Source organism: Sphingomonas sp. M1A8_2b, from assembly GCF_053345535.1.
Map to the genome: position 1 here is coordinate 115,343 of NZ_JBKFAH010000003.1, position 228,572 is coordinate 343,914.

The following is a 228,572-nucleotide window of genomic DNA, read 5'->3' on the forward strand; positions in this document are numbered from 1 at the left end:
AGCTGGTACGCCGAAGCTAGGGAGTCCGAGCCGAACGACCCCAACGCAGTCGCGCTCGCGACCGCCGACGCCGAGGGGCGGCCTTCGGTGCGCATGGTGTTGTTGAAGGGACACGGCCCCGATGGTTTCGTGATCTACACCAACCGAGAGAGCCGAAAGGCGGGCGAGCTGGCCGCCAATCCGCAGGGCGCGCTGCTGTTTCACTGGAAGTCGCTGCGCCGGCAGATCCGGATCGAGGGTCCGGTATCATGGGCGACGGACGAAGAGTCCGACGCTTATTTCGCCTCGCGCGGCCGTGATTCGCAGCTGGGCGCCTGGGCGTCGGAGCAGTCCCGGCCGCTTGACAGTCGCGACACCTTCGAGCAGCGCTTTGCCGAAATGACCGCGAAGTTCGAGTGCCAGGACGTGCCTCGGCCGCCGCATTGGGGTGGCTACCGCGTGACCCCGACGCGGATCGAATTCTGGCAGGACCGTGCGCATCGGTTGCACGAACGCCGGCTGTTTACGCGTCAGGACGGCGCCTGGAGCGAAGGATTGTTGTTCCCATGACCCAGGACGAACGGCGCCGGATCATACCCCTCGCAACCCGCGCGGCGCTCGCCAGCGTCGCGATGGCGTGTTTCCTGCTGTTGCTGAAGGGCTTTGCCGCCTGGTCGACGGGCTCGGTGGCGATGCTCGGTTCGCTCGCCGATACCGCGCTCGACCTGCTCGCGTCCCTGGTCACGCTGTACGGCGTGCGGCTCGCGGCGACTCCGGCGGATCACGACCACCGCTTCGGGCACGGCAAGGCGGAGGCACTCGCTGCCCTGTTCCAGGTCATGCTGATCACCGCGTCGGCGGTCGGCATCGCGTGGCGCGCGATCCTCGCGTTCGGCGATCCGCAGCCGACGACGGGCGCCGATTTCGGCATCGGCGTGTCGGTCATTGCGATCGTGGCCACGGTGTTCCTGCTATCCTATCAACGCCGGATCATCCGCCAGACCGGCTCGGTCGCGATCCTGGCGGACAACGTCCATTACCAGTCCGACGTGCTGCTCAACGGCTCGGTGATCGTCGCGCTCGTGCTCGATCAATATGTCGGGTGGAGCGGCGCGGATCCGATCTTCGGCATCGTCATCGCGCTGTGGCTCGCCTGGGGCGCGTTCCAGGCATCGTCGAACGCGATCGACCAGTTGATGGATAAGGAATGGCCCGAAGATCTGCGCACGCAGTTTCTCGACGTGGCGGCGCGGCAGCCCGGTATCCGCGGCATCCACGATTTCCGTACGCGTCGGTCCGGCAGCCACGATTTCGCGCAGTTCCACATGGAGGTCGCGCGCGATCTGACCGTGGAACACGCGCACGACATCGTCGAGGCGGTCGAGCGCAATTTGCGTACCGCGTTCCCCAAGGTCGAGGTGCTGATCCATCTCGATCCGGAGGGGCATGTCGACACCGACAATCCGCTGGTCGAGGCGGACGTGACGCCGCATTGGTTCGGCAAGCGCGTCTGACCTGTCCGGGTTCTGCACGCGCGTCTGAGGAGCTCCAAACATGAGAATACCGTTCGCGCAGATCGATGCGTTTTCCGACACGCCGTTCGGCGGCAACCAGGCGGCGGTGATGCCGCTGTCGGCGTGGCTCGACGACGCCGTGCTGCTGGACATCGCGCAGGAGAACAACCTGAGCGAGACGGCGTTCATCGTCGCGTCGGACGACGAGGGCGTTGATTTCGACCTGCGCTGGTTCACGCCGGGCGCGGAGGTTGCGCTGTGTGGCCACGCGACGCTGGCGAGCGGGCATTTCGTGCTGTCGTCGGATACCGCGCTCGACCGGGTGCGGTTCCGGACTCGGCAGGCGGGGATGCTTGAGGTCGCGCGCGCGGGCAGCGGGTACACGCTGGAACTCCCGGCTTGGGGACCGAGCCCGAAGGCGATCCCGGATATCGTCGCCGCGTTGAATGTCGCCGAGCCCGTCGAAACCCTCTGGCACGACAAGGGCTATGCGCTCGTGATCGTCGATGACGAGGCCGTCGTGCGCAATCTCAAGCCGGATTTCGCCGCGCTGTCGGCATTCCCGATCGTCGCGATCGTCGCCGCGCGGGGCGAGGCTGCCGACATCGTCAGTCGCGTCTTCACGCCCTATTACGCGATCAACGAGGATCCTGTGACGGGTGCGGCGCACGCGGTGATGGTGCCGTATTGGGCGCCCACTTTGGGGAATAGCTTCACCGCCTATCAGGCGAGCGCGCGTGGCGGGAAACTGACGTGCCGCCTCGACGGCGACCGGGTGGTGTTGGGCGGATCGTGCGTGACGACGATCGAAGGCACGTTCCTGCTGCCTTGAGCGTGGCGGCGTTCGCACGCGCAGCCAACACCGCCCGTCATCCTGGCGAAAGCCAGGATCCAGAGCCACGAACGTCGCCGGTTGTTACCCTGGATCCTGACTTTCGTCAGGATGACGTGGGCTGAGGAGACCCTAGCGTTTGCGCCCTTTGGTCATCGGATCGGGCTTCTTCGGTTTCACCCACCCGGGAGGCGGTGTCATCCGTTGCTGGCTCGTCCCAAGCCCCATCGCGCCGGGCTGTTGCCGCGTCAGGCCCGCGGTGTCCGCGATCTCGCCACCGCCGCGCAATACGCTGATCTGATCGCGCAGCCGGCCTGCGGTCTCGAAATCCATTGCCGCGGCGGCGGCTTCCATCTGGCGGCGTAGATCTTCGATATCCATCCGGCCTGAACGCGTCAGGCGGCTACGAGTGCCGCCTCGGTATCCGAGATCCAGCCGCCGCCAAGCACGCGCTCGCCTGCATACAACACAGCAGCCTGCCCCGGCGCGACGCCGTATTCCGGCGCATCGAACACCACCCGGTCGCCGACCAGACGGGCAGGGACGGGCTTGGCCATCGACCGGACCTTGGCCGTCACCGGCCCGGTGAAGTCGCCGCCGAGCCAGTTGATGTCGGTCATCCGCGCCGCCTCGACCGCGAGCGCACGCCGCGGACCGACCACGACCCGCTTCGTCTCCGGCTCGACCCGGACGACATAGAGCGGCTCGGGACTGCCGCCGATCTCCAACCCCCGCCGCTGCCCGACGGTGAAGTGGATCAGCCCGCGGTGCTCACCCAGCTTCGTGCCGCCGAGATCGACGATATCCCCCGCGGTCTCCGCCGCCTCGGGCCGTAGCTTCTTTACCAGCCCCGCATAATCGCCATCCGGCACGAAGCAGATGTCCTGGCTGTCCGGCTTGGCCGCGACGCCGAGCCCGAGTTCGGCTGCGATCTCTCGCACGCGCGCCTTGGGTAGCCCGCCCAAAGGAAAACGCAGATAGTCGAGCTGCGTCTGCGTGGTCGCGAACAGGAAATAGCTCTGGTCGCGCGCCGGATCGGCACCGCGGTGGAGTTCGGCGCCATGTACGCCCTCGACTCGCCGGACATAATGCCCGGTCGCCAGGCAATCCGCGCCGAGATCGCGGGCGAGCTTCAGCAGGTCGGTGAACTTCGGCCCCATGTTGCACTGGACGCACGGGATCGGCGTGCGGCCGGCGAGATATTCGTCGGCGAACTTGTCGACCACCTGCTCGCGAAAGCTCGTCTCGTGATCGAACACGTAATGCGCGATGCCGAGCCGGTCGCAGACCGCGCGCGCATCGCGGATATCGCGGCCGGCGCAGCACGCGCCGGCGCGGCCGATCGCCTCGCCGTGGTCGTACAGCTGCAGCGTCACGCCGATCGTCTCGGCGCCGGTGGCATACGCGAGCGCGGCGACGACCGAGCTGTCGACACCCCCCGACATCGCCACGACGATACGCTTTCCGGCCATTTCTGGCCCGAGCTGAAAATCGGTCTGATCCATCGTCTGCACATAGGCGCGACGGGGGAGGGTTGCAAAAAGATGCGGCGATTAACGGTCGACGGGACGGATCACGCGAAAAACGCGACCAGCGATTGGAAATAAGCGACAGGTTCACGAAGTCTTTCACGACGTTTTACGGTCCATTCACCCCCTTGCGCTACACCGGGCTTCCCAGACGTTGTCGTGAGTATCCCGTTGGACCTGAGTTTTCCCCGTTTCGATCGCGACGCCGAGCTTACCGTTCTTCCCGGTGATCTCGCTGTCCTGATCGTCGGCATCGCCGCCCGACAAGCGGCGAGTCCGACTGCGGCGGTGCAGGCGGGATTCGTCCGCACGACGGTGGATTCGACACTATTCGCGCCGCTCCACGGTGCCTTCAACGGTCCGATGGCAACGGCCTTAATCCGGTGGAAGGATGAATGAAGATGCCGTTTACCGTGGCGTTTCAGCCGATCTTCAAATCCTGCGGCTATCTGTCGTGCCTATCTATCGTGAAGGGGCCCCCCGCCCTGATCAGAGGTTTCAAATGATCGAGAACCAGAAAATCCGTCCCGGCAAGGTCATCGGTCCGCTCGGCGAGCAACTGACCCTGGATACGCTCCCGCCGCCCAGCACCACGCGGTGGGTGGTCCGTCGCAAGGCCGAGGTCGTCGCCGCGGTGAATGGCGGGCTGCTCAGCGTCGACGATGTCTGCGCGCGCTACAATCTGACCGTCGAGGAGTTCGCCAGCTGGCAGCGCGCGATCGACCGATCGGGCATGCCGGGCCTGCGCGTGACGCGTATCCAGCACTATAAATCGCTGTACGAGCGCCAGCAGAAGTATTGAGCGTCAAAACTCAAAACGCGGGCGGAACAAATATCCTCGTTCGCACGTCTTTCCGCCATCGCCCGGCAACGGGATAAACGGAGGGAAAATATCATGGGTCTCATTCTTTGGCTGATCATCGGCGGCGTCATCGGTTGGATCGCCAGCATGATCATGCGCACCGACGCACAGCAGGGCATCCTGTTGAACATCGTCGTCGGTATCGTAGGCGCGTTCATCGGCGGCCTGATCCTGTCGGGTGGTTCGATCAACAGCGCACCGCTGACGCTGACCTCGTTCCTCGTCTCGCTGGTGGGTGCGATCATCCTGCTCGCGATCGTGAACCTCGTGCGTCGCGGCAGCGTCCGCTAAGTTCGCTCTCGTCACGCGAAACGAAGGGCCGTCCGGGCAACCGGGCGGCCCTTTTTTCGTAAGTGGCCCTTTTTCGTCAGTTCAGCAGGAAGCGTACCGACAGCGTGACGGTGACGTCCTTTTCGCCCGGCGCGATCTGCGTGCTGTCCTTGGCCATCGACGCACGCATCATCATCATCGGTGGCGGCGAGCCACCGGTATCCTGCCCCGATTCCGCGATCGACACGATCCGCGATACGCGCAAGCCCGCCGCCCTCGCATAAATATCCGCGCGCCGCTTGGCCTGCGCGATCGCGTCGGTCCGCGCCTCGTCGAGCGCCGTATCGGGCTTGTCGATCGACAAATTGGGTCCGTCGATCTGGTTCGCGCCCTCGGCGACCAGCGCGTCGAGGATCGTTCCCGACTTGGCGACGTCGCGGAAGCGGATCGAAACGGTGTTGGTCGCCTGGTACCCCGTGATCACCGGCGGCTGATTGTCCGCGTAGCGATATTGCGGCGAAAGCTGCACCGACGAGGTGGCGATGTCACGCGGCGCCACGCCCGCCCGCTTCAACGCGGCGAGCACTTTGGCCATCCGCTGCGCATTGTCCGACAGCGCGGTGGCGGCTGTCGTCGACTGCGAGACGACGCCGGCCCTGATCGTCGCCAGATCGGGCACGCGAGTCGTCCGCCCCTCCGCGGTCACGTCCAGCACGGTACCGGCGGCGGGGACCATCGGCTCGACGGTTGTCGGCGCGGTCTGGGCAACGGCGGCGCCGGGCAGCGCGATGGCGGCGAGCGCCGTAAGAAACGATGCGGTCTTCATTGATATCTCTCCCGTGTAGCACTGTGTCCGCGTGTCGCCCGGATCAGGTCAACGCAAGCTGAACGTCATTGCGGATAGATCGGATTCGAAGCATGTCTTGGCTTCGTGCGCGTCGGGGGGCTTGAGCACGGTGACTTATTCAGATAACACAGCGTGCGAATGATAGTGCGGGTCGAGCAAGACCGGTCGAAATTGGGATTGTGACGCGCATGAATTACGAGACGAAGATGGCCGGTCACCTCGGCGCCAGTGAGAGCGAAGAGCCGCTGGCCCTGCCGGATTATACCGCGCCGTCACATCGCCGTCGTAACATCTTCATCGCGGTTATCCTGGTCTTGGCGATCGTCGCCGCCGTCGTCGTGTTCAAATCGGGCAAAAAAGATCCCGCCGCTGCGCCCGCAATCGAGCAGGTACCGACCGTCTCGGTCGTGGTGCCCGGGCGCAAGATCGTCGATCGCACGATCTCCGCCACGGGTACGATCGCCGCGCGTCGCGAGATGCCGGTCGGCGTCGCCGGCGAGGGTGGGATGATCACGCGCGTACTGGTCGAGCCGGGCCAGTGGGTCTCGGCGGGGCAGGTGCTCGCGACGGTTGATCGCTCGGTCCAGACCGAAACCGCGGCCTCGCTAGCGGCCTCGGTTAGCGTCGCGCGCTCCGACGAGACGATCGCGCAAGCCGAACTCGATCGCGCGCAGCAATTGGTCGATCGCGGGTTCATCTCGAAGGCGGATCTCCAGCGGAAGGCCGCGACCCGCGATGCCGCCGCCGCCCGCGTGAAAGTCGCGCAGGCGACGCTCGGCGAGGCCCGCGCGCGGAACGGCCGTCTCGATATTCGGGCGCCCGCCGCTGGGTTGGTCCTGACGCGAGGCGTTGAGTCGGGCCAGGTCGTCGGCGCAGGTACGGGCGTACTGTTCCGCATGGCCGCGAATGGTCAGATGGAGATGCGCGCGCAGTTGAGCGAATCCGATCTCGCTGGCCTTCGTCCGGGTGCGCGCGCGACGGTCGTCCCGGTCGGCACGACGCAGGGCTTCCCGGGCCAGGTTTGGCAGGTGTCGCCGGTGATCGACCCGCAGACCCGCCAAGGCATTGCGCGGATCGCGGTCAAGTACGACCCCGCCCTGCGGCCGGGTGGTTTTGCCGCGGCGACGATCGTCGGCGGTTCGACCCAGGCGCCGTTGCTTCCCGACTCGGCATTGCAGAGCGACGAGAAGGGCAGCTTCGTGTACATCATCGGGCCGGACGACAAGGCGGTGCGGCGCGCGGTAAAGATCGGTCAGGTCTACGACGAGGGCGTGACCATTCTCAGTGGGCTCGACGGCTCCGAACGTGTCGTGTTGTCCGCGGGCGGGTTCCTCGCCCCCGGACAAAAGGTGAAGCCGGTCACGAAGAAGGCGAGCTGAGCGCATGAACTTCCGCAACATCTCGGCCTGGGCGATCCGCAATCCGGTGCCGCCGATCGTGCTGTTCCTCGCGCTGACATTGGCGGGCGTGGTCAGCTTCATGCGGATGGACGTCAACAACGATCCAGACATCGACTTCCCGATCGCGATCGTCGTCATCAACCAGCCGGGTGCGGCACCCACCGAACTCGAAACCCAGGTCACGCAGCGCGTCGAGGCCGCGGTGCGATCGATCCAGGGGATCGACGAGATCACCTCGACCGTCACCGAAGGCCAGTCGCAGACCGTCGTCCAGCTCAGCATCGGCACGCCGATCGATCGCGCCGTCACCGACGTCCGTGATGCGATCGCGCAGATCCGCAGCGACCTGCCCGAGGGCATTCTCGAACCGCAGGTGTTCCGCGCGAACACCACCGACAACGATCTCGCGAGTTACTCGGTGATCGCCAAGGACATGACCGTCGAACAGCTCAGCTGGTACATCGACAATAATGTCGCCAAGGAATTGTTGTCGGTACCGGGCATGGCCGCGGTCAACCGCAACGGCGGCGTCAGCCGCGAAATCCGCGTCATCCTCGATCCGCTTAAACTGCAAAGTCAGGGCCTTACCGCGAGCCAGGTCAACGCGCAGCTCCGCCAGGTCAATCTGAACGCGGCGGGTGGCCGGGCCGAGATCGCCGGCTCCGAGCAATCGGTCCGCGTGCTTGGCAATGCCAAGGATGCGGTCGCGCTCGGCCAGACGCAGATCAACGTCGGCAACGGCCGCACCGTGCGGCTGGCCGATATCGCGCAGGTCCGCGATCTCTACGCCGAACAACGCAGCCGCGCGGCGATCGACGGTCGCCAGACGATCAGCTTCGATTTCCAGCGCTCCAAGGGCGCGTCCGACGTCACCGTCTTCAACGAGGCGGTGAAAAAGCTCGAGGCGATGGAGAAGCGCAATCCGAACGTCCATTTCGTGCTGCGTTCGAACAGCGTCAAATACACCGAAGAACAGTATGAGAGCGCGATCCACGCGATGATCGAGGGTGCGGTGCTCGCGGTGATCGTGGTGTTCCTGTTCCTGCGCGACTGGCGCGCGACGGTGATCTCGTCACTCGCGATCCCGCTGTCGGCGATCCCAGCCTTCTGGTTCATGGACCTGCTCGGCTTCAACCTGAACCAGATGACGTTGCTCGCGCTCAGCCTCGTCGCGGGCGTGCTGGTCGACGACGCGATCGTCGAGATCGAGAACATCGTCCGGCACATGCGGATGGGCAAGTCCGCCTATCAGGCGTCGATCGACGCCGCCGACGAGATCGGTCTCGCGGTGCTGGCGACGACGATGGCGATCGTCGCGGTGTTCCTGCCCGTCGGTCTGATGCCGGGCATCTCGGGGCAGTTCTTCAAGAATTTCGGCCTTACCGTCGTCGCGTCGGTACTGATGAGCCTTGCGGTCGCACGGCTCGTAACACCGATGCTCGCCGCCTATTTCCTGAAATCCGCCGGCCCCGCCACGCACGGCGAGGGCGTGCTGATGGACGGCTATATGGCGACGCTCAAATGGACGCTGGAGACGGGCAAGGCGAAAGCATCGGCCGCGCGTGGTGGTTTTCGCCGCATCACCAGTCGCTTTTTCGATCACCGTTTCTGGGTGCTCGGGCTCGGCGCGTTCGCGTTCCTGCTGACGATCGTCATGTTCGGGGTGCTGCCCATGACGTTCCAGCCGGCGCAGGACAGCGACACGTCGATGGCCGTGATCGACATGGTGCCGGGCACCACGCTTGCGCAGACCGAAGCCGTCGTCACGAAGGTCGCCGCGCTGATCGGATCGCAGCCCGACGTGCAGTCCGTCTATGCGCGCAGCGGCGCCAACGGGTCGGTCAATGCCGGCCGCGTCACTGCGACGCTGAAGGACGACCGGAAAATGAAGAGCACGGAGTTCGAGCGCAGCCTCGCTCCCCAGCTCGCGGCGATCCCCGATGCGCGCGTATCGTTCCGCTCGCAGAACGGCTGGGGCGGCAGCACGCGCGACATGAGCGTGACGCTCGGCGGCGACGATCCCAAGCTGCTCGATGAGACCGCACAGAAGATCGTGACGGAAATGTCGCGCCTCCCGACACTGGTCGCGCCGCGCGTGGCCGGTAATTTGCAGCGGCCGGAAATCGTCATCAAGCCGCGCTTCGATCTCGCGGCCAACCTAGGCGTGACCACCCAGGCGCTGTCGTCCGCAATCCGGATCGCGACCTTGGGCGACATCGACCAGAACTCGGCGCGATTCTCGCTGTCGGATCGCCAGATTCCGATCCGCGTCGCGCTCGATCAGGGCGCACGCAGCGAACTCTCGACGATCCAGAACCTGCCCGTGTCGACCGCATCGGGCGGTTCCGTGCCGCTCAATCTAGTGGCCGAGATCACGCTGGGCTCGGGTCCGACCAAGATCGACCGTGTCAATCAGCAGCGTCAGCTGACGATCGGCGCCGATCTCGCACCGGGCATCGTCTCCGGCGTCGCACAGAAGCAGATCGACGCGCTGCCGACGATGATGAACCTGCCGACCGGCGTGAACAGGCTCGTGCTCGGCCAGTCGAAGTTCCAGGCGGAGATGGTCAACAACTTCATTCTCGCGGTGATCGCGGGCACGTTCCTGGTCTTTGCGGTGCTCGTGCTGCTGTACCGTCGCGCGCTGCCGCCGTTCGTCAACATGGGCTCGCTGTTGCTGGCCCCGCTCGGTGGGTTGCTGGCGTTGTGGGCGACCGGCAACCCGGTCTCGATGCCGGTTTTCATCGGCATCCTCATGCTACTCGGTATTGTTGCGAAGAACTCGATCCTGCTGATCGATTTCGCGCTTGAAGAGATGAATAAGGGCGTCGACGTGTGGACCGCGGTGGTCGATGCCGGGCACAAGCGGGCCCAGCCGATCGTGATGACCACGGTCGCAATGGTCGCGGGCATGATCCCGACCGCTTTGTCGATCGGCGGCGACGGATCTTGGCGCGCGCCGATGGGCATCGTCGTGATCGGTGGACTCATCCTTTCCACGATCCTGACTCTGCTGATCGTCCCCGCGGCATTCAGCGTGGCGGTCGGTATCGAGCGGTATATCGGGCCGCGGCTCGGTCGAAGCCTCCTCACCTATCGTCCCGGTGACGACGGCAGCGACGTGATCGGACTGGCGGGCCCGCACCCATCGGGGCCGCCCTTGTCCGGACCGCATTCGCCGGGACCGCGTCTCGGGCCGGCGACACCCAAGCTCGGCGACGGCACGCAGCCGGCCGAGTGATGCGCGTTTCGCGTTCGTGGTGAGCGAGGTCGAGCCAGCCGGTTTCGGCGTGGCATTGAGACCTTGCCCAGCGCGAACGCGATTTGAACGGCTGGAAACGGGACGAACGGGCGGCATCGGAACAGGATTGGTGACGCCCGGCGTGAACTATCCCCGCGTTGGGGGATTGTTTCGGGTATGACGCTTTTCACCCGTACGCGCCCGATCGGCGAAGCCCCGCCGGCCGCTCTCGTCCGCATGCGGATCGTCGCCGGCGGCCTGCTGGTCCTGATGGCCGCGACGTTCTTCGTCAGCCGTGCACTGATCCCGGTGCACCCGGCGTTCGCGTTCGTCCGGGCGTTTGCCGAGGCGGCGATGGTCGGCGGCCTCGCCGACTGGTTCGCGGTCACTGCGCTGTTCCGCCATCCGCTCGGCCTGCCGATCCCGCATACCGCGATCGTCCCGCGCAACAAGGACCGGATCGGCGACACGCTCGCTCAGTTCCTCCGCGCGAACTTCCTGATCCCGGTCGTCATCGCGCGACGTACCCGCCGGCTCGATGTGGCCGGCGCGATCGCCCGTTGGCTGACCGATCCGCCCGAAGGGGCAGGCGGGCGGTTCCGGCAGGGCGCGTCGAAGCTGGTCGCGCAGGTGCTCGAGGGTCTCGATCCGGCGCGGCTCGGGGGGATGGTCAAGGCGGGCATCCGCGCGCGGCTTCGCGAGACCGAGGTGTCGCCGATCCTCGGTCAATTGCTCAAGGCCGCGATCGCCGAACGCCGCCACGCTCCGCTGCTCGAAAGCGCGATCCGCTGGGCCGCCAAGACGCTCGCGGCCAACGATCACCTCGTCCGCGCGATGGTTCACGACAAGGCCGGCTCGATCCTGCGCTGGACCGGACTCGACACGACCGTCGCGGACAAGCTGATCGGCGGCTTCGACAAGCTGCTCGCCGAGATGGCCGAGGACTCCGAACATCCGCTGCGGCTGAAGGCGGAGGAGGGGCTCGATCGACTCGCCTGGGATCTGCAATATGACCGCCGGATGCGCGAGCGGGTCGAGACGATGAAGAACGATCTGCTCGACAATCCGGCAATGCAACGCTGGCTCGACGGCCTTTGGGAGCAGGCGCGCGGTGCTTTGCTCGCCATAGCGCGCGATCCCGAGCGGGCGATGGCCGGCAAGCTCGGCGACGTCCTGCGCCAGCTCGGCGAGACGCTACAACACGACCCCCGCATGTCGCGGACGATCAACCGCTTCGTGAGACGTGCCGCCGTGGGCGCGGCAGCGGATTATGGCGACGGGATCGTCAAGCTGGTGTCGGAGACGGTGCGCAGCTGGGACTCAGATACAATCACGCGGCGGCTGGAGAACGCGGTCGGGCGGGATCTGCAGTATATCCGCGTCAACGGCACGATCGTTGGCGGACTGGTCGGTTTGGTGATCCACACGGTCGATGTGATGTTGTGAGGTGGGGCGGCTCTGAGTACCGGGCTTCGAACATACGCGTCCGCGACGCTTCTCCCCTGTGTGGAATGGAGGGGAAGATGCCGGCGGGCACCCTTGAGCATGGCGGTGGAGAGAGGATCCGTTTTGTCCTCCCGCGAAAGCGAGAGTCGAGGAGCCAGAAGCGGCAGCGTTTGTGATTCTGTTCTCACGCTTTCGCGGGAGAACAAGAGGTGAGGGGGGCGCCTGTTTTGCCTGTGCCGCGACATCCGAGGTGTAATTTTGGCCCGAACCCAGTGCCCATTTCCCAACCCGGCCTTCGTCAGAGTGGCAGTAAGGAAAGCGCTCTCCCCGACCTACCGCTCCCAGTCCGGCATCGGCCAGCCCTTCGCCTTCGCCAGCAACCGCAGCGGGCCATGTGCATTGACCGCGAAGGGTTCGTCCGCCCAGTCGAAGGTCGGTGCGTCGGACACGTGGTCCGAGTAGAACCGGACGTGAGCTTCATCACGCGCGATCCCCTCGCGCCCCATCCAGGCTTCGATCATCCGCAGCTTGGCCGGCCCGTAGCAATTCTCGCCGTCGATCCCCGCGAGCAGATTGCCGTTCGGATCGCGCAAGCTCTCCGTCCCGATAACGGCATCGAAGCCGAGCCGGTCGGCGATCGCCTCGACATAGAAGCGGTACGAGGCGGTCGCCATCACCAGCCGGTAGCCCGCCGCACGGTCTTCCTCGATCCGCGCGCGGGCGCTCGCGAACACACCGTCGCGCATAACTCGGTCGGCGAATGCCTCCGCGCTGCGCTGTTCCTCGGCGGGCGACATGCGTTTGCCGAGCATCATCCGCTGCATCAGATACTTCAGCCGCCCCCGGCTGATCAGCCGCCCGACATAACCGAGCGCCGCCACGCCGGCGAACGGTATGAGCGCCAGTCGCCACGGCGCGCCGCTTTTGCGCACGGTGTGGAGCAGGAACGGCGTCCAGGTCGGCAGGTGTGTGATCGTCTTGTCCATATCGTAAATGGCAAGTCGTGTGGCAGCTTGGGCGGGAAACGTTTCGGTCATCGTCGCGACTTACGCCGCATTCGCCTTGCCGATCCAGTCGGTTTGCCGCAAAGGTGCGGCCGATGAGCGCGATGGCCGATTTCCAACAGGACGGTGCCGATACCGGCACGCTTCGGTTTACCGGCGATCTTTCGCTGGCGAAGATTGGCGATCTGCCCGATCGGCTCGAAAAGGTCGACGCGTCGTCGGTCCGCCACGTCGATCTCAGTGGGGTCGACCGGATCGACACCATCGGCGCCTGGGTCGTCCATCGGTTCGCCGCGCGCAACGACGCGACGATCGATGGCCTCGACGACAATGACCAGAAGCTGTTCGACCAGGTCGTCGCCTCCGATCAGCCGCTTGCGGCCAAGCCCGTCAAGGTCAACGCGTTCAGCCGCGTGCTCGGCGAGATCGGCGATGCGGTCGTGCTGTCAGGCAAGACGATGCTCGGCCTGCTCGGGTTCCTCGGTGCCACGACGATCGCGTTCGCCAGCGTCATCCGCCATCCGAGCCGGTTCCGGTTCAACGCGGTGGTCCAGCGGTTCGAGGTCGTTGGCGTCGCCGCGCTCGGCATCGTCGGGCTGATGAGCTTCCTGATCGGCATGGTCATCGCGCAGCAGGGCGCGGTCCAGCTCCGCCAGTTCGGTGCCGAAGTATTCACGATTAACCTCGTCGGGCGCCTGACCATCCGCGAGCTCGGCTTGTTGATGACCGCGATCATGGTCGCCGGTCGCTCGGGGTCGGCGTTCGCGGCACAGCTCGGCACGATGAAGCTGACCGAAGAGATCGATGCGATGCGGACGATCGGCGTCTCGCCGATGGAGGCGCTCGTGCTGCCGCGCGTGCTCGCCGCGATCGTGATGATGCCGCTGCTCGGCTTCTACGCGTCGATCATCGCCATCATCGGCGGCGGCCTGCTGTGCTGGATCCAGCTCGGTATCCCGCCGGTAACCTTCATCGCGCGTATCCGCGAGGTCGTGCCCATCACCGATCTCTACATCTCGTTGATCAAGGCGCCGGTGTTCGGCGCGATTATCGCGATCGCCGGCTGTTTCCAGGGTATGCAGGTCGAATCGGATGCCGAGCAGGTCGGTCTGCGCACCACCTCCGCGGTCGTCCAGGGCATCTTTTTGGTGATCGTGCTCGACGCGTTCTTCGCGGTCTTCTTCACATGGCTCGGGTGGGACTGATGGCCCGCGACACGGACGATATCATCATCTCGGTAAAGGGCCTGAAGAACGCATTCGGCGATTCGGTGGTTCATGACGGGCTCGACCTCGACGTCCGTCGCGGCGAGATCCTCGGCGTGGTTGGCGGGTCGGGTACCGGCAAGTCGGTGCTGATGCGCTCGATCATCGGGCTCCAGGCGCCGGTCGCGGGTGAGGTCACCGTGTTCGGCGAGCCGAATATCGGCCGCGAGGAAACCGAGGCCACCGAGATCCGCAAACGTTGGGGCGTGCTGTTCCAGGGTGGCGCACTGTTCTCGACGCTGACCGTCGCGGAAAACGTCGAAGTGCCGTTGCGCGAATTCTACCCCGATTTGTCCCCGGCGCTGCTGGCCGAGATCGCCTCGTACAAGGTGGTGATGACGGGTCTGCCAGCGGACGCCGCCAACAAGTTTCCCGCCGAGCTGTCGGGCGGCATGAAGAAACGCGCCGGCCTCGCCCGCGCGCTCGCGCTCGATCCGGAACTGCTGTTTCTCGACGAGCCGACCGCGGGCCTCGATCCGATCGGTGCGGCGGCATTCGACGGCCTGATCCAGTCGTTGCAGAAGACGCTGGGTCTGACGGTGTTTTTGATCACGCACGATCTCGATACGCTGTACGCGATCTGCGACCGCGTCGCGGTACTCGCCGACAAGAAGGTCATCGCAGTCGGCACGATCGACGAGCTGATCGCGCTCGATCACCCGTGGATCGAGGAGTATTTCAAGGGGCCCCGCGGCCGTGCCGCGGTCGCGACGCAGGAGGCGCATGAGCGCGCCGACGAGCAAGCCGCCCAACACCCAACTGAAGTCCAGTCCAAGCAGTCCGCGCCGGACGACGCCGACGCGACATATGCCGAGAAAGAAGCAAGGACGCGCTGATGGAAACTCGTTCGAACCACGTCCTAGTCGGCGCCGTCGTGCTGATCCTACTGGCCCTGCTGGCTCTGTTCACCGTGTGGATCGCGCGGCTGGGCGGCAAGGAAGAGAAGGAATACGACATCTTCTTCCGCCAGTCGGTCGATGGGCTCGCGCGCGGCTCTGCGGTCACGTTCTCGGGCGTGCCGTCGGGCCAAGTGAAGGCTATCTCGCTGTGGAAGAACGATCCGCAGTTCGTCCGTGTCCGTATCAGCGTCGACGAGGCAACCCCGGTCCTGCAAGGCACGACCGCATCGATCTCGGGCGTCGGCTTCACCGGCGTCAGCCAGATTTCGCTCGATGGCGCGCGCAAGGGGGCAGCGGCGATCGGCTGCCCCGAGGTCAAGACGCCGACCGAATGTCCCTATGGCGTACCGGTGATCCCGACTAAGCTCGGCGGCCTGGGTGCGATCCTGAACTCCGCGCCGCAGCTGCTCGAGCGGCTCTCGACGCTGACCGAGCGGTTGACCGGTCTGCTCACCGACAAGAATCAGGCGTCGATCGCGGGCATCCTCGCGAACACCAATCGCCTGACCGATGCGCTGGCCGATCGCGGTCCGGAGATCGCGGCGACGTTGGCGCAGACCCGTATTGCGATCCAGCAGGCCGGCGATGCGGCGCAGCAGTTCGGCGTACTTGCCAAGACGACCAACGGCGTCCTGTCCGAGGACGTCAAGCCGGCGATGGCGAACCTGAACAAGGCGATCACCTCTGCGCAGCAGAGCGCGGAGACGCTCAACGCTGCGATCGGCGACGCACGACCGGGCTTGCAGGCATTCTCGAAGACGACGATCCCCGAGGCCAACCGTCTCGTTCACGATCTGCGGACCACCGCGGCGGCATTGTCGTCGGTCGCCGAAAAGGTCGATCAGCAGGGTGCGAGTTCGCTGATCGGTCAGCAGAAGCTCCCGGATTACAAGGGTAAGTGAGGCACGCCATGAAGACACCACTCATCCTGATCGCGATGCTGCCGCTCGCCGGGTGCATCAGCTTCGGCGCGAAACCGCCGCCCACGCTGCTGACGCTGACGAGCGCGTCGTCGGTGCCGGTCGGCCAGACGCAGAACTCGGCGACCGCGAATTCGATCACCATCCAGGTGCCGGTCGTGCCGCAGTCGCTTGCGACCGCGCGCGTACCGGTGCAGGCGACGCCGACGTCGATCGCGTACGTGACCGATGCGCAGTGGGCCGAGCCCCCGGCGCGGCTGTTCGCGCGACTGGTGTCGGACACGGTTGCGGCGCGGACCGGCTACGTTGTCTTGTCGACGGCGCAGTCGATCGGGGATCCGGGTGCGCAGCTCGGCGGAGAACTGCGCAACTTCGGGCTAAATGCGACGTCACGCGAAGCGGTCGTGACCTTCGATGCGTCGCTGACGCGAGTGGGTACGCAGACCGTCGAGAAGCACCGCTTCGAGGCACGCGTGCCGGTATCGACGATCGATGCGGCGTCGGCGGCGACGGGCATCAACCAGGCGGCGAACCAGGTCGCGACCGAAGTGGCGGACTGGATCGGCCGCTGAACGCTGCGTCGACCTGAGCGTTGAGGCTCTCTGACGAGGAGAGCGAAGATGCCACAGGGCGACAAGGACGCGTACACCGACAAGCAGAAGCGCAAGGCCGCGCACATCGCCGACGGCTATGAGGCAAAGGGTGTTCCCGAGCCTGAGGCCGAGGCGCGGGCCTGGGCTACGGTGAACAAGGATTCGGGCGGGGGCAATAAGTCCGGCTCGGGCCGGGGGAAGCCTGATACGCAGGCGTTTTCGCGGAGTGGCGGGAAGCAAACGGCGGGACGTAGCGATGCGGCGAAGTCTGCCGCGGCGAAGAAGGGTTGGGAGACCCGACGGAAGAAGGCAAACGGCTAACCAAGAGTTCGATCGTTCCCTGGTAGGGGAGGTGGCAGTCCGTAGGACTGACGGAGGGGTATCGCGCCGTCGACCTGGTTTCACCCCTCCGTCTGGCAAGCGCCAGCCACCTCCCCTTGCAGGGGAGGATCGAAGTCTGCCTCAATCCGCCAGCATCGCTTTCGCTTCGGCCAGATGCAGCCGCTCGACCATCTGGCCATCCAGCCGGATCGCGCCCTTGTGGGCATTCTCCGGTTCGGCAAACGCCGCCACAATCGCACGTGCCCACGCCAGTTCGTCCTCGTCAGGACCGAACCCCGCGTTCGCCGTGTCGATCTGCGACGGATGGATCAACGTCTTGCCGTCGAACCCCAGCATCGCGCCTTGCGCGCACTCGGCCGCAAAGCGCGGCGTGTCGTCGAGCGCGTTGCACACGCCGTCCAGCGCTACGATCCCGGCCGCTCGCGCGGCGATCACGATCGATGCAAGCGCCGGCATTAGCGGCTTGCGATCCGGCCCGAGACGGCACCGCATTTCCTTGACGAGATCGTTGGTGCCGGCGATCAGCGCGGTCAGCCGCGAACGCCAAGCCGCGTGCGACAGCGCCGGAAGCGACAGGATCGCGGCACAGGTCTCGATCATCGCCCAGATCGGCGGGCCCTCTTCGCCCAAAGATGTGCGGATTTCCTCTAGGTCGGACGGGTACGATACTTTGGGTACGAGGACGGCATCGACGCCTATGTGGCAAACGGCAGCGACGTCCTCCGCGTACCATGGCGTGCCGAGGCCGTTGATCCGCACCACGAGTTCGCGCCCGCCGAACCCGCCTTCGCGCACCGCCTCTACGATCCGATCGCGCGCTGCGGCTTTCTTGTCCGGCGCGACCGCATCCTCCAGGTCGAGGATGATGACGTCGCAATCGAGCGTTCGCGCCTTGGCGATGGCACGCGCGTTCGACGCGGGCATGTAGAGCGCGCTGCGACGACGGCGTGTCATGGGCGGTTCGCCATCAGCGCGCGCGTGACCCCGTTGGTCCAGCCGAAGCCGTCCTGGTTGGGATATTCGCCGCCGCCGCCCGGCTTGCGCTCGACCACGTCGTATTTCTCCAGCAGCTTGCCGCTCGCCTGATATTCGCGATCGACCGACGCGAGCCAAGCCGTGGTGATACGGTCGGCAAGCGCGGTTTCGCCGTAGCCGCGCAAGCCCTGGATCGCGATCCATTGCAGGGGCGCCCAACCGTTCGGGTCGTCCCATTGCTGGCCACTGCCGATCAGCGTCGTGCGCAAGCCGCCTTCGCCGACGAACGGGCGGAGTGCGGTGGCGGTCGCTTTCGCTTGATCGGGCGTGGCGATCTTGGCGAACAGCGGGAATGCCATCGCGGCGCTGGCGAAGTCGTTCGCGCGGTTGGTATCGAGGTCGTAGTCGGCGAAGAACCGGCCGTTCCACAAATGCTTGCGAATCGCGGTCGCGCGCGCCGTTGCCTGCGACGCGTAGGATGTGGCGCAGGCGGTATCACCTAATGTGCGACAGTTCGCGGCGATCGCCTGCTCCATGCCGACCATCAGGCTGTTGAGATCGACCGGTGCTAACCGCGTGGTGCGGATCGTCGCGAGCGTGCGGCCGTTGGCAAGCCAGCGCGACGAGAAGTCCCAGCCGCTTTCCGCCGCCGCCCTCAAGTCGCGGAAGAGTTCCCCGCGGTTGCGCGACGGCGTGCGGTCGGCGAGTTCCGCGTCCTCGGGATAGCTTTCGTCGCGGGGATCGGCGCGGTCATCCCAGTAGCGGTTGAGCAGTGCGCCGTCGGGCAGGCGGACGGCGCGGCGCGATTGCCGGCCGGGCCTGAGCGTCTTGGCGCCGGTCATCCAGAATGCGTGTTCGGCGCGAAGCTGGCGGGTGCGGGTGGCGAGCGTCTTCGGATCGCGTGACAGGCCGGCGATCAGGTAGAAGACCGGCGGTTGCGAGCGGCTGAGGTAGTATGTGCGCGTGCCGTTGGGGATGTGGCCGTAGCGGTCGATCAGGCTGCCGAAATCGACGATCATGTCCTCGACCAGATCCTGCCGGCCGGAGCGTTGGACGCCAAGCAGCGTGAAATAGCTGTCCCAGTAATACATCTCGCGAAAGCGACCGCCCGGGACGACATAACGCTTCGGCAGGGTCAGCGCGGACGAGCCGGCGGGGACACTGGTCTGCGTGCGCGTGAGTTGCGGCCAGAGTGCGTCGATGTGCGCCTTGAGCGACAGCCGTTCGGTGGAAGGTGACGCAGCGGGCGTAGGCGGGATCGTGAAGTTCTGATCGACGAATTTGCGTAGTGCCGGCTCCCCGTCGCAGCGGCATTTGGCGTAGTCGGCGATGATAGCCTTTGCCGGACGCTTCGGCGTCGCATCGGCGAAGGTCTTCGAGTCCGGGAACAGCCCGCGCATCTGGACGGCCTTGTAGAGCGGGCCGAATAACTGAGCCGGCGACTGCGGCACGGGCGACGCCGCGACCAGCAGGGTCGACAGCGCGAGCAAGCCGAGGCGGCGCATCAGGTGACGACGTCCGGCGCGGTGCGGCCGGTATGCTCGGCGATGCCGGCAATCGACTCTGCCGCAGCGACGATGCTGGCCAGCATTTCGCCGGTGTCGCAGTCGAGGTCGCCGCCGACGGGCTCGTAGCGTTCGAGGTACACGCGCAACGTCGCGCCGGTGGTGCCGGTGCCCGACAGGCGGAACACGACGCGGCTGCCGCCTTCGAACAGGATGCGGACGCCTTGGTTGCGGCTGATCGAGCCGTCGGTCGGGTCGGTGTAGGCGAACTCGTCCGCGGTCTCGATGGTGAGGTCGCCGAATTGCTGGCCGGGGAGGGTGGCGAGGCTCGCGCGCAACGCCGCCATCAACGCGTCGGCCCGTGGTGTCTCGACGCCTTCGTAATCGTGGCGCGCGTAATAGTTGCGGCCGAACTTCGCCCAGTGATCGCGGGCGATCGTGTCGACGCTGTCGCCGCGGACGGCGAGAATGTTGAGCCAGAGGAGGACCGCCCACAGGCCGTCCTTCTCGCGGACGTGATCGGAGCCGGTGCCCGCGCTTTCCTCGCCGCAGATCGTCGCCATGCCGGCGTCGAGCAGGTTGCCGAAGAATTTCCAGCCGGTCGGTGTCTCGTAGGCGGGGATGCCGAGCGCTTCGGCGACCCGATCGGCGGCGGCGCTGGTCGGCATCGAGCGGGCGATGCCCTTGAGCCCGCCGGCGTAACCGGGCGCGAGGTATGCATTGGCGGACAGCATGGCCAGGCTGTCCGACGGGGTGACGAAGCGGTGCTTGCCGATAATGAGGTTACGGTCGCCGTCGCCGTCCGACGCTGCGCCGAAATCTGGCGCGTCGGGGGCCATCATCGTCTCGTACAGCGCGTGCGCGTGGACGAGATTGGGGTCGGGGTGATGACCGCCGAAATCGGGGAGTGGCTCGCCGTTGCGGACGGTGCCGGGCGCGAAACCGAGGCGGCGTTCGAGGATTTCGGTAGCGTAGGGCCCGGTGACCGCGCTCATCGCGTCGAACGCCATCGTCAGCTTGGCGCTGCGGATCGCGTCGAAGTCGAACAGCGTCTCCATGAGCGCGGCGTAATCCTCGACCGGGTCGACGACCTCGACTGGCATATCGCCGATCGTGACTTCGCCGTCGGTGTCTAGGTCGATATCGTCGGCATCGACGGTCAGCCAGCGGTCGATATTGAGCGTCCGCGCGTTAATCGCGTCGGTCACCGACTCAGGGGCGGGGCCGCCGTTGGCGATGTTGTACTTGATCCCGAAATCCTCGTCGGGACCGCCGGGGTTGTGGCTTGCCGAGAGGACGAGGCCGCCAATCGCGCCACGCTTGCGGATCATGTGGCTGGCAGCCGGGGTCGAGAGGATGCCGCCGCGGCCGACGATCACACGACCAAAGCCGTTCGCCGCCGCCATGCGGATCGCGACCTGGATCACTTCGCGGTTGAGGAAGCGACCGTCGCCGCCGATGACCAGCGTCGCGCCGGCCTTGTCCGCGACGACGTCGAACACGCTCTGGACGAAATTCTCGGCGTAGTTGGGCTGCTGGAAGACCTTCACCTTCTTGCGCAGGCCCGACGTGCCGGGCTTCTGGTCGGTGTAGGGCGTAGTCGAAACGGTGCGGATCATGCGGGCTCCAGGAGCTTGGCGTAAAGGTCTGCGTAGCGGCGGCCGCTCTCGTCCCACGAGAAGTCCGCGCGCATTGCGTTGCGCTGCAACATGGCCCAGCGATCGGGGCGTGCATAGAGGGCCATCGTTCGGCGCAGCGCGTGGCTGAGCGCTTCCGGCGTGACGCCGTCGTGCTGGACGCCGGTGGCGACACCCGCGGCGATCGCGGCTTCGTTGGCGTCGATCACCGTGTCGGCGAGGCCACCGGTCCGCGCGACGACCGGGATGCAGCCGTAAGCGAGGCCGTAGAGTTGGGTCAGGCCGCAGGGTTCGAACCGCGACGGGATCAGGATCGCGTCGGCGCCGCCCTGAAGCAGGTGCGAGACGGGTTCGTCATAGCCAATGCGGACGCCGATCCGGCCGGGGTGGCGTTCGGCAGCGGCGAGGAACGCGCGCTCGAGGTAGGCGTCGCCAGAGCCCAGCAATGCGAGCCGGCCGCCGAGTGCGACGAGTTCGTCGAGCGCGCCGGCGAGGACGTCCATGCCCTTTTGCCCAGTAAGGCGGCTGACGACGGTGAAGAGCGGACCATCCTCGGGGGCGAGGCTGAACAGTGTCTCGATGTCGCGCTTGTTGGTGCGGCGGCGGGCGAGCGCGCGTGCGGTGTAGCGGGCGGGGAGCGACGCGTCGGTCTCAGGGTTCCAGACGGCCGGGTCTATGCCATTGACGATGCCCGTCACGCGGTTCGCGCGATCGTTGATCAGGCCTTCGAGGCCCATGCCGAATTCGGCGCGCCGGATTTCTGCGGCGTAGGTTGGGCTGACGGTGGTGATCGCATCGGCGGCTTCGAGACCGGCCTTGAGGTAACCGACGCCGCCATAATATTCGACGCCGTCGAGCGCGAAGGCGATGTCGGGTAGCGCGAGGTCGGCGAAGATGTCGTAGCCGTAGCGGCCTTGGAACGCGATATTGTGGATCGTGACGACGGTCCTGGCGGGCTTGGCCGGGCCGGGGGCGTAGCGGAGATAGGCGGGGGCCATCGCCGCCTGCCAGTCGTGCGCGTGGAGGATGTCGAACTCGTAGCCGGCGACGACTCCCGAAACGAGATCGGCTGCGGCGCGGCTGAACGCGGCGAACCGACGCCAGTTGTCGGGCCAGTCCGCGCCGGTCGCGTCGCCGTACGGGCCGCCGCCTCGGGCGAACAACGCGGGGGCATCGAGGACGAGGAGCGCGTGGTCACCGATCTTGCTTTTGAGGATGCGGGCTTCGGCGCCGAGCAGGTCAGTGTAGCGGTGGATGACTTTTGCGCGCTTGGTGACGGCGGCGAGCGCGGGGTAGCCGGGAAGGAAGGTGGTGAGCGCCACGCCGTGCGGCGCGAGTGCGGCCGGGAGTGCGCCGACCACGTCTGCGAGACCGCCGGTCTTTATGAGAGGATAGGCTTCGGAAGCGACGGAGAGGACGCGCATCAAATCCTCCCCGGCACGGGGAGGGGGACCGTTCGCCACTGGCGAATGGTGGAGGGGGCTCGCCGCCACCGTACCGCTTGTGGAAGCCCCCCTCCACCATGCGATGCATGGTCCCCCCCCCCGTGCCGGGGAGGATTTGCGTTCGTCATCACGCTGTCAGCCGGTCGATCATGGATTTGGTTACTAGCGTCACGCCGTTGTCTGTGCGGCGGAAGCGTTGGGCGTCGGACTCGGCGTCCTCGCCTACTACCAGGCCGTCGGGAATCTCCACGCCGCGGTCGACGACGACCTTCGACAGGCGCGCGCCGCGACCGATCACGCAGTGCGGAAGGATCACCGCCTGATCGAGCACCGAATAACTGCGCGCGCGCGCGCCTGTGAAGATCAGGCTGCGGTGGATCGACGAGCCCGAGATGATGCAATCGCCTGATACGAGGCTCGACACCGCCTCGCCGCGACGACCATCGTCCGCGTGGACGAACTTCGCTGGCGGCGTGACCTCGGAGTAGGTCCAGAGCGGCCAGCTGCGGTCGTAGAGGTCCAGCTTTGGCACCACGTCGGTGAGGTCGATGTTCGCCTCCCAATACGCGTCGACCGTACCGACGTCGCGCCAATAGGCCTCGACCTCGAGTCCCGACCGCACGCAGCTGTCTGAGAAGCGATGCGCGACCGCCTTGCCGTGCTTGACGAGGTACGGGATGATGTCCTTGCCGAAATCGCGCGCGGAACCGGGCGTTTCGGCGTCGCGGCGCAGTTCGTCGAACAGCAATTTGGTATGGAAGACGTAGATCCCCATCGATGCCAGCGCGATGTCCGGATTGCCGGGCACGGCGGGCGGATCGGCGGGTTTCTCGACGAAATCGGTGACGTTGTCATGCTCGTCGACCGCCATCACGCCGAACGCGACCGCCTCCATCCGCGGCACTTCGAGGCAGGCAATGGTGACGTCCGCGCCGGTCTCGCAATGCTGTTGCAGGATCAGCTCGTAATCCATCTTGTAGATGTGGTCGCCGGCCAGGATGACCATGTATTCGGGCGCGTGGCTCTCGATGATGTCGATGTTCTGGTACACGGCGTCGGCGGTGCCCTCGTACCATTGGAACTCGCTGATCCGCTGCGACGCGGGCAGGATGTCGAAGCTCTCGTTGCGTTCCGAGCGCAGGAAGTTCCAGCCGCTCTGCAGATGGCGGATCAGCGAATGCGCCTTGTACTGCGTCGCGACGCCGATCCGGCGGATGCCCGAGTTGATCGCGTTGGACAGCGCGAAATCGATGATGCGCGCCTTGCCGCCGAAATACACCGCGGGTTTCGCGCGCGTATCGGTCAGTTCCATCAAACGGCTACCACGGCCGCCTGCCAGCACGTACGCCATTGCGTCGCGCGCGAGAGGCTGTCCTCGCCGTTCTACCATGTCGTCTCTCCCGCCTTCGTTTTCAGTTCGTGCGTACAACGTCTCGTCACCCCGAACCGGTTCCGGTCTTCAGGGCGCGAGCTTACTCCTCGAACTCGAGCATGATCGTCGCGAGCGGCGGCAACGTCACCCAGGCCGCGCCGTCCTTCGCGACGACACCGCCGAGATTGCCGAGCCCGCTGCCCCAATATTCATGCGCGTCGCTGTTGATGATCTCACACCAGCGGCCGTCGTGCGGCAGCGGGATGCGGTAGGGCGCGCGGGCGATCGGCGTCATGTTGGCGACGATCGCGATCGGCTTCGCACCGGGGGCCTTGCGTAGCCAGGCGAACACCGAATTGGCGGCGTCGTCGGGGATCAGCCATTCGAACCCTTCCGCCTCGCAGTCGCGGGCGTGCAGCGCCGGCTTTTCGCGGTAGACGGTGTTGAGGTCGCGGACGAGGTTGCGGATGCCTTCGTGACTGCGCGCGTTGCGCAGGTCCCAGTCGAGCGCGCGGCCTTCCGACCATTCGCGGCGCTGTGCGAATTCCTGCCCCATGAAGAGCAGTTTCTTGCCCGGATAGCCCCACATGAACGCGTAATAGGCGCGCAGGTTGGCGAATTGCTGCCAGTCGTCGCCGGGCATCTTGGTCAGCAACGAACCCTTGCCGTGGACAACCTCGTCATGGCTGAGCGGTAGGACGAAATTCTCGCTGAACGCGTAGACGAGGCCGAAATTGATCTCGCCGTGGTGGTGCTTCCGGTGCAGCGGATCGCGCGCCATGTACTGGAGCGTGTCGTGCATGAAGCCCATGTTCCACTTGAACCCGAAGCCCAAGCCACCGCTCTTGCCGTCTTCGCTGACGGGTGCGGAGACGCCCGGCCAGGAAGTCGATTCCTCGGCGATCGTGAAGACGCCGGGATGCTGGCCGTAGATCTCGCGGTTCATGTCGCGGAGGAATGCGACGGCCTCCCAGTTCTCGCGGCCGCCGTCTGCGTTGGGGATCCATTCGCCGCTCTTGCGCGAGTAGTCGCGGTACAGCATCGACGCGACCGCATCCACGCGCAGGCCGTCGATATGATAGCGCTCGGCCCAGAACAATGCGTTGTTGACGAGGAACGACGTCACTTCGCGGCGCCCGAAATTGTAGATCGCGGTGTTCCAGTCGGGGTGGAAGCCGAGCCGCGGATCCTCGTGTTCGTACAGCGCGGTGCCGTCGAACTTCGCCAGCCCGAACGCGTCGGTCGGGAAATGCGCGGGGACCCAGTCGAGCAGCACGCCGATCCCGGCGAGATGCGCGCCATCGACGAATCGCGCAAAGCCGTCGACGTCGCCGAAGCGCGCGGACGGTGCGTAGAGGCCGGTGGTCTGGTAGCCCCAGCTCGGGTCGTACGGGTGTTCGCTGATCGGCAAGAATTCGATGTGCGTGAAGCCCATCTCGACCACGTACGGGATCAGCCGGTCGGCGAGCGCGTCCCAGGTCAGGAACCAGCCATCGGCGTCGCGGTCCCACGATCCGGCGTGCACCTCGTAGATGCTGATCGGCACGCGGCGCGGATCGACCGATGCCCAATGTTTGCGGTGATCGGTGTCGGCCCAGTCGTGCGCGAGTTTTCGCGTGATCGAGGCGTTGGCGGGGCGGAGTTCGGCAGCGAAGGCGAACGGGTCGGCCTTGAGCGGCTGCAACTGGCCGTCCGGGCCAACGATCTCGAACTTGTAGGCGCGGTATTCGGCGATGTCGGGGATGAAGATCTCCCACACGCCGACGTCGCCGCGCTTGCGCATCGCGTGGCGGCGACCGTCCCAGTCGTTGAAATCGCCGACTACCGACACGCGCTGCGCATTGGGGGCCCAGAGCGCGAAGTGGACGCCGTGCGCGCCCTCATGCTCGATCAGGTGCGCGCCCATCTTGTCGTGGAGACGGCGGTGCGTGCCCTCGGCCATGAGCAGGTCGTCGATCGGGCCGAGCACGGGGCCGAAGCTGTAGGGATCGGTGACCCACCACGACGTGTCGCCCGCCTCCGCATGGTATTTCACCGGTTGTTGCGTGCCGTCGATCGGACCCTCGAACAGGCCGCGATCGTCGATGCGGGGGAGGGTGCCGAGCGTGGTGCCGTCGAGCGCGTGCGCCTCCGCCTTGTCCGCGCCCGGCAACCAGACGCGCGCGAACACGCCGGTCGGGCCGCTGTGGACGCCGAGCAGCGAGAACGGATCGTCGTGACGCCCTTCCAGCAGGGCAACGATGGCGCCTTCGGGTGGCTTCACATCACCGTCCAGATTTCTCGCGCATATTCGCGGATCGTGCGGTCGGACGAGAACCAGCCGACGCGGGCGACGTTGCGGACGGTCGAGGCGACCCATGCGTCGCGGTCGTTCCAGCGTGTGTCGATCGCGCGCTGGGCAGTGGCGTAGCTGTCGAAATCGGCGGCGAGCATGAACCAGTCGCCCTCGTACAGCCCGCCCATCAGCCCGGCGTAGCGCGTCTTGTCGTCGGGTGAGAACACGCCGGACGCGATCGCGGATACCGCCTGGCGCAGTTCGTTCGAGCCGTCGATGACGCTGCGCGGATCATAGCCATTGGCGCGCTTCGCCTCGACCTCGTCCGCGGTCATGCCGAAGATGAAGATGTTGTCGTCGCCGACCCGGTCCTTGATCTCGATGTTCGCGCCGTCGAGCGTGCCGATCGTCAGCGCGCCGTTCATCGCGAACTTCATGTTGCCGGTGCCCGATGCCTCGAGGCCGGCGGTCGAGATCTGCTCGCTGAGGTCCGCGGCGGGGATGATCTTCTCCGCCAGCGACACGTTGTAGTTGGGCAGGAACGCGACCTTGAGCAGGCCACCGACCGAAGGGTCGGCGTTGATCCGGCGCGCGACGTCGTTCGCCAGTTTGATGACGAGTTTCGCGTTGTGATAGCTCGACGCCGCCTTGCCCGCGAACAGTTTTACGCGGGGCGTCCAGTCTCGTTCCGGGTGGCTGCGGATCTGGTCGTAGAGCGCGACCGTCTCGATGATGTTGAGCAGCTGGCGCTTATACTCGTGGATGCGCTTGATCTGGACGTCGAACATCGCGTCGGGATCGATGCGGAGCCCCATCGTCTCCTTGATGTGATTAGCCAGTGCCACCTTGTTCGAACGCTTCACGCTCGAAAAGCGCTCCCTGAAACCGGAATCGTCCGCGAAAACATCCAGATCGACCAGCTTTTCGGCATCGTCGAGGAAGCCGCCGCCGATCGCATCGCGGATCAGCGCGGTGAGGCCGGGGTTGCACTGCTGGAGCCAGCGGCGCGGCGTGATGCCATTCGTCTTGTTGTTGATCCGCGTCGGGTAGAGCTTGTGCAGATCGGCGAAGACCGTCTTCTTCATCAACTGCGTATGCAGCGCGGCGACTCCGTTGACGCTATGCGAGCCGGCAAAGGCGAGGTTCGCCATCCGCACGCGCCGCTCTCCGCCTTCGTCGATCAGGCTGATCGCGGCGACCGCGCGGTCGTCGATACCGTCAGTGCCGCGCGCTTCCCGCAGCAGCTTGGCGTTGATCGCGTAGACGATCTGCATGTGCCGAGGCAGCAGGCGTTCGAACAGCGGCAGCGGCCAGCTCTCCAGCGCCTCGGGCAGCAGCGTGTGGTTGGTGTAGCCGAAGGTGGCGCGCGTGATCTTCCACGCCTCGTCGAACGCGAATTCATGGTGGTCGATCAGCAGCCGCATGAGTTCGGCGACCGACACTGCGGGGTGCGTGTCGTTAAGCTGAATCGCGGCCTTGTCGGGCAGCGTGCGGATGTCGCCAAAATACTGGATATGGCGGCGGACGATGTCCTGGATCGACGCGGACGAGAAGAAATATTCCTGGCGCAGGCGGAGTTCCTGGCCGGCGGCGGTGGAGTCGTTGGGGTAGAGGACGCGCGTAAGTGTCTCGGCGCGCAACTGGTCGGCGAGCGCGCCGGTGAAATCGCCGGCGTTGAAGCGGTCGAGCTTGATCGGATCGAACGCGCGGGCGGTCCACAGGCGGAGCGTGTTGACGTGCTTGCCGCGCCAGCCGACGACGGGGGTATCGACGGCGGTGGCCTCGACTGCCTCGGACGGGCTCCAATGGACCTGGCCGTTGTCTGCGGCGGTCACTTCGCCGCCGAAGCCGACGAAATAGGCGCTCTCGCGGCGTTCGAACTCCCACGGATTGCCGTGCGCGAGCCAGTTCTCGGGCATCTCGACCTGCCAGCCATCGTCGATCCGCTGGCGGAACATGCCGTTTACATAGCGGATGCCGTAGCCGTAGGCGGGCAATGCGAGGCTCGCCATGCTTTCCATGAAGCAGGCGGCGAGGCGGCCGAGGCCGCCATTGCCGAGCGCCGCGTCGGGTTCGATGTCTTCGAGCTCGGCGAGGTCGACGCCGTGGAGCTTCAAAGCCTGCGTGACCTCGTCGTTGCGCTGGAGGTTGGTCACCGCGTCGCGCAGCAGCCGGCCGATCAGGAATTCGAGGCTGAGATAATAGACGCGCTTGGCACCCGCCGCGTGCGCCGCCTTGGTCGAGGCCATCCAGCGTTCGACGATGTCGTTGCGGACGGTCAGGATCGTCGCTGCCAGCCAGTCGTGGGGACGGGCGGCCTGCGCATCCTTGCCAATGCGGTGGACGAGCGTGTCGAGGATCGAGTCGGCGAGATCCTGGGCGGGCTGCTGTACGGCGGGGGCTGAGGTCACGCGGGTTCCGAAGTCGTTACGGTCACGGTGATCGTAGCTCGCTGCGCGGCGATGTCACGTGCGCTTCAGACCGCTCGAAAGATAATCGGTGTGGGGGAAAAGACGTCGACCGCGTGCAAGGCCGGTCGAGGAAGTCTGGGTAGGCACCGCCCGGGGGCGGTGGTGGACAGGGCTGGATTCGAACCAGCGTACGCTTGCACGGGCAGATTTACAGTCTGCTGCCTTTAACCACTCGGCCACCTGTCCACATGGGCCGCTTATCAAAGCGAGGCGGCTCAATGGCGAAGCGCGCCCGGTGTGTCAACGCGGCTTTTGCGAAGTTTCGTGCTTCGCTGTTGCCGATCGGCGCGAATGCCGACAAGGACGCGTGCATACACGACGATGACAGAGAGCAAGTAATGGCACGCAAGGGACACAGGCCGAGCAAGGCACCGGCAGGCCGCCCCCGCTTCTGGGGCAAGCATGCGGTAGGGGCGGCACTTGCCAATCCGGAGCGGACGGTGCGGAAAATCCTCGGCACGCGCGAGGCGCTGGCCGGGTTCGACCTGCCTGCCGACGTGCCGGTGACCTATGCCGAGGCGATGGATCTCGCGCGGCTGGTGCCGGGCGATGCGCCGCACCAGGGCGTGGTGATCGAGGTCGAGCCGCTTGAGGACATGTGGCTGGCGGATTTGCTGGAGCACGGCAAGGACGACAACCGCCCGCTGGTGATCCTCGACGGCGTGACCGATCCGCATAACGTCGGCGCGATTTTGCGCTCGGCGGCGGCGTTCGATGCGCTGGGGATCGTGACCCCGGATCGCAATGCGCCGCCGGAGTCGGGGACGATCGCACGGGCCGCGTCGGGGGCGCTCGAGTCTGTGCCTTGGATTCGAGTGGTGAACCTCGCCCGCGCTCTGGAAGAGATTGCGGCGGCTGGGTTCTGGCGGATCGGGCTGACCGGCCACGCGACGCAGACGCTGTCGGAAGCGATGGGCACGCAGCGGATCGCGATCGTGCTCGGCGCGGAAGGCGAGGGCATGCGCCAGAATACCGAGCAGCATTGCGACGAGCTGGCGAAACTGCCGATCTCGGAGAAGCTCGAGAGCCTCAACGTGTCGAACGCCGCAGCGATTGCGCTGTACGCGATCACGACGCGGTGACCTGAACTCCCTCGCCCCTACGGGGAGAGGGAAGGGGCCCGCCGCGCTTGCGGTGGAAGGGAGAGGGGAGTGAGGCTCGGGACGGTTCATCCCAACGCCCCTCTCCCTTCCGGCGCAAGCGCGCCTCCCTCCCTCTCCCCGAAGGGGCGAGGGATTAGTCCTCCGCAGCAATCTTTACCTTCAGGCCATCCAGTCCTTCGGTCAGCTCGATCTGGCAAGACAGGCGCGAAAACTCATCCCGATCACTCGTCGAATCGAGCAGATCATCCTCGTCCGGCCCCATCGGTTTGAGTTTGCCCGCAAAGTCCGGGTCGACATGGACATGGCACGTGGCGCACGAGCAGCACCCGCCGCATAGCGCCAGGATCTCGTCGATCCCGGCGTCGCGGATGACCTCCATCACCGAAAGGCCGGATTCGCCCATGATCTCGCGTTCTTCCCCTTCGCGCGTCACGACGATAAGCTTGGGCATGCTGTCCTCCGAAAAACTTTCGCCGATCCATGGCGTTACCGCCGCGCGCGATCAAGCGTCTTGGCGCCCGACATGGGGCTGAGCGCAGACCAACTCGAAACCGCGATGGCGGCGTTGTGCGCGATCGAGCCGGCGTTCGCGGTCGCGGTCGGCAATGCAGGCCACCCCGCGCCGCGGATCAGCGAGCGCGGCTTTGCAACGCTGCTACGAACGATCGTCGGGCAACAGGTGAGCGTCGCGTCGGCCGCGGCGGTCTGGAACAAGCTCGACGCAGTGGTCGGCGGCGCCGACGACCCTTTGAAGATCGCCGCCGCCAGCGACGAGACGCTCCGCAGCGCCGGCCTCTCGCGCCAGAAGCTCGGCTACGCCCGCAGCCTTGCCGACGAGGTGACGAGCGGCCGGCTCGATCTCGCCAACCTGCCTGATGACGACGAAGAGGCGATAGCGGCGCTGGTGCGTGTGAAGGGCATCGGTCGCTGGTCGGCGGAAATCTACCTGCTGTTCGCAGAAGGCCGCACCGACATCTGGCCGGCGGGCGACCTCGCGATCCAGATCGAGATCGGGCGTATTTTGGGCCACGAAACCCGCCCGAGCGAGAAACTGACCCGCGAACTGGCGGAGGCCTGGCGCCCGCACCGCGGCGCCGCGGCGATCTTCGCATGGCATCATTACCAGGCGGACATGAAGGTGATCTGAGGGAACGTCTTCATCCCACCCGTCATCCCAGCGAAAGCTGGGATCTCCCCGACCGGGTCGCGACGCCCGCCAACCGGGATACCCCAGCTTTCGCTGGGGTGACGGGGATGTGGCGCGGTGACGGAACACGAGAGGGCGGCTTGGCGGTTGGTAAGGACGCAAGCGCTTGTCCCCTCCCCCCCGTTCCGGCAAAGCAGCACCCGATGTCAGCCCCCAATCTTCCCGCATCCGACTTCGCCAACTCGCTCGCCGAGAGCCACCGCACCGTCGTCGTCCCTGAAGGCGCATCTTTCTGGCGGCGGCTGTTCGCCTTCGTCGGGCCGGGGTATCTTGTCGCGGTCGGCTATATGGACCCCGGCAACTGGGCGACCGACATCGCCGGCGGCTCCGCATTCGGCTACACGTTGCTGTCGGTCGTATTGCTGTCGAACCTGATGGCGATGGTGTTGCAAGCACTCTCCGCGCGCCTCGGCATCGTCGCCGGGCTCGACCTCGCCCAGGCCTGCCGCGCGCAGTATTCGAAGCCGGTCTCGCTCGTGCTCTGGTTCCTCTGCGAGATCGCGATCATCGCCTGCGACCTTGCCGAAGTGCTCGGCACCGCGATCGCGCTGAAGTTGCTGTTCGGGCTGCCACTGGTATACGGCGTCGTCCTCACCGCGCTCGACGTGTTCCTGATCCTCGCGCTGCAACGCTTCGGGTTCCGCAAGCTGGAGGCGTTCGTCGTCGCGCTGCTGGTGATCATCGCGGGGTGCTTCATCTTCGAACTGTTCCTCGCGCAGCCCGAATGGGCGGGCGTGCTCGGCGGGCTGGTGCCGACGACGCAGATCGTCACCAACCCGGCGATGCTCTACATCGCGATCGGCATCCTCGGCGCGACCGTGATGCCGCACAACCTCTACCTCCATTCGTCGATCGTCCAGACGCGCGCCTTCGCCAAGGACACTGCGGGCAAGCGCGACGCGATCACGATGGCTACGATCGACGGCACCGTGGCGCTGGGGCTCGCCTTCTTCATCAACGCGGCGATCCTGATCCTCGCGGCGGCGACCTTCCACGTCGCCGGCCGCACCGACGTCGCCGAGATCGACCAGGCGTATCAGTTGCTGGCACCGATGCTGGGAATGGGCGCGGCGAGCGTGCTGTTCGCGGTCGCGCTGCTCGCGTCGGGGCAGAATTCGACGGTGACCGGCACGCTCGCCGGCCAGATCGTCATGGAGGGTTTCCTCAACCTGCGCATGCCGGTGTGGGCGCGGCGGCTGGTGACGCGGTTGCTGGCGATCGTGCCGGCGGTGTTCGTTGTCGGTGCGGCGGGCGACGCGGGGGCCACCAAGCTGTTGGTACTGAGCCAGGTCGTGCTGAGCCTCCAACTCCCGTTCGCGGTAGTGCCGCTCGTCAAGTTCACCGGCGACCGCACGATCATGGGCGATCTGGTGAGCCCGGTCTGGCTGAAGACGCTCGCCTGGGTGATCGCCGCGGTGATCATCGGTCTTAACGGCACGCTGTTGTACGGGATGCTCTAGACGACTGGCGAGCCTGCGTTGGGCAGGGCGGCTTCGTCGGCCTTCGGCGTCTTGGCGAATAGGGCGCGGTCGGCGGAGCCGAACGCGTATCGCCACAGGATGTAGAGATAGGTCGCGGCGATCGCGGGTTCGCCGATCGCGAGTTCGACCCATTCGTAACGCTTGGGCAGCGCGGTGAAGGCGCCACCAACGACGATGGCGGCTCCTGCGGCCCAGACCAGCGGCCAACGCCACGGCGAGACCTTGGTACCGAGGAGGTGGCCTAGCAGCCTGGATTTGATGACCGAGGTCATCGCGACTGACAGCATCAATGCGATGGCCGGTCCTGCCGCCTGGTAATTGACCGGATAGCCGAGCGCGCGGATCGCGAAGATCAGCGCGAAGCTGAGCCCGATCTGGACGGCGAGCATCGCCGTCGAGATCATCAGATTGCGGTGGCGGGCGATGTAGACGAGCGCGGATTCGCTGACCGCGCCGGTCGAGGCGAGCACCTCGGCGGTCAGCAGGAACGCAAGCGCGGCGGTGCCGGCGACGAACTGCGGGCCGACCACGCCCATCACCGCTTCGCCGGGGATCGACCCCATCAATGCGAGGCCGCCTTGCGCGGCCATGATCCAGAACGCGACCTGCCGCACCTGGTTGGCGATCGCCGCGCGGTCGTTGATCGCGAGGCTGTGCGTGATGACGGGGCCGAGGATCGGGTCGAAGCTCGTCTTGAGCTTCTGCGGCAGGCTCGCGACCTGTTGCGCCATGTAATAGATTCCGACGACCTTGGGCTCGAACATCACGCCGAGGATGAAGCGGTCGACGTTGCGGCTGCCCCATTCGAGGATGTCGGCGCCGGCCAGCGGCACGTTGGCGCGGGCGAGCGCGTAGAGCGGGCGCAGGTGCGGCGACCAGCCGCGGGGGATGCCATAGCTGCGCAGGAACGGCACGAGGCTGGCGATCAGCGCCGCGGTCATCGACGCGACGTAGCTGAGCACGAGGCCGTCGCGGATCGTGAAATACGAGAATGCCCAGGCGGCGATCGAGATCGTCCATGGCTCGACCACCGCGCGGGCGGTGACGGCGGCCTTGACGTTGAGCCTGTACGCGAGCGCGGCGAGGCTGACGTCGGACCAGGCGATCGCGACGATGATCAGCGGCAGGAACCGGTCGAGCCCGGTGATCGCGCTGTTCGGATACATGATCTGCGGGAAGGTGCAGAGGACTGCGCTGGCGATGAGGGAGGCGACGAACGCCACGGCCATGGCGTCCCACACGACGTTGGCGTGGGGGCGATCGGCGCTGCTGAGCGCCTGAGCGAGACCGCGCTTGAGGCCGAGCGTAGCGAGAAGCGCGGCGAGTTCGACGACGACGACCGCGATCGCGAAGCGGCCGACGAGGTCGGGGCCGTAGATGCGGCCGGCGATGAACAGGAACGGGATGCGCGCGGCGAGGCGGAGGACAAAGCCGGCGATGTTGGTGCGACCACCCTTGGCGAGCGTGTCGATATCCTGCGTCGCTTCGGTCACCGCCAATAGCCTCCGTCACCCCGGGCTTGTTCCGGGGTCCACGGTCCCGAATGCTCACGGGCCGGCGAGTACGCGGAACGGTGGATGCCGGAACAAGCCCGGCATGACGGAGGGGACTGGATCAATGTGCCGCGCCCCAGCTCAGGCCGGTGCCAATTTCGATGCCGAGTGGGACGTCGAGCGTCACCGCGGGTTGCGCGGCGTTCGCCATGACCTGCTCGATCACGGGCTTGGCCGCGGCGACGTCACCTTCTGGCAATTCGAACACGAGCTCGTCGTGGACCTGAAGCAGCATGCGGACATTGGGCAGACCCGCTTCGAGCAGCGCCGGCCCCATGCGGACCATTGCGCGCTTGATGATGTCGGCGCTCGTGCCCTGGATCGGCGCGTTAATCGCGGCGCGTTCGGCGCCTTGGCGTTCGTGCTGGATCTTCGAGCGAATGCGCGGAAAGTGCGTTTTTCGGCCGAACAGGGTGGTGGTGTAGCCGGTTGCTCGGACGCTTTCCGTCGTTTCTACGATGTAGGTCGAGATGCCGGGGAAGCGATCGAAATAGCGGTCGATCATCGCCTGCGCTTCGTCGGCCGACACATCCAAACGCCCGGCGAGTCCCCAGCGCGAGATGCCGTAGAGGATCGCGAAGTTGATCGTCTTCGCGCGGCCGCGGGTGTCGCGGTTGACCTCGCCGAACAGTTCCTGTGCGGTGAGGCTGTGGATGTCGTCACCGTTGGCGAACGCCGCTTTCAGCGCGGGGACGTTGGCCATGTGCGCGGCCAGCCGTAGCTCGATCTGCGAGTAATCGGCGGCGAGGATGACATTGCCCGGTTCCGCCACGAACGCGTCGCGGATCTGGCGGCCGATCTCGGTGCGGATCGGGATGTTCTGAAGGTTCGGATCGGTCGACGACAGCCGGCCGGTCTGCGCGCCGGTCAGCGAGTAGGACGTGTGGACGCGGCCCGTCGCCGGGTTGATCTGCGCCTGCAACGCGTCGGTGTAGGTCGACTTCAGCTTCGACAGCTGGCGCCAGTCGAGCACCTTCCGCGCGATTACCGCGCCGGGCGAATCCTTGTCCGCCGCGATCCGTTCGAGTTCGGTGACGTCGGTCGAGTAGACGCCGGACTTGCCTTTGCGGCCGCCCTTGATGCCCATCTTCTCGAACAGCACGTCGCCCAGTTGCTTGGGACTGCCGATCGTGAACGGCGCGCCCGCGAGCGCGTGGATCTCGGTCTCCAGGCTTGCCATCTGGCCGGCGAACTCGGTCGACAGCTTCGACAGCTTCGCGGCATCGACCTTGATCCCGTGCATCTCCATCTGGGCGATGACGGGGACGAGTGGGCGGTCGACCATCTCGTAGACGCGCGTCGAGCCTTCCGCGGGCAGGCGACGCTTGAACCGGCGCCAGAGGCGGAGCGTCACGTCGGCGTCCTCGGCGGCGTAGCGCGTGGCGGCCTTGAGGTCGATTTCGTTGAAGGTGCGCTGCGTCTTGCCGGTGCCGACGACGTCCTTGAACGCGATGCAGCTGTGCGAGAGGTGCGTGGCGGCGAGTTCATCCATGCCGTGGCCGTGCAGCCCGGCGTCGAGATCGAAGCTCATCACGATCGTGTCGTCGAACGGCGCGATCTGCACGCCGCCGGTGGACGCATAGGCGCGATCGAGGACGATCATGTCGTATTTGAGGTTGTGGCCGATCTTCAGGACGCTCGGGTCCTCTAGCAGCGGCTTCAGTTTCGCGAGCACGAGCGCGCGATCGAGCTGGACCGGGTTTTCCGCAAGCAAATCGGTGCCGCCATGCGCGATAGGTACGTAGCAGGCGAGGTTCGGATGCAGCGCCATGCTCACCCCGACGAGGTCCGCGCGCGTCGCGTCGATGCCGGTGGTCTCGGTGTCGATCGCGATCCAGCCCTGGTGCTTCGCGACGGTGATCCAGCGATCGAGCGCGGCCTCGTCGACGACGGTTTCGTAGTCGTCGTGCTTACACGGCTCATCGTCGTCCATGTCCGCGACGACAGTCGATTCTTCGACCGGGGCCTCGGCGACCGCGGACAGCTTGGCGATCAGCGACTTGAAGCCGTGATGCTCCAGGAACGCACGCAGGGGCGCATCGGGGATGCCCTTGAGTTCGAGATCCTCGAGCGGCTCGGGCAGCGCGACATCGCATTTGAGCGTGACGAGCACCTTCGACAGCCGCGCCATCTCGGCATGCTCGATCAGGTTGTCGCGCAGCTTGCCCTTCTTCATGCCGTCGGCAGCGGCGAGCACGGCTTCGAGATCGCCGTGTTCGACGATCAGTTTCGCCGCGGTCTTGGGGCCAACGCCGGGGACGCCGGGGACGTTGTCGACGCTGTCGCCCATCAGCGCGAGCACGTCGCCGAGCTGCGCGGGGGTGACGCCGTGGAATTTCTCCGCGACGTGCTCCGCGCCGAGCCGGCGGTTGTTCATCGTGTCGTACATGTCGAGCCCGGGCTCGATCAACTGCATCAGGTCCTTGTCGGAACTGACGATCGTGACTTCCCAGCCCTGCGCGAGCGCGGCCTTCGAGTAGCAGGCGATGATGTCGTCGGCTTCGAGTCCCTCGGTCTCGATGCATGGCAGCGAGAAGGCACGCGTGGCGTCGCGGATCATCGGGAACTGGGGGACGAGATCCTCGGGCGGCGGTGGACGCTGCGCCTTGTACTTGTCGTAGAGGTCGTTGCGGAAGGTCTTCGACGACTTGTCGAGGATGACCGCCATGTGGGTCGGGCCGTCGGCGGCGTGGACCTCGTCGGCGAGCTTCCACAGCATCGTCGTATAGCCATAGACCGCGCCGACCGGCTCGCCGTGCTTGTTGGTGAGCGGCGGCAGCCGGTGATAGGCACGGAAGATATAGCCGGAGCCGTCGACGAGATAGAGATGGGGCATCGCGCGCGGTCTAGCGGATGCGGGGGCGCGCACCAATGGGCGAAGCGTGGTTGTTGGGTATCAGGTGGGAAGAAAAGCGGTGGGGGGGCGGGGGTTCAGCTGTTCCGACGGGAACACCACCCCGGCGAAGGCCGGGGCCCAATTGGAAAGGTGATCGTAACGGCGCGCTGCGCTTCGTTATAACCGTGCCCCAATTGGGCCCCGGCCTTCGCCGGGGTGGAAATGTGGTGGAAGATACTGACCGACCAAACTCCCCCTTGTTCTCCCGCGAAGGCGGGAGCCCAGACTGGATCCCCGCCTCCGGGGGGAAACATGCTGCCCCAGTTCGAGGGGGGGTATGACGTTGAAACCCTCCTACTTCTTGATCAGCCCGATCTCGACCAGTCGCTCGTACAAATAGTCATGCGCCGTAATCGCCGTCGGATAGCGGTTCGGGTTGTCCGGCGTGATCGTGCCCGGCAGCGTCTCGATCAGGAAGTCCGGCGCGGGGTGCAGGAAGAACGGCATCGAATAGCGCGAATGACCGCGGCGCTCGGGCGGCGGGTTGACGACGCGGTGCGTGGTCGAAGGCAGCACGTTGTTGGTCAGGCGCTGGAGCATGTCGCCGACGTTGACGACCATCGCGCCCTCGGGCGGCTTGATCGACAGCCAGCGGCCATTGGCGCGGTCGAGCAGTTCGAGCCCGGCTTCCTCGGCACCGAGCAGCAGCGTGATGAGGTTGATGTCCTCATGCGCGCCGGCGCGGACGCCCTCCGCATCGGCGAGGATCGGCGGGTAGTGGAGCAGGCGGAGGATACTGTTGCCGTCCTTCACCGCCGGGTCGAACCAGTCGGGCTTGAGCTTCAGGTGACGCGCGATCGCGGACAGGAGCTTGTCGCCGGCGCGGTCGAACGCGGCGAAGAGTTCGAGGAAGACCGGCTTGAAGCCCTCGGGCTGCGTCGGCCAGACGTTGGGCGCCATCGTGTCCGCATAGCGGTGACCCTCGGGCAGTTCGCGGCCGACGTGCCAGAATTCCTTGAGGTCGACGACCTTGGCGTCCTTGGCGATCTCGGTCTTGAATGGCGTGTAGCCGCGCGCGCCGCCGCCGCCGGGGATGTGATAGCCGCGCTTCTCGTCCTCGGGGAGGTCGAACAACAGCTTGGTCTCGGCCCAGGCGCGCTCGATCAGGTCGTCGGGGATGCCGTGGTCGGCGACGATCGCGAAGCCGAACCGCTCGAACGATTCGCCGAATGCGGCGGCGAAACCATCGGGGTCGCTGTCCTGCGTGGTGAGGCTGAGCGTCGGGACCTGGGCGGCGGGGGTATCGAGCATGGAGTTGGTGTCCGGATTGGGGTTATGCCCGATATAGGGGGTCGGGGAAGCGGTGCCAAATGCCTGGGTCAGGGTTGGTTAGATTTCGATCTTCCCCCGCGAGGGGGAGGTGGCGCGAAGCGACGGAGGGGGAGGTCACGTAACACCTGTTGCTCTTACCTCCCCCTCCGTCTGGCAAGCGCCAGCCACCTCCCCCTGGCGGGGGAGGATTCAAGGGCCCCCACTCCGTCACCCCGGACTTGTTCCGGGGTCCACGGTTCCGCGCCGTCACGTCTTTCGGATTTGCGGAGCAGTGGATGCCGGAACAAGCCCGGCATGACGGAGGGGGAGCGTCAGCCGCTGATGACGATCGTTCCAGTCGCCTTGTCCTTGCCGTCGGGCGCGAGTTCGAGGCGGAAGGGTTTGTTTTCGTCGGTCGTCCCGATCAGATTCGAGCCCTCGGGATGCACCTGGTAGCCGACCTTGCCGAGCCGCTGTGCGAACCAGTCGCGGACTATCTTCGGGGTGGCGGGGCTGGCGAAGGCCACGCGGAGCCCGCCGGTCTTGTCGTCGCCGACGATGTTCAGCGTCTTGATGGACGATCCCGGATATAGCCGCACGCCGTTGAGATCGAAATTGCCGGTATCGATCTTGATCTTCGGCAGCTTCACCGAGCCCTGAAATCCGGGGACGTCGATCTTCATCTCGCCGGTCTCGCCGTTGATCGCGCCGAGCACATTGCCCCCGTCGGCGTTGATCGAGACCGACGCACCTTCGTTAGAGCGGTCGCAGGCAGACAGTGCGAGCGCCCCGGCGAGACCGACGGTGGCGAGCAGGAGCGGGCGGATCATGGCTTTCTCCGGTGTGTGTTGTTTTAATAATACAGATAGGAGGCTTCGTCCTATCGCGCAATCATCTCGGGATTGCGCCGGTTAGCGGGTTTCGCAAGACCGGCTGAGCGGGTAAAGGCGCACGCATCATGCAGACCCAGGATCCCCAATCCGACGCGCCGGCGATGCGCGGCGCGCCGATCGGCTTCGTCGAGTTCGTCGCGCTCGTCGCCTCGCTGATGTCGCTGACCGCGCTCGGTATCGACTCGATGCTGCCCGCACTGCCGGCGATCGGCGACTCGCTCGGAGTCGCGACCGAGAACGGGCGGCAGTTCGTGGTCACCGCGTTCGTGATCGGCTTCGGTGTGGCACAGCTCGTCCACGGGCCGCTCGCGGATCGGTTCGGACGGCGGACAGTGCTGCTCTGGTCGCTCGTCCTGTATATCATCGCCAACGTCGCCTGCGCGACCGCTGGGAGTTTTACACTGTTGCTGGCCGCGCGCGCGTTCGGCGGCGCGGTGATTGCCGCCGCCCGTGTTGCGACGATCGCGCTGGTTCGCGACTGCTATCATGGGCGGGCGATGGCGCGGGTCATGTCGATTGCGTTCATGGTCTTCATGATCGTGCCGATCCTCGCGCCGACATTCGGCTGGACGGTGCTCCAGTTCGGCGACTGGCGCGCGATCTTCTGGACCGTGGCGGTGCTGACGCTCGGCGTGTTCGTGTGGTTCTACCTGCGGATGCCCGAGACGCTGGCGCCCGGGAACGTGCTGCCGATCACGCCGGGACGGATCCTGAGCGACTGGCGGCAGACGCTCGTCGACCGCAATTCGCTTGGCTACACGCTTGCGTCGACCGCGCTGATGGGGGCGCTGTACGGCTATCTCAATTCGATCCAGCAGATCATGGCGGACGTGTTCCACAAGCCGACGCTGCTCGCGCTGATCTTCGCGACGACGTCGGTGACGATGGCGGCGTGCAACCTGCTCAACTCGCGGATCGTGATGCGGCTGGGGACTCGGTTGATCAGCCACGGGGCTTTGTCGGTGCTGATCCTGGTGTCGCTGGTCCACCTGTTCGCGATCGAGATCGGCTTCGAGACGCTGGTCAGCTTCGCGGTCTTCCAGGCATTGACGCTCGGCTGTTTCGGGCTGGCGACGTCGAACTTCTCGGCGATGGCGATGGAGAATATGGGGCGGATCGCGGGCACCGCGTCGAGCGTGCAGGGGTTCCTGAGCGTTACCGTCGGTGCGGTATTCGGTGCGCTGATCGGGCAGGCCTTCAATGGTACCACCGTGCCGCTGGTTGGCGGATTCCTGCTGGCGGGTCTGGCGGCGCTCGTGGCGATCCTGGTCACCGAGCGGGGCCGCTTGTTCCGGCCTGCATCCACCGCCCCCGTCCGCGCTTGAAGGAACCACCGCGCACGTCCACCGTTCGCTTCCGGTAGGCCTGCATGATGCGGGCATCCTGGAACGAGGGAGTGTGACGATGGGCGGACATCAGGTGCCGAGTGCCGGTTCGGGCGACGACGGCTATGACGAAGAGGGCTATGACGAGAGCCAGCGCGCCGAGATCCTCGAAGCGACGCGGAGCGGCCCGACCGACGGCATCATCCTGACCGATCTCGATCCGGACCTGGGCGAGGACGACAGCGACGACGAGTCGATCGACGAGACCAAGATGGACTCCGAAGAGGTCGGCGAAACCGACTCGTCCGTCACGATGGACGAGGCCGACATGGCCGAGGACGATGTCCAGGACGAACTCGACGACGACAGCATCGACGACGACGAAGACCTGAAGGACGCCGACGACGTCGCGCTGAAGCCCTGAACCCCTGAACCCTGAAGCCTGTCGCGGGGTGACGGACCCGGGCCGTCCGAGACCGTCAGCCCGCGTGGCGAGAATTTGCAGATCGTGCATATTGAACGCCGAGCCGGCCGCATCGTGAGCGTCCGGCTTGGCCTTCCCTCCCTCTGCCGGGCTTGAATTCGGCGGCGTGTCGGCGACCGGGCGGGGCGCGGTATCGGCGACATCATACGCCGTCCACACGATCCCCGCGGACCAAAACAGTGCCGCCCACCGGCTGCGGAAAAGACGTGCGAAGCCCATGGCTTTGCCTAGTCTGGGCATAGTCTGGTGGGATTACGACCGCCTCGACAGACGTCGTTAACAGCCAGACCATAGGTCGCAGAGCTGCATTTCTGCCACTATTGCCTTGAGTTTGCCGCCATTTGTTCATCCGTGCGACAGGAAGCGTTGCTGCATTGCAACACCTTCGAAGGTTCCGCGCCCCGCATTCTTTTTCTTGCAACAAAGCGCACGCCTGCCGGTTTCCACTTGCCTGGACCAAGCCGTCGCACCGTGCGGCCGGGGGCCACGTAATCAACGATAGAAGGTCTATTTCTCCATGCGTAAGCTTTCCCTGGCCCTCGCCCTCGCGGCAACCGCACTCGCCGCTCCCGCTTTCGCGCAGGACATGTCGGCACCGGCGCCTGCCCCCGTCGACAACAGCGCAGCCCCCGGCGAAGCCGCCGCACCCGACGGTTCGAAGGCGTTCGGTATCGAGCCGTATTTCGGCGTCATGGGCGGCTGGGAACAGTTCGACAACCAGGGCAACCACGGCATTCCGCGCGCGCTCAACGCGAACGGTTCGGTCCGTAACAACTACCGCGCCGACGGCGCGCTGGTGCAGGGCGTCCTCGGCGTCAACGTGCCGCTCGGCCCGGTCTTCGTCGGCGTCGAAGGCAACGTCATCAAGGGTGTCGATGGCAACATCGATTGGGAATACGGCGCAGCAGGCCGCTTCGGCTTCCGCGCCGGCGACAGCGGCATCCTGTACGGCAAGGTCGGTTACCAGTGGGTGAACTTCGACCATTTCTCGCAGTTCGCGACCAATGGCGGCAACACCAACCGCGACTATAACGCGATCACCTACGGCATCGGCGCCGAAGTGGGTCCGCAGAGCATCGGCCTGAAGGGCCTCACCGGCAACGCCGGCTTCCGCATCCGTGCCGAGGTCAACACCTTCGGCGCAGCGCAGAGCTTCCGCCCGATGCTCGGCATCATCACGCACTTCTAAGCCTCTGCCTCGCAAGAGGTTCCAGCTTGACGCGTAACGGGGGCGGGGAGTGGCTAGGGTCACTTCCCGCCCTTCGTGCGTCTGCGGCCCTTCGCGCTGCTGGCGCGCGTTCGCGGCCTGGTTTCTCGGCGTTCGAAAACTGTACTCGTGAGTATCAAGTGCAGGAAGTGCAGACGCTGGCGCGGTGATGTGCACATCGCGGCGATCGCGCGGGGCGTCGATGCGCGCGGGCTCGATGGGCGATCGGGGGAGCGGTGCCATGGACCGATCTGGGCATGGTCCGGTGGTGTAGGACAGCGAAACCTCGCACACAGTCCGGATAGCCTCGCGATGAGATCGGGGGGTGCCTTGACCGCGGGGACGGGGGTCCTGATTTTATGCGAGTCAGAGGCCGCGATGGCGGTGGCCAATCGGAGCGGGCCTGGCCTGTCGTCTTCGCCTGACCGCCTGCGATGTTCACGATGCGTTCGCCTCGTTTCCGACTCCGCTCGGCGCAAGTCGGTCGGTCGGACAGGTGACATCCTCGCGCGCGTGCGTACGCGCGGGGGACGATGGAGTATGTGTTTGATTTCATGCGGTTGCTGAGTGGCGACCGTGCCGGTGCCACGCGTCGCGGCGGGTCGAGCCGTGGCGCTGCGCCGGGGGTCCTGCTGCAACTCCGCCTGGTGTTCTACGGCGTGCTGCTCGGGCTGATGATGCCGGTGATCCGCCAGATCGACTGGTCGGCGCTGGTGCCGCCCGGGTTGAAGATCGAATGGCCGACCGGGTTCGGCATCGCCTGGCCTGCCGGGCATCTGCGGGTGCCGGGTGGCTGGGGTTGGGGTGCGGACGCGGCCAAGGCGGAGGCGGTATCCCCTGCTGCTGCCGGAGCGGCGACCACAGCCGGTGCTGCCACCACTGCCACCGGCGCGCTGGCGACCGCGGCGGGTGTCGCCAGTGCGGCGACAACGGTTGCGGCGGCGGCGTCCGCGCTGTCGGGCGGAAAGGCGGTCTCCGCGCGCTTCACGATCTGCGGCCACGCCAAGCGGATCGACTGCATTGTCGACGGCGACACGTTCTGGATGGCGGGCACCAAGATCCGCATCGCCGACATCGATACGCCGGAGACCCACCCGCCGCGCTGCGCCCGCGAAGCGCGCCTGGGGCAGGCGGCGACGCTGAAGATACAGGCGCTGCTCAACGCCGGCCCCTTCACGCTGACCCCAATCAAGCGCGACGTCGACCGCTACGGGCGGAAGCTGCGTATCGTCGAGAGGGGCGGGGTGTCGCTAGGCGCCGTCCTGGTCCGCCACGGACTCGCGCGCCACTATGGTGGTGGCAAGCGTTCGCCTTGGTGCGGATGGGGCTAGGCTTACCAGACAGCCGATATTGCGCTATGATCGATCCATGGTCATGCACGTCGCTGAGTTCGAAAAGCTGGAAGCCGATCGCGGTACGGTCGACCATGGCTATGAAAGCTGGAAACGCGCGAAGGTCGAGCGTGGGTTGAGGCAGGCGCAGGATCGATCGTCGATGATCCCGGTCGAACAGGTGCTACGCGACCTGACGATTGACGGTTAACTTCACGCCGCAAGCGCGGGATGACCTTCGCGCTATTCGCGATTGGATCGCCGAAGATGACTCCAGAGCCGCGGAACGGGTAGTGGTCCGCATCGTCCAGACGGCGGTGATGTTCGGTCAATTCCCGCTTCTAGGTCGTACCGGACAGGTTGATGGTACGCGGGAGTTCTCGGTCGTCGGATTACCGTATCTGATCGTGTACGCGCTTGCCGCCAATAGCGACGTCGACGTGCTGACTGTGCTGCACACGCGCCGCCGGTATCCTGCCGATTGAAGGCCGGAGCATCGGACGGTCAGGCGGCTGATGGCGCTTGTTCGTCCGTCAGGCCCAGCCGGCGATGGAGACTGTCGGCTGACAATTCGAACCCGTTAGGCCACGCGAGGGCGCCGCTTTCGATGAAGGCGCGGGCGAAGTAGGCGGGGTCGGCGAGAGGACGCGTCATGACGGTGCCGCGTGCGATGAGATCGGCGGCTGACCAGAGCGCCGCAGCGCCATCCGAAAATACGAGCTGTAGGGCGTCGTCACCTTCTACGGTTACGCGGACGAGTTTAATCATCAAGGTCTGCACCGGCGATCATCTCCAGCGGCAACAGGTCTACGCCGCGCTGCCAGTTTGCCATGAGTTCGGGGGTGTGGGCGAGAGCTCATTGCGGCACGATCCGTTCTGCCTTGCGGAAGGCGGCGGCGAATAATCTGCCGTCCGTAATCTCTATGAACACCTGGAAGCCCTAGTTTGGCATGAAATGGAGATATGCAGTTTGCTCGAAATTGTGAGCATAAGGCACCTTAATTATAAAATGCGAATCAGTAGAGTCACTTAGCAAACTTGATTAAGTTACTGATTCTGTTATATTTTGCGGATGGACGCGACATATAATTTAAGCGGTGGCTTTAAACCTACAATGAAGCGGTTTGCCGATTTGGATGGGCCAGATTTTTTTCCCACGCCCGCATGGGCAACGCATGCTTTAATCGACAACGAGCAATTCTCGGGCGATATTTGGGAAAGCGCCTGCGGTAACGGCGCAATGTCTGAGGTTTTAAATCTGACCGGCGCGCCAGTATTAAGCTCCGATCTTCACGATCGAGGTTATGGCGAGCAAGATATCGATTTCCTGCGGGGTAGCCGGTGTGCTGACAATATCGTTACCAACCCGCCATATAATGCGGCCGAAGGTTTCGTCGAAGCAGGCTTACGAAAAGCAAATAAGAAGCTGGCATTGCTACTTAGGTTGGCGTTTCTTGAAGGCGCCAATCGTCAGCGAACAATCTTTACTCATGCCCCACCATCGCGAGTTTGGGTCTTCAGCGAGCGTATTACTTTTTATCCTGCGGGTGCAATTCCAAAAGGCAGTGGAACGACAGCCTATGCTTGGTTTGTCTGGGACAAAGACGCTAGTAGCGGTACAGACCTGCGGTGGTTCAAGCCCGGATACAAGGCGAAGTTCGGCTAATATCCGAGCTTGGTTAGGTAATTAATACCGGCATCTGTAACGCGAATGCCATCAACCGTGCGTTCGGCGTAGCCTTTAGCAAATATGCTTGTTGTCGTTGTTTTGTGAGAAACGACATTGCCTACAATCTGTTGCCATTTCTGCTCTTGCAGACGAGTCGACGACGGCTTTAGATCGATTGGCGTAAATGCCACGTAATTTGGCACCTCTGATTTTATGAGTGCGGTTGAAGCCACGCGATTTTTACAACCGCGCGCGATGCGGAGCGCTAGTATGCGTGCTTCAGGTTCACTGAGTCGAGTTTTTCCCATTCGCTGATGCTACTCGGGTTCTATGAAGAGTCGAGTCAGCATCAGCAAATGTAAGAGATTACTTATTCAGCCGCCACGCCATCCAACGAGAACATGTCCCGAACTTCACTCAGGTCCACATTCGCCGCAGGCCCCTTCTTCGCGGTCTGGCGCTTGTCGAACGAGTCCCAGACGTCGTTCCACTGGCCCTTGGTCGCGGCCTTCGAATACTCCGTCGCGCGCTGTTCGAAGAAGTTGGCGTGCTCGACGCCGTTGAGCATCGGGGCGAGCCAGGGGAGCGGGTGCTCGTCGATCATGTAGATCGGCTTGAGGCCGAGCTGGGTCATGCGCCAGTCGGCGATGAAGCGGATGTACTTCTTGATCTCCTTGGGGGTCATGCCGTTGACCGGGCCCATCTCGAAGGCGAGGTCGATGAAATTGTCCTCGAGGCGGATCGTCGTCTGGCAGACGTCGGCGATGTCGTCCTTGACCGCCTTGGTCAGGCACTGGCGCTCCTGACAGAAGGTGTGGAACATCTTGATGATGCCCTCGCAGTGGAGGCTCTCGTCGCGGATCGACCAGGTGACGATCTGGCCCATGCCCTTCATCTTGTTGAAGCGCGGGAAGTTCATCAGCATCGCGAACGATGCGAACAGCTGGACGCCCTCGGTGAAGCCGCCGAACATGGCCAGCGTGCGCGCAATATCCTCGTCGTTGTCGACGGTGAACTTCTGCATGTAATCATGCTTTTCCTTCATCTCGGCATATTCGAGGAAGGCGCCATATTCGCTCTCGGGCATGCCGATGGTGTCGAGCAGATGGCTGTAGGCGGCGATGTGGACCGTCTCCATGTTGCTGAACGAGGTCAGCATCATCTTGATCTCGGTCGGCTTGAACACGCGGCCGTACTTTTCGTGGTAGCAATCCTGCACCTCGACGTCGGCCTGCGTGAAGAAGCGGAAGATCTGCGTGAGCAGGTTGCGCTCGTGATCGCTGAGCTTCTGCGCCCAGTCGCGGCAATCCTCGCCCAGGGGCACTTCCTCGGGAAGCCAGTGGAGCTGCTGCTGGCGCTTCCAGAACTCGAACGCCCAGGGGTATTCGAACGGCTTGTACTGCTTGGAGGCGTGAAGGAGGGACATGGTAGGCCTTTCGGGAGATGGGTTTTATATCGGGAAACTGGTTGGATCAGGTCGCGCGTTTCATGTTTCCGTGCTCCATTGCCACATCGCGGCGGCGGACATTGCGAGGACGATCGCGCCCGAGGTGAGCATGATGCCGATCATGCGGAACGCGTAGGTCTGTTGCTCGGTGACGGTCGGGCTGCGCAGACGGAGCAGCATCGCGGTGCCGACGATTCCGAGCACGCCTGCGACCACGAACATGATAGCGCTGCCGTACGTCATGCGACCAACGCGTGCGACGTGCGTTCAGCACCCGAACCCCAAACAGGAGAACGACCATGGTCGATGCAACCCAGATCAAGGAACATGCCGAAGTCATCGGCGCGGACGGCGTCCATGTCGGCACCGTCGACAAGGTCGAAGGCAACCGCATCAAGCTGACCAAGAAGGACTCGGGTCCGCAGGTCGTCGAGGGCAAGGGCAGCCATGAAGGGCATCATCACTTCATCTCGCTCGGGCTGGTTGCGGATATTGAGGACGGCAAGGTCCGGCTTTCCGCCAACGCCGACGTGGCGGTGACGTTCGAAGAAGAGGCCTGACGCGAACGCGGTGCGTATCGAACGCACCGCATAGCCTGCCCGAACCCCGGTCCGCTTCGCGCGGGCCGGGGTTTTTTGCGTCAGGCGCTCCCCGGTCCGCGTGTCACGGGCCGGGGTCACGCTTGCACGCCGAGAGGCCTTACTGGCAGGCAAGGCACTCATCATAGTCCTTCGACTCGACGTCGATCTGGCGCAGGTCGATCGTGTTGTCCGCCTCGACACCGCCGGCGAAGCCCGCGCGCTGGACCGACTTCGAACGGAGGTAATAGAGCGACTTGATGCCGAGCTCCCACGCGCGGAAGTGGAGCATGAGCAGGTCCCATTTCTCGACATCCGCCGGGATGAACAGGTTCAGCGACTGCGCCTGGTCGATATAGGGCGTGCGATCGGCGGCGAGTTCGAGCAGCCAGCGCTGGTCGATCTCGAAGCTCGTCTTGTAGCAGTCCTTTTCCTCGACCGAGAGGAAGTCGAGATGCTGGACCGAGCCGCCCTGCTCGAGGATCGAGTTCCAGACCGCGTCGCTGTTCTTCGACTTCTCGCTCAGCATCTTCTCAAGATACGGGTTCTTGATTGAGAAGCTGCCCGACAGCGTCTTGTGCGTGTAGATGTTCGCCGGGATCGGCTCGATGCACGCCGACGTGCCGCCGCAGATGATCGAGATCGACGCGGTCGGGGCGATCGCCATCTTGCAGCTGAAACGCTCCATCGCACCGACATCGGCCGCATCGGGGCAGGGGCCGCGCTCGATTGCGAGCTGCATCGAGGCTTCGTTGGCTTGGCTGCTGATGTGCTTGAACATGCGCAGGTTCCACGACTTCGCCATCGCGCCCTCGAACGGGATGCCGCGCGCCTGGAGGAACGAGTGGAAGCCCATCACGCCGAGGCCGACCGAGCGCTCGCGGCCGGCTGAGTAGGCGGCGCGCTCCATGCCGGGTTCGTGGCGGTCGATGTAATCCTGCAGGACGTTGTCGAGGAAGCGCATGACGTCCTCGATCAGGCCCTTCTCGTCCTTCCACTGATCCCACGTCTCGAGGTTCAGCGACGACAGGCAGCAGACCGCGGTCCGCTCGTTGCCGAGGTGATCCTTGCCGGTCGGGAGCGTGATCTCCGAGCAGAGATTCGAGGTCGAGACCTTGAGGCCAAGCTCGCGGTGATGCTTCGGCATCGCCTTGTTCACGTGGTCGGCGAAGACGATGTACGGCTCGCCGGTCTGGAGACGGGTCTCGACGAGCTTCTGGAACAGCGAGCGCGCGTCGACGGTGGCGCGGATCGCCTGGTCCTTCGGCGAACGTAGGTGCCATTCCTCGCCGTTGCGGACCGCCTCCATGAAGGCGTCGGTGATCAGCACGCCGTGGTGGAGGTTGAGCGCCTTGCGGTTGAAATCGCCCGAGGGTTTGCGGATTTCGAGGAATTCCTCGATCTCGGGGTGCGAGACGTCGAGATACACGGCCGCCGAGCCGCGGCGCAGCGAACCCTGGCTGATCGCGAGCGTGAGCGAATCCATGACGCGGACGAACGGAATGATGCCGCTGGTCTTGCCGTTGAGGCCGACCGGCTCGCCGATGCCGCGGACGTTGCCCCAATAGGTGCCGATGCCGCCGCCGCGCGAGGCGAGCCAGACATTCTCGTTCCAGGTGTCGACGATGCCGCCGAGGCTGTCGGGGACCGAGTTGAGGTAGCACGAGATCGGCAGGCCGCGACCGGTGCCGCCGTTCGAGAGAACGGGGGTGGCGGGCATGAACCAGAGCTTCGAGATCGCGTCATACAGGCGCTGCGCGTGGCCGGCGTCGTCGGCATAGGCCGACGCGACGCGGACGAACAGGTCCTGGTAGCTTTCGCCCGGGAGCAGGTAGCGATCCTTGAGCGTGTCCTTGCCGAATTCGGTCAGGAGCGCGTCGCGGCTGTGATCGACCTCGACCGGGTAGATCTGCGCGCGCACGGAATGGCTGTCCTGCGCCTGGCGCGGCGCCTTGGGAGCCTCGGCCTCGGTGGTCGCAGTGGTCTGTTCGATCGTGTCTGTGGTCATGTCGCTATCCCGGCTGCTGTTTCTGAAATCCATCGAAACTGCTCCTAGTGTTCTGTATTCGTTCGAATCGGTAACCTGTCGCCATGCTACCATCGGGCGAGCGCAAACGGGAGAACAAAAAGTGACCATCGCGGCGGTGGAAGGCGCGCTTACGGTCATGTTGCATATGGTTATGCACGGCCTGTTCTACCAGCGATTGGGTTCGCCCCCGAACGCAACCCCAAGAGATTGTGCCAAAGCGCGAAGAGACGCAAGGGGGTGTGGAGCCCGTTCGGGACTCGGTTCGTCGCGTTCATGGTGGGGGTGGTCGAGGCACCTGCGCGCGACGCGTGGACTTCTGCGGGATACGCGATGTGCAAGGGAACGGGGCGGGAACGAAAAATTATTTAGGCCGCGAAAGACGCAAATGTTGCTTGCGGAATCCGAGCCGCGCGTTCGTGTCTTCAGGCAATGCCGAGGCGGTCGGCGAGCGCGGCAATGCTGGGGATGGCATGATCCCAGTCCTGCGCCTGATCCGCATCGGGGGCGCGGCAGCCGCCATATTCCATCGGCCGGTCGATATAGGCGGTCCGCAACCCGCAAGCGCGCGCCGCGGCGAGATCGCTGTGATGCGCGGCGACGAGGCAGAGTTCGGCGGGTTCGATGCCGAGCATGCGGGCGGTGGCGAGATAGGCTTCGGGTAGCGGCTTGTAGACGCGGCTGACCTCGGCGCCGAGGATCGCGTCCCACGGGAGCCGGGCGCGCCTCGCCATCTCCAGCATGAGCGCGATGTTGCCGTTGCTGAGCGTGACGATCGGGTAGCGGGTCTTCAGGCGGGTGAGGCCTTCGACGGAATCGGGCCATGGGTCGAGGCGATGCCAGGCGTGGGTGAGATCGGTGAGCGTGGCCTCGTCGAGCATGGCGGGATCGATGGCGTGGTGGCGGAGCAGGTCTTCGAGCGCCTCGCGGTGGAGCGTGTCGAGGATCACGAACGGGCGACGGCCGCTGCGGACCTCTTCGAGGGCCGGCTGATAGCGTGTGCGCCAGCCGTCGGCGAAGGCGTGGGGATCGATGTCGGGGCGGCCCAGCCGCGCGAGCACGGGGGCGGCGTCGCGGGCGATGCCCGAGCGCCAGTCGACGACGGTGCCGAAGACGTCGAAGGCGAGGGCTTTGATCGGCGGGCGGTGGGGCATGGGAGACAGACGGCAGGCGGGGGGTGTTGGTTCCGGTTGCGGCTCTCGTTCCGACGCCGGCGGATGGTTGAAGGGGGGTTAGGTAACGCCGCGCGGGGTGCGCCAACATGGCGGTTCCCAATTGGGCCCCGGCCTTCGCCGGGGTGGTTGGTGACCGTCGTAACCGTCGTAACCGTCGTAACCTTTCGCAGCCGGCGTGACCGGGAATGGCGTTCGTGATTGTTGCAATGGTCCAAGCTGGTGCGTCTCGCCTCTCGACGTCACCCCAGCGAAAGCTGGGGTCTTCTAGTTATCGCGCGCTTGCTGCGGGAGACCCCAGCTTTCGCTGGGGTGACGGGTTTGGGGTGACGGGTTTGGGGTGACGGGTCTGGGGTGACGGGTCTGGGGTGACGGGTGGGGCGAGGGACGGTTGGTCGCAGGCGGGGCGAGCGGTGATGATGCGCGCGAGCATCTTGACGACCGCGGCCTGCGCCGGACGGGGCGGGCAATTGCTTCCCCGTTCGCGGTTCAGCCGGTGCGGCGGGGGCGGGCGGCGTGGGTCTGGTTGAGGCGGTCCAGGTTGAACGCGTCGTGGAATTCGATTCCCGCCTTGCCGCCCCGCGCCCAGCGGATGCGCGCGGGGGTGAGATGGTCCTCGAGCAGTTCGATGTGCATTTCGATGCCGTCGGGATTGCCGGTGATCGTCAAGCCGTCGAGCATCGCGCCCGAGGTCGAGATGTCGCGGATCCGGACATCGCCGTGGATGCCGTCCATCACGATGCGCGCCGAGCGAAGCATCTTGTGGCGGCGCGCGCGGCTGACCTTGAAGCCGCTCGCGGTGGCGGCACCGTCCGCGACGCCCAACTGGCGCAACGCGTCCTCTGCGCTGACCGGGCGGCCATAGACATAGCCCTGGATATGACTGCAGCCGAGGTCGCGGATCAGGTCGATCTCGTCCTGGATCTCGACGCCTTCCGCGGTCGTCTCCATGCCGAGCGTGTCGGCGAGCGTGACGATCGCCTTGATGATCGCGGCGTTGCGGTTGCCGGGCTCGGCGGCGCCCTTCACGAACGACTGGTCGATCTTGATCTTGTCGAACGGCGCGTTGCGTAAGTAGCCGAGCGACGAGTAGCCGGTGCCGAAATCGTCGAGCGCGAGCCGGACGCCGACGCCTTTCAGCGCCTTGAACATCTGTTCGGACGAAGTGTTCTCGTCGAGGAACACGCCCTCGGTAATCTCGAGTTCGAGGCGGTTGGCGGATATCCCCGACTGGGCGAGCGCGCTGGTGACGAGCGCGGGCAGGACCGGGTTGGCGAACTGGATCGGTGACACGTTGACCGCGACGCGGATCGTGTCGGGCCAGCGCGCGGCTTCGATGCAGGCGGTCCGGAGCACCCATTCGCCGATCGCCTCGATCAATCCGCATTCCTCGGCGACCGGGATGAAGTCGGCGGGCGAGACGAGGCCGCGCGTGGGGTGGTTCCAGCGGATCAGCGCCTCGTAGCCGACCACCCGTGTCGTCCTGGTGCTGACGACCGGCTGGTAGCAGAGGTGGAAGGCCCCCGTCGCGACCGCGGTGCGCAGATCGTCTTCGAGAAGTTTGCGCGTCCTGGCGCCGACGAGCATGTCGTCCGAATAGAAGCGGTGGAGGCCGCGGCCATCGGCCTTGGCGGCGTACAGCGCGAGATCGGCGTTGCGGACGAGCGTTTCGGCATCGTCGCCGTCGCCCGGCGCGATCGCGATGCCGATCGAGCATCCGATCGTGACGGCGGTGCCGGCAACCGAATAGGGCTGCGACAGCGATGCGATCAGGTCGCGGGCGAGCGCCGCCAGGGTGTCGCGATTGTCCATGCTGGGCAGCACGACCTGGAACTCGTCGCCGCCGAGACGACCGACCAGACCGGCATCGCCGACCCCGCGCTCAAGGCGTTGGGCGACCAGTTTGAGCAACGCGTCGCCGGCCTGGTGACCGAGCGTATCGTTGACCGCCTTGAACCGATCGAGATCCATCAAAAACAACGACGTGGCGCGGTATGGCCCGGCCTGCTGCGCCAGCGTCTTGTCGAGCGACAGCCGCATCCGCTGGCGATTGGCGAGCCCGGTGAGGCCGTCGAACAGTGCCAGCCGGGTGATCTCGGCCTCGGACCTGCGCTTTTCGGTCAGGTCGCTGCCCGAGCCGATGAACCCCTGGAAGCGGCCGAGTTCGTCGACCACCGGGCGACCGGAGATCGACCACCATTGCTCGCCGTCCGAGGTCGCCGCGCAGACCGAATAGTCGGAGAACGAGGTCCGCGACGCGATATGGAAGGCGAGCGTGCGCTCGGTGCCGGGCGCATCGCTGTCCATCTTGAACAGGCCGGTGAGCGGCTGACCGATCGCGCCGTCGGCAAGCCCGAGATCATCGACCACCTTGGCGGACAGATAGGTAATCCTGCCCTGGCGATCGGCTTCCCAGAACCAGCCGGTCCCCTGGCCTTCGAACTCGGCGATCATCCGGACCGCGAGATTGCCTTCGCTCGCCAGTTCGGCACGGTCGAGTTCCAGATCGAGGTCGCCTTGCGCCAGTTGGCGGGTGACGGCGGCGAGGCTGACGAGGCCGAGCAGCGCCATGGCCAGCGCGAGGCCCGGCCCAGCCACCGCCGCCACCGCGAGGACGGCGCCTACCCCGAAGCCGAGGGTGGCGGCGCGGACCGCGTGGATGCTGACCGCGGTGACGACGATCGTGCCGGCGACCGCGGTAAAACACCCGAATTGCAGCGGCCCCGCCGGCATCCGGGCGACCGTCCAGAGCAGCGATACCAGGAGCGCCGCCGTCGCAGCGACGCCGAGCGTTATCATCCAGTTGCGTTGATAGGGGCGCCATCGACGCAGCGCCGGGACGCGCAGCACGCAGAACAGCGCCACCGACATCGTCGCGAGGATCACCGCGTGGATTTCGATCAGCAGGGCGGATGCGCCCAGCCCGGCGCTCGCCGGCGCGAAGGCGGCCATGACGATCAGGATCGCGCAGGCGATGACCTGCGTCGCCAGCGTGTACGGCCACACCGCCGCGATCTGACCGATCCGGCGATCCTGCAAGGCGGCGATCTGTTCCCGCGAATCCTCCGCGAGGCCGAACAAGGCGGTCGCGGGCGATCGATCGCGCGCGCGGCGATCGGCAACGGGAAGGGGGGCATACATAGCCCCGTTATGGGTCTGATACCTTGCCGAGATGGTCTGCGATCGCGGTTAACGACAGGTTATCGACGGCATTTCGCGACCGCGTTGCAGACCGTCGCGTGATCACCGGGGGATAGCTCCGGGGGATAACTATCGAGGCTGCCGCGTTGAGTGGAGGATTCCAGCACCGCGAGGCATTTCCATGAGCGCAGTTTCCACCATCACGTCGGCCCTCGGCCTCGGCAAAAAGAAGGTCCGCTATGCGATCGTCGGGCTCGGCGACATCTCGCAGGCGTCGATGATGCCGGGCGTCGCGCATACCGGCAATTCGGAGATCACCGCGCTGGTTACCGACGACGCCGAGAAGGCGCGCGAACTCGGCAAGATGTATGGTGTCGAGGCGACCTATCGCTACGACCAGTTCGACGAACTGCTCGGATCGGCGCTGATCGATGCGATCTATCTGGCGACGCCGAACTGGCGGCATGCCGAGTTCGCGATTCCGGCGCTGAAGGCGGGTATCCATGTGCTGTCGGAGAAGCCGCTGGAGATTTCGGTCGAGAAGGCCGAGGCGATCCGCGAGGCCGAGCGCGCGTCGTCCGCCAAGCTGATGACCGCGTACCGGCTGCACTTCGAGCCGTCGACGCTCGATGCGATCCGGCGGATTCGGAGCGGCGAGCTGGGTGAGCTGATCGCGTTCACGTCGTGCTTCACACAGAAGGTCGACCCCGCCAATCACCGCGTGAAGAACGGGGTCATCGCCGGGCCGCTGTTCGACATGGGGCCGTATCCGATCAACGCGACGCGGTATCTGTTCGGCGCGGAGCCGATCGAAGTCGTCTCGGCGGCGGCGGTGCGGCATCCCGAGCTGGGACTTGGCGATCTCGACGATACGTTTGCGGTGACGTTGCGTTTTCCCGGCGACCGGCTTGCGCAGTTCACGGTGTCCTATGCCGCGAACAACGTCGACAGCCTGACGATCTCGGGCACCGAGGGCAGCATCCATATGGACCCCGCGTACGGCTTCGGCGACGCGATGGAACAGCGTGTGACGATCGGCGACAAGAAGAGCCATGAGAGCTTCAAGCCGACCGACCAGTTCGGCGGCGAGATGCGCTATTTCTCCGACTGCATCCTGGAGGACCACGATCCCGAGCCCGATGTGGAGGAGGGGATCGCCGATCTGCGTGTGATCGAGGGCGTGCTGGAGGCGCTGAAGACCGGCCGGTCGGTGACGTTGCCGCCGTTCCAGCGCGCGCGACGGATCTCGGCGGACCAGGAGCAGACGCTTTCGCCGATCAAGGAGCCCACGCTCGTCAACGCTGCCAGCCCGACCGGCTGATCCGATATGCTTGCCTTCCTCGATTTCGAAGCGTCGTCGCTGGGGAAGGCGAGCTATCCGATCGAGGTGGCGTGGGTGTTCGAGGACGGCGCGTCGGAGAGCCATCTGATCCGGCCGGCGCCCGACTGGACCGACTGGGATCCGGCGGCGGAGGCGATCCACCGGATTCCGCGACCTGTGCTGGAGGCGGAGGGCGAGGATCACCGGGTGGTGGCGGCGCGGATGGTCGCGGTGCTGGCGGGGCATGACCTGCTGGCGAGTGCGCCGTCGTGGGACGGGAAATGGCTGAGTGCCCTGTTGCGGGCTGGCGGGCAGCCCAAGCGGGTGCTGCGGTTGCGGGATTCGGACGAGGCGCTGTTGGAGGCGGCTCGGGTTTGTCTCACCGGGGTTGAGCCGGGGGTGCGCGAGGCACTGGCGCGGGAGGTGGTCGGCACGGTGTCGCAGCGGCGGAACGGGCGGGTGCCGGATCACCGGGCGCTTGCCGACGCGGAGGCGGAGTTGGCGCAGTGGCGGGAGGTGAAGGCGGAGGCGCAGAGGCGGGTGAGGGGGTCTCGGGTGAAACCGTCTTAGGCATTACCCCGGCGGGGGCCGGGGCCGATTGGGAAAGGTTGGTAACTACGGGCAGCGCTTCGTCGCTGCGACCTTGCCGATTGGGCCCCGGCCTCCGCCGGGGTGGCTGCTTCTCAGGTGCGCCATCGTGAACCAATACTGTTTCCCGCGAAGGCGGGGACCCAGACTGGGCTCCCGCCTTCGCGGGAGAACAAGGGGGCGGTGGTAGTCTACGGAGGCGCATCGACTGTTGCCGAACTTGTGCTGGCGACGCCTGCGGGTCTGCCATCGTCATCCTTAGTTGGCCGTCCCGCACCCGCGTCACATACCACCGTCATCCTGACGAAAGTCAGGACCCAGGGTTACAAGCGTCCCATTAGTGGCTCTGGATCCTGACTTTCGTCAGGATGACGCGGGGGGAAAGGGCTAGGACTCGGGCTTAATTCAGCGGCCCCCCGCGCTTATACTTGCGTCAGTCCGTCTCCGCCCGCGGTGCGCCGCTCATCGTCACCGGTTGCGGGCCGTTGGCGGTGGCCTCCAGCGTCGAGTCGCCGCCCAGAACGCGGTACAGGGTCACGCGGTTGCTCGCGCCCACGAGTTGCGTTGCGACCAGGTTGCGTTGCGCGGTGTAGAGCGAGCGTTGCGCGTCGAGCGAGCTGAGGAACGTGTCGATGCCGCCGCGATAGCGCGCGTCGGTGAGGCGGTACGTGTCCTGTGCCGCGGCCGAGAAGTTTTCGTTCGCCTTGAGCTGGTCGGCGATCGTGCCCTGCCGTGCGAGCGCGTCGGCGGTTTCCTGGAACGCGGTCTGGATCGTCTTTTCGTAGGTGGCGAGCGCGGCGTCGCGCTGCGCCTTCGAATAGGCGACGCCGGCGATCCCTGCGCCGGCGCGGAAGATCGGGTAGCTGATCGAGGGCGCGACCGAATAGTTGAACGCGCCGCCGGTGAACAGCGACGACAGCGCGGTGCTGGCGAAGCCGAGCAGGCCGGTGAGCGAGATCTTCGGGAACAGTTCCGCGCGCGCCGCGCCGATCTCGGCGTTGTAGGCGCGCAAGGAGTATTCGGATTCGACCACGTCAGGACGGCGCAGGAGGATGCTGCTGTCGAGCCCGGCGGGGAGCGTCGCGACGGTCGGCAATGCCTGCTCGATCGACTCGGGCAACAGGCTGGCATCAACCGGCGCACCGACGAGCAGTTGCAGCGCGTTGACGTCCTGCGCGAGCGCGGTGCGTTGCTGCGCGAGGTCGGACTGCGCGGTGAACAGGATCTGTTGCGCCTGGCGGAGATCGGTGCGCGGGGCGACGCCGCCGCGCAGGCGCGCGTTGGTGAGCGTGACGCTGCGCTGCGAACTCGCCACGGTGTCCTGCGCGATCTTGAGCAGGCTCTGGTCCGACGCGTAGGTGAGCCATGCGTCGGCGATGTCGCCGACCAGCGTCAGGCGGGTGGCGCGGGCGGCGGCTTCGGTGGCGAAATAGCGATCGAGCGCGGCGCCGGTCAGCGAACGGATCCGGCCGAACAGGTCGAGTTCGAACGCGGTGGTGCCGAGATCGACCGAATAGGAGCTGTTAGAACTCGACGAGGTCACGACCGAGCCGGTGGTGCCGGTGCCCGTGCCCGTCCCGCCGGTCCCGGTGCCGCCAGTCCCGCCGGTGCCCGTACCGGTATTGGTGCCGGTACCGCTGGTGGCAGTGCTGCGCGTGCCGTTGCCGCCGCCCGAATAGGTGTAGCGGCCGCTGGCATCGACCTGCGGCAGGAGGTCGGCGCGCTGGATACGGTATTGCGCGCGGGCGGCGGCGATGTTGGCGGCGGCGACGCGGAGATCACGGTTGTTGGCGAGCGCCTTGACGATGATCTGCTGGAGGCGCGGATCCTTGAACACGTCGCGGTAGGTGAACGCGGGCAGCGCCGCCTCGGACTGGCGCAGATAGGAATCGCCGACCGGCAGCGACGGCGGCACCGGGAGTTCGGTGCGCGCGTATTTCGGCGTGAGCGAGCAGCCCGCGAGCGCGGTCGAGGCGGCGAGGATCAGGACTAGCGAACGCATCAGGCGGGCTCCGGCCGGTGAGGGCCTTGGGATTCGGGTGGGCCCTGGGGTTCGGGCGGACCCAGCGGCTGCTTGTGATCGCCGTCATCATCGCCGCCGTGGAAGCCGGTCGGCTTGCCGCGCAGCTTGGCGATACCGTCGCGCGCGCCGCGGCGGACCAGGACGAAGAACAGCGGGATGTAGAAAATGGCGAGGATGGTCGCGGTCAGCATGCCGCCGACCACCGCGGTGCCGATCGCGATGCGGCTGTTCGCACCCGCGCCGGTCGACAGCGCCAACGGCAACACGCCGAGGATGAACGCGAACGAGGTCATCAGGATCGGGCGCAACCGGATCTTCGCCGCGGACAAGGCCGCCTCGATGACACGCTTGCCCTTTTTCTCCTCCTGCTCGGCGAACTCGATCATCAGGATCGCGTTCTTCGCGGCCAGACCCATCGTCGTCAGCAGGCCGATCTGGAGATACACGTCGTTGATCAGCCCGCGCAGAGTCACCGCGAGGATCGCGCCGACCAGGCCGAGCGGGATCACCAGCAGCACCGCGATCGGGATCGTCCAGCTCTCGTACAGTGCGGCGAGGCACAAGAACACGACCAGCAGCGAGAGGGCGTAGAGGAACGGCGCCTGACCCGAGGACAGGCGTTCCTGATACGACAGGCCGGACCAGGCGATCGAGGTGCCGGGGATCTGGCCGGCGAGCTGCGCGATCGTCTCCATTGCGTCACCCGAGCTGACGCCGGGTGCGCCCGAGCCCTGGATCTCGTACGAGGCAATGCCGTTGAAGCGCGACATCGTCGTCGGTGCCTGACCCCAGCTGGTCGTCGCGAACGACGAGAACGGCGCCATCTGGCCATTCGAACCGCGCACGAACCACTGGCTCAGGTCGGACGGCTGCGCGCGGAACTGCGCGTCGCCCTGGACATAGACGCGCTTGACGCGCCCGCGATCGATGAAGTCGTTGACGTATTGGCCACCCCAGGCGGTCGACAGCGTCGAGTTCACGTTAGCCTGGGTCAGGCCGAGCGTCGACAGCTTCTGCTGGTTGGTATCGACGTGCAGCGTGGCGACGTCGGGCAGCTCGGTCAGGCGGATCGCGGTCAGCGACTTGTCGGCGCGGGCGAGCGCGAGCAGCTTGTCGCGCGCGGCGTTGAACTCGGCCTGGCTGAGGCTGCCGGTATTCTGCAGCTCCATCGTAAAGCCGTTCGACGAACCGAGACCGCGCACCGCCGGCGGCACCAGCGAATAGACCTGCGCATCGCGGAAGCCGGCGAACGCCTTCGAGGCGCGACCGGTGATCGCGTCGGCGGTGTTCTCCTTGCCCTTGCGGTCATCCCACGGCGCGAAGGCGATGAAGCCCTGGCCCGTGTTCTGGCCGCTCGCGCCGCCACCACCGCCACCGCTGACGGTGAACATCGTGCTGATGTTGGCCTTCTCGTTGGTGTAGTAATATTGCTCGATCTGCTTTTGCAGCGCGAAGGTGCGGCCTTGCGTGGCGCCCGCGGGCAGCTGGAACTGGACGATGCCCGAGCCCTGGTCCTCGGTCGGCAGGAAGCCGGTCGGGAGCCGCAGGAACAGCACCGCGAGCACCGCGACGATCACCGCGTAGATCAGCAGGAACAGCCATTTGCGGTCGACCACCGACTGCACCGCATTGGTGTATTTCTGCGTGCCCTTCTCGAACGTCTCGTTGAACTTGTCGCCGGCGCGCGTGAAGACATGCGCGACCTTGGGGAATTTTCGCTCGCCCCAGCTCTGTTCGACGTTGCCGTCGGCATCCTTCTTCTTCTGCTTCAGCAGCGTCGCGGTCAGCGCGGGGGAGAGGATCAGCGCGACCAGCACCGACAGGATCATCGCCGACACCATCGTCAGCGAGAACTGGCGGTAGATCACGCCGGTCGAGCCGCCGAAGAACGCCATCGGCAGGAACACCGCCGACAGCACGAGCGCGATCGCGACCAGCGCGACGGTGATCTCGTTCATCGACTCGATCGTCGCCTCCCGAGGCGTCATCTCGGGATTTTCCTCCATCAGGCGCTCGACGTTCTCGACCACGACGATCGCGTCGTCGACCAGCAGCCCGATCGCGAGCACGAGCCCGAACAGCGTCAACGTGTTGATCGAGAAGCCGGCGAGATAGAACACGCCGAACGTGCCGAGCAGCACGACCGGGACCGCGATCGTCGGGATCAGCGTCGCGCGCCAGCTTTGCAGGAACACGAACATCACGATCACGACGAGGATGATCGCCTCGATCAGCGTCTTGACGACCTCGTCGATCGACAGCTTGATGAAGTCGGTGGTGTCGTTGGCGTAGGCGAACTTCAGGCCGGGCGGGAAGCTTTTCGCCTGCTGCGACACGAACGCCTTGACCAGTTCGGCGGTCTTGAGCGCGTCGGCGCCGGGCGCGAGCAGCACGGCGATGCCGGCGCCGGGATGCGCGTTGACGCGGCTGCGCGCGTTGTAGTTCTCCGCGCCCAGCTCGATCCGGGCGACGTCGCGCAGCTTCACCACCGCGCCGTCGTTGGTGGTCTTCAGGATGATGTTGGCGAACTGCTCGGGCGTCTGGAGGCGCGACTGTGCGGTGACGGTCGCGTTGAGCATCTGCGTGTCGGGCTGTGGCTGGCCGCCGAGTTCGCCGGCGGCGACTTCGGTGTTCTGCGACTGGATCGCGGTCGTCACGTCGCTCGGGATCAGTTGGAAGCTGGCGAGCTTGTTCGGATCGAGCCAGATCCGCATCGCGTACTGCGCGCCGAACACGTTGCTGTCGCCGATCCCGGGAATACGACCGAGCGGGTCCTGCAGGTTCGAGACGAGATAGTCCGACACGTCCTGGTTGGTCATCTTGTCCGTCGCGTCATAGACGCCGACGATCAGGAGATTGTCCGGGTTCGATTTGCGGACGACGAGGCCCTGCTGCTGGACCTGCGTGGGGAGGCGGGACAGCGTCTGCTGGACCTGGTTCTGGACCTGGACCTGCGCGATGTCGGGATCGGTGCCCTTCTCGAACGTCACGGTGATCGTCACCGAGCCGCGCGACGACGAGGACGAACTGAAATAGATCAGGCCGTCGATGCCGGTCAGCGACTGCTCGACGACCTGCGTGACGCTGTTCTGGATGGTCTGCGCGTTGGCGCCCGGGAAGGTCGCGCGGATCGTCACCTGCGGCGGCGCGACGTCGGGGTATTGCGCGATCGGCAGGCCCATGATCGCGCCGATGCCGCCGAGCATCACGATGATCGCGAGCACCCAGGCGAAGATCGGGCGATCGATGAAGACACGAGACAACATAAGGGCTTAGCCGGCCTTTTTCTGGCTGGAATCGCCACCGGAGGACCCGCCCGAGCCATCGTCCTTGGGCGCTTCGATCTTTTGCGGGGCATTTTCGGGCACCGGCTTCACGCCCTGGTTCGGGGCGATCTTCGACAGCCCCTGCGTGATGATCCTGTCACCGGGGTTTAGCCCCTCGGTCACGACCCAGAACGCGCCCTGCGTACGGTCGGCCTTGACCTTCTTCTGGACCGCCTTGTTGTTGGCATCGACGACATAGACCGTCGCATTGCCCTTCGCGTCGCGCGACACGCCCGCCTGCGGCACGAGGAACGCGCGCTGGTTGATCGCCTGCGCGAACCTGGCCTGGACGAACATGCCGGGGAGCAGCAGCCCCTGCGGATTGGGGAAGCGCGCGCGCAGCGTCACGGTGCCGGTCTCGGTGTTGACCAGCGCTTCGGCGAACTCGACCGTGCCGGTGGCGCCGTATTCGCTGCCGTCCTCGAGCGTCAGGCGGACCTGGGCGCGGGTGGCGACGATGCCGTTCTGGCCGAGCGAGCGGCGCAGGGCGAGCAGGTCGCCGGACGATTGCTGGATGTCGACGAACATCGGATCGAGCCGCTGGATCTGCGCGAGCGGATCGGTCTGCGTTGCCGACACGAGCGCGCCGACGGTGAACAGCGAGCGGCCGATCCGCCCGGTGATCGGTGCGGGGACGGTCGTGAATTTGAGGTTGATCCGCGCGGTTTCCAGTGCGGCGCGGGTCTGTGCGACCGCGGCGGTGGCCTGACGCGAGGTGGCGACCGCGTTGGTGTAATCCTGCTTGCTGATCGCCTCCATCTCGGCGAGCGGCTTGTAGCGATCGGCGAGGATTTTCTGCGCCTGCTGGTTGGCCTGCGCGCTTTGCAGATTGGCCTGCGCCTCGTTGGCGGCGGCGCGGTAGAGGCGCTGGTCGATCTCGTAGAGCGGCTGGCCCTTCTTGACGAGCGTGCCCTCGGTGAAGAACCGCTGGCGGATGATCCCGGTGACCTGCGGGCGGACGTCCGAGCTTTCGAATGCGGTGGTGCGGCCGCTGAGCTGCGTGGTCATCGCGACGCTGGTCGGCTGGACGACGACATAGCCGACGGTCGGCGTGCCCTGTCCGGGTTGGCCGCCGCGACCGGCTTTGCCCTGGGCCTTATCGTCGCCGCCGGAACAGGCGGCGAGTGCCAGTGCGGGTACGAGCAGGAGGGCGCACTGCCGCGTGGAAAATCGTGTGGCTATCAAGTGTGGTATCCGCTCGCGATCGGTGTGGGCAGCTGTTGGTCGGGCTAAACCACGAGGATGTACCAGAAGTATGTCAGTTGAAAAGCGGGGGTGAGAAATAGGGTAGGAAGAGTAACGTGGTTTGTTTGTGTGAGGCTTGTATTGATTGGTTTAGCGCTCGCCTGCTCGCACAAGATTGTTTTCTCGCGAAGGCGGGGATCCAGACTGGGCTCCCGCCTTCGCGGGGGAACAAGGAGTGGGCGCTCCCGCACTCACACGCACCATGCAGCCACCGCCGTTTGAGAACCACCGCACCGCCCCTGGGCCACCGCACCACCCCGGCGGAGGCCGCGGCCCAATTGGAGAGGTCGTAGTAACGGGGGAGTGCGCTTCGTTAGCAACGTTCCCCAATTGGGCCCCGGCCTTCGCCGGGGTGGTGCTTGTTGTGCGAGTCCTCCAAACCAAAATCTCGCGGGTGCGTTGAGCGGTGGTTGCCGGAACGAGCCCGGCATGACGGATGGGGTGGGCTGATGGCTTCGATCGACGACGACAAGAAGGCTGCGGCGGTCGCTGCCGTGGCGGAAGTTCGGGACGGGATGCTGGTTGGACTTGGCACCGGCTCGACTGCGGCGTTCGCGATCCGGGCGCTTGGCGAGCGGGTCGCTCAAGGCCTGCAGATCCGCGCGGTCGTTACTTCCGACGCCTCCGGCAAACTCGCCGGCGAGCTCGGCATCGAGATCCTCGACTTCGCCGCCATCGCCCATGTCGACCTCACGATCGACGGCGCGGACGAGATCGACTCCCGCTGTTTCGCCATCAAGGGCGCCGGGGGCGCGATGCTGCGGGAGAAGATCGTCGCCGCAAGCTCGGCACGGATGGTCGTGATCGCGGATGGCTCCAAGCGCGTCGACCGGATCGGTGCGGCCAAGCTGCCGGTCGAAGTGCTGCCGTTCGCCATCGCCTATGTGATGCGTGTGCTGACCGACATGGGCGCCGCCCCGACGATCCGCGACAACTACCGGACGGACCAAGGCAATCTCGTCATCGACTGCCACTTCGCGACCCTCGAAGACCCCCGCGCAACCGCCGCCGCGCTCTCCGCGATCCCCGGCATTCTCGGTCACGGCCTGTTCCTCGACGAGGTCGATGCCGCGTATATTGCTACGAATGGCATCGTTACGCGACTGGAACGGATGGGTGCATCCGACTAAAGGCATCCTATGTTGGCAACCAGATCGGATGCGCGGCGTTCGGTCACCGTCTAGAGCGAGGCTTCTTCCATGACCGATACCGCAACCGCCCCCACCAAGGCGGACCCTATGCTGCACGAGGACGGCTCCCCCGAGCGTCTGGCGATCGATACCATCCGCACGCTGTCGATGGACGCGGTGCAGAAGGCCAATTCGGGCCATCCCGGCACGCCGATGGCGCTCGCGCCGGTCGGCTACACGCTCTGGTCGAAGTTCCTGCGCTATGATCCCAAGCACGCCGACTGGCCCAACCGCGACCGTTTCGTGCTGTCGGTCGGCCACGCGTCGATGCTGCTCTATTCGCTGATCCACCTCGCCAAGATCGAAGAGATCGACGCCGAGGGTAACAAGACCGGCAAGGAGGCGGTGAGCCTCGCCGACATCGAGCAGTTCCGCCAGTTGTCGTCGAAGACGCCGGGTCACCCCGAATACCGCCACACGACGGGCGTCGAGACCACGACGGGGCCGCTAGGTCAGGGTTGCGGCAATTCGGTCGGGATGGCGATCGCCGAGCGCTGGCTCGCGGCGCGCTACAACAAGGACGGCTTCACGCTGTTCGACCATGACGTCTACACGATCTGTGGCGATGGCGACATGATGGAGGGCGTCTCGGCCGAGGCTGCGAGCCTCGCCGGCCATCTCAAGCTCAGCAACCTGTGCTGGATCTACGACAGCAACCACATCTCGATCGAGGGCGCGACCGATCTCGCATTCGACGAGGATGTCGGCCTGCGCTTCGACGCGTATGGCTGGAACGTCATCCACATCGACGATGCGAACGACACCGCCGCGCTGAGCCGCGCGATCGAGACGTTCAAGGCGACCACCGACAAGCCGACCTTCATCGTCGTGCATTCGGTGATCGGTTACGGCAGCCCCAAGGCCGGCAGCGAGAAGGCACACGGCGAGCCGCTCGGCGAGGAGAATATCCGCCTCACCAAGCAGGCCTATGGCTGGCCGGAGGACAAGTCGTTCTACGTGCCCGACGGCGTGATCGAGCATTTCAACGGCGCGATCGCCGAGCGTGGCGCCAAGCTGCGCGACGAGTGGGTCGCGCTGACCGACAAGTATCGTGGCGCCTATCCCGAACTGTCCGCCGAACTCGAGCTGTTGCTCAAGGACGAGCTGCCCGAGGGCTGGGATGCCGACATTCCGACCTTCGAGGCGGATGCCAAGGGCGTTGCCAGCCGCGATTCGGGCGGCAAGGTGCTCAACGCGATCGCGGGGCGCGTGCCGTGGCTGATCGGTGGTTCGGCCGATCTCGCGCCGTCGACCAAGACCGACATCAAGGGGCAGCCCTCGTTCGAGGCGGAGAATTACGCCGGTCGGAACTTCCACTTCGGCATCCGCGAACACGGCATGGGCGCGATCGTCAACGGCATGGCGTTGTCGCATTTGCGTTCGTACGGCTCCACCTTCCTGGTGTTCGTCGATTACATGCGCGCGCCGGTGCGCCTGTCGGCGATCATGGAGGTTGGCACCGTCTGGGTGTTCACGCACGACTCGATCGGGGTCGGCGAGGATGGCCCGACGCACCAGCCGATCGAACATCTCGCCACGTTGCGCGCGATCCCCGGTCTCGACACGATCCGTCCGAGCGACGCGAACGAAGTCGTCGCGGCATGGAAGGCGGTCCTCAAGGACGCCAGCACGCCGGCCGCTCTCATCATGTCGCGCCAGGCGCTGCCGACGCTCGACCGGACCAAGTATGCGAGCGCCGATGGGCTCGAAAAGGGCGGCTATGTGCTGGCCGACAGTGACGGCACGCCCGACGTGATCCTGATCGCGACCGGCAGCGAAGTGTCGCTCGCGGTCGACGCGTACGAAAAGCTCAAGGCGGACGGCGTGAAGAGCCGGGTCGTGTCGATGCCGAGCTGGTATCGCTACGAACTGCAGGACGCCGCGTACAAGGAAAGCGTGCTGCCGCGCGAAGTGCGGGCGCGCGTTGCGGTCGAGATGGCCGGGTCGATCGGTTGGGACCGCTATGTCGGCCTCGACGGCGCGACCGTGACGATGTCGACCTTCGGGGCTTCGGCACCGCTCGCCAAGCTGCAGGACAAGTTCGGGTTCACCGTCGACAATGTCGTCAAGGTCGCCCGCCAAGTGATGGAGACCAAGTGATGGGTGCGCTCAACGATCTCGAAGGTTTCGGCCAAGCGGTATGGCTCGATTTCGTCGACCGGAAGTTCCTGGAGGCCGGTGGTCTCCAGAAGCTGGTCGATGAGGATGGCCTGACCGGCGTCACGTCGAACCCGTCGATCTTCGAAAAGGCGATGGGTCATGGCGACGCCTATGACTCGACGCTGGCCGAATACGACAAGCAGCATGCCGGCGCGGCGACGATCGACCGCTACGAGCATCTCGCGATCCAGGACATCAAGGCGGCGGCGGAGACGCTGAAGCCGGTCTATGACAAGCTCGACGCGAAGGACGGCTATGTCAGCCTTGAGGTGTCGCCGTACATTTCGGACGATACCGATGCGACGATCGCCGAGGCGAAGAAGCTGTGGGGGATGGTCGACCGGCCGAACCTGATGATCAAGATCCCGGGTACGCTTGCGGGTGCGCCGGCGATCTCGTCGACGATCGCGAGCGGCATCAACGTCAACGTCACGCTGCTGTTCGCGCTCGACGCCTATATTCGCGTTGCCGAGGCGTATGCGGCGGGTCTGGAAGAGCGCGTCAAGCAGGGGCAGCCGATCGACAAGATCGCCAGCGTCGCGAGCTTCTTCGTCAGCCGTATCGACTCGTCGATCGACAAGGAGATCGATGCGCGTCTTGAGAAGGGCGATGCCGAGGCCGAGGCGCTGAAGGCGGTCCGCGGCAAGGTCGCGATCGCCAACGCGAAGATGGCGTATCAATGGTATCTCGACTTCCTGAAGTCGGACCGCTGGCAGGCGCTCGCCGCCAAGGGTGCGCAGCCGCAGCGTCTGCTTTGGGCGTCGACCGGCGTGAAGGATCCGAGCTATCCCGACACGCTCTACATCGACACGCTGATCGGCAAGGACACGGTCAACACGATGCCGCCGAAGACGATGGACGCGTTCCGCGATCACGGCACCGCGGCGGAGACGATCACGCAGGACGTCGAGGGTGCTAAGCATGTGCTGGCGGAAGCCGAGCGGCTGGGCCTCGACCTGAACGGCGTGACCGGCAAGCTGGTCGAGGAGGGCGTCGCCTCGTTCGTGAAGGCGTTCGACGACCTGCTCGGCGCGATCGCCAAGAAGCAGCCGGCGACGGCGTAGGCCTCCTGCACCCTCTCCCCTGCGGGGAGAGGGCCGGGGTGAGGGGCGCCGCGAGCGCTGTCCTCCCCAACTACCCCTCACCCCAACCCTCTCCCCGGCGGGGAGAGGGGGTAAGCAAGGAATTCCCCATGAAGATCGGACTGATCGGCCTCGGCCGGATGGGCGGCAACATCGCGCGCCGGTTGATGAAGAACGGCCATGAAGTCGTGGCCTATGACCGCGACGCCGAGGCCGTGAAGAAGCTCGCCGCCGACGGCGCGATCGGCGCGGACTCGCTCGACGACATGCATGCGAAGCTCGACACGCCGGCGATCTGGTGGGTCATGGTCCCCGCAGGCGAGCCGACCGAGAGCACCGTCCAGGCGATCGCCGCGAAGTCGAATTCGGGCGACATCATCATCGATGGCGGCAACAGCTTCTACAAGGACGACGTCCGCCGCGCGAAGGAACTGGCCGAGAAGGGCATCCACTATGTCGACGTCGGCACGTCCGGCGGCGTGTGGGGTCTCGAGCGCGGCTATTGCATGATGATCGGCGGCGACAAGGAGACGGTCGACCTGCTCGATCCGATCTTCGAGACGCTGGCGCCGGGCATGGGAACGATCGTCCGCACGCCGGGCCGCGTCGAGGGGCAAGCCGATCCGCGCGCGGAAAAGGGCTATATCCATGCAGGCCCCTCGGGCGCGGGGCACTTCGTCAAGATGGTCCACAACGGCATCGAATACGGCCTGATGCAGGCCTATGCCGAGGGCTTCGACATCCTCAAGGGCAAGTCGGGCGAGCATGTCGTCGAGGAGGAGCGCTTCGACATCAACCTGACCGACGTCGCCGAGGTCTGGCGTCGCGGCAGCGTGATCTCGTCGTGGCTGCTCGACCTGTCGGCGATCGCGCTGGCGAAGGACGGCACGCTCGAAGGCTTCAGCGGCAGCGTCGCGGACTCGGGCGAGGGCCAGTGGACGATCGACGCGGCGATGGAGGAGAAGGTGCCCGCCAACGTGCTGAGCGCCGCGCTGTATGCGCGCTATCGCAGCCGCGTCGAGCATACGTTCGGCGACAAGCTGTTGTCGGCGATGCGCTATGGCTTTGGCGGTCATGTCGAGATGCCGCAGTGAGCGGTAGCATGAGCGATATCAAGCTGCTGGTCTCCGATGTCGACGGCACGCTCGTCGACAAGGAGAAGAAGGTCACGCCCGCGACCGTCGATGCGGTCGAGCGGTTGAAGGCGGCGGGCCTCGGCTTCACGATTATCAGCGCGCGCCCGCGGTCGGGAATGATGCCGATCGCCGAGTTGCTTGGTATCGACGAGCCGATGGGCGCGTTCAACGGCGGGATCGTGTTCAAGCGCGACGGCACCGTGATCGAACACCACATGATCGACGTCGACGTCGTCCGCGGCGCGATGGAGATCGTCGGTGATGCGCCGGTCGATACATGGTTCTTCGCGGACGACGTTTGGTATGCCAGCACGGATCAGGGCGGGCATGTCGGCAGCGAGCGCAAAGCGTCGGCACAGGATCCGGTGATCGTTTCCGACTTTTCCGCTCTGCTCGCCAAGGCGGACAAGGTGACGTTCGTCAGCGATGACGAGGAATTGTTGCGCGACCTGCATGCGAAGGTCGCCGCCAAGTTCGATACCAAGGCGACGATCGTCCAGTCGCAGACCTATTATCTCGACATCACGCCTGTCGCCGGCAACAAGGGTAGCGGGATCGAGGAACTGGCGGACGCGTTCGGCATCAGCTTGACGCAGACCGCGGCGATCGGCGATCAGGCCAACGACATCGCGATGCTCAAGCGCGCCAAGCTGGCGATCGCGATGGGCAACGCGCCGCAGACTGTCCGCGACGTTGCGCACGAGATTACCAGCGCGAACGATGCCGATGGTGTCGCGCACGCGATCGACAATTTTATCCTTACTGGAGTTTCCGCATGAAAGAGTTGGTTGCCTTCGACCTCGATGGAACGCTGGCCGAGAGCAAGCAGCCCTTGCAGGAGCCGATGGGCGAGGCACTGGCGAACCTGCTCGACGTCGCGCATGTCGCTGTGATCTCGGGCGGCGACTGGCCGCAGTTCGAGAAGCAGGTCGCGTCGCGCCTGCCCGAGCGGGCCGATCGCACCAAGTTGTGGCTGATGCCGACCACCGGGACCAAGCTGTACCGGTTCGATGGCGAGTGGCGCGCGGTGTATGCCGAGCTGTTCGAGGAGGACGAGAAGCAGAAGATCCTCAAGGCGTTCGACGAGTCGTTGGAAGCTACTGGCTTCGTGCCGGAGAAGACCTGGGGCGAGCGGATCGAGGATCGGGGCAGCCAGATCACGTTCTCCGCGCTCGGCCAGGAAGCACCGATCGATGCCAAGCACAGCTGGGATCCGGACTTCGCCAAGCGGAAGGTGATCCAGGCCGATCTGCGCAAGCGCCTGCCGGGGCTGTCGATCAACATGGGCGGCGCGACCTCGATCGACATCACGCGTGAGGGTGTCGACAAGGCGTATGGCCTGAAGAAGCTCAACGAGGCGAGCGGTATCGCGCTCGACAAGATGATGTTCATCGGCGACGCGATCTTTCCGGGTGGGAATGATTATCCGGCGGAGCAGCTTGGGCTGGACGTCGTGAAGGTGAAGAACGTCGACGGGACGCTGGCGGCGATCGCTGGAATCGTCGCGTGCCTGAAGTAAGCGCATGAGCGTCGCCTTCCGTCGCGAGAGTGACGAGGAACATCTCGAGCCGAAGTTCGAACAGCCGATCGCGCCGGGACCTAATCTGGTTACGGCGCGGGGGCTGCGGTTGCTTGGCGAGCGGGTGACCGAGATCGAGGCGGCTGTTGCGGCTGAGACGGACGAGGAGGCGCGCAAACTGCTGCTGCGCGACCTGCGGTATTGGCACACGCGCCAGACTACCGCCGAACTCGCGCCTTCGCCGGAAGAGGATGAAGTCGGGATCGGCTCTCGGGTGCGCGTGCGGATGAACGGGGCGGAGCGGACGATCGCGATCGTCGGTGGCGACGAGGCCGAACCCGGTGCGGATCGGCTGGCGTTTTCAGCACCCTTGGCGCGTGCGCTGATGGGGGCTGCCGTCGGCGAGAAGGTCGCGTTTGCGGACAAGGCGGATGCGATCGAGGTTCTGGCGATCGATCGGGAAGACGGCTGATGGCCGAGGCGAAATTCGAGCGGCATCGCCAGGCGTGGACTCAGGACGAGATCCAGAAGCTGCACACGCTGGCGAAGAAGGGCATGGCGCTGAAGGCGATCGCCAAGGCGCTGACCAGGAGCGAGGAGTCGGTGAAGGTGCGGGCGAAGGAAGATTCGCTGAATATCGCCAAGCTGCGGTGAGGTGAAAAAGAGCCCTCTCCCCTTCGGGGAGAGGGTTGGGTGAGGGGCTGTTCCAGGCGGTGCACTGCTTGGCTGCCCCTCACCCCGACCCTCTCCCCGGAGGGGAGAGGGAGCAGAAGGGGCGTTATCGTGCTCCTTCACGCCGTCGGAGGCTTCCGCGCCCCCGCGTGGCGCCACTTCGAACGGCACCACCGCGAGAGACGTTGCCGCGAGAGACACCACTCCCGCCCCAATGGCACCACCCCGGCGAAGGCCGGGGCCCAATTGGAAAGGTCGGGGTAACGGGGCGCAACTTGCATCATTACCGTCCCCCAATTGGGCCCCGGCCTTCGCCGGGGTGGTGTTGGTGTGCTGGCGTGGCTGACAGATATGCAGGCTAGCGCCTATGTGGCACACCCCGAACGCGCTACAGCGGCCACCCCTTCTTGTTCTCCCGCGAAGGCGGGAGTCCAGTCTGGGTCCCCGCCTTCGCGGGGAAACATTCTTGACTAGCGGCTCGCGCAACCAAGCCGCACGGAGCCACACTTGTCCGAATACGACGCGATCATTCTCGGCGCAGGCGCTGCCGGGCTCATGTGCGCCGCCGTCGCAGGCCAGCGCGGGCGGAAGATCCTGCTCGTCGATCATGCCGACCAAGCCGGCAAGAAGATCCTCATTTCCGGCGGCGGGCGGTGCAATTTCACCAACGTGAACACCGCCGCTGACCGCTACATCTCCGCCAACCCGCATTTCGCCAAGTCCGCGCTCGGCCGCTACACCGCGCAGGACTTCATCGCGCTCGTCGAATCCTACGGCATCGCCTGGCACGAGAAGACGCTCGGCCAACTCTTCTGCGACGGCTCGGCCCGACAGATCGTCGAGATGCTGCTCGACGAATGCGACAAGGGGCGGGTGGATCTGTCGCTCGGCCGCGCAGTCACGGGGGTCGACCATGCCGACGGCCGCTACCGCGTGTCGCTTGACGGCCACACCGTCACCGCGCCCGCGCTGGTCATAGCAACCGGCGGCCCGTCGATCCCCAAGATGGGCGCGACCGGGTTCGCCTATGACCTCGCGCGGCAGTTCGGGCTGAAGGTCGTCGAGCCACGCCCCGCACTCGTCCCGCTGACGCTGGGCGGCGACGAGACGCTGTTCCGCGAACTGTCCGGCGTCGCTGCCGAGGTCGTCGCCACCGCCGGCAAGACCGCGTTTCGCGAAGCCGCGCTGTTTACGCACCGCGGCCTGTCCGGCCCCGCGATCCTCCAAGTGTCGTCCTATTGGCGCAACGGCCAGCCCGTCGGCATTGATTTCCTCCCCGATCGCGAGTCCGGCTGGCTCCCCGCCGCCAAGCGTACCACGCCGCGCGCGACTCTCCGGAAACTGCTCGGCAGCACGCTGCCGGACCGACTCGCGGAGACTTTGAGCGAGCGCTTGGGGATGGGCGGCGAGATTTCCACGCTAACCGATCGCAAGCTCCAGGACGCTGAGCGAGCGCTAAGTCATTGGCAATTCACGCCAAATGGTTCGGAAGGCTATGCCAAGGCCGAGGTCACCGCTGGCGGAATCAGCACTGCGGACCTATCTTCGCAAACAATGCAAGCCAAACGCGTACCAATGTTGTATGCGGTCGGCGAAGCGGTCGATGTCACAGGGTGGCTCGGCGGCTACAATTTCCAATGGGCATGGGCGAGCGGGTGGGCCGCGGGCCAAGTCCTGTAGGGACCACCACGCCAGTGCTTTGCCGTAGCGTCAAGCCGGCCACCAATTAGGACGTACATGCCTTTTACAAATATTCCGTCGCTTCTTTCCGAGGCGCTCGAAGCGCGCGGCTATACCGCGCTCACCCCCGTCCAGGCTCATGTGATCGAGGACAATGCGATCGGTCGCGATCTCGTCGTGTCGGCGCAGACCGGCTCGGGCAAGACCGTCGCGTTCGGCCTGGCGATGGCCGGCGAACTGCTCGGTGAAGCCGGCGAGGACGGCGTCCAGCGCCTGCCCGCGCCGCACAAGCCGCTCGTGCTCTGCATCGCGCCGACTCGCGAGTTGGCACTCCAGGTCAGCCGCGAGCTGATGTGGCTCTATGCCAAGGCCGGTGCGCGCATTTCGACCTGCGTCGGCGGCATGGACGCCTCGAAGGAGCGTCGTTCGCTTGCACACGGCGCGCATATCGTCGTCGGCACGCCGGGCCGTCTGCGCGATCACCTCGAGCGTGGCGCGCTCGACTTGTCGGCCCTCAAGGTCGCGGTGCTCGACGAAGCCGACGAGATGCTCGACATGGGCTTCCGCGAAGACCTCGAGCAGATCCTCGACGCGTCGCCCGAAGCGCGCCGTACGCTGCTGTTCTCGGCGACGATGCCGCGGCCGATCGTCGCGCTCGCCAAGCGCTACCAGAAGGATGCGCTGCGCATCTCGACCGTCGGCGAGGATCGCGGTCATGGCGACATCTCGTACCAGGCTGTCACGGTCTCGCCGTCAGAGATCGAGCATGCGGTGATCAACCTGCTGCGCTTCCACGAGGCGGAGACGGCGATGCTGTTCTGCGCGACTCGCGATAACGTGCGTCATCTGCATGCGAGCCTGGTCGAGCGTGGCTTTGCCGCGGTCGCGCTGTCGGGCGAGCATTCGCAGAACGAGCGTAATGCGGCGCTTCAGGCTCTGCGCGATCGTCGTGCGCGTGTCTGCGTGGCGACCGACGTTGCGGCTCGCGGCATTGATCTGCCGACGTTGTCGCTGGTCGTGCACGTCGAACTGCCGCGCGATGCCGAGACGCTCCAGCATCGCTCGGGTCGTACCGGTCGTGCGGGCAAGAAGGGCACCGCCGTCCTGATCGTGCCGTTCCCGCGTCGCCGTCGCGTCGAGATGATGCTCCGTGGTGCGAAGATCAACGCGGAGTGGGTCAACGCCCCGACCGCGGAGGACATCCGCAAGAACGATCACGAGCGGCTGATCGGCATGCTGTTGCAGCCGGTCGAGGTCGAGGAGGAGGATCGCGCGCTCGCCGTCCGCCTGATGGCCGAGAAGACGCCGGAGGATATCGCCGCCGCGCTGGTGCACATGCACCGCGCGACGATGCCGCAGGCCGAGGACCTGATCGACCAGAGCAAGCAGCCGACTCAGGACGAGCGTTCGCAGGGGCCGCGCGCGGGCTTCGAGGACACCGTCTGGTTCCGCATGGATATCGGTCGTCGCCAGAACGCCGATCCGCGCTGGATCCTGCCGTTGATCTGCCGTCGCGGGCACATCACCAAGTCCGAGATCGGCGCGATCCGCATCGGTCCGAACGAGACGGCGTTCGAGATTCCCCGCGCGGTGGCGGCGCGGTTCTCGGCGGCGATTCAGCGGACGGCACAGTCTGGGGAAGAAGAGAGCGGCGTCGCGATCGAGGCGATGCAGGGTGCGCCCGAGAGCGGTGCGCGGCATGACGGCGGTGGCAGTGGTCGCAGCAATGCGAGCGGTCCGCGCTCGACGCTGCACCGTGCAGCACCGCGTGGTGGCCCGGCGCCGGCGCGCAAGCCCCCGTATCGCGGGAATCGCGAGCGGAGCTGAGCTAGCACGATCCTCCCCCGTCAGGGGGAGGTGTCGCCGAAGGTGACGGAGGGGGAGGATACGCGACAGATGTGGTGGATGCCTCCCCCTGGCGGGGGAGGATTGCGACCATCCGCATTGCTGATTGTGGACGGTGGACTGGCCCCCGTACCTCTCGTCATCCTGACGAAGTTGCCCGTCATTCTGACGAAGTTGGTGGAATCGAAAGATCGCTGATGACGAACGCACCTTCCGCACCCGACGCCATCCGTATCCTCGTCGATGCCGACGCGTGCCCGGTGAAGGACGAAATCTACAAGGTTGCGTGGCGCCACGAAGTGCCCGTGACGATCGTCGCCAACAGCCATTTTCGCATCCCGGTCCACCCGCTGATCTCGCGCGTCGTGGTCAGCGACGGGTTCGATGCCGCCGACGACTGGATCGCCGACCAGGCCGATGCGAAGTCGGTCGTCGTCACCGCCGACATCCTGCTCGCCGATCGCTGCGTGAAGGCCGGCGCCACGGTCCTTGCCAACACCGGCAAGCCGTTCACCACCAGCTCAATCGGCGGCGCGATCGCGACGCGCGCGATCATGGCGGACCTGCGTGCGGGCGGCGACGTGATCGGCGGGCCGGCGCCGTTCTCCAAGACCGACCGCTCGGCGTTCCTGTCCGCGCTCGATGCCGCGCTCGTCCGGTTGAAGCGCGGCTAGCGTACGCGCTTGTATCGCTCGACTTATCCGAGCGGGTTGGGCAGGTATCGACGATGCAATCGCACCTTCTCGATCGTGACCAATTGCTGGCGCGGCAGGCGTTTCAGTTGGCGTTGGTCGACCTGCTGCGCGGGCTCGACGGCCCCGACGCGATCATGGCTGCAGCGGCCGCGACTCTGGGATCGCATCTCGGTGTCGCGCGGTGCGGATACGGCGAAGTGGTGCCGGACGGCACGGCGATGCACATCGCAGGCGACTGGACGAGCGGCGCGCTGCGCAGCCTGGCGGGCGAGACGCGGCTGCTCGGCGCGTTCGGCAGCGGCCTGCTGGAGGATCTGCGCGACGGCAAGACGGTGGTCGTCGACGATTGCCACACCGATCCGCGATCGAGCGATCCCGATTACGGCGCGGCGTGGACGAGCATCGGCGCGTGCGCGCTGATCGTGTTTCCGCTGGTCCGTCACGGCGTGCTGACAGCGATCCTGTACGTCCATGAGCCGACCGCGCGGATCTGGACGCCTGCCGATATCGCACTGGTCGAGGACGTCGCGCTGCGCACCGCGGACGCGGTCGAGCGGACCCGTGCCGATGTCGCGCTCAAGGAAAGCGAGGAGCGCTTCCGGTCGTTGTTCAATTCGATCGACGCCGGCTTCTGCCTGATCGAGCTCGCGTTCGACGGCGATCGCGCGGTCGATTACCGGTTCATCGAGACCAATGCGGCGTTCGAGCGCGAAACCGGGCTGCGCGATGTCGTCGGCAAATGGATGCGCGCCCTCGTCCCCGACCTCGAAGAGCGCTGGTACGCGATCTATGCGCAGGTCGCGACGACCGGCGAACCGGTCCGCTTCGAGGATCAGGTCGGTGCGTTCGACGGGCGGTGGTACGATGTCCACGCCTACCGCGCGGATGCGCCGGGTACCAACCGGGTCGCGGTGCTGTTCAACGATATCAGCGAACGCCGCCGCAAGGATATCGCGCTCGCGGAGAGCCAGGGCGAGCTCGAGCTGGCGACGCGGGTCGCGCAGCTCGGGCGGTTCGACTATCGGCCGATCGCGAATACGCTGACCTGGGACGACCGGTGCCGCGCCTTGTTCGGGATCTCGCCGGGTAGGCCCGTCGACTATGCCTCGTCGTTTCTCGCCAACGTCCATCCGGACGATCGGGCCGCCGCCGATGCCGCGGTCGCGGCCTCGCTCGATCCGGATGGTACGCGCAAGTTCGACGCCGAATATCGCACGATCGGGCAGGAGGACGGGGTCGAGCGTCATGTCTCCGCGCACGGAGTCGCGTTCTTCGACGGAGAGACGCCGATCCGGCTGATCGGTACGGTGCAGGACGTCTCGCGCGATCGGCAGGCGCAGGCGGCGCTGCGCGAGACGAGCGAACGGCTGCGGCTCGCCGCGCGCGCGACCAACGATGCGATCTGGGACTGGGACCTGCGCCGCAATCACGTGCTGTGGAACGACGCGCTGACCGCCGCCTACGGGCATGACCTCGCGACGGTCGATCCGACCGGCGACTGGTGGATCGAACACATCCATCCCGAGGATCGGCCCCGGATCGATCGCAGCATCCATGTCGTGATCGACGGTGGATATACCGAGTGGAGCGACGAATATCGCTTCCTGTGCGCGGATGGCCGTTACGCCGATGTGCTCGACCGCGGCTACGTGATCCGCGACGATCAGGGCGTACCGGTGCGGATGATCGGCGCGATGCTCGACCAGTCCGCGCGGAAAGCGGTCGAGCGGCAATTGCGCGCGATCAACGAGGGATTGCAGCAGGCAGTCGTCGCCTCCACCGCGGATCGAGACAGGTTGTGGGATCTGTCGACCGACATCATGCTGCGCGCCGAATATGACGGCACCATCGTCGCGGTGAACCCGGCCTGGACCATCATGCTCGGCTGGCCGATCGAGGAGCTCCTCGGGCGGCCGTTGTTCGACCTGCTGCATCCCGACGATATCCGTCCGACCGGCCGGGCGGTGGCGGGCCTCGAGCGCGGCGAAGTCGTCACCCGGATCGACAACCGCTATCGCTGCAAGGACGGCAGCTATCGCTGGATCAGCTGGGCGGCCCAGCCGGGCGACGGGATGATCAATGCGGTCGGGCGCGACATCACCGGCGACAAGGACCGCGAGGCCAGACTGGCGCGCGCGGAAGATGCGCTGCGCCAGGCGCAGAAGATGGAGGCGGTCGGCCAGCTCACCGGCGGCATCGCGCACGACTTCAACAACATGCTCACGGGAATCATCGGCGGGCTCGACATGGTCCGTCGCAATCTTCCCGAGGTTCGGCATGAGCGCGTCGACCGGTATATCGAGGCAGCGACGGTGTCGGCAAACCGTGCCGCCGGCCTGACGCAGCGGCTGCTGGCGTTTTCGCGGCGCCAGTCGCTCGATGTGAAGGCGGTCGATGTCGGCGAACTGGTCGACGGGATGGAGGACCTGTTGCGGCGGACGCTCGGCGAGAATGCCGGACTGGAGGTGCGGCGTGCGCCGGGGGTCTGGCCGGCGCGTACCGACGCCAATCAGCTCGAAAGCGCGCTGCTCAACCTGGCGATCAACGCGCGCGATGCGATGCCCGAGGGTGGACTGCTGACGATCGAGACCGAGAACGCGCATCTCGACGCGCATTACACCGAGACGATCGAGGACCTGGAGCCGGGCGATTTCGTGGTGATCGGCGTGTCGGACACAGGCACCGGCATGAGCGCGAACGTGATCGCAAAGGCGTTCGATCCGTTCTTCACGACCAAGCCGATCGGGCAGGGCACCGGGCTCGGCCTGTCGATGATCTATGGGTTCGCGCGACAATCCGGCGGGCATGTGCGGATCTATTCGGAGGAGGGGCAGGGCACGACCGTCAAGCTGTACCTGCCGCGATTCAGGGGCGAGGTGGAGGCGGCGGCCGAGATCGCCGATGCCGACCTGCCCCGCGCCGACGGCGAGCGCGTGCTGGTGGTCGAGGACGACCCCGCGGTGCGGATGCTGATCGTCGATGTGCTGCAGGGACTTGGCTACGGCGTGCTGGAGGCGGCGGACGGCCGGGCGGCGGTGCCGTTCCTGGAGAGCGACCAGCGGATCGACCTGCTGGTCAGCGATGTCGGGCTGCCGGGGATCAACGGCCGTCAGGTCGCCGAGATCGCGCGTGACCATCGGCCGGGGCTGAAAGTGCTGTTCGTCACCGGCTATGCGGAAAAGGCGGCGGTACGCGGCGATTTTCTCGACGAGGGGATGGACATGATCACCAAGCCGTTCGCGCTGGACGTGCTGGCGAACCGGATCCGGGCGATGATCGGGGGGGAAAGGAAAGCGCTTCCATAGGGTTTACCTTCCCGGCGAAGGCCGGGGTCCAAGTGGGAGACGTTGCTGACGCAGTTCAGTGCATCGTTACTCCCACCTTTCCAATTGGGCCCCGGCCTTCGCCGGGGTGGTGCCTCGGAAAGGTAAGGCGGGGCGAAAACCGACTTTACCGGTTGCCATCCCGCACCCGGCATCGCCATAGGCGCGCGTTCACTGAGGGACGACGCGATGCAGATGGACGCTGGCGGCCCCGCGCTGGGGCTTGATTTCGGCACGACCAACAGCGTCGTGGCGCTGGGAACGGCCGGCGGGCTGCCCGAACTCGTCACGTTCGCCGCTCCCGCCGAGACGAGCCCGGTGTTCCGCTCGGCGTTGTGCTTCTGGCAGGACGACAGCGGCAAGGGGCTCGCGTCGGATGCGGGGCCGTGGGCGATCGCCGAATATATGGAATACCCGCTCGACAGCCGGTTCATCCAGTCGTTCAAGTCGGTCGCGGCGATGAAGACGTTCGAGCAGGCCTCGGTTTTCGACAAGCGCTATCGCTTCGAGGAGATGGGGCAGCTGTTCCTCGAGAAGCTGATTTCCCATGCGGGCGGCAAGCTCGACACGCGGCCGCAGCGGATCGTGGTGGGCCGGCCGGTCGAATATGCAGGCGCGCGGCCCGACGAAGCGCTCGCGCGGACGCGGTACGATGCGATGTTCAAGGGCTTCGGCGCGGAGATCCATTACGTCTATGAGCCGCTCGGTGCGGCGTACAGCTATGCGACGCGGTTGACCGAGCCGGCGACGATCCTCGTGGCGGATTTCGGCGGCGGGACGAGCGACTTTTCGGTGGTGCGCGTTGCCGAGCCGGGCGCGGCGCGGCGGTGTACGCCTTTGGGTCATGCGGGCGTGGGGATTGCGGGCGATCGGTTCGATTACCGGATCCTCGACCGGCTGGTGCTGCCGATGCTGGGCAAGGGCGGCGCGTACAAGTCGTTCGACAAGGAACTGGAGATTCCGCGCGCGTATTTCGCCGACTTCGCGGACTGGTCGCGGCTCGCGCTGATGCGCAACCGCAAGACGATGACCGAGTTGGAGCGGCTGCAGAAGACTGCGATCGACCCCGACGCGATCGGGCGGATGATCGCGGTGATCGAGAACGAGCTGGGGTATCCGCTGTACGACGCAGTCGGGACGCTCAAGCGCGCGCTGTCGAGCGGTGAGGACGCGCATTTTCACTTTGCGGGCGCGGGGCTGGAGATCGAGGCGGACGTGACGCGGGCGCAGTTCGAGGGCTGGATCGCCGACGATGTCGTGCGGATCGAGGCGGCGGTCGATCGTGCGTTGCAGGTCGCGAACGTCGGTGGGGGTGAGATCGATCGGGTGTTCCTGACCGGCGGATCGTCGCTGATCCCGCGCATCCGGCGGATTTTCGTCGAGCGGTTCGGCGAGGCGGCGATCATGAGCGGCGGCGAGCTGACCTCGATCGCGCATGGGCTCGCGTTAATCGGCGAGCAGGACGATATCGCGGCGTGGTCGGCATGATCCCTCGCGTGCTTCTCGGGACGGCGCTGGTGCCGGGTGGGGGTGAGCTTCGGTTGCTCCAGCGGGGCGCGGAGTTCTCGATCATGCTCGGCGCGAACGAGTTGATGAACAGCCGGCTGAGCGGTTCGGAAGAGGCGCTGGCGGAGCAGGCTTGCGATCGGATTGGTGGGCGTCCGGGCGTGCGGATGCTGATCGGCGGGCTCGGGATGGGGTTCACGCTTCGTGCGGCGCTGGCCCGGCTTGGTCCTGACGCGGAGGTGGCGGTTGCGGAGATCGTGCCGGCGGTGATCGAATGGGCGCGCGGGCCGATGGCGGCGCTGCACGGCGACAGCCTGACCGATCCGCGGACCCGGATTTTCGAGGGCGATGTCGCCGCGGCGATCGTGGAGGGTGATTGGGACGCGATCCTGCTCGATGTCGACAATGGGCCGGACGGGATCTCGCGGCCGGGTAACGATCGGCTTTACGGCGCGCGGGGGCTTTCCCAGGCGCGAGCGGCGTTGCGGGCGGGCGGGGTGTTGGCGGTGTGGTCGTCGGCGCCGAGCAAGCCGTTCGCTACCCGACTTTCCGAAGCGGGTTTCGCGGTCGACGAAGTGATCGCGCGGGCGACGCGGAAGGGCGGCGCGCGGCATACGATCTGGTTCGCCACCAAGACATGATCTGGCGGTGGGCCGTCTTGATCGCGCTGTCGGCGGTGATTGCGGGGCTGCTGGAATTGGTCGGGCTGCCCGCGGGGTTGCTGCTCGGGCCGATGGTTGCGGCGGTGATTCTTGCGGTGAGGGGGTGGTCGCTGACTGTTCCCACGTCTGCGTTTCGCGGCGCGCAGGCGGCGGTGGGCACGCTGATCGCGGGCTCGATTACGACCGGAATCGTCGCGACGGTGGCGGATCACTGGCCGGTGTTCCTGATGGTCAATTTCGTCACGCTCGCGGCCAGCAGCGTGCTCGGCTATCTACTCAGCCGGTGGCAGGTGTTGCCGGGGACGGTCGCGGTGTGGGGATCGACGCCTGGTGCTGCGAGCGCGATGGTGTTGATGGCGCAGGCGTACGGCGCGGACTCGCGGCTGGTCGCGGTGATGACGTACACGCGGGTCGTGAGCGTCGCGGTGGTCGCCTCGGTGCTGGCGGCGGTGATGGTCGGCGGCGGGAGCGGGCATCATGTGGCGGGGGCGTGGTTCGCGCATCTCGACCCGATTGCGGTGCTGCGGACGATCACAATTGCTGGCGTTGGGGCGGGTGTCGGTGTCGTGCTGAAGCTTCCCGCCGGCGCCTTGCTCGGGTCGCTGGTCGCGGGGGCGGCGCTCAATGTCACCGGCGTCGCGCAGCCTGTGTTGCCGCAGTGGTTGCTGGCGATAAGCTATGCGGTGGTGGGGTGGCGGATCGGGCTGTCGTTCACGCGCGATACCTTGCGGGTGGCGGGCAAGGCGATGCCGCGCATCCTGCTGTCGGTGGCGCTGCTGATCGCGTTCTGCGGCGGGATCGCGGCGGCGTTGACGCGCTGGGCGGGGATCGATCCGGTGACCGCGTATCTGGCGACGAGCCCCGGCGGGATGGATTCGGTGGCGATCATCGCTGCGTCCAGCCCGGTGGATGTGCCGTTCGTGATGGCGCTTCAGGTGCTGCGGTTCCTGGGGGTGTTGCTGATCGGGCCGCCGCTCGCGAAGTTCGTGGCCACGCGGCAGGGCGGCGTGCCGCCGCCGGTTATTCCGACTTAGAACTGCGCTTGCCGCCGTAGCGAACTCGTGATCCTTCCCCGCAAGGGGGAGGTGGCTGGCGCTTGCCAGACGGAGGGGGAGGTAAGGGTAACCGCTGTTCCGTGTCCTCCCCCTCCGTCACCTTCGGTGCCACCTCCCCCTGGCGGGGGAGGATTGAGCGTTAGCCCTTGGTCGGACGATAGGCTTCGACATCGATCTCGTGGCGCTTGAGCTTGTCGTAGAATGTCTTCCGCGGGATGCCGAGCGCGGCCAGCGCTGAGCGGACGTCGCCGCTGACCTGTTGGAGCACGGCGCGGATCGTCGCTTCCTCGAACTTGTCGACGCGGGCGGGGAGGGGGATGTCGCTGTCCTCGTCGACGGGGTCTTCGGCTTCGACGCGCAGCACCAGACGTTTCGCTAGGTTGTCGAGTTCGCGGACGTTGCCGGGCCAGTCGTGCTGGCCGAGATACGCTAGCGTCGCGGTGTCGATCGTGGGGACCTCGCGGCCGAACCGCTCTGCCGCCTGGTGGAGCAGGTGGCCGAACAGCAGTGGTATGTCGTCGCGGCGTTCTCTGAGCGGCGGGATGCGCAGGCGCACGGCGTCGAGCCGGAAGAGTAGGTCGGCGCGGAAGCGGCCTTCGCCGACCGCCTGTTCGAGACCGGGTTTGGCGGCGGCGATCACGCGCAGGTCGAGCGCGCGGGGGAGGTCGCCGCCGACCGGCATCACCTCGCGCTCTTCCAGTACCCGCAGCAGTTTCGCCTGGAATGCTGGCAGCGTACTCTCGATCTCGTCCAAGAACAGCGTGCCGCGGTTCGACGCCTCGATCCGGCCGGTGCGCGGCAGGCGAGAGTCGCCGTCATGGCCGAACAGCTCGATCTCGGCGACCGCCTCGGGCAGCGCGGCGCAGTTGACCGCGACGAACGGCCGCGAGCGGCGGTTGCTCCAGCGGTGGAGGAGGACCGCGACGAGTTCCTTGCCGGTGCCGGTCTCGCCCTCGACCAGCACGTCGATATCGGCCTGCGCGATCTGGCGCATCGTTTCGCGCAGTCGGATCATGACCGGGGTCTCGCCGATCAGCGGTTCGGCGCCGATCGTTTCCTCCGCCGCCGCGCGGAGCCGGCGGTTCTCGAGGACGAGGCGGCGCATTTCGAGCGCGCGGCGTGCGCCCGCGATCAAATGGTCCGTCGCGAAGGGTTTCGGGATGAAGTCGAACGCGCCGTTCTTGAGCGCGGCGACCGCCATCGCGACGTCGGCGTGCCCCGTCATCAGCAGCACCGGGATCTCGTGGTCGATCGCGGCGATCCGGCGGAAGAGTTCGAGGCCGTCCATCTTCGGCATGCGGATGTCGGACACCACCGCGCCGTCGAACCCGGCATGGACGCGCGCGAGCGCCGCGGTCGGGTCGCGCTCGGCGATCACCGCGATCCCGGCGAGTTCGAACGATTGTTCTAGCGCACCGCGGAGGACGTCGTCGTCGTCGACGAGCAAGACGGCTTGCTCGGTCATGCTTTCACCAGGATCATGCGGAAGATCGCGCCTTCGGGGGCTGGGACGAGGTCGAGCGTGCCGCCGAACTCGGTCATGATGTCGCGGGCGATGCCGAGGCCGAGCCCGAGGCCGTCTTTCTTGCTCGTCTCGAACGGCGTGAAGAGGTGGTCGGCCATATCGGCCGCGATGCCCGGGCCGTTGTCGGCGACGGTCAGCACGACGTCGCGGCCCTTGCGCCCGACCGTGACGCTGACGCGCGCATCGCGGCGATCGGCGACCGCGTCGAGCGCGTTCTGGAGGAGGTTGACGAGGACTTGCTCGAGCCGGACGCGGCCGGCGATGACCGTCAGCCGCGCCTCGGGACCGGTCGGCAGGTCGAGCGTGACTCCCTTGGCGCGGAAGCGGTCGCCGATCAGCAGGCGGACGCCGTCGATCGCCTCGTCGAGTGCCACGGGGCCGATCGAGCCTGCGCCGCGCCGGGCGTAGCGACGCAGGCCGGCGGTGATCGTGCCGATCCGGCTGGTGAGGTCGACGATCGCTTCGAGGTTGGCGGCGGCGCGGTCGGGCGCGCCGCGCGCGAGGAACGCGGCGGCGTTGTCGGCGAAGGTGCGGATCGCGGCGACCGGCTGGTTGATCTCGTGCGCGACGCTGGCGGTGATCGTGCCGATCGAGCCGACGCGGTTGGCGTGCGCCAGTTCCTCGCGCGCCTGGCGGAAACGCTGGTCGGACGCCTCGCGCTGCTCGACCTCGATCTGGAGGCGCTCGGCGGTTGCCCGAAGTTCGGCGGTACGGCGCGCGACTTCGGCTTCGAGTTCTGCCCGGGCGCCCGCATTGCGCTTGCGGCGTTCATACGCCCACCACGCCGCCAGCATCGCTGTGACCGTCACCAGCGCCGCGATCGCGGTAGCCCATCGGGTGCGCGCAGCAGCGGCGCGGAGCGCGGCGTCGAGCGGCTCCATATGCACCAGCCGCCAGCCGGCGATCGGCACCGGCAGCGCGATCGCCACGGCGGGCGTGCCGTCGACCAGCCGCGAGCGTCCGTCGTCGAGCCTGAGTGGTGCGGCGACGAGCGGAGAGCTGCCGAACTGGCGTGTGCGGATCAGCGCGTCGCGGCGTACCGAGGACAGCGGGTGCGTGGTGCGGAACTGGAGGCGCGGGTCGCTGGAGATCAGGATGATGCCATCGCGATCGGTGACGAACGTCGCCATGTGATCCTGGATCCACGCGCGGGCGATTTTACCGAACTCGACCTTCACCACGACCACGCCGAGCGGGCGGCCGCCTTGTTCGATCCGGCGCGAGAGATAGAGGCCGGGGCGTCCGCTGACGCTGCCGAGCGCGAAGAACTCGGTCGCGCCGGAGGCCATCGCGGCGGTGAAATAGTCGCGGTAGCGGTAGTTGTGGCCGAGAAAGCTGTCGGGGCGGCCGGCGTTCGAGGCGGCGATCGTCATCCCCTGCGTATCGAGCGCGTAGATCACCGGAGCGCCGGTTCGCCGGGCCAGCATCGCCAGCTTTTCGTTCAGCGCAGCATCCGCGCGACCCGAGACCAGCGCCGCGCGGACGTCAGGATATTCGCCGAGCATGACCGGGAGCAGGCGATAGGTCTGCAACTCGGCCTCGAGCAGGCGCAGGTTGCTGCGGGTCTGCTGGACCGCGCGCACCCGCACCGCCGCGGTCGCATCGGCATCGGCGCGCGGACCGTAGATCGACGCGACCCCGGCAACGATCACGCCCAGAGTCGCGAACGCGAGGAGGACGATCAGCGCGGTCGCGACCAGCGGGGATCGGAGTCGATTCATTTGTGCGGATTATCACACACATCGGCGGGACGCCACGCCTGAAAATCGGCATTATCCGCACATTCGAACACTCGGTATGTCAATAAACCACGCAAAAGCAGCAATTTATCAGGATGCCGTCGCACTCTTGTAGTCCCGGGTTCGGCCCGGCATTACCGTCGCACACAACGTCCCATGATAGGGGGCGAGGCTTCAGGAGACGATGTTGACCATTCCATCCCAGACATATGCGACGGCGGAAACGCCCGCGCGCAAGCGCTGGTCCGGCCAGTTGTATCTGCAAGTGCTGGTGGCGATCGCGCTTGGCGCGGCGCTCGGGCATTTCTATCCGGCCTATGGCGCGGCGCTGAAGCCGTTGGGCGATGCGTTCATCAAGCTGGTGAAGATGATCATCGCGCCGGTGATCTTCCTGACGCTCGTCACCGGCATCGCCGGCATGAAGGAATTGGGCTCGGTCGGCCGGGTCGCGGGCAAGGCGTTCGCGTACTTCCTGTTCTTCTCGACGCTGGCGCTGATCGTCGGCCTGATCGTCGCCAACGTGATCCAGCCGGGCGCGGGCATGAACGTCGATGTCGGATCGCTCGATGCCGCGTCGATCGCGGAATATTCGCACAAGGCGCACGAGACGACGATCACCGGGTTCCTGATGAGCATCATCCCGGACACGATGGTCAGCGCGTTCACCGATGGCAACATCCTCCAGATCCTGCTGATCGCGATCCTGTTCGGTATCTCGCTGAGCCTGGTCGGCGAGCCTGCCAAGCCGGTGCTGAACTTCCTCGAGCGCCTCAGCCTGATCGTCTTCAAGCTGGTCGGCATTCTCATGCGCGCAGCGCCGCTGGGTGCATTCGGCGCGATCGCCTTCACGATCGGCAAATACGGGATCGGCAGCCTCGCCAATCTCGGCGCGCTGGTCGCGACCTTCTATCTGACCGCGGCGCTGTTCGTGGTCGTCATCCTCGGCACGGTCGCGCGGCTGACCGGCTTCTCGATCTTCAAGCTGATCAAGTATCTGAAGGCCGAACTGCTGCTGGTCCTGGGCACCTCGTCGTCGGAAGCCGCGCTGCCGAACCTCATCCTGAAGATGGAGGCTGCGGGCTGCGAGAAGTCGGTGGTCGGGCTGGTCGTGCCGACCGGCTATTCGTTCAACCTCGACGGTACCAACATCTACATGACGCTGGCGGCGCTGTTCATCGCGCAGGCGACCAACACGCATCTGACGCTCGGTCAGGAATTGCTGTTGCTGGCGGTCGCGATGATCTCGTCGAAGGGTGCGGCGGGCGTTACCGGCGCGGGCTTCATAACCCTGGCCGCGACGCTGTCGATCGTGCCTACGGTGCCGATCGCGGGCATGGCGCTGATCCTCGGCGTCGATCGCTTCATGAGCGAGTGCCGCAGCCTGACCAATTTCATCGGCAACGCGGTCGCGACGATCGTCGTCGCGCGCTGGGAGAATGCGCTCGACCGCGAGAAGCTCGACGCGGCGCTGTCGGGCAAGCTGCCCGAACTGGTCCCGCCGACGATTCCTGCCGCGATCCCCGCCGACGTCGCGACTGCCCATTGATGCCGGTGGGGACGGCGTACCTGTCCCCACCCGCCAGTACCGGAATTCTGCCATGACCCCGACCACGATGCGCCGCTTGCGGTATGCGGCCGGCTTTGCCGCGTCCGCGCTCTCGACCCTAGCCTCGGCGCAGACCGCGCCGACCCCTGCCAGCCCGACCCCTGCCAGTGATGCGCCATCGACCCAGGCGAGAGTCGGCGCGAAGGAACTGTCCAGCACGGCGGAAGCGTCGCCGATCTCGGAGGCCTATCCCAATGCCGCGATCGGCGACGGGGTGACGTCGGGCGGGTACAACCAGTCGCGCTGGGCGGAGGACTGGTCGAAGTTGCGCGACTCGAAGAAGCGCAAGGACATCGTCGACCAGCTGAAGTTCATCCCGATCGCGGCGGACGGCGACGTCTATCTGACGCTGTCGGGCGAGGCGCGGTTGCGTGTCAACGAGACCACCAACCCCAACCTACGCGATGCGCAGGCGCAGCGGCAGGATATCCTGCGGCTGTTCGGCGGCGCCGACCTGCATCTCGGCGAGCATTTTCGGCTGTACGGCGAGCTTGCACACGGCACGCTCGAGGGTGAGAATCTGGGAACGGTGCTGCCGAACCTGCGCAACAAGCTGGCGGTGCAACAGGCGTTCGTCGACGTGACCGGGACGGTCGCCAATGTCGATCTGGGCGTGCGTTATGGCCGCCAGACCTTTGCCGACGGGCCTAATCTGCTGGTCGTGCCGCGTGACAACAACACGCTCTATTTCGGCTTCAACGGCTTCCGCGCGTGGGCGCGCACCGCCGGCGTCCGCGCCGATGTGTTCGATTTCAAGCCGACCGCTTACGGCACCGGCGGCACCAGTGACGACGATGCCGAGAGCGCGCGGCGGTTCTCGGGCATCTCGACCGGGATCGTCCTGCCGGAGTCGCTGTTCGGCGGGTCGAAGCTGTACGTGGATCCGTTTCTCTGGCGCCTGCGCAACCGGGCGGCGGTGTGGGGCACCGATACCGCGCGCGAGGTGCGCAAGTTCTACGGCCTCCACATCTGGGGCGATGCCGGGCCGGTCAATCTAGACTGGACGATCAACTATCAGGGCGGCGATTACGATGGCCGCGCGATCAAGGCGTGGCTGTTGCTGATGGCGCAGACCTATAGCCTCGGCGAGAGCAAAAGCGCGCCCCGCATCGGATTCCATGCAGATTATGCGAGCGGTGGTGGTGCGTACGGCAAGGGCACGCTGCGCACCTCGCTCGCGCCGTTCGGCAACAACATTTACTACAGCTATCAGCTGTTCGCGACGCCGACCAATTTCGTCGCTGTGGCGCCGAACTTCACCTTCAGCGCGTTCAAGAAGCTGCGCGTGACGGCGGAGTACCAGCTGTCGTGGCGCGATTCGACGAGCGATGCGGTGTACCGCGCCAACGGCACCGCGTTTGCCGGCACGCAGAATGTCGGCGGGCGCAAGATCGCCGATACCATCCGGTTCCAGGCGACCTATCCGATCACCACGCGGCTGTCGCTGCTCGGGCGCTACGAGCATCTGATCGCCGGGCCGGCGTTGACCAATGCGGGGTACAAGAACTCCGACTTCCTCGCGGGGTGGATCAGCTACCGGTTCTGATACCCTATTGATCCTCCCCCGCGAGGGGGAGGTGGCTGGCGCTTGCCAGACGGAGGGGGAGGCAAGCGAAACGCCTGCTGCGTATCCTCCCCCTCCGTCACCTTCGGTGCCACCTCCCCCTGGCGGGGGAGGATTGGGAACGCGCACGATACCGCGTGGATTAACCTGCGTCGCTCACTGCGGCATTTTCTCCGATTTCGGCCATACCGGTCCTTCAATTCTTCGATCGACTGTGGCACATGGGCTCCATCATCAGGAGCACATGGCCATGGATCTCAGCTTCACGCCCGAGGAAGAATCGTTCCGCGACGAAGTCCGCGCGTTCTTCCGCGACAAACTCCCCGCGCGTCTCTCGACGCTGGTCCGCGAAGGCAAGCGCCTGCGCAAATCGGACATGGAGGAATGGCACGCCATTCTCAACGAACGCGGCTGGCTGGCGAACCACTGGCCCGAGCAATGGGGCGGTCCGGGCTGGAGCGTGATCCAGCGCTTCATCTTCGACAATGAGTCCGCGCTCGCGCACGCCCCTCGCGTCGTGCCGTTCGGCGTCAACATGCTCGGGCCGGTGCTGATCAAATACGGCTCCGAGGAGCAGAAGAAGCAGTGGTTGCCGCGGATTCTCGATGGCTCCGACTGGTGGTGCCAGGGGTATTCCGAGCCGGGCGCGGGGTCCGATCTCGCGGGCCTCAAGACCACAGCCGTCCGTAAGGGCGACGTCTATGTCGTCAACGGCCAGAAGACGTGGACGACGCTCGGCCAGCATGCCGACATGATCTTCTGCCTCGTCCGCACCGACCCGGCGGCGAAGAAGCAGGAGGGTATCTCGTTCCTGCTGATCGACATGAAGTCGCCCGGCATCGAGATCCGGCCGATCACGTTGATCGACGGCGAGCAGGAGGTGAACGAAGTGTTCTTCACCGACGTCGAGGTGCCGGTCGCCAACCTCGTCGGGGAGGAGAACCAGGGCTGGACCTATGCCAAGTATCTGCTGACCTATGAGCGCACCAACATCGCCGGTGTCGGCTTCTCGATCGCGTCGTTCGAGCGGCTGAAGGAAGTCGCGCAGATGCAGAAGAAGGGTGGACGGGCCTTGGCGGACGATCCGCTGTTCGCGGCGCGGATGGCACGGGTCGAGATCGATCTGGCGAACATGCAGACGACCAATCTCCGCGTGCTCGCGGCGGTCGCGGGTGGTGGTGCGCCGGGCGCGGAAAGTTCGATGCTCAAGATCAAGGGCACCGAGATCCGCCAGGAGATCACCTCGCTGACCCGCCGTGCGTACGGCTCGTACGCGGCGCCGTACATACCCGAGGCTCTGGAGGCCGGATGGAACGGCGAGGATGTCGGGCCGGAGGACGCGGCGATGGCGGCGCCTAGCTATTTCAACAACCGCAAGCTGTCGATCTTCGGCGGGTCGAACGAGATCCAGAAGAACATCATCTCCAAAGCCATCCTGGGTCTCTGATCACATGAACTTCGAACACACCGACGACCGCCGCATGCTCGCCGACACGCTCGTCCGCGCGCTGCGCGACGGCTATCCGATCGATACGCGTAATGCAGGGGCGTATAGCGAGGCGGGGTACGACCCGGCGGTCTGGACGCAGTTGACCGAACTCGGCATCGTGTCGGCGTTGTTCGACGAGGCGGCGGGCGGGTTTGGCGGTAGCGGGTTCGACATCATGGTGGTGTTCGAGGCGCTCGGCCGCGAGCTGGTGGTCGAGCCGTTCCTGGGCGCGCTGATGGCGGGGCGTGCGCTGGCCAAGGCTGGCGGGCATGACGAAACGCTTGCCGGGATCGTGTCCGGCGAGACGATCGCCGCGTTCGCGCATGAAGATGGCGCGACGCCGGTGACCGCGACGAAGAGCGGCGACGGTTGGGCGCTTAGCGGGACGAAGGCAGTCGTTCCGCAGGCGGGCGCAGCGTCGGTGTTCGTCGTGACCGTCGAGCAGGACGGCGACCCGCTGGTGTTGCTCGTGCCGGCGGATACGGCTGGGGTGTCGGTGCGCAGCTTCAACGTCGTCGAGGGTGGTGCGGCCGGGGACGTGACGTTCGAGAACGCCACGCTGGGCGCGGATGCGCGCGTCGGCGGCGAAGGACAGGGGCAGGCGATCGTCGATGCGGCGGTTGGAGCCGGGTTGCTGGCGCTGTCGGCGGAGGCGGTCGGGGCGATGGATTTCGTCAAGGAGGCGACGCTCGGCTATCTCCGCGACCGGAAGCAGTTCGGCGTGCCGATCGGCAAGTTCCAGGCGCTCCAGCACCGCATGGCGACGGTGCTGCTCGAGATCGAGCAGGCACAGTCGGCGGTGATCAACGCAGCCTCGGCATTCGACGGCGACGACGCGAAGGCGCGCGCGCGGGCGCTGGCGGCGGCGAAATACACGATCGGGCGGACTGGGGCCTTGGTCGCAGAAGAGTCGATCCAGCTGCACGGCGGGATCGGCATGACCTGGGAATACGCGGTGTCGCACTATGCCAAGCGCTTGGTGATGATCGACCACCAGTTGGGCGACGAGGATTATCACCTGCAACGGTATATCGCGCTGGGGTGAATGCCCGTCATCTCCCCACCGTCATCCTGACGAAAGTCAGGACCCAGAGCGACAAGCGACGACGCCCGTAACCCTGGGCCCTGACTTTCGTCAGGGTGACGGGGCGCGTCAGCATGACGGTCGGGGGATGGCGCGCGTTATCGCCGGCGCTTCCCGATCATTGGCCGCAGCCGCACGCCGACACAGATCACCGTCGGCCACAGTAGCGTGTTGAGGATATCCAGCGAGGTGTCCTCCCATCGCCACGATCCGAACGTCATGCGGTCCATGATCTCGTTGAAGGCCTCGCCCGCGACGACCACCCACCACGGGATGAACGTGCCGAACGACCGCCGCGTGATCAGGCGCGCGATCATCAGCAACAGCATCCCGGCATGGATGTGGAGGATCGTGTCGGGCAGCCCGGTGCCATCGCCGATCCAGTCGATCATCTTGTGGTAGAGGGTCGGGGTCACGCTGTTGCTCCGGACGGACCGAATGCCGCCGCGGCGCGCTATACTTGGCTCACTCCGGCGCGGCAAACGACCGGAAGGTCTCGCCCAGCATCAGCGGTTTGAGCTCGCCGATCGTCGCGTCGAGCCAGGCGATGAACCGGTCGATCCGCGCGATCCGGCGGACGTCGCGGTGGACGACGAGCCAGAAAGACCGCGCGATGTCGATCGTGTCGGGCAGCACGCGCGCTAGCCCCGGCATCTGATCGCCGATGAAGCAGGGCAATATCCCGCACCCCGCCCCCGCGGCGATGAGTTCGGCCTGCGCGACGATGCTCGAACTGCGGATCGACGCATCGAGCCGCCCGTCGATCTCCGCCAGATAGCGGAGTTCGGGCGCGTAGATCATGTCCGGGACATAGCCGATCAGGCGATGCCGCATCAGGTCCGCGGTCGTCGCGATCGGTCCGGTCCGAGCGAGGTGGTCGGGATGCGCGTAGAGCCCGAGGTGATAGTCGGTGAGCTTGCGTGCGACCAGCGGCCCGCTTTTCGGCCGGGCGAGCATCACCGCGATGTCGGCCTCTCGCCGCGACGGGTTGAGGAAGCCGGTCGACGCGATCAGGTCGACGGCGATCCGCGGATGCTGATTGGTGAACGACGCCAGGCGCGGCGCGAGGATGCGACTGCCGAATCCTTCGGACACGCTCAGCCGGATCGGGCCGGCGAGCACGCCTGCATCATTACCGACGACTTCCTGTATGCCGAGCGCGGACGCCTCCATCGTCTCAGCGTGTTCCAACAGCGCCGCGCCGCGCTCGGTCAGCGCGTATCCCGCCACGGTCTGTTCGAACAACGTCGTCTGGAGTCGCCGCTCAAGCCGTTGCAGACGCCGCGAGACCGTCGTCGCGTCCTGCCCGAGTAGTTTTGCGGCGGGCCCGAGGCGGTGCGTACGCGCCAGAGCAAGGAAATACCGGACGTCGTCCCAATCCATGAACGCCTGACCTTATGCTGCATATTTGCAGAGCGAATCTGCAAACAGCCCCACTTGGCTGCGAAACGCTTATGGCCGACGATGCCGACAACTAGAAGAGGATGCCATGCGGACCATCGAGAATTTCGTGAGCGGTGCGGCCAGCACGGCCGAGCGCTTCGGCGACGTGTTCGACCCGAATTCGGGCGAGGTGCAGGCGCGGGTCCGGCTGTCGGGCGCGAAGGACCTGGATGTGGCGGTCGCTGCCGCGCAGAAGGCGCAGCCGGGCTGGGCGGCGACCAACCCGCAGCGCCGTGCCCGCGTCATGTTCGAGTTCAAGCGGCTCGTCGAAGCGAACATGGACGAGCTGGCGCGCCTGCTCTCGTCCGAGCACGGCAAGGTGATCGCGGATTCGAAGGGTGATATCCAGCGCGGGCTCGAGGTGATCGAGTTCTGTTGCGGTATCCCGCACATCCTCAAGGGGGAATATACGCAGGGCGCCGGGCCGGGGATCGATGTGTATTCGATGCGCCAGCCATTGGGCATCGGTGCGGGGATCACGCCGTTTAACTTCCCGGCGATGATCCCGCTGTGGATGTCGGGCGTCGCGATCGCCACGGGCAACGCGTTCATTCTCAAGCCCAGCGAGCGTGATCCGTCGGTGCCGGTGCGGCTCGGCGAGCTGTTCGTCGACGCGGGGCTGCCCGAGGGCATTTTCCAGGTCGTCCATGGCGACAAGGAAATGGTCGACGCGATCCTCGATCATCCGGCGATCGCGGCGGTGAGCTTCGTCGGATCGTCCGATATCGCGCATTACGTGTACCGCCGCGGCGTCGAGGCGGGCAAGCGCGTCCAGGCGATGGGCGGCGCGAAGAACCACGGCATCGTCATGCCCGACGCGGACCTCGACCAGGTCGTGGCAGACTTGTCAGGCGCGGCGTTCGGGAGCGCGGGCGAGCGCTGCATGGCGCTGCCGGTGGTGGTGCCGGTCGGCGAGAAGACCGCCATCGCGCTGCGCGAGAAGCTGATCCCGGCAATCGCGGCTTTGCGGGTCGGTGTGTCGACCGACAACGACGCGCATTACGGCCCGGTGGTGAATGCGGCGCATCGCACCCGGATCGAAAACTGGATCCAGACCGGCGTCGACGAGGGCGCGGAACTGGTCGTCGACGGGCGTGGGTTTGCGTTGCAGGGGCACGAAAAGGGCTTCTTCATCGGGCCGTCGCTGTTCGATCACGTCACCACCGAGATGTCGGCGTACAAGGAGGAGATCTTTGGTCCGGTGCTCCAGATCGTCCGCGCCGCCGATTTCGAGGAGGCGGTGCGTCTGCCGAGCGAGCATCAATACGGCAACGGCGTCGCGATCTTCACCCGCAACGGGCACGCGGCGCGCGAGTTCGCGGCGCGGGTGAACGTCGGGATGGTGGGGATCAACGTGCCGATCCCGGTGCCGGTCGCGTATCATACCTTCGGTGGGTGGAAGCGCTCGGCATTCGGGGACACGAACCAGCACGGGATGGAGGGCGTGAAGTTCTGGACCAAGGTCAAGACGATCACGCAGCGCTGGCCGGACGGGTCTGCGCTGCCTGCGATGGCGGAGGACGGTGGGCCGGCTCGCAACAACGACGCGTTCGTCATCCCGACGATGGGGTGAGCGGGGTGCTGTCCCATCTCGTCATCCTGGACTTGATCCAGGATCCAGAGTTACGAGGCGCTACGCCTGTGGCTCTGGATCCTGACTTTCGTCAGGATGACGGGCGGTGGTTGGGTAAGGGTTCGAAGCCCCAATCCTCTGCCAGGTCGCGCCACGTCGGGTTATCCGTTTCGATTAGTTCGATCTTCCACGAGCGCTTCCAGACCTTCAGCTGCTTCTCGCGGGTGATCGCCGCTTCCATCGTGTCGGCCATCGCGAACCACACCAGTTGGTTCACGCCGTATCGCTTTGTGAAGCCATCGAATGCGCTTTCGCGGTGCTGAACGATCCGCGCCATCAGGTCGGACGTTACGCCGATGTAGAGCGTTCCGTTGCGCCAGCTCGCCATGATATAGACCGCCGGTTGCCTAGCCATATCATTCCCCCAAGTCGTCATCCTGACGAAAGTCAGGATCCAGAGCCACCAGTTTCGGCGTTCCTGGCTCTGGATGCTGGGTCGAGCCCAGCATGACGGAAGAGAGACCTATGACCAACCAGTTCGACCTCACCGACGACCAGCGCGAGATCCAGGAGCTCGCGCGCCGGTTCACCGCCGACCGGATCACGCCGCATGCGGCCGAGTGGGACGAGAAGCACATCTTTCCGCGCGAGACGATCAAGGCGGCGGCCGAGCTCGGCTTCGCGGCGATCTATGTCAGCGAGGAGAGCGGCGGGATCGCGCTGGGTCGGCTGGAAGCGGCGCTGATCATGGAGGCGATGTCCTACGGGTGCCCATCGACGAGCGCGTTCATCAGCATTCATAACATGGCGGCGTGGATGATCGACCGGTTCGGGTCGGCGGCGGTGAAGGACAAGTACCTCCCCGATCTGGTGACGATGGACCGGCTGGCGAGCTATTGCCTGACCGAGCCGGGGTCGGGCTCCGACGCGGCGGCGCTCAAGACGCGGGCAGTGCGAGACGGCGACGACTGGATCGTGACGGGCTCGAAGCAGTTCATCTCGGGTGCGGGCGAGAACGAGGTGTACGTGACGATGGTCCGTACCGGGGAGGACGGGCCGAAGGGCATCTCGTGCCTGGTGATCGAGAAGGACATGCCGGGCGTGTCGTTCGGCGCGAACGAGAAGAAGCTCGGTTGGCACTCGCAGCCGACGCGACAGGTGATCTTCGACGGCGTCCGCGTGCCGGCGGCGAACATGGTGGGCGGCGAGGGCGAGGGGTTCCGGATCGCGATGATGGGGCTCGATGGCGGGCGGTTGAACATCGGCGCGTGTTCGCTCGGGGGGGCACAGCGGTGCCTCGACGAGGCGATCGCGTATACCAAGGATCGGAAGCAGTTCGGGAAGGTGATCGCGGATTTCCAGAACACGCAGTTCATGCTGGCGGACATGGCGACGGAATTGGAGGCGGCGCGGGCGTTGCTCTACATCGCGGCCGCCAAGGTGACGGCGAACGCGCCCGACAAGACCAAGTTCGCGGCGATGGCGAAGCGGCTGGCGACCGATACGGGGTCTTCGGTGGTGGATCGCGCGTTGCAGCTGCATGGCGGGTACGGGTATCTGCAGGACTATCCGATCGAACGCTTCTGGCGCGATCTGCGCGTGCATTCGATCCTCGAGGGGACGAACCAGGTGATGCGGATGATCGTCGGTCGCGAGCTGACGCGGCAGTGAGTCTGCGCAGCTACCAGTCTTTCTTCTGCTCCGCGCCTCTGCGCCTCTGCGCGAAAAAGAATATTGTTCGCGCAGAGGCGCAGAGGCGCGGAGATGGTGTTCGGGAGGTGAACGCGTGACCGATGATCTGATCGTCGAGAGTGAAGGGCCTGTCGGCCGGATTCGGCTGAACCGTCCGAAAGCCCTTCACGCGCTCAATCTTGGCATGTGCGAGGGCGTACTTGAAACGCTGGAGACTTGGCGGGGCGATGCGGCGGTCGAGGCGATCGTCGTCGATCATGCCGAGGGGCGTGGGTTCTGCGCTGGCGGGGATATCCGGATGCTTGCGGCCTCGGGGGACACAGATGGCGTCGAGGCTCGGGCGTTTTTTCATGCCGAGTACCGGATGAACCACCGGCTATTCACCTATGCCAAGCCGATCGTCGCGTTCATGGACGGGATCACGATGGGCGGCGGGGTTGGTCTCGCGCTGCCGTGCCGGTTTCGCGTCGCCACGGAGAATACGAAATTCGCCATGCCGGAGACTGGGATCGGGTTGTTCCCCGACGTTGGCGGCGGCTGGTATCTGTCGCGGCTGCCCGGGAGGATCGGGCAGTATCTGGCGCTGACCGGGCACCGGCTGGATGGCGCGGAGTGTCTCGCGCTGGGGCTGGCGACGCATTTCCTGACTAGCGATACGCTTGATACCGCCAAGGCGCGGATCGCCGCGACGCCGCGGGAGATCGCTGGCGTGCTGGACGCGTTGGCGACGGCGGCTCCCGAGGCGAAGATCCTCGCGCGCAAGGACGACATAGACCGGTTGTTCGCGTCGGACGTGCTGGAGGATATCTATGCTGCGCTCGACGCCGATGGTGGCGAGTGGGCGACCCAGACGCTCGCGACGCTGAAGACCAAGTCGCCGCAGACGATGAAGGTGTCGTTGCGGCTGCTCCACGAGGGCGCGGGGATGGCGAGTTTCGCGGACGAGATGCGCCAGGAATATGCGGTCGGCGCGCATGTCGTGCAGCGGCATGACTTCATCGAGGGCGTGCGCGCGGTGATCGTCGACAAGGACAATGCGCCGCGCTGGGATCCGGCGACGCCCGAGGCTGTGACCGATCACGTGATCGACCAGATCTTCGCGCCGCTGCCGGAGAGCGAGGCTTGGACGCCAGGCTGAATAACGGAAAGCACGTCACCCCAGCGAACGCTGGGGTCTCGCGGTAATGATGAGACCCCAACTTTCGCTGGGGTGACGAAATTGGAAGGGTTTGGAATGGCCGAATACGAAACGATCCTCGTCGAGCAGCGCGGTGGCGTCACGCTTGTCACGCTCAACCGGCCGCAGGCGCTGAACGCGCTCAATTCGCAGGTGCTGGCGGATCTGATCGGCGCGTTTGCCGCGTTCGATGCGGATGCGTCGCAGGGGTGCGCGGTGCTGACCGGTAGCGCCAAGGCTTTCGCGGCGGGGGCGGACATCAAGGAGATGCAGTCGCAAGGATTCGCGGATATGTACGCGAGCAACTTCTTCGCCGGGTGGGAGAATTTCACGCGGACGCGCAAACCCGTGATTGCCGCGGTGGCGGGCTTTGCGCTCGGCGGCGGGTGCGAGCTGGCGATGATGTGCGACTTCATCCTCGCCGCCGATACCGCGAAGTTCGGGCAGCCGGAGATCAAGCTCGCGGTGTCGCCTGGGATGGGCGGATCGCAGCGGCTCACGCGCGCGGTTGGCAAGGCGAAGGCGATGGAAATGTGCCTGACCGGGCGGATGATGGGCGCCGAGGAAGCCGAGCGTGCTGGACTCGTTTCGCGGATCGTGCCGGCCGATGACCTGATCGAGGAGGCGGTGAAGACCGCCGCGACGATCGCCGCAATGGCGCCGCTGGCGGTGCTGGCGAACAAGGAAATGGTTAACGCGGCGTTCGAGACGGGGCTGGCGATGGGCGTGCAGTTCGAGCGGCGGCTGTTCCACGGGCTGTTCGGGACCGCGGACCAGAGCGAGGGCATGGCAGCGTTCGTCGAGAAGCGCGCCGGGACCTGGACGGGGAAATGAACCGAATTCCCCTCCCGCTTGCGGGAGGGGCTAGGGGAGGGCGCGACGTACGTACCGGCGTCCGGTCTGTGAGGCACGCCCCTCCACCAACCCCTCCCGCAAGCGGGAGGGGAGCAAGATTAGGAGAGAGAACATGGCACGGATCGGATTCATCGGGCTCGGCAACATGGGCGGCGGGATGGCGGCGAATCTCGCCAAGAAGGGCCACGACGTCCGCGCATTCGATCTCAGCGCCGACGCTTTGGACAAGGCGGAAACCGCCGGGTGCCTCCCCGTCGCGTCCGCTGCCGAAGCCGCAGACGGCGCCGAGGCGATCGTGACGATGCTGCCTGCGGGCAAGCATGTCGCCGAGGTGTACGACACGCTGTTCGGCGTCGCATCGCCCTCCACGATCCTGATCGACTGTTCGACGATCGACGTCGCGACCGCCAAGCAGGTCGCCGAGGCCGCGCAGGCCAAGGGCCTCGTCGCGGTCGACGCGCCGGTATCGGGCGGGATCGGCGCGGCCAATGCGGGCACCCTGACCTTCATGGTCGGCGGCTCGGCCGAGGCGTTCGACCGGGCGCGAGCGATCCTCGCCGACATGGGCAAGGCGGTCATCCACGCCGGCGCGAACGGCGCGGGGCAGGCGGCGAAGATCTGCAACAACATGATTCTCGGCGCGACGATGATCGCGACCTGCGAGGCGTTCGTGCTGGCGGAGAAGCTCGGGCTCGACGCGCAGGCGTTCTACGATATCGCCAGCGTGTCTTCGGGGCAGAGCTGGTCGATGACGACGTACGCGCCGCTGCCGGGCATTGGTCCCGATACGCCCGCTGACCACGACTACCAGGGCGGGTTTGCGGCGGCGCTGATGCTGAAGGATTTGCGGCTCGCGGTGGCGGCCGCGAAGGACGTCGGCGCGGATACGCCGATGGGGGCGAAGGCCGCCGAGCGTTACGAGGCGTTCGCCGAGGCTGGGCAGGGTAGCCTCGACTTCTCGGCGATCATTCGCACGTTACGAGACTGAGCGTCAGAGGAACCGGATCAGCATCAGCAGCAGGCCTAGGATCGACGCCATCCAGCACAGGCTACGGACATATTTGATGCCGAACAGGTAGAGCGGGATGTAGGCGATCCGCGCGCTGAACCAGAGCCAGGCGCCGATCGCACCGAGCCCGCCGGTGCGATCGGTGACAGCCAACCCGAGCGCGAGTGCGATGAAGACCGGGTAGGTTTCCTGGAAATTCTTGAGCGCGCGTTCAGCGCGGCCCGCCATCTCGCCGAGCGGTTTCTGCTCGCCGTCACGCGGGCCAGCGTTCCAGTCGAGCCCACGGTCGCGCGTCGCGGTCTGGCCCTGGATCATGATGTAGGTGAACAGCAGGACCGTCGACCAGCCGAGCAGGATGAGTTCGGTGGGCAAGGCGGTCATGGGCGATCTCCGGGGTCAGCGGAACTCGAACGCCGCTACAGCCGTGATGGTGCGCCGTGGTTTGCGGAGATTGCAAGCAATTGCTTGGCGTCGTGCGCGCGCTGGAAGGCGCGGTCGGCGTCGTCGATCGCGCCGAGCAGCATGCCGAAGCACGGCGTCTCGTTGATCGCATAGACCCGGGACAGGTCATGGCCGAGCGCGAAGACGTCGCGCTGCGTCAGCAATCCGATCGCGACGATGCGGTCTGGGTCGGCCATGTTAGTCTCCGGTAGTATAATACAGGTTAACACACGGAAACGCGTAACGGGCGCAATACTTTATCCGAAATGGGTCGAGTCGAGCGTCAGCCGAGGCCCAGCCGCTCGCGGGCACGCCATCGGAGTATCATCAGCACCGCTACTACGGCCAATCCGGTCGCAAGTCCGGTCCAGATCCCGACGCCGCCCCAGCCGCGGGCGAACGCCAGCCATGCGCCGACGCCGATGCCGATCCCCCAATAGCCGACCGCCGCGAAGATCATTGGGACCTTGGTGTCGCCGAGCCCGCGTAACATGCCCGCGCCGATCACCTGTGCGCCATCGACCACCTGGAACACCGCCGCCACCGCAAGCAGCGAGATCGCCAGCGCGACGACCGGCGCATTGGCGGGCGCATCGACGTCGAGGATGATGCCGATCATGAGTTGCGGGGCGAGCACGAGCAATGCGGCGGTCAGCACCATGAAGCCCTCGCCGATCGCGAACGCCGTCCAGCCGGCGCGGCCGATCCCGGCACGGTCGCCGCGGCCTGAGGCGAGACCGACGCGGACGGTGGCGGCTTGCGCGATGCCGAGCGGGACCATGAAGGTGACGCTGGCGATCTGGATCGCGATCGCGTGCGCGGCGAGCGGGACGGTGCCGAGCAGCCCCATCAGGAACACCGCGGCGATGAACACGGTGGATTCGAACCCCAGCGTGATCGCGATCGGCAGGCCGAGTTTCCATACCCCCCGGTACCGCGGCCAGTCGCTCCGCCAGAACCGGCCGAGCAGACTATAGCGGCGGAACGGCGCGACGCGCATCACGACGATCGCCATCGCCGCGAAGCTCAGCGTGTTGGCGATGCTGCTCGCCATGCCCGAGCCTTGCAGGCCCAGCGCGGGCAGGCCGGCATGACCGAAGATCAGCAGCCAGTTGAGCGCGGCGTTGACCACCAGCAGCCCGGTCATCACCACCAGCGACCAGGCGGGTTTCTCCAGCGCGGCGACGAACGCGCGCAGCACGAGGAAGGCGAGGCTGGGGAACATCCCCCACATCACCGCGCGAACGAACCGCGCGGCCTCGTGCGCCAGTACCGGATCCTGATCGAGCAGGTGAACGAGGATCGGCTCGGCATTCCACAGCACGATCCAGGACGGAATGCACAGCGTGGCTGCGACCCAGATCGCCTGGCGCACGGTGCGGCGGATATCGCGCACCGCATGCGGCCGCGCGCCGCGTTCGCGCGCGATCATCGGCACGGCGGCGGTGGTCAGGCCCATGCCGAAGATCAGGAAGGCGAGATAGAGATTGAGTCCGAGAGTCGCGGCGGCCAGCGTATCGGACCCGAGCCGCCCGAGCATCGCGACGTCGGTGGTACCGACCAGCGCTTGTGCGAGGTTGGTCGCGACGAGTGGCCAGCCGAGCCGCAACGTGGCGGCGAATTCGGTGCGCCAGGGGCGGGGGGTGGACGTCATGTGCTGGCTTTAGCCGGGTTTCGGGCCAAGTCGATTACTCCCGTCTATCCTCCCCCCGGCAGGCGAGGATCGGTATGGAGCGAAGGCGCTGGGACGATCTTGCGATGCTTTCCAACCAACTCCGTCATCCTGACGAAAGTCAGGACCCAGGGTAACGACCGGTGTCCTGTTTGGCTCTGGGTCCTGACTTTCGTCAGGATGACGGGTGGGAGCTGGCGCACGCCAAACCGGGCCCATAGCCCATGCTTCTCCTAGCGCATCAACCCGGCAGCGCGGAGCGCGGTTTCGATGATGCTTTGTACGCTGGCCGGTGCGCTCGGCTTGGCCTTGGCGGCGGTGCGGACCGGGATGGCGATCTTGGCGGCGCGTTGCGGAGCTGGGTTGGCCTGTGTCCTGCGCGTCGCGATCAGGCCCCAGGATTGCGCGATCGTCGTCGTGCTCGACACGCCGGCGTCGAGCATGAACGGTCCCGCGACGCCGATCCGTTCGCCACCCGAGGGATCGATCGGCGTGCCGTGGCCCATCCCCGCGACGATCCACTCCTCGACCACGATGCGGCCGTCGGCGTTCGACCAACTGCGGTGCGTCGCCTTAGCGGTGCGCTCCTCGCGGACCGAGTCCGCCGAGACGCCGTGCAGTGCGCGCCACTGGCGGCCGATCGTGTCGGCGTTCGATACGCTGACGGTCGCATCCGCCGCGCCGTGCCAGATCGCCAAAGTCGGCCAGCGACCCTCGTGCCCGCGCGATCCGCTGTGCACCGCCTCGACCAGCGTGCGGTCGCTGCTATCGCCGTGGCCGCGCATCCGGTCGAGCGCCTGCGACACGCCGGTCGCGGTGCCGTAGGCGAGGCCGCCGATCACCGCGCCGCCCGCGAACAGGTCCGGGCGGGTCGCGAGCATGGCCACCGTCATCGCGCCGCCGGCCGACAGCCCGGTGACGTAGACGCGCTGCGGATCGAGCGCGTGGCGGGCGATCATCGTCTCGGTCATCTGCGCGATCGACGCGGCCTCGCCGCCGGCCCGCGCGGTATCCTCCGACGCGAACCAGTTGAAGCAGAGGTTGGGATTGTTCGCGCGCGTCTGCTCGGGGAACAGCAGCGCGAAGCCGGCGCGGTCGGCGAGCCGCGACCAGCCCGAGCCGTGATCATAGCCCGCCGCGGTCTGCGTGCAGCCGTGCAGGACGACCACCAGCGGCGCGCTTGCGGGAAGATCCTGCGGCACATACGCATGGCCGAGCAGCGCGCCGGGGTTGGTCCCGAACTCGGTCAGCGCGGTCAGGCGGCTGGGCCCGCGATGCCCGGCTGCGGGCGCTCCGGCGCGCGCCATGCGGGCGATGGTATCGGCGATGTTGCGCAAAGATCGGGTTCCTCATCACGCGCCACGTCACATGGTGCGGGTGCAGCGATCATATCTCAACGTCGTGCCTACATCATTTGTTGCTGCGGTGCAGCAAATAAGGTCAGGCTTGGTGTCCGAGCGCGTCGCAGGCTTCGCCGATCGCGGCGTAGATCCGGTCGAGATCGGCGTCGTCGATGCAGTAAGGCGGCATGACGTACACGGTGTTGCCGAGCGGGCGCAGCAGCAGGTCGCGGTCGCGGAAGAAGGCGAGCAGGCGCGGCCCGATCTGCGATAGATAGCCGTCCTCGCCCTCCAGTTCGACCGCGGTGATGGTCCCGAGCGCACGCGCGTTGGTGATGCGGGGATGGCTCGCGAGCGCATCCAGCCGCGTCCGCTGGCGGATCGCGAGGTCGGCGATCCGCTCGCGCACCGGCTCGTCGCGCCAGATGGCGAGGTTCGCGTTGGCGGCGGCGCAGGCGATCGGGTTGGCGGTATAGCTCGACGAGTGGAAGAACATGCGCGCGCGATCGGTGCCGTAATGCGCCTGGTAGATCGGCTCGGTCGCCATCGTCACCGCGAGCGGGATCGCGCCGCCGGTCAGGCCCTTTGACAGGCAGAGGATATCGGGCACGACGCCGGCCTGGTCGCAGGCGAGCAAACTGCCGGTGCGGCCCCAGCCGGTCATCACCTCGTCGGCGATGAACAGGACGTCGTGATGCGCGCAGATCAGTCGCATCTCGGCGAGGATGGGCGCGGGATAGATGTGCATCCCGCCCGCGCCGAGCAGCAATGGCTCGACGATGAACGCGGCCGGGTGCTGGGCACAGGCGCGTTCCAGCGCGTCGAGCGTCGCCTGTTCGCGCCCGGCGGCGGGGAAGGGGATCGTGTCGACGTCGAACAGCAGCGGGGCGTAGGCGCGGTTGAAGACGCCGCGCGCGCCGACCGACATCGCGCCGATCGTGTCGCCGTGATAGCTGTGTTCGAGCACGAGGATGCGGGTGCGGTCTTCGCCCCGGTCGAGCCAGTAGCCGAGCGCCATCTTCAGCGCGACCTCGACGCTGGTCGAGCCCGAATCCGAGAAAAACACGCGGGTCAGCGCTGGCGGCATGATCGCGGTCAGCCCGCGCGCGAGGTCTTCGGCGGGTTGATGCGTCCAGCCGGCGAAGATGATCTGGTCGAGCTTGCCCGCCTGTTCGGCGATCGCGGCCATGATCCTCGGGTTGGCGTGGCCGTGTGTGGTGACCCACCAGGACGAGATCGCATCGACGATCCGCCGACCGTCCGACGTGTAGAGTGCGGCGCCGTCGGCATGCGTGACGAGCGGGATCGGCTCGCCGAGGCCGTGCTGCGTGAACGGGTGCCAGACGGGATTCATCGAAACGCCGCCAGATCGAAGTTTGCGGCAAACGCTTGCGAGAGCGTGGTCGCGCCCAAGGGCTCGAGGCGGGGCAGGCGGCCGAGGCGGCGGACCTTGCCGAGCGTCGCGACGATCGCCTCGCTGTCCTCGACCGGGTCGCCGACGAAGGCGATGCCGAGGATCGGCACGCCGCGCGCGCGCAACGCCTCGATCGACAAGAGGCTGTGGTTGATCGTGCCGAGCCCGGTGCGCGCGACGAGCACGACCGGTTTGCCCCAGCGCGCGAACAGATCGGCGAACAGCAGCTCGCGGGTGACGGGGACCATCACGCCGCCGGCGCCCTCGACCACCAGCGGGCCGCCGATCTCGGGCAGCGCGAGCCGGTCGGGATCGATCGTGACGCCGTCGATCTCCGCGGCGAGATGCGGCGAGCAGGGTGTGGTGAGGCGGTATGCTTCGGGGAGGACTCGGTCTGCGGGCACGCCGAGCGACGCGACCGACGCCGCGTCGCTGCCGTCCGCGAGCCCGGCCTGCACCGGTTTCCAGTAGCGCGCGCCGAGTGCGGCGGTCAGCGCGGCGGCGAAGACCGTCTTGCCGATGTCGGTGTCGGTGCCGGTTACCACGATCGTCATTGCACCCGTCATTGCCCCCGTCATCGCAGCGTCTCTTCCATGATCTTGCCCAAAGCCTCGATATCGTCCGCCGTCACGTTGCGCGTCAGCGAAATCCGCAACCGCGAGCCGCCCTCGGGGACGGTCGGCGGGCGGATGCCGCGGACGTCGAACCCGGCGGCCTGGATCGCGCCGGCGATGCGCATCGTCCGCGCTGCATCGCCGAGCACCAGCGGCAGGATCTGCGACCCGGTCGCCATGACGTTATAAGGCGCGAGCACGCGCTCGGCGACCGCGATCAGCGCCCAGAGCTGGTCTCGCCGCGCCGGTTCGTCGACGATGATGCGCAGCGCTTCGCTCACGGCGAGCGCCATCAGCGGCGATGGCGCGGTCGAGAAGATGAAGCCGCGGCCGCGATTGACGATGAATTCGCGCATGACTGCGGGCCCGCACAACAGCGCGCCTTCGCAGCCGACCGCCTTGCCGCAGGTCCGCAAGGTGATGACGTTCTCGCGACCGTCGAGCGCGTGGGCGAGGCCGCGTCCGTCCGGGCCGAACACGCCGGTCGCATGCGCCTCGTCGATCAGCAGGATCGCGTCGTGGCGGTCGGCGATTTCGGCCAGCGCGACGAGCGGGGCCTGGTCGCCGTCCATGCTGTAGAGGCTCTCGACCGCGATCCACACGCGGCCGGTGCCGCCGGCCTTGCGCCAGCCGGCGATCGCGTCCTCGAACGCGTCGGCATCGTTATGCGCCGCGCCGACACAGGTCGCGCGAGTGAGGCGCATTCCCTCATGCGCGCTGGCGTGGATCAGTGCATCGTGGACGATCAGATCGCCGCGCTGGGGCAGGGTCGCGAACAGGATCGTATTGGCCGCGTACCCGCTCGCGAAGAACAACGCCGCCTCGGTCCGGAACAACCGCGCCGCCTGCGCTTCCAGCGCCTCGTGTTCCGGCGCATTGCCGCGCAGCAGCCGCGATCCGCCGGACCCGACCGCGACGCCGCGGCCCAAAGCGTCGATCATCGCGCCGCGCAACCGCTCCGACCCTGCCAGCCCGAGATAGTCGTTCGAGGCGAAATCGATGCCGCGGCGGGGGGAGAGCGCTCGACGGCGATCCGCTGCAGCGAGGTTTGCAAGGTCGTCGATCTGATCCGCGAACATCATCGCGTCGCCCTACCCGCTACGTTGGCCAAAGACGATCCCGCCCGTCCCCGGCCGCCGCAAATCCTGCTCGCACAATCGATCGCGGTGGTTTATCTTATAAATAAACCGGGAGAGATGTCTTGTCAGAATTAACCCGCCGTGCGGTGCTCGGCCAGAGCGCGCTCGCGCTGACCGTTGCCGCCACACCAGCCGCGGCCACCGCCTTGGCGGGCCCTGACGCCCAGGTTCCGGTGCCGCGCTCGCCGAGGTCTGTCGAGCGGCTGGACGTCTGGCGCTTCCACCTCGGCCATGCGGCGGATCTCGAGCGCGATTTCGGGTTCGGACGCAACCAGCGGACCTTCGCCAAGGCGGGCGCGGCGACCGCCGATGCGGCGCTGCCCGCATTCGATGACGGTGCGTGGCAACAGGTGCGCGTGCCGCACGACTGGGCGGTCGCGCTGCCGTTCGCGCCGCCCGCCACGCCGCCATCGAAAGAGACCGAGGATGCGGTCGCGGCGCACGGCTTCAAGGCGATCGGCCGCAATTTTCCCGCCAACAGCATCGGCTGGTACCGGTGCCCGATCGCGGTCACTGCGGCGGATCGCGGGCGCCGGCTATGGCTCGAATTCGACGGCGTGTTCCGCGATTGCCTGGTGTTCGTGAATGGCCACATCGTCGGGCGCAACGAGAGCGGTTATGCGCCGTTCCGCGTCGAGATCGACGATTTCCTCGATTACGAGGGCGGCAAGAATGTCGTGACCGTCCGCGTCGACGCGACGCTGGGCGAGGGCTGGTTCTACGAGGGCGCGGGGATTTACCGCCATGTCGAGCTGGTCCGCGCCGACCCCGTGCATGTGCCGCAATGGGGAACGGTGGTGCGCGCCGAGGTGCAGGCGGACGGCGCGCAGGTGTCGACCGCGACCGAGATCGTCAACAGCGGCGAGGCTGCGGTCGAGGGCGTGTTGCGCCAGCGCATCGTCGGTCCGAGCGGCCGTGCGGTCGCGCCATTGCCGGACGCGGCGTTCACCTTGCCCGCTGGAGAACGGCGGACGCTCGATCAGCAAGCGCGCGTCGCGACGCCCATGCTGTGGTCGGTCGAGACGCCCAAGCTCTACACGGTCCAGGCGGAGGTCGTGATCGGCGGGCGGGTCGTCGATCGCTACGAGACGCGCTTCGGCATCCGCACGATCCATTTCGACGGGCAGCGCGGCTTCCTGCTCAACGGCAAGCCGGTGAAATTGCTCGGCAGCTGCAATCATCAGGATCATGCGGGTGTCGGCACCGGCATTCCCGATGCGCTGCACGCGTGGCGGGTCGCGCAGTTGCAGGAGATGGGCTCGAACGCGTGGCGCAGCGCGCACAATCCGCCCGCCTCCGCGCTGCTCGACGTGTGCGACGCGACCGGCATGATGATGATCGTCGAGGCGCGGCTGAACAGCAGCGACGACGAGGCGATGGCGCAGCTCGACCGGATCGTCCGCCGCGACCGCAACCGCCCGAGCGTGATCGCGTGGTCGCTCGGCAACGAGGAGCCGCAACAGGGCTCGGCCAAGGGCGCGCGCATCACGGGCGAAATGCAGGCGGCGGTGCGCAAACTCGACCCTACCCGGCCGACGACGTTTGCGTTCGATAACAGTTGGGATGCCGGTGCGGCGAAGGTCGTCGACGTGATCGGCTTCAACTATCGCACCGACAAGATCGAGGCGTTCCACCAGCGTTTTCCCGACAAACCGACGATGGGGACGGAAACCGGCAGCACCGTGAGCACGCGGGGTGCGTATGGAAACGACGCGGCGGCGCACGTCGTCCGTGCGTACGACACCGAACATCCGTGGTGGGCGTCGACCGCGGAAGGCTGGTGGTCGGTTGCGGCGACGCGGCCGTATATCACCGGCGGGTTCATCTGGACCGGGTTCGACTATCGCGGCGAGCCGACGCCGTTCGCGCAGTTTCCGAGCATCTCGAGCTATTTCGGCGTGCTCGACACGTGCGGCTTCCCGAAGGACAATTTCTATTATTACCGCGCGTGGTGGCGGCCCGAGCTGCCGCAGGTCCATCTGTTGCCGCACTGGAATTGGCCCGAAAAAGTGGGGCTCGGCCGCGAGGGCCAGCCGATCGAGGTGTGGGTGCACGGCAATTGCGATACGGTCGAGCTGTTGCTGAACGGGCGGTCGCTCGGGCGGAAACCGATGCCGCGCAACGGGCATCTTGCGTGGATGGTGCCCTATGCGCCGGGCAGGATCGAGGCACGGGGCTTCAACGGCGGGCGGCGGGTCGCGACCGCGATCCGCGAGACGACGGGCGAGGCGGCAGCGGTGCGGCTGACCGCCGACCGGCGCGTGGCGAAGGCGGACGGCAACGACGTCGTCATGCTGCGTGCCGAAATCGTCGATGCGCGGGGCCGGGCGGTGCCCGATGCCGACACGCTGCTGCGGTTCGAAACCAGCGGCGGGGCGGCGGTGATCGGGGTCGGCAACGGCAATCCAACCAGCCTGGAGCCCGATGTCGCGACGCAGCGTCGCGCGTTTCACGGCCTCGCACAGGCGATCGTCCGCGTCGGCGATCGGCCGGGGCCGTTCGCGGTGTCGGTCTCGGGCGAGGGGCTGAAATCCGCGTCGCTGCGGATCATGGCGATGCCGCCGGTCTGACGCGACGCCTATCGCTGCGCGGCCGTGCCTGGGGAGAGTGCATGGCCGCCGTCTATCGCAGTGCGACCGTCTATCTCCCTATTGCGCAACAAGTCATATATATCTTATAAATGAGAGACGGCTCCGACGAGGGCCGATCCATGGGGGGACAAGATGCGTAACAGGTTCGTGTTGCTGACGGCGGTCAGCATGTGGTCGCTCGCCGGGGCGGCGATGGCGCAGACCAGCCAGGGTGGATCGACCAGCGCAGCGCCCGCGGCCGCGGCCACCACGCCTGCCGCGGAACCTGCTGCAGCCGATCCCGCGCAGGCTCCTGCGGTCGATCCCGCTGCGACCGGCGACGACATCGTCGTCACCGGGTATCGCCAGTCGCTGCGCTCGGCGATCGCGGGCAAGCGCAATGCCGACCGCGTCCAGGAAGTCCTGTCGGCGGAGGATATCGGCAAGCTGCCCGAGGCGAGCATCGCCGAATCGCTGGCACGCCTGCCCGGGCTGTCGACCAATCGCGATCGTGGCAACGGGACGCAGATATCGATCCGCGGGCTTGGGCCAAACCTCGTCAACACGTTGCTCAACGGCCGCGAGATCGTCTCGGCCGAGAGCAGCCGCAACGTCCGCTACGAGCAGTTCCCGGCCGAGCTGATCAACGGTGCCTCGGTGTTCAAGTCGCCGACCGCCGCGCAGGTCGAGGGCGCGATCGCCGGGCAGGTCGACCTGCGCACGATCCGTCCGCTCGACGTCAAGGGCACCAAGGTGGTGCTGAACGCGCGCGCGATCTACAGCGATCTCGCCGGCGACGTGCAGGATTCGAAGCCCTGGGGCTATATCGCCAGCGCCTCGTATATCGGGCAGTTCTTCGACAACACGCTGGGGCTTGCGGTCGGCTATTCGGGCCGTCGCCAGTCGGTCGCGACGGTGCGTACCAACGTCTTCCGCTACACCAACAGCTTTGCCGACCTGAACGGTGACGGCAAGACCAACGACCAGATTCCGTACGGCTTCGAGGCCCTGTCGCGCGGCGGCGACGACATCCGGCACGGCGCGCTGGCGGCGCTGCAATGGCGGCCGAGCAGCAGCTTCGAGGTGAATGGTGACTTTTTCTACAGCCGCGTGAAGTTCGACGAGACGCAGCGCGGCGTGCGCGCGGAGAACCTGCCGTTCGGCAATACGCTGACCGGCGCGACCGTCGAGAACGGCTATGTCACCGGCATCACCGCGACCAACGCGAACACCGATTTCGGTCAGGTGGTGCGCGGGGTGAACGAGCTGTTCTTCTTCAAGGACGATCTCTACGCGGGCGGGCTCAACGCCAAGTGGAGCCCGGAGGGGTGGGAGATCACCGGCGACGTCGGCTATTCGACCACGCATCGCGACCAGCAGTTCCTGACGCTGCGCACCGAGCCGTACGGCGTCAACGCGACGACCTCGTTCCTGACCAGCCCCGGCAAGGTGCCGACGATCGGCGTCAACGTCGACCTGACCGATCCGACGCTCAACCGGATCGCCGATTTCCAGATCCCGACCAACGGCGGCGGCGCGCCGCTGATCAACGACGAGCTGTGGAGCGGCAGCTTCGATGCGCGTCGCGAGATCGGGCAGGGGCCGCTTGCCGCGCTCCGGTTCGGCGGGCGCTATACCGACCGGTCGAAGGATTATACGCAGCGCACGCAGTTCGGCTTCATCGATCCGACCGCACGGACGCCCGTTCCCGCCAACCTGCTCAATGCGCCGTACAGCTTCTCGGGCGCGTATGCGGGCCTGCCGTCGGTGCAGTCGATCGACATTCTCGCGGCGGTCAACCAGCTGTTCGGCCCGATCAATCCGACCGAGTCCGAATTCGATCGCCAGGCCAGCTGGAAGGTCGGCGAGAAGACCTATGCGGGCTATGCGCAGGTCGATCTCGACGGCAACCTGTTCGGCCTGCCGTTTACCGGCAACCTCGGCCTGCGCGTGATCCGTACCGAGACGCTGTCGCGCAGCACGCAGGTGGATCAGGTCCAGCAGGCCGACGGGTCGGTCGTCACCACCGCCACGCCGCTGTCGGTGGCGAATGACTTCACCGATTGGCTGCCCAACCTCAACCTCACCTTCAAGGCGACCGACAAGCTCCAGTTCCGCTTGGGCGCGAGTCAGGCGGTGTCGCGGCCGCCGCTCGACGATCTGAGCGCGGGCGTCAGCATCTACACGTCGGGGCCACCGTCGGCGCAGGGCGGCAATCCGCTGCTCGAACCGTTCCGCGCGAAGCAGCTCGATGCGACGGTCGAATGGTATTTCGACCGCGACAGCGCGCTGACCGTGTCGGGGTTCTACAAGAAACTTGGCACCTATATCGTGCCGCAGCTGACGACGATCTTCGCGCCCAACCCCGCTGGCGGCCCCGATCTGGAGGGCACGTTCCGCCAGCCGGTCAATGGCCAGGGCGGCGAGATCAAGGGTGTCGAGGTGCTGTTCCAGAAGGCGTTCACCTTCCTGCCGGGCGCGCTCAGCGGGTTCGGCGTGTATCTCAACTACAGCTATACCGACAGCAACATCACCGTGAACGAGAACGACAATGCGATCGGCACGATCCAGTTGCCGGGGCTGTCGAAGCACGTCGGCAACGCGACGCTGTATTACAGCAAGTCGGGCTTCGAGGCGCGGATCGCCTATCGCTATCGCAGCAGCTACGCGACCGAGCTCGGCGATACCGACCGCATCCTCTACACCGCACCCGAGGGCGTGATGGATTTCCAGACGAGCTATGATTTCGGCAAGGGATCGAAGCTGGAGGGGCTCAAGCTGCTGTTCCAGGCGAACAACCTGACCGACGAGCCGTTCGAGACCTATTATGGCGATCGCGCGTTGCAGGGACGCTACGAGAAGTTCGGGCGACGCTTCCTGATCGGTGCGGGGTTCGAATTCTGATGCGCCGCGTTCTCCTGATGCTCGCGTTGCTTTCGTCTGCGGCCACTGCGCAGACTGCACCCACGCTCGTCGCGAAACCGGCGAGCGGGCTCTATCTCGGCGCCGACCTGTCCTACGTCAACGAGATGGAGGATTGCGGCGCGATCTTCCGCGCGGGCGGCAAGCCGGTCGATCCGTTCGCGCTGATGAAGGCGAAGGGCGGCAACATTGTCCGCGTCCGGATCTGGAACGACGCGAAGTGGACCAGGTACAGCGACCTCGCCGATGTGACGAAGACGATCCGACGCGCGAAGGCAGCGGGGATGCAGGTGCTGCTCGACTTCCATTATTCGGACGATTGGGCGGACGGCGAGAAGCAGATCGTTCCCGCGGCGTGGGCGAAGCTCGATACCCCGGCTCAGGCGAAGGCGCTCTATGCCTATACGCGCGACGTGCTGGGGAAGCTGAATGCGGCCGGGCTGATGCCGGAGGTGGTCCAGGTCGGCAACGAGACCAATCCCGAGGTGATGGGGCCGCTGCCGAAGGGCAATCTGAAGGACCACAAGATCGACTGGGCGCGCAACGCGACGTTGCTGAACGCGGGGATCAAGGCGGTGCGCGACGCGGGCAAGGTCGCGACGATCAATCCGCGCGTCATGCTGCACATCGCCCAGCCCGAACATATCGCGCAGTGGTTCGACGATGCGACGGCGGCGGGCGTGCGCGATTACGACGTGATCGGGATCAGCTATTACCGGAAATGGTCGACGCGGACGCCCGCCCAGCTCGGCGAGACGATCGCGGCGGCCAGGGCGCGCTACAAGGCGGACGTGATCGTGGTCGAGACGGCGTATCCGTTCAGCCCGGTCGGCGAGGATGCGTCACCCGATCTGCTGGGTGCGGATTCGCTGCTGCCGGGCTATCCGGCGACGCCGCAGGGGCAGCTGAAGTATCTTGTCGATTTGACCCAGACGGTGGTCGATGCGGGCGGGATCGGCGTGGTCTATTGGGAGCCGGCCTGGGTCTCGACCCGGTGCCGGACGCGCTGGGGGCAGGGCTCGAACTGGGAAAATGCGGCGTGGTTCGGGTTGAAGGAGCATGAGGCGCTGCCGGCGTTCGATTTTCTGGGCCGGCGCTATGGGAAGACGGCGAAGTAGGGGCGGGCTTTGGCTCCAGTCCCACAATGTATCGTCATCCCCGAGCAGGCGGGGATCGATATCCTCGAGGGGTCGCGATCCTGTCATGAGGCCAGCCAATATGGGTTCCCGCCTCCGCGGGAATGACGGGGGGATAACCCGCGCACCGTGTTCGATCGCAATTGGCGAAGTTTTCGATCCTCCCCCGCCAGGGGGAGGTGGCGCCAAAGGCGACGGAGGGGGAGGACACGGAACAGAGCGTGTCGCCGACCGCCCCCTCCGTCTGGCAAGAGCCAGCCACCTCCCCCTGGCGGGGGAGGATCGGTCATCATCGACGTCGATCAGCCTTCGCCCTTCAACGCCGCGATAAACCCGGCCGCGCGCGCGCCTACGTCCGCGGCGGTCATGCCAGGCGCATACAGGGCCGACCCGAGGCCGAACCCGGCCGCGCCGGCCTTGGTCCACGCCGCCATGCCCTCCGGCACGACCCCGCCGACCGGCAGCACGCGCGTCTCCTTCGGCAGCACCGCGCGCATCGCCTTCAATACCGTCGGGGTCGCCGCTTCGGCGGGGAACAGCTTCAGCGCCGCAGCACCCGCCTCCAGCGCGGCGAAGGCCTCGGTCGGGGTGGCGATACCGGGCAGCGCGACATAGCCGCGCTCGGCTGCCGCGGCGATCACGCGCAGGTTCGCGTTGGGGGCGATGATCAGCGTGCCGCCCGCCGCACCGACCGCCTCGACGTCCTCTACGCGCAGCACGGTGCCGGCACCGACCACCGCGCGGCCCTTCAGCGTGCGGGCGAGGCGCGCGATGCTATCGAGCGGATCGGGCGAATTCATCGGTACTTCGAGGATCGTGAACCCGGCCGCGACCAGCGCCTCGCCGATCGCCTCGACCTCGTCGGGTTTCACGCCGCGCAGGATCGCGATCAGCGGGCATTGCGCGAAGGCCGCGTCGAAGGCTTGGCGGTGGTCGGTCATGCGGCAAGGTCCTGGATACGAGTGATGCCGGCCACGAAGGCGGCTTGGCTGTCGATGATGTGCGCGGTGCCGCCGAGCGCGGTGATCGCCTCGGCGTAGAGCGCGCCGAGGACGGGGTCGGCGAGGATGTGGACGATCGCGCCCGGCTCGATCCGCGCGGCGGTGTCGGCGCCGATCAGCAGCCCGCTGGCGAACGAGGCGGCGTGTGCGTCGTCGGCGAGCCCGAGTACACCGCGCGCGCGGATCGCGAACAGGCTGGCGGCGAGATCGCGCTTGGCGCCTTCCGCGACGCCTTCGCGGAACGCGTCGCCGGGTTCGACCGCATGGCCGAGCTGGCGCGACAGGACGCCGTGCGCGCGGAGCAGCGCGAACAGCTCGCCGGTCATCGCGGTGGTGAACCGGACGATCGCGCCGCCCTCGACGGTCGCCCATTTGCAGTGCGTGCCGGGCTGGCAGAGCAGCGCGTCTGGCGGGACCAGGCCGGCGGCGACCGCGCCGAGCAACTGCACCTCCTCGCCGCGCATCACGTCGGCATGCAGCCCGTCGCGATACGACAGGCCGGGGACGATCGCGGTGCGCGCGTCGATGCGGTCGAGCGCGGCGGCGACCTGCTTAAGACCAGCGGGCGCGGCGACGTACGGCACGCTGCGCCAGCCGATGTTCGATCCGACCATCCCGGCGAGCAGCATCGGCAGGTCGCCGAGCCGGTCGCGAATGCCCGCGACCTCCGCCTCGTACGCGCCAGCCGCGACGCTGGCCGCGCCGCGGTCGTCGCGCTCGGTCGCGACGACGTGGCCGTCCTCGATCCGGAGCGCCCGCCGGTTGGTCGTGCCCCAGTCGACTGCGATAAAGGGATCCATGCTCACCATCTCGATTTCATCGGTTCGACCGCGCGATCACGCCGCATACCGCGCAAACCGGATCGTCGCGATGTCGTCCACCCACAGGTTGCGAGCCGCGACATGCGATATTTATACGATAATAGCATGAAGTCCAGTATGGTCCCTTGTACGCGTGACAGCACGGGAATGTTGCGTCAGAACGACAGGCAATGGCTACCGACATGACAGACAGCGAGACGATTCCGGCTGGTCCGGCCGGCGCCATCGCGGGGCGCAACCTTACCCACGGCATGCTCGACACATTGGGGCGGGCGATCGTCACCGGCCGCTACGAAACGCGCCCGTTCCCGACCGAGGCGGAGATCGCCAAGACCCACGGGGTCAGCCGCTCGGTGACGCGCGAGGCGGTCAAGATGCTGACCGCCAAGGGCCTGGTCAGCGCCCGCCCGCGTCAGGGAACGGTGGTGCAGCCGGCGAGCGCGTGGAACCTGTTCGACACCGATGTGCTGCGCTGGACGCTGGAACGCAAATTCTCGGTCGAGCTGTTGCGGCACTTCAACCAGTTGCGCGTCGCGATCGAGCCCGAGGCAGCGGCGCTGGCGGCGCGGTTCGGCGATGCGGCGGATCTCGCGGCGATCCGCGGCGGGCTGGAGCAGATGGAGGCGGGCGAGGCGGGGCTGACCGATCCGCTGGAGGCCGACATCGCGTTCCACGTCGCGATCCTGCGCGCGTCGAAGAACCCGTTCTATGCGCAGTTCCAGTCGGTGGTATCGACCGCGCTGCGCACGTCGATCCGCTTCACCAACCGGATCAAGGGGCGCTCGGCGAACATCGCAGACCACGCCGCGGTGGCGGACGCGATCATCGCGCGCGATCCGGCAGCGGCGCGCGTGGCGATGACGCGGATCATCGGCGACGTGCTGGAGCTGATCGGGGAGGACTAGGGCGGGGCTTTCCTCGGCGCGGCCCTCAGCGCGGCGGGGCGAAGGACGCGCGCGTTCGGTAGCCGTTGATAGGACGCGCCGCATTCCTTAGACGGAAAAGTAAGACAAATCTGAAGAGGATCTCCGAATGGCCGCCGACCCCTCCACCCAGCCGCCGATTCGCCTGGCCATCGTAGGGGTCGGCAAGATCGCGCGTGACCAGCATCTGCCGGCGATCGCGCAGGACCCGCGGTTCGAACTGGTCGCCGCGGTCAGCCGCAACGCGGTGGTCGACGGCGTCGCGAATTACCGCGACATCGCCGAGCTGCTGGCGGCGGACCACGAGATCGATGCGGTGTCGCTATGCACGCCGCCGGTCGGCCGCGCCGAGATCGCGATGGCGGCGATCGATGCCGGGCTCGACGTGATGATGGAAAAGCCGCCCGCCGCGACGCTGTCGGAGGTGGCCCGGATCGAGGCGCATGCCGCGGCTGCCGGCCGGACGCTGTTCGCGACCTGGCATTCGCGCGAGGCGGCGGGCGTTGCTCCGGCGCGAAAATGGCTCGAGGGGCGCCGGGTCGAGAAGGTGATGATCGACTGGCGCGAAGACATCCGCCGCTGGCATCCCGGCCAGGACTGGATCTTGGAGGCGGGCGGGTTCGGTGTGTTCGATCCCGGGATCAACGCGCTGTCGATCGCGACCGAGATCCTGCCCGGCGCGTGGACCGTCGATGCGGCCGAGATGCAGGTGCCCGCGGGCCGGATGTCGCCGCTTGCCGCCGAGCTGAGCCTATCGTGCGACGACGCCACGGGCGCGCGCGTGCCGGTGACCGCCGCGTTCGATTTCCTCCACGAAGGGCCGCAGCAATGGGACATCGTCGTCGATACCGACGGCGGCCGGCTGACATTGCGGATGGGCGGATCGGCGCTGGAGGTCGGTGGCAACGTGAGCGAAGAGCCCGACGCTGAATATGCGCGGCTGTACGCCAAGTTCGCGCGGCTCGTGGCGGCGCGGTCGAGCGAGGTCGACGTCACGCCGCTGCGTTTGGTCGCCGATGCCTTCCTGGTCGGGCGCCGTACGATCGTTCCCGCATTCGCCTGGTAATCCGCGTCCGCCGACCGAATACACGTGCCGAAGTAACGCAGGATACCGCGCGCGATGATGCAGGATATAAACCACCTGATCGATGATAAGCCGACAGGAACGCGCCGATAGGCACTCCGTTCATTCCTGAAGCGGGCCCGGCAAGGGCCGAGGATAGGGATGCGTATCGGTGCTTCAGGTCAGTCGGCAAATCGAGCAGGAACACGGCATTGTGGCGGCAGCGTCGGCGGTCGCGCCACTGGCGACCGCGATCGTCGAACGGCTGGAGCACGGCAACCTCGTCTACATCGCGTCCGACGATCAACGCGCGACCGACCTCGCCGCGATCGTCGCGGCGCTCTCCTCGAGCGCGCTGGTGGTGCACCTGCCGTCCAGCGACGCGCTGCCCGGGGACGATGCGCCCGCGTCCCCCGCCAATGTCGGTTTGCGCGTGGCGGCGCTGCGCCGGTTGCGCGCCGGTGTCGAACGCGGCCACGCACCGATCCTGCTGGTGACGACTGCCGAAGCCACCGCGGTCCGCTATCCGGTGCCGGCGATGTTCGATGCCGCCCCGCCGCGGCTTGCGCCGGGTGACCCGATCGATAGCGACGCGTTCGCCGCGACCGCGGCCGAGATCGGCTATCTGACCGACGACCGGGTCGACGAACCCGGCGAGATCGCGGTGCGCGGTGGCGTCGTCGACATATTCCCGGCGGATCGCGACCGGCCGGTGCGGGTCGAGTTCGCCGACGGCAAGATCACCGCGCTTCGCCTCTACGATCCCGTGTCGCAGTTGAGCCAATGCGATGTCGCCGTGATCGAGATCGGTCGCGCGACCGAGCCGGCGGTGCATCAGGGCAGCGACCAGGGCGTGGCGATCCTTGCGCATCTGCCGGGTGCAGCGATCGCGTTCGACCCCGATTCCGACCGCCGGCGCACCCGCTTTCTCGCGGTCGCCGCCGATGGGCTGCCCCGCCGCAAGGCCGCCGCCGATCTGGTTCTGGACAAGGCCTGGAATACGGCGATCGCGGCCTGCGAGACGGTCACGTTCACGATCGCGGAGGAGGCACCGCCGCGGTTCGTCGAGCGGCGCGATCCGACCCGCGCCTTTGCACGGTTCGCGCGGGATGTGCTGGCCGATGGACGGCTGCTGATCGTCGGATCGCCGCGCGACCTTCGGTTCCTTCGCCCCCGGCTGGAGCGCGCGGCGAAGACCGCGTTCGATCAGGTCGACGACTGGGCCGCTGTGTTGGCGGCGAAGCCGGGACGGGCGATGATGCTCGCTGCGCCGATCGATCGCGGTTTCGTGGCAGCGGGGATCACCGTCGTGGCGAGCGCGGATCTGCTGGGTGGTCGCGCGCGGGGCGACGAGATCGCCGATAGCCGCGCCGCGCAATCGGCCTTGTCGAGCGAACTGCGCTGCGGTGACGTCATCGTCCACGAGACGTTCGGGATCGGCATCGTCCGCGGGTTGCAGGTGCTTCCAGACAGCGACGGCGACGCGATCGTCCTCGAATATGCCAAGGGCGGGCGGCGGCTCGTGCCGGTCGCGGAGGCCGATCGGATTTGGCGCTATGGGGCCGACGAGGACGCGGTGACGCTCGATACGCTCGACGGCGCGTCGTGGCAGAAGCGCCGCGGCGCGATCGACGCGACGATCGCCGAGAGCGCGCGCGATCTGGCCAAGCTCGCCGCCGAACGCGACGCGCGGACGACCGATCCAATCGAGCCTGACCGCGCGGCCTACGAGCGGTTCGCCGCCGGGTTTGCCTTCACCGAGACGCCGGATCAGGCGCGCGCGATCGCGACGACGCTGTCCGACCTCGCGAGCGGGACGGTGATGGACCGGCTGGTGATCGGCGATGTCGGCTACGGCAAGACGGAGGTCGCGTTGCGCGCCGCCGCCGCCGTCGCGCTCGCCGGGCGGCAGGTCGCCGTGGCCGCGCCGACGACGGTGCTGGTCCGCCAGCATATCGAGACGTTCAGCAAGCGGTTCGAGGGGACCGGGATCGTCGTCGCGGGGCTGTCCCGCCTGTCGAGCAGCGCGGACAAGGCGCGCGTCCGTGCAGGCCTTGCCGATGGCTCGATCGGCGTCGTGATCGGGACCGGCGCGATCGCCGGCAAGGGCGTGGCCTACCGCGATCTCGCCTTGGTCGTGATCGACGAGGAACAGCGTTTCGGGACCGCCGACAAGGCCAAGCTTCACCACTTGGGCGCCGGGCATGTCCTGACGCTGAGCGCGACGCCGATCCCGCGCACGTTGCAATCGGCGATGGTCGGTCTGCAGGGCTTGTCGATCATCGCGACCCCGCCGGCACGCCGCCAGCCGATCCGCACCGCAGTCTCCAGCTTCGATGACAGCGTCGTCCGCGCGGCGTTGCGGCGCGAACGCGCGCGCGGCGGCCAGAGCTTCGTCGTCGTGCCACGGATCGAGGACATGGCGCCGCTTGCGGCCAGGCTCGCCAAGCTCGTCCCCGAACTCGGGCTGGTCCAGGCGCACGGCAAGATGCCCGCGGCGGAGATCGACGATGCGATGGTGGCGTTCGCTGCGGGCGACGGCGACGTGTTGCTTGCCACCAACATCATCGAGGCGGGGCTCGACGTACCGCGCGCGAACACGATGATCGTCCATCATGCCGACCGCTTCGGCCTGTCGCAGCTTCACCAGTTGCGTGGGCGGGTCGGCCGTAGCGGGCGGCGTGGTCAGGTGATGCTGCTGACCGACGGCGACGCGACGATCGCGCCGGCGACGTTGAAGCGGTTGAACACGTTGCAGGCGTTCGACCGGCTGGGCGCGGGATTTGCGATCAGCGCGCGCGATCTCGATCTGCGCGGTGCCGGCGATCTGATCGGCGAGGCGCAGGCCGGGCACATGAAGCTGATCGGCATCGACCTGTACCAGCATCTGTTCGCGCGGGCGCTGCGTCAGGCGCGGATCGATCACGAGGGCGGCGAGCGGATCGACGACTGGGTGCCCGAGCTGCACCTCGAACTCGGCGGCAGCCTGCCCGAGGCGTGGATTCCCGAGGAGGAGGTGCGGCTGACGCTGTACGGGCGGCTCGCGCGGATCGCCGACGTGGCGGCGCTCGATCGGTTCGAGGCGGAACTCGACGATCGCTTCGGGGCGATGCCCGATCCGGCGCAGCGCCTGTTGCAGGTCGCGCGGATCCGCATGCTCGCGCGGCAGGGCGGGGTCCAGCGGATCGATGCGGGACCTGCGGCGATCGCGTTGACGCCGCACGATCGTCGCGCCGCGAAACCGCTGGACGGACTGGTCGAGAAAAACGGGCGGTGGATCGCCCGCGAGACGATCGTCGATCCGGTCGAGCGGGCGGCGCGGATCGAGGATCTGCTCGCCGCGATGGCCGACTGAACCGCGCCTTATTCGGCTGCGGCGGCGAGCGGCGCCACGAGTGCTTCCTCCGCGAGCGCGTCGAGCATGACGCGGACGAGGTCGACGACTCGCGCGAACCCGGCACCCGGCGCGTGGTGCCTGCGATCGAGATACAGCGTGCGGTCGAGTTCGAGCTGGATCGCGTGGATGTTGTTGCCGGGGTCGGCATGCCGTTCGAGGATATGGCCGCCCGCATAGGGCACGTTGCGCGCGACCGAAAAGCCGTGCGCGACGCAGGCCGCCTCGACGACCTCGACGAACCGGCGGTCGGCGGCATGACCGAAGCGGTCGCCGATCACGATGCGCGTACCGTTCGGGCCAAGCGGCGGCATCGAATGCACGTCGAGCAGGACCGCGACGCCGAACCGGGCGCGGACCGCCTCCAGCGCCGCGCCGACCGCGTCGTGATACGGGCGATGATCCTCGACGATCCGCGTGGTGATCTCGGCATCGGTGAACCGCCGCGCCCAGAGGTCGCCCGCGGCCGAGGTCCGGCGTGGCACCAGCCCCAGGCCGCTGCGCAGCTTGGCGGATTGCTGCGCCAGCGGGACCGTCGCGGCCCCCTCGTCGATCGCCGGATCGCGTTCGTCCTCGCGCCGGTTGAGGTCGATCCATGCGCGCGCCCGCGTCTGGACGATCGCGGTCTGGTCGGTCCGCGCCGCCTTGGCGACCGCATCGACGAGCCGGTCTTCCAGCGGCAGCAGCCCGGCCGACGGCACGCGCAACGCGGTCTTCAGCGACAGCGGATAGTCGCGCCCCGCATGCGGCACGGAGATCACCACCGGACTGGTCGGGAACAGCGCGCCGAGGCGTTCGAACGGGAGGGATGGCATCGATCCACGCTAGGACGACCGAGCGGTGCGGGCAATCGATCTGGAAATCTTAACCGCTTTGCGGGTAGGGCAGGGGCTCCGGATGCTGTGCGAAAACGGGACTTTAGATCGATGTTGCGAATCCTGCTGGCCGAAGACGACCAGGTCATGCGCGAGTATCTGACGCGTGCGCTCGAACGATCGGGCTATGCCGTGACCGCAGTCGACCGCGGGACCGCGGCGATCCCGCTGCTCGAAACCCAGACGTTCGACCTGTTGCTGACCGATATCGTCATGCCCGAGATGGACGGCATCGAGCTTGCGCAGAAGGCCGGCGAGATGTGCGCCGACCTGCGCGTGATGTTCATCACCGGCTTTGCGGCGGTCACGCTGAAGGCCGGGCGGGCGATGCCGAACGCCCGCGTCCTGTCCAAGCCGTTCCATCTGCGCGACCTGGTCGCCGAGGTCGATCGGCTGTTCGAAATGGATAATGTGACGGGCATGCATTGAACGCTTGCACGCCGCGATAGTCGCGGCTAGTGGAGCCGTCCGGCGGGCGTGTAGCTCAGTGGTAGAGCACTGTGTTGACATCGCAGGGGTCGCAAGTTCAATCCTTGCCACGCCCACCATAGAAAGCCCCGCCATCTCAATGGGATGGCGGGGTTTTTTATTATATCCTCGGGCCGGGTCGCTGCGCGGCGGTTCCACCATGGGGTGCACAACAGCGACGCCATGGCGCACCCTCTGCTCGCGCCCGCAAATGGCAGGCCGGCGCCGACGAACCTGGGCAGGGCCGGCAATGCCGATGCCACGAAAATTTCCTGCAGGACCCCGACGACGATCTGCGGTCCTGTCGTGATCAGCACCTGGCGCATGATCCTGATCGACGCAGACCTCGCACGGGCGTGTGCGCAGGGGCAACGGAAGGCCGCTGTCTGACTTCGAAAGGTGCAGCCAGCGACCTGGCCGGGTTCAGCGAGCTTGGCCGGGTTCAGCGAGTAGATCGGCGCCGAAATGGTCCCGGCCCCGCTGAGATCCAGCGCGGGCGCGTGGGGCAACGATGACCCAGCCAGGCAGTCCCGTCAGCGCACACCGATCTCACCGACCCACCGTCACCCGCCAGCGCGGTCATCCCCGCGCGTGCGGCCGCGACGTGGACCCGCGCGGCGTCAGCAGGGCGGGGACCGTCACCGGGGTCGTCGTCTTCAATCGGGCGGAGAGGTCGGCGATGATCAGGTTGACCGCCTGCGCGGTGACTTCGGCGATCGGCTGGACGATGGCGGTCAGGGGCGGATGCGCCAGGCGGATGATCGGGGTGTCGTCGAAGCTGATCAGCGACAGGTCGCCCGGCACCGCGAGGCCGCGTTCGCGCGCCAGTTCGAGCGTCGCCAGCGTCATCTGATCGTTGCTCGCGATGATCGCGGTCGGCGGGTCCTGCAAGGCCAACAGATGCGCGGCGGCGGCGCGGCCCGAGGCGTGGCTGAAATCGCCGACCGCGAGCAGATCGTCCGCCGCCAGCCCCGCCGCGGCCATCGCCGCACGCCAGCCATCGACCCGCCACGCGCTCAGTTCATATTCGGCGGGGCCGGCGATGAAGCCGATCCGCGTGTGACCGAGCTCGACGAGATGCTCGGTGGCGATCGCCGCGGCCCGCGTGTCGTCCATGATCAGCCGGATGCCGGGCCCGTCGGTCAGCGAGCCGATCCGCGCGAAGCTGATTCCCTGCGCCTCGAGCAGGTTGATGATCAGCGGATTGCCCGAATGCGGCGGCGTCAGGATCACGCCGTCGGGTTGCAGTGCCGCGATCGCCGCCATCAGCTCGCGCTCGATATGGTCGCTGTGCGTGTCGACCAGCTCGACGATCAGCCGGTAGCCGTGCTCGGCGCAGGTCAGCATCCCGCCCAGCATCATCTGGTCGAACCAGTCGGTGCCCTGCCGCGCACGCCAGTCGGCGATGGTCCGCTCGCGGTCGTTGAGCGCGAGGATCAGGTAGGAGCGCGAGCCGCCCATGCGCTGCGCGGCGATCGACGGGACGTAGCCGAGCTTGTCGATCGACGCCTGGACGCGCCGCGCCATCTCGGGCCGGACGCCCGACTCCTTGTTCACCACGCGGCTGACGGTCTGGAGCGAAACGCCCGCATCCGCCGCGACATGCTTGATCGTTACCGCCTGACGCCGCCTTGCCATCCTCGTGGACTCAGGCCGCGGCGGAGTGGGGAGGAGCGGGACGGGCGGTGGCGCAATAGCGCGCGACATAGGCGGCGTGCTCGGGCAGCCCGGCGACGGTCGCGTTGGTGTTCTCGCGCAGGCCCCCGAGCAGCCGCGCCAGTTCCTCGTCGCGCAGCTTGGTCGCGATCGGGTGATAGCTTTGCGGCACGATCCCCTGGCCGAGCATCACCTGCACCCAGCTGTTTTCCGCGAACAGCTCCTCGTTCTTGCGGAATACGCGGCCGGTTTCGCGGAACAGCTCGATCTTCTGCTCCAGCGACTCCGGGATCGGCATTGCCGCACAGTGCCGCCAGAACGCGCTGTCGCGGCGCTCGGTCGCCTTGTAGTGCAGGATCAGGAAATCGCGGATCTGCAGCATGTCGGTATGCTGCTGGTCGTTGAACTCGGCGACGTCGCGCGGACTGACCGCGCCTGCCGGGAACAGCCGCAACAACCGGAGCACGGCGCGCTGGATCAGGTGGATGCTGGTCGATTCGAGCGGCTCCATGAACCCGCCCGACAGGCCGATCGCGATGCAGTTGCGATGCCATTGCTGGCGCCGCGCCCCGGTGACGAAGCGGATCATGTTCGGTTCGGTGAGCGTCTTGCCCTCGATGTTGCCGAGCAGCCGGTCGAGCGCGGCATCGCGGTCGAGATAGCGGCTGCAATAGACCAGGCCGTTGCCGGTGCGATGCTGGAGCGGAATGCGCCATTGCCAGCCCGCATCATGCGCCATCGCGCGGGTATAGGGGAGGGCAGGGCGGACGCTCTCGGTCTGGATCGCGATCGCGGAATCGCACGGCAGATAATGCGTCCAGTCGTCGAACCCGGCGTGCAGCGCGCCCTCGATCAGCAGCGCGCGAAAGCCGGTGCAGTCGAGGAACAGATCGCCCTCGATCCGCGCGCCGGATTCGAGCACCAGCGCGGCGATGTCGCCACTCTCGCCGTTCAGCTCGACCTGCGCGATCTTGCCCTCGAGGCGGCGCGTGCCGTCGGCTTCGGCCATCCCGCGCAAATATTTCGCATAGCGCGTCGAATCGAGCTGATACGCATAGTTCATCCGGTCGTCGGGCAGATGCGCGAACTTGCCCTGCAACGCCGCGCGCAACTCTAGGCAGTAATCGTCGTAAGGCTGGTCATGACCCTTGGTCAGGCCGTGCAGCCAGAAATGCTGGAAGCCCGCGGACCAGTGATCCTTGCCGGTGATGCCGAACGAGTGAAAATAGCTCTCGCCGCGGTCCTTCCAGTCATCGAACAGGATGCCGAGTTTGAACGTCGCCTGCGTCTCGCGCATGAACTCGGCTTCGTTGATTCCGAGCAGGCGGTTGAAGGTGATCATCGGCGGGATCGTCGATTCCCCGACGCCGACCGTGCCGATCGCGTCGGACTCGACCAGCGTCAGGTCGATCGTGCCGCCCATCGTGCGCGCGATCGCGGCGGCGGCCATCCAGCCGGCGGTGCCGCCGCCGGCGATCACGACGCGGCGCATTGGGTGTTCGGTCATCGGCTGAGCGCTCTCAGGAGGAAGGCGCGGAGGCGACCCGCGCTGTCGGGGGTCAGCGGCGCGAGCACGCCGCGTGCGGTTTCGGGGATGTGCTCGACGACCTCGGGGCCGTTGGCGAAAACGTAATGGTCGAACATATCGCGCCAATGCTGCTTCTCGTCGGCGGGCAGATCGCGGATCGCCAGCATCGCATGGTTCAGTGCATCCTGCGGCTGGCCGAGCCAGCGCGGGCTTTCGCGCCACCAGTAATTCACCAGCACGTTGAAGTCGGACAGCCCCTCGACATGATGCCACCACATCGCCGGGATATAGAGCGCGTCGCCCGCCTCCAGTTCCGCGACCTGCGCATGCTCAAGCGCCTCGCGAAACCGAGGGTGCGCGGCGTAATCGGGATCGTGGAAATCGACCATGCTGACCGCGCGGCCCGCCGGCGTATTGTCGACCGGGCCGAGGTAGAGATTGCGGAACTGGTCGCGCGGGAAAACCGTGAAGCGCCGCCGGCCGACCGCGACGCAGGCGAGATTGTCGGGCACGTCGTTATGCGCCGCGATCCGCGTGCGCGTGCCCATCCAGATGCTGGCGAGCGGCGTGCGGTCACCGAGATCGACATGGTTCGCCTCGTGCAATCCGGCGAAGAACTGGTGCAGGTCGATCGACGCGAGATAGATCGCGTGCGCGTCGGCGGCGCTTTCGTTGGCGTCGATCCGCGCGAAGATCTCGGGCAATTTCGCGCGGAGCATCTGGAAGTTCATCGCGTGCGCGGCGTCGTAGAACAGCCGGCCGCCGCTGTCGGGCGTGCCGACCGAGACCGCGAAGGGCAGGTCACGCGCGTGACGCTGGATATACTCGCGCGCCGTCCGTGACGATTGACGACCGGCCTGCACCATCGGCCAGTCGGCGATCAGCCCGCGCACGATGAACGGCGTCGTCGCCTCGCGCAGACGGACATCGAGGTCGGCGGGACCGTCGACCGTGATGTCGCGAACCTCTGCCATCTCGGCGAAGATGCCGGGCCTCGCCTCAGCCATGCCCGATCCGGCGGTTCTTGCGCGCGATCAGCGCGCCGATATTGCCCAGCGAGGCGAGCGCCATGAAGATCGGCATCAGATGGCCGCCGGCGTGCAGGTCCGCGACCGCGGCGTCGTCGAGCGCGACCAGTCGGTCCTCGTCGATGACATGGAACCCGACCAGCCGGTTCTTTGCGCCATCATCCAGCGTGACGTCGAGCGTCAGCGGTTCGAGCAGATCGTAGCGCTGCAACGCCGCGAAGAAGTCGGCCGAGGCGACATAGTCGGTGTCGAGCGCGCGGAGCTGGTCGGCGATCCGCTCGAGATACGGCGTCGGGCGGCCGGTATCGTCGAACACGCGCATGCCTTCGCCGCCGTCCGCAACGACCCGCGGGCTGGCCATGTCGATATGGACCTGGCGCACGTCCGAGCCATCGGCGCCGCGGCCGACGAGGAAGGGCTGGCTGTCGATCGCGAGCGGGCGATAGCGCGCATCCCATCTGCCATCGACGAGGAACAGGTTTTCGCCGTCCTCGAACCCGAACAGCGCGACGGCGGTGACATTGCCCTGTGCCTGATCGCGCTGGAACAGGATGGGATAGTCGGTCTGGACGCGGCGAAACTCGCTCGGGACGGTGAGGCACGCCATGATCGCGTCGCCGAGTTCGGGCGCGCGTTCGGTGCGGATCCGCAGGTCGCGGTGGTCGTCGGCGGTGAGGATGGCGTGGTCGGGCATCAGGAGATCGGTTCCATGGCGGGCAGGGACGCATGCCGCAGGGCGTCGAGATAGGCGCGATTGGTCGGCAGGCCAGCGGTCAGCATACGCCTGCGCTGATCGACCTGCCCCAGCAAGCTGTTCGTGCGCGATCGATCGGCCGTGGCGATCGGCCCGCGCGACGGGGCGGGGAAGCCCATCCCGTACAACACGTACTGATAGCTGGCGGCGGGGAAGATCTCGTCGATCATCGGGAAATCGGCGCGCGACGGCGGCTGGTGGCGCCAGAGCTGGAGCAGCTCGGCGAGCCGCGGCGGGATCGACGCCGGATCGCGGTGATCGCGCCAATAAGCTTCCTCGCGCGCGCTGAGCACGTAATGCAGCTTCAGGAACTCGACGATCCGGTCCCAGCGATAGCGGAACAGCGCGTTGAAGCGGTCGGCGTGGATAGCCATCGTGCCGCGCGTGACCGGGAAATTGTCGAGCAGCGCGTCGAGCGACAGTTCGATCAGCACGATCGCCGAGGCTTCGAGCGGTTCGAGAAATCCGGCAGACAGCCCGACCGCGAGGCAGTTGCGATGCCAGAAGCGCTCGCGGTGGCGCGATCGGAACCGGAGCTGGCGGAACGACGGCGTCGGCGCGTCGGGCGCGGTGGCGCGCAGATAGCGGGTCAGCGTGTCCGCCGCCGCATCGTCGCTCAGATGCGCGGACGAATAGACGCAACCGATACCGCGCCGGGTCGGCAGGCCGATGTCCCAGATCCAGCCCGCGGCGTGCGCGGTGGCGTTGGTCTGCGAGGCGATCGCGCTGTCGGGCGCGACCGGCAGCTGCACCGCAAGCGCGCGATCGTTGAACAGCTCGCCGCCGCGATCGACCGTCGCGACGCCGTAATGCCCCTCGATCAGCAGCGCGGCGTGACCGGTGCAGTCGAGGAACAGATCGCCGGCGATCGCGCCCGACGCGCGCGTCCGCACCGCGGCGATATCGCCGTCCTCGGTCGCATCGATCCCGACGACGTGATCGCGGACATGGCGGACGCCCAGCCGGTCGGTCGCATGGCGCATGAGCAGCGCGGCGAGTTTCCCCGCGTCGAGATGGTACGCGTAATTCTGCGTACCGGCATAATCGGGCATCACCCGTTGACGCGGTGCGAGGTTCCGGCGGCAGAGTTCGGCCTGCGCGCCGACGGCGTCGGCGAACCGGTAGCCGCGCTTTGCCCAGGCCGCGACGATATCGTGCGGATCGCCCTCGACCGGCGCGGTGAAGGGATGGAAATAGCTGTCGTCGGGTGCACCGGTCCGCCAGCCGTCGAACCGCGAGCCCTGCTTGAACGCGGCGTCGCAGGCCAGCAGGAAGTCGGTTTCGGTGATGCCGATGCGTTCGAGCGTCCGGCGGATCGTCGGCCAAGTGCCTTCGCCCACCCCGATTGTCGCGACGTCGGGGGATTCGACCAGCGTCACGCGGATCGGTCGGGCCGCGGCGGGATCGGCCCGCGCGGCGATCACGCAGGCGGCCAGCCAGCCGGCGGTACCGCCGCCGACGACCACGATGTTCGTGATCGGGTGATTTTCTCCGGCACCGTTCTCGTTGGCCATCGTCTGCTGCCTGTGTCCCTAACTGCGCGTGCTAGCTTGTCCCGTCGGCGGCGGGAACGCTATCCTTGACCACCATCCTGACGAAACTGAGGATCCAGGAAAACGCAAGACGGTCCTCATTGGCTCTGGGTCCTGACTTTCGTCAGGATGACGGAGCGGTTCGAGGCGGTCCATACCTCACGATCCTCCCCCGCCAGGGGGAGGTGGCGTCGTAGGCGACGGAGGGGGAGGTAAGCGACAACGCTCGCTCCGTGTCCTCCCCCTCCGTCTGGCAAGTGCCAGCCACCTCCCCCTTGCGAGGGAGGATTCCAAACACCCGCCTCAGAAGGTGAAGCGCATGCCGGCCGAGTATCGCGCGTAACCCGGCTGCGCGAAGGTGACGAAATTGTCCGACCGACGATGCCCGCGGCGACCCTGGCCGGTGAGGTTGATGACTTCGCCGAACACCGCCAGCCCCTTTTTCAGCTCGACGCTCGCGCTCGCGTCGATCTGGCCATACGCCTCGACATAGGTCGGATCGAACGCGCCGCCGTTGTAGAACTGCCCGCGCCAGTTGTACGCGACGCGCGCCTGGATGCCGTTCTTGTCGTAATAGCCGACCGCGTTGGCGCTGTCGCTGAGCCCGGTCAGCGCGAACTGGCCGATGTTGGGATCGATCGTGTTGTCGTATTTCGCGTCGCCGTTGACGATCGTGTAGTTCAGGATGACGCCGAAGCCGGTGTTCCACAGCTGGTGCTGGATCGCGAATTCCCAGCCGTTGATGTTGGCGGTCTGGTCGCTGTTGAACGGCTGGCTGAGCTGGAAGTTGAACAGATCGTCCTGCGGCAGGCCAAAGATGTTGCCGGTCAGCAGGCCGGCATCGCTCGTTCCCGTGACCTGCGACGAGGCCGGGAAGTTGCGCAGGATGTAATCGCGCACGCGCAGATTGTCCGTGGTTCCCAGCGCCGCGACCGCCTGACGGTAGCGCGGGCCCGAGGCCGGGTTGCGCAGGTCGAACGCGGGCGTGTTGACCTGCGTCGTGCCGATGAAGTTCTTCACGTCCTTGGTGAAATACCCGACCGAGATGTAGCTTTCGCGGCCGTAATACCATTCCGCGGACAGATCGATGTTCTTCGACTTGTAGGGCAGCAGGTTCGGATTGCCCTGGCTGCCGGTGCCGCCGCCGATGCGCGGGTTCGAGTCGATGTTCAGGCCGCCCTGCAGGCTGCCGTAATCGGCACGCGTGATGGTGTGGCTGTACGAGGCGCGCAGCTTGACGTTGCGGATCGGTTCGATGTCGAAATCGACCGCCGGCAGCCAGTTGTGATACCGGCCCTTCAGCGAAGTGAACGAGTTGCCGCCGTAGCTCAGCGCGAATTCGTTCGCGCCGGTCCAGCGCGTGCCTGTCGGGATCGGCACCAGTGCCGACGAGTTCACCTGCGTCTCGTCATAGCGGACGCCGCCGATGATGTGCGCGGGCATGTCGAACACCGAGAATTTGCCGTTGAACTGGATGTACGGCGAGATCGTCTGCTCGCGGATGCGGCGATCGTTGGTGTAGTTGGCGAGGCAGGTGCCCGGCGCCGCGGTACCCGTCTGTGGCGCGCTGCAGATCCCATATTGCGAGCGCAGCAATTCGGCCATCTGCTCGAACTTGAAGGTGTAGATCGACGGTGGCAGTGCAGGATCGTTCGAACCGGCTACGCCCTTGAACTTGTCCGGCAGGCTGGTGAGCGTGAAGAAGTCGTCGGGAACCGCCGCCGCACCGGCCGCCGCGCCGCGCGGATCGATGCCGCCCCAGGTCTCGTTCTGGATGAAGCCATAGGCCGACCGCACCTTGTTATCGACATACGAGAAGCCCCAGTCGATGCTGTCGAGGAAGTCGCCGTCGTGGTCGTAATGCCCCTTCAGCTGGAGCTGGTTGATCTCGTCCTTGAAATACGCGTTGCGGAAGGCGTTGCCGGTCGGCGTGATCAGCGATGCGTTCAGCGGGTCGATCCCCGGATACATCTGGTACGAGATGACCGGCAGGTCCTTCTCGAAATTGATCGTCTGCGACTGGACGCCGAAGATCGCGCCGCCGATCGACGTGCTGCTGCCGTAATCGTTGGTCGGCTTCGACACCGCGGTCGAGTGATGCGCGTCGAGCGACATCGTGACGTTGCCCGGTGCCTCCCACGTCAAATTGCCGCCGAGCGACTTGTTCTCGGATTTGTTCGCGGTTAGCGAGCTGCTGTACGACAGATCCTTGCCGGGGGCGAAATTCTCCGAATAGAAACGCGGGCCCGCCGAGGGGCCGTCGGTCCACGCGCTGCGCGTATCGCCGAAGTTGAACCAGATGCCGACGCTGCTGTCGCGCACCTCGACCTTGTTGCTCGAATAGGTGAAGTCGAGCGTCGCGGTCAGCGTGTCGGTCGGCTTGGCCTGCAGCACGAGCTGGCCGTTGATGCGCTCGCGGTCGATGTCGATGACGTCGTTGGCGGCGCTCTGCGGGATCTCGTAGACGTCGGTCGGACCGGGCCGGTTGGTGATGTTCGCGGCGCCCGGCGTCCCCGGCTGCGCGAGCGAGCCCCAGTTGTTCTCGGCCCCGAGGAACCCGTCGCGGAAGCCGACGCTGGCCGAGTTGTTGCTCGCCTTGCGGCGCTGGTATGCGCCGCTGAACAGGATGCCGATGCGGTCGTCGGCGAACGTCGTCGACAGGATGCCCGACACTTCGGGTGTGATCTGGTCCTTGCCGTTGCGCGAGCTGTCGAGCACGCCCTTGGCGGCGATGCTGCCGCGGGTGCCAGGCTTGTCGAGCGGGCGCGGGGTGCGGATGTTGATGCTCGAACCGATCCCGCCGGACGGGACGGCGGCACGGCCGGTCTTGTAGACCTCGACCGCGGCGACGCCTTCCGACGCGAGGTTCGCGAAGTCGAACGAGCGCGAGGCGGGGGCGCTGGCGCCGTCGCCGAGCGTCGAGGTCGGCATCTGGCGGCCGTTGAGCGTGACGAGGTTATATTCGGGGCCGAAGCCGCGGACGGTGACGGTCGAGCCCTCGCCGTTCGAGCGGTCGATCGACACGCCGGTTATACGCTGCAGCGACTCGGCGAGGTTGGTGTCGGGGAACTTGCCGATATCTTCGGACGAGATCGCGTCGACCACGCCCTGGCCGTTGCGCTTGATATCGATCGCCTCACGCAGCGATGCGCGGATCCCGGTCACGACGATGTCGTCGCCGGTCGCGTTCGGATCGGCGGGAGCAGCCTGCGGCGTGATGTCCGACGGGCCGGGATTGCCGACCGTGGCGGCGGCGTCCTGCGCCGAGGCGATGCCGGGCATGCCGACCAGAGCCAGCGCCGAAGTGCCGATGATGAGCCGCGAAAGCGAGCGAGCCGTGAAGCCACGCATGATAGTCCTCCCCTGTGACGGCGCTATCGATTGCGCCTTCCCGTGAACGTTCACTTCGCAGTTTGTCGCTTTGTGTCAAGCACGGTAGCGCTACAGTTGTGAACGTTCTCAAATTATGCTGTTAATAGTGGCAATGGCGCAACACGCCGTCACGGACTGTCGCCGCAGAGCGCTGCCGACCCTCGGGAGGACCTGGAAGATGACAAAGAGTTTTCGCACCGCGCTGATGAGCGCATCGCTGATGGCGATGGTGACGCCGGCAACGGCACGCGACGCTACTAGGTCGGGCACTGCTACCACCGATCCGCGCACCCGCGCCGCGGCGATCGTCGCGCGGATGACGATCGACGAGAAGATCGCGCTCGCGCACGGGCTGTTTCCGCCGATGGCGAAGGGCAAGACCGCGAACGCGTTGATCCCGTCGGCCGGGCACATCGACGGCATCGCGCGTCTCGGTGTGCCGCTGGTCCGCGAGAGCGATGCCTCGCTCGGCGTCGCCAACCAGGTCGAGCAACGCAAGGGCGACGTCGCCACCGCGCTGCCGTCGAGCCTGGCGACCGCGGCGAGTTTCGACGTGGCGATCGCGCGGGCGGGGGGCACGATGATCGGCGCGGAGGCGCGCGCCAAGCGCTTCAACGTGCTGCTGGCGGGCGGCGTGAATCTGACGCGCGACCCGTGGAACGGGCGCAACTTCGAATATCTCGGCGAGGACCCGCTGCTCGCGGGCGAGATGGCGGGCGCCCACATCGCCGGCGTGCAGTCGAACCACATCGTGTCGACCGTCAAGCATCTCGCGCTCAACGCGCAGGAAACCGGGCGGATGGTGGTCGACGCGCGGATCGACGAGGCGAGCCTGCGGATGAGCGACCTGCTCGCCTTCCAGATCGCGATCGAGACGGGACGGCCCGGCTCGGTGATGTGCGCCTACAACAAGGTAAATGGCGACTGGGCGTGCGAGAACAGGCATCTGCTGACCGACGTCCTCAAGCGCGACTGGGGCTATCGCGGCTGGGTGATGAGCGACTGGGGCGCGGTGCATTCGACCGTGAAGGCAGCCAATGCCGGGCTCGACCAGCAATCGGGGCAGGAACTCGACAAGGCGATGTATTTCGCCGGTCCGCTCAAGGCTGCGGTCGAGCAGGGCGCGGTGCCGATCGCGCGGCTTGACGACATGATCGTGCGCTATCTGACTGGACTGATCGAGACCGGCGCCTACGACACGCCGGTGCCGACGGTCGCGCAGACGCCGACGTACGCCGCGCATGCCGAGGTGGCGCAGCGCGCGGCGGAAGCCGGCATCGTGTTGCTCAAGAACGACGGCGACCTGTTGCCGATCGCCGCGACCGCCAGGCGGATCGTGGTGATCGGCGGCCGGGCCGATGTCGGCGTGCTGTCGGGTGGCGGATCGAGCCAGGTCCGCTCGGTCGGCGGCGCGCCGATCGAGATCCCGCTGACGTCGGGCGCGGCGATGTCGTTCGCGCGCTATACCTATCACGCATCGTCGCCGGTGAAGGCGCTGCAGGCCGCGTTGCTCGGCGCGCGCGTCACGTTCGTCGACGGCAAGGATGTCGCGGCCGCGGCGGCGGCGGCGCGGGCTGCGGATTTCGCGATCGTCTTCGCGACGCAGTGGACGACCGAGGCGCAGGACGTCCCCACCTTGGCGCTGCCCGACAATCAGGATGCGCTGATCGCCGCGGTCGCCAAGGCGCAGCCGAGGACGGTCGCGGTGCTCGAAACCGGCGGGCCGGTGCTGATGCCGTGGATCGGGTCGGTCCCGGCGGTGCTCCAGGCCTGGTATCCTGGCCAGCGCGGCGGCGCGGCGATCGCGAACATCCTGACGGGCAGGGTCACGCCCTCCGGACGCCTGCCGATCACCTTCCCGGCGGCCGCGTCGCAGGCGCCGCGCGCGGCGCCGGTCGGGCTGGACCGCCTGACGTCCGTGGAAGCACAGGCAGCGGCCAATCCGGCGAACGCGTCGGCCTTCCAGCTCGAGAGCTTTCCGGTCGAGTATGTCGAGGGCGCGAACGTCGGCTATCGCTGGTACGAAAAGCAGCGCCAGCGGCCGCTGTTCGCGTTCGGCCATGGTCTGAGCTACACCAGTTTCGCCTATCGCAACGCGGTCGTGACGGGCGGCCGGTCGCTCAGCGTGACGTTCGACATCGTCAACACCGGCAAGCGGGCAGGGGCGGACGTCCCGCAGATGTACGTCGCGCGGGACGGCGCGGGTATGCCGACGCGACTGGCGGGTTTCTCGCGGATCACGCTGATGCCCGGCGAAACGCGCCGCGTGACGCTGACCGCGGAGCCCCGGATCGTCGCCGACTATGATACGAGCCTGCCGGGCTGGCGGATCGCCGGCGGCGCGTACCGCGTGGCGCTGGCGCACGATGCCCAGGACCGGACTCTGGAGAAGACGGCGACACTCGAGGCGGCAACGATGAAGCCGTAGCGGCCAGCGCGGGCCCTCAGGCCTCTCTTCTTCCCCCCTCCCTTCCAGGGACGGGAGAAGACGTTACGGGGCCGCGTCGACGCGATTTGCCGCAAGTGCACGGAGAACAAGAAACGGTGGCGATGATCGCCGCCGCCGTATCCGGCGCGACATGCGGGAATGAGGGCGAGCGCGGTTGCCTCTCCCGGCGCGAGCAGCTTAGGAAGGCAGCGATGGCGCGCCTTATCGCTTCCCCCGACACCGCGCCGAACCCCGATCGTCGCTCGACCGGGTTCCTGCTGATCTTCGCGCTGGCCTATGTCGGCGGGGTCGTCGCCTATCTCCCGCTGCTGACGCTGCTGCTGCCGATCAAGGTCCAGGCGGTCGCGGGGTTGCGGCGGCTCGATGTCCTGACCGCGATCGCGATCGCCGGTGCGGTGGCGGCTAGCCTGTCCAATGTCCTGTTCGGCTATCTCAGCGACCGATCGCGCACGCGCGGCGGCGGGCGGCGTGGCTGGCTTGCCGGCGGGGTCGTCGGGACGGCGGTGGCGTATGGCGCGATCGCCATCGCCGCGACCCCCACCGCGCTGATCCTGTCGGTGATCGGCTTCCAGGTCGCGGTCAACGCGGTGCTCGCGCCGATGCTGGCGATGATGGCGGACGAGGTGCCCGACACGCAGAAGGGCGTCGCGGGGGGATTGCTGGCGATGGCGAACCCGGTCGCCTCGACGGTCGCGGCGATACTGGTCGGGGCGGCGTCGCTCGGCGATGCGTCGCGGCTGGCGATCGTGCAGGTGGTGGTGGCGGGTTGCACGCTCCCCCTGCTGCTGACGCGCGCGCGTGCGATCGGCGATCCGGACCAAAGATCGGAGCGCGGCGCGGTCTCGCGTCACGACCTGATGCTGGCCTGGGTGGCGCGGCTGTTCGTGCAGGTCGCAGGCAGCGCGCTGTTCGTCTATCTCCTTTATTATCTCGAGAGCGTCGCGCCCTCGATCCCGCCGGCGACGATCGCGGCGCGGATGGGGACGGTGATGATCGTCGCCTACACGCTGCCGCTGCCGATCGCGGTTCTTGTCGGCCGGCTCGCGGATCGATCCGGGCGCATCAAGCCGTTCCTGTTCGCGGCGGCGCTGGTCGCGGCGGCCGGGCTGGTCGGGATGGCGTTCGCGGACGACTTCACCAGCGGCGCGGCGGCGTTCTGCGTCTATGCCACCGGCGAATCGGTGTTCCTCGCGCTGCATGCCGGGTTCGCGATGCAGCTGCTGCCCGACCCCCGCCACCGCGGTCGCGATCTGGGGCTGCTCAACCTGACCAACACGCTGCCGGGGCTGCTCGGGCCGACGCTGACCTGGGCGCTCGCCACGCCGTCCGACTATGACGCCGTGATGCTGGTGCTCGCCGCGCTGACGCTGTGCGGCGGGCTCACCATCCTCGCGGCGCGTCGGCGGCGTTAGCGGGCCCGGTCAGCGGCGCCAGTAGCGGACGTAATCGACCGCCATGCGCTGCGGGAAGGCGGCATCGTCGATGCCCTTCTGCCCGCCCCAATCGCCACCGACCGCGAGATTGAGGATCAGCGCATAGGGGCGCGTAAACGGCCAGGCCGCCTTGCCGCCGGGCTGGTCGTTGGCGACGCGCATGATCGCGCGGCCATCGACGCCGATCGTGATCGCATCGGCGCGCCAGTCGAGCTGATAGCGGTGATACGCGGTGCAGGCGGTGGCGACCTTGGTCTGTGCGCCGCGCTGCGTCCCCTTGGTGTGGTTGAACGCTTCGGTGTGGAGCGTGGCGTGGACGATGTTCGGGTTCCAGCCGACCATCTCCATGATGTCGATCTCGCCCTCGTCTGGCCATTTTCCGCCGCTCGGCAACAACCAGATCGCCGGCCAGCTGCCGCGCCCGCACGGCAGTTTCGCGCGGACCTCGTAATAGCCGTACCCGCGTGGTTCGCGCGACACGAGCTTGGCCGACGTATACGCCTGGCCGCCCCAGTCGCCGAACCGCGACTTGTCGAGCGTCTCCCGGCGCGCCTCGATCACCAGCGATCCGTCTTCGATCCGCGCGTTCTCGGGCCGGTCCTTCGCGTAATATTGTCGTTCGTGGTTGGCCCACCCTTGCGCGTTGCGCGACACGTCGAAGCGCCATTTCGCGGTATCGATCGCCTTGCCGTCGAATTCGTCCGCGAAGCTCGGTCGGCCTTTGGGCGCGGGCATCGGCGCGTCGACGGCGTAATTGGTGGCGCCGAGCGTGGCGGCCTGTGCGGCGAGTATCAGCAGGATCATCAAGCGTCCCCTCCTGCGTCAGACGCTAGGCGATCCGCCGGACCCTCACAACGGGCTCATTCGATCGCGAGGAACGCGGTGACCGTCAGCCGCCCGGTCAACGGATCGGCCGAGAATACCGCGTCTGGCGAGATCGCTCCGCTGTGCAAGCAATAGCTCCGATACAGCAGCGCGCGATTATAGCTGGCATCGACCTTTGCGGTGCGTTCGAACAGAACGGTATCGTCGGCGATATAGCCGTTCGGTGCCGCCGCCTCGACCTGGCTGCCGAGCTGCGCGAAAAACGCGGCCGCGCGCGTGTCGTCGATCGTCTCGAACCCGGTCTCGCGATGCCGGAAGAACGCGGTACCGTCTCGGTTCGTCGGCGAGAGATAATGCACCAGCGCGATCCGGTCGCGCCCATAAGCGTCGACGTGCGGCAGGCGCTGTCGGATATCGAGCGTATCGGGGTGCGTGGTGACGATCGAGAATTGCGCGTCGATCACGCGGATGCGGCGGCACGGTCCGAAATCACGGCCCAACGCGCGGGCGATACGGGGCAGGTGATCGCGCAGATACGTATCCGGCAAGGGCGCCCGAACGCCGGGGTAATGCTCCCCAGCCGGTTCGAAGCGGGCCTGCGCCGCAGCCATCCGCAACGTCTCCGGGTTCGGCGCAAAGTCATCGATGACGACCAGCGGCTCCGCTTCGTTACCGATCTGCCGTCTGACGATATTCGGTGCTGTCATGAATGTTCGTCGCCTATCGATCACCGACGCCACCGCCCGAGGGCTAGCGCTGTTTCGCCATCGCCGCCGACTGATCGAGCGGCACGACCGGCAGCCATACCGCGCTCGCCGACGGTCCGCCGCGCAGGATCGTCACCGTCGCCGCCCGGTAATCCGCTTTCTTGGCGAGGAATATGTTGGGCACGAAGGTCTGCGGGTTGCGGTCGTAGAGCGGGAACAGGCTCGACTGGACCTGGATCATGATCTTGTGCCCCGGCTGGAACACGTGGTTCACGGTCGGCAGGCGGAACTTGTATTCCTGCACCTTGCCGGCAGGAATCGCGCTGGGCTTGGCGAAGCTCTGGCGGTAGCGGCCACGAAAGATGTCGAGGCTGATCGGCAGTTCGTAGCCGCCCATCTTCGGATCGGTCGCGTTCTCGGCCGGATATACGTCGATCACCTTGACCACGAAATCGCCATCGGTGCCGGTCGTCTTGGCGAAGATGTCGGCGATCGGCGCGCCCGACACGCGCACCGGCGCGGTCAGTGCCTCCGTGGTGTAGGTCATCACGTCCGGCCGCCCGTCGACGCCGCGCTGGTCGCTGACGAGCCAGTCGCCCCAGCGGCCGTCGCCGAAATTCACCGGGCGCGGCAGATGCGGCACTGGCTTGGCGGGATCCGAGACATAGCTGTCGCCGCCGGCGGCCGCCTTGCCGAAGCCGAGCGCGCCGCCCTCCTGCAGGTAGATCGGCTTCAGCGGGGAGGGGCACCCGGTCTCGCACGCCAGCGGCCAGGTCGCGAACGTGTCCCAGTGGTTTTCACCGGTGTTGTAGATCGCCGCGGCGGGCAGGGTGACGGCCGGGCCGTCCTTCAGATACTGATTGAAATAGGGCAGCAGCATGTTCTCGCGGAATTGCTGCGCGGTGTCGCCATTCCACTGGAACGGGCCGAGACTGCGGCCCTCGCGGTTGACCTGGCTATGCCGCCACGGGCCCATCACGAGGTGGTTGTTGCCGAGCTTGTCCCCCCTCTTTTCCTGGGCGGCCTTGAGCGCTTCCCACGCGGTGATCGCGCCGTACATGTCCTCCTGATCCCACAATCCCTGTTCCCACACCGTCGGCACGTTCGACGGATTGGCGGCGAGCAGCTTGTCGAGCGCCTGGCCCTGCCAGAAGCCGTCATAGGCCGGGTGCGACACCATCCGCTGCCAATAGGGCAGCTGGTCGTAGCCCGACTTCTTCGCCCACTCGCCGGCTGAGCCGACCTCGCGGAAATTCTCGTAATCGTCATAGCCGCCGGTCGGCGGGGCCTTGCCTTCGCCCTTGTAGCCGGTCTGGCTGCCGAGCCAGGCGATGTTGGCGAGGCGGAAGGCGCCGTAATGGAACCAGTCGTCGCCCATCCAGCCGTCGATCATCGGGCTCTCGGGCGCCGCGACCTTGAGCGCGGGATGCGGATTGAGCAGCGCCATGACCACGGTGAAGCCCTCGTACGACGAGCCGATCATGCCGACGCGACCGTTCGATTCGGGCAGGTTCGCCTTGTTCACCAGCCAGTCGATCGTGTCGTAGGCGTCGGTGACGTGATCGACCTTGGTCGGGTTGAGCGGGCCGATCACGGGCCGCGTGACGACGTACTCGCCCTCGGAGCCATATTTGCCGCGGATGTCCTGATAGACGCGAATATAGCCCGCCTTCACGAACATCTCGTCGGCAAGCGGCAGAGTCGCGAGGATGCTCGCACTGTCCGACCGGTTGGCGCGTGCCTTCGCGTTGTACGGCGTCCTGGTGAGGACGATCGGCGCGTTGGTCACGCCCTTCGGGTAGACGATGACGGTGTAGAGCTTGGTCCCGTCACGCATCGGGATCATCACCTCGCGCTTCACGTAATCGCGATTGGCGATCGGCGGGACGAAGCTTGCCGGGATGTCGCCGCCGACAGGGGCGGTCGTCTTGTCCTGCGCGACCGCCGCCGTGGCGAGTGCGATCGAGGCGAGAAGAGCGAGTTTCAAGGTCATGGCGAGGCTCCGAAGACGATGCGACCAAGCTAGGCGCAACCGGGGAGCGGGGGCAATCGCGATCGTCGAGAGGTCGGTGCAAGGTGACCGCGGTAGAATGTGGTCGGTGGGATCGCTGCCGCGTAGAATTGCGCGGTCCCGGCATTTGACGGCGCTCGGGTCGGGCACCTATCCCGTGGCCTGACCTTTGGGGAGCGTGCGCACGATGATCGTCGGGATCGATCTGGGGACGACCAACAGTGCGATCGCGATCTGGCGCGATGGCCAGGCCGAGCTCATTCCCAATGCGCTGGGCGACACGCTGACCCCGTCCGCGGTCAGCGTTGCCGAGGACGGATCGGTGATCGTCGGGATGGCGGCGCGCGATCGGCAGTCGACGCATCCTGCCGACACCGCCACCGCGTTCAAGCGGTACATGGGGACGCGGCAGACCGTGAAGCTGGGTGCGACGACGTTCACGGCGGAGGATCTGTCGGCGGTCGTCCTGTCGAGCCTCAAGGTCGACGCCGAGACGTTCCTGGGCGAGCCCGTGACCGGTGCCGTGATCACCGTTCCGGCCTATTTCAACGATCGCCAGCGCAAGGCGACGCGGCGCGCGGGCGAGCTTGCCGGGCTGAAGGTCGAGCGGCTGATCAACGAGCCGACCGCCGCCGCGCTCGCCTACGGAATCCAGACCCGCGAGGAGAAGGAGCCGTTCCTCGTCTTCGATCTGGGCGGCGGGACGTTCGACGTGTCGATCGTCGAGATGTTCGACGGGGTGATGGAGGTCCGCGCCTCCGCCGGCGACAACCGGCTGGGCGGCGAGGACTTTAACGAGACGGTGATCGATCTGGCGAAACCGCGGATCGACCCCAAGGATGCGCTGGCCGTGGTCGACCCGGTGTTGCTGCGCGAATTACTCCGCGCCGCCGCCGAACGGTGTCGCCGGGCGCTTACCGAATCGGAGGAGGCGCCGTTCACCGTCACCGCGCTGGGCCGGGATTTCTCGACGACGATCACCACCAGCGAATTCGAGACGCAGGCCGCGCCGTTGCTCGCCCGGCTGCGCGAGCCCGTGCTGCGATCGTTGCGCGACAGCGATATCCGCGTCGACTCTCTCAGCGAAGTGATCCTGGTCGGCGGGTCGACGCGGATGCCGGCGGTGCGGCGGACGATCACGCGGATGTTCGGGCGGTTCCCGAGTGCTGCGGTCCATCCCGATCATGCGGTCGCGCTCGGCGCGGCGGTGCAGGCCGGCCTCAAGGCGCGCGACGCCGCGCTCGACGAGATCCGCATGACCGACGTCTGCCCCTATACGCTCGGCATCAACCATAGCGTCGCGGACGGGCGCGGTGGCTTTCGCCACGGCATCTTCTCGCCGATCATCGAGCGCAACACGCCGATCCCGGCCAGCCGGGTCGGCGCGTATCAGACCATCGCCGACAACCAGCGCCATCTCGAGATCGAGATCTATCAGGGCGAGGCACGCGAGGTGCAGGGCAACGTCAAGCTCGGTACGGTGCGCATGCCGGTGCCCGCCGGGCGCGCCGGCGAGGTCGGGATCGAGGTGCGCTTCAGTTACGACACCAGCGGTCTGCTCGAGGTCGACGTGAGCGTGCCGAAAGCGGGTACGCAGCGCAATTTGGTGATCGTCGACGACGAGGACGCACCGGACAAGGCGGCGATCGCGGCGCGTCGCGAGGTCCTCGCCGCGCTGAAACGTCATCCCCGCGACGAGAGCCATAATCGGGCGGTGCTCGCCCGTGCGGCGCGCTGTTACGAGGGATTCATCGGCGACCGGCGCGACCTGATCGGCACATGGATCACGCAGTTCGAGGCGGCGTTGGCGACGCAGGACCCGCGCATCATCGACCCCGCCCGCGCGCAGTTCGAGGCCGCGCTGAACGACCTCGAAGGCGATCGCTACCTGTGAGCGATCTGCGGGGTATCTGGCGGACCCTGGATCTGGCGCCGACCGCAGACACCGCGGCGATCCGCAAGGCGTATGCCCGCAGGCTGAAGTCGTTCGACATCGACGACGAGCCCGACCGCTACATCGCGCTCCGCGACGCACGCGATGCCGCGATCGCGCGGGCGCGGAGCGGTGATGACGATGGCGATGGCGATGATCTGTGGGATGACGATGGCGATCCCGTAGGGTCGTTCGCGGTCGCGCCCGACTTGGAATTCGCGGACGGCTTCGACCGGTGGTCCGACGATGACGACGACGATGCCGAGAGCGCCTATGCGTGCTTCGAAACGCCGTCCCGGTCCGCCGCCGATCAGGACGATCATTCGGCGCGCGTCGCGGCCAATGCCCATGACGCAGCGGTGCAGGAGCATTACGCTGCGGTGGTCGCGATCCTGTTCCCCGGCGACGAATGGCGGGGGCAGGTTCTCGACCGCGAGACGGCCGCCGCCCTGACCGACCATGTCGGCGTTCTGCTCGCGGACGAGAGGCTGGAGGAACTCAAATTCTACACCGATGCGGAACGCTGGTTCGCCGAGGTGGTCGCGTCGTCTTCGCCACGGTCGGACCCGATCCTGACTGGGGTGATCGAGCATTTCGGCTGGTCGGCCGGCCGAGGACGGATCGATCAGTCTCCAGCCATCGCCGCGGTCGTCGAACGCCAGGATGCGCTTGCCTTCGCGAGCGAACTGCAGAGCCCGAAACACCCTCTGCACCGGGCGTGGCGCGAGCTGCGCCGGCCGGCCACTGAAACGAGCCGCAGGGGATGGAGTGTCCGCCGGTCGAAAATCACGCAATTGCTGGCCAAAATCCGCATGCACTATCCGACCCTGGAGCGGGAGCTGGACTGGTATCGCGTTGCGTTGTGGGACCGCGCGCCTCGTGTCGCGATCAACTGGCGCATGGTCTGGGCCGTTTTCGTCGTCGCGCTGATGATCCTGCGCGCAATCTACGCCACGGACAACACTCCCCGCCCCGCGACCCCGTCGACCGTGCGGGAGTCGGCCTATGTCAGCCCGGCCAAGACGCTCGACCCGATACTTGCCGCGCTCGGCGGCGCCGACCTGACCATGGCGAAGATTCATGACGCAAACGCCAAGCTTTACGATCAGTTGAAAAGCAAATGGACGCTCGCCCGCGAGAACGCCACCGAACCACGGATGTTCGCTAAGACCATGCTCAAGCTGTTGGCCGATCGCTATATTGCTGGTGCAAACCGAGCGCCGCATGCGCTTCTGGTCGATCTCGCGACCCTGCGTCTCGATAAGGCGCGAGCGATCGGTGCCCGCGACTGGAAAGCGTGCGACGACTTCTTCGAGCAAGGCACCGAGCCGCTGCGCTGGACGACCCCGGACATCGCCGCCCGCAGCAACGAGCTCGTCGCCCGTGTCCTGCTGGAAACTGACGGCGACCCTCCCGCCAAGCCACTGGGCAACACCTTCAAGGTCAGCCGCGCGGTGATTGACGCGGCGACCGAGCGCGCCGCGTTGTCGCGCGCGGAGTTCGTCAAGGCGGTCCGACAGGAAGGCAACGCAAAGGATCGCTGCAAGGCCATGATCGCGCTGGGCGAAACCGCCTTGTCCTTGTCTGCAACGGATGCAGACCCAATTCTGCGGCATTACTAGCGGACCGTGCATGTGACGATGCCGATCCAGCGGAACGGGCATCATCTCGATGATGACTCCGGCTGACCGTTCCGATGATCAGGACCACGTACCATCACGCCTGCGGGCATTAGTCCGGATGTCGTTAGTCCAGAAGTCGCCAGTCGTCATGCCAGTCTTCGACCGCTGATGGATGAACCGGCGCCGCTTCACGGGTGCCGAAGCAAGGGTGTCGCCGATCATCCTCCCGACAAAGGCGCTACGTCTTCGGTCGATGTCGAGGCGCAGCCGACATAATCGCGCGCCCGGACCCCAACTATACGCCAGCTATATGCGAAAGGGGGCAATCGCTCTCGAATTGCTACGCGTCCTGCGCCTAATCGCCAGGCTCAACGGCTTCCGCGCATCATTCGCGGGGCGTCTTCGGTTGGGGTGTAGTAATGAAGCGTTTATATTCGGCGGTCGCAGGAGTTTTGCTGGCGGTTCCGGCACTGGCGATCCCGGCGGCAGCGCAGGCACAGTCCGCGCCTGACGACACGACCCCGGCCGCCCCGGCTGCAGCCAACCCGGCCGCGCCGCCTTCGGCGATCGCCGTGAGCGGATCGGTCGCGATCGCGTCGGACTATCGGTTTCGCGGCGTGTCGCAATCCGACCGGCAGATGGCGGTGCAGGGCGGTCTGACGATCGCGCACGAGAGCGGCTTCTATGTCGGCACCTGGGCGTCGAACCTCGCCGGCTGGGGCACGTTCGGCGGCGCGAACATGGAGCTCGACCTGATCGGCGGCTACAAGACCAAGCTGGGCAATGGCGCGACGCTCGATACCGGGCTGACCTGGTACATGTATCCAGGCGGCGCCAACAAGACCGACTTCGCCGAACCCTATGTCAAGCTGAGCGGCACCACCGGTCCGGCGACGCTGACCGCGGCGGTCGCCTATGCGCCCAAGCAGCAGGCGATCGGCAAATGGTACGCGACCGGCGCCGATGCCGCCGCGGGTGTCTACACCCGGCCGGGCGCGAAGGACGACAACCTCTATCTGTCGGGCGACGGCGCGTTCGCGATCACCGGGACGCCGATCACCGCCAAGGCGCATATCGGACATAGCTGGGGGCAGGACGGACTTGGGCCGAACGCGACCGCAGTGACTCCGACGGGCAAGTATTGGGACTGGTCGCTGGGTGCCGATACGACATGGCGCAACCTGACGTTCAACGTGTCATACGTCGACACTGATATCTCGCGCCGCGACTCGGCCTATCTCCAGCCCAGCTTCAGCAAGGGGCAGGACGGTACCGGGTCAATCGCCGGCGGCACCGTCGTCGCCTCGCTCACCGCCGCTTTCTGACGCCGCTAGCTCGCCCAGTAATCTAACAAGGATCAACCGATGGAAGACCTGTTCTGGATCCTCGTGATGGTCGGGCTGGTGGCGGCGACGCTTGCTTATGCCCGCCTGTGCGACAACGCATGAGGGGGATGCGATGACTCTCGATCTCTGGCTCGCGGCACTGACTGCGCTTGGCCTGCTCATCTACCTGGTGGCGGTCCTGATCCGCCCCGAACGCTTCTGAAGGAGGCGGCATCATGACATTCCAGGGCTGGTTCCTGATCCTCGGCTTCGTCGCCATCCTGCTCGCGCTGACCAAACCGGTCGGCCTGTGGCTGTTCGCGCTGTACGAAGGCCGCCGCACCCCGCTCCACGTCGTCCTCGGACCCGTCGAGCGCGGATTCTACAAACTCGCCGGGGTCGATCCGCAGGCCGAGCAGGGCTGGCGGCGCTATGCGCTGCACATGCTCGTGTTCAACGTCGCGTTGATGGCGTTCACCTATGCGGTGCTGCGTCTGCAAGGCGTACTGCCGGGTAACCCGCAAGGGCTCGCCGGGCTGTCGCCGAACCTCGCGTTCAACACCGCGGTCAGCTTCACCACCAACACCAACTGGCAGAGCTATTCGGGTGAGTCGACGATGTCGAACCTCAGCCAGATGCTTGGCCTGACGATCCACAATTTCCTGAGCGCGGCGACCGGCATCGCGCTGGCGTTCGCGCTGTTCCGCGGGTTCGCGCGGCGTGAGTCGAAGGCGATCGGCAATTTCTGGGCCGATATGACGCGCATCACGCTGTATCTGCTGCTGCCGTTGTGCGTCGTCTATACGGTGTTCCTGATCGCCAGCGGCGTGCCGCAGACGCTGGCCGCGACGGTCAACGTGACCACGCTCGAAGGCGTCAAGCAGGTGCTCGCGATCGGGCCGGTCGCCAGCCAGGAAGCGATCAAGATGCTCGGTACCAATGGTGGCGGCTTCTTCAACGCGAACTCGGCGCATCCGTTCGAGAACCCTACCGCGCTGGTCAATTTGATCCAGATGCTGTCGATCTTCCTGATCGGGTTCGGCCTGACCTGGACGTTCGGCAAGGCGGTTGGCAACACCAAGCAGGGCTGGGCGATCCTGTCGGCGATGGTGATACTGTTCCTCGCCGGCGTCACCGTGACCTATTGGCAGGAAGCCGCCGGCAACCCCGTGCTGCACCATCTCGGCGTCGCGGGCGGCAACATGGAGGGCAAGGAGGTCCGCTTCGGGATCGCCGCGTCCGCGTTGTTCTCGGTCGTCACCACCGCGGCCTCGTGCGGCGCGGTCAATTCTATGCACGACAGCTTCACCGCGCTGGGCGGCATGATCCCGCTGTTCAACATCCAGCTGGGCGAGGTCGTGATCGGCGGCGTCGGCGCCGGCATCTACGGCTTCCTGCTGTTCGCGATCCTGGCGGTGTTCGTCGCCGGGCTGATGGTCGGTCGCACGCCCGAATATGTCGGCAAGAAGATCGAGAGTCGCGAAGTGAAGCTTGCGGTGCTGGCGATCGCGGTGCTGCCGTTGATGATCCTCGGGCTCACCGCGCTGTCGTCGGTGCTGGCGCAGGGGCTGGCGGGGCCGCTCAACAAGGGCCCGCACGGCTTCTCGGAAATCCTCTATGCCTTCACCAGCGCGGTCGGCAACAACGGTTCGGCGTTCGCCGGGCTGACGGCCAACACGCCCTATTACAACGGCCTGCTGGGCGTTGCGATGTGGGTTGGCCGCTTCTTCATCATTGTCCCGATGCTGGCGATCGCCGGCAGCCTGGCCGCGAAGAAATACACGCCGGAGAGCGCGGGCTCGTTCCCCACGACCGGTGGCCTGTGGGTCGGTCTCCTCGTCGGCATCGTGCTGATCCTGGGTGGTCTCACCTTCCTGCCGAGCCTCGCGCTCGGTCCCATCGCCGATCATCTCGCGATGATCCGCGGCACTTTGTCCTGACAGGGGCGCCATCATGACCCAGAATTCGCAAAGCCGCTCTCAGAGCAAGAGCCTGTTCACCGCCGACCTGGTGGTGCCGGCGATCAAGGCATCGTTCGTCAAACTCAACCCCAAGGAGCTGATCCGCAACCCGGTGATGTTCGTCACCGCGGTCGTCGCCGCGCTGATGACCGTGCTGCTGGTCGTCGGGCACGACAGTCTCAGCACCGGTTTCAAGCTGCAGCTCGTCATCTGGCTCTGGCTGACGGTGCTGTTCGGCACCTTCGCCGAAGCGCTCGCCGAAGGGCGCGGCAAGGCGCAAGCCGCCTCGCTGCGTGCCACCAAGGCCGACCTGGTCGCCAAGCGCCTGAAGGGCGACGGTCGCGAGCATGAGAGCGTGCCGGCCAGCGCGCTGAAGGTAGGTGACATCGTCCTGGTAGAGACCAACGACCTGATCCCGTCCGATGGCGAGGTCGTCTCGGGCGTCGCTTCGGTCAACGAAGCCGCGATCACCGGCGAAAGCGCGCCGGTGATCCGCGAGGCTGGCGGTGACCGCTCGGCGGTGACCGCGGGCACCCGCGTCATCTCCGACGAGATCCGCGTCAAGGTGACGGTCGAACCCGGCAAGGGCTTTCTCGACCGCATGATCGCGCTGGTCGAGGGCGCCGAGCGGCAGAAGACCCCGAACGAGATTGCGCTGACCCTGCTGCTCGTCGGGCTGACGATCATCTTCCTGATCGCGGTCGGCACCATCCCGGGGTTCGCCAGCTATGCGGGCGGCTCGATCCCGGTCGCGATGCTCGCGGCGTTGCTGATCACGCTGATCCCGACGACGATCGCGGCGCTGCTGTCGGCGATCGGCATCGCCGGCATGGACCGTCTGGTGCGGTTCAACGTGCTCGCCAAGTCCGGGCGTGCGGTCGAAGCGGCGGGCGACATCGACGTTCTGCTGCTCGACAAGACCGGCACGATCACGATCGGCGATCGTCAGGCCAGCGAGTTCCGCGCGGTCGGCGGCGCGAGCGATGCCGAGATGGCGGAAGCCGCGCTGATTGCCAGCCTTGCGGACGAGACGCCCGAGGGCCGCTCGATCGTCGTTCTGGCGCGCGATCGGTTCGGCGTGACGACGACCAAGTTGCCCGATGGCGCGGAAGTGATTCCGTTCACGGCACAGACGCGCATCTCGGGCGTGAAGACGGCGGACATGCTGGTCCAGAAGGGCGCGGTCGATTCGATCCTGAAAGCCAATCCGGGAGTCGGCCAGACCGCGGCGGCGACCGAATTGCGCCGTATCACCGACGAGATCGCGCGTGCCGGCGGCACACCGCTGGCGGTCGCCAAGAATGGCCGCCTGATCGGTGCGATCTTCCTCAAGGACGTCGTCAAGGCGGGCATCCGCGAACGCTTCGGCGAGCTGCGAACGATGGGCATCCGCACGGTGATGATCACCGGCGACAACCCGCTGACCGCGGCGGCGATCGCGGCCGAGGCGGGGGTCGACGACTTCCTCGCGCAGGCCTCGCCCGAGGACAAGCTGGCGCTAATCCGCCAGGAACAGCAGGGCGGCAAGCTCGTCGCGATGTGCGGCGACGGCACCAACGACGCGCCCGCGCTGGCGCAGGCCGATGTCGGCGTGGCGATGAACACCGGCACGCAGGCGGCGCGCGAAGCGGGCAACATGGTCGATCTCGACAGCGATCCGACCAAGCTGATCGAGGTCGTCGGCCTCGGCAAGCAGCTGCTGATGACGCGCGGCGCGCTGACGACCTTCTCGGTCGCCAACGACGTGGCGAAATACTTCGCGATCATCCCGGCGATGTTCGTCGTGCTGTATCCGGGGCTCGGCGTGCTCAACGTGATGCGGCTGGGATCGCCAGAGAGCGCGATCCTGTCGGCGATCATCTTCAACGCGGTGATCATCCCGTGCCTCGTGCCCCTCGCGCTGCGCGGCGTGAAGTACACGCCGATGGGGGCGGGCCCGCTGCTCGCGCGCAACCTCGCAATCTACGGACTGGGCGGGCTGATCGCGCCGTTCGTCGGCATCAAGATCATCGACCTTGTGGTCGGTGGCCTCGGCCTCGCATAAGGACAATAGCATGGGCAAGGATCTCACCTCCGCACTGCGACCCGCGATCGTCATGACGATCCTGTTCGCGGCACTTCTCGGGCTGGCGTACCCGCTGGCGATGACGGGGATCGGCCAGGCCGTGTTTCCGTCGCAGGCGAACGGCAGTCTGGTGACGCAGAACGGCCAGGTGGTCGGCTCGACGGTGGTCGGTCAGGCGTTCGTCGGGGACCAGTATTTCCAGACCCGTCCGTCCGCCGCGGGCAAGGGCTATGACGGGCTGGCGTCGTCGGGGTCCAATTTCGGCCCGGCCTCGCACGCGCTGGTCGACCGGGTGACGCCCGACATCGCCAAGCGCCGCGCCGAAGGGGTGACGGGCCCGCTGCCCGCCGACCTCGTCACCGCGAGCGGGTCGGGGCTCGATCCCGATCTGTCGCCCGCCGCTGCCGCCGTCCAGGCACCGCGTATCGCGCGGGTCCGCGGCATCACGGTCGACCGGGTGAGGACGATCGTTGCCACCGCGACCGAGACATCGATCCTGGGCGAACCGCACGTCAACGTGCTGGCGATGAACCGCGCGCTGGACGCCCTGCCTCGCTGATGCCGGTCAGCGATCCGGGCAACAGCGACAATCGTCCGGATCCGGATGCCCTCCTGCGTCAGGCCGAGCAGGAGGGGAGGGGGAAGCTCAAGATCTTCCTCGGCGCGGCACCGGGGGTCGGCAAGACCTTCGAGATGCTGTCCGAAGGCGCGGCGCGGCGGCGCGACGGTGTCGACGTCGTCATCGGCATCGTCGAGACACATGGCCGGGTCGAAACCGAACGGCTGACGCGCGGACAGGAAATCGTCCCGCGTCGCGACGTCGCCTATGAAGGGCGCGTCCTGGCGGAAATGGACATCGATGCGATCCTCGCCCGCGCGCCCCGGCTCGCGCTCGTCGACGAACTCGCGCATACCAATGCCCCCGGCAGCCGCCATCCCAAACGCTATCAGGATGTCGAGGAACTGCTCGCGGCGGGGATCGACGTCTATTCGACGATCAACATCCAGCACGTCGAGAGCCTCAACGACATCGTCGCCAGTTTCACGCGGGTCCGGGTGCGCGAGACCGTGCCCGATCGGATCCTGGAACTCGCCGAGATCGAGGTCGTCGATATCCCGCCCGACGAACTGATCGAGCGGCTCAAGGCGGGTAAGGTCTACCTACCGCACGAAGCGACTCGCGCGCTCAGCCATTTCTTCTCCAAATCCAACCTGTCGGCGCTGCGCGAACTCGCGTTGCGCCGTGCCGCGCAGGCGGTCGACGCGCAGATGCTCGATCATGTCCGCGCGATCGGCATCGGCGGGACATGGGCGGGCACCGACCGGATCGTCGTCGCGATCAACGAACTGCCCGGCGTCGACGGCCTGGTCCGCGCGGCCAAGCGAGTCGCCGACGGGTTGCACGGCCCGTGGACGGCGTTGTTCATCGAAACGCCGCGCACCGCGCAGTTCACCGATGCCCAGCATCAGCGCGTCGCCGCCGCGATGACGCTGGCGACGCAACTCGGGGCGGCGGTCGCGACGGTGCCGGCCGCGTCGGTGGTCGAGGGTATCCAGGGCTTCCTGATCCACGCGCGCGCGACGCAGCTCGTCGTCGGCAAGTCGCGCCGCTCGCGCGCGTTCGAATTCATCCACGGATCGATCGTCGATCGGCTGATCCGCGGCACGAGCGGAGTCACCGTCCACGTCCTGCCGATGGAAACCGAAATCAGGACGTCCGCGCTGGCATGGCGGCGGTCGAAGGCGGGCTGGGGCTCGCCGACCGGCTATGCCATCACGCTGGCGCTGGTCGCGGCGATCACGACGGTCGCCAGCGCGTTGTTCCATATCCTCGATCTGGGCAACGTCGCGCTGCTGTACCTGCTGCCGGTGATGGTGGCGGCCAGCCTGTTCGGATTGCGCACCGGGCTGTTCGCCGGAATCGCGTCCAGCCTCGCCTACAACTTCTTCTTCCTGCCGCCGGTCGGCACGCTGAGCATCAGCAATCCCGAGAACCTGATCTCGATCTTCGTCCTGCTCGGCGTCGCGATCGCGACCAGCCAGCTTACCTCGCGGGTGCGGGCGCAGGCCGACCTCGCGGCGGCAAGCGCGCAGACCAACGCGACGCTGGCGGGGTTCCTGCGGCAGTTGAGCGCGATCAACGATCCCGCGGTGGCGGCGCGGATGATCTGCGACGACGTCGCACAGGTGTTCGCCGTGCAGTCGGTCCTGCTCGCCCCGACGACCGGCGCCGGGCTGACCGTCCAGGCCGCGAGCACCGCGGACTACCGGCTCGACACGATGGATCTCGCCGCCGCGAACTGGGCATTCGATGCGGGCGCCGCGGCGGGCAAGGGATCGGCGACGCTGGCCGCGTCCGAGTGGCTGTTCCAGCCAGTCAAGGCGGGCGGGCGGACCCTCGCGGTGCTCGGCATCGCACGCGAGAACAGCGGCGATCCGGTTCGCGCCGATCAACTGCCGCTGCTCACCAGTCTGGTCGATCAGTCCGCGCTGGTGCTCGAACGGCTGCGGCTCGAGACCGAGATGCGCGATGTCGATGCGGTACGGACGCGCGATCGGCTGCGCGCGGCGCTGCTGTCGTCGGTCAGCCACGATCTGCGCACGCCGCTGACCGCGGTGATCGCCGCGGCGAACGAACTCGATCACGGTGCCACCCCCGATCTGATCGCGACGATCAAGACCGAGGCGGCGCGGCTCAACCGGTTCGTCGCCAACCTGCTCGACATGGCGCGGGTCGAGGCGGGGGCGCTCAAGCTCAACGTCGAGGCGACCGATCTCAGCGATGCGGTCGCCGGCGCCGCGCACGACGCGCGCCGGGCGCTGGAGGGGCATGCGGTCCGGCTCGACGTGCCGCCCGACCTGCCGCTGGTCCGGGTCGATCCGCAACTGCTGCATCACTGCCTGCTCAACCTGCTCGACAATGCCGGGCGCTACGGCGATCCCGGTACCGAGATCGTCGTCGAGGGGCGGCATCGCTACGGCGAGCTCAGGCTGGCGGTGCTCGACCATGGTGCGGGCCTGCCGCCGGGTCGCGAGGCCGAGGTGTTCGAGACGTTCCGGCGGCTCGAAGGATCGGACCGCGAGATCGTCGGGACCGGGTTGGGGCTTGCCATCGTCAAGGCCTTCGCCGAGGCGATGGGGATGATGGTCGAAGCCGGCAATCGCGTCGACGAACCCGGCGCCGCGTTCACGCTGGTGTTCCCGTCCCCTCTCATCGTGCGCAACGTCGCACCCGAAAGCGCGATCTGATGCCCGCGAAGATCCTGGTCGTCGACGACGAAATCTCGATCCGCCGCCTGCTCCGCAACACGCTGGAACGCGCGGGCTATGCGGTGGTCGAAGCGGTCGACGCACGCAGTGCGATCGCCTGCGCGGCGGCCGAGCACCCGAGCGCGATCCTGCTCGACCTCGGATTGCCCGACCGCGATGGCCTGAGCCTGATCCCGGTGTTGCGGCGCGATGGCGACGCGGTGATCCTGGTGGTGTCCGCGCGCGACGCGACCGACGAGAAGGTCGCTGCGCTCGATCTGGGTGCGGACGATTTCGTTACCAAGCCGTTCGACAGCGACGAACTGCTCGCGCGGTTGCGCGTCGCGCTGCGGCATCGGGCGACCGCCGACACCGCACCCAAGCTCGTGCGAAAGGGGGGCCTGACGATCGATCTCGATCGCCGCGTCGTGACGCGCGACGGCGAGGAACTGCATTTGACTCGCAAGGAGCACGAGGTGCTTGCGGTGCTGGCGCGGCACAGCGGGCGGGTCGTCACGCACGACAAGATCATCGCCGCGGCGTGGGGTGGCGACGAGGATCCGCGGATCGAATATCTCCGCATCGTGATCCGCAACCTGCGTCAGAAGCTCGAGGCGCCGGATCCGGTCGGCAGCGTGATCGCCAATGAACTGGGGGTTGGCTACCGTCTTCGCACCGACAGCTGAACGGCGATCGGGCCGATCTGCCCGCTTTCCAGAGATGGGGTAAAGCTGCCATGCGCCGGCGATGATTCGCCTCCCTATCTCTGCACTCGTTTGCGTCCTCCTGTGGTCCGGCGCTGCCATCGCGCAATCGACCCCCGAACCTGCACCCGATATCGTCGTCACCGGGCGCGGGCTGGCGCCGGCACCGGGCGACCGCGCCTACGACATCGTCACGATCGAGCGCGACCGGATCGACGCCAATGCCAGCAACCGGCTGGAGAGCGTGCTCGCCGATGTCGCCGGCTTGCAGCAGTTCCGCCGGTCGGATTCGCGCAGCGCCAACCCGACCAGCCAGGGGATTTCGTTGCGCGGGATCGGCGGCAATGCGTCGAGCCGTGCGCTGCTGATCCTCGACGGCGTGCCGCAAGCGGATCCGTTCGGCGGGTGGGTCGCGTTTCCCGCCTATGCGACCGGGCGGCTGGGCCGCATCCGCGTGACGCGGGGGGGCGGCAGTGGGTATCAGGGGCCGGGCGCGCTGGCCGGCACGGTCGAGCTTGAGAGCGCGACGCCTGGCGACCTGACGCCGTTCCAAGGCAGTGTCGCCTATGGCAGCCGGGACTCGGTCGATGCGCAGGGTTCGGCGGCGCTGGTCCACGAGGCCGGGTTCGCGACGCTGTCCGGCGCCTATGCGCGCGGCGACGGTTTCACGCCGACGGTGGCCGACAGTCGCGGGATCGTCGATCGGCCCGCGCCGTACGAGCAGGCATCGGGTGCTATCAGGACCGTCGTCGGGATCGGCGCGAAGACCGAGTTGCAGGTGAACGCTAGCGCCTTCTCCGACCGGCGTGAGCGTGGGTCCGACTTCACCGACAATACGACCGAGGGCGCCGATGCGAGCATCCGGCTGATCGGGCGCGGCGACTGGGGCTATTCGGCGCTCGCCTATCTGCAGACGCGCGCGTTTGCGAGCAGCTTCAACAGCATCAATGCCGCGCGCACGACCGCGATCCAGTCGCTGGACCAGTATAATACGCCCGCGACCGGGCTGGGCGGGCGGATCGAGATCCTGCCGCCGCTGGGCGAGAGCATCACGCTGCGGCTGGGCGCCGACCTGCGCGACGTCAGTGGCAAGACGCAGGAACTCTACACCTTCGTCGCGGCGGTACCGACACGGCGGCGCGAGGCGGGCGGGAGCACGACGACGACGGGCCTGTTCGCGGACGGCAGTCTGGTCGCGGGCGACTTCACCTTCAGCCTGGGCGGGCGCGTCGACTGGTGGTCGATCGACGGCGGCTATCTGTCCGAACGGCCGCTCGCCGTCGGACCTGCGCTGACCAACCAGCGCTATGCCGATCGCGACGGCAGCGAGACGACCGGCCGCGCCGGTATCGCCTACCAGCCCGCCGATGCGATCACGCTGCGCGCCGCGGGGTATCGTGGCTGGCGGTTGCCGACACTCAACGAGCTGTATCGCCCGTTCCGCGTCGGCAACGACGCCACCGCTGCGAATGCGCTGCTTTCGCCCGAGCGGCTGACCGGGGTCGAGGGCGGCGTCACGCTGACGCCCGCGCCGGGAATGAGCATCGCCGCGACCTATTTCTACAATCGGTTGAACAACGCGATTGCCAACGTCACGACCACCAGCCCGGCGCAGGTCCTGCCCGGCGTCACGACCTACCGCGTCCGCCAGAATCTCGATGCGATCCGCGCGCACGGGTTCGAACTGGATGCGTCGTATCGGCCAGGCCCGTTCGGCGTGCAGGCGTCGTGGTCGCATACCAATTCGACCGTCGAGGGATCGGGGATCACCGCGGCGCTCGACGGATTGCGGCCGGCGCAGACGCCGCGCGACGCAGTGTCGGGAACGGTCGATTGGCGCCGCGATGCCGCCGCGCTCTCGCTGACCGTGCGCCATATCGGCCGGCAGTATGACGACGACCAGAATACGCGGGTGCTCGCGCCCGCGACCACGCTAGACGGCTATGCGGCACTGCCGATCCTGCGGTCGCTGGTCGCCGAGTTGCGCGCCGAAAATCTGTTTGACGAGCGCGTCGAGGCGGGGATCAGCGGCGCCAACATCGTCGAGCGCGCGACGCCGAGGACGGTCTGGGTCGGGCTCCGGTACGGCGGGCGGTAATATCTGATCCTCCCCCGCAAGGGGGAGGTGGCTGGCACTTGCCAGACGGAGGGGGAGGAAAGGATCACCTCTGTTCCGCGTCCTCCCCCTCCGTCGCCTTCGGCACCACCTCCCCCTGGCGGGGGAGGATTCGGAGTCACCCTTGCGTTGACCCGTGTCTGGGCTGCGACTAATGGCGGGGCGTGAAGGGTTCCCGGCGACGGGATCAAAAGGGAAGTCGGTGCGCGGAAGGGTAGTCATGACCAGAGCCGCAAGACCGGCGCTGTACCCGCAACTGTGACCGGATAGCGGCCACCCCGAATAGGCCACTGGGTGATAGCCTGGGAAGGCGGGGTGGGCGCGAAGACCCGGAAGCCAGGAGACCTGCCTCTCACGGTCGATCCACTGCGCGGGCGGGTGTCCGGCGCGGACGAGAGGCCCCCATGGGGCATCCTCGAGCGAGCGACGTCTGGCCGCACTGCGAATGGTCGCAGGCGGTTCTGTTCAGGACGTGCCCGATGACGAAAACATTCCTACTTCTGAGCGCAGCGGCCATGATCGCGTCGCCCGCTTACGCACAATCCATTCCCAATGGCGACACGCCCGAACTGGTCGTCACCGCCGCCCGCGTCGCGCAGCCCGCGAGCGAAGTCGGCCAGGCGGTGACGGTGATCGACCGCGCCGAGATCGAGCGCCGCCAGACGACGGTGGTGTCCGACCTGCTCGCGACCACGCCGGGCGTCACCGTCACGCGCAACGGCTCGATCGGCGCGCTGACGAGCGTGCGGATCCGCGGCGCGGAGTCCGACCAGACCTTGGTCGTGATCGATGGCGTCCGCGTCAACGATCCGTCATCGACCGGCGGCGGCTTCAACTTCGCCAACCTGTTGTCGAGCTCAATCGAGCGAATCGAAGTGTTGCGCGGGCCGAACTCGGTGCCGTGGGGCAGCCAGGCGATCGGCGGTGTCGTCAACATCATCACCGCGACGCCCACCGAAGGCGTGCAGGCACGCGCCAACGCCGAATATGGCTATGCCGACAGCGTGTTCGCGAGCGCGGGCGTGTCGGGCGCGAAGGGGCCGGTATCAGGCTCGCTGACCGGCGGCTATCTGAGGACCGACGGCATTTCGTCGGCGGCCAGCGGCACCGAGCGCGACGGGTATCGCCAATATGGCGCGGCCGGGCGGCTGGGCGTCGAGTTCGCGCCGGGGATCGGCCTCGACCTGCGCGGCTACTATGCGGACAGCAAGGTCGATATCGACGGCTTTCCGGCACCCGATTTCGTCCTGGCGGACGACCCCGAATATTCGAAGACGCAGGAGATCTACGGCTATGCCGGGCTGCATGCGAACTTCGCCGATGGCCGGTTCAACAACCGCGTGGCGTTCACGATCGCCGACATCAACCGCGACAACTACGATCCGACCTTCGGCACGGATCCGAGCTTCATCGGGCGAGGCCGTAGCGAGCGCTACGAATATCAGGGCGACTTCCGCCCGCTCGACCAGGTCCGCGTCGTCGCGGGCGTCGAGCGCGAGAACAGCCGCTATAACGACGGTTTCAGCTATGCCGACACGGGCATCACCAGCGTCTATGGCCAGCTGATCGTCAAGCCGATCGATATCCTCACACTGACCGGCGGCGTCCGCAACGACGATCACGACGATTTCGGCAACCATACGACGTTTGGCGCCAATGCCGCATTGGCGTTGCGGACCGGCACCACCGTCCGCGCGAGCTATGGTGAAGGCTTCAAGGCGCCGACCTTGTACCAGCTGTTCTCCGACTACGGGAACCGCGGTCTCGATCCGGAGACCGCGCGGAACTTCGACGTCGGCGTCGAACAGGCGTTTCTCGGTAAGCGTGCGCGCGTCGGCGTTACCTATTTCAATCGCCGCACGCGCAACCAGATCGACTTCCGCGATTGCAGCCCTACCGAGCTGAAGACACCCGGCTCGATCTGCGCCAATCGTCCGTTCGGCGTGTACGACAACGTTGCGCGTGCCGAGGCCGACGGCGCGGAGTTCACGCTGGCGCTGCGCCCGGTCGATGCGCTGACGCTGACCGCGAACTACAGCTATATCCACACCGAAAACCGGTCGATCGGCGACGATTTCGGCAAGACCCTCGCGCGGCGACCGGAGCAGACCGCGAGCGTCAACGCGGATTACCGGTTCCCGTTCGGGCTGTCGATCGGCGGCACGGTGACGATGGTCGGCGACAGTTTCGACGACTCCGCCAATGCGGTGCGGCTCGACGGCTATGCGCTCGGCGGCGTCCGGGCGGAGTTTCCGATCGGCGAGCGGTTCGCGGTCTATGGCCGCGTCGATAACATCACCGACGCGTCGTACCAGACGATCGCCGGCTACGGCACCTATGGGCGGGCGGCCTATGGCGGCGTGCGGTTGCGCTTGAAGTGATCCGCAGGGCGATCCTCCTTACGCTGCTGGTCGCGTCGACGCTCGGGGGCTGCTCCGTGCCGCCGGGCGGAAGCGGCGGCGGGGGGATCGTCTCGACCAATCCGTGCGTCGATGCGGTGCTGGTGCGGATCGTGCCGGCATCGCGGATCGCGGCGATCAGCCATTATTCGCAGGATCCTGGCGGGACCTCGATCCCGCTGGAGGTCGCGCGGCGGTTTCGCGCGACCGCCGGCACCGCGGAGGAAGTGATCGCTCTGCGCCCCGATCTCGTCATCGCCAGTACCTACACGCCCGCCGCGACGCAGGCGGCGTATGCGCGGGCCGGGTTGAAGACGTTGCTGCTCGGCATTCCCGATTCGATTGCCGAGAGCCAGGCGCAGGTGAGGCAGATCGCCGATGCGGTCGACGCGCCGTCGGGTGGCGCACGGATCAATGCCGATATCGATCGCGCCGTGGCCAGGTGGACGCGGCGCAGCGCCAACCCGCCGAGCGCGCTACTCTATATCACCGGCGATCTGGCGACCGGCGACGGTACGTTGCTGACCGACATGATGACCCGCGTCGGGCTGCGCAACGCGGCGGTGCGCTACGGCCTGACGCATACCGGCACGCTGTCGGCGGAGACGATCGTCACGCAGCCGCCCGATGTCGTCATCGCCTCGGAGCGGATCGGGCGGGGGGCGGCACTGCGCCACCGGCTGTTGCCGACCACGCCGCAAGCGGTGTTTCCGCGTGTGCTGATCAACTGCGGCGGCCCGACGATTCCGCCGGCGCTCGAGCGGCTGGCTGCGATAAGGGCGGGGCTGTGATGCGCGCGGACCCGATCGAAACCCTTCCTCCCGGGCACCACCCCGGCGAAGGCCGGGGCCCAATTGGAAAGGCCAAAATGATTCAGTGCTGCGCATGGTCAAGACCGTCCCCCAATTGGGCCCCGGCCTTCGCCGGGGTGGTGGAATTGGGTACGAGCGGGGACGCGCGGCGATGACCCGCACGCTGAAACTGCTCGCGCTCGGGCTGCTCGTGATCGCGCTGTTTGGTCTTTCGCTCGGCTGCGGGAAAGTATCGGTGCCGCCGTCCGCGTGGTTCTCCGCCGATCCGCGCTGGTGGATCATCCTCGAACTGCGCTTGCCGCGCGCGGTGCTCGGGCTCGCCTTGGGGGCGACGCTCGGGCTGTCGGGCGCGGTACTGCAAGGCTATCTGCGCAATCCGCTGGCGGACCCGGCGGTGGTCGGCGTCTCGTCGGTCGCAGCGCTCGCTGCGGTCGCCGCCATCGTGTTCGGGGTCGGCACCGGACCCGGCATCTTCGTGGCGGCGATGCTCGGGGCAGGGGGCGCGGTCGCGCTGCTCGCCGCGCTGACTTGGCGATCGTCGAGCGCGATCAGCTTTATCCTCGCTGGCACCGTGCTGACCAGCCTTGCCGCCGCGCTCACCGCATTCCTCATCTCGATCGCGCCGAACCCCTATGCAGTGGCGGAGGTCATGGACTGGTTGATGGGCGCGCTGACCGATCGCGGCTGGACCGACGTACAGTCCGCGCTGCCGCCGATGCTGCTAGGCACTTTGTTGCTGCTGATGACCGGGCGATCGCTCGATTCGCTGTCGCTGGGCGAGGCGGCGGCGCGCTCGCTCGGGGTGCGGATGGGCCGTATGCGCGTCCTGGTGGTGCTGGGCACGGGGCTCGTCGTCGGCGCGGGCGTGGCCGTGACCGGCGTCATCGGCTTCGTCGGTCTGGTGGTGCCGCATCTGCTGAGACCGGTATTCGGGCATCGGCCGGGCGCGTTGCTGCTGCCCTCGGCACTCGGTGGAGCGGCGCTCGTCCTTGCCGCGGACAGCCTCGTGCGGCTTGCGCCCGGCGTTGGCGAGGTGCGGCTAGGTGTCGCTATGGCGATGATCGGCGCACCGTTTTTCCTCGGGCTGTTGTTCAGGGAGCGAGGGTGGGCATGGATCTGATCGTCGATCGTCTGAGCGTCAGGCTCGGCAAGCGCACCGTCCTGCACGAGGTCTCCGCGCATCTCAAACCGGGCCGCGTGACCGCGATTCTCGGGCCCAACGGCGCGGGCAAGAGCACGCTGGTCAAGGCGGCCGCCGCGCTGATCGGGTATGCTGCGGGGAGCGTCAGGCTCGACGCGCAGGATATCCCGGCAATGGAGCCGCGGGCACGGGCGCGCGCGATCGGCTATCTGCCGCAGGACGCGACGGTGCATTGGAACATCGTCGCGCGCGACGTCGTGGCGCTTGGCCGGTTGCCGCACCGGGGCGCGCATGCCGCGGCCTCGCCCGAGGATCATGCGGCGATCGCGCGCGCGTTGCACGACACCGAAACGACGCATCTGGCGGACCGCCCGATCGCCGAACTGTCCGGCGGCGAACGCGCGCGCGTGCTGCTCGCGCGCGTGTTGGCGGGGGCGCCGCGGTGGTTGCTCGCCGACGAACCGCTCGCCAGCCTCGATCCGTCGCACCAGATCGACCTGCTCGCCCGCCTGCGAACCTATGCGGCCGGCGGGGCGGGCGTCGTGATCGTCCTGCACGATCTCGTCCAGGCGCAGCGCGCTGCGGACGATGCATTGCTGATCGCGGACGGCCGCGTCGTGGCGTTCGGTCCGGTCGCGGACGTGCTCACGCCCGACACGCTCGCGCAGGTGTTCGGCGTGCGGGTCGTGCCGGTGGACGACGGCGGTCGGCGTCTGCTCGTGCCGGTCGGGCGCATCGAGCCCGCATAGACGGTCGACGCGCCGGGTCCGGGGCCCTATTCCGCGCCGGGTGATCGACATTCCCGCCCCGCTCCGCCTGCGCCTCGATGGCGACGCCCTCGTCCAGAACTGGCGCACGCTCGATCGAATGAGCGGCACTGCGGCGTGTGGCGCGGCGGTGAAGGCGAACGGCTACGGCCTCGGCGCGATCGAGGTTGCGCGCCGGCTGGCCGACGCGGGGTGCCGCGACTTCTTCGTCTCGAACTGGCAGGAAGCCGCCGAACTCGCGCCGCTCGGCCTGACGGTGTCGGTCCTCCACGGGGTTCGCGACGAGGACATGCCAGCCGCCGCAGCCGGTTTCGCCCGCCCGGTTCTCAGCACGCCGATCCAGGTCGCGCGCTGGAAGGCTGCGTGCGGCGGCGCGTGCGACGTCATGGTCGACACCGGCATGAACCGCCTCGGTGTGTCGGCGGAGGATATCGCCGCCGGCTTGATCGAGGGCATCCCCATCGAAACGCTGATGAGCCACCTCGCCTGCGCGGACGAGGATTCGCCGATGAACGCGGTACAGCGCGACCGGTTCGCGGCGCTGGCAGGTGCAACATCGGCGCGCCGCATGAGCCTCGCCAATTCGGCGGGGATCGCGTTGGGATCGCGCTACACCTTCGATCTCACCCGACCGGGGCTGGCGCTGTATGGCGGCGTCCCGCGGCGCGACCTGACGGCCTCCATTCGGCAAGTCGTCGTTCCCGAAGCCCAGATCCTGCAAAGGCGCCGGGTGCCCGCCGGCCAGAGCGTCGGGTATAATGCGATCTGGACGGCGGCCGTCGACACCGAGGTTGCGATCATCAATCTGGGGTATGCGGACGGATATTGGCGCGGCTTCTCGAATGTGGGCATGGCCAGGTCATCGGGCGTCGACTTGCCGATCATCGGGCGCGTTTCGATGGACCTGACAGCCATAAAAGTCGCCGATGCGGGTCGCTTGAAAGAGGGTGATTGGGTAGCGCTGGACTATGCGGTGGCCGAAGCCGCGGTCATTTCCGGTATGAGCCAGTACGAGTTGCTCACGGGACTGGGCGCGCGGTTTGCGAGAACGTGGATCTGACCCGTCAGACCGCGTTTTCCGGCCCAGACCATATGTCGAAAGGCCGCGCGCGTATCCACCGCGTTGCAAGCCATTTGACGCCGCTGATGACAGGGTCACCGGCGTGCTGCGTGATCGGATCGACGGAACCGTCGGCGCGGACATTGTCGAAGATGATCGCATCGCCGACACGTGGGGTGACCCTCAAGCCATTGTGCACGAACGAGGTAGCGCCGCCCGAAAAACCGTCGTTCAGGTACACGAGCACCGTTCGGATCCGCTGGTTGCGCGTTCCCGGTAACGCGTCGAGATGCGGGCGAAACTGTTGCCCGGGTTGATAGCGCAACACCGACAATGCCTCGCCCTGACGCCAGTCGGTCGCCGTCACGGAGGCCAGCCGACGGTTTAGGGCTTGGATCACGAGCGTTTCCCGGGTCGGGCCGATGACCGCGCCGTCGGACGTGCGGACGGGGTTGGCGATGCTCCGTCCCGTTCGCGGGTCGGCAACCATCGCCGGCTGGAGCATGTCGGCCGCGCCTTGCCCGACATGAAGGCATTCGGCCGGTGTGAACAAGTGGGGGACATGCCAGACCTGCGGGGAGTCCGCGATCTTGTTGGCGCGAGGAACGGGCAGGGGATTTCCATCGGCCGTGAGCGGCATCCGCTGAAGCAGGGTCAGATGGTCCTGGGCGACCGGGCTGCGGTTTGCGATGTCTTCGAGCAACCTGACCGCGCTGGCCCAATCGGCAGGCGCGCCGCTCCCATTGGCCGTAAGCGCAATCTCGACCAGCGCCGCGTCAAGGTTGTCGCGGATCGCAGCCTGGCGAAGCAGCGCACGCGCGCCAGGCAAATCGCGCGGTAGCGGCGCACCGGCGAGCTTCCAAACAGCATGACGGAAAAGCGCCGCCGGATTGCCCGATGCACCGGCCTTTTCGACCAGCGCCACCGCTTCGCGCATGCGGCCTTCGGCGATCAATTGATCGGCTTGCGCGACGGTATCATCGGTCATTGGTCACCCATCACATGAAAGTGTCTCAACTAGCAGGCAAAAAAAGGGGCCGGTGGAAACCACCGACCCCTGAATAGTCGAAGCGATCGGCGTTTAGAACCGCGCGCGAACACCGGCGTACATGTTGCGGCCGCGAATATCGTAGACCGCACTACCAGTGCCCGTTCCGGTGCTGCCAAGTGGCGGCTTCTTGTCCAGTACGTTGTCTACGCCGAAGTAGAATTGGAACTCACGACCAAGGCCGCCCATATCCGTCAAATTCCACGTGAAGCGCAGATCGTTGTAGAATACCTTCGGGTATTTGCGGATATCGGAATAATCCGAGTTGTTGGGTGGGCAGCCCGCTGCGGTGCAAGCCGATGGCAGTTCATAGAAATCTTCATAAGCATTGACGACGGTCGGCCCGATATACCGCAGACGATAGCCGAAGCTGAATGCTCCGACACTCAGATCGGTGTCGAGGCGAAACTCATCCTGCGCATCGCCGAGTTCGCCGAGCAGGCGGTTCTCGAAATCCGGAAGAGCTGGGTTCTCGTAGTTGCTCGACTTCAGGCCATGCGTGTAGATCAGGTTGGTGTTGAGCGCGACGGTACTGGTGATCTCCGTGCGATACGTCGCATTGACATCGATACCGCGACGTACGCGCTTGGCGAAGTTGACGCCTGCCGACACCAGTGAGTTGCCGAGGATCTGGCCCGGCTGTTCACCAAACGATCCCGTGCCGGGACCGCGGAAGCGGGTAAACAGCGAACAGAATACGTTGCTGGTAGTCGGCTGATCATAGCAGTTGTTGGCGATGGTCTGAGCCGTCAACGAGACGATGACGTTGTTCACCTTGATGTCGTAATAGTCGACGCTGAACGAAAGGCCGGGAACCATGCTCGGCGTCACGACCGCACCGAGCGTGAGAGACTTCGACGTTTCGGCATCCAGGTTCGGATTGCTGCCGCTGATGATGTTCAGAGAATAGGACACATTCGGCAAACCTGCGAGAAGCGTCGCCCCCAGGTCTGCCAGACAATTGCCGGCACGGTTCGGATTGTTGGCAATGTTGCCCGATGCGCAAGGGTCGAGAAACCCTGGGGCAAAGTTTGGAACCGCCGGGAAACCGGTTTCCGACACGTTCGGCGCGCGTACCGACTTGCCGTAGTTGCCACGGAAGCGGATGTCGCGGATCGGTGCCCACTCGCCGCCGAAGTTGTACGTGTAGACTGTACCGACCGCGCCCTTGTAGTCCGAAACGCGACCGGCGCCTGTGAAGGTCAACTCGTGAAAGAAAGGCATCTCTTTCAGAAGGGGGATACGGACTTCGCCGAACGCTTCCTTGACCTGGAACGCAGGCGGGTCGAACTCACCGATGATGACCGCGTTCGTTGCGCCACTCTCGACGAAGGGATCGTTCTGATACCGCGCTCGCTCCTTGCGGTATTCGCCGCCGATCGAGAACCCGATCGGACCGCCGGGCAGTTCGAACAACTGGCTCAGATCGCCCGCGACGAAGCCCTGAATGTCGAGCTGCGACAGGCTTGCCTTGTGCCGGGCGTTATAGCTGAAATAGTTCGCCGCCGCCGTGTTGTCCGCTCCACCGAACGGATTGTAGGGAACGCAGGCGGCGATGTCCGACGCGAGACGAGCGTTGCTGCCTGCGAACGGCGTGGCAGACGCTTGATCAAATTGAGCCCGGCACTGGATTTGGCCAGTGGTTGGATTACGCCCGGCATCGAGTGAAAGCAGAAAACGCTGGCGATCGAGATAGCCGAACGTCGTCGTGTCTTCCTTGAACTTGCCGTAGTTTCCGGAAAGTTCGTAGTTCCAGTCGTCGTTGAAGTTTCCGCGGACGCCCCCGACGATGCGGTAGGTATCGCGACGGAACTTTTCATCGCGGATACCTGAATCCGCCAAAACCCGGGAGTCCACGAAGCGGTAGGTTCCGGCTGCAATCGCCGCGCGGTCTGCAGCATTCAACGGACCACCGACGCCTTGTCCACCGAAGGTCGACCGCGTCGTGGTTGGAGAGCACGCGGCCGTCAGGCTGGTGTTGCAGCCTGATGCTAGGATCGCATTGGCGATCGTGGCGCGATCGGTAGGATTTAGGAAGGGATTGTCGAGACGGACACGCTCACGAAGATCAAGCTGTGAGAACGTCCCCTGGATGAATGACGGTCCTGCGTTGGAACCGAGCGTATCCACGCGGTTCCACTTGGCCTCGATGAACGGCACGAAGGCCTTGCTGACTTCGAAATGCCCGAGAAGGTTGAAGTTCAGTCGCTGCTGATAGGGGAGTACCGAAAGCAGTTGATCTTCGCGACCAGTCTGGCCGTTGCCGCCGGTTATACCACCGATGATTCCCTGACCGTAACGCGAGCCGGTTTGCGGCGTCAGGCGGCCAGCCTGAGTAAAGACATAGGTACAGTTATAGGCGGTGCCTCCCGTCGTGCCCGGCGCACCGTTGGTTGCGCCGATCCCCGTGCCGCAGCCCGGGTTGGTCGAGAGCTGCGTGATGGGTACCAGACCGTAGCGATTGATGCTCGCGCTGCGGATGTCGCGGATGAATACGCGGTCAGGGAACCCGTCGCTGCCGTTGGGAAGGCCGGCCGGATCGACGTCGACGATACCGAGGCCATCAACTCGACGAAACGACGGGATATCCGATCCGAACACCCGTTCCTGATGCGAGTATTCGCCGTGCAGCGTTAGGTTGCCGCGGCCTTCTGCAAAGTTCTTGCCGACCATTGCGGAGACATACTGGTTCCCGCCGAAGCCCTTGTCGGAAACACCAGCCTGACCGCGAATCTGTGCACCGTCGTAGCTGTCACGCAACACGAAATTGACTACGCCCGCGACCGCGTCCGACCCATAGACCGACGACTGTGCACCGGTGATGATGTCGACGCGCTCGATCAGGTCGTTCGGGATCGTGTTGACGTCGGGCGAGACCGCGTTGTTCAGGATGTCGGCAGCGACGTGGCGGCGGCCGTTGACCAAGACGAGCGTACGCGATGTGCCGAGGCCGCGAAGATCGAGCAAATTCAGACCCGCAATGCCGATACCCGAACCAGGGTTTTGCTGAGAGAACGTGCTGCGCAACTGCGGCAGGTCGTTGAGCGTATCGCCGACGTTCGTCGTGCCGCGCTGAAAGAATACATCGCCTGCAATCGAGGTGATCGGAACCGCCGAGTCGAGGTTCGGCCTGCGAATACGCGAGCCGGTAACCGTAATCTCGCCGCCCTCGGCACCTTGACCATCCGCGCTTTCGAGCGTCGCGTCATCCGGGCATGGCGTGGTCGCAGTCGGCGTACAGACCTGACCGTCCGGCGCAGCCGCGTCCGCCGAAGCGGTTTGCGCATAGGCCGTGGATGGCAATATTACAGCGCCTGCCGCCAATATGGTCGCGGATAAAAAATCGCGTGCTCTAGACACTCTAAGTCCCCCGTTTGCCGGCACTTTTGCCGTTCTGGGGACATACAGCCGCTAACGGCGACGACTGGCAAGCCTGTGTTCAGGTTCGAGCCGGATCGACGTGCGGTTTATTACCGATCGTGACAAAATCGTCACATTTAGGTCATGGTTTAAGTTCGCTCGACACAATGTTACGTTGTTTGGTGTCTTACCTTTCGACACACATCGCGATGCCCATGCCCCCCCCGATGCAGAGAGTTGCCAGGCCTTTCGACGCATCGCGCTTCTGCATCTCGTAGATCAGCGTGGTCAGGACGCGGGCGCCGCTGGCGCCGATCGGATGGCCGATCGCGATCGCGCCGCCGTTGACATTGACCTTCGATGCGTCCCAGCCGAGTTCCTTGCCGACCGACAGCGCCTGCGCGGCGAAGGCTTCGTTGGCTTCGATCAGGTCGAGGTCGGCGAGCGTCCAGCCGGCCTTTTCCAGCGCGCGCTTGGTGGCGGGGACGGGGCCGATCCCCATGATCGATGGGTCGACGCCGGCCGAGGCCCAGCTCCGGATCGTTGCGAGGATGGTCGAACCCCGGCGTTCGGCTTCGTCGCGGCGCATCATGACTAGGGCTGCGGCGCCGTCGTTTAGGCCGCTGGCGTTGGCTGCGGTGACCGTGCCGTCCTTCTTGAAGGCCGGTTTTACGCCCGAGACGCTTTCGATCGTCGCGCCGGCGCGTATGTATTCGTCGTCGGCGACCACGGTGTCGCCCTTGCGGCCCTTGATCGTGACCGGCGCGATCTCGTCCTTGAAGCGGCCCGAACCGCGTGCGGCCTCGGCCTTGTTCTGCGAGGCGACCGAGAAGGCGTCCTGCTCGCCGCGGGTGACCTGGTATTGCTCGGCGAGGTTCTCGGCGGTGATGCCCATGTGATAGCCGTTGAAGACGTCGGTCAGGCCGTCGCTGACCATCGTGTCGACGAGGCTGAGGTTGCCCATCTTCTGGCCGCCGCGGATCGATTGCGCGTGCGCGGAGAGCGACATCGATTCCTGGCCGCCCGCGACGACGATGGTCGCGTCGCCGGTCTGGATCGCCTGTGCCGCGAGTGCGACCGCGCGGAGGCCTGAACCGCAAACCTGGTTGACGCCCCAGGCGGGGATCTCCTTCGGCACGCCAGCCGCCATCGACGCCTGGCGCGCGGGGTTCTGGCCCTGTGCTGCGGTGAGGACCTGGCCGAGGATCACTTCGGAGACGTCCTCGCCCGCGACGCCGGCCTGGGCGAGCGCGGCTTCGATCGCGATGCGGCCCAGTTCATGCGCGGGCGTGGTGGCGAACGCGCCGAGGAAGCTGCCGACGGGCGTGCGCTTGGCGGCGGTGATGACGACGTCGTTCGGGTTGAGATCGGTCATGTCAGGGTCCTCTATGGTTGGACCCCATGTAGGTCAGCCGAGCGCGGCGATCCAGTTGGCGAGCGGTTCCCAGAGGCGCGGCCGCGCGCTGCGCCCGACGATCATGCCGACATGGCCTGCGCCGAGGTCGCGGCGGTCGGCGAGGCCGATCGCGGTGGCGGCGGGGACGATGCGATCGCTGAGCGAGACGAACTCGACGGTCGGGCAGGCGAGCGCGAGTGGATCGACCGGGGTGCCGGCGATGACCCAGCCGCCTTTGCCGGGAAGGTCGTTGGCGATGCAGTCTTCGAACAGCGAGGCGGCGGCGGCGTAGGGGAGAGGGGCGCCGGCATTCGCCCAATCCTCGAGTCGGACGAACGCGCGGGCCGCGTCGCTGTCGGGGGCGAGGTCGGCGAACGCTTCGTATTTGGCGATCGTCCGCGCAGGGTCGAGCTGCCAGAAGCCGGCTTGCAGGACTTCCATCGGCAGGACGCCGAGCAGCGCGGCGGCGGGCTGGACCGTGGTCCAGGTCGCGGCGAGCGCGGATCGGCCTTCGCCGTAGCCGGTGAAATGCCACGGGGCGGCGATCGTCGCGACACCGGCTGTGGGCGTGATAGCGGCGGCACCGAGCGCCAGCGTGCCACCGAGGCAATAGCCGACAAGCACCGGTGGCTCGTCCAATTTCTGCAGCAACGGCACGAGCAGATGCTCGACGTGGGCTGCCAGATCAAGGTCGCGGTCCTCGCTGCCGGGTGCTCCCCAATCGACCAGCCATGCGTGAAAACCCTGCGCCGCGATCCACCGCAGCAGCGAAGTGTCGGCAGAGTGATCGAGGATATCGGGCGGGTTGATCAGCGACGGGACGAACACGACGGGGCGCCCGGTGCCACCGTAATCGCGCAACGCGACTCGGCCCGCACAGTGGATCGCGGGCATCGGATCGGCACGCTGCTCTCGTGGTGCGGCCTGATAGGCGCGCAATCCGGCTAGCGCGCGGGCCATCCTCTCGGGCGATGTTGCGGTCTCGCTGCGCAGCACGTTGAGGAACAAGGGTAAGGGCCTCGGTCCTTGTTGCGGTGCGTCATCAAAGACTGTAGCCTCCGTTTCAAACATAAGACGGGGGATCCATGAAGAAGCAACCGGCGGCCGACGGAATCGTCATCATCAAGAAGTACGCCAACCGGCGGCTCTATAACACCGAGACCTCATCCTACATCACGCTCGATCATCTGGCGACGATGACCCGCGAGGGCCGCGACTTCAAGGTGGTCGACGCGAAGACCGACGAGGACATCACCCACAACGTCCTCACCCAGATCATCATGGAGGAGGAGAGTCGCGGCGAGACGATGATGCCGGTGAACTTCCTGCGCCAGCTGATCTCGATGTACGGCGACTCGATGCAGACGATGGTGCCGGGCTATCTCGAAGCATCGATGGACAGCTTCCGCCGCAACCACGACCAGTTCAAGTCGGCGGTCGAGGGCGCCTTCGCGAACTCGCCGTTCGCCGATATCGCCAAGCGTAATCTCGAGATGTTCGACGTCGCCGCACAGGCGCTGAAGCCGGTCGCGCCAGCGCCGGCCGCCAGCAAGGACGACGAGATCGCCGCGCTGCGGACCGAACTCGCCAAGCTGCAGGAAAAGGTCGAGAAGCTCGGCTGAGCGATGGCGGCGTTGTTGTGGAGTGCGAGCGGCGGGCTGGCTGCGCTTGCCGTTGTTGCCGGGTTCGGCGAACGTCGTCGGCGACGACGGCACGATCCGGACTCGGTCGGCTGGGTGGACTGGCCGACGGTGCAGATGCTGGCGCTGATCACGCTGGCGGTGACCATCGGGCTCGCGTTCAAGGCCTGAACGGCCGGTCGTTCCTGAGATAGACGATGGTGTGCCAAGCGTTGCGCCGCGTCGTGAACACCGGGCGATAGTCGCGGGCGAGGGCCGCCTTCACCGCGTGCAGGCTGCCGCGGTTCCAGATCGACAGCCGCCGGTCCGACGTGACGATGACCGGCGGACGAGTGGCGAGAATGCGGCGGACTTCGGTGGCCTCGTTGATCCCGGTGGCGCCCTGTTCGGTGTCGTAGGCGAGCAGATTAGGGAAGGCGTAGGCGGTCGGCAGGCAGGCGTGCGCGAGGTGATAGGTGATGGTGTCGCCGATGAAGACGTAGGGGCATTCGGTGCCGCTGTTCGCCGCGACGACATGGGCGACCCGGTAGGCGCCGGCGGCATCGCTCGGGTGAAGCACGCGTTTCGCGAGGAGGATCGCGATCGCCACCGCCAGCGTCAGGCCCAGCATGCGGATCGAGCGACCCAGCGTCGGGGCGGCGAGGATCGCGAGCGGGGCGATCAGCGGTAGCGAATAATGGTCGAAGAACGTGCCGATCGCGAAGAATCCGGCGAGCGCAAAGCCGAGCCATGCATAGCCCACGATGACGGTTTCACCCGCGACCCCGCCGCGTGGTCGGGCGCGCCAGCTCAACACCGCGCCGAGGACGAGCGGCGAGAGTTGCGCGATGATGCCGAGCAACCGCATCGCGAGATCGCTGGCGGAATAACCGCGGCGCAAAGCGATCGAGGTGAAATTGGCGAACCAGAACGCATCGAACGCCGCCTGACCCTGCGCGCGGTACCAGCCGATTGCGGCGAGCGTCGGCGCCAGCCCCATCAGCGCCCAAATCGCGGCCGCAAGCAGGACGTGTCGCCAGCGCGCGCCCGCACGCCGAAGAAACCAGACATGCGCGAGACCGAACACCGCGCCTTCGAACATCGGCGTGTATTTCAGCTGGATCGCGATCCCGCCGAACAGGCACGCGGCGAAACCGCTCCAGACGATCGCGCGGGTCCGACCGGCGGCGGCTTTGGCGGGGAGGTGCAGCGTCAACAGCGCGGCGACCGCCATCGGGAGATTGTAGAAGACCGGCGCCTGCCCGCCGCTGCCGCCGACCAGCGAGATGAACAGCAGGTAGGAGACGCCCGCCGCCAGCGCGCCGCGATCGTTCGCGCCGATCGTCCTGGCGGCGCGAACGACGACGATCGCGGTCGCCCAGGCGCACAGCGTCGCGGCGAGTTGGTAGGCGAGGATGCCGTTGCCGGGCAGCGTGCGAAGGCCGGCGAACAGCAGGAACAGTCCGATCGGCTTGCGATCCCAGATGTCGATATAGGGCACCGCGCCGTGCAGCAGGCGATCGCCGACGAGCAGGTAATATTGCTGGTCGGGCTCGATCACCGGATTGCCGAAATCCCACGCCCGGACCGCCAGCGCGACCAGCAGCAGGATCAGCGCCTGCACCCAACGATTGCGCGGCATCAGTAGAAAGTCCCGAGGGTCAGGTTGCGCGTGGTGCCGTCGCACAGCCCGAGCCTGACGATTCGGCCGGGCGTGCCGGCCGACCAGGCGGCGATCGGGTTGGTCGGATAATCGCGGGGTATCGCCGCGCCATCGATCGTGCAGATCGTTTCGCCGTCCTTCCAGCCGGCCGCCGCGGCCGGACCGTCGCGCATGACGTGCAGCACTTTAAGCCGGTCCGGTTCGACGCCGACGAGGAGCCCGCTGGTCGAGCGTAGCGGCGGTCGGTCGGCGGTCGGGCCGGGGCTCAGTACCATGCGGCGTGCGCCGGGATCGAGCAGGACGCGGTAGTGCTGGAGGAAGCCCGATCCGATCCGACCGGCGGTGCCGATCGCCTGCGAGAAGCCGCCCGCGGGTTCGATGCGGACTTCGGTGAAGCGCGAGACGCGGGCGCCGACGCGCAGATCGGTGACGATCGCGAGCCCGCTGATAACGGGGCCGCCGACCCCGAACGCGATCGCGGTGGTGGTCCGTACCCCCTTCAGATTTGCTGCCTGCCACCCGGCGGCGGTAACGGTCACCGCGGAGCCGTCGCCGGTGTCGACCACGACCGGCGCCAAGCGACGGCCACCGAGCGTGATCGCGCTTTCGTAGACGCTGCGCTCCGACGAGACGCGCAACGGGGCGGTTTCACCCTTGAACGGGAGGCGGCCAGAGCGAAGCAGGCGGAAGCGGTGCGCGGGATAGTCGATGTCGAGCGCATGGCCGGCGAGCATGTCGGCGCCGACGAGCAGGTCGACCGCGGCCGTGCTGCCGGTGGCGCCCGCGGGGAGGTCGGCGACCGTCACGCCGCCGCCAGTCCGTGCGAGCCCGCCGAGCGCGACCATGCGGGTCGGCATCCAGCCGAGCGCGACCGATCCGCCGATCGCGGTCGCGCTGCCGGCTGCGACGAGTTTGGTCTTGTCGACCGCGGGGGAGGCTTTGGCGAGCAATGTGTAGCTGACGCCGGTATCGAGGATCGCGGTGACGTCGCGGCCGTCGAGCTGCATCGTGAAGCGGATCTGGTTGCCGGGGGTGAGGTCGAACGGGATCCAGCGGGCTTCGGCATCGGCGGCGAGCGTGTAGATGCCGCGATCGCGTGCGGCGGGGGAGGTGTCGGCGGAGATGGCGGCGGCTGGCGCTGCCGGCTCGCGCGCCGAGACGATGAGGACCGCGAGTAGCGGAACGAGAGCGAAAAGGGCGCGGCGCATGTGGGGCGTCCCTAGCGGGTCGGCGGCGGCGTACAAGCGGGGCGTTGGCGCGCGCGTTCGACACCACGCTCGCCTCGTTTTCCCGGAGGCGGGAGCCAAGGATTACCGGCGGCGACGTTGGTGGTTCCTGGTCCCCGCCTTCGCGGGGGAACGGTAATTCGCAAGGGTAACACGGGAAGCTGTAGCACCACCCCGGCGAAGGCCGGGGCCCAAGTGGGACGTCCGCAGTGACCGAGCGCCGCCCGACGTTATCACCGTCCCCCAATTGGGCCCCGGCCTTCGCCGGGGTGGTGCCAGCGGCGGGAACTGAGCGTGCTCTCTCCGGTCCGTCATCCTGACGAAAGTCAGGATCCAGAGCCGCGAAGGGCACGGCATGTTACCCTGGATCCCGACTTTCGTCAGGATGACGGGACTACAGACACGCCTCAAGATACGCCTGATCGAACCCGAACTGCTTGGCCTTCTCCAGCGTATACGGCCTAAGCCCCATTGAGCGGTATTCGCCGAGGATCTTCCCGTCCGCGGACTCGTCCATATATTCGAACTTGAACAGCTCCTGCGTGACGATCACCGGGCCCTCCATGCCGATCACCTCGGTGATGTTGGTCACCCGGCGCGAGCCGTCGCGCAGACGCTTCACCTGGATGATCAGCTCGACCGAATCGGCGATCTGCCGCGAGATGGCTTCCTTCGGCACCTTGATGTCGGACATCATCACCATGTTCTCCATGCGGGCCAAGGCCTCGCGCGGGGAGTTGGCGTGGAGCGTGCACATCGAGCCGTCGTGACCGGTGTTCATGGCCGCGAGCATGTCGAAACACTCGGAGCCACGAATTTCGCCCAGGATGATCCGGTCCGGTCGCATACGCAGCGCGTTCTTGACGAGATCGCGGATCGAGATTTCGCCCTGGCCCTCGAGATTGGCGGGCCGCGTTTCGAGCGGGAGCCAGTGCGGCTGTTGCAGGCGAAGCTCGGCGGCATCCTCGATCGTCAGCACGCGCTCGCCGGGGTCGATCATCTTCGACAACGCGTTGAGCATCGTCGTCTTGCCCGAACCGGTACCGCCCGAGATGACCACGTTGAACCGCGACGCGCCCGCGATCTTCAGCGCGGTCGCCATCTTGGGCGACATGCTGCCGAACCCCGCCATCATGTCGAGCGTGATCGGTTTCGCCGAGAATTTACGGATCGAGATCGCCGTCCCGCGCAAGCTCAGTGGCGGGACGATCACGTTGACGCGCGAACCATCCTTCAGGCGCGCATCGGCGAGCGGCGAGGTCTGGTCGACACGACGGCCGACCGAGTTCACGATGCGTTGTGCGATCTGGAACAGATGCTCCTCGTCGCGGAACTGGATCGGCGCGAGTTCGAGCTTGCCCTTGCGCTCGACATAGGTCTGGTCGGGGCCGTTCACCATGATGTCGGTGATGTTCGGATCCGCCAGCAATTCTTCCAACGGCCCGAGCCCGAGCAGTTCGTCGACCAGCACCTTTTCCAGCGCGAACTGTTCGCGACGGTTGAGCGTCAACTTCAGTTCGGCGAGCACTTCGCCGATGATCGGGCGGAATTCCTCAGCGAGTTCGTCCTTGTTGAGCGTCGCCGCCGCCTCGGGATCGACGCGTTCGAGCAGGCGGGGGAGGACCTGTTCCTTGATCTTGTGGATCGACTGTTCGAAGCCTTCGGTCCGGCTGTTGCCGGCTTCCCCACTCGCATTCTGGCGATCGGACAGCCGCTGCATCGCGTCGAGGTGGCCGGCGGGCATCGTGCCGAGGCCGAAGCCCTCGGTCTCGCCGGGCATCGGCAGCGAATCGATCGGCGGAAACTGCGCGCCGCCCTCGGGTTCCGCGCGGGGCGCAGGCCCGCTGCCCTGCATGGGGCGGGCGACGCCGAATGCCGGACGCACCGCCTGCGCCCCGTTCTGCCCCCCGCTCATGCCACTACGACGCCCGAATGCGCTCATGCCCAAATCCCCGGATGATTGCCCATTGGGGTAGGCGCGAAGGCTTGATAATTCGCTAACCAAACCGGGTGCGATAGCGTCCCATAAGGACCGAGGGTTGATCGCCGCCGCGAACTCCCCGAAGGCTGGGGAATGATCCGCCTGCTGCTCCTTCTCGCGCTGACTTTCGGGTTGGCGAGCTCCGCGTCTGCCGACGACATCGCCGCCACCGGGCGCGGCGTCGTGCGCGTCGTGACGATCGCGGTGGTCGACGACCAGGTGGTCGGCTTCGGCCACGGCAGCGGCTTTGCGATCGCGCCCAACCGGATCGTCACCAACGCGCACGTCGTCGACCTCGCCGAGCGCTACCCCGACAACGTCGTCGTCGGGATCGTCCCGACCGAGGGCGACAAATCCTATCAGGGCAAGGTGATCGCGTATGATTCGCAGCGCGACCTGGCGCTGATCGAGTTCACCGGCGCGCGCCTGCCGCCGAGCGCGCTGTATACCGGGCCGATGACCGAGGGCGACGCGGTGGTGTCGCTCGGCTTCCCCGGCAACGTCGACCTGGCTACCGCGCGGTCGGCGGCGGATTATATCCGGCCGATGACGCCGGTGCGGTCGGAGGGCGTGCTCTCCGGGCGGCGCGTCCTGAGCAATGTCGAGGTATTGTTGCACACGGCCAGCATCGCGCGGGGCAATTCGGGTGGGCCTTTGCTTGATCGGTGCGGGCGGGTGATCGGGGTGAACTCGGCGATCACGCGGGGCGAGGAGGGCGATTCGACGTTCGGGTTCGCGATCGCGGATACCGAGCTGGCCGGCTTCCTCCACGATGCGAAACAGCCCTACGCGTCGATCGGGACGGGGTGCACGTCGATCGAGGATCGCTTGCGGCAGGATAGCGACGCGGACGCGCGCGCCACCGCCGATGCGGCGTCGGCCAAACGCGACGCGGCGACGCAGGATGCGATGGCACGCGAGGTTGCGCTGGAGAAGGCACGGACCGAGGCCGGGCGGGCGAGAGAGAACGTTATGGCGCTCGCCGGGCTGTTGCTGGTGGCGGGGGCGCTGGTGATCGGGAGCGCGGGACTGCTCGAGTCCCGTGGCCAGCGGCGCCAAGCGATCTGGGCGGTGTCGATCGGCGGGCTGAGCGTGCTGGTCGCGATCATTGTGTTCGTGCTGCGGCCTTCGGGGGAGGTCGACGTGCCGCTGTCCGCGCTGCCCAAGACACGGATCTCGACGCCGGATGCGGCGCTCGGCAAGCTGATGTGCACGCTGATCCCGGAGCGCAGCCGGATCACCATCTCTTCCAGCGACGACGTGCCGATCGACTGGGGCGCGAAGGGGTGTGTGAACGGCAAGACGCAATATGTCGAGGCGAACGGTCGATGGGATCGCGTGCTGGTGCCGGATGCCGAGCAGACCGTCTCCGTGCTGTCGTTCGATCCGGCGACGCGCGTCTATTCGAACACGCGCTATCTGCTGTCGGCGGCGGGGATGACCGCGGCGCGAACGGCTCGCGGTGTCGTGCCTAACGTCTGCAACATGGACGATGCGGCGCTTGGTCGACTCGCCGGTCAGCAGGCGGCGGTGCGTGCGGTATTGCCGCCGCTGCCGAACGAGAAGCTCGTCTATTCCTGCAAGTCGGCGCGCTGAGCCTCGGTCGCGAGTAGCGCCCGTTTACGGTCCAGCCCATAGGCATAGCCGCCAAGCGCGCCGCCGATCCGCTGCGCACGGTGGCAGGGGATGACGATCGACACCGGGTTCTGGCCGCAGGCGGTACCTGCGGCGCGGACCGCGGCGGGGCGGCCGGCTAGGGCTGCGAGTTCGCTGTACGTGCGGGTTTCGCCGATCGGGATGGTGCGCAAGGCTTGCCAGATCGCTTCCTGGAAAGCGGTGCCGCGGACGTCCAGCGGGAGATCCTGGTCGCGATCGGGGGATTCGACGGCGGCGACGACCTGCGCTGCTAGGGTGGCGAGCGCCGCGTCGCCCGGTTCGATCGTGGCGTTGGGGAAGCGGCGGCGGAGGTCTTCGGCGTCCTCGTCGAAGGATACGCGGCAGAGGCCCTTGTCGGTGGCGGCGACAAACAGCGCGCCGAGGCTTGTATCGGCGACCGTCCAGCGGATCGTGACGCCTTCGCCGCCGCGGGCCCAGGCGCTGGGGGCCATGCCGAGCCGTTTCGCATCCGCCTCGTAGAACCGGCTGGGGGCCGAATAGCCGGCGTCGTAGATCGCTTCGGTCACGGTCGAATCCTCCGATAAGGCGTTGGCCGCGCGGCCGGTGCGCAAGGCGCGCGCGTAGGCGGCGGGGGTGATGCCGGTGGCGCGCTTGAACAGGCGGTGGAAATGGTGCGGGGCGTAGCCGACTTTCGCGGCGACCTCGTCGAGCGAGAGGCGGTCTTCGGTGGCTTCGAGCAGCGCGATGGCGACGGCGACGGCGGTGCGGTCTCGGCCGACTTCATCGGGGGTGCAGCGCAGGCAGGCGCGGAAGCCGGCGGCGCGGGCGCTGGCCGGGTCGGGGTGGAAGGTGACGTTCTCGCGCTTGGGGTGGCGCGCGGGGCAGCTTGGCTTGCAGTAGATGCCGGTGGACTTCACGCCCACGACGAACCGGCCGTCCCACGCGCGGTCGCGGGCTGCGAACGCGGTCCAGGCGGTGTCGGTGTCGGGGGCGGTGCTCATTGGATCGGTATAGCCGGTCGCGGCGCACGTGCATCCCGTGGCTTGCGGTCAAAGCGGAGCCAATCGCCGGCCCGGCCGTTTCCTTGCGCATACCCCATAACGAAAGATGTCTCATGGCCTCCGACACGCCCGTCTGGTTCATTTCCGGCTGCTCGACCGGTTTCGGTCGCGAACTCGCCAAGCTCGTGCTCGCGCGCGGTTGGCGTGCGGTGGTTACCGCGCGGGATGCGGATCGCGTCGCCGATCTCGCGGAGGGTGCCGAGGATCGTGCACTCGCGCTATCGCTCGACGTGACGGAGCAGGCGCAGATCGACGATGCGGTCGCGCAGGCCAAGGCCCAGTTCGGGCGGATCGACGTGCTCGTGAACAATGCAGGATACGGCTATCAGGCGTCGGTCGAGGAAGGCGTCGAGTCCGAGATCCGCGCGCAGTTCGATGCGAACGTGTTCGGGTTGTTCGCGCTGACTCGCGCGGTGCTGCCGATCATGCGGGGGCAGAAGAGCGGGCATGTGATCAACATCACGTCGGTCGCCGGGTTGGTCGGATTTCCGGGCTCGGGCTATTATGCTGCGTCGAAGCATGCGGTGGAGGGGTGGTCGGACTCGCTGCTCGCGGAGGTGAAGCCGCTCGGGATCGACGTGACTTGCGTTGAGCCGGGGCCGTTCCGGACGGATTGGGCCGGGCGTTCGTTGAAGCAGACGCCGGTGAAGATTGCGGATTATGCTGCGACGGCGGGCAAGCGGCTCGACAGCACGCGCGAGGTTAGCGGGACGCAGGCGGGTGACCCGGTGCGCGCTGGCGAGGCGATGACCGCGCTGACCGAGGGGGCGAATCCGCCGCGGCATCTCGTGCTAGGGGCTTGGGGGTATGATGCGGTCACGAAGAAACTGGCGGAGCGGTTGAAGGAGATCGAGGCGCATAAGGTGGACAGCCTTGGGGCCGATTTCCCTGAGGAGTGATCTCGGGAGAGCGACAGAGAGTTGTTTCCCCGCGAAGGCGGGGACCCAGACTGGGCTCCCGCCTTCGCGGGAGAACAAGGCGGCGGGGGCTGGCTTCACGCTTTTAGCGCCAGCCTGCGCCTAGGTCTTTTACCACAGTCACCACCCCGGCGAAGGCCGGGGCCCAATTGGGGGACGTCGCTAACGGAGCGCATCCCTCAATTATTGCCACCTTTCCAATTGGGCCCCGGCCTTCGCCGGGGTGGTGCCAAAGGGAAGGCGGGTCAGCCCCCGTTCGCGCGGAACAGGTCCAGCGTGCGCGCCTTCGCCAAATCCGCACTCGGCTCGTGGTAATCCTTCCGCCGGTCCGAGTTGAACCCGTGGCCCGCTTCGTAGACATACACCGTCGCGTTCGGCCAGTCCTTGGCAATGACCCGCTCGACCCCCTCCATAGGGATGCCGTGGTCGTGGCGGCCGAAGTGGAGGATCACCGGCACCTTCGGTTCCTCGTCCGCCGCGGCGGGGATCATGCTGCCGTAATAGCCGCTCGCCGCCGCGACGCCGGTGAGCTTGGTCGAGGCGAACCACGCGACCGAACCGCCATAGCAATAGCCGACCACGAACACCGGCCCGGCGGGGGCGAGCGTGTCGATGCAGGTCTGGACGTCCTTCAGCGACAGCTCGAACGGGTGGAGTTGTCGCGCGAGTTCGACGCCGCGCGCGAGGCCTTCGCCCGAATAGTCCGCCTCGAAGCCGGGATGCTCGCGGTCGAAGAGGGCCGGGGCGAGGACCTCATACCCATCGGCGGCGTACTCGTCGCAGAGGTCGCGGATGTGGTCGGTTACGCCGAAGATCTCCTGCACCAGCACGAGGCCGCCGCGGCGCTCGCCGGTAGGCTGTGCGTGATAGACCGCGACGGTCGCGCCGTCGGACATCGTCATCGTTTCCATCGTGCCGGTCATTCTCTCGTCCTCGTCGTGTGATCCAATTCGTCACCATTATCGTCATTCCTGCGGAGGCGGGAACCCATAGTGGCAGGCCGTGCGGTGAAAGCGCCGGGTCCGGAGGATATGGATCCCCGCCTTCGCGGGGATGACGGGGCGGGGCGGAATCGGGGCCTTCCAACCCTCGATCAATGACAAAACAGTCACAAACTCGCCCCCCTGACCGCCCCGCCGGGTTGCCAATCCGGGAACCCGATGCTACCCGCGCCGCGTCCCATGAGAGGTGCTTTCGCGCCCTCTTCCCCCGTGGGACGGCACTATTTCGGTTTCAGGCGAGGATTGACAGGTCCGTGGAGACATCCGGCGGTATTCAGGCGAGCTTAGGCGGGCGTTATGCGCTGGCCCTGTTCGAACTCGCGCGTGACGCGAAGGCGATCGATGCGGTCGAGTCGAGCCTGGCGAACGTGCGCGACGCGCTCGCGCAGTCCGAGGACTTCCGCAACCTGACGGTCAGCCCGATGGTCTCGCGTGGCGCTGCCGTGAAGGCGGTCTCCGGGGTCGCCGACGAGCTCGGTGTCGATGCGACCACCAAGAGCTTCCTCGGCGTCCTCGCCGAGAACCACCGGCTGGGCGCGCTGCCGAAGATCATCAAGGCATTCCGCGCACTTGCCGCGCAGCATCGCGGCGAGATCGCCGCCGAGGTGACGTCTGCGCATCCGCTGACCGACGAGCAGGTGATCGAGCTGAAGCATCAGCTCCGCCAGCGGGTCGGCCGTGAAGTTTCCGTCGACCTCAGCGTCGACCCATCGTTGCTGGGTGGACTCGTCGTCCGCGTCGGCAGCCAGATGATCGATTCGTCGATCAAGACGCGTCTCAACACTCTCGCGCACGCGATGAAGGGCTAAGCTAATGGATATCCGCGCCGCAGAAATCTCGAAGATCATCAAGGATCAGATCGCCAATTTCGGCACCGAGGCTCAGGTCAGCGAGACCGGCCAGGTGCTGAGCGTCGGCGACGGCATCGCGCGCATCTTCGGCCTCGACAACGTCCAGGCCGGTGAGATGGTCGAATTCTCTAACGGCGTGCAGGGCATGGCGCTCAACCTCGAGGCCGATAACGTCGGCGTCGTGATCTTCGGGAGCGATTCCGAGATCAAGGAAGGCGACATCGTCAAGCGCACCGGCACGATCGTCGACGTGCCGATCGGCAAGGAGCTGCTCGGCCGCGTGGTCGATGGCCTCGGCAACCCGATCGACGGCAAGGGCCCGATCCACACCACCGAGCGCAGCCGCGTCGAAGTGAAGGCACCGGGCATCATCCCGCGCCAGTCGGTCAGCGAGCCGGTCCAGACCGGCCTCAAGGCGATCGACGCGCTCGTCCCCGTCGGCCGTGGCCAGCGCGAGTTGATCATCGGCGATCGCCAGACCGGCAAGTCCGCCGTCGCGATCGACGCGTTCATCAACCAGAAGATCGCCAACGCCGGCGACGACGAGTCGAAGAAGCTGTATTGCGTTTATGTCGCGATCGGCCAGAAGCGCTCGACCGTCGCACAGCTGGTCAAGACGCTCGAAGAGAATGGCGCGATGGAATACACCATCGTGATCGCCGCGACCGCGTCGGACCCCGCACCGCTCCAGTATCTCGCACCCTACACCGGTGTCGCGATGGGCGAGTATTTCCGCGATCGCGGCATGCACGCGTTGATCTGCTACGACGATCTGTCCAAGCAGGCAGTCGCGTACCGCCAGATGTCGCTGCTGCTGCGTCGTCCTCCCGGCCGTGAAGCATATCCGGGCGACGTGTTCTATCTCCACAGCCGCCTGCTCGAGCGTGCGGCGAAGATGTCGGACGCGAATGGCGGCGGCTCGCTGACCGCGCTACCGATCATCGAGACGCAGGCGGGCGACGTTTCGGCGTACATCCCGACCAACGTGATCTCGATCACCGACGGCCAGATCTTCCTCGAGACCGATCTGTTCTTCTCGGGCGTGCGCCCGGCGATCAACGTCGGTCTCTCGGTCAGCCGCGTCGGCTCGGCCGCACAGACCAAGGCGATGAAGAAGGTGTCGGGCTCGATCAAGCTCGAGCTCGCGCAGTATCGCGAAATGGCGGCGTTCGCGCAGTTCGGGTCGGATCTGGATGCGTCGACGCAGAAGCTGCTGAACCGCGGCGCGCGCCTGACCGAGTTGCTGAAGCAGGCACAGTTCTCGCCGTTGCCGTTCGAAGAGCAGACCGTGTCGATCTTCGCCGGCACCAGCGGCTATCTCGACAAGGTGCCGGTCGCCGACGTGACCCGCTACGAGCAGGCGCTGCTGGCCGACATGCGCGCGAACCATGCCGACGTGCTGAAGCTGATCCGCGATACCCGCGACCTGGGTAACGAGGCGAAGGACAAGCTGAAGGCAGCGCTCGAAGCTTTCGCGAAGACGTTTGCCTGATTAGCTCCCTCTCCCCTGCGGGGAGAGGGCTGGGGTGAGGGGTTGTACCGGGCGTTGCGCTTTGCAACTGCCCCTCACCCCGACCCTCTCCCCGACGGGGAGAGGGAGCAGGGCATGTAATCCGACCCTCCTCTGTGAGGAGCGAGGGAGCAGGAAGAGAAGATGGCATCACTTAAGGCCCTCAAGATCCGCATCGGCTCGGTGAAGTCGACGCAGAAGATCACCAAGGCGATGAAGATGGTCGCCGCCGCGAAACTGCGCCGTGCGCAGGACGCGGCGGTCGCCGGGCGTCCGTATGCCGAGCGTCTCGAAGCGGTGATGGCGAGCCTTGCGGGGCGCGTCGGCATCGCACCGGGTGCGTCGCCGCTGCTCGCGGGCACCGGCAAGGACCAGGTCCATCTGATCGTCATCGCGACGTCGGAGCGTGGCTTGGCGGGTGCTTTCAACACCAACATCGTCCGGGCGGCTCGTCGCAAGGCCGAGGAACTGATCGCAGCAGGCAAGACCGTGAAGTTCTACGTCGCCGGCAAGAAGGGGCGCGTCATCAAGCGCTTCTTCCCGAACGACATCCTCGCCGATCACGAGATGGGGCAGATCAAGCGGCTCGCGTTCAGCGATGCACAGGAGATTTCCGAGGACCTGATCGCGCGCTTCACGGCGGGTGAGTTCGACGTGGCGCATCTGTTCTACGCGAAGTTCGTGTCGGCGCTCGTGCAGCTGCCGACCGGTATCCAGATCATCCCGATCCCTTTGTCGACGATCCCGGGTGCCGAGGCTAAGCCAAACGCCCCCGCCGAGGCCGTGGTCGAGTACGAGCCCGATGAGGAAGCGATCCTCGCCGACCTCCTGCCACGCAACGTCGCGATCCAGATTTTCCGCGCGTTGCTCGAAAACGCGGCGTCGGAGCAGGGCTCGCGCATGAACGCGATGGACAACGCCACGCGCAATGCCGGCGACATGATCACGCGCCTCTCGATCCAGTATAACCGTACCCGCCAAGCCGCGATCACGACCGAGCTGGTCGAAATCATCTCGGGCGCCGAAGCGCTCAAGTAAGTCCAAGGAAGCAGACAATGGCAACCGCCCCAGAGACCCTCGGAACCACGCTCGCCCCCAAGGCCACCAACAACACCGGCCGCATCTCGCAGGTCATCGGTGCGGTCGTCGACGTGCATTTCCCCGACAATTTGCCCGCCATTCTGTCGGCGCTCGAAACCGACAATAACGGCAATCGCCTCGTCCTCGAAGTCGCGCAGCATCTCGGCGAGAACACCGTTCGCACGATCGCGATGGACGCCACCGAGGGTCTGACCCGCGGCCAGACCGTCACCGACACCGGCTCGCAGATCCGCGTGCCGGTCGGCCCGAAGACGCTCGGCCGCATCCTCAACGTCATCGGCGAGCCGATCGACGAGCGCGGCCCCGTCGGCGCAGAGACGACCGCCCCGATCCACGCTTCGGCACCTTTGTTCGTCGACCAGTCGACCGAGAGCGCGATCCTGGTCACCGGCATCAAGGTCATCGATCTGCTCGCACCCTATGCGAAGGGCGGCAAGATCGGCCTGTTCGGCGGCGCCGGCGTCGGCAAGACCGTGCTGATCCAGGAGCTGATCAACAACATCGCCAAGGGCCATGGCGGCACCTCGGTGTTCGCGGGCGTCGGCGAGCGTACCCGCGAGGGTAACGATCTGTACCACGAGTTCCTCGACGCGGGCGTCATCGCCAAGGATGCCGACGGCAATCCGCAGTCGGAGGGCTCGAAGGTCGCGCTGGTGTTCGGCCAGATGAACGAGCCGCCAGGCGCACGCGCGCGCGTCGCGCTGTCGGGCCTGACGATCGCCGAGTATTTCCGCGACGTCGAAGGCCAGGACGTGCTGTTCTTCGTCGACAACATCTTCCGCTTCACGCAGGCGGGCGCAGAGGTTTCGGCTCTGCTCGGCCGTATTCCTTCGGCAGTGGGCTATCAGCCGACGCTGTCGACCGACATGGGCGCGCTGCAGGAGCGCATCACCTCGACCAACAAGGGGTCGATCACCTCGGTGCAGGCCGTGTACGTTCCCGCAGACGATCTTACCGATCCGGCGCCTGCGACGTCGTTCGCGCATCTCGATGCGACGACCAACCTCAATCGCGCGATCTCGGAGCTGGGCATCTACCCGGCAGTCGATCCGCTCGATTCGACAAGCCGTCTGCTCGAGCCACGCGTCGTCGGTCAGGAGCATTACGACACCGCGCGTGCCGTTCAGTCGACGCTGCAGAAGTACAAGTCGCTGCAGGACATCATCGCGATTCTCGGCATGGACGAGCTGTCAGAAGAGGATAAGCTCACCGTCCAGCGTGCGCGGAAAATCCAGAAGTTCCTGAGCCAGCCGTTCCACGTCGCCGAGGTCTTCACCGGCATCAGCGGCAAGTTCGTCCAGCTCGAGGACACGGTCCGGTCGTTCAAGGCGGTGGTCGAAGGCGAGTATGATCACCTGCCAGAGGCCGCGTTCTACATGGTCGGCGGCATCGACGAAGCCGTCGCCAAGGCCGAGAAGATGGCTGCGGAAGCGTAACTTCTACTGCTCCCTCTCCCCTCCGGGGAGAGGGTTGGGGTGAGGGGCTGCCACGAGCGCCTTCGCCCGGTACTGCCCCTCACCCCGACCCTCTCCCCGAAGGGGAGAGGGAGAAGGTCCCAGACATGCTGCATTTCGAACTCGTCACGCCAGAAAAGCTCGTCCGCTCGGAGGAGGTCTACATGGTCGTCGTCCCCGGCACCGAAGGCGATTTCGGCGTGCTGGAAGGCCACGCGCCCTTCATGTCGACGGTCCGCGATGGCGGCGTGCAGGTATACCGCACGCAGAACGGCACCCCCGAGATCATCGCGATCAAAGGCGGCTTCGCCGAGGTCAACGCCAAGGGCCTGACCATCCTCGCCGAACACGCGGGCGAGTAAGCTCCCTAACTGAACTAAGGGTGTTTCCCCGCGAAGGCGGGGACCCAGACTGGGCACCCGCCTTCGCGGGTGAACAAGCTTACTGCCCGCTGCTCTGCTTCTACCACCCCGGCGAAGGCCGGGGCCCAAATGGGAAGGTCGAAGTAACGAGGCGCGGCGCGTATCACCGGCGTCCCCCAGTTGGGCCCCGGCCTTCGCCGGGGTGGTGGCGCTGTGCGGTGTCGGCGCCTCCCCGCCGCTACAAGAAGTTATACGGGTCGACGTCTACCGTCACTCGAACCTTCGATGGCCAGTCCAGCTTCCCCAACCATTCCCGGATGACATCCTGCACATCCAGCGCCCGCCGCGCATGGACCAGCAGCCGATACCGGTGCCGCCCCCGCAGCATCGCCAACGGCGCCGGCGCAGGTCCATACACGTGCATGCCCTCGACCTCGGGCGCACTGCGGCCCACCAGCTTGGCCGTATCGTGCGCGCAAGACTGGTCCTCCGACGACACCACGATCGCCGCATAGCGCCCGAACGGCGGCGCCCCCGCATCCTTCCGTGCGTCCGTTTCCGCCGCATAGAACGCTTCCGCATCTCCGGTGATCAGCGCCTGCATCACCTGCGCCCCCGGACTATGCGTCTGGATGAACACGTGGCCCGGTTTCTCGCCACGCCCGGCGCGGCCCGATACCTGCCGGATCTGCTGGAACGTCCGCTCCGCCGCGCGGAGGTCGCCGCCGTCGAGCCCGAGATCCGCATCGACCACGCCGACCAGAGTCAGGTTCGGGAAGTGATAGCCCTTCGTCACCAGCTGCGTGCCGACGACGATGTCGATGTCGCCCGCTTCCATCCGCCCGACGAACTCGGCCGCCTTGGCGGGCGACCAGATCGTGTCCGAGGTCACCACGGCCGTCTTTGCCTCCGGGAACAGCGCGGTCACCTCGTCGGCGATCCGCTCGACACCGGGTCCGCAGGCGACGAGCGTGTCCTCGCCCTTGCACTCCGGGCACACGCGCGGTGTCGGCTCGATGTGCCCGCAATGATGGCAGGCGAGCCGCCGGGTGAGGCGATGCTCGACCATCCACGCGGTGCAGTTCGGGCACTGGAACCGGTGACCGCACGTCCGGCACAGCGTCAGCGGCGCATACCCCCGCCGGTTGAGGAAGAGCAGCGACTGCTCGCGCCGTTCCAGCGTCTCCTGCATAGCCTTCACAAGCCGCGGCGCGAGCCAGCGGCCACGCTCGGGCGGTTCCTTGATCAGGTCGATCGGCTCGATCGTCGGCATCTCCGCCGCGCCGAACCGGCCGGGCAGCTTCAGTTCCGCATAGCGCCCGGTCACCACCTGTTGTCGCGTCTCGATCGCCGGCGTCGCGGAGGCGAGGATCACGGGGCACCCCTCGAACTTGCCGCGCATCACGGCGACGTCGCGCGCGTGATAATGCACGCCCTCTTCCTGCTTGAAGCTGGTCTCGTGCGCCTCGTCGACGACGATCAGCCCGAGGTCGCGGTACGGCAGGAACAGCGCCGAGCGCGCGCCCACCGTCACCAGTGCCTCACCGCTTGCGATCGCCCGCCAAGCCCGACGCCGCTGGGTCGAGCGCAAACCCGAATGCCACGCGATCGGCTCGCACCCGAACCGGTCGTGGAAGCGCTTGAGGAACGGTTCGGTCAGCGCGATCTCGGGCAGCAAAACCAAGGTCTGGCGCCCGTCGCGGATCGCCTGCGCCACCGCCTCGAAATATACCTCGGTCTTGCCCGACCCCGTCACGCCGTCGAGCAGCGTCGGGTGGAACGCATGCTCGGCAACGCCAGCGACCAGCGCATCGGCCGCCGCCCTCTGGTCCTCGGACAAGGTGGGCTCGTGATACGAGGGGTCGGGAACGAGGTAGGGGCTGTCCAGGCTCACCTCGACCGCCTCGATAGCACCGACCTTCACCAGCCCGCGGATCACCGCATCGCTGACGTCGGCCGTCATCGCCAACTCACGGATCAGGCCTTGTCGATCACCGATCCGCTCCAGCGCCTGCTCGCGCTGCGGCGTAAGGCGGGGTGGCACGACTCCGGTGGCTCGATATTCGACAGCGGTCCGCGCGCCTTCCAATGCCGAAGTGGACGCCAACGTCATCCGCAACACCGATGCGGCGGGCGCGAGGTAATAATCTGCGGTCCACTCGACCAGCCGCCGCAGCGGTGCCCCCAAGGGCGGTACGTCGGCGACGGCGAGCAGATTGCGCAACCGGTTGTCGCCGACCTCCGCATCGGATGGCATCCGCTCTGGCTCCCACACCACGCCGAGCAACTGCCTTGGCCCGAGTGGCGCGACGACGATCGAGCCCGGCTCAACGCGCATGCCGGCCGGCACGCGGTAGTCGAGCGGCCCGAGGGCGGCGTTGAGGATCAGGACACGGGCGCGGGACGACATCGTATCCGTATATGGGGACAGATCGAGTCTACGGGAACCGCCTAAGCGGGTGCCGGCCCGATGGCGTCAGGCGGCGGAGCGCCGGTCGGTCCGTCGTCGTTCGCCGACGCGCGCGCGCTTGGCTTGGTAGAGAATCGTATCGGCGCGGTGCATGAAGTCGCGAATCGAATGGCAATCCGCCTCCAGCGCGGTGATCCCGACCGTCCCGGCGCTTACCATCGCCAAGCCGTTGAGCGCGATCGGGAAGCGGAGCGACTCCTCCAGCCGCGCGGCGACAAGGCTCGGCGTCGCAGCCAGGCCGGGATGTTCGATCAGCAATCCGAATTCGTCGCCGCCGAGCCGAGCGGCAAAGCTCTGTTTCAGCCACGGGGCCTGCAGGATCCCGCCGACCGCGCGCAGCACGTCGTCGCCCGCGGTATGGCCGAGCGTATCGTTGATTGCCTTGAACCCGTCCAAATCCACGAGCGCGAGCAGAAGCGGGGTGCCGTTCGCATGCGAGCGGGTCATCGCCGCGTCGAGCATCCGGTCGAACGCCGCACGATTGGCGATGCCGGTAAGCGAATCGGTGTCGGCCGAACGACGCAGTGTCAGTTCTAGAGCATGGCGCTCGGTCACGTCCTGGAATACCCCAACCAGGGCGATCGGTCTGTCGCCGAGCATCTCGCGCTCGCCCAGCACGCGGACACGGCGCGGCTCGCCCAGCATCGTCTTGAAATCGACTTCGATATCGAACGGAACGCCGGTTTCGGTGGTCTGCGCCAACGCGGCGATCACGGTCTCGCGGGCATGCGCCGGATACAGTTCCATCGCGAACACCATGTCCGGCATCTCGCCGGGCGGCAGGCCGTAGATGTGATAGACGCCATCGGACCATTCGAGATGATCGTCGTCGAGCGACACGCGCCACGATCCGATCGCCGCCATCCGTTCCGCCTGCCGGAAGATGCGATCCTGGCGCGCCAGTTCGGCGGTCTGTCGATCGGCCATCGTCGCGATCGCGATCGCCGTACTGGCCGCGCGTCGCGCCGCGATCAGCGTCTCGGCCAGTGTCGCGAGACGCTCGAGCGCGCGTCGGCCCGCGTCGTTCAGCGTGCGCGGCGCGGTGTCGATCACGCACAACGATGCGACCGCCTGGCGATTGCCGGAGTCGTCGATCACGTAGACCGGTGTACCGGCATAGAAACGGGCGCCGACCGAGGACACCACCAGCGGGTTCTCGTCGAACCGGCGGTCGAGCGTCAGGTCGTCGATGACCAGCGGGTTGCCCTCGCGAATCGTGTAATTGCACATGCCGATCTCGCGACGGATCTCGCCACGGTCGCAACCGGCGGCGGCCTTGATCCACAGCCGATCGCTGTCGACGAACGTCAGCATCGCGATCCCGCAGCCGAGCATTTCCGCGGCCAACGCGACCAGTGCGTCGAATTCGCGCTCGGGTTCGGTGTCGAGCAACGCCAGCGCGTGCAGCGCCGCGACCCGCTGCGTCTCGTCCGCAAATATGTCTGTAACGGGCTGGACTGGCGACATTGCACTTCGATAGCGAGAGGATGTTAATTTTCTTTGCGCTGCGAACGCGTTACTGTCCATCAATGGGTGCGTCCGAAGATCTTCCGCCGTCGGTGCTGTGGGCGGACCATCTGACGCGCGATCGGCGGCGGTCGGTGCATACGGTGCGTGCGTACCAGGCCTCGGCGGAACGGCTGACCGCGTTCCTGATCGGGCATTGGGGCGAGCGGGTCGAGCGTACGACGTTGGCGCGCGTGACGGCTGCCGATCTGCGCGCGTACCTGGCGTATCGGCGCGATTCAGGACTCGGGAATGCCTCGGCGGCGCGTGAATTGTCGGCGGTGCGCGGGTTCCTGGCCTGGGCCAACGACGGAGCGGAGCAGCCGCGGGTCCGCGGGCCGCGCGTGAAGAAGGGCCTGCCGCGACCGATCTCGCCGGTCGAGGCCGTCGCCCTGGCCGAGGATGTCGCCGAGGATGCGGCCGAGCCCTGGATCGGCGCGCGGGATTGGGCGGTGCTCATGCTGTTATACGGTGCCGGGTTGCGGATTGGCGAAGCGCTGACCTTGCCGGGGGCGATCCTGCCGCTCGGTGAGACGCTCGTCGTCACCGGCAAGCGGGCCAAGACGCGGATGGTGCCGCTGCTGCCCAAGGTGCGCGCGGCGATCGAGGCATATGTCGCGCAGACGCCGTGGTCGATCGCGCCCGGCGAGCCGCTGTTTCGAGGGGCGAAGGGTGGCCCGCTGTCGCCGGTCATGATCCGCCGATCGGTGCAGGCGGCGCGGGCGCGGCTCGGGCTTGGCGAGCGGACGACGCCGCATGCGCTGCGGCACAGCTTCGCGACGCATCTGCTGGGGCGGGGGGCGGATCTGCGGGCGCTCCAGGAACTGCTCGGACATGCCAGCCTCAGCTCGACGCAGATATATACGCAGGTCGATGCCGCGCATCTGATGGACGTGTACCGCAACGCGCATCCCCACGGCTGAAGGGGGGGGGAGCGCCGTCAGCCCTTTGGTTTCCAGGTCAGCACACGCCAGCCATAGCCGACGATGATGACGACGAACGTCGCCACTGCGACCGGGCCGACATAGCGGTCGAGTTCGGCGAAATGCGAGCCGAGCAGGATGCCGGCATAGGTCAGCACGGTATTCCAGATCGCGCTGCCCGCCGCGGTCCAGATCACGAACTTCCAGATCGGCATGTAGGTCATGCCGGCGGGGAGCGAGATGATCGTGCGGAAGGTCGGCATGAAGCGGAACACGAACACCACCCAGCCGCCGCGCTTGACGAAGAACCGGTGGACTTTCTCAACGTCGGACCATTCCAGCGTCAGCCAGCGACCGTTACGTTCGACGAACGGACGCAAGCGCTGGTAGCCGATGTTGCGGCCGATGAAATACCAGAAATAGTTGCCGACTACCGAGCCCGCGGTGCCCCAGGCGATCAGCGGCACCACGCTCATGTCGCCGCGCGCCACCGCCATGCCGCCGAGCCCCATGATGACCTCGGACGGCACAGGCGGCACGATATTCTCGAGCGCCATCAGCAGGAAAATGCCGAAATAGCCGCCCCAGGCGATGAGATCGAGGATGAAGGCGGTCATGGGTATCAGATACTGCCGGGACGCCGGATGGGTTCCGCGAGGTACCGTTATGAGCGGGACAGCCCCGACCTAACGATGTCACCACCCCGGCGGAGGCCGGGGCCCAGCTGGGAAACGTCGATAACGAAGGGCAACGCTCCGTTACTGCAACCTTGCCAACTGGGCCCCGGCCTCCGCCGGGGTGGTGGTCTTCTGACGGTTGGCCGTATCAGCTGCAGTTCGCGCCGAAATTACCGCGCCGCTACCTTCGCCTCGATCGCGTCCCAGATCATGCCCGCGACATCGGTGCCGTCGAACTTCTCGATCGCGACGATGCCGGTCGGGGAGGTCACGTTGATCTCCGTCAGCCATTCGCCGCCGATCACGTCGATGCCGACGAACAACAGCCCGCGCTTCTTGAGTTCCGGCCCGAGCACCGCGCAGATCTCGCGTTCCTTGTCGGTCAGTTCGGTCTTCTCCGCCGAGCCGCCGACCGCGAGGTTCGAGCGGATCTCGCCTTCGCCGGGCAGCCGGTTGATCGCGCCGGCGACCTCGCCGTCGACCAGCACGATGCGCTTGTCACCCTTGGCCACGTCGGGGAGGAACGCCTGGACCATGTGCGGCTCGCGCCACGTCATGTTGAAGACCTCCATCAGCGCCGACAGATTGGCGCCGTCCGACTCGACCTTGAAGATCGCCTTGCCGCCATTGCCGTGGAGCGGCTTGATGACGATCGCGCCGTGCTCGGCGAGGAATTTCCGCGCCTCGTCGAGCGAGCGCGTGACGAGCGTCGGCGGCATGAACTGCGGGTAATCGAGCACGAACACCTTTTCGGGCGCATTCCGCACCTGCGCAGGATCGTTGACGACTAGCGTCTTGTCGGCGATCCGCTCGAGCAGATGCGTCGCGGTGATGTAGCCGAGATCGAACGGGGGATCCTGGCGCATGAGGACGACGTCGGCCTGCTCGCCGAGGTCGAGGCTTACCGGCTCGCCCGCCGCGTAATGGTCGCCGACGACCCACTGGACGGTGACCGGATACGCCTTCACCCAGACATGACCGTCGCGGTAGTTCAGGTCGTCTGCGGCGTACTGGTACAGCATGTGGCCCCGCGCCTGCGCCGAGAGCATCAGCGCGAACGTCGAATCGCCGCCGATGTTGATGCTGTCGAGCGGGTCCATCTGGACGGCGACGGTGAGGCTCATACGTCTTCCTTCTATGCGATCGAGCGCATGTAGGCGCGGGCCGGCGTGAAGTCACCGGGCGGCGTCGCTTCAATCAACTCCGTCATCCTGATGAAAGTCAGGACCCAGAGCCATGAAGGGGTGCCCCTAATTACCCTGGATCCTGACTTTCGTCAGGATGACGGAAAGTTGTAGGTCGCTACCCGACCCACGCATTTTCGATATGCCGAGGGCGGGTGCCGGGGGCGAGCAGGATGACGTCGACGCGGATGTCGTCGCCCGGCCCGGCGTATTTCGGCATGAGATATTCCGCGGCGGCAGCGACGCGGGCGAGGCGGCGCTCGTCGATCGCGAAGTCGAGTTCGGCAGCGGTGGCGCGCGATTTGACCTCGACGAACGCGACGAGATTGCCTTTGCGAGCGACGATATCGACCTCGCCGGCGGGGGTGCGGACGCGGCGGTCGAGGATGCTCCAGCCTTTCAGCCGCAGCCACCAGCCGGCGAGCCGCTCGCCGCGACGGCCGGCCGCCTCGGCGACCTGCCGATCGAGCGTGTTCCCCTTTCGCTTGCGGGAGGGGCTAGGGGAGGGGAGGCGCGACACGTTCGTGGCATGCCCTCCCCCGACCCCTCCCGCAAGCGGGAGGGGAGAACGAGCAGTGCGCCCTCCCGCAAGCCGGGGGGGGCTCAGCTCTTCGGCTTCAACTCCAGCGCCCGCGCGTAGAGCGTCTTGCGGTCGAGCCCGAGTTTCTTCGCCACCTCGCTTGCGGCCTGCCCGGTGGAAAGACGGGTGAGCGCTTCCGCCAGCGCTGCATCCCCATCCTCCGCACTCGCCGGCGCAGCCTCGCCCGGGGGCGCTACGACGATCACGATCTCCCCGCGCGGCGGCGCATCGGCGTAGCGTGCGGCGAGCGTCGAGAGCGTGCCCGTCACTGCCTCCTCGAACTTCTTGCTGATCTCGCGCGTCACCGCCGCCTCGCGGTCGCCTAGCCCCTCGCGCAGCGCGGCGAGACACGCGCCGAGCCGTGGCCCCGATTCGTACATCACCAGAGTCGCGCGGATCGTCGCGATCTCGGCGATCGCTTCGGCGCGTGCGTGCATCTTCGACGGCAGGAAGCCGACGAACAGGAACCGGTCGGTCGGCAACCCCGCCAGCGTCAGCGCGGCGACGGCGGCGCACGGGCCGGGGATCGTCACGACCAGATGCCCCGCCGCGCGGGCGTCGCGGACCAGCTTGAAGCCGGGGTCGGAGATCAATGGCGTGCCGGCGTCCGACACCAGCGCCACTGCCTGCGTCGCCATCCGCGCGATCAATGCCGGCCGGACGCCCTCCGCGCTGTGATCGTGATACGGCACCATCGGCGTCTTGGTGCCGATATGGCGGAGCAGCCCGGCCGTCACGCGGCTGTCCTCGACCGCGATCACGTCGGCGCGGGCGAGGATGTCGGCGGCGCGCGGCGAAAGATCGCCGAGATTGCCGATCGGGGTCGCGACGATGTAGAGGCCGGGATCGAGAATAGGGTTCATGGGGATGGTCATGGCAGACGCGGCGACGATATCGCAACCGATACGCAAATTTGGGCGATGGGCGACGCTTGCAATGGCGTGCCTACTCGGCGCGTGCCAGACGATCGTACCGCGCGGTCCGGTCGAGCCGTCGCAGCAGCGCCCGAGCTCGCGCCCGGCGGATCGCCCGGATATAGGCGTCGAGACCGGTATTCCGCGCGATGCCGAGCGCAATCGCGTCGCGCTGCTCGTGCCGCTGTCGGGCAGCAACGCGGGCGTCGGCACGTCTATCGCCAACGCGACGATGCTCGCGCTGCTCGACACGCAGAACCAGCGCGTCCGGATCACCAACTACGACACTGCGACCGGTGCCCCCGCCGCCGCCCAGCGCGCGATCGCCGAAGGTGCGCAGCTGATCCTCGGGCCGCTGCTCGCCGACGACGTCCGTGCGGTCGCGCCGATCGCCAAGGCGGCGGGCGTGCCGGTGCTGAGCTTCTCCAACGATCTCGGCGTCGCGGGCAACGGCGCGTACCTGATGGGCTATGTGCCGACCCAGTCGGTCGCGCGCGTGGTCGATTTCGCCAAGGAGCGCGGCGTCACCAACTTCGCCGGGCTGGTCCCCAACGGCCTGTACGGCGAGCGCGCCTCGACGGCATTCCTGCGGGCAGTCGAAAGCGCAGGCGGCCAGGTCGTTTCGCTCCAGACCTACGCGCGGGGTCCCGGTGGGGTTTCCGCGGCGGTCACGCGGCTTGCGGCCAAGGCGCCGTATGATGCGGTACTGATCGCCGACAGCGGGAGCAATGCGGCTTCGGCAGCGGCGCTGGTCAAGCGCGGTGGCGGCGCGTCGACGCGGATTCTCGGCACCGAGCTGTGGAATTCGGATGCGGGGATCGCCGCCAAGCCCGCGCTCAACGGCGCGTGGTATGCGAGCGTGTCGGACACGTTGTATCGCCAGTACGCCGCCAAATACCGCGCGCGGTTCGGCGCCGGGCCGTACCGGCTGTCGAGCCTCGGCTATGATTCGGTGCTGCTGACGGTCCGCATCGCGCGCGACTGGAAGCCGGGTACGCCGTTCCCGGTCAATCGCCTGCGCGATAGCGACGGCTTTGCCGGCATCGATGGCGCGTTCCGCTTCGGCAAGGACAACGTTGCCGAGCGCGCGCTGGAGGTGAAGGAAATTCGCAACGGGGCGACCACGGTGGTCTCGGCGGCACCGACAGGGTTCGGGAAGTAGGTTTTGTTCTCCCGCCGTCGCGGGAGAACAATCTTTACGCCGTCACGATCTCGGGCAGGATCGCGTCGAGGAGTAGGGCGCCGGCTTCGGTGACTCGCAATCGACCCGGCGTGTGGGCGATCAGGCCGAGGTCTTCGAGCCGCGCCACTGCCGCCAGATCGACCGGCACTACGCCGGCGTTGAGCGCGGTGATGCGGTCGAGATCGACGCCTTCCGCCAGCCGCAACCCCATCAGCAACGCCTCGGTCGCGCGTGTCGACGGGGTCAGCGGATCCTCGACTTCCATGCCATGGCCGTTGCGATCGACGGCGGCGAGCCAGTTCTCGGGCTTCTTGCGTCGCACCGTCGCCAGCCCGCCGCGGCGTCCATGCGCGCCGGGGCCGATGCCCGCGTAATCCTGATAGCGCCAATAGGCGAGGTTGTGGCGGCTCTCCGACCCCGGCCGCGCGTGGTTGGACGTCTCGTAGGCGGGCAACCCGGCGGCGGCGGTGTCGGCGCGCGTGGCCTCGAACAGGTCGGCTGCCGAGTCGCCATCGGGAATGACGATCCTTCCCGCCAGTGCCTCGGTCGCGAAGCGCGTGCCGGGCTCGATCGTGAGCTGGTACAGCGACAGATGTTCGGTGCCGAAGCTCAGCGCACGGGTGAGTTCGGCGCGCCACGCGGCAAGACGTTGGCCGGGGAGCGCGTAGATCAGATCGAAACTGACGCGGGGGAAGACGCTCTGCGCGGTGGCGAGCGCGGCCTGCCCCTCGTTCACATCATGCGCGCGGCCGAGGAACTTCAGCGCCTGATCATCGAGCGATTGCAGTCCGAGCGAAACCCGGTTGACGCCGGCACTTGCCAGGTCGGCGAACCGCGCTGCCTCGACCGACGATGGATTCGCTTCCAGCGTGATCTCGATTCCTTCCGCAAACCCCCACGCCTTCTCCGCCGCATCGAGCACCGCTGCAACGGTCGCGGGGGGCATCAGCGAGGGCGTGCCGCCGCCGAAGAAGATCGACTGGAGCTTGCGCCCGGGGAGAACGCTTGCCTCATGCGCGAGGTCGGTCAGCAGCGCTGCACGCCAGGCGGCCTGGTCAACTTCGTCGCGGACATGGCTGTTGAAGTCGCAATACGGGCATTTCGACACGCAGAACGGCCAATGGACGTAGAGCGCCAGATCGCCCGCGTGAGAAGGGGCGGGGCTTGGTGTTTCGAAGACGGGCATTATCTCGCGCATATGGTCGCACGGGGCGGCCGAAGGAAGCGTAATGACGGCACGGATCAGTTGGGTACTTGCCGTGGCGCTGGCGGTGGCAGGCTGCGCCCAGGGTCCGGAACGCGTCGTCGAGCCTCGCCCGACCATGACGCCCGCCCCGCGCGGCGCGGCGCTGCTCAAGGCGGCGATGATCGACGGCCACAACGCCGCGCGGGCGGCGGTGGGCGTGGCACCGCTGACGTGGAGCGATGCGTTGGCGGCGACAGCGGGGGCCTATGCCGAGCAGATGGCGCGCACCGGCAAGTTCGCGCACGCGCCGCAACCGCAGGACATGACGCGCGAGGGCGAGAATCTGTGGACCGGCACGCGCTATGCGTATGCGTATTCGGAAATGATGGGGCACTGGGTTGCCGAGAAGCGCGATTTCATCAATCAGCCGACCCCCGGCTTCAGCCGGACCGGCAATTTCGAGGATGTCGCGCATTATACGCAGATCGTGTGGCGCGGTTCGACCGCAGTCGGCTGTGCGATGGCAAGCAGCAAGACCGATGATTATCTGGTGTGCCGCTACGCACCGCCGGGCAATGTCATAGGCGAAAAAGCGTATTGATCGGCATCAAACCAGGCAGGATTACCAATCGATTTCGTCGTACTTTGTTAAACGGTTTTCGGCTAACCTGCTTTAATGAATTTACCAACTCAGATTGAGTCGGGCCGCCAGCGCGGCTGTGCCGGATGTCGTGACGGCGCCGGCCTGTCGTTCGCCTTCTCGATGGCGTTCCAGCCGATCGTCGATGTCGAGACGGAGACCGTCTTCGCGTACGAGGCGTTGGTGCGGGGTCCCGAGGGGCAGTCGGCGGCGAGCGTGCTGGCTCGAGTCGACAAGGAGAACCTGTACGCGTTCGACCAGCAATGCCGGGTGCGTGCGATCGAGGCGTCGGTGAAGGCCGGGCTGCTCGATACGCCCGCGCGGCTGTCGATCAATTTCCTGCCGAATGCGGTGTATTCGCCCGCGGCGTGCATCCAGTTGACGCTGAAGACCGCGGGTGCGGTGGGGATGCCGACCGACCGGCTGATCTTCGAGTTCACCGAGAACGAGGAGATGCTCGATCCGGCGCATGTCGCGAACATCATCGCGACGTATCAGAAGATGGGCTTCGGCACCGCGCTCGACGATTTCGGCGCGGGGCACGCCGGGTTGAACCTGCTCGCGCGTTTCCAGCCGGATATCATCAAGCTCGACATGGAGCTGATCCGCGACATCGACACGAGCCTGCCGCGGCGGATGATCGTCGAGGGGATGTTGCGGATGTGTACCGCGCTGGGGATCACGGTGATTGCCGAGGGGGTCGAGACCGAGGGCGAGTACGACGCTCTGCGGGCGCTGGGCGTGCGATATATCCAGGGGTATCTGCTGGCGAAACCGGCGTTCGAGGCGCTGCCGGTCGTGAACTGGCCCAAGAAGCAGCTGATCGCCGTTTGAGTCGGTCGACATTTGTAATCCTCCCCCGTCAGGGGGGGGCACCGTAGGTGACGGAGGGGGAGGACACGGAACGGCGGTTGCCCTTTCCTCCCCCTCCGTCTGGCAAGGGCCAGCCACCTCCCCCTGGCGGGGGAGGATCGATGCGCCGCCCTCACAGCAGATCAGAACACCGCGGCTTCGAGCAGTTTGAATGCCGCGTTGCGATGGCTGATCGCGTTCTTCGTCTCGTGCGGGAGTTCGGCGTAGGTCTGGTCGTAGCCGAGCGGTACGAACACGGGGTCGTACCCGAACCCGACATTGCCGCGCGGCGGCCAGACGAGCGTCCCCTCGGCACGCCCCTCGAACCATTCGACATGACCATCCGGCCATGCCAGCGCGAGCACGCTCACGAAATGCGCGCCGCGCGTCGCGTCCGGCCCCTTGGCGACGACAGCGTCCTCGACCTTCTGCATCGCCATCATCCAGTCGCGACCGTTCGGCGTTTCGGCCCAGTCGGCCGTGTAGACACCCGGATCGCCGCCCAGCGCATCGACGCACAGCCCGCTATCGTCCGCGAGCGCGGGATAACCCGATAGGTCGGCCGCCGAGCGCGCCTTCAGTTCGGCATTCGCGAAGAAGGTCGTGCCCGTCTCGATCGGCTCGGGCAGGTCGAGTTCGGCGGCCGAGACGACTTCCAGCCCACGTCCTTCGAGCAACGCCGCGATCTCGCGAACCTTGCCCTTGTTGTGACTGGCGATCACCAGCTTGCCGGGGGCGAGCTTGCGGATCGCCTGCGGCTCCTTCCCTTCGCCGCTCACTTGGCGACCGCTTTCGCCTGTGCCGCGAAGATGTCGGTGCAACCGATCCGTGCGAGACGTAGCAGGCGGAGCAGCGCCTCCTCGTCATAGGTCGCGCCCTCGGCGGTCGCCTGTGCTTCGGCGATGTTGCCGTTTTCGAGCAACACGAAGTTCGCATCCGCATCCGCGCCCGAATCCTCGATATAGTCGAGGTCGAGCACCGGATTGCCCTGATAGATGCCGCAGCTGATCGCGGCCACCTTCTGCGTCAGCGGGTCGGCGGTCAGCTTGCCGCTCGCCAGCAGGCCGTCGATCGCGAGCCGAAGCGCGACCCAGCCGCCCGAGATCGACGCGGTGCGCGTGCCGCCGTCGGCTTGGATCACGTCGCAGTCGATCACGATCTGGCGCTCGCCGAGCAGCTTCAGGTCGACGACCGCGCGGAGCGACCGCCCGATCAGCCGCTGAATTTCCTGCGTGCGGCCCGATTGCTTGCCCTTGGCCGCCTCGCGGTTGTTGCGCGTATTGGTGGCGCGCGGGAGCATGCCGTATTCGGCGGTCACCCAGCCTTCGCCCTTGCCGCGCATGAACGGCGGCACCTTCTCCTCGACGCTGGCGGTGACGAGCACCTTGGTGTCGCCGAAGCCGATCAGGACGGAGCCCTCGGCATGCTTGGTGAAGCGCGGCTCGATCGTGATCGCACGCATCTGGTCTGGGGCGCGGCCGGATGGGCGCATGATGTATTTCCTTTTCTGGTTCTCCCGCGAAAGCGGGAGCCCAGGGTCACACAGGGCGACGCCTGTGATTCCTGGACCCCCGCGTTCGCGAGGGAACGGGTTTTGCCGTTGCCTAGCCTTTCGTTTGGTCGCTCGCCAGCCTAGATCAAAGCGATGGCCACGCCCCCCGTCACCGAACTGACCGATCGCGCGCGCGACATTTTTCGCGCCGTCGTCGACAGCTATCTCGCCAGCGGTACGCCGGTCGGGTCGAAGACGATCGCGCAACTGACCGGCCTCAGCCTCTCCCCGGCCTCGATTCGCGGCGTGATGGGTGAACTGGAGGGGCTCGGCCTGCTCGCAAGCCCGCATACCAGCGCCGGCCGGATGCCGACCGACCGGGGCTTGCGGCTGTTCGTCGACGGCATGATGCAGGCGATGGAGCCCTCGATCGAGGAGCGCCAGACGATCGAGGCGCGTGCCGGCGTCGGTGGCCCGGTCGAGGAGGCGCTCGCCGCGACCACGCTCGCGCTCTCCGGGCTGTCGGCCTGCGCCGGGCTGGTGATGGTGCCGAAACGCGAGCTGAAACTGCGCCAGATCGCGTTCGTCGCGCTGTCGCCCGAACAGGCGCTGGCGGTGCTGGTCAGTGAGGATGGCTCGGTCGAGAACCGCGTGATCGCGCTGCCGAAGGGCATGTCGCCGTCCGCGCTGGTCGAGGCAGGCAATTACATGTCGGCGACGCTCGGCGGGCTGACCCTGGCCGAGGCACGGACCCGGATCGAGCGCGAGCTGGCGGACGGGCAGGCGGCGCTGGACGGTGCGGCGCGAACGCTGGTCGAGCGCGGCATCGCGGTGTGGAGCGAGGATGCCGATCGCCGCCCGGTGCTGATCGTGCGCGGGCAGGGGCGGCTGATCGATGCCGCCGCCGCCGCCGATCTCGACCGGGTCCGCGACCTGCTCGACGATCTCGAGGGAAAGCAGGAAGTCGCATCGCTTTTGGACAGTGCGCGCGCCGGGGATTCGACAAGGATTTTCATCGGTGCGGAGACCAAATTGTTCGCCTTGTCAGGGTCTTCGGTGATCGCCCGACCGTTCCGCGGGTTGGACGGTCGGGTGGTCGGCGTGGTCGGCGTGATCGGGCCGACGCGGTTGAACTATGCGCGCGTCGTGCCCATGGTGGATTTCACGGCCGCAACGCTCGCCCGGTTGATGGGTTGAGCCGGCCCAATTTATAGGGAAAACCATGTCCGAGACCGACCAGAACACGCCTGCAGACCTGCGCGAAGAAACCGCCGAAGACGCGCCTGAGGTGGCCGTGAACGACCGCGTCGCCGAGCTCGAGAACCAGCTCGCCGAGGCCAAGCAGAACGTCCTGTATGCGCAGGCCGAAATCCAGAACGTCCGCCGCCGCGCCGAGAAGGAAGCGCAGGACGCGCGCGCCTATGCCGCGACGGCGTTCGCGCGCGACGTGCTGTCGGTTGCTGACAATCTCTCGCGGGGGCTGGCGGCAATTCCGGCGGACCTGCGCTCGGATGAGAAGATGAAGGGGCTCGTCACCGGGCTCGAAGCCACCGGTCGCGAGCTGGAGAGCGTGTTCCAGCGCCACGGCATCACCAAGATCGCCGCGGAGGGCCAGATGCTCGACCCGAACAAGCACCAGGCGATGATGGAAATCCCGAGCGACCAGCCGCCGGGCACGATCGTCCAGGAGATGCAGGTGGGCTACATGATCAAGGACCGCCTGCTGCGCCCCGCGATGGTCGGCGTCGCCAAGGCTGGGTAACGTATAGGGAGAGCGGCGTGCACGATCTGGTCGGAGTGCTGATCGAGGGACTGGGTGTCGCTATACCGGATACGTGGAAGCAGTTTTCTATCTGGCTGGCGGTGGTTGTCGTGCTGACCGGTATCTTCTTCAAAATCTTCTAACCGCTCCGTCATGCCGGGCTCGTTCCGGCATCCACCGCGCCGCGCATTTACGGCCGCTTGGTTTGCGGAGCGGTGGACCCCGGAACAGGTCCGGGGTGACGGAGGTTTTGGGCTTCGTCAGGATAAAAAATGAACCAGAACCTCACCGCCGATCGCCAGACCTTCGTCACGCATCTCGAATGCTCGATCACCGGCGAGCGGTACGAGGCGGACCAGCTTCATGGGCTGTCGCGCGCCGGACGACCGTTGCTCGTGCGCTACGACCTCGGCGCGGTGCGGTCCGCGGTTTCGCGGGACACGATCGAGGCGCGGCCGACCGACCTGTGGCGGTGGCGTGAGCTGCTGCCGGTCCGCCACACGTCCAACATCGTCAGCCTTGGCGAGATCGAGACGCCGCTGGTGCCGCTGACCAAGTCGGGCGGTCCCAACGTGCTGGTCAAGGACGAAGGCCGCCTCCCGACCGGCAGCTTCAAGGCGCGTGGCCTCGTCATGGCCGTCGCGATGGCGAAGGAGCTCGGCGTCAAGAAGATCGCGATGCCGACCAACGGCAATGCGGGCGCGGCGCTGGCGGCCTACGCCACGCGGTGCGGGATCGAGACGATCGTGTTCTGTCCGGACGACACCCCCGAGATCAACGTGCGCGAGATCGCGATGCAGGGCGCGCGCGTCTGGCGGGTCAACGGCTTGATCGACGATTGCGGCGCGATCGTCGGCAAGGGCGCCGCGGAAGGGCGCTGGTTCGATTTCTCGACATTGAAGGAGCCCTACAGAATCGAGGGCAAGAAGACGATGGGGCTCGAACTCGCCGCGCAGTTCGGCTGGAAACTGCCGGATGCGATCTTCTACCCGACTGGCGGCGGCACTGGCCTGATCGGGATGTGGAAGGCGTTCGACGAACTCGAGAAGCTCGGCTGGATCGGCTCCGAGCGACCGAAAATGTTCGCGGTGCAGGCGAGCGGCTGCGCGCCGATCGTGCGCGCGTTCGAGGCAGGCGAGGAGCATGCCGAGCGCTGGGAAGACGCCAGCACCGTCGCTGCCGGCATCCGTGTGCCGAAAGCGGTCGGCGACTTCCTGATCCTCCGCGCGGTGCGAGAGTCGGGCGGACAGGCGCTGGCAGTTGGCGATCCTGCGATTCTCAAAGCGGTCGATGCCGCGGCGAAGCAGGACGGCTTGCTGCTGTGCCCCGAAGGCGGCGCGACGCTCGCGGCGTATCATCAGGCTCTGAACACCGGGCTGGTCGACGAGGACGACAAGGTCGTACTTTTCAACTGCGCGACCGGACTGAAATATCCGATGCCCGAAGCACCGCAAGCGCTTGATCGGACACGACCTATCGATTTCGACGCGCTGTAATTGGCGGATATCTGCCGATCGGATGGATCGTGATCCACCAGATCGGTGGTTGAAATTGATCCATGTTGTCTGCAACGGGGCGCCCTTCTTTACAAAAGGGGTCTTCAATGCAGAAAATCGTCCAGGTCGTGTGCGTCGTGCTCATCGCTGCTGCGGTGATGTTCGGCGGGCGTTGGTACATGTACGTTGCGCGTGGCTCGAGCCCGTATGACGAGGTCGGCATCGCGCTGAACGGCTATGCGCCGGGGCCGATGCGGGCGTGGGGTTGCCACAAGATGCAGGCGCGGTTCCCGGGGCAGTTGCCGCCTTATGGGTGTGGCGGAGCGGATGGTCGTAGTTGGATATAATAGGCGGTCATCGGACCAGTCCGTCATCCCAGCGAACGCTGGGATCTCAAGCGGCAAGGGCGCGCGCTATCACCGGGAGATCCCAGCTTTCGCTGGGATGACGGTAGGGGAGCGGACTGGGGTCGGGTCCGGGGTGTTGGACGTTAGACCGACGCTAACGGCGTAAACGGCAGCACCGTCTCGTATTGCTCGAGCGGCGGTGCGCCTGCCACCTTCGCCCCGGCGCGCAGCAGGAACGCGTGCCGCACGATCTCGCCCTGCTGCTCGATGCCGTAGCGGTGCAGCGCCACCCCAGGCCGGAACGCATAATCGTACCGGCACCAGGGATGCCGCGCCAACGGCAGGAACACGCCGCGCTGGTGCTGCCAGATGTGAGTCATCTCGTGGACGAACAGCCCCTGCAACGTCAGGTTGGCGTGCGCGAAATCGTCGCACCACAGGTCGCCCTTCGGGTGGAAGTGGATGCAGCCGCGCGGTGCCATCACCGTGTCGCGCGGCTGGAAGAACGCCCATTTGCGCCGCGCCAGGCTGACCTGGGAATAGTCGATCGCGCTTCCGAACACCGACGCGGCCAGCGCCGTCTCCCCCTCGGTCAGCCCGCGCTTCACTTGCCCGCAGGAGTCCCCGCCGCGACCACGTTCGCGTTGTTCAAAATCCGCGTCCCGTCCGCAAACGCGAAGGTCAGCATCACGCGATCGGCGGGCTTGATCCCTGGATTCATGTCGAACAGCATCACGTGCCGTCCGCCCGGTGCGAACGCCACATCCGTCTTCGCCGGAATCTCGACGCGCTCGAGCGGCGTCATCGCGGTCACGCCGCTCTTCGCCACCGTCTCGTGCATCTCGGCCTTGATCGCGACGTCGGTGGTGACCGAAATCAGCGTCGCGGGCGTCGGGCCGCCATGCACCGTGAAGTACGCCGCCGCCGGTCGCCCCGTCACCGCGCCAAGCCGTACCCAAGCCCCGTCGACCGACAGCTCCTTGGGCTGCGAGCACGACACCAGTGCCATCGCGGCAACACCCAGTCCGAAAACGATACGCATAGGTTACTTTTCTCCGGGCCCGACCACTTGCGCATCCTATGACCGGTACAATCTTGCGGCAAGCGCGAGGCCACCTATATCGCGCCCATCATCAGAAAGGTTCCGCTGCCGTAACGGGGCGGAACCGGTTTCGTTTTTATCGTATGTGAGGGGCTAGTTAGTACTCATGGCTAAAGTAATCGGTATCGATCTCGGCACGACCAACAGCTGCGTTTCCGTCATGGAAGGCGGCAAGCCCAAGGTCATCGAGAATTCCGAGGGCGCGCGCACCACGCCGTCGATCGTCGCGTTCGCCAAGGATGGCGAGCGACTGGTCGGCCAGCCGGCCAAGCGCCAGGCAGTGACGAACGGCGACAACACCATCTTCGCGGTGAAGCGCCTGATCGGCCGTCGCTTCGACGATCCGATCACCAAGAAGGACACCGAGCTGGTCCCGTACAAGATCTCGCGCGGGCCGAACGGCGACGCCTGGGTCTCGGCCGGTGGCAAGGACTACTCGCCATCGCAGATCTCGGCGTTCACGCTGCAGAAGATGAAGGAAACCGCCGAGTCGTATCTCGGCGAGACGGTCACGCAGGCGGTCATCACCGTTCCCGCGTACTTCAACGACGCGCAGCGCCAGGCAACCAAGGACGCCGGCCAGATCGCCGGTCTCGAAGTGCTGCGCATCATCAACGAGCCGACCGCGGCGGCGTTGGCCTATGGCCTCGACAAGCAGGACGGCAAGACGATCGCGGTCTACGATCTCGGCGGCGGCACGTTCGACATCTCGGTGCTCGAGATCGGCGACGGCGTGTTCGAGGTGAAGGCCACCAACGGCGACACGTTCCTGGGTGGTGAGGATTTCGACAACAAGATCGTCCAGTATCTCGCCGACGAGTTCAAGAAGGCTGAGGGCATCGACCTCGCCAAGGACAAGCTGGCGCTCCAGCGTCTGAAGGAAGCCGCCGAGAAGGCGAAGATCGAGCTCAGCTCGGCGCAGTCGACCGAGGTCAACCTGCCCTTCATCACCGCGGACCAGAACGGCCCGAAGCATCTGGTGAAGTCGATCACCCGCGCCGACCTGGAGCGGATGGTCGAGGACCTCGTCAAGCGCACGCTCGATCCGTGCAAGAAGGCGCTCGCCGATGCCGGGCTGAAGGCGGAGGACATCTCGGAAGTCGTGCTGGTCGGCGGCATGACCCGCATGCCGCGTGTCCGTGAAGTCGTGAAGCAGTTCTTCGGCAAGGAGCCGCATACCGGCGTCAACCCGGACGAGGTCGTCGCGATGGGCGCCGCGATCCAGGCCGGCGTGCTGCAGGGCGACGTCAAGGACGTGCTGCTGCTCGACGTGACGCCGCTGTCGCTCGGCATCGAGACGCTGGGTGGCGTGTTCACCCGCATGATCGATCGCAACACGACGATCCCGACCAAGAAGTCGCAGACCTATTCGACCGCGGACGACAACCAGGGCGCGGTCACGATCCGCGTGTTTCAGGGCGAGCGCGAGATGGCGGCCGACAACAAGATGCTCGGCAATTTCGATCTCGTCGGCATCCCGCCCGCACCGCGCGGCGTGCCGCAGATCGAGGTCACGTTCGACATCGATGCCAACGGCCTCGTCAGCGTCTCGGCCAAGGACAAGGGCACCGGCAAGGAGCAGCAGATCCGCATCCAGGCGTCGGGCGGTCTTTCGGACAACGACATCGAGCAGATGGTCCGCGACGCAGAGACCTTCGCCGAGGAGGATAAGAAGCGTCGTGCGGGCGCCGAGGCGAAGAACAACGCCGAGTCGCTGGTCCACACCACCGAGCGTCAGCTTGCCGACAATGGCGACAAGGTCGACGAATCGCTGAAGACCGAGATCCAGGCTGCGATCGACGCGACCAAGGCGGCGGTCGAGAGCGGCGATGCGGACGCGATGACCGAGAAGAGCACTGCGCTCGCCCAGGTCGCGATGAAGCTCGGCCAGGCGATCTACGAGAAGCAGGCCCAGGCGGACGCATCGCCGTCGGCTGATGGCGACGCGGCGAAGAAGGACGACGACGTCGTCGACGCCGAGTTCTCGGAAGTCGACGACAACCCGAAGGCGTAACCGAAACTCCCTCTCCCTCTGGGGAGAGGGCCGGGGTGAGGGGTAGCCACGAGCGTTGCCGCCCGGAACTGCCCCTCACCCAAACCCTCTCCCCGGAGGGGAGAGGGCTTAAGAGGGCCGGTATGAGTACCCAGACAGATTATTACGAACTGCTCGAATGCGAGCGGACCGCGGATGCGGGGACGATCAAGTCGGCCTACCGCAAGCTCGCGATGAAGTATCATCCCGACAAGAACGCCGGCTGCAAGGACTCCGAGGCGCAGTTCAAGGCGGTCAGCGAGGCGTATGACTGCCTCAAGGACCCGCAGAAGCGCGCTGCCTATGATCGCTTCGGCCACGCCGCGTTCCAGAACGGTGGCGGTGGCGGTCACGGTGGCGGCGCGCAGGACTTTGGCGGCTTCAGCGACATTTTCGAGAGCGTCTTCGGCGAGTTCATGGGCGGCGCGCAGCGCGGCGGTGGACGGTCTGGGGCACGGCGCGGCGCCGATCTGCGCTACGACATGGAAGTCAGCCTGGAGGAAGCGTTCCACGGCAAGACGACCGAGATCACGATCGACGTCTCTGCGCTGTGCGACACCTGCGACGGATCTGGCGCCAAGCCCGGTACGCGGGCGAAGACATGCCAGCATTGCGGCGGTCATGGGAAAGTTCGCGCGCAGCAGGGCTTCTTCGTGGTCGAGCGCGCCTGCCCGGTCTGCAACGGTGCCGGCGAAGTCATCGCTGACCCGTGCCCGGATTGCCGCGGCGAGGGCCGCGTGGACAAGACCAAGACGCTGTCGATCAACGTGCCGCCCGGCGTCGACGAAGGCACGCGCATCCGCATGTCCGGCGAAGGCGAGGCGGGCGCGCGCGGTGCCCCCCCGGGAGACCTGTACATCTTCCTCCACGTGACGAAGCACAATCTGTTCGAGCGCGAGGGTACTACGTTGTTCGCGCGCGCACCGATCAGCTTCACGGTCGCGTCGCTCGGCGGATCGCTGTCGATCCCCGGCCTCGACGGCCGCACGCACGAGGTGAAGATCCCCGCCGGCATCCAGTCGGGCAAGCAACTCCGCCAACGCGGTGCCGGCATGCCCGTCCTGCAAGGCCGCGGCTTCGGCGACCTCGTCGTCCAGATCGACGTGGAGACACCGACACGCCTCAGCAACCGCCAGAAGGAACTGCTCGAGATGTTCCGCGAAACGGAAACGGGCGACGAATGCCCGGCGAGCCAGGGCTTCTTCGCCAAGCTGAAGGGCGTGTTTGCAGGCGAGTGATACGACAACGGGCCGGTGTTATGTCGGCCCGTACGTTACCGAACCGCATGCCTCGCGCCGTTATCCCGCGCTCCTCGTCATCCCAGCGAAAGCTGGGATCTCCCTGTTTGTGTCGCACCGCAAATCAATAGAGATAGCCCAGCCTACGCTGGGGTGACGCGGCGTTGGGAGTTGTCCCGGGTCGAGCAATACTATGGCCGACTGTCACGACATGACGGCAACAAACTCCGGCTTGCGATTGTCCGTCGGGCTTATGCCGGATGAAACGCGTAAGTTCGCGCTTGCCTGATCCGCGGCATCCGCCAGAATGAAAAGCGAACATCGAGGAATGACATGCGCGGACAGGTTTTAGGCGTCGATCCCCGCACGGGCGAAGGCATCGTCGCCGGGCAGGACGGACAACGCTATCGGTTCGCGCCGGAGGACTGGGCGCATCGCGGCGAACCTGCGATCGGTATCGAAGTCGATTTCGAAGCCGCCAACGACCGGGCGCTTAGCGTCTTTCCGATGCCGACAGCGCCCAGCCCGCGGCGTGCCGTGCCGCCGGCTGCGGTTGTTCCGGCCAACGATCGCAACAAATACGTTGCCGCTGTCATGGCGTTCGTGATCGGCACGCTCGGCATCCACCGCTTCTATCTTGGCCGGACGGGCTCGGGAATCATCATGCTGGTGCTCAGCATCACCGTGGTCGGCCTCGTGATCAGCGCACCCTGGGCGCTCATCGACATGATCCGGTATCTGATGATGTCCGATGAAGAATTCGCCGCACGGTATCCGCGGACGCGGTAGCCGCCGTCGATCTGGCAAATTGAACTTGGTGTCATCTTCCCCCGCAAGGGGGAGGTGGCTGGCGCTTGCCAGACGGAGGGGGCGGTGAGCGCAACCCTCTGTTCCGTATCCTCCCCCTCCGTCACCTTCGGCGACACCTCCCCCTTGCGGGGGAGGATCGATAGGTCAGTCGCGATCGCGCTCCAGCTTCGTGACACTGCCGGTGTGCGGATCGACGTGGAATTCGTACTTCGCGCCACGCCGCGCGGCTTCGCCTTCCCAGTGGCCGTCGTCGGCTTCGATCTTGGTGACCTTGTAGCCGCGCTTGGCGAGCATCGTCGTCACCCGCGCACTGCTGATCCAGCCGCGGCCGGGTTGGTCGGCAAACGCAGGCGCGTTTGCCATCGCGGTTAGGGCGAAGGCAGCGGCGATCAGGATGGGTTTCGACATGATACGATCTCCTTGGTCAGGCGCGTTGAACGTCGGGAGATCGATTTGGTTCTAGGTCAACGACTTACGCGGCCGGATTGCGCCGCGCGAAAACTCGGGCCCTAGCCGCGCCCCCTCGGAAGGGGGCGGGCGGGCCGATGGATCAGAGGGCGGTGATGACCACCCCGACCACCAGCGCTTGAGCCGCGATCGCCAGCATGGTGCTGGTCACGGTTTCGAACATGCGCATGGGTAGGTCTCCGATGCCGGAAACATATCCGGCAAGGGCGATATGGCTATAGTTGCGCGCTGGCGCAATTTTGTAACGTGTAATCGTAATTGCGTTGCGTGCATTTTGGATGGTCCGGGCGCGCAGGGTCGGCAGGGTACGCATCCTCCACCACTCCGTCATGCCGGACTTGTTCCGGCATCCACGGTTCCGCAAACTGGAGGGCTTGGAGTTTGCGGGACGGTGGACCCCGGAACAGGTCCGGGGTGACGGGGAATTGAGGGGAGAGCGGCGGCGTTTATGCCGCGCCGAACACCCGGGCGAAAATCGTGTCGACGTGCTTCAGGTGATAGCCGAGGTCGAACTTGTCCTCCAGTTCTGCATCCGAAAGCGTCACTTCAGGATCCGCCTTCAGCAGCTCGAGCAGCGACAACGCGCCGTCCGAGTCCCACACCTTCATCGCATTGCGCTGCACCAGCCGATACGCGTCCTCACGGCTCACCCCCGCCTGCGTCAACGCCAGCAGCACGCGCTGCGAATGCACGAGCCCGCCCATCTTGTTGAGGTTCTTCAACATCCGCTCGGGGTACACGACCAGCTTGTCCATCACGCCGGTCAGCCGCGCGAGCGCGAAGTCGAGCGTGATCGTCGCATCGGGGCCGATGTACCGCTCGACCGACGAGTGCGAGATGTCGCGCTCATGCCACAGTGCGACGTTCTCCAGCGCCGGCGTGACATATCCGCGTACCATCCGCGCGAGGCCGGTGAGGTTCTCGGTCAGCACCGGATTGCGCTTGTGCGGCATCGCCGACGAGCCCTTCTGGCCGGGCGAGAAGAACTCCTCCGCTTCGAGCACTTCGGTGCGCTGCAGATGGCGGATTTCGGTCGCGAGCCGCTCGATCGAGCTGGCGATCACGCCAAGCGTCGCAAAGAACATCGCATGGCGATCGCGAGGAATGACCTGAGTCGAGACCGGCTCGACCGACAGGCCGAGCTTGCCCGCGACATACTCCTCGACGAACGGATCGATGTTCGCGAACGTCCCCACCGCGCCCGAGATCGCGCAGGTTGCGACGTCCTCGCGCGCCGCCACCAGCCGCGCCCGGTTGCGCGCGAATTCGGCGTGCGCCTGCGCGAGCTTCAGCCCGAACGTCACGGGTTCGGCGTGGATGCCGTGGCTACGACCGATCGTCGGCGTCATCTTGTGCTCGCGCGCGCGGCGTTCGAGCACCACCAGCAACGCATCGAGATCGGCGATCAGGATGTCGCTCGCCTTGGCCAGCTGCACGGCCAGGCACGTGTCGAGCACGTCCGACGAGGTCATGCCCTGGTGCATGAAACGGGCTTCGGGGCCGACATGCTCGGCAACGTTGGTCAGGAAGGCGATGACGTCGTGCTTGGTCTCGCGTTCGATCTCGTCGATCCGGTCGACCTCGAACGCACCCTTCGCCCAGATCGCGGCGGCGGCTTCCTTGGGCACGACGCCCAGTTCGGCAAGCGCGTCGGTGGCGTGCGCCTCGATCTCGAACCAGATCTTGAAGCGCGCTTCGGGCGTCCAGATCGCGACCATGTCGGGGCGGGAATAGCGGGGGACCATGGGTTTCCTCGGGGCTGGTGAATGGCACGGTTCGTCGCGTGCTCCCCTCGGGAGACGCCTGCGGAGCGCCTAGCAGGCCATCGACGGGGGTACAAACGGCAATGCGTTCGGCCTATATCCGCCCTCGACGGTCAGTGTGTTGCAGTATCCATCCAGTATCCCCGGGGCTGCTGCGATGATCGTCCAGTAACGATTTCGATTAGCCGATGGAGAATGGCAATGCTCAAATATGCTCTGCTCGCAGGCGCGATGACGATTGCTGTGCCGGCGCTCGCGCAATCCACCATGACATCGCCGCAGACTGCGCCGACGGCGACGACGGGCGCGGCCGATCCTTCGATGTCGCCCGCCCAGACCGCGCCCACCTCTCAGGCTCAGGCTGCGCCAAGCCAGACGGCGCAAACTGCCCAGGCGACGCAACCCGCCAGCAGCGCGCAGGTCGCGCAGGTCGTCGACAGCGAGTTTCCGACCTATGACAAGAACGGCGACGGCAAGCTCAGCGCCGCCGAATTCAGCGGGTGGATGGTCGCGCTGAAGACCAAGACCGATCCGTCGACCAAGCCCGACGCCGCTGAAACGAAGACGTGGGTTTCCGCCGCTTTCGCGCAGGCGGATGCCGACAAGAACAAGTCGTTGACGAAGAGCGAAGTCACCAGCTTCCTGACGCAGGGCTGAGCATAGCGCCGATCGATACTGCGGATCGGGGGGCGGCGGGAATGTTCGACGACCTTTGATCCGCCAGCGCCTCAGGGCCTAACGGCAAATCAGCCTGACGAGTCAGCGGGACCTGCGCGCGGCGCGTTCTTTCTCCGCCTGCGCTTTTATGAGCATCTGGCCCTGCGCCTTGACCGCGGCCTTGCGCAGTCGATGGGATGTCTCGGCGGCGGCATCGGGTGTCAGCGATACTGCGACGCCGTCGCGTCCGTCGACCAGAACCTGACCCTCTTCCGCGGTGGCGATCAAAGGTTCGTCGTGTAACTTGTTGTCCACATGCACTTCCTTTGACGCGACAACGAAGCTGGGCGGGAAATGTCCCACTACTTTCCGCGCTATTTGGTTGCGTCAGATCAACCCTTGCGCGCGCAGGCTGACATGGCCGCCGGTGCCCATCACGATATGGTCGTGGACGGTGATGCCGAGCCGCTTGCCGGCTTCGGCAATGGTGCGCGTGATCTCGATGTCGGCGCGGCTGGGGGAGGGGTCGCCGCTCGGGTGATTGTGGACGAGGATGATCGAGGCCGAGCCGAGGTCGATTGCGCGACGGATGACTTCGCGGACGTACACCGCGGCCTGGTCGATCGAGCCCTTGCTCATCACCTCGTCGCGGATCAGCATGTTCCTGGTGTTGAGATGCAGCACGCGGAATCGTTCGATCGCGTGATGCGCCATGTCCGCGCGCAGATAATCGAGCAGCGCTTGCCAGTTGGCGAGCACCGGCCGGTCGCTGACCTGCGATTGGAGCAGGCGGATCGCGGCGGCGTGCGCGATCTTGATCGCCGCGGTCGAGATGTCGCCCATGCCCTTCACCCGGCCGAGCGCCTCGGCGTCCGCGGTGAGGACGCCGCCGATGCCGCCGAATTCGCGCATCAAGGCTTTCGCCAACGCCTTGGTGTCGCCGCGCGGAATCGCGATCGCGAGCAGGTATTCGATGAGTTCATGGTCGAGCAGGGCGTCGCCGCCGCCTTCGAACAGCCGTTTGCGGAGGCGTCCGCGATGGCCTTTCAGATCGTCGATCTCTTCGTCCGGTTCGGCCATGTCGCGAGGCTAGCACATCCGCGCGCAATTGCATGACGCCCCCGCTCCCGCCTATGCAGGGGACCGAAGAGCGGCGGAGTGAGTGCGTGAGCGAGACGAGCGAGACGGGGGCCGACCCCGGCCCCCGACCTCGTCGGCCTGCGACCGCACGCAGCGCTGCGCTGGTCGTCGCGCTGCTCCTGCTTGCGGGGCTGATCGTTCTTTGGCTGGCGCGGAAACCGATCGCCGAGGGGTTCATCGACCGCGAACTCGCCAAGGCCGACGTGCCTGCGCGCTACGACATCGCGGACCTTGCGCTGGGTGGACAGCGACTGACCAACGTCGTGATCGGCGATCCGGCACATCCCGATCTCGTCGCCGACTGGGTCGAGACGCGGACCGGCGTCGGGTTGTCGGGACCGTATCTGGAGGGTGTGCGTGCGGGGAAGGTGCGGCTGCGTGGGCGGCTGGTCGACGGCAAGGTCTCGCTCGGTGCGATCGACAAGCTGCTGCCGGCGTCGTCGGGCAAGCCGTTCTCGCTCCCCGCGCTCGACGTGTCGGTGGCCGACGGGCGGATGCGGCTGGAGACGCCGCAGGGTGTTGTCGGACTGAAGCTCGCCGGGTCTGGCAAGCTCGACGACGGGTTCCGTGGCACGCTGGCGGCGATCAGCGAGCGGCTGGAGGTCGGCGGGTGTGTGATCGATCGGCTGGCGGCGACGGTGAGGCTGCGGATCGACGCGGCGAAACCGACCGTCACGGGACCGGTTCGGGTGTCGCGGCTCGCCTGCGGCACGACGCAGGCGAACCGGATCGTCGCCGATCTCGACGTCGGCCTCTCCGCGACGCTCGACCGCTGGCAGGGCAAGGCGACGCTCAAGACAGGCGCGGCACGTACGCCGGGTGTGACTTGGGCCAGTGCCGGGGGCACGGTCGACTTCAGCGGAACCGCAGCGGCGACCGGCGGCAGGGCGGACATCGCTGCCGATACGGTTCGCACCACCGAAGGCGGCGCGCGCCGGGTTGCGCTCTCCGGCACCTACCGGATCGGCAAGCAGATCGCGTTCGGGGGGCGCGTCCAAGCGAGTGGTGCTGCGGTGGCGCAAAAGCGACTGGCGGGGCTGGCGGCGATAGGTGGTGCGGCTGCGGGGACGCCTGTTGCGCCGTTGGCGATCGCGGCGGCGCAGGCGATCCAGAAGGCTGGTCGCGGGTTTGCCGCGGACGCCGACCTGCGCGTGCAGATCGATGGCGGACGCGGCGAGGCGGTGGTGTCCCTTCTCGCGCTCGCCTCTGCCAGCGGTGCGCGCGTGGCGCTCGGTGGTGGCAGCGGGGTCGCGTTTGGCTGGCCGAATGGCGGTGTGCGGCTTGACACCGTGCTCGCAATGCGCGGCGGTGGTTTGCCCGAGGCGCGTGTCTCGCTCGCCCAGGCGAAACCCGGTGCGGCGATCCGCGGCGTGGCCACCATCGCGCCCTACGCGGCGGGTGGCGCAAGTCTGACGCTGACTCCGGTCACGTTCAGCGCGACGCCGGGTGGGGCGACCTCGATCGCGACGCGAGTCACGCTCGGGGGACCGATCGGTGCGGGCGGTAGCAGCAACCGGGTCGACGGCCTGTCGATGTCGGTCGCGGCGCTTTGGGATGGTCGCGGGCGACTGGTCGTCAACACCGGTTGCGCACCGCTGGTTGTCCAGCGCTTCGCGATGTCCGGGCTGGTGCTCGATCCGTCGCGCCTGACCCTGTGCCCCGTCGATGGCGCGCTGGTGCAGGCTAATGGGGCGCGGATCAGCGGTGGCGCGACGATCGCTGCGGCGAAGCTGGGTGGGCGACTCGGCACCACGCCGATCACGCTCGCGACCGCCGGGGCGACTGTGCGGCTCGCCGATCGCGGCTTCCAGGTCGATGGCGTGCAGACCCGCATCGGCGCGTCCGAACGCGTCACGCGACTCGATTTCGGTACCGTCACCGGCAGCATGACGGGGCAGGGCGTAGCCGGCACTTTTACGGGTGGCTCGGGCCAGATCGCCAACGTGCCGTTGCTGCTCGGCGATGCGGCGGGCGACTGGACGCTGGTCGGCGGGGCGCTCAACCTCACCGGCGCGATGGGCGTAACCGATGCCGCGTCGAGCCCGCGGTTCAAGCCGCTTGCTGCCCGCAGCGTGACGCTCGCGCTGGTCAACGGCACCATCACCGCCGCGGGCGCGCTGTTCGAGCCGACCACCAATACCAAGGTCGCCGACGTCACGCTGACTCACGCGCTGGGTGCCGGCGCAGGCAAGGCGGACCTGAACGTGCCCGCGCTCGCCTTCGCCAAGGACAAGTTGCAACCCGACATGCTCACCCCGCTGACCTTCGGCGTGATTGCGGACGTCAACGGATCGGTCAGCGGCGAGGGGCATATCGCCTGGAACCCCGACGGGGTGACGAGCAACGGCGTGTTCCGCACCGCCGGCACCGATCTCGCCGCCGCATTCGGCCCGGTCACCGGGATCGCCACCGAGATCCGCTTCACCGACCTGCTCAACCTCCAGAGCGCGCCGGGACAGGTGGCGACCATCCGCACGCTCAACCCCGGCATCCCGGTCACCGACGGCACGATCCGCTACCAGACGCTGCCGGGTGCGCGCGTGCAGGTCGAGGGCGGCGCGTGGCCGTTCGCGGGCGGGTCGCTGACGCTCGATCCGACTTTGCTCGACTTTTCCGCGCCGAAGGAGCGGCGGATGACGTTCCACGTCGTCAACATGGCCGCGGACCAGTTCCTCCAGCAGTTCGATTTCAAGAATCTCGACGCGACGGGTATCTTCGACGGCGTCCTGCCGATGATCTTCGACGAGAAGGGCGGGCGGATCGAGGGCGGCGACCTGCGCGTCCGCAAGGGCGGCGGGACGATCGCCTATGTCGGCGACCTCAGCCAGAAGGACCTGGGTATCTGGGCGAACATGGCGTTCCAGGCGCTGAAGTCGCTGCGCTACGAATCGCTGACGGTCGGCATGAACGGGCCGCTGGCGGGCGAGATGGTCACCGATGTGCGCTTTGCCGGGATCCGACAGGGCGAGGGGGCCAAGACCAACTTCATCGTCCGGCGGCTGCAAAAGCTGCCGCTGGTGTTCAATATCCGGATCAAGGCGCCGTTCCGCGGCCTGCTGGATTCGGCGCAGAGCTTCTACGATCCCAAGCGGCTGATCGAGCGCAACTTGCCGGCGCTGCTCCAGCAGCAGGGCGCCCCGCCGTCGCCGGATTCCGCCCCCAAACCCCTTACCATTCAGCCCCCGGAAAGCAGTGTCGTGCCATGACCGAAACAGGATTGAAGAAGCTGGAGCAAAGGCCGATCTTGCAAAGGATGACGAGGACGATCGCTATTGTTGGGCTGTTGGCCGCCTTGCCAGGCTGCATCAACGTGTCGGCGCCCGACAAGCCGATCGAGATCAACCTCAACATCAACGTCACGCAGGAAGTGGTCTATCGTCTCGATGGCGAGGCAAAATCGTTGATCCAGCAGAATCCGGGGATATTTTGATATGAGCGTTTTTGCGGGCAGGAATGGGGTCATTGCCATGATCGCCGCAGCCGCGGTTCTCGGCGGCCTTTCGGTGGCGGCGTCGGCGCAGCGCGATCCGGCTTATGCCGCGGCGCGTGCGGGTGGTGAGGTCGGCGAGCAGCCCGACGGATATCTGGGGCTCGTCGGCGCGGCGAGCGCGGAGCTTCGCGCGCTGGTCAACAACATCAATATCCAGCGCAAGTCGGCGTATACGCAGAAGGCGCAGGCGAGCGGCGCGACGGTCGAGCAGCTGGCGTTCACCAGCGGCTGCAACTTGATCGCCGCGACCAACCCAGGCGAGAAGTACAAGACGCCGAACGGCGTATGGAAGACCCGCACCGCCGGCGCCCCGGAACGCGATTCGCGCTGCGTTTGAGATTGAGACCACTTACGTAACCGCCCTTCCCCAAAGCCCGGTCACCCCAGCGAAAGCTGGGGTATCGTGTGGCAAGGGGACGCTCGATTGCCGGGATACCCCAGCTTTCGCTGGGGTGACGGGTATTGGGGAGCGATGAAGAAGGGAGCGTCCCCACGCGGCGCGGGGTCCCGGCTTTCGCCGGGATGACGAAGAGCGTGGCCAACACGACGGTCCGTTCTTAAAATCCTCCCCCGCCAGGGGGAGGTGGCTGGCTCTTGCCAGACGGAGGGGGAGGCAGGCGAAACGTCGGTTCCGTGTCCGCCCCCTCCGTCACCTTCGGCGACACCTCCCCCTGGCGGGGGAGGATCGCACGTTGCCGACATTGATGACGCGGCTGTCACACCGGTTGACTTGCACCCCCCCCTTTTCTAAACGGACCGCGCCTTGGCGGGATCGCTCGTCGCTGCTTGCTTCCTCCCCGATGCGAAATCAGGTGGAGGAACGTGCGTGGCGGAGATCGAACCCGGACAGGACCCCCAGGGTGTTGACGATCCGCGACTTTCCGCGCTCGATGAGCGAGTGCGAGAGGCGCAGCATCGGGAAACGCTCGCAAAGGGGCAGAAGGGGCCGGACGCCGAGCGAGGATACTCGCAAGGCAATCGCGTCATTTCCGCTCTGATCGGGAGTCTCGTCGGCAGTGCGCTGATCGGCTGGTTGATAGACCGCTGGTTCGGCACTGGCCCTTGGGGACTGATCGTGTTGCTGTTCCTCGGGATAGCGGTCGCGTTCAGGCAGATCATTCGAATTTCAGGCGAACGCCCGGAGTAACCGGGCGTTTGTCGTATCAAGACGGCAGGGATTCCACGTGGCGGCAGAACAGGGCGGCAAGATCGATCCGATGCACCAGTTCCTGATCGAGCCGGCGTTCGGCTCGCACTGGATCGTTGGTGGCTATGACCTGTCGTTCACCAACTCCGCATTGTGGATGGTGGTGACGCTGGTCGCGCTTTGGGCGTTCATGATCGGTGGCATGAAGCGCGAGCTCGTGCCCGGTCGCTGGCAGATGGCAGTCGAGGGCTTCACCGGCTTCATCTCGGGCATGCTCGAGCAGAATGTCGGCCCCGGCGGCAAGCGCTTCGTGCCCTATGTCTTCTCGCTGTTCATGTTCATTCTGTTCGCGAACATCATCGGGCTCCTGCCGTTCGGCATCGTCCCCGGCGTGCATCCGTTTACTGTGACCAGCCACATGACCGTTACCGGCGTGCTGGCGCTGATCAGCTTTGCGATCGTGCTGCTCGTCGGCTTCGGCAAGCACGGCTTCCACTTCTTCTCGCTGTTTGTGCCGAGCGGCACGCCGGCGCTGATGATCCCGCTGATCTTCGTGGTCGAGCTGATGTCGTTCCTGGTGCGTCCGTTCTCGCTCGGTCTGCGACTGTTCGTGGCGATGACCGCGGGCCATATCCTGCTCAAGGTGCTGGCCGCGTTCGTGATCAACGGTCTCAATCTCGGCGGGATGTATATCGGTCTGGTGACCGCGCCGAGCATGCTGCTGATGATCGGCATCACGCTGCTCGAGCTGCTGGTCGCCGCGATCCAGGCCTATGTGTTCGCGTTGCTGACGTCGGTCTATCTGAACGACGCGGTCAATCTTCACTAAGTTTTCCATTACCTAACTGATTTTCAAAGGGAATTTATCATGGACGTCAACGCAGCAAAGATGATCGGCGCCGGCCTCGCAGCGATCGGCATGGGCCTCGCAGCACTCGGCGTGGGCAACGTGTTCGCACAGTTCCTCGCCGGCGCGCTCCGCAACCCGGGCGCAGCCGACAGCCAGCAGGGCCGTCTGTTCATCGGTTTCGCAGCCGCCGAGCTTCTCGGCCTGCTCGCCTTCGTCACCATGATCATCCTGGTGTTCGTCGCCTAACCACTCGGTGATTTGGCCGGGCAACCGCGCCCGGCCGGATTAACGCAGGACAGACCAATGCCCCAGATTGCCCAGATAGCCGCCACCTACGCTTCGCAGATCTTCTGGCTGCTCCTCACCTTCGGCATCCTGTATTTCGGGATCGGTAAGGGAATGGTGCCGAAGATCGTGTCCAACGTGGACTCGCGCGAAGGCAAGATCGCCGGCGATCTGGCGGCGGCGGTCGCTGCCCGTGCGCAGGCCGATACGGTCCAGGCGAACTGGCAGGCCGAAATGGACGCGGCGCGTACCGCGGCGCAGGCTGAGACCGCTGCCGCGGCGAAGCGTGCGGCGACCGCGTTCGAGCAGCAGGTCCATGCGGCCGATGCCGAACTCGCCGAGCGTCTGGGTCATCACGATCTGGCGGTCGCGAACGCGAAGGCCGAGGCTCTCGCGAACCTTCAGGGCGTCGCCGCCGAAGCAGCACAGCAATTGGCCGCCAAGGTAGCCGGCCTCCAGGTCAGCCTGGACGCGGCGACCGACGCGGTACGCAGGACGACGGCGCATGGCTAATCCAGATTCGGCCGCAAAGGTCATCCACGAAGAGGGCATGGCGCCCGAGGGTGCGATCGACAACCAGGGTGTGCAGGGTCACACGACCGCGCCCGGCGGCGTCGAGCACGTCGCCGATCCGACCGCGCTCGGCCTGACCTCGACCGGCTGGGTCGCGGTGGCAATGATCGTCGTGATCCTGCTGATGATCTGGAAGAAGGTTCCAGGGATGATCGGCAAGATGCTCGACACGCGCATCGCCGGGATCCGCACGCAGCTCGACGAGGCCAAGGCGCTGCGTGCCGAAGCCGAAGCGATCCGCACCGAGTATGAGGCAAAGGCCAAGACCGCACACGTCGAAGCCGAAGCCATGAAGGCCCATGCGCACCACGAAGCCGCGGCGATCATCGCCAAGGCGAAAGCGGGCGCCGAAGACCTCATGACCCGCCGCGCGAAGATGGCCGAGGACAAGATCGCCGCCGCCGAACGCGCCGCGATCGCTGAGGTCCGCGCGCGGGCGGCGCATGCTGCGGCAAAGGCTGCCGGTATCCTCATCGCCGAGCACCACGACGCAGCGGCCGACCGCATGATGGTCGACCGCTCGATCTCGGGACTAGCTCGCCTGAACTAGTCCTGCTCCTCTCCCCTCGGGGAGAGGAAGGGGCCCGCTGCAAAGCAGTGGGAAGGTGAGGGCACAACCCTCCCAAGACCCATCATTATTGACGGCCGTCTCTTCCCGGGTTTCCGGCGGCCGAGTCTCCAATCTGAGCCCGTTGGAGAATATGCATGTCCTGGCTCATCCTCGCCGTCGCCGTCGTCACCGAGATCTGCTGGGCGCTCAGCCTTAAATGGGCAGCCACCGTCGCCACGTGGCAGGCCTCCAGCGTCCCGATCATCCTCAGCTTCGTCAACATGGGCCTGCTCGCGCTCGCCATGCGCGGCCTCCCCGCCGGCACCGCCTACGCGATCTGGACCGGAGCAGGCGCGATCGGCGTGATCATCGGCGGCGTTATCCTGTTCGGCGACAAGGTCAGCGGCATCCAGGCCTGCTTCATGGCGCTGACTGTCGTCGGTATCGTCGGCACCAAGGTCTTCGCCCAAACTTGACCCTCTGCTTTCGCCCGCAGGGCGCAGAAGATTGATTCACGCGAAGGCGCAAAGGCGCGAAGAGAAGATTGTTTTCGCGCAGAGGCGCAGAGAGCGCGGAGGTGTTGCACTTCGGGCAGATGTACCGACTGCGCCATAGAAGTTGGGCCTCCGGCGGTTTGAACGCGGACGCGGCTCTAATCGCCCCTTCTCTCAGCGTCCTCTGCGCCTCTGCGCTAAATCGATCTTCTCTTCGCGCCTTCGCGTGAACATCACTGCCTTCCGCTGGCATAACCCCCTCGCACTCCCTAGATTCCGCAATAATGTCCTCCCCCAATTCCCCCGACCGGTTCAACGAAGACAAGTCCACGTTCGCCGTCCGCGGCGGCGGTGAGGCGCCCGATCTAGCGGCCGGTGTAGCGGCGATCAGAAACGTGCTCGATACGCTGCCGATCCGCCCCGGCGTCTACCGCATGCAGGACGCGCGCGGCGACGTGCTCTACGTCGGTAAGGCGCGCGCGCTGCGGAACCGGGTCGCGAACTACGTCCAGGTCGAGCGCCTCACCAAGCGCCTCCAACGGATGGTGTCGCAGACCCGGTCGATGACGATCGTCACCACCAACAACGAAGCCGAGGCGCTGCTGCTCGAGTCACAGCTCATCAAGCGGTATCGCCCCGCCTACAACGTGCTGTTGCGCGACGATAAGAGCTTCCCGTTCATCCTCCTGCGCGACGACCACGCCTTCCCACGCGTCCAGAAACACCGCGGCGCGCGCCGGGCTAAGGGCAATTACTACGGTCCGTTTGCGAGCGCCGGGTCGGTCAACAACACGCTCAACGCACTCCAGAAGCTGTTCCTCCTGCGCAGTTGCACCGACAGCTTCTTCAAGACGCGCGATCGGCCGTGTCTGTTGTATCAGATCAAGCGCTGCTCGGCGCCGTGCGTCGGCCGGATCGACGAGGCCGCGTACCGGGAACTGGTCGAGGATGCGAAGGCCTTCCTCGGCGGCAAGTCGACCGGCGTCCAGGCCAAGCTCGGCGCGCAGATGCAGGCCGCCGCCGAGAACATGGACTTCGAACTCGCGGCCTTGCTCCGCGACCGCCTCCGCGCACTGACCTTCATCCAGGGCACGCAGGCGATCAACGCGGAAGGGGTGGGCGACGCGGACATCTTCGCGATGGCGTGCAATGACGGCCTGATCGGCATCCAGGCGTTCTTCATCCGCGGCGGCCAGAACTGGGGGCATCGCAGCTTCTTCCCGCAGCACACCAACGACGTCCCCGAGGACGAGGTGCTCACCAGCTTCCTCGGCCAGTTCTACGAGGAGGTCCCGCCGCCAAAGCAGATCCTGCTCGACCGAGAACTGACGGAAGGCGCACTGCTCGCCGAAGCCCTAGGCGAACGCGCCGGCTACAAGATCGCGCTGCAGGTTCCGCAACGGGGCGATCGCCGCCGCCTGATGGATCAGGCCAAGCGCAACGCGATCGAGGCGATCGAACGGCGTCAGGCCGAATCGACGACGCAAGCCAAACTGCTGCGCGAGGTCGCCGACCTGTTCGACCTTGCCGAGCCCCCGCAGCGTATCGAAATCTACGACAACAGCCACATCCAGGGCACCGCCGCGACCGGCGCGATGGTCGTGGCCGGCCCCGAGGGCTTCCGCAAAGGCCAGTATCGAAAGTTCAACATCAAGAACAAGGATACCGCCCCGGGCGACGATTTCGCGATGATGCGCGAGGTCTTCACCCGGCGGTTCTCGCGCGCGCAGGCCGAGGACCCGGATCGCGATTCCGGCGACTGGCCGGACCTCGTGCTGATCGACGGCGGCAAGGGCCAGCTAAACACGGTGAAGACCGCGCTCGAGGAGATCGGCGTCGAGGACGTGTGCCTGGTCGGGATCGCCAAGGGCCCGGAACACGGCCGCGATGGCCGCGAGGTTTTCCACATGCTCGACGGCCGCGAGTTCCAGTTGCCGGTGAATGCTCCGGTCCTGTTCTACCTCCAGCGCCTGCGCGACGAGGTCCACCGGTTCGCGATCGGTGTCCACCGTGACAAGCGCAGCAAGGCGATCGGCGCCAGCCCGCTCGACGAAGTGCCCGGCATCGGCCCGGCACGCAAGAAGGCGCTGTTGATGCACTTCGGCACCGGCCGCGCGGTCCGCAACGCCAGCTTGCAGGATCTGCAACAGGCGCCCGGCGTGTCGGCGGGCGTGGCGCAGCAGGTCTACGACTTCTACCATTCGCGCTGAGGTGAGGCGATGCCTGGGGAACTGCGCGACCCGGTTAAACCTTATCTTCATCACGAATTGTTACAGGCCGCGTCAGTGACGACATCCGTATTCCTTACCGTCGATACCGAGTTCGCCTGGCGGCATCATGCGGCGGGTCTGGATTGCGAGGCGATCTATGCGAAGTCGCTCGAACCGGCGGGGGTCGGGCTCGGCTATCAGCTCGCCGAACTGGCGCGGCATGATCTGAAAGCCTGTTTCTTCGTCGATCCGATGCCCGCGCTGACCTTCGGGATGGCTCCGGTGCGCCGCATGATCGAGACGATTCTCGAAGCCGGGCAGGAGGTTCAGCTTCACATTCACCCCAACTGGACGGGCGCCAAGGCGGGCGATCGCGGGGCGGCGCATGCGCGCTTCGAACTGTTCGACTACAGCCTGACCGAACAGCTCGACCTGCTCGGCCAGGCCCGGGATCTGCTGATCGAAGCCGGTGCGCCCAAACCGATCGCCTTTCGCGCCGGAAGCTACGCCGCGAACGACGATACGCTGACCGCGCTGGCGATGCTCGGTTTCAGCTACGACAGCAGCCACAACGGCTCGGAAGCGCCGACGACGAGCCGAATCTCGCTGTCGGCCGAACAGATCGCGCCGGTCGCATGGTGCATCGACGACGAAACCGCGGGCGGCGAACGCTGTATCGTCGAGGTGCCCGTGACCGTGATCGAGGACGTCCGCGGCAGGGTTCGTACGTTCCAGCTCTGCGCCTTGTCGGCGGGCGAAAGCTACGACGCGCTGGAGCACGCAGCGGTGGCGGGGCATTCGGCGGTGACGATCGTCAGCCACGGTTTCGAACTCGCCAACCGGAGCGGTACGCGGCCCAACGCGGTCCATGTCCGTCGTTTCCAGGCGTTATGCGGCACGCTGTCCGAAATGCGCGAGGTGTTGCCGACCGCGCACTTCGCCGACCGTCCGATTTTGGCGCTTGGCCGCGCCGACATCCCGCTCGGTCCCGATAAACTTCGCACCCGCTGGCGGCAGGCGGAACAGCTCTGGTCGAACTGGGTCGAGGAACGCCCGGGATCGATGCGACGCTGATGACCACGCAACGGATCGCGTTGAAATTGCAGGTCGGCGCACGGACGTTGGCGACGATCCCGCGATCGCTGGTCCGGATCCCCTATTCGCTCGCCGATGCGCTTGCCGCCAAGCCTCTGCTGCTACCGGCATTGCCGACGACTGCCGACGGCTATCTGGTAACATCGCTGCCGGAGAGCTTGCTGCCCCGGGTTGATGGCCAAGCACTCGAAGCGCCGAGCCTCATCCGGTACGTGCGACAGCGCTACGTGCGGTATCATATCGATCTGCGCGCAGGGGTGGAGGCGTGGCTGGCGGGTCTGTCCGCCAGCGCGCGATCGGGCATGAAGCGCAAGGCCAAGAAGCTTGCCGCGGCGAATGGCGGGATGCTCGATGTGCGTGCGTACCGGACGGTCGACGCGTTCGCGGTGTTTCATCCGTTGGCGCGGAGGGTCTCGTCGATCACCTACCAGGAAAAGCGGCTGGGCTCGGGTCTGCCCGACGATCCGGACTCGGTTCGGCGTCTGAGCGAATTGGCGGCGGCGGACCGGCTGCGCGCATGGCTGTTGTTCGTCGGCGGCGCGCCGATCGCGTATCTGTGCTGTACCGCCGATCGCGAGACCCTGCTGTACGAGTATGTCGGTCACGACCCGTCGCGGAACGACCTGTCGCCCGGTGCCGTGCTTCAGGTCGAGGCTTTGCAACAGGTCTTTGCGGAGGGGATCTTCGCCCGGTTCGATTTCACCGAGGGCGAGGGACAGCACAAGCGCCAGTTCGCGACCGGTGGCGTCGCCTGCGTCGACCTGTTGCTGTTGCGGCCGACGATCGCGAACCGCGTGACGACGATCGCGCTGGATCGCTTCGACCAGGCGATCGCGCTGGCGAAGCGCGCGACCGGCCATCCGAGCTTCAAGCGGCTGACCACCGTCATCCGGCGTTGAAGCCGCTCCCGCTGCCGCCCGCAACTCGCTAGGGTTGGGCATGCACCTCCGCGCGTCTGCCATCGTCGTCGCCGTTCGCCAGCATGGCGAGCATGGCGCGATCGTGCGTGCACTCACCCGGAACGACGGCGTGCAGCCTGGCTACGTCCGTGGTGGGCGGTCGCGCGCGATGCGCCCGGTGCTGCTCCAGGCGAACGTCATCCAGGGCGAGTGGCGCGCGCGAACCGGCGAGCAACTCGCGTCGCTGACCGCCGAGCTGGTTCACAGCCGCGCGCAGATGCACGGCGAGCCGCTTGCGGCGGGGGCGCTCGAATGGGCCACCGCGCTGACTGCCGCCGCGTTGCCCGAGGCGCAGCCCTATCCGCAGATCCACGATGCGCTGGAGGGGGTGCTCGGCGCGATCGAGGCGGCGCCGTCCGCACGCGGTTGGGCGGCGGCGCTGGTGCGGTACGAATTGCTGGTACTGGCCGAACTCGGTTTCGGGCTCGATCTCGACCGCTGCGTCGCGAGCCGATCGATCGACGAACTCGATTTCGTCAGCCCGAAGAGCGGCGCGGCGGTCTCGCGGGGAGCGGCGTTCGGGTACGAGGCCAAATTGCTGCGGTTGCCGCGCTTCCTCAAGGCCGGGGGCGAGGCCGACTGGCCCGACATCTTCGACGGCCTCCGACTGACCGGTCATTTCCTCGCGCGCGACATCCTCGTCGACCGACGCGCCGATCCGTTGGCAGCGCGCGACCGGCTGGTCGATCGGCTCAAAAGGGCGGTTGCGTGAGCGCGCACCGCCCGGCAAGGGCCGCGCAGGAGGAACGCACATGCCCTTGATCGCGATACTGGCCGGCGACGGCATCGGACCCGAAGTCACCGCGGAAGCCCGGCGGGTGCTCGATACGCTCGGTCTCGACCTCAGCTATGAAGAGGGCCTCGTCGGCGGGGCCGCGTACAAGGCCGCGGGTCATCCGCTGCCGCTCGAGACGCTCGACCTCGCCCGTCGTGCCGATGCGATCCTGTTCGGTGCGGTCGGCGATCCCGACTGCGACGCGCTCGAACGCCAGTTCCGGCCCGAGCAAGCTATTCTCGGCCTGCGCAAGGAACTCGGCCTGTTCGCCAATTTGCGCCCCGCCAAGCTGTTCGCCGGCCTCGAAGACGCGTCGGCACTCCGGCCCGAGATCGCCCGCGCGATCGACATGGTCATCGTCCGCGAACTGACCGGCGACGTCTATTTCGGCGCGAAGGGCATCCGCACCACCGCCGACGGTCTGCGCGAAGGCCATGACGAGATGCGCTACGACGAGACCGAGATTGCGCGCATCGCCCGTGTCGGCTTCGAGACCGCACGTACCCGGAAAGGCAAGCTGCTCTCGGTCGACAAGGCCAACGTGCTGGAGACCTCGCAGCTCTGGCGCGATGTCGTGATCGAAGTGTCGGCCGACTATCCGGACGTTGCCCTCAGCCACATGTACGTCGATAACGCGGCGATGCAGTTGGTCCGCAATCCCGGCCAGTTCGACGTGATCGTCACCGGCAATTTGTTCGGCGATATCCTCTCCGACGAGGCATCGATGTGCGCGGGTTCGATCGGCATGCTGCCGTCCGCCGCGCTCAACGACTCGAACAAGGGCATGTACGAGCCGATCCATGGCAGCGCGCCTGACATTGCCGGGCAGGGCAAGGCCAATCCATGCGCCGCGATCCTGTCCGCGGCGATGATGTTGCGTCACTCGCTCGGTCTGCCCGACGCCGCCGACCGGATCGAAGCAGCGGTCGCCGCCGCGATCCTGAAAGGCGCGCGCACGCCCGACCTCGGCGGTACGCTGTCGACCGGCGCGATGGGCGACGCAGTGCTCGCCGAACTCGGCTGACGCCTGGATGATCGACGACCTGCTCGAACTCGCGGTCGTCATCCCGACGTTCAACGAGAAGGCCAACGTACCGACGCTGATCGCCAAACTCGACCAGGCGCTGGCCGGGCGGAATTGGGAAGCGATCTTCGTCGATGACGACAGTCCCGACGGTACGGCGGATGCCGCGCGCGAGATCGCCCGGCTCGACAAGCGCGTGCGCGTGATCCAGCGGATCGGCCGGCGCGGGCTGTCGTCGGCGTGCATCGAGGGGATGTGCGCTACCGCCGCGCCGGTCGTCGCGGTGATCGACGGCGATCTCCAGCATGACGAGACGCTGCTGCTGGCGATGCTCGATCGGTTGCAGGACGACCGCCTCGACCTGGTCGTCGGCTCGCGGTTCGTCGGCGGCGGTGGCACCGGCGACTGGGACCGCGACCGGGTCGCCAAGTCGGCGCTGGCGACCAGGCTTTCGCGCCGCGTGCTAAAGGCGGACCTGAGCGATCCGATGAGCGGCTTCTTCATGATCCGCACCGATGTCGTCCGCCGCCTCGCGCCGGGCTTGTCGGCGATTGGGTTCAAGATCCTGCTCGACCTGCTGACCGCCTCGCCGGAGCCGCTTCGCTTCGTCGAGCTGCCGTATATCTTCCGGGTCCGCACCGAGGGAGAGAGCAAGCTCGATCACGTCGTCGCGATGGAATATCTGATCGCGCTGTACGACCGGATGTTCGGACGCGTGGTGCCGGTGCGGTTCGCGATGTTCTCGGCGATCGGCGTGCTCGGTGTCGGCATCCACATGGGCGCGCTGACCGCGTTGTTCGTGGGGCTCGGCAGCGAGTTCGTGCTGGCCGAGATCGTCGCGACCTTGGTGGCGCTGACCTTCAACTTCTTCCTGAACAACGCGCTGACCTATCGCGACCGGCGTCTGAAGGGCTGGCGGCAACTGGCCGATGGCTGGGTGTCGTTCGCAGTGATCTGCTCGGTCGGCGCGGTCGCCAATGTCGGCATCGCCGCGTTCCTGTACGAGATGCGCGATGGCGCGTGGGCGGCGTCCGCGCTGATCGGCGTGCTGGTCGGCGCGGTCTGGAACTACGCGCTATCGTCGAAATTCACCTGGGGGCGGTACTAGGGGGAACCCCGCGATCCTCCCCCGCCAGGGGGAGGTGGCTGGCGCTTGCCAGACGGAGGGGGAGGTAAGTGAAACCGCTGTTCCTTGTCCTCCCCCTCCGTCGCCTTCGGCGCCACCTCCCCCTGGCGGGGGAGGATTGCGACCGTCGGACCGCTCTCTTCACACTCGCAAGGCGTGTCCCCGGGCTTGTCATCGCGGCTCCCCCCCGGCAAAGCGGCGCGCATGAAGCGCAAGACCGGCCAGGATCGTTCGATCACCCAGAATTGGCGTCCCGCGACGCGCGCCATCCGCGGCGGCACCGCCCGCAGCGAATATGGCGAGACGTCGGAGGCGTTGTTCCTCACCTCGGGCTATTGCTACGACAAGGCGGGCGACGCCGCGGCGCGCTTTGCCGGCGAGCAGGAGGGGATGACCTATTCCCGCCTCCAGAACCCGACCGTGCAGATGCTCGAGGAGCGGATCGCGCTGCTCGAAGGCGCCGAGGCGTGCCGGACGATGGCGACCGGCATGGCGGCGATGACCGCGTCGCTGCTCTGCCAGCTCCAGACCGGCGATCACCTCGTCGGCGGCCGTGCGGCGTTCGGATCGTGCCGCTGGCTGACCGACACGCTGCTGCCGAAGTTCGGGATCGCCACGACGATCGTCGACGCGCGCGATCCGCAGGCGTTCCTCGACGCGGTCCGCCCCGAGACGAAGGTGTTCTTCTTCGAGACGCCCGCCAACCCGACGATGGACATCGCCGATCTGAAGGCGATCTGCGACATCGCGCGCGAGCGAGGCATCACGACCGTCGTCGACAACGCGTTCGCGACGCCGGCCTTGCAGCGGCCGATGGAGTTCGGTGCGGATGTCACCGCCTATAGCGCGACCAAGATGATGGACGGGCAGGGCCGCGTGCTCGCCGGCGCGGTCTGCGGAACCGAGGATTTCATCACCAACACGTTGTTGCCGTTCACGCGCAACACCGGCCCAACGCTGTCGCCGTTCAACGCCTGGGTGGTGCTCAAGGGGCTCGAAACGCTCGATCTGCGCATCCACCGCCAGTCCGAGAACGCGATGAAGGTCGGGCAATTCCTCGAAGGCCGCGTACCCCGCGTGCTGCACCCCTTCCTGCCGAGCCATCCGCAGCACGAGCTGGCAAAGCGCCAGATGGACGCCTGCGGGCCGATCTTCGCGTTCGAGGTCGAGGGGCGCGAACAGGCGCATGCGTTGCTCGATGGTCTCGAACTGGTCGATATCTCGAACAACATCGGCGACTCGCGCTCGCTGATGACACATCCGGCCTCGACCACGCACGCCAGCGTCTCGCCCGACAAGCAGATTGAGATGGGTGTGACCGAGGGGTTGCTGCGGATCAACGTCGGGCTCGAAGACGCACAGGACGTGATCGACGACCTCGGTCAGGCCTTGAAGCAGGCCGGCCTATGAAAGCGCTGTTCCCCAACGCGGCGACGACCGGTGGGGTGACGGTGCGCGTGTCGGTCAGCTACCTGCCCGAACAGTCCGAGCCCCAGCGCGGACGCTGGTTCTGGGCATATCACATCCGTCTCGAGAATGAGGGGGAGAAGACCGTCCAGTTGTTGACCCGCCACTGGATCATCACCGACGGCCGCGGCGCGCGCCATTCGGTCGAGGGCGAGGGGGTGGTCGGCGAACAACCGGTGATCGAGCCGGGCGCGAGCTTCGACTATGTCTCGGGCTGCCCGCTGGCCACCCCGTCGGGGGCGATGCAGGGGAGTTATCAGATGGTCCGCGAGGACGGCGCGGTGTTCGCGGTCGAAATCCCCCGCTTCGCGCTGCTCGCGCCCGCGGTGCTGCATTGAAGCGCACGCATCTCCCGCTCAACGGTTTGCGCGTGCTCGATGCGGCGGCGCGGCATCTGTCGTTCACGCGGGCCGCTGACGAGCTGGCGGTGACGCCGGCCGCGGTCGGGCAGCAGATCCGGGCGTTGGAAGATACGCTGGGCGTCGTGCTGTTCCGGCGGACCACGCGTGGGCTGGAACTGACGCCCGAGGCCGAGGCTGGCTTGGGCGCGTTGCGCGGCGGGTTCCTTCAGTTCGAGGAAGCGGTGCGGGCGATGCAGGCGGGGCAGTCGTCGAAGTCGCTGACGATCGCGGCGCCGCGCGACCTGACCGAAAAGTGGCTGATGCCGCGGCTCGCGCAGATCGCCGAGGCGGATCCCGAACTCCGCTTCGTGCTGATCACCGCGGACGAGAATGTCGACTTTACCGAAGCGAATCTCGATCTCGCGATCCGATGGGGCGAAGGTCCGGGCGAGCATGAGGGTGAGGCGCTCGAATCCGAAGGCATGGTGACGATCGCCGCGCCGGGTAACGATGGCGAAGCCGTTATCGCGTGGTCCGGAGAGGACGGCGTCGCGCTGGTCCGCGTCACCGACGCCGGGTTGGCGATCGACGCGGCGGCGGCGGGGCTTGGCCGCGCGACGGTCCCCGAACTGCTCGCCCGCCGCGATCTCGCACAAGCCCGCGTGCGGCTGATCGGCGAGTCGCAACCGTCGAAGGGGGGGTATTGGCTGGTCGCGCCGCTCCCGCAGTGGCGCCAGAAGAAAGTCCGCGCCCTCGTGGATGCCCTGACCGCGTGAGGAAGCCCGGACGCAGACCTCGGCGCGCCGGCGTATCGCCAGTTCTCGAGACGCGGCGGCTGCGTTTGCGTCCGCTCGTCGAGGCGGATGCGCCGGCACTACACCCGATGCTCGCCGATCCTGAACTGATGACGTATTCCGCCGACGGTCCGCTCGGCAGCGTCGACGACGTCCGCACCTATCTCGCCGAGGAGGCCGCACCGGGCAACCAGCGCACTTGGGCGATCACCCGCGCCGGCGACGACCGTGCGATCGGCTGGGTCTCGGGGAGCGAGGCGGATGGGGCAGGGGTGACGGAGATCGGCTTCATCCTCGCGCGTGAAGCCTGGGGGCGCGGGATCGCCCGCGAGGCGGTCAGCGCCGTGATAGATCGATTGTTCGCGGAGGGTCGCAGTCGCGTGTTCGCGGACGCCGATACCGAGAACACGGCGTCGATCCTTCTATTGGAGCGGCTGGGGTTCCGTCGGGAACGGTTGCTGCGCGACGAGTGGGAGACTCACCTCGGCTCGCGCGACAGCGTGATCTACGGGCTGTGTGCGGATAGCTGGCAGGCGGCTGGACGGGCTTAGCCCCGATACGCCCCATCCTGATATCCACCACCCCGGCGAAGGCCGGGACCCAATTGGCAAGGTGGATATAACGGAGCGACAATCCCCGTTAGCAGCGTTCCCCAATTGGGCCCCGGCCTCCGCCGGGGTGGTGGCATAAAGGGGGTATATCTCTCTCGAATGCTACCTCTACCGCGCGGCCAACAACGCCAGTGCTCGGCCCATCAGCCCCGCGAACCGCACCTCGTTCACCGCATCGTCTGTCCGGTGCCAATTCCCGGACGCCGCATACCAACGCCCGTCCTTCGCCTGCACCAGGTAATTCAAACTCAGAACCCCCGGCTCGCCACCACCCTTGAACCCGACATACCCAAACCGCTTGGCGATCGCCGGGTCGACCCCCGCATTCACCGCGAGCACCGCCTTGGTCGTCGCATCCGCCCCGCGCAACCGGTCCAGCAGGCCCGCCATCGCCGAGGGACTCGCAAACCATTCGACGCTGTCGATCGCCACCGGCTTGCCCGCGAATACGCTCGGATCGAGCTTGGCCGTCGTGATCTTCACCGCATTGTCGGTCAGCAGCGCCCGTCGTTCGTCCCCCGAGCCCGCAACCCACGCCTTCATCAGCGCCGGATCGCCCTTCAGCGCGAACATCTCGCGCGTGGTCATCACCGGCACGCTGCCGCCCGCCGCCGCCGCCATCGCATCGACCTTCGCGCGGCCGAGCGTCGCCAGCAGCGTATCCGTCGCGGTGTTGTCGCTGATCGAGATCATCAGCGTCGCCAGCGTCTGTACCGTCACCGGCGACTCCGCGGGCCAGGTCTGCAGCACCCCGGACGGCAGCGACGGCGCGCCGACCTTCACGACGTCGGCCCAGTGCCGCTCGTCCGCCGTCACCTGCCGCGCCAGTTCCGCCAGCACCCACAGCTTGAACGCTGACCCGAGCGGCGCCGCGACATCGGCACGGTATTCCAGGATCGGCGCTAGTTTGCCGTTGCCGAGCGCATAGAGACCGAACCCGCTGGCGCCCGGCAGCGCGCGAAACTCGTCTTCGAGCTTGGTCAGGCTGTCGTCGCGCGGCGCCGTGCCGGTGATCAGCAGGCCGGTCGCGGCATGCGGCGGGGTGGGGTCGATGACGAGGCGGACGCTCGCCGTACCGCGCGCGTACCCGACGGTCAGGTCCGCCGACCATGCCGAGGTCGCGGTAAACGCCTCGATCTTCTGTGGATCGCCGAGCGCCGCCTTCAACTGCGCGGCGATGACCGACAGTTGCGCCGCCGGGACCTTGTCGCGGAAGCTCGCCGCGAAATACGTCTCGTACGATCCGCGACCGTCGAGGATCGCGACCAGCGCGTCCGCCTTGGCACGCAATGCCGGGTCCGGCTGGATCCCCTGCGCTCCGACTCCGACGGGCAACATCGCCATCAGTATCGCGAGTAGCCGGAGCGTCAGCCTGCGCATCAGTTCTTGAGTTTCCAGCCAGTCTTCAGCAGCCGGTAGCAGAGCAAGGCGAGCGCCAGGTCGATCACCAGGATGACGACTCCGCCAATCATGACCGGCGAGTCGGCCATTCCCAGGAACCCGTAGCGGAAGCCCGAGATGATGTAGAAGAACGGGTTCGCATGGCTGAACGCGCGGAACGCCGGCGCAAGCTTGTCGACCGAATAGAATGTCCCGGACAACAGCGACAGCGGGGCGATCACGAAGTTTGTGACCGCTGCGGCGTGGTCGAACTTGTCCGCCCAGATCGAGGTCAGCACGCCCAGCAGCGCGAGGAAGATCGATCCCAGCAGCCCGAACCAGACGATCGCGAGCGGCGCATGCGGCGTTACGTGCACGCCCGGGTACAGCGCCATCGCGCCCCAGACGACGATGCCGACGATCACCGCGCGGGTGACCGCGCCGCCGACCAGCCCGGCCAGCAACTCACCGGTCGACAGCGGCGGTTGCAGATAATCGACGATCGTGCCCTGCATCTTGCCGGCGAGCAGCGAGAAGCTCGCATTGGCGAACGCCGGCCCCATCATGCCCTGCGCGATGATCAGCCCGGGGGCGATGAAATCGGCGAACATCACCGTCTCGCCGCCGACCGGAACCGGGCTTTTCGCGCCGGTCGCGATCGTGAACACGATCAGAAACAGCAGGGTGGTGATCGCCGGCGCCCACACCGTCTGAAGCTGCACCTTGAAGAACCGGCGCACCTCCTTGATATAGAGGGTTCGCAATCCCTCCCAGTTCACGCTCGTAATGACGGGAACGCCGGGGGCGGAGTGTACCGCCGACTGGATTTCACCGATTGGGGGCTGGCTGCTCATGGGAGTTGCGGGTAATCCCTGCCGCTGCCGCCCGCAACCCGGCTTGAAGATTGGCCGACCGACCGAGACTAAGGAACGAGCATGTCCTGGACCGACGAGCGCATCGAGACGCTCAAGACGATGTGGGAGGCCGGCCAGACCGCCAGCCAGATCGCCGAAGCATTGGGTGGCGTGAGCCGCAACGCCGTGATCGGCAAGGCGCACCGCCTCGAATTGCAGGCGCGCCCGTCGCCGGTGAAGCCGAACGATCCCGAGGCGAAGGCGGCTGCCACTGCGGCGTCGGCTGCTGCTGCCCCGGCCGCTCCGGTTGCTGCCGCGGCGGACGAGCCGGTGTTCGTCTCGCCCGAGCCGGCGCCGGTTGCGCCGCCCGTCGCCGCGCCGCCGAGCGCGGCCGCGAAGGCGCCGGTTGCGCCCGAGCCGATCGTTGACGAGTCCGAAGAGGATGAAGACGAGGATGAGGTAGCGCCGGTCGCGGCACCGGCGCGCGCGCCGCAGCCGATCCTGCGCTCGGTCGGGCCTGGTGGCTTCCTGCGTCAGGCACCGGGCGAGCAGCAGCCGCCCAGCACGCCCGCGCCGCCGCGTCGCCTCGTGCCCGCCAAGCCGTCGCCCGAAATGGCGAACAAGACGAGCCTGCTCGAACTGAACGACCGGATCTGCAAATGGCCGCTGGGGCATCCCGGCGAGCCGGACTTCCACTTCTGCGGCAAGGCGGTGAACCCGGGGTTCCCGTATTGCGTCGATCATTGCGGTCATGCGTATCAGGCACAGCTGCCGCGCCGCGACCGCCGCCCGACGCCACCGCTGCCGTTCGGCGGACCGCGGCCTCGGTGAGCCTGTTTTGGTGCGGGCGGGCCGTAAACCCCGTCCGTCATCCTGACGAAAGTCAGGACCCAGGATACCGAGAGGCTACGCCGTTTGGCTCTGGGTCCTGACTTTCGTCCGGATGACGGGGTGGTAGGGCATCCCTCAGGGGCGTGACCAAGATAAGAAAAAGGCCGCTTCCTCGTGTGGGGAAACGGCCTTTTGCATTTCACGCTAGCCATGGGCAAAGCCCATGTCGTCGGACGCGGCGAGCCGCGCCGGCCGGGCTTGGGCGGGTCCTGCGCCAGCTTGGCGCAGGCCGCCCTTCGCCTTAAAACCTAAACGCAGCCGTGGCGCGCAGGCTGTGCCAGCGGAAATAGTCGAAGTTGCGACGGAAGTCGGTGCCCGACGCGTTGCCGCGGGTGAAGGGGCCGCCGGCGGGGCCGCCCGAGGCGCGGACGCGGTAGTCGTCGTCCTTGTAGCGGTGGAACAGATATTCGAGGCCGATCGAGAAGTTCTTGCCGAGCTTCTGCTCGATGCCGCCGCCGCCGACCAGGCCCCACTGCTTCTTGTCGCCGTTGGTGGTGAAGGTGTTGGCGGTGTTGCCGGTCGTGAAGCTGTTGTCGATGTTGGCGTAGCCGCCGCCCGCGGTGCCGTAGAACAGCGTTGTGTTCGCGGCATAGCCGGCGCGGACGCGGGCCGAGGCTTCCCATTTCAGGTCACGCGTCATCGTGTAGAATGCTGGCGTCGTGCTGAACGCGGTGACGCTGTCGGTGATCTCGCTCTTGCCGAATTCGCCGACCACGCCGAAGACGATGTTGCCGCGCTGGATATCGGCGCCGACGCGACCGTAATAGGCGATGCCGTCCTTGTCGTTGCGGCAACCCGGCCCGCCGTTGGTCGGCGCGACGTTGCTGACCGCACGACCATTGCAGAAGCCCGGCGAGAACGCGTTCGCCACGGTCGCCGTCGAGATGGTGTCGGTGAAGACGCCGTCCAGATTGCGATCGAACTCGATCGTCTCGCCGACGTCGTTGGGCTGCACGTCGTACCCGAACGAGCCGCCGATATACACGCCGCTGAACGGCGCGTCCGCGGTCGTTTCCTGCGCCGCTGCGGGGGCCGCAAAGGTCAGCGCCGCCCCGATCGCCGCCGCACCAGCGAGCGCTGCCTTCATCGTATCCTTCATAGTCCACTCCCGGAAAGTTTCATGACAGGTCTGTTAGAAACGGCGGATGCAGAGAAAATTATCCTGTCTTCCCAACAATAAGCGGCAGCGTGACTTTTTTGTAACAGGTTGGAACAAACAGAGGCTGTGGCATTGTCGCGAGCCTGCGGCTAGGCTCGCGCCATGGCTGAAGATCTGTTCGCGTCCCCCGGCGCACCCGGCGTCGGCAAAACCGCCGTCAATACCTATGACGCCTCATCGATCGAGGTGCTCGAAGGGCTGGAGCCGGTACGCCGCCGCCCTGGCATGTACGTCGGCGGTACCGACGAACGCGCGCTGCATCACCTCGCCGCCGAAGTGCTCGACAACGCGATGGACGAGGCGGTCGCGGGCCACGCGACGCGGATCGAAGTCACGCTTGAGGCGAACAACCGCCTGACGATCGTCGACAACGGCCGCGGCATCCCGGTCGACCCGCATCCGAAGTTTCCCGACAAGTCCGCGCTGGAGGTGATCCTCTCGACGCTCCACTCCGGCGGCAAGTTCGCGGGGAAAGCCTATGCGACCTCGGGCGGC

196 protein-coding genes, 2 tRNA genes and 1 riboswitch (2 of these 199 running past the window's edge) are annotated in these 228,572 nt (G+C 66.6%); of the genes, 119 read left to right on the plus strand and 79 right to left on the minus strand.

Annotation, left to right across the window (positions count from 1 at the left end):
- The 3 genes in view from pdxH to ACLBWL_RS13020 are tightly spaced (at most 40 nt apart) and all read left to right on the plus strand, a layout consistent with a single transcriptional unit that may run on beyond the window.
- Nucleotides 1-549, plus strand: partial view of a pyridoxamine 5'-phosphate oxidase gene (pdxH, locus tag ACLBWL_RS13010; protein WP_447793686.1) — the 3' portion only. It extends 30 nt beyond the left edge of the window; the window shows 549 of its 579 coding nt (coding positions 31-579); its start codon lies beyond the left edge, outside the window; its stop codon occupies nt 547-549.
- Entirely contained in the window at nt 546-1,493 is a 948-nt protein-coding gene (locus ACLBWL_RS13015) for a cation diffusion facilitator family transporter (protein WP_447793688.1), read from the plus strand. Before pdxH ends, ACLBWL_RS13015 begins: the two co-directional genes overlap by 4 nt.
- A gap of 40 nt (nt 1,494-1,533) precedes the next feature.
- On the plus strand, nt 1,534-2,325 hold the full coding sequence (locus tag ACLBWL_RS13020) for a PhzF family phenazine biosynthesis protein (RefSeq protein ID WP_447793690.1): 792 nt from the start codon (nt 1,534-1,536) through the stop codon (nt 2,323-2,325).
- 132 nt (nt 2,326-2,457) lie between these two features.
- Here ACLBWL_RS13020 and ACLBWL_RS13025 read toward each other — a convergent pair whose 3' ends face one another.
- Together ACLBWL_RS13025 and mnmA are read right to left on the minus strand one after the other, a co-directional pair.
- Nucleotides 2,458-2,706: a UvrB/UvrC motif-containing protein gene (locus ACLBWL_RS13025; protein WP_447793692.1), complete on the minus strand. Its 249-nt coding sequence runs from the start codon at nt 2,704-2,706 to the stop codon at nt 2,458-2,460.
- A gap of 14 nt (nt 2,707-2,720) precedes the next feature.
- On the minus strand, nt 2,721-3,830 hold the full coding sequence (mnmA, locus tag ACLBWL_RS13030) for a tRNA 2-thiouridine(34) synthase MnmA (RefSeq protein ID WP_447793694.1): 1,110 nt from the start codon (nt 3,828-3,830) through the stop codon (nt 2,721-2,723).
- 195 nt (nt 3,831-4,025) lie between these two features.
- On the opposite strand from mnmA, the gene ACLBWL_RS13035 reads away from it, so the two are divergent.
- The 3 genes from ACLBWL_RS13035 (at nt 4,026) to ACLBWL_RS13045 (ending at nt 5,007) form a co-directional block, all read left to right on the plus strand.
- Nucleotides 4,026-4,253, plus strand: coding sequence for a hypothetical protein (locus ACLBWL_RS13035; RefSeq protein WP_447793696.1), 228 nt, complete (start codon nt 4,026-4,028; stop codon nt 4,251-4,253).
- Between the two features lie 103 nt (nt 4,254-4,356).
- On the plus strand, nt 4,357-4,656 hold the full coding sequence (sciP, locus tag ACLBWL_RS13040; protein WP_131587528.1) for a CtrA inhibitor SciP: 300 nt from the start codon (nt 4,357-4,359) through the stop codon (nt 4,654-4,656).
- Nucleotides 4,657-4,749: 93 nt separating this feature from the next.
- A complete protein-coding gene (locus ACLBWL_RS13045) occupies nt 4,750-5,007 on the plus strand; it encodes a GlsB/YeaQ/YmgE family stress response membrane protein (protein ID WP_447793699.1) in 258 nt (85 codons plus the stop codon).
- Nucleotides 5,008-5,083: 76 nt separating this feature from the next.
- Here ACLBWL_RS13045 and ACLBWL_RS13050 read toward each other — a convergent pair whose 3' ends face one another.
- Entirely contained in the window at nt 5,084-5,812 is a 729-nt protein-coding gene (locus ACLBWL_RS13050) for an SIMPL domain-containing protein (RefSeq protein ID WP_447793701.1), read from the minus strand.
- 209 nt (nt 5,813-6,021) lie between these two features.
- Between ACLBWL_RS13050 and ACLBWL_RS13055 the strand changes: the two genes are divergently transcribed.
- From ACLBWL_RS13055 to ACLBWL_RS13065, 3 genes are all read left to right on the plus strand, one after another.
- On the plus strand, nt 6,022-7,212 hold the full coding sequence (locus tag ACLBWL_RS13055; RefSeq protein WP_447793703.1) for an efflux RND transporter periplasmic adaptor subunit: 1,191 nt from the start codon (nt 6,022-6,024) through the stop codon (nt 7,210-7,212).
- 4 nt (nt 7,213-7,216) lie between these two features.
- Nucleotides 7,217-10,474 (plus strand): efflux RND transporter permease subunit, encoded by a 3,258-nt coding sequence (locus ACLBWL_RS13060; protein WP_447793705.1) that lies wholly within the window; start codon nt 7,217-7,219, stop codon nt 10,472-10,474.
- A gap of 177 nt (nt 10,475-10,651) precedes the next feature.
- Entirely contained in the window at nt 10,652-11,920 is a 1,269-nt protein-coding gene (locus ACLBWL_RS13065) for a DUF445 domain-containing protein (RefSeq protein WP_447793707.1), read from the plus strand.
- 332 nt (nt 11,921-12,252) lie between these two features.
- Here the strand turns inward: ACLBWL_RS13065 and ACLBWL_RS13070 are convergent, their stop codons facing one another.
- On the minus strand, nt 12,253-12,957 hold the full coding sequence (locus ACLBWL_RS13070) for an HAD family hydrolase (RefSeq protein ID WP_447793709.1): 705 nt from the start codon (nt 12,955-12,957) through the stop codon (nt 12,253-12,255).
- A 62-nt stretch (nt 12,958-13,019) separates the two neighbouring features.
- On the opposite strand from ACLBWL_RS13070, the gene ACLBWL_RS13075 reads away from it, so the two are divergent.
- Genes ACLBWL_RS13075 through ACLBWL_RS13095 form a run of 5 tightly spaced genes read left to right on the plus strand, consistent with a single transcriptional unit; the run spans nt 13,020 to nt 16,922 of the window.
- Entirely contained in the window at nt 13,020-14,129 is a 1,110-nt protein-coding gene (locus ACLBWL_RS13075) for an MlaE family lipid ABC transporter permease subunit (RefSeq protein ID WP_447793711.1), read from the plus strand.
- On the plus strand, nt 14,129-15,025 hold the full coding sequence (locus ACLBWL_RS13080) for an ABC transporter ATP-binding protein (RefSeq protein WP_447793713.1): 897 nt from the start codon (nt 14,129-14,131) through the stop codon (nt 15,023-15,025). Before ACLBWL_RS13075 ends, ACLBWL_RS13080 begins: the two co-directional genes overlap by 1 nt.
- A complete protein-coding gene (locus ACLBWL_RS13085) occupies nt 15,025-15,990 on the plus strand; it encodes an MlaD family protein (RefSeq protein WP_447793715.1) in 966 nt (321 codons plus the stop codon). Before ACLBWL_RS13080 ends, ACLBWL_RS13085 begins: the two co-directional genes overlap by 1 nt.
- Nucleotides 15,991-15,998: 8 nt before the next feature.
- The gene (locus ACLBWL_RS13090) at nt 15,999-16,580 is read left to right on the plus strand and encodes an ABC-type transport auxiliary lipoprotein family protein (protein ID WP_447793717.1); all 582 of its coding nucleotides are present in this window, start codon (nt 15,999-16,001) and stop codon (nt 16,578-16,580) included.
- A gap of 48 nt (nt 16,581-16,628) precedes the next feature.
- Nucleotides 16,629-16,922: a plasmid stabilization protein gene (locus ACLBWL_RS13095; protein WP_447793719.1), complete on the plus strand. Its 294-nt coding sequence runs from the start codon at nt 16,629-16,631 to the stop codon at nt 16,920-16,922.
- Nucleotides 16,923-17,063: 141 nt separating this feature from the next.
- Here the strand turns inward: ACLBWL_RS13095 and ACLBWL_RS13100 are convergent, their stop codons facing one another.
- The 8 genes from ACLBWL_RS13100 to ACLBWL_RS13135 form a co-directional block, all read right to left on the minus strand.
- A complete protein-coding gene (locus ACLBWL_RS13100) occupies nt 17,064-17,897 on the minus strand; it encodes an HpcH/HpaI aldolase/citrate lyase family protein (protein ID WP_447793721.1) in 834 nt (277 codons plus the stop codon).
- Nucleotides 17,894-19,423, minus strand: a complete 1,530-nt coding sequence (gene treA / locus ACLBWL_RS13105) for an alpha,alpha-trehalase TreA (protein ID WP_447793723.1) — start codon at nt 19,421-19,423, stop codon at nt 17,894-17,896. The genes ACLBWL_RS13100 and treA overlap by 4 nt, the downstream gene beginning before the upstream one ends.
- Nucleotides 19,423-21,042: an alpha-D-glucose phosphate-specific phosphoglucomutase gene (locus tag ACLBWL_RS13110; RefSeq protein ID WP_447793725.1), complete on the minus strand. Its 1,620-nt coding sequence runs from the start codon at nt 21,040-21,042 to the stop codon at nt 19,423-19,425. Before ACLBWL_RS13110 ends, treA begins: the two co-directional genes overlap by 1 nt.
- A complete protein-coding gene (gene glgA / locus ACLBWL_RS13115; RefSeq protein ID WP_447793726.1) occupies nt 21,039-22,484 on the minus strand; it encodes a glycogen synthase GlgA in 1,446 nt (481 codons plus the stop codon). Before glgA ends, ACLBWL_RS13110 begins: the two co-directional genes overlap by 4 nt.
- Before the next feature lie 148 nt (nt 22,485-22,632).
- Nucleotides 22,633-23,895 (minus strand): glucose-1-phosphate adenylyltransferase, encoded by a 1,263-nt coding sequence (gene glgC, locus ACLBWL_RS13120; RefSeq protein WP_447793728.1) that lies wholly within the window; start codon nt 23,893-23,895, stop codon nt 22,633-22,635.
- 82 nt (nt 23,896-23,977) lie between these two features.
- A complete protein-coding gene (glgB, locus tag ACLBWL_RS13125) occupies nt 23,978-26,140 on the minus strand; it encodes a 1,4-alpha-glucan branching protein GlgB (RefSeq protein WP_447793730.1) in 2,163 nt (720 codons plus the stop codon).
- Nucleotides 26,137-28,563, minus strand: coding sequence for a glycogen/starch/alpha-glucan phosphorylase (locus ACLBWL_RS13130; RefSeq protein WP_447793732.1), 2,427 nt, complete (start codon nt 28,561-28,563; stop codon nt 26,137-26,139). The genes glgB and ACLBWL_RS13130 overlap by 4 nt, the downstream gene beginning before the upstream one ends.
- Before the next feature lie 160 nt (nt 28,564-28,723).
- A tRNA-Tyr gene (locus ACLBWL_RS13135) sits at nt 28,724-28,809 on the minus strand.
- Nucleotides 28,810-28,961: 152 nt separating this feature from the next.
- Here ACLBWL_RS13135 and rlmB point away from each other — a divergent pair.
- Nucleotides 28,962-29,705, plus strand: a complete 744-nt coding sequence (gene rlmB, locus ACLBWL_RS13140; RefSeq protein ID WP_447793734.1) for a 23S rRNA (guanosine(2251)-2'-O)-methyltransferase RlmB — start codon at nt 28,962-28,964, stop codon at nt 29,703-29,705.
- Nucleotides 29,706-29,859: 154 nt separating this feature from the next.
- On the opposite strand, the gene ACLBWL_RS13145 is transcribed toward rlmB, so the two are convergent.
- On the minus strand, nt 29,860-30,177 hold the full coding sequence (locus ACLBWL_RS13145) for a 2Fe-2S iron-sulfur cluster-binding protein (RefSeq protein WP_447793736.1): 318 nt from the start codon (nt 30,175-30,177) through the stop codon (nt 29,860-29,862).
- 72 nt (nt 30,178-30,249) lie between these two features.
- Between ACLBWL_RS13145 and ACLBWL_RS13150 the strand changes: the two genes are divergently transcribed.
- Both ACLBWL_RS13150 and ACLBWL_RS13155 read left to right on the plus strand, forming a co-directional pair.
- The gene (locus ACLBWL_RS13150) at nt 30,250-30,873 is read left to right on the plus strand and encodes a DNA-3-methyladenine glycosylase family protein (RefSeq protein WP_447793738.1); all 624 of its coding nucleotides are present in this window, start codon (nt 30,250-30,252) and stop codon (nt 30,871-30,873) included.
- 203 nt (nt 30,874-31,076) lie between these two features.
- Nucleotides 31,077-32,393 carry an Nramp family divalent metal transporter gene (locus ACLBWL_RS13155; protein ID WP_447793740.1) on the plus strand — a complete coding sequence of 439 codons (1,317 nt, stop codon included), beginning with the start codon at nt 31,077-31,079 and terminating at the stop codon, nt 32,391-32,393.
- Here the strand turns inward: ACLBWL_RS13155 and ACLBWL_RS13160 are convergent.
- The 4 genes from ACLBWL_RS13160 to ACLBWL_RS13175 form a co-directional block, all read right to left on the minus strand.
- Nucleotides 32,390-33,913 carry a lipopolysaccharide biosynthesis protein gene (locus ACLBWL_RS13160; protein ID WP_447793742.1) on the minus strand — a complete coding sequence of 508 codons (1,524 nt, stop codon included), beginning with the start codon at nt 33,911-33,913 and terminating at the stop codon, nt 32,390-32,392. The two genes, ACLBWL_RS13155 and ACLBWL_RS13160, sit on opposite strands and share 4 nt — an antisense overlap.
- Nucleotides 33,914-34,028: 115 nt before the next feature.
- Nucleotides 34,029-36,803, minus strand: a complete 2,775-nt coding sequence (polA, locus tag ACLBWL_RS13165) for a DNA polymerase I (protein ID WP_447793744.1) — start codon at nt 36,801-36,803, stop codon at nt 34,029-34,031.
- Nucleotides 36,804-37,157: 354 nt separating this feature from the next.
- Nucleotides 37,158-38,114 carry an isopenicillin N synthase family dioxygenase gene (locus tag ACLBWL_RS13170; RefSeq protein WP_447793746.1) on the minus strand — a complete coding sequence of 319 codons (957 nt, stop codon included), beginning with the start codon at nt 38,112-38,114 and terminating at the stop codon, nt 37,158-37,160.
- 332 nt (nt 38,115-38,446) lie between these two features.
- Nucleotides 38,447-38,944, minus strand: a complete 498-nt coding sequence (locus tag ACLBWL_RS13175; protein WP_447793748.1) for a hypothetical protein — start codon at nt 38,942-38,944, stop codon at nt 38,447-38,449.
- Nucleotides 38,945-39,072: 128 nt separating this feature from the next.
- Here ACLBWL_RS13175 and ACLBWL_RS13180 point away from each other — a divergent pair, with 128 nt between their 5' ends.
- The 6 genes from ACLBWL_RS13180 to ACLBWL_RS13205 all read left to right on the plus strand — a co-directional run bounded on the left by ACLBWL_RS13180 (nt 39,073) and on the right by ACLBWL_RS13205 (nt 43,839).
- Nucleotides 39,073-40,332, plus strand: coding sequence for a multidrug effflux MFS transporter (locus tag ACLBWL_RS13180; protein ID WP_447793750.1), 1,260 nt, complete (start codon nt 39,073-39,075; stop codon nt 40,330-40,332).
- Nucleotides 40,333-40,411: 79 nt separating this feature from the next.
- Nucleotides 40,412-40,756: a DNA primase gene (locus ACLBWL_RS13185; protein WP_447793752.1), complete on the plus strand. Its 345-nt coding sequence runs from the start codon at nt 40,412-40,414 to the stop codon at nt 40,754-40,756.
- Between the two features lie 577 nt (nt 40,757-41,333).
- Entirely contained in the window at nt 41,334-42,005 is a 672-nt protein-coding gene (locus ACLBWL_RS13190; protein WP_447793754.1) for an opacity protein, read from the plus strand.
- Nucleotides 42,006-42,577: 572 nt separating this feature from the next.
- Complete coding sequence (locus ACLBWL_RS13195) at nt 42,578-43,354, plus strand: thermonuclease family protein (RefSeq protein WP_447793756.1); 777 nt, start codon at nt 42,578-42,580, stop codon at nt 43,352-43,354.
- 37 nt (nt 43,355-43,391) lie between these two features.
- Entirely contained in the window at nt 43,392-43,565 is a 174-nt protein-coding gene (locus ACLBWL_RS13200; protein ID WP_447793758.1) for a hypothetical protein, read from the plus strand.
- Nucleotides 43,555-43,839, plus strand: a complete 285-nt coding sequence (locus ACLBWL_RS13205) for a type II toxin-antitoxin system RelE/ParE family toxin (RefSeq protein ID WP_447793759.1) — start codon at nt 43,555-43,557, stop codon at nt 43,837-43,839. The genes ACLBWL_RS13200 and ACLBWL_RS13205 overlap by 11 nt, the downstream gene beginning before the upstream one ends.
- Nucleotides 43,840-43,858: 19 nt before the next feature.
- Here ACLBWL_RS13205 and ACLBWL_RS13210 read toward each other — a convergent pair whose 3' ends face one another.
- Complete coding sequence (locus ACLBWL_RS13210) at nt 43,859-44,134, minus strand: DUF2442 domain-containing protein (RefSeq protein WP_447793761.1); 276 nt, start codon at nt 44,132-44,134, stop codon at nt 43,859-43,861.
- Nucleotides 44,135-44,426: 292 nt separating this feature from the next.
- Here ACLBWL_RS13210 and ACLBWL_RS13215 point away from each other — a divergent pair, with 292 nt between their 5' ends.
- Nucleotides 44,427-45,020, plus strand: coding sequence for a hypothetical protein (locus tag ACLBWL_RS13215; protein WP_447793763.1), 594 nt, complete (start codon nt 44,427-44,429; stop codon nt 45,018-45,020).
- Here the strand turns inward: ACLBWL_RS13215 and ACLBWL_RS13220 are convergent.
- The 3 genes from ACLBWL_RS13220 to ACLBWL_RS13230 all read right to left on the minus strand — a co-directional run bounded on the left by ACLBWL_RS13220 (nt 45,017) and on the right by ACLBWL_RS13230 (nt 46,713).
- The gene (locus ACLBWL_RS13220) at nt 45,017-45,256 is read right to left on the minus strand and encodes a hypothetical protein (RefSeq protein WP_447793765.1); all 240 of its coding nucleotides are present in this window, start codon (nt 45,254-45,256) and stop codon (nt 45,017-45,019) included. The genes ACLBWL_RS13215 and ACLBWL_RS13220 overlap by 4 nt on opposite strands.
- 137 nt (nt 45,257-45,393) lie before the next feature.
- Nucleotides 45,394-46,449 (minus strand): ribonucleotide-diphosphate reductase subunit beta, encoded by a 1,056-nt coding sequence (locus ACLBWL_RS13225; protein ID WP_447793767.1) that lies wholly within the window; start codon nt 46,447-46,449, stop codon nt 45,394-45,396.
- Nucleotides 46,450-46,509: 60 nt separating this feature from the next.
- Nucleotides 46,510-46,713 (minus strand): hypothetical protein, encoded by a 204-nt coding sequence (locus ACLBWL_RS13230; RefSeq protein WP_447793768.1) that lies wholly within the window; start codon nt 46,711-46,713, stop codon nt 46,510-46,512.
- Between the two features lie 56 nt (nt 46,714-46,769).
- On the opposite strand from ACLBWL_RS13230, the gene ACLBWL_RS13235 reads away from it, so the two are divergent.
- A complete protein-coding gene (locus tag ACLBWL_RS13235; protein ID WP_447793770.1) occupies nt 46,770-47,030 on the plus strand; it encodes a DUF2171 domain-containing protein in 261 nt (86 codons plus the stop codon).
- A gap of 139 nt (nt 47,031-47,169) precedes the next feature.
- Here the strand turns inward: ACLBWL_RS13235 and ACLBWL_RS13240 are convergent, their stop codons facing one another.
- The 3 genes from ACLBWL_RS13240 to ACLBWL_RS13250 form a co-directional block, all read right to left on the minus strand.
- A complete protein-coding gene (locus tag ACLBWL_RS13240; RefSeq protein WP_447793772.1) occupies nt 47,170-49,056 on the minus strand; it encodes a ribonucleoside-diphosphate reductase subunit alpha in 1,887 nt (628 codons plus the stop codon).
- Between the two features lie 443 nt (nt 49,057-49,499).
- Entirely contained in the window at nt 49,500-50,228 is a 729-nt protein-coding gene (locus tag ACLBWL_RS13245) for a haloacid dehalogenase type II (RefSeq protein WP_447793774.1), read from the minus strand.
- 507 nt (nt 50,229-50,735) lie between these two features.
- Complete coding sequence (locus ACLBWL_RS13250; RefSeq protein WP_447793775.1) at nt 50,736-53,387, minus strand: EAL domain-containing protein; 2,652 nt, start codon at nt 53,385-53,387, stop codon at nt 50,736-50,738.
- A gap of 181 nt (nt 53,388-53,568) precedes the next feature.
- Between ACLBWL_RS13250 and ACLBWL_RS13255 the strand changes: the two genes are divergently transcribed.
- Nucleotides 53,569-54,708, plus strand: a complete 1,140-nt coding sequence (locus ACLBWL_RS13255; protein ID WP_447793777.1) for a Gfo/Idh/MocA family protein — start codon at nt 53,569-53,571, stop codon at nt 54,706-54,708.
- 6 nt (nt 54,709-54,714) lie between these two features.
- Complete coding sequence (locus tag ACLBWL_RS13260; protein ID WP_447793779.1) at nt 54,715-55,278, plus strand: transcriptional regulator; 564 nt, start codon at nt 54,715-54,717, stop codon at nt 55,276-55,278.
- Between the two features lie 451 nt (nt 55,279-55,729).
- Here ACLBWL_RS13260 and ACLBWL_RS13265 read toward each other — a convergent pair whose 3' ends face one another.
- From ACLBWL_RS13265 to ACLBWL_RS13275, 3 genes are read right to left on the minus strand one after another with little or no spacing between them, the layout of a single operon-like run.
- Nucleotides 55,730-57,298, minus strand: coding sequence for an efflux transporter outer membrane subunit (locus ACLBWL_RS13265; RefSeq protein ID WP_447793781.1), 1,569 nt, complete (start codon nt 57,296-57,298; stop codon nt 55,730-55,732).
- Nucleotides 57,298-60,585, minus strand: a complete 3,288-nt coding sequence (locus tag ACLBWL_RS13270) for a multidrug efflux RND transporter permease subunit (RefSeq protein WP_447793783.1) — start codon at nt 60,583-60,585, stop codon at nt 57,298-57,300. The genes ACLBWL_RS13265 and ACLBWL_RS13270 overlap by 1 nt, the downstream gene beginning before the upstream one ends.
- A gap of 6 nt (nt 60,586-60,591) precedes the next feature.
- Nucleotides 60,592-61,827 (minus strand): efflux RND transporter periplasmic adaptor subunit, encoded by a 1,236-nt coding sequence (locus tag ACLBWL_RS13275; protein WP_447794396.1) that lies wholly within the window; start codon nt 61,825-61,827, stop codon nt 60,592-60,594.
- 512 nt (nt 61,828-62,339) lie between these two features.
- On the opposite strand from ACLBWL_RS13275, the gene rpiA reads away from it, so the two are divergent.
- The 15 genes from rpiA (at nt 62,340) to ACLBWL_RS13350 (ending at nt 80,394) form a co-directional block, all read left to right on the plus strand.
- A complete protein-coding gene (gene rpiA / locus ACLBWL_RS13280; protein WP_447793785.1) occupies nt 62,340-63,020 on the plus strand; it encodes a ribose-5-phosphate isomerase RpiA in 681 nt (226 codons plus the stop codon).
- A gap of 69 nt (nt 63,021-63,089) precedes the next feature.
- A complete protein-coding gene (gene tkt / locus ACLBWL_RS13285) occupies nt 63,090-65,180 on the plus strand; it encodes a transketolase (RefSeq protein WP_447793787.1) in 2,091 nt (696 codons plus the stop codon).
- Nucleotides 65,180-66,304 (plus strand): transaldolase, encoded by a 1,125-nt coding sequence (tal, locus tag ACLBWL_RS13290; protein WP_447793789.1) that lies wholly within the window; start codon nt 65,180-65,182, stop codon nt 66,302-66,304. The genes tkt and tal overlap by 1 nt, the downstream gene beginning before the upstream one ends.
- A 128-nt stretch (nt 66,305-66,432) precedes the next feature.
- Nucleotides 66,433-67,416, plus strand: a complete 984-nt coding sequence (gene gnd / locus ACLBWL_RS13295) for a phosphogluconate dehydrogenase (NAD(+)-dependent, decarboxylating) (protein WP_447793791.1) — start codon at nt 66,433-66,435, stop codon at nt 67,414-67,416.
- An 8-nt stretch (nt 67,417-67,424) separates the two neighbouring features.
- Nucleotides 67,425-68,237, plus strand: coding sequence for a Cof-type HAD-IIB family hydrolase (locus ACLBWL_RS13300; protein WP_447793793.1), 813 nt, complete (start codon nt 67,425-67,427; stop codon nt 68,235-68,237).
- The gene (locus tag ACLBWL_RS13305; RefSeq protein ID WP_332742442.1) at nt 68,234-68,977 is read left to right on the plus strand and encodes an HAD-IIB family hydrolase; all 744 of its coding nucleotides are present in this window, start codon (nt 68,234-68,236) and stop codon (nt 68,975-68,977) included. Before ACLBWL_RS13300 ends, ACLBWL_RS13305 begins: the two co-directional genes overlap by 4 nt.
- A 4-nt stretch (nt 68,978-68,981) precedes the next feature.
- Complete coding sequence (locus tag ACLBWL_RS13310; protein ID WP_447793795.1) at nt 68,982-69,449, plus strand: GreA/GreB family elongation factor; 468 nt, start codon at nt 68,982-68,984, stop codon at nt 69,447-69,449.
- Complete coding sequence (locus ACLBWL_RS13315) at nt 69,449-69,631, plus strand: hypothetical protein (protein ID WP_055881387.1); 183 nt, start codon at nt 69,449-69,451, stop codon at nt 69,629-69,631. Before ACLBWL_RS13310 ends, ACLBWL_RS13315 begins: the two co-directional genes overlap by 1 nt.
- A gap of 525 nt (nt 69,632-70,156) precedes the next feature.
- Nucleotides 70,157-71,329 carry an NAD(P)/FAD-dependent oxidoreductase gene (locus tag ACLBWL_RS13320; protein WP_447793798.1) on the plus strand — a complete coding sequence of 391 codons (1,173 nt, stop codon included), beginning with the start codon at nt 70,157-70,159 and terminating at the stop codon, nt 71,327-71,329.
- 57 nt (nt 71,330-71,386) lie between these two features.
- A complete protein-coding gene (locus ACLBWL_RS13325; protein WP_447793800.1) occupies nt 71,387-73,156 on the plus strand; it encodes a DEAD/DEAH box helicase in 1,770 nt (589 codons plus the stop codon).
- A 215-nt stretch (nt 73,157-73,371) separates the two neighbouring features.
- Nucleotides 73,372-73,848, plus strand: a complete 477-nt coding sequence (locus ACLBWL_RS13330; protein ID WP_447793802.1) for a YaiI/YqxD family protein — start codon at nt 73,372-73,374, stop codon at nt 73,846-73,848.
- Nucleotides 73,849-73,901: 53 nt separating this feature from the next.
- Nucleotides 73,902-77,174, plus strand: a complete 3,273-nt coding sequence (locus ACLBWL_RS13335) for a PAS domain-containing protein (protein ID WP_447793803.1) — start codon at nt 73,902-73,904, stop codon at nt 77,172-77,174.
- Between the two features lie 213 nt (nt 77,175-77,387).
- On the plus strand, nt 77,388-78,680 hold the full coding sequence (locus tag ACLBWL_RS13340) for an Hsp70 family protein (RefSeq protein WP_447794398.1): 1,293 nt from the start codon (nt 77,388-77,390) through the stop codon (nt 78,678-78,680).
- The gene (locus ACLBWL_RS13345) at nt 78,677-79,339 is read left to right on the plus strand and encodes a spermidine synthase (protein WP_447793805.1); all 663 of its coding nucleotides are present in this window, start codon (nt 78,677-78,679) and stop codon (nt 79,337-79,339) included. The genes ACLBWL_RS13340 and ACLBWL_RS13345 overlap by 4 nt, the downstream gene beginning before the upstream one ends.
- Entirely contained in the window at nt 79,336-80,394 is a 1,059-nt protein-coding gene (locus tag ACLBWL_RS13350; protein ID WP_447793807.1) for an AbrB family transcriptional regulator, read from the plus strand. Before ACLBWL_RS13345 ends, ACLBWL_RS13350 begins: the two co-directional genes overlap by 4 nt.
- A gap of 160 nt (nt 80,395-80,554) precedes the next feature.
- Here the strand turns inward: ACLBWL_RS13350 and ACLBWL_RS13355 are convergent, their stop codons facing one another.
- Together ACLBWL_RS13355 and ACLBWL_RS13360 are read right to left on the minus strand one after the other, a co-directional pair.
- Nucleotides 80,555-81,880, minus strand: a complete 1,326-nt coding sequence (locus ACLBWL_RS13355; protein WP_447793809.1) for a sigma-54-dependent transcriptional regulator — start codon at nt 81,878-81,880, stop codon at nt 80,555-80,557.
- Entirely contained in the window at nt 81,877-83,661 is a 1,785-nt protein-coding gene (locus tag ACLBWL_RS13360; RefSeq protein WP_447793811.1) for a sensor histidine kinase, read from the minus strand. The genes ACLBWL_RS13355 and ACLBWL_RS13360 overlap by 4 nt, the downstream gene beginning before the upstream one ends.
- 202 nt (nt 83,662-83,863) lie before the next feature.
- On the opposite strand from ACLBWL_RS13360, the gene ACLBWL_RS13365 reads away from it, so the two are divergent.
- The 4 genes from ACLBWL_RS13365 (at nt 83,864) to ACLBWL_RS13380 (ending at nt 89,383) form a co-directional block, all read left to right on the plus strand.
- The gene (locus ACLBWL_RS13365; protein WP_447793812.1) at nt 83,864-85,225 is read left to right on the plus strand and encodes a dicarboxylate/amino acid:cation symporter; all 1,362 of its coding nucleotides are present in this window, start codon (nt 83,864-83,866) and stop codon (nt 85,223-85,225) included.
- 52 nt (nt 85,226-85,277) lie between these two features.
- Nucleotides 85,278-86,831: an alginate export family protein gene (locus ACLBWL_RS13370; protein ID WP_447793813.1), complete on the plus strand. Its 1,554-nt coding sequence runs from the start codon at nt 85,278-85,280 to the stop codon at nt 86,829-86,831.
- Between the two features lie 268 nt (nt 86,832-87,099).
- Nucleotides 87,100-88,296, plus strand: a complete 1,197-nt coding sequence (locus ACLBWL_RS13375) for an acyl-CoA dehydrogenase family protein (RefSeq protein ID WP_447794400.1) — start codon at nt 87,100-87,102, stop codon at nt 88,294-88,296.
- Nucleotides 88,297-88,300: 4 nt separating this feature from the next.
- A complete protein-coding gene (locus ACLBWL_RS13380; protein WP_447793815.1) occupies nt 88,301-89,383 on the plus strand; it encodes an acyl-CoA dehydrogenase family protein in 1,083 nt (360 codons plus the stop codon).
- Nucleotides 89,384-89,520: 137 nt separating this feature from the next.
- Here the strand turns inward: ACLBWL_RS13380 and ACLBWL_RS13385 are convergent, their stop codons facing one another.
- The gene (locus tag ACLBWL_RS13385; RefSeq protein ID WP_447793816.1) at nt 89,521-89,838 is read right to left on the minus strand and encodes a hypothetical protein; all 318 of its coding nucleotides are present in this window, start codon (nt 89,836-89,838) and stop codon (nt 89,521-89,523) included.
- 49 nt (nt 89,839-89,887) lie between these two features.
- On the minus strand, nt 89,888-90,805 hold the full coding sequence (locus tag ACLBWL_RS13390; protein WP_447793818.1) for a LysR family transcriptional regulator: 918 nt from the start codon (nt 90,803-90,805) through the stop codon (nt 89,888-89,890).
- Between the two features lie 106 nt (nt 90,806-90,911).
- On the opposite strand from ACLBWL_RS13390, the gene ACLBWL_RS13395 reads away from it, so the two are divergent.
- Nucleotides 90,912-92,438, plus strand: coding sequence for a CoA-acylating methylmalonate-semialdehyde dehydrogenase (locus ACLBWL_RS13395; protein ID WP_447793820.1), 1,527 nt, complete (start codon nt 90,912-90,914; stop codon nt 92,436-92,438).
- Between the two features lie 91 nt (nt 92,439-92,529).
- Here ACLBWL_RS13395 and ACLBWL_RS13400 read toward each other — a convergent pair whose 3' ends face one another.
- Nucleotides 92,530-92,853, minus strand: a complete 324-nt coding sequence (locus tag ACLBWL_RS13400) for a GIY-YIG nuclease family protein (protein ID WP_447793822.1) — start codon at nt 92,851-92,853, stop codon at nt 92,530-92,532.
- Nucleotides 92,854-92,963: 110 nt separating this feature from the next.
- Between ACLBWL_RS13400 and ACLBWL_RS13405 the strand changes: the two genes are divergently transcribed.
- The 4 genes from ACLBWL_RS13405 (at nt 92,964) to mmsB (ending at nt 97,150) form a co-directional block, all read left to right on the plus strand.
- Nucleotides 92,964-94,109 carry an acyl-CoA dehydrogenase family protein gene (locus ACLBWL_RS13405; RefSeq protein ID WP_447793824.1) on the plus strand — a complete coding sequence of 382 codons (1,146 nt, stop codon included), beginning with the start codon at nt 92,964-92,966 and terminating at the stop codon, nt 94,107-94,109.
- Between the two features lie 115 nt (nt 94,110-94,224).
- The gene (locus ACLBWL_RS13410) at nt 94,225-95,268 is read left to right on the plus strand and encodes an enoyl-CoA hydratase/isomerase family protein (RefSeq protein WP_447793826.1); all 1,044 of its coding nucleotides are present in this window, start codon (nt 94,225-94,227) and stop codon (nt 95,266-95,268) included.
- Between the two features lie 96 nt (nt 95,269-95,364).
- Nucleotides 95,365-96,141, plus strand: coding sequence for an enoyl-CoA hydratase (locus tag ACLBWL_RS13415; RefSeq protein WP_447793828.1), 777 nt, complete (start codon nt 95,365-95,367; stop codon nt 96,139-96,141).
- Between the two features lie 118 nt (nt 96,142-96,259).
- Nucleotides 96,260-97,150 carry a 3-hydroxyisobutyrate dehydrogenase gene (gene mmsB, locus ACLBWL_RS13420; protein ID WP_447794402.1) on the plus strand — a complete coding sequence of 297 codons (891 nt, stop codon included), beginning with the start codon at nt 96,260-96,262 and terminating at the stop codon, nt 97,148-97,150.
- A 3-nt stretch (nt 97,151-97,153) separates the two neighbouring features.
- Here mmsB and ACLBWL_RS13425 read toward each other — a convergent pair whose 3' ends face one another.
- From ACLBWL_RS13425 to ACLBWL_RS13455, 7 genes are all read right to left on the minus strand, one after another.
- A complete protein-coding gene (locus ACLBWL_RS13425) occupies nt 97,154-97,552 on the minus strand; it encodes an MAPEG family protein (RefSeq protein WP_447793830.1) in 399 nt (132 codons plus the stop codon).
- A gap of 35 nt (nt 97,553-97,587) precedes the next feature.
- The gene (locus ACLBWL_RS13430; RefSeq protein ID WP_447793832.1) at nt 97,588-97,809 is read right to left on the minus strand and encodes a hypothetical protein; all 222 of its coding nucleotides are present in this window, start codon (nt 97,807-97,809) and stop codon (nt 97,588-97,590) included.
- A gap of 86 nt (nt 97,810-97,895) precedes the next feature.
- Nucleotides 97,896-99,266: an MATE family efflux transporter gene (locus ACLBWL_RS13435; protein ID WP_447793833.1), complete on the minus strand. Its 1,371-nt coding sequence runs from the start codon at nt 99,264-99,266 to the stop codon at nt 97,896-97,898.
- A gap of 251 nt (nt 99,267-99,517) precedes the next feature.
- The gene (locus ACLBWL_RS13440; RefSeq protein ID WP_447793835.1) at nt 99,518-100,621 is read right to left on the minus strand and encodes an extracellular catalytic domain type 1 short-chain-length polyhydroxyalkanoate depolymerase; all 1,104 of its coding nucleotides are present in this window, start codon (nt 100,619-100,621) and stop codon (nt 99,518-99,520) included.
- Between the two features lie 103 nt (nt 100,622-100,724).
- Nucleotides 100,725-101,978 carry an adenosylmethionine--8-amino-7-oxononanoate transaminase gene (locus ACLBWL_RS13445; protein ID WP_447793837.1) on the minus strand — a complete coding sequence of 418 codons (1,254 nt, stop codon included), beginning with the start codon at nt 101,976-101,978 and terminating at the stop codon, nt 100,725-100,727.
- Complete coding sequence (bioD, locus tag ACLBWL_RS13450) at nt 101,975-102,592, minus strand: dethiobiotin synthase (RefSeq protein ID WP_447793839.1); 618 nt, start codon at nt 102,590-102,592, stop codon at nt 101,975-101,977. The genes ACLBWL_RS13445 and bioD overlap by 4 nt, the downstream gene beginning before the upstream one ends.
- A 20-nt stretch (nt 102,593-102,612) precedes the next feature.
- The gene (locus tag ACLBWL_RS13455; protein ID WP_447793841.1) at nt 102,613-103,734 is read right to left on the minus strand and encodes an 8-amino-7-oxononanoate synthase; all 1,122 of its coding nucleotides are present in this window, start codon (nt 103,732-103,734) and stop codon (nt 102,613-102,615) included.
- Between the two features lie 119 nt (nt 103,735-103,853).
- On the opposite strand from ACLBWL_RS13455, the gene galA reads away from it, so the two are divergent.
- The 3 genes from galA to ACLBWL_RS13470 all read left to right on the plus strand — a co-directional run bounded on the left by galA (nt 103,854) and on the right by ACLBWL_RS13470 (nt 110,401).
- A complete protein-coding gene (galA, locus tag ACLBWL_RS13460) occupies nt 103,854-106,361 on the plus strand; it encodes a beta-galactosidase GalA (RefSeq protein ID WP_447793843.1) in 2,508 nt (835 codons plus the stop codon).
- Nucleotides 106,362-106,514: 153 nt separating this feature from the next.
- Nucleotides 106,515-109,265 carry a TonB-dependent receptor gene (locus ACLBWL_RS13465; RefSeq protein ID WP_447793844.1) on the plus strand — a complete coding sequence of 917 codons (2,751 nt, stop codon included), beginning with the start codon at nt 106,515-106,517 and terminating at the stop codon, nt 109,263-109,265.
- Nucleotides 109,265-110,401 carry a glycoside hydrolase family 53 protein gene (locus ACLBWL_RS13470; protein ID WP_447793846.1) on the plus strand — a complete coding sequence of 379 codons (1,137 nt, stop codon included), beginning with the start codon at nt 109,265-109,267 and terminating at the stop codon, nt 110,399-110,401. The genes ACLBWL_RS13465 and ACLBWL_RS13470 overlap by 1 nt, the downstream gene beginning before the upstream one ends.
- A gap of 320 nt (nt 110,402-110,721) precedes the next feature.
- Here the strand turns inward: ACLBWL_RS13470 and ACLBWL_RS13475 are convergent, their stop codons facing one another.
- Nucleotides 110,722-111,360 (minus strand): 2-dehydro-3-deoxy-6-phosphogalactonate aldolase, encoded by a 639-nt coding sequence (locus tag ACLBWL_RS13475; RefSeq protein ID WP_447793848.1) that lies wholly within the window; start codon nt 111,358-111,360, stop codon nt 110,722-110,724.
- Complete coding sequence (locus tag ACLBWL_RS13480; RefSeq protein WP_447793850.1) at nt 111,357-112,220, minus strand: 2-dehydro-3-deoxygalactonokinase; 864 nt, start codon at nt 112,218-112,220, stop codon at nt 111,357-111,359. The genes ACLBWL_RS13475 and ACLBWL_RS13480 overlap by 4 nt, the downstream gene beginning before the upstream one ends.
- 191 nt (nt 112,221-112,411) lie before the next feature.
- Between ACLBWL_RS13480 and ACLBWL_RS13485 the strand changes: the two genes are divergently transcribed.
- The 3 genes from ACLBWL_RS13485 (at nt 112,412) to ACLBWL_RS13495 (ending at nt 117,582) form a co-directional block, all read left to right on the plus strand.
- Nucleotides 112,412-113,146: a FadR/GntR family transcriptional regulator gene (locus tag ACLBWL_RS13485; RefSeq protein ID WP_447793852.1), complete on the plus strand. Its 735-nt coding sequence runs from the start codon at nt 112,412-112,414 to the stop codon at nt 113,144-113,146.
- Between the two features lie 127 nt (nt 113,147-113,273).
- Nucleotides 113,274-114,230 carry a Gfo/Idh/MocA family protein gene (locus tag ACLBWL_RS13490; RefSeq protein ID WP_447793854.1) on the plus strand — a complete coding sequence of 319 codons (957 nt, stop codon included), beginning with the start codon at nt 113,274-113,276 and terminating at the stop codon, nt 114,228-114,230.
- A gap of 169 nt (nt 114,231-114,399) precedes the next feature.
- Nucleotides 114,400-117,582 carry a TRCF domain-containing protein gene (locus tag ACLBWL_RS13495; protein ID WP_447793856.1) on the plus strand — a complete coding sequence of 1,061 codons (3,183 nt, stop codon included), beginning with the start codon at nt 114,400-114,402 and terminating at the stop codon, nt 117,580-117,582.
- An 8-nt stretch (nt 117,583-117,590) separates the two neighbouring features.
- Here the strand turns inward: ACLBWL_RS13495 and ACLBWL_RS13500 are convergent, their stop codons facing one another.
- The gene (locus tag ACLBWL_RS13500; protein ID WP_447793858.1) at nt 117,591-118,436 is read right to left on the minus strand and encodes an N-formylglutamate amidohydrolase; all 846 of its coding nucleotides are present in this window, start codon (nt 118,434-118,436) and stop codon (nt 117,591-117,593) included.
- Nucleotides 118,437-118,547: 111 nt separating this feature from the next.
- Between ACLBWL_RS13500 and cpdR the strand changes: the two genes are divergently transcribed.
- Together cpdR and ACLBWL_RS13510 are read left to right on the plus strand one after the other, a co-directional pair.
- Complete coding sequence (gene cpdR / locus ACLBWL_RS13505; RefSeq protein ID WP_447793860.1) at nt 118,548-118,925, plus strand: cell cycle two-component system response regulator CpdR; 378 nt, start codon at nt 118,548-118,550, stop codon at nt 118,923-118,925.
- A gap of 44 nt (nt 118,926-118,969) precedes the next feature.
- A tRNA-Val gene (locus ACLBWL_RS13510) sits at nt 118,970-119,044 on the plus strand.
- Nucleotides 119,045-119,543: 499 nt separating this feature from the next.
- On the opposite strand, the gene ACLBWL_RS13515 is transcribed toward ACLBWL_RS13510, so the two are convergent.
- From ACLBWL_RS13515 to ACLBWL_RS13540, 6 genes are all read right to left on the minus strand, one after another.
- A complete protein-coding gene (locus ACLBWL_RS13515; protein WP_447793862.1) occupies nt 119,544-120,602 on the minus strand; it encodes a LacI family DNA-binding transcriptional regulator in 1,059 nt (352 codons plus the stop codon).
- A 10-nt stretch (nt 120,603-120,612) separates the two neighbouring features.
- Complete coding sequence (locus tag ACLBWL_RS13520; protein WP_447793864.1) at nt 120,613-122,127, minus strand: tryptophan halogenase family protein; 1,515 nt, start codon at nt 122,125-122,127, stop codon at nt 120,613-120,615.
- Complete coding sequence (locus ACLBWL_RS13525) at nt 122,124-123,155, minus strand: cupin-like domain-containing protein (protein ID WP_447793866.1); 1,032 nt, start codon at nt 123,153-123,155, stop codon at nt 122,124-122,126. The genes ACLBWL_RS13520 and ACLBWL_RS13525 overlap by 4 nt, the downstream gene beginning before the upstream one ends.
- A complete protein-coding gene (locus ACLBWL_RS13530; protein WP_447793868.1) occupies nt 123,148-123,870 on the minus strand; it encodes a SapC family protein in 723 nt (240 codons plus the stop codon). The genes ACLBWL_RS13525 and ACLBWL_RS13530 overlap by 8 nt, the downstream gene beginning before the upstream one ends.
- Nucleotides 123,870-125,444, minus strand: a complete 1,575-nt coding sequence (locus ACLBWL_RS13535; RefSeq protein WP_447793870.1) for a tryptophan halogenase family protein — start codon at nt 125,442-125,444, stop codon at nt 123,870-123,872. Before ACLBWL_RS13535 ends, ACLBWL_RS13530 begins: the two co-directional genes overlap by 1 nt.
- 321 nt (nt 125,445-125,765) lie before the next feature.
- The gene (locus ACLBWL_RS13540) at nt 125,766-128,813 is read right to left on the minus strand and encodes a TonB-dependent receptor (protein WP_447793871.1); all 3,048 of its coding nucleotides are present in this window, start codon (nt 128,811-128,813) and stop codon (nt 125,766-125,768) included.
- A gap of 199 nt (nt 128,814-129,012) precedes the next feature.
- On the opposite strand from ACLBWL_RS13540, the gene ACLBWL_RS13545 reads away from it, so the two are divergent.
- Nucleotides 129,013-131,262 carry a beta-glucosidase gene (locus ACLBWL_RS13545; protein ID WP_447793873.1) on the plus strand — a complete coding sequence of 750 codons (2,250 nt, stop codon included), beginning with the start codon at nt 129,013-129,015 and terminating at the stop codon, nt 131,260-131,262.
- Between the two features lie 212 nt (nt 131,263-131,474).
- Nucleotides 131,475-132,695 (plus strand): MFS transporter, encoded by a 1,221-nt coding sequence (locus ACLBWL_RS13550; RefSeq protein WP_447793875.1) that lies wholly within the window; start codon nt 131,475-131,477, stop codon nt 132,693-132,695.
- A gap of 9 nt (nt 132,696-132,704) precedes the next feature.
- On the opposite strand, the gene ACLBWL_RS13555 is transcribed toward ACLBWL_RS13550, so the two are convergent.
- Genes ACLBWL_RS13555 through ACLBWL_RS13565 form a run of 3 tightly spaced genes read right to left on the minus strand, consistent with a single transcriptional unit; the run spans nt 132,705 to nt 136,241 of the window.
- Nucleotides 132,705-133,520: a glycoside hydrolase family 16 protein gene (locus ACLBWL_RS13555; protein ID WP_447793877.1), complete on the minus strand. Its 816-nt coding sequence runs from the start codon at nt 133,518-133,520 to the stop codon at nt 132,705-132,707.
- 56 nt (nt 133,521-133,576) lie between these two features.
- Nucleotides 133,577-134,248, minus strand: coding sequence for a DUF6445 family protein (locus ACLBWL_RS13560; RefSeq protein ID WP_447793879.1), 672 nt, complete (start codon nt 134,246-134,248; stop codon nt 133,577-133,579).
- Nucleotides 134,249-134,291: 43 nt separating this feature from the next.
- Nucleotides 134,292-136,241, minus strand: coding sequence for a CocE/NonD family hydrolase (locus ACLBWL_RS13565; RefSeq protein WP_447793881.1), 1,950 nt, complete (start codon nt 136,239-136,241; stop codon nt 134,292-134,294).
- 205 nt (nt 136,242-136,446) lie between these two features.
- Between ACLBWL_RS13565 and ACLBWL_RS13570 the strand changes: the two genes are divergently transcribed.
- The 15 genes from ACLBWL_RS13570 to alr all read left to right on the plus strand — a co-directional run bounded on the left by ACLBWL_RS13570 (nt 136,447) and on the right by alr (nt 157,413).
- Nucleotides 136,447-138,153 (plus strand): Hsp70 family protein, encoded by a 1,707-nt coding sequence (locus ACLBWL_RS13570; RefSeq protein WP_447794404.1) that lies wholly within the window; start codon nt 136,447-136,449, stop codon nt 138,151-138,153.
- Nucleotides 138,150-139,814 (plus strand): hypothetical protein, encoded by a 1,665-nt coding sequence (locus tag ACLBWL_RS13575; RefSeq protein WP_447793883.1) that lies wholly within the window; start codon nt 138,150-138,152, stop codon nt 139,812-139,814. Before ACLBWL_RS13570 ends, ACLBWL_RS13575 begins: the two co-directional genes overlap by 4 nt.
- A gap of 419 nt (nt 139,815-140,233) precedes the next feature.
- Nucleotides 140,234-141,139, plus strand: coding sequence for a TorF family putative porin (locus ACLBWL_RS13580; RefSeq protein ID WP_447793885.1), 906 nt, complete (start codon nt 140,234-140,236; stop codon nt 141,137-141,139).
- A 133-nt stretch (nt 141,140-141,272) separates the two neighbouring features.
- Complete coding sequence (kdpF, locus tag ACLBWL_RS13585) at nt 141,273-141,362, plus strand: K(+)-transporting ATPase subunit F (RefSeq protein WP_022685962.1); 90 nt, start codon at nt 141,273-141,275, stop codon at nt 141,360-141,362.
- A gap of 13 nt (nt 141,363-141,375) precedes the next feature.
- A complete protein-coding gene (gene kdpA, locus ACLBWL_RS13590) occupies nt 141,376-143,079 on the plus strand; it encodes a potassium-transporting ATPase subunit KdpA (protein WP_447793887.1) in 1,704 nt (567 codons plus the stop codon).
- A 13-nt stretch (nt 143,080-143,092) separates the two neighbouring features.
- Nucleotides 143,093-145,144, plus strand: a complete 2,052-nt coding sequence (gene kdpB / locus ACLBWL_RS13595) for a potassium-transporting ATPase subunit KdpB (protein ID WP_447793889.1) — start codon at nt 143,093-143,095, stop codon at nt 145,142-145,144.
- A 10-nt stretch (nt 145,145-145,154) separates the two neighbouring features.
- Nucleotides 145,155-145,724, plus strand: coding sequence for a potassium-transporting ATPase subunit KdpC (gene kdpC, locus ACLBWL_RS13600; RefSeq protein ID WP_447793891.1), 570 nt, complete (start codon nt 145,155-145,157; stop codon nt 145,722-145,724).
- Nucleotides 145,724-148,414 carry a DUF4118 domain-containing protein gene (locus ACLBWL_RS13605; protein ID WP_447793893.1) on the plus strand — a complete coding sequence of 897 codons (2,691 nt, stop codon included), beginning with the start codon at nt 145,724-145,726 and terminating at the stop codon, nt 148,412-148,414. The genes kdpC and ACLBWL_RS13605 overlap by 1 nt, the downstream gene beginning before the upstream one ends.
- Nucleotides 148,414-149,100 carry a response regulator transcription factor gene (locus ACLBWL_RS13610; protein WP_060527207.1) on the plus strand — a complete coding sequence of 229 codons (687 nt, stop codon included), beginning with the start codon at nt 148,414-148,416 and terminating at the stop codon, nt 149,098-149,100. Before ACLBWL_RS13605 ends, ACLBWL_RS13610 begins: the two co-directional genes overlap by 1 nt.
- Nucleotides 149,101-149,161: 61 nt before the next feature.
- Nucleotides 149,162-151,216, plus strand: coding sequence for a TonB-dependent receptor (locus ACLBWL_RS13615; RefSeq protein ID WP_447793896.1), 2,055 nt, complete (start codon nt 149,162-149,164; stop codon nt 151,214-151,216).
- 170 nt (nt 151,217-151,386) lie between these two features.
- A riboswitch (cobalamin riboswitch) is annotated at nt 151,387-151,601 on the plus strand.
- Nucleotides 151,602-151,713: 112 nt separating this feature from the next.
- Nucleotides 151,714-153,615, plus strand: a complete 1,902-nt coding sequence (locus ACLBWL_RS13620) for a TonB-dependent receptor plug domain-containing protein (protein ID WP_447793898.1) — start codon at nt 151,714-151,716, stop codon at nt 153,613-153,615.
- Complete coding sequence (locus tag ACLBWL_RS13625) at nt 153,612-154,424, plus strand: ABC transporter substrate-binding protein (RefSeq protein WP_447793900.1); 813 nt, start codon at nt 153,612-153,614, stop codon at nt 154,422-154,424. Before ACLBWL_RS13620 ends, ACLBWL_RS13625 begins: the two co-directional genes overlap by 4 nt.
- A 172-nt stretch (nt 154,425-154,596) precedes the next feature.
- The gene (locus ACLBWL_RS13630; protein ID WP_447793902.1) at nt 154,597-155,565 is read left to right on the plus strand and encodes a FecCD family ABC transporter permease; all 969 of its coding nucleotides are present in this window, start codon (nt 154,597-154,599) and stop codon (nt 155,563-155,565) included.
- Nucleotides 155,556-156,335, plus strand: coding sequence for an ABC transporter ATP-binding protein (locus ACLBWL_RS13635; RefSeq protein ID WP_447793904.1), 780 nt, complete (start codon nt 155,556-155,558; stop codon nt 156,333-156,335). Before ACLBWL_RS13630 ends, ACLBWL_RS13635 begins: the two co-directional genes overlap by 10 nt.
- A gap of 49 nt (nt 156,336-156,384) precedes the next feature.
- Nucleotides 156,385-157,413 (plus strand): alanine racemase, encoded by a 1,029-nt coding sequence (gene alr / locus ACLBWL_RS13640; protein WP_447794406.1) that lies wholly within the window; start codon nt 156,385-156,387, stop codon nt 157,411-157,413.
- Nucleotides 157,414-157,417: 4 nt separating this feature from the next.
- Here the strand turns inward: alr and ACLBWL_RS13645 are convergent, their stop codons facing one another.
- The 4 genes from ACLBWL_RS13645 to ACLBWL_RS13660 all read right to left on the minus strand — a co-directional run bounded on the left by ACLBWL_RS13645 (nt 157,418) and on the right by ACLBWL_RS13660 (nt 164,177).
- On the minus strand, nt 157,418-158,401 hold the full coding sequence (locus tag ACLBWL_RS13645; RefSeq protein ID WP_447793906.1) for a 2OG-Fe(II) oxygenase: 984 nt from the start codon (nt 158,399-158,401) through the stop codon (nt 157,418-157,420).
- A gap of 93 nt (nt 158,402-158,494) precedes the next feature.
- Nucleotides 158,495-161,764 carry a TonB-dependent receptor domain-containing protein gene (locus ACLBWL_RS13650; protein ID WP_447793908.1) on the minus strand — a complete coding sequence of 1,090 codons (3,270 nt, stop codon included), beginning with the start codon at nt 161,762-161,764 and terminating at the stop codon, nt 158,495-158,497.
- Between the two features lie 244 nt (nt 161,765-162,008).
- Entirely contained in the window at nt 162,009-163,196 is a 1,188-nt protein-coding gene (locus tag ACLBWL_RS13655; protein ID WP_447793910.1) for an acetyl-CoA C-acetyltransferase, read from the minus strand.
- 33 nt (nt 163,197-163,229) lie between these two features.
- A complete protein-coding gene (locus ACLBWL_RS13660) occupies nt 163,230-164,177 on the minus strand; it encodes an alpha/beta hydrolase (RefSeq protein WP_447793912.1) in 948 nt (315 codons plus the stop codon).
- 125 nt (nt 164,178-164,302) lie between these two features.
- Here ACLBWL_RS13660 and phaR point away from each other — a divergent pair, with 125 nt between their 5' ends.
- Together phaR and ACLBWL_RS13670 are read left to right on the plus strand one after the other, a co-directional pair.
- Nucleotides 164,303-164,839: a polyhydroxyalkanoate synthesis repressor PhaR gene (gene phaR / locus ACLBWL_RS13665; RefSeq protein ID WP_447793914.1), complete on the plus strand. Its 537-nt coding sequence runs from the start codon at nt 164,303-164,305 to the stop codon at nt 164,837-164,839.
- A gap of 3 nt (nt 164,840-164,842) precedes the next feature.
- Nucleotides 164,843-165,028: a hypothetical protein gene (locus tag ACLBWL_RS13670; protein ID WP_447793915.1), complete on the plus strand. Its 186-nt coding sequence runs from the start codon at nt 164,843-164,845 to the stop codon at nt 165,026-165,028.
- Here ACLBWL_RS13670 and ACLBWL_RS13675 read toward each other — a convergent pair.
- From ACLBWL_RS13675 to ACLBWL_RS13685, 3 genes are all read right to left on the minus strand, one after another.
- A complete protein-coding gene (locus ACLBWL_RS13675) occupies nt 165,018-166,478 on the minus strand; it encodes an ArnT family glycosyltransferase (protein ID WP_447793917.1) in 1,461 nt (486 codons plus the stop codon). The genes ACLBWL_RS13670 and ACLBWL_RS13675 overlap by 11 nt on opposite strands.
- Nucleotides 166,478-167,707 (minus strand): hypothetical protein, encoded by a 1,230-nt coding sequence (locus tag ACLBWL_RS13680; RefSeq protein ID WP_447793919.1) that lies wholly within the window; start codon nt 167,705-167,707, stop codon nt 166,478-166,480. Before ACLBWL_RS13680 ends, ACLBWL_RS13675 begins: the two co-directional genes overlap by 1 nt.
- 412 nt (nt 167,708-168,119) lie before the next feature.
- A complete protein-coding gene (locus ACLBWL_RS13685) occupies nt 168,120-169,667 on the minus strand; it encodes a CpaF family protein (protein ID WP_447793921.1) in 1,548 nt (515 codons plus the stop codon).
- A 132-nt stretch (nt 169,668-169,799) separates the two neighbouring features.
- Between ACLBWL_RS13685 and ACLBWL_RS13690 the strand changes: the two genes are divergently transcribed.
- Nucleotides 169,800-171,302: a S1C family serine protease gene (locus ACLBWL_RS13690; RefSeq protein WP_447793923.1), complete on the plus strand. Its 1,503-nt coding sequence runs from the start codon at nt 169,800-169,802 to the stop codon at nt 171,300-171,302.
- Here ACLBWL_RS13690 and ada read toward each other — a convergent pair.
- Entirely contained in the window at nt 171,278-172,324 is a 1,047-nt protein-coding gene (ada, locus tag ACLBWL_RS13695) for a bifunctional DNA-binding transcriptional regulator/O6-methylguanine-DNA methyltransferase Ada (protein WP_447793925.1), read from the minus strand. The genes ACLBWL_RS13690 and ada overlap by 25 nt on opposite strands.
- Before the next feature lie 113 nt (nt 172,325-172,437).
- On the opposite strand from ada, the gene ACLBWL_RS13700 reads away from it, so the two are divergent.
- Nucleotides 172,438-173,283, plus strand: coding sequence for an oxidoreductase (locus tag ACLBWL_RS13700; RefSeq protein WP_447793927.1), 846 nt, complete (start codon nt 172,438-172,440; stop codon nt 173,281-173,283).
- A 263-nt stretch (nt 173,284-173,546) separates the two neighbouring features.
- Here the strand turns inward: ACLBWL_RS13700 and ACLBWL_RS13705 are convergent, their stop codons facing one another.
- Nucleotides 173,547-174,224 (minus strand): dienelactone hydrolase family protein, encoded by a 678-nt coding sequence (locus ACLBWL_RS13705; protein ID WP_447793929.1) that lies wholly within the window; start codon nt 174,222-174,224, stop codon nt 173,547-173,549.
- A 332-nt stretch (nt 174,225-174,556) separates the two neighbouring features.
- Between ACLBWL_RS13705 and ACLBWL_RS13710 the strand changes: the two genes are divergently transcribed.
- From ACLBWL_RS13710 to ACLBWL_RS13730, 5 genes are all read left to right on the plus strand, one after another.
- Complete coding sequence (locus ACLBWL_RS13710) at nt 174,557-175,111, plus strand: F0F1 ATP synthase subunit delta (RefSeq protein ID WP_447793931.1); 555 nt, start codon at nt 174,557-174,559, stop codon at nt 175,109-175,111.
- Nucleotides 175,112-175,115: 4 nt separating this feature from the next.
- Complete coding sequence (atpA, locus tag ACLBWL_RS13715; protein ID WP_055873607.1) at nt 175,116-176,645, plus strand: F0F1 ATP synthase subunit alpha; 1,530 nt, start codon at nt 175,116-175,118, stop codon at nt 176,643-176,645.
- A gap of 162 nt (nt 176,646-176,807) precedes the next feature.
- Nucleotides 176,808-177,701: a F0F1 ATP synthase subunit gamma gene (locus ACLBWL_RS13720; RefSeq protein ID WP_447793934.1), complete on the plus strand. Its 894-nt coding sequence runs from the start codon at nt 176,808-176,810 to the stop codon at nt 177,699-177,701.
- A 17-nt stretch (nt 177,702-177,718) separates the two neighbouring features.
- Nucleotides 177,719-179,200, plus strand: a complete 1,482-nt coding sequence (gene atpD, locus ACLBWL_RS13725) for a F0F1 ATP synthase subunit beta (protein ID WP_056065176.1) — start codon at nt 177,719-177,721, stop codon at nt 179,198-179,200.
- Nucleotides 179,201-179,325: 125 nt separating this feature from the next.
- Nucleotides 179,326-179,580: an ATP synthase F1 subunit epsilon gene (locus tag ACLBWL_RS13730; RefSeq protein WP_447793936.1), complete on the plus strand. Its 255-nt coding sequence runs from the start codon at nt 179,326-179,328 to the stop codon at nt 179,578-179,580.
- A gap of 238 nt (nt 179,581-179,818) precedes the next feature.
- Here ACLBWL_RS13730 and ACLBWL_RS13735 read toward each other — a convergent pair whose 3' ends face one another.
- Nucleotides 179,819-181,990 (minus strand): primosomal protein N', encoded by a 2,172-nt coding sequence (locus ACLBWL_RS13735; RefSeq protein WP_447793938.1) that lies wholly within the window; start codon nt 181,988-181,990, stop codon nt 179,819-179,821.
- A gap of 66 nt (nt 181,991-182,056) precedes the next feature.
- Complete coding sequence (locus ACLBWL_RS13740) at nt 182,057-183,517, minus strand: diguanylate cyclase domain-containing protein (RefSeq protein WP_447793940.1); 1,461 nt, start codon at nt 183,515-183,517, stop codon at nt 182,057-182,059.
- Between the two features lie 62 nt (nt 183,518-183,579).
- Between ACLBWL_RS13740 and ACLBWL_RS13745 the strand changes: the two genes are divergently transcribed.
- On the plus strand, nt 183,580-184,479 hold the full coding sequence (locus ACLBWL_RS13745; protein WP_447793942.1) for a tyrosine recombinase XerC: 900 nt from the start codon (nt 183,580-183,582) through the stop codon (nt 184,477-184,479).
- Between the two features lie 17 nt (nt 184,480-184,496).
- Here the strand turns inward: ACLBWL_RS13745 and ACLBWL_RS13750 are convergent, their stop codons facing one another.
- From ACLBWL_RS13750 to rsmI, 4 genes are all read right to left on the minus strand, one after another.
- Nucleotides 184,497-185,096, minus strand: coding sequence for a DedA family protein (locus ACLBWL_RS13750; protein WP_447793944.1), 600 nt, complete (start codon nt 185,094-185,096; stop codon nt 184,497-184,499).
- Between the two features lie 230 nt (nt 185,097-185,326).
- The gene (gshB, locus tag ACLBWL_RS13755; RefSeq protein WP_447793946.1) at nt 185,327-186,280 is read right to left on the minus strand and encodes a glutathione synthase; all 954 of its coding nucleotides are present in this window, start codon (nt 186,278-186,280) and stop codon (nt 185,327-185,329) included.
- Between the two features lie 178 nt (nt 186,281-186,458).
- On the minus strand, nt 186,459-186,860 hold the full coding sequence (locus tag ACLBWL_RS13760; RefSeq protein WP_447793948.1) for a YraN family protein: 402 nt from the start codon (nt 186,858-186,860) through the stop codon (nt 186,459-186,461).
- Nucleotides 186,861-186,943: 83 nt separating this feature from the next.
- On the minus strand, nt 186,944-187,783 hold the full coding sequence (gene rsmI / locus ACLBWL_RS13765; protein ID WP_447794408.1) for a 16S rRNA (cytidine(1402)-2'-O)-methyltransferase: 840 nt from the start codon (nt 187,781-187,783) through the stop codon (nt 186,944-186,946).
- 10 nt (nt 187,784-187,793) lie between these two features.
- On the opposite strand from rsmI, the gene ACLBWL_RS13770 reads away from it, so the two are divergent.
- Nucleotides 187,794-188,996: a penicillin-binding protein activator gene (locus tag ACLBWL_RS13770; RefSeq protein WP_447793950.1), complete on the plus strand. Its 1,203-nt coding sequence runs from the start codon at nt 187,794-187,796 to the stop codon at nt 188,994-188,996.
- 34 nt (nt 188,997-189,030) lie between these two features.
- Here ACLBWL_RS13770 and hemW read toward each other — a convergent pair whose 3' ends face one another.
- Nucleotides 189,031-190,203 (minus strand): radical SAM family heme chaperone HemW, encoded by a 1,173-nt coding sequence (gene hemW, locus ACLBWL_RS13775; protein ID WP_447793952.1) that lies wholly within the window; start codon nt 190,201-190,203, stop codon nt 189,031-189,033.
- 43 nt (nt 190,204-190,246) lie between these two features.
- Between hemW and ACLBWL_RS13780 the strand changes: the two genes are divergently transcribed.
- Together ACLBWL_RS13780 and ACLBWL_RS13785 are read left to right on the plus strand one after the other, a co-directional pair.
- Nucleotides 190,247-190,804 carry a CAP domain-containing protein gene (locus ACLBWL_RS13780; protein ID WP_447793954.1) on the plus strand — a complete coding sequence of 186 codons (558 nt, stop codon included), beginning with the start codon at nt 190,247-190,249 and terminating at the stop codon, nt 190,802-190,804.
- A gap of 75 nt (nt 190,805-190,879) precedes the next feature.
- A complete protein-coding gene (locus ACLBWL_RS13785; RefSeq protein ID WP_447793956.1) occupies nt 190,880-191,677 on the plus strand; it encodes an EAL domain-containing protein in 798 nt (265 codons plus the stop codon).
- A 161-nt stretch (nt 191,678-191,838) separates the two neighbouring features.
- Here the strand turns inward: ACLBWL_RS13785 and rdgB are convergent, their stop codons facing one another.
- Together rdgB and rph are read right to left on the minus strand one after the other, a co-directional pair.
- Nucleotides 191,839-192,474: an RdgB/HAM1 family non-canonical purine NTP pyrophosphatase gene (gene rdgB, locus ACLBWL_RS13790; protein WP_447793958.1), complete on the minus strand. Its 636-nt coding sequence runs from the start codon at nt 192,472-192,474 to the stop codon at nt 191,839-191,841.
- Entirely contained in the window at nt 192,471-193,187 is a 717-nt protein-coding gene (rph, locus tag ACLBWL_RS13795) for a ribonuclease PH (RefSeq protein ID WP_056055360.1), read from the minus strand. Before rph ends, rdgB begins: the two co-directional genes overlap by 4 nt.
- Before the next feature lie 153 nt (nt 193,188-193,340).
- Here rph and hrcA point away from each other — a divergent pair, with 153 nt between their 5' ends.
- From hrcA to ACLBWL_RS13820, 5 genes are all read left to right on the plus strand, one after another.
- Nucleotides 193,341-194,384, plus strand: a complete 1,044-nt coding sequence (gene hrcA, locus ACLBWL_RS13800; RefSeq protein WP_447793960.1) for a heat-inducible transcriptional repressor HrcA — start codon at nt 193,341-193,343, stop codon at nt 194,382-194,384.
- Nucleotides 194,385-194,409: 25 nt separating this feature from the next.
- Complete coding sequence (gene grpE, locus ACLBWL_RS13805) at nt 194,410-194,949, plus strand: nucleotide exchange factor GrpE (RefSeq protein WP_447793962.1); 540 nt, start codon at nt 194,410-194,412, stop codon at nt 194,947-194,949.
- Between the two features lie 17 nt (nt 194,950-194,966).
- Nucleotides 194,967-195,092, plus strand: coding sequence for a hypothetical protein (locus ACLBWL_RS13810; protein ID WP_447793964.1), 126 nt, complete (start codon nt 194,967-194,969; stop codon nt 195,090-195,092).
- 129 nt (nt 195,093-195,221) lie between these two features.
- Entirely contained in the window at nt 195,222-196,445 is a 1,224-nt protein-coding gene (locus ACLBWL_RS13815) for a threonine synthase (protein ID WP_447793966.1), read from the plus strand.
- Between the two features lie 107 nt (nt 196,446-196,552).
- Entirely contained in the window at nt 196,553-196,792 is a 240-nt protein-coding gene (locus ACLBWL_RS13820) for a hypothetical protein (RefSeq protein WP_447793967.1), read from the plus strand.
- Nucleotides 196,793-196,935: 143 nt separating this feature from the next.
- Here the strand turns inward: ACLBWL_RS13820 and ACLBWL_RS13825 are convergent, their stop codons facing one another.
- Both ACLBWL_RS13825 and ACLBWL_RS13830 read right to left on the minus strand, forming a co-directional pair.
- Entirely contained in the window at nt 196,936-197,400 is a 465-nt protein-coding gene (locus ACLBWL_RS13825) for a vgr related protein (protein WP_447793969.1), read from the minus strand.
- Nucleotides 197,397-197,834 carry a copper chaperone PCu(A)C gene (locus ACLBWL_RS13830; RefSeq protein WP_447793971.1) on the minus strand — a complete coding sequence of 146 codons (438 nt, stop codon included), beginning with the start codon at nt 197,832-197,834 and terminating at the stop codon, nt 197,397-197,399. The genes ACLBWL_RS13825 and ACLBWL_RS13830 overlap by 4 nt, the downstream gene beginning before the upstream one ends.
- A gap of 166 nt (nt 197,835-198,000) precedes the next feature.
- Between ACLBWL_RS13830 and dnaK the strand changes: the two genes are divergently transcribed.
- The 3 genes from dnaK to ACLBWL_RS13845 all read left to right on the plus strand — a co-directional run bounded on the left by dnaK (nt 198,001) and on the right by ACLBWL_RS13845 (nt 201,953).
- Nucleotides 198,001-199,908, plus strand: a complete 1,908-nt coding sequence (dnaK, locus tag ACLBWL_RS13835) for a molecular chaperone DnaK (protein ID WP_447793973.1) — start codon at nt 198,001-198,003, stop codon at nt 199,906-199,908.
- Nucleotides 199,909-200,030: 122 nt separating this feature from the next.
- The gene (dnaJ, locus tag ACLBWL_RS13840) at nt 200,031-201,164 is read left to right on the plus strand and encodes a molecular chaperone DnaJ (protein ID WP_447793975.1); all 1,134 of its coding nucleotides are present in this window, start codon (nt 200,031-200,033) and stop codon (nt 201,162-201,164) included.
- Nucleotides 201,165-201,497: 333 nt separating this feature from the next.
- Complete coding sequence (locus ACLBWL_RS13845) at nt 201,498-201,953, plus strand: TM2 domain-containing protein (protein ID WP_447793977.1); 456 nt, start codon at nt 201,498-201,500, stop codon at nt 201,951-201,953.
- Between the two features lie 165 nt (nt 201,954-202,118).
- Here ACLBWL_RS13845 and ACLBWL_RS13850 read toward each other — a convergent pair whose 3' ends face one another.
- The 3 genes from ACLBWL_RS13850 to purB form a co-directional block, all read right to left on the minus strand.
- On the minus strand, nt 202,119-202,382 hold the full coding sequence (locus ACLBWL_RS13850; protein ID WP_447793979.1) for a PepSY domain-containing protein: 264 nt from the start codon (nt 202,380-202,382) through the stop codon (nt 202,119-202,121).
- 142 nt (nt 202,383-202,524) lie between these two features.
- Nucleotides 202,525-202,755, minus strand: coding sequence for a hypothetical protein (locus ACLBWL_RS13855; protein WP_447793981.1), 231 nt, complete (start codon nt 202,753-202,755; stop codon nt 202,525-202,527).
- Between the two features lie 133 nt (nt 202,756-202,888).
- On the minus strand, nt 202,889-204,187 hold the full coding sequence (gene purB / locus ACLBWL_RS13860) for an adenylosuccinate lyase (RefSeq protein ID WP_447793982.1): 1,299 nt from the start codon (nt 204,185-204,187) through the stop codon (nt 202,889-202,891).
- A 219-nt stretch (nt 204,188-204,406) separates the two neighbouring features.
- Here purB and ACLBWL_RS13865 point away from each other — a divergent pair, with 219 nt between their 5' ends.
- Nucleotides 204,407-204,862, plus strand: coding sequence for an EF-hand domain-containing protein (locus tag ACLBWL_RS13865; RefSeq protein ID WP_447793984.1), 456 nt, complete (start codon nt 204,407-204,409; stop codon nt 204,860-204,862).
- A 102-nt stretch (nt 204,863-204,964) separates the two neighbouring features.
- Here the strand turns inward: ACLBWL_RS13865 and ACLBWL_RS13870 are convergent, their stop codons facing one another.
- Together ACLBWL_RS13870 and radC are read right to left on the minus strand one after the other, a co-directional pair.
- Nucleotides 204,965-205,177, minus strand: a complete 213-nt coding sequence (locus tag ACLBWL_RS13870; protein ID WP_447793986.1) for a hypothetical protein — start codon at nt 205,175-205,177, stop codon at nt 204,965-204,967.
- Nucleotides 205,178-205,249: 72 nt separating this feature from the next.
- A complete protein-coding gene (radC, locus tag ACLBWL_RS13875) occupies nt 205,250-205,942 on the minus strand; it encodes a RadC family protein (RefSeq protein WP_447793987.1) in 693 nt (230 codons plus the stop codon).
- 86 nt (nt 205,943-206,028) lie between these two features.
- Here radC and ACLBWL_RS13880 point away from each other — a divergent pair, with 86 nt between their 5' ends.
- The 19 genes from ACLBWL_RS13880 (at nt 206,029) to ACLBWL_RS13970 (ending at nt 223,733) form a co-directional block, all read left to right on the plus strand.
- Complete coding sequence (locus ACLBWL_RS13880; RefSeq protein WP_447793989.1) at nt 206,029-209,208, plus strand: intermembrane phospholipid transport protein YdbH family protein; 3,180 nt, start codon at nt 206,029-206,031, stop codon at nt 209,206-209,208.
- A 47-nt stretch (nt 209,209-209,255) separates the two neighbouring features.
- Nucleotides 209,256-209,432: a YnbE family lipoprotein gene (locus tag ACLBWL_RS13885; protein ID WP_121905275.1), complete on the plus strand. Its 177-nt coding sequence runs from the start codon at nt 209,256-209,258 to the stop codon at nt 209,430-209,432.
- A 37-nt stretch (nt 209,433-209,469) separates the two neighbouring features.
- Entirely contained in the window at nt 209,470-209,829 is a 360-nt protein-coding gene (locus ACLBWL_RS13890; protein WP_447793991.1) for a YdbL family protein, read from the plus strand.
- A gap of 489 nt (nt 209,830-210,318) precedes the next feature.
- The gene (locus tag ACLBWL_RS13895) at nt 210,319-210,639 is read left to right on the plus strand and encodes an AtpZ/AtpI family protein (RefSeq protein ID WP_447793993.1); all 321 of its coding nucleotides are present in this window, start codon (nt 210,319-210,321) and stop codon (nt 210,637-210,639) included.
- Nucleotides 210,640-210,709: 70 nt separating this feature from the next.
- Nucleotides 210,710-211,468 carry a F0F1 ATP synthase subunit A gene (locus ACLBWL_RS13900; protein ID WP_060527334.1) on the plus strand — a complete coding sequence of 253 codons (759 nt, stop codon included), beginning with the start codon at nt 210,710-210,712 and terminating at the stop codon, nt 211,466-211,468.
- A 39-nt stretch (nt 211,469-211,507) separates the two neighbouring features.
- Entirely contained in the window at nt 211,508-211,735 is a 228-nt protein-coding gene (locus ACLBWL_RS13905) for a F0F1 ATP synthase subunit C (RefSeq protein WP_031394300.1), read from the plus strand.
- Between the two features lie 57 nt (nt 211,736-211,792).
- Nucleotides 211,793-212,287, plus strand: coding sequence for a F0F1 ATP synthase subunit B family protein (locus ACLBWL_RS13910; RefSeq protein WP_447793996.1), 495 nt, complete (start codon nt 211,793-211,795; stop codon nt 212,285-212,287).
- Entirely contained in the window at nt 212,280-212,897 is a 618-nt protein-coding gene (locus tag ACLBWL_RS13915; protein WP_447793998.1) for a F0F1 ATP synthase subunit B family protein, read from the plus strand. Before ACLBWL_RS13910 ends, ACLBWL_RS13915 begins: the two co-directional genes overlap by 8 nt.
- 155 nt (nt 212,898-213,052) lie before the next feature.
- The gene (locus ACLBWL_RS13920; RefSeq protein ID WP_056488555.1) at nt 213,053-213,373 is read left to right on the plus strand and encodes a DMT family transporter; all 321 of its coding nucleotides are present in this window, start codon (nt 213,053-213,055) and stop codon (nt 213,371-213,373) included.
- Between the two features lie 302 nt (nt 213,374-213,675).
- Entirely contained in the window at nt 213,676-215,601 is a 1,926-nt protein-coding gene (gene uvrC, locus ACLBWL_RS13925) for an excinuclease ABC subunit UvrC (protein WP_447794000.1), read from the plus strand.
- A 75-nt stretch (nt 215,602-215,676) separates the two neighbouring features.
- Complete coding sequence (locus tag ACLBWL_RS13930; protein ID WP_447794002.1) at nt 215,677-216,675, plus strand: polysaccharide deacetylase; 999 nt, start codon at nt 215,677-215,679, stop codon at nt 216,673-216,675.
- Nucleotides 216,675-217,595 (plus strand): GNAT family N-acetyltransferase, encoded by a 921-nt coding sequence (locus ACLBWL_RS13935; RefSeq protein ID WP_447794004.1) that lies wholly within the window; start codon nt 216,675-216,677, stop codon nt 217,593-217,595. The genes ACLBWL_RS13930 and ACLBWL_RS13935 overlap by 1 nt, the downstream gene beginning before the upstream one ends.
- 40 nt (nt 217,596-217,635) lie before the next feature.
- Nucleotides 217,636-218,367 carry a DNA repair protein RecO gene (gene recO, locus ACLBWL_RS13940; protein WP_447794006.1) on the plus strand — a complete coding sequence of 244 codons (732 nt, stop codon included), beginning with the start codon at nt 217,636-217,638 and terminating at the stop codon, nt 218,365-218,367.
- Nucleotides 218,368-218,407: 40 nt separating this feature from the next.
- Entirely contained in the window at nt 218,408-219,454 is a 1,047-nt protein-coding gene (leuB, locus tag ACLBWL_RS13945; RefSeq protein ID WP_447794008.1) for a 3-isopropylmalate dehydrogenase, read from the plus strand.
- 7 nt (nt 219,455-219,461) lie between these two features.
- A complete protein-coding gene (locus tag ACLBWL_RS13950) occupies nt 219,462-220,562 on the plus strand; it encodes a glycosyltransferase family 2 protein (protein WP_447794009.1) in 1,101 nt (366 codons plus the stop codon).
- Between the two features lie 222 nt (nt 220,563-220,784).
- Nucleotides 220,785-221,990 carry a trans-sulfuration enzyme family protein gene (locus tag ACLBWL_RS13955; RefSeq protein ID WP_447794011.1) on the plus strand — a complete coding sequence of 402 codons (1,206 nt, stop codon included), beginning with the start codon at nt 220,785-220,787 and terminating at the stop codon, nt 221,988-221,990.
- Nucleotides 221,987-222,385: a Co2+/Mg2+ efflux protein ApaG gene (gene apaG, locus ACLBWL_RS13960; protein WP_447794013.1), complete on the plus strand. Its 399-nt coding sequence runs from the start codon at nt 221,987-221,989 to the stop codon at nt 222,383-222,385. Before ACLBWL_RS13955 ends, apaG begins: the two co-directional genes overlap by 4 nt.
- Nucleotides 222,382-223,164 carry a LysR family transcriptional regulator gene (locus ACLBWL_RS13965; protein ID WP_447794015.1) on the plus strand — a complete coding sequence of 261 codons (783 nt, stop codon included), beginning with the start codon at nt 222,382-222,384 and terminating at the stop codon, nt 223,162-223,164. Before apaG ends, ACLBWL_RS13965 begins: the two co-directional genes overlap by 4 nt.
- A gap of 65 nt (nt 223,165-223,229) precedes the next feature.
- Nucleotides 223,230-223,733, plus strand: coding sequence for a GNAT family N-acetyltransferase (locus tag ACLBWL_RS13970; protein ID WP_447794017.1), 504 nt, complete (start codon nt 223,230-223,232; stop codon nt 223,731-223,733).
- 168 nt (nt 223,734-223,901) lie between these two features.
- Here ACLBWL_RS13970 and ACLBWL_RS13975 read toward each other — a convergent pair whose 3' ends face one another.
- Both ACLBWL_RS13975 and ACLBWL_RS13980 read right to left on the minus strand, forming a co-directional pair.
- On the minus strand, nt 223,902-225,173 hold the full coding sequence (locus tag ACLBWL_RS13975; protein ID WP_447794019.1) for a serine hydrolase: 1,272 nt from the start codon (nt 225,171-225,173) through the stop codon (nt 223,902-223,904).
- On the minus strand, nt 225,173-226,027 hold the full coding sequence (locus tag ACLBWL_RS13980; protein ID WP_447794021.1) for an ABC transporter permease: 855 nt from the start codon (nt 226,025-226,027) through the stop codon (nt 225,173-225,175). The genes ACLBWL_RS13975 and ACLBWL_RS13980 overlap by 1 nt, the downstream gene beginning before the upstream one ends.
- A gap of 81 nt (nt 226,028-226,108) precedes the next feature.
- Here ACLBWL_RS13980 and ACLBWL_RS13985 point away from each other — a divergent pair, with 81 nt between their 5' ends.
- Nucleotides 226,109-226,858, plus strand: a complete 750-nt coding sequence (locus tag ACLBWL_RS13985; RefSeq protein ID WP_447794023.1) for a GcrA family cell cycle regulator — start codon at nt 226,109-226,111, stop codon at nt 226,856-226,858.
- A gap of 301 nt (nt 226,859-227,159) precedes the next feature.
- Here the strand turns inward: ACLBWL_RS13985 and ACLBWL_RS13990 are convergent, their stop codons facing one another.
- The gene (locus ACLBWL_RS13990; protein ID WP_447794025.1) at nt 227,160-228,017 is read right to left on the minus strand and encodes an outer membrane protein; all 858 of its coding nucleotides are present in this window, start codon (nt 228,015-228,017) and stop codon (nt 227,160-227,162) included.
- A gap of 162 nt (nt 228,018-228,179) precedes the next feature.
- Here ACLBWL_RS13990 and parE point away from each other — a divergent pair, with 162 nt between their 5' ends.
- On the plus strand, nt 228,180-228,572 hold the start of the coding sequence (gene parE / locus ACLBWL_RS13995; RefSeq protein ID WP_447794027.1) for a DNA topoisomerase IV subunit B. 1,617 nt of this gene lie beyond the right edge of the window; only the first 393 of its 2,010 coding nucleotides appear in the window; it begins with the start codon at nt 228,180-228,182; its stop codon lies beyond the right edge, outside the window.

Bases quoted from the DNA above. Each gene is read 5' to 3' on its own strand.
- ACLBWL_RS13470 (WP_447793846.1), top strand. From the start codon at position 109,265: ATGCGCCGCGTTCTCCTGATGCTCGCGTTGCTTTCGTCTGCGGCCACT.
- ACLBWL_RS13885 (WP_121905275.1), top strand. From the start codon at position 209,256: ATGACGAGGACGATCGCTATTGTTGGGCTGTTGGCCGCCTTGCCAGGC.
- ACLBWL_RS13985 (WP_447794023.1), top strand. From the start codon at position 226,109: ATGTCCTGGACCGACGAGCGCATCGAGACGCTCAAGACGATGTGGGAG.
- ACLBWL_RS13370 (WP_447793813.1), top strand. From the start codon at position 85,278: ATGACCCCGACCACGATGCGCCGCTTGCGGTATGCGGCCGGCTTTGCC.
- cpdR (WP_447793860.1), top strand. From the start codon at position 118,548: ATGTTGCGAATCCTGCTGGCCGAAGACGACCAGGTCATGCGCGAGTAT.
- ACLBWL_RS13500 (WP_447793858.1), bottom strand. From the start codon at position 118,436: ATGCCATCCCTCCCGTTCGAACGCCTCGGCGCGCTGTTCCCGACCAGT.
- ACLBWL_RS13390 (WP_447793818.1), bottom strand. From the start codon at position 90,805: ATGGATTGGGACGACGTCCGGTATTTCCTTGCTCTGGCGCGTACGCAC.
- ACLBWL_RS13740 (WP_447793940.1), bottom strand. From the start codon at position 183,517: ATGTCGCCAGTCCAGCCCGTTACAGACATATTTGCGGACGAGACGCAG.
- ACLBWL_RS13780 (WP_447793954.1), top strand. From the start codon at position 190,247: ATGACGGCACGGATCAGTTGGGTACTTGCCGTGGCGCTGGCGGTGGCA.
- ACLBWL_RS13240 (WP_447793772.1), bottom strand. From the start codon at position 49,056: ATGACCACAGACACGATCGAACAGACCACTGCGACCACCGAGGCCGAG.
- ACLBWL_RS13680 (WP_447793919.1), bottom strand. From the start codon at position 167,707: ATGCGCCGCGCCCTTTTCGCTCTCGTTCCGCTACTCGCGGTCCTCATC.
- ACLBWL_RS13865 (WP_447793984.1), top strand. From the start codon at position 204,407: ATGCTCAAATATGCTCTGCTCGCAGGCGCGATGACGATTGCTGTGCCG.
- hemW (WP_447793952.1), bottom strand. From the start codon at position 190,203: ATGCCCGTCTTCGAAACACCAAGCCCCGCCCCTTCTCACGCGGGCGAT.
- ACLBWL_RS13655 (WP_447793910.1), bottom strand. From the start codon at position 163,196: ATGACCGATCTCAACCCGAACGACGTCGTCATCACCGCCGCCAAGCGC.
- ACLBWL_RS13145 (WP_447793736.1), bottom strand. From the start codon at position 30,177: ATGCCCAAGCTTATCGTCGTGACGCGCGAAGGGGAAGAACGCGAGATC.
- ACLBWL_RS13305 (WP_332742442.1), top strand. From the start codon at position 68,234: ATGAAAGAGTTGGTTGCCTTCGACCTCGATGGAACGCTGGCCGAGAGC.
- ACLBWL_RS13415 (WP_447793828.1), top strand. From the start codon at position 95,365: ATGGCCGAATACGAAACGATCCTCGTCGAGCAGCGCGGTGGCGTCACG.
- ACLBWL_RS13910 (WP_447793996.1), top strand. From the start codon at position 211,793: ATGCCCCAGATTGCCCAGATAGCCGCCACCTACGCTTCGCAGATCTTC.
- ACLBWL_RS13245 (WP_447793774.1), bottom strand. From the start codon at position 50,228: ATGCCCCACCGCCCGCCGATCAAAGCCCTCGCCTTCGACGTCTTCGGC.
- ACLBWL_RS13565 (WP_447793881.1), bottom strand. From the start codon at position 136,241: ATGACCTTGAAACTCGCTCTTCTCGCCTCGATCGCACTCGCCACGGCG.
- glgC (WP_447793728.1), bottom strand. From the start codon at position 23,895: ATGGTAGAACGGCGAGGACAGCCTCTCGCGCGCGACGCAATGGCGTAC.
- ACLBWL_RS13935 (WP_447794004.1), top strand. From the start codon at position 216,675: ATGACCACGCAACGGATCGCGTTGAAATTGCAGGTCGGCGCACGGACG.
- ACLBWL_RS13195 (WP_447793756.1), top strand. From the start codon at position 42,578: ATGCGGTTGCTGAGTGGCGACCGTGCCGGTGCCACGCGTCGCGGCGGG.
- ACLBWL_RS13175 (WP_447793748.1), bottom strand. From the start codon at position 38,944: ATGATCCGCCCGCTCCTGCTCGCCACCGTCGGTCTCGCCGGGGCGCTC.
- ACLBWL_RS13540 (WP_447793871.1), bottom strand. From the start codon at position 128,813: ATGCGTGGCTTCACGGCTCGCTCGCTTTCGCGGCTCATCATCGGCACT.
- purB (WP_447793982.1), bottom strand. From the start codon at position 204,187: ATGGTCCCCCGCTATTCCCGCCCCGACATGGTCGCGATCTGGACGCCC.
- ACLBWL_RS13235 (WP_447793770.1), top strand. From the start codon at position 46,770: ATGGTCGATGCAACCCAGATCAAGGAACATGCCGAAGTCATCGGCGCG.
- ACLBWL_RS13850 (WP_447793979.1), bottom strand. From the start codon at position 202,382: ATGTCGAAACCCATCCTGATCGCCGCTGCCTTCGCCCTAACCGCGATG.
- ACLBWL_RS13745 (WP_447793942.1), top strand. From the start codon at position 183,580: ATGGGTGCGTCCGAAGATCTTCCGCCGTCGGTGCTGTGGGCGGACCAT.
- rpiA (WP_447793785.1), top strand. From the start codon at position 62,340: ATGGCTTCGATCGACGACGACAAGAAGGCTGCGGCGGTCGCTGCCGTG.
- ACLBWL_RS13845 (WP_447793977.1), top strand. From the start codon at position 201,498: ATGCGCGGACAGGTTTTAGGCGTCGATCCCCGCACGGGCGAAGGCATC.
- uvrC (WP_447794000.1), top strand. From the start codon at position 213,676: ATGTCCTCCCCCAATTCCCCCGACCGGTTCAACGAAGACAAGTCCACG.
- ACLBWL_RS13260 (WP_447793779.1), top strand. From the start codon at position 54,715: ATGCTTGCCTTCCTCGATTTCGAAGCGTCGTCGCTGGGGAAGGCGAGC.
- ACLBWL_RS13330 (WP_447793802.1), top strand. From the start codon at position 73,372: ATGACGAACGCACCTTCCGCACCCGACGCCATCCGTATCCTCGTCGAT.
- ACLBWL_RS13670 (WP_447793915.1), top strand. From the start codon at position 164,843: ATGGCGGCGTTGTTGTGGAGTGCGAGCGGCGGGCTGGCTGCGCTTGCC.
- atpA (WP_055873607.1), top strand. From the start codon at position 175,116: ATGGATATCCGCGCCGCAGAAATCTCGAAGATCATCAAGGATCAGATC.
- ACLBWL_RS13250 (WP_447793775.1), bottom strand. From the start codon at position 53,387: ATGTATGCCCCCCTTCCCGTTGCCGATCGCCGCGCGCGCGATCGATCG.
- ACLBWL_RS13915 (WP_447793998.1), top strand. From the start codon at position 212,280: ATGGCTAATCCAGATTCGGCCGCAAAGGTCATCCACGAAGAGGGCATG.
- ACLBWL_RS13230 (WP_447793768.1), bottom strand. From the start codon at position 46,713: ATGACGTACGGCAGCGCTATCATGTTCGTGGTCGCAGGCGTGCTCGGA.
- ACLBWL_RS13255 (WP_447793777.1), top strand. From the start codon at position 53,569: ATGAGCGCAGTTTCCACCATCACGTCGGCCCTCGGCCTCGGCAAAAAG.
- treA (WP_447793723.1), bottom strand. From the start codon at position 19,423: ATGCGCCGCCTCGGCTTGCTCGCGCTGTCGACCCTGCTGGTCGCGGCG.
- ACLBWL_RS13690 (WP_447793923.1), top strand. From the start codon at position 169,800: ATGATCCGCCTGCTGCTCCTTCTCGCGCTGACTTTCGGGTTGGCGAGC.
- ACLBWL_RS13215 (WP_447793763.1), top strand. From the start codon at position 44,427: ATGGACGCGACATATAATTTAAGCGGTGGCTTTAAACCTACAATGAAG.
- ACLBWL_RS13190 (WP_447793754.1), top strand. From the start codon at position 41,334: ATGCGTAAGCTTTCCCTGGCCCTCGCCCTCGCGGCAACCGCACTCGCC.
- kdpC (WP_447793891.1), top strand. From the start codon at position 145,155: ATGGGCAAGGATCTCACCTCCGCACTGCGACCCGCGATCGTCATGACG.
- kdpF (WP_022685962.1), top strand. From the start codon at position 141,273: ATGACTCTCGATCTCTGGCTCGCGGCACTGACTGCGCTTGGCCTGCTC.
- ACLBWL_RS13700 (WP_447793927.1), top strand. From the start codon at position 172,438: ATGGCCTCCGACACGCCCGTCTGGTTCATTTCCGGCTGCTCGACCGGT.
- dnaK (WP_447793973.1), top strand. From the start codon at position 198,001: ATGGCTAAAGTAATCGGTATCGATCTCGGCACGACCAACAGCTGCGTT.
- ACLBWL_RS13520 (WP_447793864.1), bottom strand. From the start codon at position 122,127: ATGACCGAACACCCAATGCGCCGCGTCGTGATCGCCGGCGGCGGCACC.
- ACLBWL_RS13180 (WP_447793750.1), top strand. From the start codon at position 39,073: ATGCAGACCCAGGATCCCCAATCCGACGCGCCGGCGATGCGCGGCGCG.
- ACLBWL_RS13070 (WP_447793709.1), bottom strand. From the start codon at position 12,957: ATGACCGAAACGTTTCCCGCCCAAGCTGCCACACGACTTGCCATTTAC.
- ACLBWL_RS13475 (WP_447793848.1), bottom strand. From the start codon at position 111,360: ATGACCGACCACCGCCAAGCCTTCGACGCGGCCTTCGCGCAATGCCCG.
- ACLBWL_RS13975 (WP_447794019.1), bottom strand. From the start codon at position 225,173: ATGCGCAGGCTGACGCTCCGGCTACTCGCGATACTGATGGCGATGTTG.
- ACLBWL_RS13265 (WP_447793781.1), bottom strand. From the start codon at position 57,298: ATGCGTTCGCTAGTCCTGATCCTCGCCGCCTCGACCGCGCTCGCGGGC.
- ACLBWL_RS13095 (WP_447793719.1), top strand. From the start codon at position 16,629: ATGCCACAGGGCGACAAGGACGCGTACACCGACAAGCAGAAGCGCAAG.
- ACLBWL_RS13025 (WP_447793692.1), bottom strand. From the start codon at position 2,706: ATGGATATCGAAGATCTACGCCGCCAGATGGAAGCCGCCGCCGCGGCA.
- ACLBWL_RS13400 (WP_447793822.1), bottom strand. From the start codon at position 92,853: ATGGCTAGGCAACCGGCGGTCTATATCATGGCGAGCTGGCGCAACGGA.
- ada (WP_447793925.1), bottom strand. From the start codon at position 172,324: ATGAGCACCGCCCCCGACACCGACACCGCCTGGACCGCGTTCGCAGCC.
- ACLBWL_RS13620 (WP_447793898.1), top strand. From the start codon at position 151,714: ATGACGAAAACATTCCTACTTCTGAGCGCAGCGGCCATGATCGCGTCG.
- rsmI (WP_447794408.1), bottom strand. From the start codon at position 187,783: ATGAACCCTATTCTCGATCCCGGCCTCTACATCGTCGCGACCCCGATC.
- ACLBWL_RS13525 (WP_447793866.1), bottom strand. From the start codon at position 123,155: ATGGCTGAGGCGAGGCCCGGCATCTTCGCCGAGATGGCAGAGGTTCGC.
- ACLBWL_RS13490 (WP_447793854.1), top strand. From the start codon at position 113,274: ATGGCCGCCGACCCCTCCACCCAGCCGCCGATTCGCCTGGCCATCGTA.
- ACLBWL_RS13055 (WP_447793703.1), top strand. From the start codon at position 6,022: ATGAATTACGAGACGAAGATGGCCGGTCACCTCGGCGCCAGTGAGAGC.
- sciP (WP_131587528.1), top strand. From the start codon at position 4,357: ATGATCGAGAACCAGAAAATCCGTCCCGGCAAGGTCATCGGTCCGCTC.
- hrcA (WP_447793960.1), top strand. From the start codon at position 193,341: ATGGCCACGCCCCCCGTCACCGAACTGACCGATCGCGCGCGCGACATT.
- ACLBWL_RS13615 (WP_447793896.1), top strand. From the start codon at position 149,162: ATGATTCGCCTCCCTATCTCTGCACTCGTTTGCGTCCTCCTGTGGTCC.
- ACLBWL_RS13170 (WP_447793746.1), bottom strand. From the start codon at position 38,114: ATGCTCGATACCCCCGCCGCCCAGGTCCCGACGCTCAGCCTCACCACG.
- ACLBWL_RS13515 (WP_447793862.1), bottom strand. From the start codon at position 120,602: ATGGCAAGGCGGCGTCAGGCGGTAACGATCAAGCATGTCGCGGCGGAT.
- ACLBWL_RS13315 (WP_055881387.1), top strand. From the start codon at position 69,449: ATGGCCGAGGCGAAATTCGAGCGGCATCGCCAGGCGTGGACTCAGGAC.
- ACLBWL_RS13360 (WP_447793811.1), bottom strand. From the start codon at position 83,661: ATGAATCGACTCCGATCCCCGCTGGTCGCGACCGCGCTGATCGTCCTC.
- leuB (WP_447794008.1), top strand. From the start codon at position 218,408: ATGCCCTTGATCGCGATACTGGCCGGCGACGGCATCGGACCCGAAGTC.
- ACLBWL_RS13550 (WP_447793875.1), top strand. From the start codon at position 131,475: ATGGCGCGCCTTATCGCTTCCCCCGACACCGCGCCGAACCCCGATCGT.
- ACLBWL_RS13075 (WP_447793711.1), top strand. From the start codon at position 13,020: ATGAGCGCGATGGCCGATTTCCAACAGGACGGTGCCGATACCGGCACG.
- mnmA (WP_447793694.1), bottom strand. From the start codon at position 3,830: ATGGATCAGACCGATTTTCAGCTCGGGCCAGAAATGGCCGGAAAGCGT.
- ACLBWL_RS13065 (WP_447793707.1), top strand. From the start codon at position 10,652: ATGACGCTTTTCACCCGTACGCGCCCGATCGGCGAAGCCCCGCCGGCC.
- rlmB (WP_447793734.1), top strand. From the start codon at position 28,962: ATGGCACGCAAGGGACACAGGCCGAGCAAGGCACCGGCAGGCCGCCCC.
- ACLBWL_RS13080 (WP_447793713.1), top strand. From the start codon at position 14,129: ATGGCCCGCGACACGGACGATATCATCATCTCGGTAAAGGGCCTGAAG.
- ACLBWL_RS13605 (WP_447793893.1), top strand. From the start codon at position 145,724: ATGCCGGTCAGCGATCCGGGCAACAGCGACAATCGTCCGGATCCGGAT.
- ACLBWL_RS13990 (WP_447794025.1), bottom strand. From the start codon at position 228,017: ATGAAGGATACGATGAAGGCAGCGCTCGCTGGTGCGGCGGCGATCGGG.
- ACLBWL_RS13020 (WP_447793690.1), top strand. From the start codon at position 1,534: ATGAGAATACCGTTCGCGCAGATCGATGCGTTTTCCGACACGCCGTTC.
- ACLBWL_RS13610 (WP_060527207.1), top strand. From the start codon at position 148,414: ATGCCCGCGAAGATCCTGGTCGTCGACGACGAAATCTCGATCCGCCGC.
- gnd (WP_447793791.1), top strand. From the start codon at position 66,433: ATGAAGATCGGACTGATCGGCCTCGGCCGGATGGGCGGCAACATCGCG.
- ACLBWL_RS13630 (WP_447793902.1), top strand. From the start codon at position 154,597: ATGACCCGCACGCTGAAACTGCTCGCGCTCGGGCTGCTCGTGATCGCG.
- ACLBWL_RS13110 (WP_447793725.1), bottom strand. From the start codon at position 21,042: ATGATCCGCACCGTTTCGACTACGCCCTACACCGACCAGAAGCCCGGC.
- recO (WP_447794006.1), top strand. From the start codon at position 217,636: ATGCACCTCCGCGCGTCTGCCATCGTCGTCGCCGTTCGCCAGCATGGC.
- ACLBWL_RS13950 (WP_447794009.1), top strand. From the start codon at position 219,462: ATGATCGACGACCTGCTCGAACTCGCGGTCGTCATCCCGACGTTCAAC.
- ACLBWL_RS13890 (WP_447793991.1), top strand. From the start codon at position 209,470: ATGATCGCCGCAGCCGCGGTTCTCGGCGGCCTTTCGGTGGCGGCGTCG.
- ACLBWL_RS13355 (WP_447793809.1), bottom strand. From the start codon at position 81,880: ATGACCGAGCAAGCCGTCTTGCTCGTCGACGACGACGACGTCCTCCGC.
- glgA (WP_447793726.1), bottom strand. From the start codon at position 22,484: ATGCGCGTCCTCTCCGTCGCTTCCGAAGCCTATCCTCTCATAAAGACC.
- ACLBWL_RS13580 (WP_447793885.1), top strand. From the start codon at position 140,234: ATGAAGCGTTTATATTCGGCGGTCGCAGGAGTTTTGCTGGCGGTTCCG.
- ACLBWL_RS13015 (WP_447793688.1), top strand. From the start codon at position 546: ATGACCCAGGACGAACGGCGCCGGATCATACCCCTCGCAACCCGCGCG.
- ACLBWL_RS13735 (WP_447793938.1), bottom strand. From the start codon at position 181,990: ATGTCGTCCCGCGCCCGTGTCCTGATCCTCAACGCCGCCCTCGGGCCG.
- ACLBWL_RS13635 (WP_447793904.1), top strand. From the start codon at position 155,556: ATGGATCTGATCGTCGATCGTCTGAGCGTCAGGCTCGGCAAGCGCACC.
- ACLBWL_RS13955 (WP_447794011.1), top strand. From the start codon at position 220,785: ATGAAGCGCAAGACCGGCCAGGATCGTTCGATCACCCAGAATTGGCGT.
- ACLBWL_RS13085 (WP_447793715.1), top strand. From the start codon at position 15,025: ATGGAAACTCGTTCGAACCACGTCCTAGTCGGCGCCGTCGTGCTGATC.
- apaG (WP_447794013.1), top strand. From the start codon at position 221,987: ATGAAAGCGCTGTTCCCCAACGCGGCGACGACCGGTGGGGTGACGGTG.
- ACLBWL_RS13815 (WP_447793966.1), top strand. From the start codon at position 195,222: ATGAACCAGAACCTCACCGCCGATCGCCAGACCTTCGTCACGCATCTC.
- ACLBWL_RS13425 (WP_447793830.1), bottom strand. From the start codon at position 97,552: ATGACCGCCTTGCCCACCGAACTCATCCTGCTCGGCTGGTCGACGGTC.
- ACLBWL_RS13660 (WP_447793912.1), bottom strand. From the start codon at position 164,177: ATGGCCCGCGCGCTAGCCGGATTGCGCGCCTATCAGGCCGCACCACGA.
- ACLBWL_RS13395 (WP_447793820.1), top strand. From the start codon at position 90,912: ATGCGGACCATCGAGAATTTCGTGAGCGGTGCGGCCAGCACGGCCGAG.
- ACLBWL_RS13335 (WP_447793803.1), top strand. From the start codon at position 73,902: ATGCAATCGCACCTTCTCGATCGTGACCAATTGCTGGCGCGGCAGGCG.
- ACLBWL_RS13685 (WP_447793921.1), bottom strand. From the start codon at position 169,667: ATGAGCGCATTCGGGCGTCGTAGTGGCATGAGCGGGGGGCAGAACGGG.
- ACLBWL_RS13405 (WP_447793824.1), top strand. From the start codon at position 92,964: ATGACCAACCAGTTCGACCTCACCGACGACCAGCGCGAGATCCAGGAG.
- ACLBWL_RS13200 (WP_447793758.1), top strand. From the start codon at position 43,392: ATGGTCATGCACGTCGCTGAGTTCGAAAAGCTGGAAGCCGATCGCGGT.
- gshB (WP_447793946.1), bottom strand. From the start codon at position 186,280: ATGAGCCTCACCGTCGCCGTCCAGATGGACCCGCTCGACAGCATCAAC.
- ACLBWL_RS13345 (WP_447793805.1), top strand. From the start codon at position 78,677: ATGATCCCTCGCGTGCTTCTCGGGACGGCGCTGGTGCCGGGTGGGGGT.
- ACLBWL_RS13675 (WP_447793917.1), bottom strand. From the start codon at position 166,478: ATGCCGCGCAATCGTTGGGTGCAGGCGCTGATCCTGCTGCTGGTCGCG.
- ACLBWL_RS13090 (WP_447793717.1), top strand. From the start codon at position 15,999: ATGAAGACACCACTCATCCTGATCGCGATGCTGCCGCTCGCCGGGTGC.
- atpD (WP_056065176.1), top strand. From the start codon at position 177,719: ATGGCAACCGCCCCAGAGACCCTCGGAACCACGCTCGCCCCCAAGGCC.
- ACLBWL_RS13730 (WP_447793936.1), top strand. From the start codon at position 179,326: ATGCTGCATTTCGAACTCGTCACGCCAGAAAAGCTCGTCCGCTCGGAG.
- ACLBWL_RS13365 (WP_447793812.1), top strand. From the start codon at position 83,864: ATGTTGACCATTCCATCCCAGACATATGCGACGGCGGAAACGCCCGCG.
- ACLBWL_RS13155 (WP_447793740.1), top strand. From the start codon at position 31,077: ATGTCAGCCCCCAATCTTCCCGCATCCGACTTCGCCAACTCGCTCGCC.
- ACLBWL_RS13445 (WP_447793837.1), bottom strand. From the start codon at position 101,978: ATGAATCCCGTCTGGCACCCGTTCACGCAGCACGGCCTCGGCGAGCCG.
- ACLBWL_RS13555 (WP_447793877.1), bottom strand. From the start codon at position 133,520: ATGATCCTGCTGATACTCGCCGCACAGGCCGCCACGCTCGGCGCCACC.
- ACLBWL_RS13770 (WP_447793950.1), top strand. From the start codon at position 187,794: ATGGCAGACGCGGCGACGATATCGCAACCGATACGCAAATTTGGGCGA.
- ACLBWL_RS13380 (WP_447793815.1), top strand. From the start codon at position 88,301: ATGAACTTCGAACACACCGACGACCGCCGCATGCTCGCCGACACGCTC.
- rph (WP_056055360.1), bottom strand. From the start codon at position 193,187: ATGCGCCCATCCGGCCGCGCCCCAGACCAGATGCGTGCGATCACGATC.
- ACLBWL_RS13535 (WP_447793870.1), bottom strand. From the start codon at position 125,444: ATGGCCAACGAGAACGGTGCCGGAGAAAATCACCCGATCACGAACATC.
- ACLBWL_RS13060 (WP_447793705.1), top strand. From the start codon at position 7,217: ATGAACTTCCGCAACATCTCGGCCTGGGCGATCCGCAATCCGGTGCCG.
- ACLBWL_RS13435 (WP_447793833.1), bottom strand. From the start codon at position 99,266: ATGACGTCCACCCCCCGCCCCTGGCGCACCGAATTCGCCGCCACGTTG.
- ACLBWL_RS13325 (WP_447793800.1), top strand. From the start codon at position 71,387: ATGCCTTTTACAAATATTCCGTCGCTTCTTTCCGAGGCGCTCGAAGCG.
- ACLBWL_RS13820 (WP_447793967.1), top strand. From the start codon at position 196,553: ATGCAGAAAATCGTCCAGGTCGTGTGCGTCGTGCTCATCGCTGCTGCG.
- ACLBWL_RS13485 (WP_447793852.1), top strand. From the start codon at position 112,412: ATGGCTACCGACATGACAGACAGCGAGACGATTCCGGCTGGTCCGGCC.
- ACLBWL_RS13430 (WP_447793832.1), bottom strand. From the start codon at position 97,809: ATGGCCGACCCAGACCGCATCGTCGCGATCGGATTGCTGACGCAGCGC.
- ACLBWL_RS13855 (WP_447793981.1), bottom strand. From the start codon at position 202,755: ATGCGTACCCTGCCGACCCTGCGCGCCCGGACCATCCAAAATGCACGC.
- ACLBWL_RS13465 (WP_447793844.1), top strand. From the start codon at position 106,515: ATGCGTAACAGGTTCGTGTTGCTGACGGCGGTCAGCATGTGGTCGCTC.
- ACLBWL_RS13340 (WP_447794398.1), top strand. From the start codon at position 77,388: ATGGACGCTGGCGGCCCCGCGCTGGGGCTTGATTTCGGCACGACCAAC.
- ACLBWL_RS13150 (WP_447793738.1), top strand. From the start codon at position 30,250: ATGGGGCTGAGCGCAGACCAACTCGAAACCGCGATGGCGGCGTTGTGC.
- ACLBWL_RS13750 (WP_447793944.1), bottom strand. From the start codon at position 185,096: ATGACCGCCTTCATCCTCGATCTCATCGCCTGGGGCGGCTATTTCGGC.
- kdpA (WP_447793887.1), top strand. From the start codon at position 141,376: ATGACATTCCAGGGCTGGTTCCTGATCCTCGGCTTCGTCGCCATCCTG.
- ACLBWL_RS13045 (WP_447793699.1), top strand. From the start codon at position 4,750: ATGGGTCTCATTCTTTGGCTGATCATCGGCGGCGTCATCGGTTGGATC.
- ACLBWL_RS13900 (WP_060527334.1), top strand. From the start codon at position 210,710: ATGCACCAGTTCCTGATCGAGCCGGCGTTCGGCTCGCACTGGATCGTT.
- ACLBWL_RS13830 (WP_447793971.1), bottom strand. From the start codon at position 197,834: ATGCGTATCGTTTTCGGACTGGGTGTTGCCGCGATGGCACTGGTGTCG.
- ACLBWL_RS13720 (WP_447793934.1), top strand. From the start codon at position 176,808: ATGGCATCACTTAAGGCCCTCAAGATCCGCATCGGCTCGGTGAAGTCG.
- ACLBWL_RS13570 (WP_447794404.1), top strand. From the start codon at position 136,447: ATGATCGTCGGGATCGATCTGGGGACGACCAACAGTGCGATCGCGATC.
- ACLBWL_RS13310 (WP_447793795.1), top strand. From the start codon at position 68,982: ATGAGCGTCGCCTTCCGTCGCGAGAGTGACGAGGAACATCTCGAGCCG.
- phaR (WP_447793914.1), top strand. From the start codon at position 164,303: ATGAAGAAGCAACCGGCGGCCGACGGAATCGTCATCATCAAGAAGTAC.
- ACLBWL_RS13920 (WP_056488555.1), top strand. From the start codon at position 213,053: ATGTCCTGGCTCATCCTCGCCGTCGCCGTCGTCACCGAGATCTGCTGG.
- ACLBWL_RS13455 (WP_447793841.1), bottom strand. From the start codon at position 103,734: ATGATGTTCGCGGATCAGATCGACGACCTTGCAAACCTCGCTGCAGCG.
- tal (WP_447793789.1), top strand. From the start codon at position 65,180: ATGGGTGCGCTCAACGATCTCGAAGGTTTCGGCCAAGCGGTATGGCTC.
- ACLBWL_RS13050 (WP_447793701.1), bottom strand. From the start codon at position 5,812: ATGAAGACCGCATCGTTTCTTACGGCGCTCGCCGCCATCGCGCTGCCC.
- kdpB (WP_447793889.1), top strand. From the start codon at position 143,093: ATGACCCAGAATTCGCAAAGCCGCTCTCAGAGCAAGAGCCTGTTCACC.
- ACLBWL_RS13270 (WP_447793783.1), bottom strand. From the start codon at position 60,585: ATGTTGTCTCGTGTCTTCATCGATCGCCCGATCTTCGCCTGGGTGCTC.
- radC (WP_447793987.1), bottom strand. From the start codon at position 205,942: ATGGCCGAACCGGACGAAGAGATCGACGATCTGAAAGGCCATCGCGGA.
- ACLBWL_RS13705 (WP_447793929.1), bottom strand. From the start codon at position 174,224: ATGACCGGCACGATGGAAACGATGACGATGTCCGACGGCGCGACCGTC.
- bioD (WP_447793839.1), bottom strand. From the start codon at position 102,592: ATGACGATCGTGGTAACCGGCACCGACACCGACATCGGCAAGACGGTC.
- ACLBWL_RS13980 (WP_447794021.1), bottom strand. From the start codon at position 226,027: ATGAGCAGCCAGCCCCCAATCGGTGAAATCCAGTCGGCGGTACACTCC.
- ACLBWL_RS13645 (WP_447793906.1), bottom strand. From the start codon at position 158,401: ATGACCGATGATACCGTCGCGCAAGCCGATCAATTGATCGCCGAAGGC.
- grpE (WP_447793962.1), top strand. From the start codon at position 194,410: ATGTCCGAGACCGACCAGAACACGCCTGCAGACCTGCGCGAAGAAACC.
- ACLBWL_RS13530 (WP_447793868.1), bottom strand. From the start codon at position 123,870: ATGCCCGACCACGCCATCCTCACCGCCGACGACCACCGCGACCTGCGG.
- ACLBWL_RS13300 (WP_447793793.1), top strand. From the start codon at position 67,425: ATGAGCGATATCAAGCTGCTGGTCTCCGATGTCGACGGCACGCTCGTC.
- ACLBWL_RS13350 (WP_447793807.1), top strand. From the start codon at position 79,336: ATGATCTGGCGGTGGGCCGTCTTGATCGCGCTGTCGGCGGTGATTGCG.
- ACLBWL_RS13545 (WP_447793873.1), top strand. From the start codon at position 129,013: ATGACAAAGAGTTTTCGCACCGCGCTGATGAGCGCATCGCTGATGGCG.
- tkt (WP_447793787.1), top strand. From the start codon at position 63,090: ATGACCGATACCGCAACCGCCCCCACCAAGGCGGACCCTATGCTGCAC.
- ACLBWL_RS13225 (WP_447793767.1), bottom strand. From the start codon at position 46,449: ATGTCCCTCCTTCACGCCTCCAAGCAGTACAAGCCGTTCGAATACCCC.
- ACLBWL_RS13785 (WP_447793956.1), top strand. From the start codon at position 190,880: ATGAATTTACCAACTCAGATTGAGTCGGGCCGCCAGCGCGGCTGTGCC.
- ACLBWL_RS13480 (WP_447793850.1), bottom strand. From the start codon at position 112,220: ATGGATCCCTTTATCGCAGTCGACTGGGGCACGACCAACCGGCGGGCG.
- ACLBWL_RS13185 (WP_447793752.1), top strand. From the start codon at position 40,412: ATGGGCGGACATCAGGTGCCGAGTGCCGGTTCGGGCGACGACGGCTAT.
- ACLBWL_RS13375 (WP_447794400.1), top strand. From the start codon at position 87,100: ATGGATCTCAGCTTCACGCCCGAGGAAGAATCGTTCCGCGACGAAGTC.
- ACLBWL_RS13905 (WP_031394300.1), top strand. From the start codon at position 211,508: ATGGACGTCAACGCAGCAAAGATGATCGGCGCCGGCCTCGCAGCGATC.
- polA (WP_447793744.1), bottom strand. From the start codon at position 36,803: ATGCCCCATCTCTATCTCGTCGACGGCTCCGGCTATATCTTCCGTGCC.
- dnaJ (WP_447793975.1), top strand. From the start codon at position 200,031: ATGAGTACCCAGACAGATTATTACGAACTGCTCGAATGCGAGCGGACC.
- ACLBWL_RS13560 (WP_447793879.1), bottom strand. From the start codon at position 134,248: ATGACAGCACCGAATATCGTCAGACGGCAGATCGGTAACGAAGCGGAG.
- ACLBWL_RS13100 (WP_447793721.1), bottom strand. From the start codon at position 17,897: ATGACACGCCGTCGTCGCAGCGCGCTCTACATGCCCGCGTCGAACGCG.